Below are 225927 nucleotides of genomic sequence, written 5' to 3'. Positions count from 1 at the left end.
CAGCCGGGCACGGACGGCTGGACGGGCGGGGAGGTCTCCCCGTACGGCCCGGAGCTGGGCGTCGAGTACCCGCACGCCGACGTGGACGTCCTGCTGCCCGCGATGCGCGCCGGCATGGGCGCCTGGCGGGAGGCGGGCCCGGAGACGCGCGCCCTGGTGTGCCTGGAGGTCCTCGCGCGGATCAGCGCCCGGACGCACGAGTTCGCGCACGCCGTGATGCACACCAGCGGGCAGGCGTTCATGATGGCGTTCCAGGCGGGCGGCCCGCACGCCCAGGACCGCGGCCTGGAGGCGGTGGCCTACGCGTACGCGGAGCAGAGCCGCACGCCGCGCGACGCCGAGTGGTCCAAGCCGCAGGGCAAGCGGGACCCGCTGCAGCTGCGCAAGGCGTTCACACCGGTCGCCCGGGGCATCGCCCTCATGATCGGCTGCAACACCTTCCCCACGTGGAACGGCTACCCCGGCCTCTTCGCCTCCCTCGCCACGGGCAACGCCGTCCTGGTCAAGCCGCACCCGCGCGCGGTGCTGCCGCTCGCCCTGACGGTGCGGATCGCCCGCGAGGTGCTGGCCGAGGCGGGCTTCGACCCCAACCTGGTGGCCCTGGCCGCCGAGCGCCCCGGCGAGGGCATCGCCAAGACCCTGGCCGTCCGCCCGGAGATCCGGATCATCGACTACACCGGCTCCACGTCGTTCGGCGACTGGCTGGAGGAGAACGCCCGCCAGGCCCAGGTGTACACGGAGAAGGCCGGCGTCAACACCGTCGTCGTCGACTCCACCGACGACTACCGCGGCATGCTGGCCAACCTCGCCTTCTCGCTCTCCCTGTACAGCGGCCAGATGTGCACCACCCCGCAGAACCTCCTGATCCCCCGCGACGGCATCGCCACCGACGCCGGCCACAAGACGTACGACGAGGTCGTCACGGACCTCGCGGCCGCGATGGACGGCCTGCTCGGCGACGACGCCCGGGCGAACGGCCTGCTGGGCGCACTGGTCAACCCCGACGTGAAGGCCCGCCTGGAGGCGGCCGCCGGACTCGGCGAGGTGGCGCTGGCCTCCCGCGAGGTCTCCCACCCGGACTTCCCCGACGCCGTGGTCCGCACGCCGCTCGTGGTGAAGCTCGACGGGTCCAAGCCCGACGCGGAGGCCGCCTACATGTCGGAGTGCTTCGGCCCGGTCTCGTTCGCCGTGTCGGTGGACTCGACCGGCGACGCGCTGGAGCTGCTGCGCCGCACCGTCCGCGAGAAGGGCGCCATGACGGTCGGGGCGTACACGACCTCGCCGGAGGTGGAGCGGGCGGTCGAGGAGGTGTGCCTGGAGGAGTCGGCGCAGCTGTCGCTGAACCTCACGGGCGGCGTCTACGTCAACCAGACCGCGGCGTTCTCCGACTTCCACGGCTCCGGCGGCAACCCGGCCGCCAACGCCGCCCTGTGCGACAGCGCCTTCGTGGCGAACCGCTTCCGCGTGGTGGAGGTCCGCCGCCCGGCGTGACCCACCCCGCGCGGGCCTCTGCCGGCCTGCGCACCGGCCGGCGTCCCGGAGCCCTGTTCCTTGACGCCGGCCGGCCCGGGAGACCGCCCGTCCCCGGGACGCCGTAGCCACCACGCGCCACCGGAGCCACCCGGGACGCCGGAGCACGCCGCGACGACCCGCCTCGGCGGCCCGCGCCTCCCGGACCGTCTCCCCAGACCGGTGGCGGCCTCACGCGGGGCCGTCGGTGATCTCCGCGTAGCGCTGGATCCAGGCGTGCATGGCGATCGCCGCGGCGGCGCCGGCGTTGATCGAGCGGGTCGAGCCGAACTGGGCGATCGAGCAGACCGTCCGCGCGTGCCGGCGCGCCTCCTCGGTGAGGCCGGGCCCCTCCTGTCCGAACAGCAGCACGCAGCGGCGGGGGAGCTCCGTCCGCTCCAGGGGCACCGCCCCCGGCAGGTTGTCGATGCCGATGATCGGCAGGCCCTCGGCCTCGGCCCACGCCGTCAGCGACGCCGTGTCGGGGTGGTGGCGGACGTGCTGGTAGCGGTCGGTGACCATCGCGCCGCGCCGGTTCCAGCGCCGCCGTCCGACGATGTGGATCTCCTTCGCCAGGAAGGCGTTGGCGGTCCGGACGACCGAGCCGATGTTGAAGTCGTGGCCCCAGTTCTCGACGGCCACGTGGAAGTCGTGCCGGCGGGTGTCCAGGTCGGCGACGATCGCCTCACGCGTCCAGTACCGGTACCGGTCGGCGACGTTGCGCCGGTCGCCCCCGGCGAGCAGCTCGGGGTCGTACCGCTCGCCCTGCGGCCACGGCCGGGGGTGCGGCCCGACCCCGACCTCGGGGCCGTAGCCGTCGTCGTACTGGAGGGGGATGTCCGTCGGGGTCTCGCTGCTCACCCGACGAGGGTACGGGTGTCCGGCGCGTCCGGCGCCGGCCGCTTCCCGGCCCGCGGCCCACCGCCGGGGCGCAGCCGCCGTCCCGCCGTGCGGGCCCGCCGCTCCAGCCACAGCAGGAAGACCGTCGGCAGGAACACGGCGTCCGCCGCGATCATCGCGAGTGAGAAGAAGGGCAGGCCCAGCAGGAGCGCGATCCCGGCGTGCTCCATCATCATCACCGCCAGCAGCACGTTCTTGACGCGGCGGTTGAAGAGCGTGAACGGGAAGGCCACCTGCACGATCACCGTGCCGTAGGTGATCAGCATGACGACCACGCCGCTGCCCGCAAGGATGTCCGAGAGGGTCGGCCAGGGGGTGAAGTAGTCGAGCTGGAGCGGGTAGTACAGCGCGGTGCCGTCCTGCCAGCGCGATCCCTGGATCTTGTACCAGCCGGCCGTCGCGTAGATCAGACACACCTCGGCCATGATCACGGCGAGGGTGGCGTTGTGCAGCAGGTTCGCGAGGACGTCGAGCAGGGTGCGCGGCTCGCCGGGCGCGAAGCGGCACACCAGCCACCACGCCCCCTGCGCCAGCCACAGCAGCCACAACAGCGCCATCAGCCACGGTTCGCCGCTGCGGTCGCGGAAGAGCACGACCGCCACGAGGCCGAACCCGAGGAGCGTCCACAGCGCCATCCCCGTGTGGTCGACCCGGGGAGCGGGCTTCCGGGCCGCCCTGCGGGCGTCCAGCGACCACACGCGCCCGCAGCGGGTGAGGACGAGGTAGAGCGCCATCAGGTGGATGACGTTGTCACCGCCGTCGCCCATGAAGACCGAGCGGTTCTGCAGCGAGAGCACGCCCACCATGAAGAGGACGGACGTCGCACGGGTGCGCCAGCCGACCATGAGCAACAGGCTGGAGAGCACGGCGACCGCGTAGACGGCCTCGAACCACAGCGCGGAGTCCGACCACATCAGGACGGTGAAGGAGTGGTTGTCCTCGATCAGCCGCCGCGCCATGTCCCAGCTCCACGGGCCCCGCGGTCCGTACAGCTCGTGGCGGTGCGGGAACTCACGCAGGAGGAACAGCAGCCAGGCCGCGGCGAACCCGATGCGGACGACCGCCGTCTGGTGCGGGCCCATCACCGTGCCGGTGACCTTGTGGATGGCCCGCGCGAGCCGGCGGTCCGCTCCTTCGCGGTGCGCCCCGGCCGCGGGGGCGCGGCGCGGCGCGGGCGGCGGGCCGTCGGCCGGACCGTGCGGCGCGGGGACCGGGGGGCGCGGGGAGCGCTCGCCGTCCGCACGGGGCGCGGAGGAGGCCACGGGCGCGGAAGGGTCCTGCGGCGCGGGGACCGGCGGGTGAGCCGGGAGCGGTACGGGCCGCTCGTCGGGGCTGCCGGCGGGCTGGGAGGCGCTGGGGTTCACCGGGCCACCTCCGTCGCGCGGCCGCCGGTGACGCCGCCCGGCAGGTCTGCGGCGGTCACGGTCCACCAGGGCAGGACCCGGCGGAAGGGCCGCGTGTCGATCTTCTCGTCGCTCCACGGAGGAGCTCCGACACCGGTGGTGGAGGAGCGTATCTGTATCCGCTCGATCCGTCCGCCCAGCCGGTGGTCCTCCAGACGGTCCATCGCGATGCGCCGGATGTAGCGCTCGGAGAGCTCGGCACGCAGTCCGCTGCCGCGGCCGTCGTCGCCGTGCTGGTTGGCGTAGAAGTCCCAGGCGCGGCGCAGCTCGTTCTGCTGCGTGTGGCTGGGGATCGGGTTCCCCCGAATGGCCGCTCCGTCCTCCCCGGTCAGGTCGATCCACGGGGTGACCCGGCGTCCCCCGTCGCCCACCACCTCGGCGCGCACGTGCACGGCGATGTTCTGCTGGAGCGGATTGGGGGCGAAGAGCTTCCAGTTCTGCTCGAACTCCGGCATGACCCAGGCGTCGACCGCCGCGCCGTGCTCCTTGGTCAGGGTGTTCGACGGGGCGACGTGGAGGAACACCACGGCCACGTGGAGGCAGGCGGCGAGGCCGATCACCGCGAGTGCGACGGCCACCGCCACCTGGTAGGGCAGGGAGAGACCGGCCATCCCGGCCGGACCTGGCCCTTCGCCGTGGACAGCGTGCCCGGCGCTTTCCCGCTGCCCGTCGTACGACTCCATCCCGCCCCGTTCCGCGTCACTCCACCGCAGTTATCCACAGGGTTGACACCATACGGGCCCTCGACTCACCATTGAAGTCATTCAACCGAACGATCGGTCGGTAGGGGGCTCGATGACGGCAGTGACTGCGGACTCGCAGGAGGCGTACGAGGCGGTGTTCGACGCCGCCGTCGCCGCGGACGAGCGGATCGAACCACGCGACTGGATGCCGGACGCCTACCGGGCGACGCTGGTCCGGCAGATCGCCCAGCATGCCCACTCCGAGATCATCGGCATGCAGCCCGAGGCGAACTGGATCACGCGTGCGCCCTCCCTGCGCCGCAAGGCCATCCTGATGGCCAAGGTGCAGGACGAGGCGGGCCACGGCCTGTATCTGTACAGCGCCGCGGAGACCCTCGGAGCCAGTCGCGACGAGCTCCTGGACAAGCTCCACTCCGGCCGCCAGAAGTACTCGTCGATCTTCAACTACCCCACGCTTACCTGGGCCGACGTCGGCGCCATCGGCTGGCTCGTGGACGGCGCCGCGATCACCAACCAGGTGCCGCTGTGCCGCTGCTCCTACGGGCCGTACGCCCGCGCGATGGTCCGCGTCTGCAAGGAGGAGTCCTTCCACCAGCGCCAGGGGTACGAGGCGCTCCTCGCCCTCTCCCGCGGCACCCCCGCCCAGCACGCGATGGCGCAGGACGCCGTGAACCGTTGGTGGTGGCCCTCGCTGATGATGTTCGGCCCGCCCGACGACGAGTCGGCGCACTCCGCCCAGTCCATGGCCTGGAAGATCAAGCGCCACTCCAACGACGAGCTGCGCCAGCGCTTCGTCGACATCTGCGTGCCGCAGGCCGAGTCCCTCGGCCTCACCCTCCCCGACCCGGACCTCCGGTGGAACGAGGAGCGCGGCCACTACGACTTCGGCACCATCGACTGGTCCGAGTTCCGCGAGGTCCTGAAGGGCAACGGCCCGTGCAACGACCAGCGGATCACCCAGCGCCGGCGCGCCCACGAAGAGGGCGCGTGGGTGAGGGAGGCGGCGACCGCGTACGCCGCGAAGCACAGCGATCGGACCACGGGCGGCACGTCCGGGAAGACCGGGGAGGCGACGGCATGACGACGAGCGACTGGCCGCTGTGGGAGGTGTTCGTGCGCTCGCGCCGCGGGCTGTCCCACACCCACGCCGGCAGCCTGCACGCCCCCGACGCCGAGCTGGCCCTGCGCAATGCCCGGGACCTCTACACCCGGCGCAGCGAGGGCGTCTCCGTCTGGGTCGTCCCCTCCGCGGCGATCACGGCCTCGTCCCCCGACGAGAAGGACTCCTTCTTCGAGCCCGCGGCCGACAAGCCCTACCGGCACCCCACCTTCTACGAGATCCCCGAGGGGGTGCAGCACCTGTGACGACCACCCTGCACACGGCGGCCCTCGCCCTCGGCGACGACGCCCTGGTGCTGTCGCACCGCTTGGGGGAGTGGGCGGGGCACGCCCCGGTGCTGGAGGAGGAGGTCGCCCTCGCGAACATCGCCCTCGACCTGCTCGGCCAGGCCCGCGTCCTGCTCTCCCTCGTCGGGGACGAGGACGAGCTCGCCTTCCTCCGCGAGGAGCGGGCCTTCCGCAACGCCCAACTGGTCGAGCAGCCGAACGGCGACTTCGCCCACACCATCGCCCGCCAGCTGTACTTCTCCACCTACCAGCGGCTCCTCTACGGCCGCGTCGCCGCCACCGTGCCCGACACCGGTGACGTGACCCGCGAGACGCTGCGGGGCCTGGCCGCGAAGGCGGTCAAGGAGGTCGCCTACCACCAGGACCACGCCGAGCAGTGGACGCTCCGCCTCGGTGACGGCACCCAGGAGAGCCACGACCGGATGCAGACGGCGTGTGACGCGCTGTGGCGGTACACCGGCGAGCTGTTCCAGCCCCTGGACGGCGTCGACATCGACTGGCGGGAGCTGGAGGCCGACTGGCTCACCTCGGTCGCCGCGGTCCTGGACCGGGCCACCCTGAGCCTGCCCGAGGGACCGCGCGCCACGGGGTGGACCGCGGGCGCCGGCCGCCAGGGCCTGCACACCGAGCCGTTCGGCCGGATGCTCGCCGAGATGCAGCACCTGCACCGCAGCCACCCGGGGGCGTCGTGGTGACCGCGACGCCGCTCGAGCAGGAACTGAGCCGGCTGGCCGGTTCGGTACCCGACCCCGAACTGCCCGTCCTCACCTTGGAGGACCTCGGCGTCCTCAAGGGCGTGCGGATCGACGGCCCGGGCCGTGTGACGGTCGAACTGACCCCCACCTACACCGGATGCCCGGCGGTCGAGGCGATGGCCTCGGACATCGAGCGGATCCTCCACGACCACGGCGTGGCCGAGGTGTCCGTGGTCACGGTCCTCTCCCCCGCCTGGTCCACCGACGACATCAGCGACGAAGGACGACGCAAGCTCGCCGAGTTCGGCATAGCCCCGCCCCGTCCTCAGCGGCAGCCGGACGGGCCGGTGTCCCTCACCCTCGCCATCCGCTGCCCGCACTGCGGCTCGACCGACACCGAGCTGCTCAGCAGGTTCTCCTCGACCGCGTGCAAGTCGCTGCGCCGCTGCGCCACCTGCCGCGAACCCTTCGACCACTTCAAGGAGTTGTAGATGTTCCATCCGCTCCGGGTGAGCGAGGTCGAGCGGCTCACGGACGACTCGGTGGCCGTCACCCTCGCCGTCCCACCGGAGTCGCGGGAGGCGTTCCGCCACACCCCCGGCCAGCACCTGACGATGCGCCGGTTCTCCGCCGACGGCCTGGAGGTCCGCCGCACGTACTCGATCTGCTCACCGGCCGCCCCCGCCGGTGAGGAACCGGTGCTGCGGGTGGGCATCCGGCTCGTCGAGGGCGGCGAGTTCTCCACCTACGCCCTCAAGGAACTCGCGGTGGGCCACACCGTGGAGGTCATGGAGCCGATGGGCCGGTTCGTCCTGGCGCCGCGGCCCGGGTACTTCGCGGCGATCGTCGGCGGCAGCGGCATCACCCCGGTGCTGTCCATCGCGGCGACCCTGCTGGCCCGGGAGCCCGGGGCCCGGTTCTGCCTGGTCCGGAGCGACCGCACGGCCGCCTCGACGATGTTCCTGGACGAGGTCGCCGACCTCAAGGACCGCTACCCGGACCGCTTCCAGCTGGTGACGGTGCTGTCCCGGGAGGAGCAGCAGACGGGTCTGCCGTCGGGCCGGCTGGACGAGGAGCGCCTGTCCGGGCTGCTGCCGGCGCTGCTCCCCGTGGAGGACGTGGACGGCTGGTACCTGTGCGGCCCGTTCGGGCTCGTCCAGGGCGCCGAGCGGGCCCTGCGCGGACTCGGCGTCCAGCGCGGCCGCGTCCACCAGGAGATCTTCCACGTGGACGACGGCTCCTCCACGGCACGGCGGGCCCCGGGGGACGTGACCGGCGCCACGCTGACCGCGACCCTCGACGGCCGGTCCGGGACCTGGCCCGTCCTGGAGGGCGAGACCCTCCTGGAGACGGTGCTGCGCAGCAGGTCGGACGCGCCCTACGCCTGCAAGGGCGGCGTGTGCGGCACCTGCCGGGCGTTCCTCGTCACGGGCGAGGTGCGGATGGACCGCAACTACGCCCTGGAGTCGGAGGAGACGGACGCCGGATACGTCCTGGCCTGCCAGTCCCACCCGACGACACCGCAGGTGGAGCTGGACTTCGACCGCTGACGTCCCGCCGTCCGCTCCGGACGGCGAGACGGCCCCCGGTCGCCGGGCGCCTCCGACCGGGCGGCGCCCACCGGTGGTGACTCCGGCTCGGCTCCGGCGTCAGACGACGGTCGCCGGGCCGTCGTGGTCGGTCACCATCGGGCGGCCCGCGCCCTCCCAGGCCAGCATGCCGCCGTCGACGTTCACCGCGTCGACGCCCTGCTGCACCAGGTACTGGGTCACCTGCGCGGACCTGCCGCCGACCCGGCACATCACATAGGCGCGCCGCCCGCCGGCCACCGCCTCCGTCACCTCGCCGAAGCGGGCGACGAAGTCGCTCATCGGCACGTGCAGGGCGCCGTCGACGTGACCGGCCGCCCACTCGTCGGCCTCCCGTACGTCGAGGATCAACGCGTCACCCGGTACGGACGCGACGTCCACGGTGGGCAGCGGTGCGAAGTTCATCTGTGCGTCCTTCCACTCAGGGCTGTTGCGGGGATCCGGTCAGGCCCGCGAGTTCCGCCTCGCGCTCGGAGACCTGGGTCAGCAACTGTTCGGCGACCTCGTCGAGGAGCCGGTCCGGGTCGTCGGGGGCCATGCGCAGCATCGCACCGATCGCGCTGTCCTCCAGCTCACGCGCGGCCGCCGCCAGCAGCTCCTTGCGGTGCGCCAGCCACTCCAGACGGGCGTACAGCTCCTCGCTCTCGCTCAGCAGCGGCACCGCGGGTGCCGGGCCCGCCGCCCACTCCGCGGCCAGCTCGCGCAGCAGCGCCTCGTCCCCGCGCGCGTACGCGGCGTTGACCCGGGTGATGAACTCGTCCCGCCGCGTGCGCTCCCCGTCCTCGGTGGCCAGGTCGGGGTGGGCCTTGCGGACCAGGTCGCGGTAGATCCGACGCACCTCGTCGCTGGGCCGGACCCGCCGGGGCGCCTGGACGGGCTGCTCGTTCAGCATCGCCGAGGCCTCCGGGGACAGGCCGTCGGAGTCGATCCAGCTGTGGAAGAGCTCGTCCACACCCGGCATCGGCATGACCATGGCCCGAGCCTCCCGCGCCTTGCGCAGGTCGTCGGGGTCGCCGGTCCGCGCCGCCCGCGCCTCGGCGATCAGCGCGTCCAGCTCGTCGAGGCGCGCGTACATCGGGCCGAGCTTCTGGTGGTGCAGGCGGGAGAAGTTCTCCACCTCGACGCGGAAGGTCTCCACCGCGATCTCGAACTCGATCAGCGCCTGCTCGGCCGCACGCACGGCCCGCGCCAGTCGCGCCTCAGGCGCCTCAGCAGGCTCAGCCGCTGCAGGGGCCTCAGGCGCTTCAGAAGCCCCGGTGGCTTCAGGAGCCTCTGGCGCTTCAGGAGCCTCGGTGGCTTCAGGAGTCTCGGGCGTCTCGGGGCCTTGCGGAGCCCCGGCGGCCCGGTGGGCTTCCGCTGCCTCGGGGGCGCCGGTCACGTCGTCGCTCGGGGTCGTCACCCGACCAGACTACGGGCGCACGGCACCCACCCGTCACACGCCCAGCTCGGCGGCGATCCGGCCGGCGCGTACGGCGGCGACCAGATCCGCGTGGTCGGCCTCGGTGCGGTCGGCGTACGCCACGGCGAAGCCGGCCACCGCCGCGTCCAGCTCGTCGCTCTTGCCGCAGTACGCCGCCACGAGCCTCGGGTCGGCGCTGTGCGCGTGCGCCCGCGCCAGCAGCGCACCGGTCATCCGCCCGTAGTCGTCGATCTGGTCGGCGGAGAGCGCCGTCGGGTCCACACTCCCCTTGCGGTTGCGGAACTGCCTCACCTGGTAAGGCCGCCCCTCCACGCTCGTCCACCCCAGCAGGCTGTCGCTGACCACCTGCATCCGCTTCTGCCCCAGCACGACCCGGCGCCCCTCGTGTCCGGGCTCCTCGACGTCGAAGCCGGCCTCCGGCAGGTACGGCAGGAGCGCCGACGGCCGGGCCTCCTTCACCTGGAGCACCAGCGGCTCGCCCCGGTGGTCCAGCAGCAGCACCACGTACGACCGGGTGCCGACGCTGCCCGTGCCCACCACCCGGAAGGCCACGTCGTGGATGGCGTACCGGGCGAGCAGCGGCAGCCGGTCGGGCGGCAGCGTCTCCAGGTACGGTCCGAGGGCCGCCGCGACCGCCGCGGCCTCCTCGTCCCCCACGCGCCGCAGCACCGGCGGGGTGTCCACGAAGCGGCGGACGCCGTCCTCGCAGGGTTCCGTGGACCGGGCGGCGAACCGGGCGCTCGTGTTCCGCCGGGCCTTCTCCGACACGCGCTCCAGCGTGCCCAGCAGGTCACGCGCGTCCGTGTACGAGACGAGCTCCTCGTCGGCGATGGCGTTCCAGGCGTCCAGGACGGGCATCCGCGCCAGCAGCCGCATGGTGCGGCGGTAGGCGCCCACCGTGTCGTACGCGGCGGCACGGCACACGTCCTCGTCTGCGCCCGCCTCCCGCCCCGCCAGCACCAGCGAGGTGGCGAGCCGCTTGACGTCCCACTCCCAGGGGCCGACGACGGTCTCGTCGAAGTCGTTCAGGTCGATGACGAGCCGGCCGCTCGCGTCCCCGTAGAGGCCGAAGTTCGCGGCGTGCGCGTCCCCGCATATCTGGGCGCCGATCCCGGTGACCGGCGTCGCCGCCAAGTCGTGCGCCATGAGCCCCGCCGCCCCGCGCAGGAACGCGAACGGCGTCGACGCCATGCGCCCCACCCGTATCGGTGCGAGCGCCGGCACCCGGCCCTGGCTCGACTGCTCCACCGCGAGCACGGCGTCGGGCCGCCCGGCCCTCAGCTCCAGTGCGTCGTGCGCCGACCGCGGCACCCGCCCGCGCAGGGCCTTGCCGCGCTTCTTGGGCCCCTCCGGCCCGCCCGGCCCGTACGCGCCCGGCGCACGCCGCGCGAACCCCGGTACCACCGGAATCCGCCCCACCGCATCACCCGCGCCCGCAGCACCAGCACCAGCACCAGCACCAGCACCAGCACCAGCACCAGCACCAGCACCAGCACCAGGCCTACCCGACCCGGTGCCGGCGGCACCGCCGCTGCCCGTCCGCTGCGCGGGCACCGCAGCCCGGATCTCGTCCATGCGCCCCACTTCCCCCACGTCCACTCACCGGCAGTGCCGACGACCGTACTCCTCCGCCCACCGCCCGTCTCCCCCTGTGGACAACCGGCGGACAAACCGTCCGACCACCGCCGGACACATCGTCGGACGCTCAGCGACCATCGCCGGGGAAGCACCCGGACACTCCGGCGCGAGGCGACCACCGCACAACGAAACAGGGCCCCCACCCGGACTTTCGTCCTGGTGGAGACCCTGTCTCCTGTGGTGCGCGAGGGGGGAGTTGAACCCCCACGCCCTTTCGGGCACTGGAACCTGAATCCAGCGCGTCTGCCTATTCCGCCACCCGCGCATTGGGTGTTGTCGTTCGGGGCCCCACCTCGTTCGGTGCGACCGCCTGGCGACATCTGAAGATTAGCACGTCGGACGGGGTGGATTCACATCCGTTGTTTCGAGGGCCCGGAGGACGAACAAGGAGGAGGGAGACGGTCACGCGCGGTCGGCCCGACACCCTCGGCGACCGCGGACACCCGACCACACCGACACCGACGACCCCGCCGACACCCGACCACGCCGACGCCCACCCCCGACGACACCCACCCCCGACGACACCAACGCCCACCCGACCCGCCACGCCCACCAGACCCACCACGGGACGCACGGAGAGCTCACATGGAGAAACCCGCCGCCGGCCGATCGGTACGGGTGGGAACGGAACGGCTCGCCCCCCACTCATCCCGGGTGTGCCCCGGGTGCGGGACACTGTCCACAGGCCGCCTCTACGATCCGTGTGGGAGATGTGAGAGGTGACACTCGTCCACAGGGCAGAGAAGGGGAACCAGCCGATTTCCCGACGCGTGGATACGATCAGTGAGCAGTACCAGGACGGCAACGACGGAGGAGGTGCCCCATGGGAGTCCTGAAGCGGTTCGAGCAGCGTCTCGAAGGCCTGGTCAACGGCACCTTCGCCAAGGTCTTCAAGTCCGAGGTCCAGCCTGTCGAGATCGCCGGGGCCCTCCAGCGCGAGTGCGACAACAACGCCACGATCTGGAACCGCGAGCGGACGGTCGTCCCGAACGACTTCATCGTCGAGCTGAGCACGCCGGACTACGAGCGGCTGAGCCCGTACTCGGGCCAGCTCGGTGACGAGCTCGCCGGCCTGGTCCGGGACTACGCCAAGCAGCAGCGCTACACGTTCATGGGCCCCATCAAGGTCCACCTGGAGAAGGCCGACGACCTCGACACCGGCCTGTACCGGGTCCGCAGCCGCACGCTCGCGTCCAGCTCGTCGCAGTCGGCGCAGCCGGTCGACGGCGGACACCCGGGCCCGGCGGGCCCGCCCCCGGGCCAGGCCGGCCGCCCCGGCGGCTACGGCTACCCGCCCGCGGCCGCCCCGCCGATGCCGGCGGCTCCACCGCCCGGCGGCGCGGGGGCGGCGCCCCGTCCCGGCCCCGCGGCGCACCGCCCGCCGGGCGCCTCGGGCCACGCCCCGGGCGCCGGCCAGGCGCGCCGCTGGATCGAGATCAACGGCACGCGCCACCAGATCTCCCGCCCCACCCTGGTGCTGGGTCGCAGCACCGACGCCGACGTGCGGATCGACGACCCCGGCGTATCCCGCCGTCACTGCGAGATCCGGACCGGAACGCCCTCGACGATCCAGGATCTGGGGTCCACCAACGGCATCGTGGTGGACGGGCAGCACACCACCCGCGCTACGCTCCGCGACGGCTCGCGGATCGTCGTGGGCAGCACCACCATCGTTTACCGGCAAGCCGAAGGGTGAAGCGGGGGCAATGTCAGAGCTGACCCTCACGGTCATGCGGTTGGGTTTCCTCGCCGTACTGTGGCTGTTCGTCATCGTGGCCGTCCAGGTCATCCGCAGCGACCTGTTCGGCACGCGGGTCACGCAGCGCGGTTCGCGCCGCGAGGCCGCGCGCCCGCAGCAGAGCGGCCGCCAGGGGGCGGCGGCACCGCCGCAGCAGCGGCAGCGCCGCGGCGCCCCCACCAAACTCGTCGTGTCCGAGGGCACGCTCACCGGCACGACGGTCGCCCTCCAGGGCCAGACCATCACGCTGGGCCGCGCCCACGACTCCACGATCGTGCTGGACGACGACTACGCCTCCAGTCGGCATGCCAGGATCTACCCGGACCGTGACGGCCAGTGGATCGTCGAGGATCTCGGGTCCACGAACGGCACCTATCTCGACCGGACCCGACTCACCACGCCGACCCCGATTCCGCTGGGCGCGCCGATCCGCATCGGCAAGACCGTCATCGAGCTGCGGAAGTAGTACGACAATGAGCGAGCGGAGCGAGCGAGCCGCAGCGGTCCGGGAGGACCGGAGGGGGCTCCCGACCGGAGGGTGGGCAGTGTGGCTCGAGACCGGCTGTACCCCGAGGCAGAGTCGACAGGGCAGGTGCGCATGAGTCTGTCACTGCGCTTCGCCGCCGGGTCGCACAAGGGCATGATCCGCGAGGGCAACGAGGACTCCGGTTATGCCGGCCCCCGCCTGCTCGCCATCGCCGACGGCATGGGCGGCCAGGCGGCGGGCGAGGTGGCGTCCTCCGAGGTGATCTCCACGCTCGTCACGCTCGACGACGACGTCCCGGGCTCCGACATCCTCACCTCGCTCGGCACGGCGGTGCAGCGCGCCAACGACCAGCTGCGCATGATGGTCGAGGAGGACCCCCAGCTCGAAGGCATGGGGACCACCCTCACCGCCCTGCTGTGGACCGGCCGGCGACTCGGCCTGGTCCACGTGGGCGACTCCCGCGCGTACCTCCTGCGCGACGGCGCCCTGACGCAGATCACGCAGGACCACACCTGGGTGCAGCGCCTCGTCGACGAGGGCCGGATCACCGAGGAGGAGGCCACCACCCACCCGCAGCGCTCCCTTCTGATGCGCGCCCTGGGCAGTGGCGACCACGTCGAACCCGACCTGTCGATCCGCGAGGTCCGCGCCGGCGACCGGTACCTCATCTGCTCCGACGGCCTCTCGGGCGTCGTCTCCCACCAGACGATGGAGGAGACGCTCGCCAGCTACCAGGGCCCGCAGGAGACCGTGCAGGAGCTCATCCAGCTCGCGCTGCGCGGCGGCGGCCCGGACAACATCACGGTGATCATCGCGGACGTCCTGGACGTCGACGGCGGCGACACCCTCGCCGGTCGGCTGAGCGACACGCCCGTGGTCGTCGGCGCGGTCGCCGAGAACCAGCAGCAGCTCAACGACGGCGGCGCCATGCAGACCCCGGCGGGCCGCGCGTCCGGTCTGGGGCGCGGGAGCCGGCAGCCGCCGGCCGGCGGCTTCGGCCCGCCCGGCAGCGGCGAGGACATCGGCTACGACGGCATGCCCCCGGAGGGCGGCGGTTACGGCGCGTACGGCGACGCGGAGCTGAGCAAGCCGCGCACCGGCCGCAGATGGTTCAAGCGGATCTTCTTCGCCCTGCTGGTGCTGGCGCTGATCGGCGGCGGCGCGTACGGCGGCTACCGCTGGACGCAGACCCAGTACTACGTCGGCGCCAACGAGGGTCATGTCGCGCTCTTCCGCGGCATCAGCCAGGACCTGGCGTGGGTCTCGCTGTCGGAGGTCGAGAAGGACCGCCCCGACATCGAACTCAAGTACCTCCCCGCCTACCAGCAGAAGCAGGTCGAGGAGACGATCGCCGGCGGCAGCCGGGCGAAGGCCGAGGCCAAGATCAAGGAGCTGGGCACCCAGGCGAGTGCCTGCCGCAAGCAGGAGCAGGCCCGCAAGGCCGCCGCGGCGACCCCCGCCACGCCGCCCAGCGAGGAGCAGGCCGGTGGCACCACGGGTGCCGCAGGCTCCACCAAGCCCAAGCCGTCCACCGCAGCCGTCCCCTCCCCGGGCCCCACCCTCACCGAGGACGAGAAGAGGCTGGCCTCGAACTGCGGCAAGCAGTAAGCACCCGTAGGGGGGCCTTTTCACCACCATGAGCGTTGTCACCAACACGACCACCATCGGCGCGATCGACGCGCCAAGCCGCCGCAACACCGAACTGGTGCTGCTCGGATTCGCCGTCGCGATCCCGGTCTTCGCGTACCTGAACGTGGGCCTCGCCCTCGACGGCGAGATCCCGGCGGGCATGCTCGGCTACGGCGTCGGGCTGGGTCTCCTCGCCGGCATCGCGCACCTGCTGATGCGGCGCTTCGCCAAGTACGCGGACCCGCTGCTGCTGCCCCTCGCCACCCTGCTCAACGGCCTCGGCCTCGTGCTGATCTGGCGCCTCGACCAGTCGCCGCGCCTCATCGCCGACTCCATGCGCCGCTACGGGAGCCACAGCGGGGACGCCCCGCAGCAGCTGCTGTACTCGGCGATCGGCGTGGCGCTGTTCCTGCTGGTGCTGGTCTTCCTGAAGGACCACCGCGTCCTCCAGCGCTACACGTACATCTCGATGGTGGCGGCGATCGTCCTGCTGCTGCTGCCGCTCGTCCCCGGCCTCGGCACCGACGTGTTCGGCGCCAAGATCTGGATCAGGGTCGGCCCGTTCTCCATCCAGCCCGGCGAGTTCGCGAAGATCGTCATCGCGGTCTTCTTCTCCGGCTACCTGATGGTCAAGCGGGACGCCCTCGCGCTCGCCAGCCGCCGCTTCATGGGCCTCTACCTGCCCCGCGGCCGCGACCTCGGCCCGATCATCACGATCTGGGTCGTCAGCCTGCTCATCCTGGTCTTCGAGAACGACCTCGGTACGTCGCTGCTCTTCTTCGGCATGTTCGTGATCATGCTGTACGTGGCGACGGAGCGGACCAGCTGGATCGTCATGGGTCTGCTGATGGCGGTGGGCGGCGCGGTCGTCGTCAGCTCGTTCGCCGGTCACGTCCAGTCCCGCGTCGCCGCGTGGCTCGACCCGTTCGGCTGTCTGAAGACGGCTCCCGAGGGCTCCAACATGCTGGCCGCCTGCGACCAGATGTCCCAGGTGCTGATGTCCTTCGGCTCCGGCGGCACGCTCGGCACGGGCCTCGGCCAGGGCCACTCCGACCTCATCGGCTTCGCCGCCAACTCCGACTTCATCTTCGCCACCGTCGGCGAGGAGCTCGGCCTGGCCGGCGTCATGGCGTTCCTCCTCCTCTACGGCCTGATCGTGGAGCGCGGCATCCGCACGGCGCTCGCGGCGCGGGACCCCTTCGGCAAGCTCCTCGCGACCGGCCTTTCCGGCGCGTTCGCGCTCCAGATCTTCGTGGTCGCCGGCGGCGTGATGGGCCTCATCCCGCTGACCGGCATGACCATGCCGTTCCTCGCGTACGGCGGTTCGTCCGTGATCGCCAACTGGGCGCTGATCGCGATCCTCCTCCGGATCAGCGACACCGCGCGGCGTCCGGCGCCGTCCCCCGCCCCGTCCCCCGACGCCGAGATGACCCAGGTGGTCCGTCCGTGAACAAGCCCCTGCGCCACATCGCGATCTTCTGCGGCCTGTTGGTGCTCGCGCTGCTCCTGCGGGACAACTGGGTCCAGTTCGTCCGCAGCGACGAGCTGAACAAGCACCCGCGCAACAAGCGCGTGACGATCGAGCGGTACGCCTCCGTCCGCGGCGACATCATTGTCGACGGCAAGCCGATCACCGGCTCCGTCGACTCGAAGGACCCGCTGTACAAGTACAAGCGCACCTACGTGAACGGCCCCATGTGGGCGCCGGTCACGGGGTACGCCTCGCAGGCGTACGACGCCAACCAGCTGGAGAAGCTGCACGACACGATCCTCACCGGCAACGACGACCGGCTCTTCTTCGACCGCACGCTCTCCATGTTCACCGGCGACACGAAGAAGGGCGGCAACGTCGTCACGACCCTCAACGGCGCCGCACAGAAGGCCGCCTTCGAGGGGCTCGGCAAGAAGAAGGGCGCCGTCGCGGCCATCGACCCGCAGACGGGCAAGATCCTCGCGCTGGCGTCCACGCCGTCGTACGACCCCTCCACCTTCGCCGGCTACCAGGCCGAGGACGAGAAGGCGTGGATCGCGCTCGACAAGGACAAGAACAAGCCGAAGCAGAACCGCGCGCTGCGCGAGATCTACCCGCCCGGCTCGACGTTCAAGGTGCTCACGGCCGCCGCGGCGCTCGAGAACGGCAAGATCAAGGACATCGACGCGCCGACGGACACGCCGGAGCCGTACCTGCTGCCGCTGTCGACCGTGCCGATGAAGAACCACGCCCAGGGCTGCGAGAACGCCACCCTCAACTACGCGATGCAGTGGTCGTGCAACTCGGTCTTCGCGAAGCTCGGTGACGAGGTCGGCCGCGACAAGATGGTCGAGATGGCCGAGAAGTTCGGCTTCAACAACGCGGAGATCGACACCCCGGTCCGCGCCTCGGCCTCCGTCTACGACAAGACCATGGACCGCGGCGGCAACGCCCTGTCCTCCATCGGCCAGTTCAACACGGCGACGACACCGCTCCAGATGGCCATGGTCACGGCGGCCATCGCCAACGACGGCAAGCTGATGAAGCCGTACATGGTCGACCAGCTCGTCGCTCCGAACCTCGACGTCATCGAGCGGAACGAGCCCGAGGAGATGAGCCGCCCGATGTCGCCGGAGACGGCGCAGCTCGTCCAGAAGATGATGGAGAACGTCGTCGAGAACGGCACCGGCAAGAACGCCGCCATCAACGGCGTGGCCGTCGGCGGCAAGACCGGTACGGCCCAGCACGGCGAGAAGAACAAGGCCCGCCCGTACGCGTGGTTCATCTCCTACGCGAAGACCGACAGCGGCTCCCCCGTCGCCGTCGCTGTGGTCGTCGAGGACTCCGACGCGACCCGCGACGACATCAGCGGCGGCGGCCTGGCCGCCCCGATCGCCCGGTCCGTGATGAAGGCGGTACTCGACGCCCGCGGGTGACCCGGTGGATGTGTACCGGTCCCGTATCAGCTTTCGGTCACGGGGTGATCAGCTTCCCGTGGCCGGTAGCCTGTGCGCGGACAGCACACCGCCGGACCACTCAGACGGTTGCGGCCGGGACTGACGGAGAGGGCTGGAACAGTTATGGAAGAGCCGCGTCGCCTCGGCGGCCGGTACGAGCTGGGCTCGGTGCTCGGCCGTGGTGGCATGGCCGAGGTCTACCTCGCCCACGACACCCGGCTCGGCCGCACCGTCGCCGTGAAGACGCTGCGGGCCGATCTGGCCCGTGACCCGTCCTTCCAGGCCCGGTTCCGCCGTGAGGCCCAGTCGGCCGCCTCGCTCAACCATCCGGCGATCGTCGCGGTGTACGACACGGGCGAGGACTACGTCGACGGCGTCTCCATCCCGTACATCGTGATGGAGTACGTGGACGGCTCCACCTTGCGCGAGCTGCTGCACTCCGGGCGCAAGCTGCTGCCCGAGCGGACGCTGGAGATGACCGTCGGCATCCTCCAGGCGCTGGAGTACTCCCACCGCGCCGGCATCGTCCACCGCGACATCAAGCCGGCCAACGTCATGCTGACCCGGACCGGCCAGGTCAAGGTCATGGACTTCGGCATCGCCCGCGCCATGGGCGACGCCGGCATGACCATGACGCAGACGGCGGCCGTGATCGGCACCGCCCAGTACCTCTCCCCGGAGCAGGCGAAGGGCGAGCAGGTCGACGCCCGCTCCGACCTGTACTCCACGGGCTGCCTCCTGTACGAGCTGCTGACCGTCCGCCCGCCGTTCATCGGTGACTCCCCGGTCGCGGTCGCCTACCAGCACGTGCGTGAGGAACCGCAGCCGCCCAGCAACTTCGACCCCGAGATCACGCCCGAGATGGACGCGATCGTCCTGAAGGCGCTGGTCAAGGACCCGGACTACCGCTACCAGTCGGCCGACGAGATGCGCGCCGACATCGAGGCGTGCCTGGACGGGCAGCCGGTCGCGGCCACGGCGGCGATGGGCGCCATAGGGGTACCGGGCGGTTACGGCTATCCGCACCCCGATCAGCACACCGGCGCCGGACACCCGGTGGACCCGGGCGCGCAGACGTCGATGCTGCCGCCCATGAACCCGGACGACGGCGGTTACGGGTACGACGACCGCGGCGCCGGCCGTCGGCGCCAGCCGCAGAAGAAGTCGAACCTCTCCACGATCCTGCTGGTCCTCGCGGGCATCCTCGTGCTGGTCGGCGCGATCCTGATCGGCAAGGTCGTCTTCAGCAGCGACGACCCCAAGCAGGTCACCGTCCCGGCCCTGGTCGGCAAGACGCTCCAGGACGCGCAGACCACGGCGACCAGCTCGGGCCTGAAGGTGACCCAGGCGGGCAGCGAGACGTGCGAGCAGCCGAAGGGCTCCGTCTGCCGCCAGGACCCGGCGGCCGACGGCAGCGCGACGATGGACGAGAACGGCACCATCAACCTCTGGCTGTCGGAGGGCACGGCCAAGGTCAAGGTGCCCAACGTCATGGAGCAGTCGAAGGAGCTGGCGACCACCAACCTCGAGGGCGAGGGGTTCGAGGTCAAGGTCGAGACGCAGGAGTCGGAGAAGCCCGAGGGCACGGTCATCAAGCAGGACCCCGAGGGTGGCACGGAGCACGAGAAGGGCACCGAGGTCACCCTCACCATCGCCGTCAAGGGCAAGGTGTCGGTCCCCCGGGTCATCGACAGCCAGTTCGACAACGCGAAGGCGCAGCTGGAGACGCTGAAGTTCCAGGTCGTCCGCGAGGACGTGGACGGCGAGCAGCCGGCGGGCCAGGTCATCGACCAGAACCCGAAGCCGGACGAGCGGGTCTCCGAGGGTTCGACGGTCACGCTGAAGGTCTCGAAGGGGCCGCAGCAGCAGAAGGTCGAGGTGCCGCAGGTCACCGGCATGCTGCTGGGCCAGGCCAAGCAGGTGCTGGCGCAGCGGGGTCTGCAGCTGGCCGTCTCCGAGGGACCGGACAACGACGCGGTGTTCGTCGTCGACCAGGACCCGAAGCCCGGCAGCAAGGCGAACCCGAACGACACCGTCACCGTGAAGACCCAGGGCCTGGGCGGGAACAACGGTGGCAACGGCAACGGCGGTGACAACGACGGCGAGGGCGGCGACTCCGGCTGGTTCGGCGGTGTCACCGGCTCGGTCTTCCGCACCGAGCCGTAACGGCCCGCGAGACCGCCGGGCCCGCGGGCCCGCGACGACAGCCGGCGGAGGCCCGGCCCCCTGCGCAGGGGGCCGGGCCTCCGCCGTTGCCGTTTGCCGTGATCGTCCCGGTCGCCCCGGACGCCCCGGACGCCCTGATCGCCCCGTCAGGGCGGGGCGCGGTGGTGCGGTGGTGCGGTGGTGCGGTGGCGGGGCGGGGTGGCGCGAGGGTCCGGTGGTGCGGGGGGGGGGGGGGAACGGTCAGCGCAGCTCGGCCGGCTTCGTCCGGTCCCCGTCGACCTTCTGCGTGCGCACGAGCTCGCCCCAGACGATGTAGCGGAAGTCGGAGGTCAGGATCGGCGTGCAGGTCGTGAGCGTGATGTACCGGCCGGGCTTGGTGCGGCCGGACTCCTTGGGGACGGGCTGGAGGACGTCCACGTTGAACCGCGAGGTCTTCGGCAGCGTCTCGTAGACCTTGTAGACGAACCAGGTGTCCTTCGTCTCGAAGACGATCGGGTCACCGGACTTCAGCTTGTGGATGTTGTGGAACTTCGCCCCGTGGCCGTCGCGGTGCGCGGCGAGGGTGAAGTTGCCCGTGCGGTCCTGCGGGAGCGCCGACTTGATCGGCTCGGTGTAGTAGCCGGCGACACCGTGGTTGAGGACGTCCGCACTGGTGCCCGCCTTGACCAGCACCTCGTCGCCGCCCATGGCCGGTACGTGCAGGAAGCCGACGCCGCCCTTGGTGTCGAGGGCGCCCGGCCCGGTGTCGGACCAGCTGTCGCGCACCGCGTCGCCCTGCGCGTCCGCCTCGCGGTCGGCCAGGACGTTGGTCCACCACAGCGAGTAGACGACGAACAGCCCCATCAGCACGCCTGCGGTGATCAGCAGTTCGCCGAAGACACTGATGACGCCGGCGATCCGGCTGCGCGCACGTGCCACTACTTCTGTCCCGTCTTGAGGTGTCAGCCCGCTAGCGCGTCCGGTACACCCTTGCTGCGCGGCCGTTCTTCCACCATCTTCCCCCACACGATCATGCGGTAGGTGCTGGTGAACTCCGGGGTGCAGGTGGTCAGGGTGAGGTACCGGCCCGGTCCGGTGAAGCCGGATCCGTCGGGGACGGGCTTGAGCACCGAGACGTTCGAGGGCGGAGTCTGCGGCAGGATACTCGCCATCTCGTAGATGTAGTACGCGTCCCTCGTCTCGACGACGATGGGGTCGCCGGGCCGCAGCTGGTTGATGTACCGGAAGGGCTCGCCGTGCGTGTTGCGGTGGCCCGCCACGGCGAAGTTGCCCTGCTTGTCGGAGGGCATGGCGGTCTTCAGGGCGCCTTCGGCGTAATGGCCGGCCATGCCCTTGTCGAGCACCTTCTCCTTGTCGATGCCCTCGGCGACGGGCACGGCGACGTCGAGCTTGGGGATGTGGAGTATGGCGAAGCCCTCACCCGCCTCGAACACGCCCGGTTCTCCGGTGCCCCCGCCCTTCGCCCAGTCCTCCGCGATGCGGTCCTTGGCCCTGTCGACCTCCAGCCCGGCCTGCACGTTGGTCCACCACAGCTGGTAGGCGACGAAGAGGAGCATCAGCACGCCGAAGGTGATGAAGACCTCGCCCATCACCCGGCTGGCGATCACGCCGAAGCCCTCCTTGGCCGCCCGGGCGGCCCGGCGCGCCTCGACGCGGGACATGGGCGTGCCGGAGGCGGGCGCCGCGGCGGGCGCCGGGGACGCGGGCGCGCGGCGGCGACCCCGGGACTTCGCGGCGCGCCGCCGCTCGGCGCGGCCGCCGGCGGGTGGGGTGTCCGCCGACGCCGGGCGGCCCGCGGTCGGCGGGGTGTCGGCGGTCGGCGGGGCCGGCCCGTCCGTCACGGGCGCGAGCACGGCCGTCGCGTCGACGCCGGGGGGCCGGGCGGCCTGGTCGTACTCCGCCGCGGCCCGCTGCCGGTACGCCGGGGGCCGCCGTCCGTGCGCCGCCTGGTCACCGTAGGCCGCCGCCTCCGGGTACGCGGGCTGCGCGTCGTAGGGCGGCTCCCCGTGCCCCGGCGACTGCTCGCCGTGAACGGGCTCCTGCGGCCGTGTGGCGGGCTGCGGGCGGGCGTGCCGGCCGTGACGGCCCTGCGGCGCCTGACGGTCGTCGTGGGGCCCGTACGCCGCGTACGGGGCCTCTTGGGCCGTCCCGTACGGCTCGTACGGGGCTTCGTACGGGCCGGGGGCGGCTGCGGGGTCCGCGAGGGGCCCGGCGGGCGCCGCGTACGGCTGCTGCGGCCACTGCCCGGGCTGCTGGACCGGCGCGGGCTGCTGTGCCGGCTCGAATCCCGGCTCCTGGTCCGGTGCGTTAGTCGCCCGGTACCAGGGCGGCCCCTCCTGCTCGCCCCCCGCGGCGTGCCCGGGACGCCCGGGGGTCACGCGACGGCCTTGCCCACCACCGGCGCGAGACCCGCGGAACGGCCGACCGCCCCGGTGTCACCGCACTGCTCCAGCCAGTTGGCGAGCATCAGGTGACCGTGCTCGGTGAGCACCGACTCGGGGTGGAACTGGACGCCCTCCACGGCGTGCTCCCGGTGGCGCAGCCCCATGATGATCCCGTCCTCCGTGCGCGCCGTGACCTCCAGGACGTCCGGGAGCGTGGCGGGCTCGGCGGCCAGGGAGTGGTAGCGCGTCGCGGTGAACGGCGAGGGCAGACCGGTGAAGACGCCCTTGCCCCCGTGGACCACCGGGGAGGTCTTGCCGTGCAGCAGCTCGGGCGCGCGGTCGACCACGCCGCCGTACGCGACGGCCATGGACTGCATGCCGAGGCAGACACCGAAGACCGGTACGCCCGTGGCGGCGCAGTGCCGGACCATGTCCACGCACACGCCGGCCTCCTCGGGCGTACCCGGGCCGGGCGACAGCAGGACGCCGTCGAAGCCGTCCTGGGCGTGGCGGAGCTCGACCTCGTCGTTGCGCACCACCTCGCACTCGGCGCCGAGCTGGTACAGGTACTGGACGAGGTTGAAGACGAAGCTGTCGTAGTTGTCGACGACGAGGATGCGCGCGCTCACTGACCGTCCACCGTCACATCATTGAACGGAAGCAGCGGCTCCGCCCACGGGAACACGTACTGGAAGAGGAGAAAGACGACCCCGAGGCCGAGCAGGAGCGCGATGACCGATCGCACCCACGCGTTGCCCGGGAGATGCCGCCAGATCCAGCCGTACATGACGTCTGCTGTCCCTTCCGTTCGATACCGCACCAGAGTACGGGGCGAACCCCCTCCGGTGGGGCGGCTGTGGAAAGCCGCCCGCTCGGCCCGCGTCACACGCCCCGGCCCACCCTGCCCCGCCCTCCCCCAGCCCCGCCCCAGCCGCCGGACGGACAGGGGCGGACGGGCAGGGGCGGACGGGCAGGGGGGACGGGCGGAGCAGGACGGCCCCGGGAGCAGGGGCCCGGGGCACCACCCGGTCAGGCGGCCGGCTCGGCGTAGCGCAGGTCGACGGTGCCGGTGTAGCCGGGCAGCGTCATGGCGCCGCGCGAGTCGACCTGCCAGCCGAGCCCGTACGCCTTCACGTACAGCTGGTAGTTCTGGACCGCGGGGGAGAGCGCGAGGGCCCGGCGCAGCTTGCCGGTGTTCCCGACGGCGGTGATCCGGTAGGGCGGGGAGTAGACGCGGCCCTGGAGGATCAGGGTGTTGCCGACGCAGCGGACCGCGCTGGTGGAGATCAGCCGCTGGTCCATGACCTGGATGCCCCGTGCGCCGCCCTGCCAGAGGGCGTTGACGACGGCCTGGAGGTCCTGCTGGTGGATCACCAGGTCGTTGGCCTGCGGCTCGGGGTATCCGGGGGCGGCGCGGGCGTCCGGCGGGGCGTCGTTGAGCGTGACGGTGAGGCCGTCGCCGGAGACCTCGGTGGTACCGGCCGCCTTCTCCAGGGCTCCGAGCCGGGCGTCCTCGGCCTCGCTGGAGCCGGCGTCGCGGCGGGCGAGCCCGTCGACCTCCTCGCGCACGGCCGCCGTGGTCTCCTCCAGCTCCTTGTTCTTCTCACTGCGGTCCAGGACGAGATCGGAGAGGCGCAACAGGGAGTCGTCCGTGCGGATGTTGGTGCCCTTGGCCGTGTTGAAGCTCGTGACGAAGATCAGGCCCGCGAGCGCGAACACGGCAGCCGTCAGCAGCCGTACCGGCCGCCACTTCCCGCGCCGGGCGGCTCCCGTGGGAGAGTCGGCTGAATTGCTCAACGTACCCTTATCTCCTTAGGCGTCGCCGAAGCACTACGCTAACGGACGCCTGGGCGAGGAGGCGGGCCACCTCGCCCCGAGCCCATTACCAGCCAAAGTCACCGTTTCCGCGCGGTCACGCAGCGCATCGACAGGAGAGTCCCTCGTGCCGAAGTCACGTATCCGCAAGAAGGCCGACTTCACGCCGCCCCCCGCCGCGAAGCAGGCGACCGCCATCAAGCTGACCAACCACAGCTGGGTCGCCCCGGTCATGCTGGCGCTCTTCGCGATCGGGCTGGCGTGGATCGTGGTCTTCTTCGTCACCGACGGCACGCTGCCCATGGAGTCGCTGAGGAACTGGAACGTCGCCGTCGGCTTCGGCTTCATCGCCGCCGGCTTCGCCGTCTCGACCCAGTGGAAGTAGCGGAAGCGTCCTCTCACGTCAAGCACTCGTGAGGGTTATCCACAGCGTTGTACACAGCCGTGGAAAAGGTCAGACCATCTGTGGATAACCCGCATGATGTTGACGCCGATGTGACTGCGCGACGCACCCGAGCACAGCCGTAGCGCCCCTCGCCGCACCGAAAAGACCCAGGTCAGCGACGAGGGGCACGGGTGTTCCCGACAGGCGGCAGCGAAGCCGTCACAGGCTGTGGACAACTATGGGGAAAGCCGGTGCTCAGCTGAGCGCGGCCGTTCTCATCACGGTCATGCCGACGGTCGCCACCAGCACCAGCGCGCAGACGCCCCACTGCACCACGGGCCGCCGCTCCCGCGGGCCGCTCACCAGGCCGTACGCGATGACCGCCCCCGCGACCAGGCCGCCCAGGTGCGCCTCCCAGGCGATGGTGTCCCGGAAGACCGCCGTGATGAGGACGTTCAGGGCGATCAGCCCCAGCACCGGCCGCAGGTCGTACCGCAGCCGCCGCACCATGACGAACGTCGCGCCCATCAGCCCGAACACCGCGCCGGACGCGCCGAGGGAGCCCTGGTTCGGCGCCGCGACCACATAGGTCAGGGCGCTGCCCGCCAGGCCCGACAGCAGGAACAGCGCCAGGTACCGGACGCGGCCGAACGCCGCCTCCAGCGGACCGCCGAGCACCCACAGGCCCAGCATGTTGAAGCCGATGTGCCAGACCTCCTGGTGCAGGAAGACCGACGTCACCATCCGGTACCACTCGCCGTCGGCGACGCCGATCACCCGGCCCAGCTGGAGGTCGTAGGCGAGACCGATGAGCAGCGTCCGGTCGACGAAGTCGGCGACGAACAGGCCGGCCAGGAAGACCAGCGCGTTCGCCCCGATCAGCACCTTGGTGACGAGGTGGGGATCGCCGGCCGTGAGGGGGCCGCCCGCGATGTTGCGGGGACGTGCGGCCGCCGCGCCGTGCCCCGTGCCCGACCCGCTCCGCACGCACTCCGGGCACTGGAAGCCCACCGACGCCTCGACCATGCAGTCCGGGCAGATCGGCCGCTCGCAGCGCGTGCACCGGATACCGGTCTCCACCCCCGGGTGGCGGTAGCAGCTCGACAGCCCGTGCTGCGGCGCCTGGTCCTGCTCCATGGGGATCCCCTCGTCGTCGTGCGCGTACCAACGCCCCGCCCATCCTTACGGACGGGCGGGGCGGAAAGGTTCCCGGGCGGACCGTGGACGGCTCCCCGGCGGAGCGGCAACCCCGGGAACCGGGGCCGGCGCAGGCGGGCCGGGTGGCCGGTGGGCCAGGCGACCGGCCGGTGGACCGGGCGTCCGGTGGCCGGCGGGCCGGCGGGCCGGGTGACCGGGATGGTCGCCCGCGGTCGGTCGGTCAGCGGGACTCGACGACCACGGACTCGATGACCACGTCCTCCACCGGACGGTCGGTGCGCGGGTTGGTCCGGAGGGCCGCGATGGCGTCCACGACCTTCTTGCCGGCCTCGCTGGTGACCTCGCCGAAGATGGTGTGCTTGCCGGTCAGCCAGGTCGTCGGCGCGACGGTGATGAAGAACTGCGAGCCGTTGGTGCCCGGTCCCGCGTTGGCCATGGCCAGCAGGTAGGGCTTGTTGAAGCCCAGGTCCGGGTGGAACTCGTCCTTGAACTCGTACCCCGGCCCACCCGTGCCGTTGCCCAGCGGGTCACCGCCCTGGATCATGAAACCGCTGATCACCCGGTGGAAGACCGTGCCGTCGTACAGCGGGTCGGTGGTCTTCTGACCCGTCGCCGGGTTCGTCCACTCGCGCTCACCCTTGGCGAGCTCGACGAAGTTCCGGACCGTGACCGGCGCGTGGTCCGGCAGGAGCCGGACCTCGATGTCGCCGTGGTTCGTCTTCAGGGTGGCGTACAGCTGCTCGGCCACGATGTGCCTTCCTTAGGTCTTCCCTTACGGGTCCGATCCTCGCATGGAAGCCGCGACAGCGGACAAAAGCGAGGAGGGCCACGCGACGATGCCCCGGATGCGCGCACCCGCATGCCGAGCGAGGGGCCCGGAGGCATGATTTCGAAAAGGGCGGAAAGGTGAGATATCAACCCGCCACCCAGGAGGAGGATCCCGTGACCCGCATGGACAGCGTGCGCGCCGCCACCGACACGGCGAAGGAGAGCGTGCTGCACGCCGCGGACGTCGTGGCGCCCTACGCCGGCGCGGCCAAGGAACAGGCCGCGCTCTACGCGCACGCAGCGCGCGTGAAGGTGGCGCCCAAGGTTTCCCGGGCCGCCCAGCAGGCCGCCTGTCAGGCCCGCGCGCAGTACGGCGCCTACGTCGCCCCGCATGTGCCGCCGAAGGTCGACGCCGCCGCGCAGCGCGCCGCGTACCGGACCCGGCTGGCGGCGCGTCAGGCCGCCGACTTCACCGTGCCGCGGGTGGAGAGCGCGGTGGCCGCCGCGGGACCGGTGGGTGCGGAGGCCGTGGCCCGTTCCACCGCCGCCCTCGCCGCCCTGCGCGGCCAGGTGACGGTGAAGGAGGTCCGCAAGCTGGTGCGCAAGCACGAGCGCCGGATCAGGATGCGTCGTGCGGCCAAGGGAATGGCCGTGGCGGGCCTGGTCATCGGCGGTGCCGTGGCCGTGTGGAAGTGGTGGGACAACCAGGCCAACCCGGACTGGCTGGTGGAACCGCCCACCGAGGTCCCCGAGCGTTCCCCCCTCGTGTCCGTCGACGGCAGCGGACCGGACGCGTCGCTCGCCGAGGCGGACGCCGGGGGCGGGTCGACGGAGGCCACCGGGCTGGAGACGAACGAGAACGGCGACGACCGCCGCTGACGTTACGGCGCCGCGGTGACGGCGGCCGCGGCGACGGGCACGACGGCCTTCGCCCCCACGGGGGCGGGGGCCGTTCCGGCGTAGGCGGCGACAACGTCCCCGACAGGAGCGGCGGCGGCCACGTCCCCGGCGCGGGCGGCGCGCATGCGGCGCACGGCGGGCGAGGAGCCGTGCGCCTCGGCGCGGATCCGCTGCTTGATGGTCGGCGGCAGCGCCCGCTCCCCCGCCACCGGCCGCCCGGGCACGGGACTCGACACCGGACCCGCGGTGGGCCCGGCCGACCGCTGCCCCGGCAGGGCCACCGCGGCGGAAGCCGGGCCGGCGGCGAGCGGGTGGCCCGAGACCGGACCGGCGGTGGGCACGGAGCGCCTCAGGGAGGCGAGGACGCCGCAGAAGAAGGAGACGATTGCGGTCCAGAACTGCTGGATCCTGACGGCGGCCATGGCCCCTCGCTTTCCCACACATCCCGATTGGGCGATCTGCATACCTTCCTCATGATGTGTACGCAACTCGGGATCCGGGGGAGCGACGCCGCCGTCGCGCAGATCTTCCGATGAACACCACCCGTGTGGAGCAGCACCAGGTGGCACGGGTGCGCCGAGCACGGTAGAGGACCCTCCCGATGTCCTGCCTGAGCCCGCGCCGAGCCCGACCCGAGGCCCGCCCGGCCCCCGACCTCGGGCCGGCACCGGCCCCCGCCCGGTCCATCGGTCCCCGGCCTCGTCCCCGCCTCCGGGGCGCCGTGGGACGCCCCCCGCCGTGCGCGGGAGACGCGAAGAAGACCCCTCCCATCGCGGTGTCCACAGGTGGGAGGGGTCTTCGGAAGTGGAGCCTAGGGGAGTCGAACCCCTGACATCTGCCATGCAAAGACAGCGCTCTACCAACTGAGCTAAGGCCCCGGGGACCGCCCGGTCTCGGCGGTCGCAGACCAGAGTACCGGGTGACCGGGGGTGTCCCGCAAAAGCATTGGGGCTCCCCGTGGAACACCACTCTCCGTAAGATGCTCCGCGAGGTTCGCAGCAGCGAACCGGAGCGATGGGGAGACGCCATGGATGCCGCACAGCAGGAATCGACCGCCAGAGCCAGAGAGCTCCAGCGCAGTTGGTACGGGGAGCCGTTGGGGGCGCTCTTCCGTCGGCTCATCGACGACCTCGGGCTGAACCAGGCCCGGCTCGCCGCCGTCCTGGGTCTTTCCGCCCCGATGCTGTCGCAGCTGATGAGCGGCCAGCGCGCCAAGATCGGCAACCCGGCCGTCGTCCAGCGCGTCCAGGCGCTCCAGGAGCTCGCGAGCCAGGTCGCCGACGGCAGCGTCAGCGCGGTCGAGGCGACCGACCGGATGGAGGAGATCAAGAAGGCGCAGGGGGGCTCGGTCCTGACCGCCTCCAGCCAGGCGCCGACCAGCTCGGGCGCGCCGACGATCCGCCGGGTCGTCCGTGAGATCCAGTCGCTGCTGCGCTCCGTCGCCGCGGCCGGGGACATCATCGACGCCGCGGACTCGCTCGCCCCCACCCACCCGGAACTGGCAGAGTTCCTCCGGGTGTACGGCGCCGGGCGCACCGCGGACGCGGTCGCGCACTACGAGGCGCACCAGAGCTGACGGCGGCGGCGGGCAGCGGGCGCCATCGGGCGGCATCGCACGGGAACGGGGGCGGCACGGCGCGATGGGTGAGGTCTTCGCGGGGCGGTACGAGCTGGTCGACCCGATCGGGCGCGGGGGCGTGGGCGCCGTGTGGCGGGCCTGGGACCAGCGCCGCCGCCGGTACGTGGCGGCGAAGGTGCTCCAGCAGAGCGACGCGCACACCCTGTTGCGCTTCGTGCGGGAGCAGGCCGTGCGCATCGACCACCCGCACGTCCTCGCCCCGGCGAGCTGGGCCGCCGACGACGACAAGGTCCTGTTCACCATGGACCTGGTCGGCGGCGGTTCGCTGGCGCACGTCATCGGGGACTACGGGCCGCTGCCGCCGCGGTTCGTCTGCCTCCTGCTCGACCAGTTGCTGTCCGGACTGGCCGCGGTGCACGCGGAGGGGGTCGTGCACCGTGACATCAAGCCGGCGAACGTCCTGCTGGAGGCGACCGGGAGGGGGCGGCCGCACCTGCGGCTGTCCGACTTCGGCATCTCGATGCGCAAGGGCGAGCCGCGCCTCACCGAGACCCACTACGTCGTCGGGACGCCCGGCTACTTCGCACCCGAGCAACTGACCGGCGCCGAACCGGACTTCCCGGCCGATCTGTTCGCGGTCGGTCTGGTCGCCCTGTACCTGCTGCAGGGCCGCAAACCCGACTCACAGGCGCTCGTGGAGCACTTCAGGGCGCACGGGACACCGGGCGCGCCCCAGGGCGTCCCCGAGCCGCTGTGGCAGGTCCTCGCGGGGTTGCTCCAGCCCGACCCGGAGGCACGGTTCCGTACGGCGACGGGCGCGCGGAAGGCCCTGGCGTCGGCGGTCGAGCTGCTGCCGGACCCGACGGGCGAGGAGGAGCCCGTCGAGGTCTTCGACCAGGTGGGCCCGCTGCCGCCCGGATACGGCCCGGACGGCCCCGTCGCCGCACCGCCGCCCGGGTACGGCCCGTGGTCTTCGTCCCCGTCGCCCGCGCCGGACCCGGCACCGGCAGCGCCGGCGGGAGCGGCGTCCGGGACGAGCGACTTCCACCTGGCGCCGCCGCCCGCGCGCCTCGCCCCGGCGGCGTCCCCGCCCCCGGCCGCCGCCCCGTCGACCCCGGCGTCCCCGTCGGCCCCGTCAGCCCCGTCGGCGTTCCCGGTGGCCGGGCCCGCCGCCCCGGTACAGCCGTACGGGTCGTACGGGTCGTACGCGCCGTACGCACCGCACCCCACGGCGCCGTACACGGCACCGTCGGCCCCCGCCCCCGGCGTCGGACCGACTGCGGCCCCGGCACCCGCTCCGCGCGTGCGCCCCGGCCCGCCCCGGGCGGTGGCCGTCCCCGTCGTCCTGCTGGCCCTGATCTGTTACGCCGTCGGGTTCTGGGCGCTGACCCGCGTCTGAGTCACCATCCGCGGCCCTGCGGCGGCCCGTACCCGGGCACCCCCACGGCCCCCGGCGCCCCACCGGCCCCGGCGCCCGGCCCCGTCTCCGCCGCCGCGCGTCGCCGCGCCAGGAGCGTCCAGGCGCCGAGCCCGCCGAGCAGCAGCGTGCCGGCTCCGATGCCGCCCGCCGCGACGAGCCGCATGGCGCCGCCGCCTCCCGGCTCCGTACCACTGGCGCCGTCGACCGCCGCGCGCCGGTCGCCGTCCGTCACGGCGAAGATCCCGGCGGGCCCGGCGTACGGGGGCGCCGCCGCGGCGTCGTGCTCCACGTTCACCCGCAGCGTCAGCCCGTACGGCTTCTTCCCGAACACCTGCGCCACCTTGGGGTTGAGGCTGACGCGCAGGTAGTACCACCCGGCGAAGCGCATCCCGTTGGTCTCGGTGTCCGAGGCGAACCGGTTCGCGTATGCCACCGGGGGCAGCGGGTCGAGGGTCGCCGACTTCTGCTTGCCGTCGTACGCCAGGGAGTCGGCGCTGTCGACGAGGCCGAGCGCGGGGTTGTACAGCGAGACGGGGAGCGCCCCGGACACGAAGCCGCCGCCGGCCGCACTGCCGAGGTCGGCGCTGACGAAGAGCTGCTGGCCCCAGTCGACCGGGATCCGGTAGAAACGGCTCTCGCCCGGCTCGATGCGGTCGGTCCACTCGCCCTCGGCGAGCCCCGGCGCGTCGGCGAACCCGGTGCCCCCCGCCCGCTCGCGGGGGCCGCCGGCGGGCGGTGCGGGCGAGGCGCTCGGCCAGCCCTCCGGCGCCTCGGTCGGACCGGACGACGAGAGCGTCGGCTCCAGGACGTGCCGCAGCTCCAGGCCCCAGGGCTCGGCCGACGAGGCGTCCTGCCCGTCGCGCTCCACGACGACGTAGTACGACCCGGCCTCCCGGCACCGCGACCGGTCGGCTTCGAGGGTGCGGTGCGCGTACGCGGCGAGCGGCCGGGCGAAGTCGGCGGACCCGAACTGCGTGGTGGCGCTGGAGCAGTCGGCGCCGTCGCGGTCCTGCAAGGACACGGAGAGCTGGTCCCGATAGGACAGTTCGGCACCCCGGGGCGGTACGGCGACGGCGGAGACGTACCCGTGGTGGGCGTCGTCCAGGTCGACCCGGTAGATCAGTTTCCCGTCGCGCCGGATGATGTCCTTGTACACGGAGCCGGCGGCGAGCCGCGGCGCGTCGCTCGTGGTGGAGGCGCCGTCGACCGGCCGGGCCTCCGCGGCGAAACCGTACGCGGCGGGTTCGCCGGCCGCCCGCGCCGGCCCCGCCCCGGCACCCGCGGCGAGCAGCGACCCCCCGACCAGCACGGCGGCCACCGCCGTCCGCGCCCCGGCGCCCGTCGCGGGCCGACCGCTCCTCCGCGCCCCGCCGGCCGACCCCGGACGACCGCCGGCCGCCCCACTCCCGCTCCGGTCCCGCCTCTTCACGCTCTTCCCCCCGTCGTCACCACGGCCGCACCATCCTGCCCCGTCGCCCCCGCCGCTGTCTGCGACGGCAGCCCATGAGCCGCGACCCACCGGCACCCCACCCGCTCCCTCCGGCGCACTTCGCGCCCGCAACGAAAGACTTCGCTGCCGTGAAGGGACAGGCCGGGGCGGCGGAAGGAAGGGAGCCGGGGGCAACGCGAGGAACGGCTCGGGGAGACGGAGGAAGCGGAGAGGGGGCGGCCACGACGACGAGGGGCCCCGGTCGCTTCCCAGCGACCGGGGCCCCTCACGAACAGTTGACGCCTCTCACGAACCCGCGGGCACGGAGTCGGTCGCCTCCGTCCACAGATCCTGCTCGGCGCGATCCGCCTGGATCTGGCGGTACACGAGGAGCCCGCCGATGGCGGCCAGTGCGACCAGGAGGAGCTTCTTCACCGCGCGACCTCGTCTTTCGTTGACGTAGGGAGTCCTTATGGCGCCCGACTATACACACCGACCGATATCAATCGGTGACCTGTCTCCGGACGACAGTACGACACCGTCCCGACGCCGCGCACGGCAGGGCGCGGCGCCCGCCGGGGAACACGCGAAAGGCGCCCCCGTCCGGGGGACGCCTTGTCGTCACCGCGGGGCCGACAGGGTGTGAGCCCCTGGCCATCAGCAGCAGATCGATCACGCCAGGCCGATCGCGGGGAGTCGGCAGCGCCGCCCCACCGTCCGCCGTGACGGGCGGTCCGCCCCTACCTCGCGTAGAGGAAGACCACGAGGATCAGTGATCCCACAGCGAAGACGGCTCCCATCCACGCGGCCATCAGTCCTACGTACCGGAAGGTCGCGTAGGCCCTGTCGTAGCCGGCGTTCCAGACTCCGCCGTACGCCCTCGCCGCGGCAGCCCGCCATCCCTGGTAGTCGGCGGCCAGGCCCATGCCCAGGAGCGACATCAATAGGGGGACGAGGACGTTCATCACGGCTGCCGGCACCCGCTCATCCTAGGCGCGTGATCACCAGGGAGCCTGGCGGCATCCGTCACCCGGGCGGCTGTCCGAAGTGGCCCGAGACGCCGGAGGCCCCCAACCGTTACCGGTTGGGGGCCTCCGCACTGTGGGGCTAACAGGATTTGAACCTGTGGCCTCATCCTTATCAGGGATGCGCTCTAACCAACTGAGCTATAGCCCCTCCGCGCTGCGCGCTGACCTCTGAAGATTAGCGCACAGGACGGCTCCCGCCAAAATCGCTACTCGTCCTCGGCGAGCGTCAGCTCCACGCCGCCCACGAAACCGGCGGCGAGGTTGTAGATGAACGCGCCGAGCGTGGCCAGCGCCGTGGCGAGCACCACGTCGATGACCGCGATCACGGAGGTGAAGAGCAGCACGCGGGGGAGCGACAGGAACGCCTGGAGGTCGAACCCGTTGCTCGCCGTGGACCCGGTGGCGTCACTGATCGTGGCGCCGACCGTGGAGAAGACGCCCATGGCGTCCATGACCATCCACAGCACCGCCGCCGCGACCACCGTGCAGATGCCCAGGGCGATGGAGAGCAGGAAGCTCACCTTCATCACCGACCACGGGTCCGCCTTGGCGACCCGCAGCCGCGCCTTGCGCGTGCGCGGCGTGGTCTTGGCACCCGTACGGGGGCGGCGAACCGTCGCGGAGCCGTGGGCGTCCTCCTGGCCGTCCGCCCCGTACGCCTGCGGCGGGTGGTACGGCTGGGCCTTCTGCTTGCCGGTGGAGGGCCGTCCACCGGGCAGCGGCCCGTCCTCTTGTGTGTCGTAAGGGGGCTTCGCCCCCCGGGTGTCGGTCACCGCTACCCCCTGGGAGTCCGTGGCTGGGCCACGGGCACCGTTCGCTCTCTTGGCGGCCGAGCCGGCCGAACCGGCGCCCGTGGCTCCGCTCACGCTTTACTCCTCGTGCTCCCCGGCCGGGGACTCCGTGTCCCCGGCTGCCTCGACCACCGCGCCGGTGTCGGCGGCGGCCTCGGTTCCTTCCGCGTCCGGAACCACACCGTCGGCCGCTTCGGTCTCCTCGACCGCCTCGGCCTCGGCACCGGCCTCGGCGTTCCGTGCGATACCTACGACGGCATCGCGCTTGCCCAGGTTGATCAGCTGGACACCCATGGTGTCACGGCCGGTCTCCCTGACTTCGTTGACGCGCGTGCGAATCACACCACCGGACAGCGTGATGGCGAGGATCTCGTCGGTCTCCTCGACCACCAGCGCGCCGACGAGCGAGCCGCGGTCCTCCACGATCTTCGCAGCCTTGATGCCCAGACCGCCACGGCCCTGCACCCGGTACTCGTCGACGGGCGTCCGCTTGGCGTAGCCGCCGTCCGTCGCGGTGAAGACGTACGTACCGGGGCGGACGACGTTCATCGACAGCAGCTCGTCGCCCTCGCGGAAGCTCATGCCCTTCACGCCGGAGGTGGCGCGGCCCATCGGGCGCAGCGCGTCGTCCGTCGCGGTGAAGCGGATGGACTGGGCCTTCCGGCTGATGAGCAGCAGGTCGTCCTCGGCGGAGACCAGCTCGGCACCGATCAGCTCGTCGTCGCCGCCGTCCTCCCGCTCGCGCAGGTTGATGGCGATGACGCCGCCCGAACGGGGCGAGTCGTAGTCCTTCAGCGACGTCTTCTTCACCAGACCCGCCTTGGTCGCGAGGACCAGGTACGGCGCGGCCTCGTAGTCGCGGATCGCGAGGATCTCGGCGATCTGCTCGTCCGGCTGGAAGGCCAGCAGGTTGGCGACGTGCTGGCCGCGGGCGTCCCGGCCGGCGTCCGGCAGCTCGTACGCCTTGGCGCGGTAGACGCGGCCCTTGTTCGTGAAGAACAGCAGCCAGTGGTGCGTGGTGGAGACGAAGAAGTGGTCGACGATGTCGTCTTCCTTCAGCTTCGCGCCCCGCACGCCCTTGCCGCCGCGCCGCTGCGAGCGGTAGTCGTCCGTCTTCGTGCGCTTCACGTAGCCACCACGCGTGATGGTGACGACGATGTCCTCCTCGGCGATCAGGTCCTCGATGGACATGTCGCCGTCGAACGGCACGAGCTGGCTGCGGCGGTCGTCGCCGAACTTCTCCACCAGCTGTGCCAGCTCCTCGCTGACGATCTGCCGCTGGCGGGTCTCGGAGGCGAGGATGCGGTTGTAGTCGTTGATCTTCGCCTGGAGCTCGTCGTGCTCGGCGACGATCTTCTGGCGCTCCAGGGCGGCCAGGCGGCGCAGCTGCATCTCCAGGATGGCGTTCGCCTGGATCTCGTCGATCTCCAGCAGCTCCATCAGGCCGCCGCGCGCGACGTCGACCGTGTCGCTGCGCCGGATGAGGGCGATGACCTCGTCGATCGCGTCGAGCGCCTTGAGCAGACCGCGCAGGATGTGCGCCCGCTCCTCGGCCTTGCGCAGCCGGAAGCGCGTACGGCGGACGATGACCTCGATCTGGTGCGTCACCCAGTGGCGGATGAACGCGTCGAGCGAGAGGGTGCGCGGCACGCCGTCGACCAGCGCGAGCATGTTCGCGCCGAAGTTCGTCTGCAGGTCGGTGTGCTTGTAGAGGTTGTTGAGCACGACCTTGGCGACCGCGTCCCGCTTGAGGACGATGACCAGCCGCTGGCCGGTGCGCGAGGACGTCTCGTCGCGGACGTCCGCGATGCCGCCGATCTTGCCGTCCTTGACCAGGTCGGCGATCTTCTGCGCGAGGTTGTCCGGATTGACCTGGTAGGGCAGCTCCGTGACCACCAGGCACTGGCGGTTCTGGATCTCCTCGACCTCGACGACCGCGCGCATCGTGATGGAGCCACGGCCCGTGCGGTACGCCTCCTCGATGCCCTTGCGGCCGACGACGAGGGCGCCGGTCGGGAAGTCGGGGCCCTTGATGCGCTCGATGAGCGCGTCGAGCAGCTCCTCGTGGGAGGCGTCGGGGTGCTCCAGCGCCCACTGGGCGCCGGCCGCGACCTCGCGGAGGTTGTGCGGCGGGATGTTGGTCGCCATGCCGACCGCGATGCCGGCGGAGCCGTTGACCAGGAGGTTCGGGAAGCGGGACGGCAGGACCGTCGGCTCCTGGTTGCGCCCGTCGTAGTTGTCCTGGAAGTCGACGGTCTCCTCGTCGATGTCGCGGAGCATCTCCATCGACAACGGCGTCATCTTGCACTCGGTGTACCGCATGGCGGCGGCCGGGTCGTTGCCCGGGGAACCGAAGTTGCCGTTGGAGTCCACCAGCGGCAGCCGCATCGACCACGGCTGGGCCAGGCGCACGAGCGCGTCGTAGATGGAGGAGTCGCCGTGCGGGTGGTAGGTGCCCATGACGTCGCCGACGACGCGGGCGCACTTGTAGAAGCCCTTCTCGGGCCGGTACCCGCCGTCGTACATGGCGTACAGGACGCGCCGGTGGACGGGCTTGAGGCCGTCCCGCACGTCGGGCAGCGCACGCGACACGATGACGGACATCGCGTAGTCGAGGTACGAGCGCTGCATCTCGGTCTCGAGCCCGACGGGCTCGACCCGCATGCCCACGCCGGGGACGACGGGCTCCTCTTCGGGCGTCACGGCGGCGGGGGTGTTCTCGTCGGCCATTGCTGGTCTTCAGTCCTTTCGTACGGTCAGCTGAGACCGACTCAGATGTCGAGGAAGCGGACGTCCTTGGCGTTGCGCTGGATGAACGAGCGCCGCGCCTCCACGTCCTCGCCCATCAGCACCGAGAACAGGTCGTCGGCCTGGGCCGCGTCGTCGAGCGTGACCTGGCCGAGCACCCGGTGGTCCTGGTCCATGGTCGTGATGCGCAGCTCCTCGGCGTTCATCTCGCCGAGGCCCTTGAAGCGCTGGATGGAGTCCTCGCGGATGCGCTTGCCGTTCTGCTTGCCGAGCTCGACGAGCGCGTCGCGCTCGCGGTCCGAGTAGGCGTACTCGAAGTCGTCCCGACCCCACTTGATCTTGTAGAGCGGCGGGCGGGAGAGGTAGACGTGCCCGGCCTCGACCAGCGGCCGCATGAAGCGGAAGAGGAAGGTCAGCAGCAGGGTGTTGATGTGCTGGCCGTCGACGTCGGCGTCCGCCATCAGGATGATCTTGTGGTACCGGAGCTTCTCGATGTCGAAGTCCTCGTGCACCCCGGTGCCGAAGGCGGAGATCAGCGCCTGGACCTCGGTGTTCTGGAGGATCTTGTCGATCCGCGCCTTCTCGACGTTCAGGATCTTGCCGCGGATGGGCAGGATGGCCTGGAACTCGGGGTTCCGGCCGGACTTGGCGGAACCGCCGGCGGAGTCACCCTCGACGATGAAGATCTCGCACTTGGCCGGGTCGTTCGACTGGCAGTCGGAGAGCTTGCCCGGCAGCGACGCCGACTCCAGCAGCCCCTTGCGGCGCGTCAGGTCGCGCGCCTTGCGGGCGGCCACGCGCGCGGTGGCGGCCTGGATGGCCTTGCGGATGATGTCCGCGGCCTCGTTGGGGTTGCGGTCGAACCAGTCGGACAGGTGCTCGTGGACGACCTTCTGCACGAAGGTCTTCGCCTCGGTGTTGCCGAGCTTCGTCTTCGTCTGGCCCTCGAACTGCGGCTCGCCGAGCTTGACGGAGATGATCGCGGTCAGACCCTCGCGGATGTCCTCGCCCGTGAGGTTGTCGTCCTTCTCGCGCAGCAGCTTCTTGTCGCGCGCGTAGCGGTTGACGAGACCGGTGAGCGCCGCGCGGAAGCCCTCCTCGTGCGTGCCGCCCTCGTGCGTGTGGATCGTGTTCGCGAAGGAGTACACGCCCTCCGTGTACTGCGAGTTCCACTGCATGGCGATCTCGACCGACAGCAGCCGGTCCTTGTCCTCGGCCTCGACGGAGATGACCGTCGGGTGGATCAGCTCGCCCTTGCGGGAGTTGAGGTACTTGACGAAGTCGACGATGCCGCCCTCGTAGAAGTACGTCACCGTGCGGGCCGGCTGCGCCTCGGGGGCCTCGGCGGAGGCGTCCGGGTCGTCGGCGTTCATCGTGGCCTTGGCCGAGTCGCGCTCGTCGGTGAGCGTGATCGTCAGGCCCTTGTTGAGGAACGCCATCTCCTGGAAGCGCCGGGAGAGCGTCTCGAAGGAGTACTCGGTCGTCTCGAAGACGTCCGGGTCCGCCCAGAAGGTCACCGTGGTACCGGAGTCCTCGACGGCCTCGTGCTGCGCCAGCGGGGCGGTGGGCACGCCGAGCTTGTAGTCCTGCGTCCAGCGGTACCCGTCGCGCTTGATGTCGACGGACACCCGCGAGGAGAGCGCGTTGACGACGGAGACACCGACGCCGTGCAGACCGCCGGAGACGGCGTAACCGCCGCCGCCGAACTTGCCGCCCGCGTGCAGGACGGTGAGGACGACCTCGACGGCGGGCTTCTTCTCGACGGGGTGGATGTCCACGGGGATACCGCGCCCGTTGTCCACCACCCTGACGCCGCCGTCGGCCAGGATCGTCACGTCGATGCTGTCCGCGTGGCCGGCCAGCGCCTCGTCGACGGAGTTGTCCACGACCTCCTGCACCATGTGGTGCAGGCCACGCTCACCGGTCGAGCCGATGTACATGCCCGGGCGCTTGCGTACCGCGTCCAGACCCTCGAGGACGGTGATCGCGCTGGCGTCGTACGCCGCGGGCCCCGGTGCGGGGGTCTCGCCGTTCTCGCCGGCAGGAGTGGACGGAATGTTCTCGTTGGGGTTGCCGGAATCGGCCACGAAGCGCCCTTTCTGGCACAGCGCGAGCCACCTCTCGGGGAGCCCGGGAGGGGCTGCGTCGTTCGACATGTTCCGCAGTGGGCGGGATTACCCACCAGTCTACCGGTAGCGCTGACAGTCATGGGGGTTTGCCGGTACCTGAGTCCGCATGTGCCGCCCTGAACCGGCGGCTGCCGACTCCCCATATTCGGGACGGGTGTCCAAGAGGCTCACACGGGCACTCAGCGCTTCGGCATGTCAACCACCCGCTACCACCGCGACCCGGCTGCGGCCACGCGCTCCCCGGGCCCCCGGCGTCCCCCTCCCACCACCGGTACGCAGCAGGTCACGGCCCTGTTCACCGCTCCGTCCGCTGTGTGTTGCGCGGTCCTCCACCGCCTGTGGACGACCCCGGCGCGCTCCCCGGTTCCCGCGCCCCGTCCGCGACGGAGGTCCGACCCTTCGCGGGCGGGACGTGCGGCACCGCCCTCGGGGTGGTCGGGGCGGGCCGGGAAGGGGTGTGCGCGATGGCCGGAGACGATCGGTCCGGCCCTGCGGACGGGGTGGGGGGCGGGGGTACGGCGGCGACGGCGCGGCGGCCGGGGTCACCCCGCACCGGGCACCCGCCGCCGGGCACCCGCCGCCGGACACCCGCGCCAGAGCACTGGGCAGCCGGCGCCCGTCGGGTGTCGGGGGTCGGGCGGGGGCCGCTGCCGTCAGCCGACCCCGCGCGTGAACAGGCGCCGCCGTAGGTCACCACCCCGGGCGTCGTGTCCCGTACCGGTACCCGTACCCGTCCCACCGGCCGCCGCCGTCGGCCGGGCACCGTGACCGGCGTCGCCGGACGCCGTCAGCCGTACGTGTCGCCCGCGCCGGTGCTCCCCGGCGCGCGCAGCGGGCCGTACCCGCGCCGCGGGCCGCCGGGGCCGAGGACCCGGATGACGCGGACGGTCCCGTGGCCGAGGTCCTCGTTGAGCCGCGCCACGAGCCGCGGTGCGAGCAGCCGCAGCTGCGTCGCCCACGCCGTGGAGTCGCACTGCACGGTCAGGACGCGCTCGTCGGGGTCCTCGTCGTACCGCAGGGGCACGCAGTGCTTGGCCAGGTCCTCGCCGACGATCTGCGGCCAGCGGCCCATCACGCCGCCGACCGCGGCGGGCGTCTCCCACCCGCGCTCGGTGATCAGCCGGTTGATCGCGGCGCCGAGCGGCAGCGGGTCGCGCCCGTCGGCCCGCGCCCCGGAGCGCAGTCCGCCGCCGCGGCGCGCCTGCTTCTTCTGCTGCGCCGCCGCGCCCCGCGCCTTGGCCTGCTCCTTCGCGGCGCGCAGCGCGACGCGCGCCAGGTCGACTCCGGACGACTCGGGGACGGGCGCCTGCGCGGACGCCGCCTGCGACTGCGTGCTCATACGCGCTCCACCGCCCCTTCCGCCACCGCGTACCGGGTGCCCGCCAGGACCCCGGGCACGTCGTCGTCGACCGCGGCCGTCACCAGCACCTGCTCACCGGGGGCGACGAGTTCCGCCAGCCGCTCCCGCCGCCGGCCGTCCAGCTCGGCGAAGACGTCGTCCAGGACGAGAACGGGTTCGTTGCCCTCGGAGCGCAGCAGGTCGTACGAGGCGAGCCGCAGCGCCAGCGCGTACGACCAGGACTCGCCGTGGCTCGCGTACCCCTTGGCGGGCATCTGCCCGAGCATCAGCCCGAGGTCGTCGCGGTGCGGCCCGACGAGGGTGACGCCCCGGTCGATCTCCTGCTTGCGGACCTCGGCCAGCGCCCCGAGCAGCCGTTCGACCAGTTCCTCGCGTCCGGCCGTCACGGCGACGTCGCCGACCGATCCCCGGTACTCCAGCGTGACGGGCCCGCCGCCGGGGGCCAGCTGCTCGTACGCCTTCACGGCGAGCGGCTGGAGCGTGGCGACGAGGTCCAGCCGCTGGGCGAGCAGTTCCGCGCCGGCGTGGGCGAGGTGCTGGTCCCACACGTCGAGCGTGGACAGGTCCATGGAGCGGCCGCCGTGCCGGCGGGCCATGGCGGCGGTCTTCAGGAGGGTGTTGCGCTGCTTGAGGACCCGGTCGTAGTCGGAACGCACCCCGGCCATGCGCGGCGACCGCGCGGTGATCAGCTCGTCGAGGAACCGGCGCCGCTCGCCGGGGTCGCCCTTCACCAGGGCGAGGTCCTCGGGCGCGAAGAGCACCGTCCGTATGATCCCCAGCACGTCGCGCGGCCTGACCTGGGACGACCGGTTCACCCGGGCGCGGTTGGCCCTGCCGGGGTTGAGCTCCAGCTCGACGAGCTGCTGCCGCTCGCCCTGTCGCACGGCCGCGCGGATCACGGCCCGGTCGGCGCCGATCCGGACGAGGGGCGCGTCGGACGACACCCGGTGGCTGCCGAGCGTCGCGAGGTAGCCGACGGCCTCCACGAGGTTCGTCTTGCCCTGCCCGTTGGCGCCGACGAAGACGCTGACGCCCGGGTCGAGCGGGACCTCGACCCGGGCGTACGAGCGGAAGTCGGCCAGCGACAGATGCGTGACGTGCATGGTGGCGCCGACCTCTCCCGGCTGCTGCGTGTTACTTGGACTCGACCGCGTGACCGCCGAACTGGTTGCGCAGGGCGGCGATCATCTTCATCTGCGGCGAGTCGTCCTGGCGCGAGGCGAACCGCGCGAACAGGGAGGCGGTGATAGCGGGCAGCGGCACGGCGTTGTCGATGGCGGCCTCGACCGTCCAGCGGCCCTCGCCGGAGTCCGACGCGTAGCCCCGCAGCTTGTCGAGGTGCTCGTCGTCGTCGAGCGCGCGGACGGCCAGGTCGAGCAGCCAGGAGCGGATGACCGTCCCCTCCTGCCAGGACCGGAAGACCTCGCGGACGTCCGTGACGGAGTCCACGGCCTCCAGCAGCTCCCAGCCCTCGGCGAAGGCCTGCATCATCGCGTACTCGATGCCGTTGTGGACCATCTTCGCGAAGTGGCCGGCGCCGACCTTGCCCGCGTGGACGGCGCCGAAGTCGCCCTCCGGCTTCAGTGCGTCGAAGACCGGCTGGACCTTCGCCACGTCCTCGGCGGTACCGCCGTACATGAGGGCGTAGCCGTTCTCCAGGCCCCACACACCGCCGGAGACGCCGCAGTCGACGAAGCCGATGCCCTTGGCGGCCAGCTCCGCGGCGTGCTTCTCGTCGTCCGTCCAGCGGGAGTTGCCCCCGTCCACGACGACGTCGCCGGGGGAGAGCAGCTCGGCCAGCTGGTCGACGGTCGACTGGGTGGCCTCGCCGGCCGGGACCATGACCCACACGACGCGGGGGCCCTTCAGCTTGCCCACGAGCTCTTCGAGGCTGTGGACGTCGGCGAGGTCGGCGTTGCGGTCGTACCCGACGACGGTGTGGCCCGCGCGGCGGATGCGCTCGCGCATGTTCCCGCCCATCTTGCCGAGGCCGATGAGACCGAGCTCCATCAGATCTTCCTTACGCGTTGTGTGCGGCTTCGTACCCGTGTCCGAGACTACGCCCGGACACGGGTGCACACCTGTGGGGTCAGCCGCTCACTCAGCCACTGAGCCGAACCGGCATGATCAGGTACTTGTAGGCCTCGTCGGCCTCCGCGTCCACGGCCGGCTTGCCGCTCAGCAGCGCGGGCTTGGTGGAGGTCGTGAAGGACAACTGCGCGACCGGGGCGTCGATGGCGCTCAGGCCGTCGAGCAGGAAGGTCGGGTTGAAGGCGATCGAGATGTCGTCGCCCTCCAGGTGCGCGTCGACGCGCTCCACAGCCTGTGCGTCGTCGCTGGAGCCGGCCTCCAGGATGAGCACGCCCTGCTCGAAGCTGAGCCGGACCGGAGTGTTCCGCTCGGCGACCAGCGCCACGCGCTTCACGGCCTCGACGAACGGCGCCGTCTCGATCGTGGCGATCGAGTTGAACTCCGTGGGGAACAGCGTCCGGTACTTCGGCAGGTCGCCCTCGAGGAGCCGGGTGGTCGTGCGCCGCCCCGCGCCCTCGAAGCCGATCAGGCCCTCACCGGCACCGGAGCCCGAGAGCGCCAGGGTGACCGTGTCACCGCTGGTGAGCGCCTTGGCGGTGTCGAGGAGCGTCTTGGCGGGCACCAGCGCGACGGCCGAGGCGTCCGGGGACTCCGGCTTCCACAGGAACTCGCGCACCGCGAAGCGGTAGCGGTCGGTGGAGGCAAGGGTGACCCTGTCGCCCTCGATCTCGATGCGCACGCCGGTGAGCACGGGGAGCGTGTCGTCACGGCCGGCGGCGATGGCGACCTGGGCCGCGGCGGAGGCGAACACCTCACCGGGGACCGTGCCGGTCGCGGTCGGCATCTGCGGCAGCGCCGGGTACTCCTCCACGGGCAGGGTGTGGAGGGTGAAGCGGGACGAGCCGCAGACCACCGTCGCCCGTACACCGTCTGTGGAAATCTCCACGGGGCGGTTGGGGAGGGCGCGGCAGATGTCGGCGAGCAGTCGCCCGGACACCAGGACCGTGCCGTCCTCTTCCACCTCGGCGTCGACGGAGACCCGCGCCGAGACCTCGTAGTCGAAGCTGGAGAAGCTCAGCGCACCGTCCTCGGCCTTCAGCAGAAGGCCCGCGAGCACGGGCGCGGGCGGACGGGCCGGGAGGCTGCGGGCCACCCAGGCCACCGCCTCCGCGAGTACATCGCGCTCCACCCGGATTTTCACCGTACGCCGCCTCCTGCTTTCGCTGGCTCGCCCTGCTGGCCTTCCTCGTCCGGCATCCGGTTCCTCCGCCGCCGTGGCGCCGGGCGTCGGGATGCCGGGGTCCAGTCTGACGTACGCCGCCGACAGTCGGTGCGGCTCGGGGTCAAGTCGGGTCGAGCGGCAGCCGGAGGTCCGGGCCCGAGTTGTGCACAGGCCCTGCTTCCCATCGGATTCCGGGCTAACTCTTAGTGGGAGTAGTAGTAGGGCCTGTGGAAACGGTGGATAACGCCATCCGTGCAGGTCAGAGCCCAAATTTTGTCCACCGGCCCTGTGGGCGACAGCGGTGGACAAGTGGGGTCCGCTGTGGACGCGGCAAAGTTCTGCACACCCGATGCACAGGCGGGGCCTACTTCTCCCCAGTGCCGTCCCCAGCTTTACCCACGTTCCCCACAGCCCAATCCGGCGCCTTGGTGTGACCGCTTTCACTCGCGGCAGTGAGCAGCCGTGTTTCGTTGCCGAACAGTGGACAGCGGTGTGGAGAAGCTGTGGACCATGGGCCCGTGCCTGTGGGCCGTTGGTGGACAACCGCGAGCGCGCCTTGTGGACGGTTTCTCTGTCCACAGGCTGTGGAGGACGCTCGGCCACAATTCCACAACCGCCTGACCAGGCATGATCGTAAGGGCGACGGCCGGCCTGTGGAGGAGATCCGGATAACTCGGGGGTCCCCAGGCTGTGGACGGAAGATCGGCCGCACTTCTGTGGAGAACGAGCCGGGCGCCGCAGGTATTCGAACACCGGGGAGGGCGCGCGGGAGCCCGTGGGGGCTCTCGGAGGGCCGTCCGGCGGGTGGCGGGGGGCGCTTCGGAGGGTTCCGGCCACTGTGCAGCGTTTCCTGTGGGGGCTCCGGGGGACCTCGGGGGCGCTCGGAGCGGAGGGCTCCGGGAGGACGGCTTCGGGCAGGAGGGGCAGAGGGGCAGCCGGGCTCCCCGGAGGGGTGCGCCGGGCCCGGGCCCGGCTGCGGGGCGGCTCCGGGCCCGCCGGCGGGGCAGCTTGCAGAGCAGGGGCAGGGCGGCATCGGGCCCGGCGGCGGGGCCGCTCCGGGTCCGGCGGCGAGGCGGCTCGGAGGTCAGCCATCGGCAGGTCAGGGAACAGGAGCCGGGCAGCCGCGGGGCGGCTCCGGGGAAACACCGGAGGGCGTACCGGAACCCTCCGGGACGCCCCCACGTCTCCCACCCGCATGCCCGCCGGCGGGGTCAGCCGTTCTTGATGCGGTTGGTCAGCTCCGTGACCTGGTTGTAGATGGAGCGCCGCTCCGCCATGAGCGCGCGGATCTTCCGGTCCGCGTGCATCACCGTCGTGTGGTCCCGGCCGCCGAACTGCGCACCGATCTTCGGCAGCGACAGGTCCGTCAGCTCCCTGCACAGGTACATCGCGATCTGGCGGGCCGTCACCAGTACGCGGCTGCGCGACGATCCGCACAGGTCCTCGACCGTCAGGCCGAAGTAGTCCGCCGTCGCCGCCATGATGGCGCCCGCCGTGATCTCCGGCGCGCTGTCCTCACCACCCGGGATCAGGTCCTTGAGCACGCTCTCGGTGAGCACCAGGTCCACCGGCTGCCGGTTGAGGCTCGCGAACGCCGTCACCCGGATCAGCGCCCCCTCCAGCTCACGGATGTTGCGCGAGATCCGTGACGCGATGAACTCCAGCACCTCCGGCGGGGCGTTGAGCTGCTCCTGCACCGCCTTCTTGCGCAGGATCGCGATGCGCGTCTCCAGCTCCGGCGGCTGGACGTCCGTGGTCAGGCCCCACTCGAACCGGTTGCGCAACCGGTCCTCCAGCGTCATCAGCTGCTTCGGCGGCCGGTCCGAGGACAGCACGATCTGCTTGTTGGCGTTGTGGAGGGTGTTGAAGGTGTGGAAGAACTCCTCCTGCGTCGACTCCTTGCTCGCCAGGAACTGGATGTCGTCGACGAGCAGGATGTCCACGTCGCGGTAGCGCTTGCGGAAGGTGTCGCCCTTGCCGTCGCGGATGGAGTTGATGAACTCGTTGGTGAACTCCTCCGAGCTCACGTACCGCACCCGCGTGCCCGGGTAGAGGCTGCGGGCGTAGTGCCCGATCGCGTGCAGGAGGTGCGTCTTGCCGAGGCCCGACTCGCCGTAGATGAAGAGCGGGTTGTACGCCTTGGCCGGCGCCTCGGCGACCGCGACGGCCGCCGCGTGCGCGAACCGGTTCGACGATCCGATGACGAACGTGTCGAAGAGGTACTTCGGGTTCAGCCGCGCGTGCTGCTCCCCCGGCGCGCCGGGTCCCGAACCCCCGCCCGTGCCGCCCATGGACCCCGGCCCGCCCATCGAGCCGTGGCCCGGTGCCTGGCCGCGGTCGCCCGCGCCGCCCCGGCCCCCCGGCCCGCCGGAGCCCGACGGTCCGCCCGGGCGGTGCTGGTGCTGCCCCTGGTGATCGGGGAGGTCGCGCCGCTCGGCGCGCCGGGAGTCGTACCCCCCGTGCTCGGGGCCCGGCGGGGTGCCGTAGTCGTGGTGCGGCTGCTGCGGCCGGGCCGTCGCGTACGGGTCGCGGTCCTGGAAGCCGCCGAGCCGCGGCTGCTGCCAGGACAGGTCTTCCTGGGCGCGCGGCCAGGCCCCGGGCTCCGGGCGCTGCTGCTGGTAGTCGGGGTAGGCGGGGCGCACGCTCGGCAGGCCGTCGTCCGTGGGCCGGCCGTACGCGTCGTACGACTCGCCCTGGCCCCGCTCGTCGTACCGGGACTGGGACGGCTGGTGGGACTGGTGGCGCTCGGGGCCCGGCGGCGGGGTCTGGTCGCCCGCGGAGTCGTCGACGGTGATCGCGATCCGGATGGGGCGGCCGCACTCACGGCTCAGCGTGTCGCTGATCAGCGGAGCGAGCCGGCCCTCCAGGACGCGCTTGCCCCACTCGTTGGGGACGGCGAGGAGCGCGGTGTCGGCGACCAGGGCGAGCGGCTGGCACCGCTCGATCCACTGCTTGTCCTTCGGCTCGATGCCCTGCTGCCCCTCCCCCAGGAGGTGCTCCAGCACTCGTGGCCACACTGCGGCAAGATCAGCAGGTACGTCAGCCACGGGGCACGCTCTCTCACGGGTCCCACGAATGTGTGTTTCTTGGGACGGGATGGAAGGACAGGCAGGAAACGAATCCGAGTCCGGCCACGGTAGTCGCGGCAGCTCGCACGGTTCAAGTTGTTGTCCACAGCCTGTGTATAGCCCGGCCCGCCGTCCTGCTGGTTTGACCGGATGGCGTAGCCGCGCGTACCGTAACCAGGTCGAGTTGTCGATGGCTGCTGCCGCCTGCCTCCGATGGGCAATGATCACGGTCAGTGATCGTGAAGCGGTGCACTCGGGCGTATTGCGAGCTACTCGTGGGCGCACGGTGACAGCCAGGCGATGTCCCGCCACCACCCGAATCATTTCTGGAGCCCCCGAGTGAGCAAGCGCACCTTCCAGCCGAACAACCGTCGTCGCGCGAAGACCCACGGTTTCCGTCTGCGCATGCGTACCCGCGCCGGCCGCGCCATCCTGGCGAACCGCCGCAGCAAGGGTCGCGCCAACCTGTCCGCCTGATCGCTTAAACAGGTCATGACGTGCTGCCTACCGAGAATCGGCTGAGGCGGCGCGAGGACTTCGCGACCGCGGTACGCCGAGGACGCCGGGCCGGCCGCCCGCTCCTCGTCGTCCACCTGAGAAGCGGTGCAACGGACCCGCACGCGTCAGGGGAGAGCGCTCCCCCGACACGTGCGGGTTTCGTCGTCAGCAAGGCCGTCGGCGGGGCGGTCGTCCGCAACCAGGTGAAGCGCAGACTGCGGCACCTGATGCGGGAGCGGCTCGCCGTCCTGCCCCCCGGTAGCCTGGTGGTAGTACGAGCGCTGCCCGGCGCGGGCGACGCCGACCACACACAGCTGGCCCGAGACCTGGACGCCGCCCTGGGGCGGCTGCTGGGAGGGGGCGCGCGATGAAGTACCCGCTGCTGGCCCTGATCAAGATCTACCAGTGGACGATCAGTCCGCTGTTGGGCCCCGTCTGCAGGTACTACCCCTCGTGTTCCCACTACGGCTACACCGCCATCGACCGGCACGGTGCTCTCAAGGGCACGGCCCTCACCGCCTGGCGGATCCTCCGCTGCAACCCGTGGTCGCCCGGTGGGGTGGACCACGTGCCGCCGCGCAAGCGTCCCCGCTGGCACGAAATGCTGCGCGCACGGCTGCGCGGAGACGAGGGCGGGCGCTCCGACGGGGCGAGCCCGGCCGCAGAGACCTCGCCCAATGCTCAAGGAGCCTGATTAGTGGACACGATTGGAAATCTGTTCAGCTTCATCACCGGACCCGTCTCGTGGATCATCGTCCAGTTCCACAAGCTGTACGGGGCGGTCTTCGGGCCTGACACGGGCTGGGCCTGGGGTCTGTCGATCGTGTCCCTGGTGATCGTCATCCGCATCTGCCTGATCCCGCTCTTCGTGAAGCAGATCAAGTCGATGCGGAACATGCAGGCGCTCCAGCCGAAGATGAAGGCCATCCAGGAGCGCTACAAGAACGACCGGCAGCGCCAGTCCGAAGAGATGATGAAGCTGTACAAGGAGACGGGCACCAACCCGCTCTCCTCGTGCCTCCCCATCCTTCTGCAGTCGCCGTTCTTCTTCGCCCTCTACCACGTGCTCAGCAAGATCGCGTCGGGCGACACCATCGGCAGCCTCAACCAGCAGCTGGTCGACAGCGCCCGCGAGGCCCACATCTTCGGCGCCCCGATCGCGGCCAAGTTCATGGACGACCCGGGCAAGGTCGAGGCGCTCAACGCCTCCATCGTCGACGTCCGCATCGTCACCGCGATCATGATCGTGCTGATGTCGGCGTCCCAGTTCTTCACCCAGCGCCAGCTGATGCAGAAGAACGTCGACCTGACGGTGAAGACCCCGTACATGCAGCAGCAGAAGATGCTGATGTACATCTTCCCGATCATCTTCGCCGTGATGGGCATCAACTTCCCCGTCGGCGTCCTCGTCTACTGGCTGACCACCAACGTGTGGACCATGGGCCAGCAGATGTACGTGATCAACCAGAACCCGACGCCGGGCAGCAAGGCCCAGGACCACTACCTCCAGCGGCTGCTGAAGAGCATCACCCAGCACGGCGAGGTGCGCGGCCGCCGCAGGCGCGCCGTCATCCTGGCCATCGTCGCCAAGGGCCCGGACCGCAACGACAACGAGCGCCGCTTCATCAGCTCCCTCGCCAAGGCCGGCTACACCGCGCAGGCCGACGGCACGGTGGAGAAGGTGGACCCGGCCGTCGCCGAGGCCGAGGCCGCGGCGGCCCGTCGCCAGCAGCCCAAGCGCCAGACGAAGGCCAAGCGCCAGACGGCCCCCGTCCAGCAGGGCAGCACCAAGCACTCGCTGGAGAAGAAGGCCGACCCGGGTGAGTCCGACCAGCCCTCCCAGCAGGGCAAGGCCGCTTCCGGCTCCACCCGTCAAGCCAAGTCCGGACAGCGCAAGGGCCAGCAGCGGCCCAAGCACCCGTCGTCGAAGAAGTAGGAAGAAGGAGTCCATCCGTGACGGAAGGCACCACGTCCGCCGCCGAGGGTGTCGACACCCTCACCCGCCTCGAGCAGGAGGGTGAGATCGCGGCCGACTACCTCGAGGGCCTGCTCGACATCGCCGACCTCGACGGTGACATCGACATGGACGTCGAGGGCGACCGCGCGGCGGTCTCCATCATCGGCGAATCGTCCGGCCGCGACCTGCAGAAGCTCGTCGGCCGTGATGGCGAGGTGCTGGAGGCGCTGCAGGAGCTGACGCGTCTCGCCGTGCACCGGGAGACCGGCGACCGCAGCCGGCTCATGCTGGACATCGCGGGCTTCCGTGCCAAGAAGCGCGCCGAGCTGACCGAGCTCGGTGTCAAGGCCGCGGACGAGGCGAAGAACAGCGGCGAGCCCGTCAGGCTCGAGCCCATGAGCCCCTTCGAGCGGAAGGTCGTCCACGACGCGGTCGCCGCGGCCGGCCTGCGCAGCGAGTCCGAGGGCGAGGAGCCGCAGCGCTTCGTCGTCGTGCTCCCCGCCTGACCCCCTCGAACCCTCGGCCCCGTCTGTTCGCAGGCGGGGCCGATCTTTGTCAGCCTGATAGTCAGCCACCCAGTGCGGTAGTGCGGTACGGAAGGACGGTTCCCGTGTCGGAGGCAGAGGAACTTCCCCCTGCGCCCCAGGAGGCGCAGACGGTGTTCGGCGAGTTCTTCCCGGAGGCGGTCCGGTACGCGGAACTGCTCGCGGACGCGGGGGTCAAGCGCGGCCTCATCGGTCCCCGGGAAGTACCGCGGCTGTGGGAGAGGCACCTGCTGAACTGCGCGGTGCTCTCCGAGGTCGTGCCCGAGGGCGTGACGGTCTGCGACGTGGGCTCCGGGGCGGGTCTGCCCGGCATCCCGCTCGCCCTGGTACGGCCGGACCTCAAGATCACGCTCCTGGAGCCGCTGCTCCGGCGGACGAACTTCCTCCAGGAGATCGTCGAGCTGCTGGGGCTCGACCACGTGACCGTCGTCCGCGGTCGTGCCGAGGAGATGCTCGGCAAGCTTCCCCCCGTGCACGTGGTGACCGCCCGTGCCGTCGCACCCCTGGACCGGCTGGCCGGCTGGGGTGTCCCCCTGCTGCGGCCCTACGGCGAGATGCTGGCGCTGAAGGGTGACACGGCGGAGGAGGAGATCCAGGGTGCCCGCGCCGCGCTGAGCAAGCTCGGTGTCGTGCGGACGTCGGTGCTCCAGGTCGGAGAGGGCATCGTCGACCCGATGTCCACGGTGGTCAGGGTCGAAGTCGGGGAGAGCCCCGGAGGTGTCAGGTTCGCCGCGAAGCGGGCCAAGGCGGCGAGGACCTCGCGCCGTCGTCGGTGACGGTCCGTTTGATCCTCATACGTACCTGTTTCGGAGTGTCGTGAGGTGGTGACCCTGCGGCGAGTGCATCGTGTTTCACGTGAAACGTCGCTCACTGCTGCAGGGAATCATCAGCCGCGGTCGTGCGGCTGCCGCGCCACGAGACCGTAGGACGCCCCCCGCAGGGGTGACGGAGTCGTCCACAGACGTGGATTCCTCCACAGAACCACCGACCTCGCTGGTTCACGACCCCGAAAGCATGGCAGGCTCTGTCCATCGCGAGCTTGCAGCCGAGGAGAGTGAATCGTTGCGGTCCGACGCCGACATCGCGGGACCGATGACCGATCCGGTCCCCGCCCCCCGTACCGAACCCTCCGGGGACGATGTTTCACGTGAAACACACCCCCCGCTGGACGACACCTCCCTGGGCCACTCCGCCCAGCTGGCGGCACAGGCCCTGGGGCGGGCCGGTGAAGGGCTCCCTCGCCCGCCGCGGACCCGCGTCATGGTGGTCGCCAACCAGAAGGGCGGCGTGGGGAAGACGACCACCACGGTGAACCTCGCCGCGTCCCTGGCGCTCCACGGCGCCCGCGTCCTGGTGATCGACCTCGACCCGCAGGGCAATGCCTCGACGGCGCTGGGGATCGACCACCACGCCGAGGTTCCCTCGATCTATGACGTCCTCGTGGACAGCAAGCCGCTCTCCGGTGTGGTGCAGCCCGTCCAGGACGTCGAAGGACTCTTCTGCGCCCCGGCCACCATCGATCTCGCCGGTGCGGAGATCGAGCTGGTGTCGCTGGTGGCGCGGGAGAGCAGGCTCCAGCGGGCCATCCAGGCGTACGAGCAGCCGTTGGACTACATCCTCATCGACTGCCCGCCGTCCCTCGGCCTGCTGACGGTCAACGCCATGGTGGCCGGTGCGGAAGTGCTCATCCCCATCCAGTGCGAGTACTACGCACTGGAGGGGCTGGGCCAGCTCCTGCGCAACGTCGAACTGGTGCGGGGCCACCTCAACCCCGACCTGCACGTCTCGACGATCCTGCTCACCATGTACGACGGCCGTACCCGGCTCGCCTCCCAGGTCGCCGATGAGGTGCGCAACCACTTCGGGGAGGAGGTGCTGCGCACCAGCATCCCGCGGTCGGTCCGCATCTCGGAGGCGCCGAGCTACGGGCAGACGGTCCTCACGTACGACCCGGGCTCCAGCGGCGCGCTCTCCTACCTGGAGGCCGCTCGCGAGATCGCCCTCCGGGGCGTGGGTATCCACTACGACGCCCAACACGCCCATGCGGGCGCCCAGCACCACCAGCACAGTCAGCACAGCATGTCGGAGGGGATCCAGTGAGTGAGCGACGTAGGGGGCTGGGGCGCGGACTCGGCGCGCTGATCCCCGCCGCGCCCCAGGAGCGGCAGACCACATCGATCGGAGTGGCGTCGGCCTCCCCGACGGCCATCCCCACCTTGAGCACTGACCGCGGTGTGGCCGCGGCGAAGGTGACGGCCCTCCCGCAGGATGCCGCTCCGGTGGAGAACACCGTCACGCTTCCCGGACAGGCCGACACGGTACCCGCGCAGGGAACACCGGCCGCGGCCCACTATGCCGAGCTGCCGCTGGACGCCATCACGGTCAATCCGCACCAGCCGCGCAAGGTCTTCGACGAGGACGCGCTCGCGGAACTCGTCTCCTCCGTCAAGGGGGTGGGCATTCTCCAGCCGGTCGTCGTCCGCCAGGCGGCCCCGGGGCGCTATGAGCTGATCATGGGTGAGCGCCGGTTCCGCGCCTGCCGCGAACTGGGCTGGGAGCGCATCCCGGCGATCGTGCGTGCCACCGACGACGACCAGCTGCTGCTCGACGCGCTGCTGGAGAACCTCCACCGGGCGCAGCTCAACCCGTTGGAGGAGGCCGCGGCCTACGACCAGCTGCTCAGGGACTTCAACTGCACGCACGACCAGCTGGCCGACCGCGTCGGCCGGTCGCGCCCGCAGGTCTCCAACACGCTGCGGCTGCTGCGGCTGTCGCCCCCGGTACAGAAGCGGGTCGCGGCGGGTGTGCTCTCCGCGGGCCATGCGCGGGCCCTGCTGGCCGTGGAGGACCCGGAGGCGCAGGACAAGCTGGCGTACCGGATCGTCGCCGAGGGCCTGTCGGTCCGCGCGGTCGAGGAGATCGTGACGCTCATGGCGTCCGAGCCGGACAAGCCCGTCAAGCCGAAGGGCCCGCGGGCCGGTGCCCGTGTCTCCCCGGCGCTGAGCGAACTCGCCACGCGGCTGTCGGACCGCTTCGAGACCCGGGTCAAGGTCGACCTCGGGCAGAAGAAGGGCAAGATCGTCGTCGAGTTCGCCTCGATGGAGGACCTGAACCGGATCCTCGGCACCCTCGCCCCGGGCGAGGGCGGGGTCCTGGAGAAGGGCCAGGAGGTCCAGGAGAGGGTCGAAGGGGGCGACTGACCCCGAGAGATACCGCGTCACCGCGGTCCGAGGGCGGACAGCGCGCCGGTGTTCCCACCGCCGCGGTGTCCGCCCTTCGGCCTGTTCCCGTATGCGTGTCATCACCCGATCGATACGATGCGTTGGGGTATGTGCATCCGTGTGTCCATCACGCGGCAGGTGAGGAAGCGAGGGAGCTCCGTCATGGGTCGTCGGCTCGTACCGCTCACTCTGGACAACCTTCCGGACCTCCCCAAGCGCTGCCGGACGTGCGTCTTCTGGGAGCTTGACCCCGTCAGCGGCGAGGCGGCCGTCAAGGCGGGCACTCCGGAGCTGGAGAAAGAGGCATGGATCTCCGCCGTGCTCCTCGACTGGGGATCGTGCGGCCGGGTCGTCTACGTGGACGAGGTCCCGGTGGGATACGTGCTGTACGCCCCACCCGCCTACGTGCCGCGTTCCACGGCCTTCCCCACCAGTCCGGTTTCCCCCGACGCGGTCCAGCTGATGACCGCCTGGATCACACCCGGCCACCAGGGGCAGGGGCTGGGCCGGGTTCTGGTGCAGACCGTGGCGAAGGACCTCCTGCGGAGGAACTTCAAGGCCATTGAGGCGTTCGGTGACGCCCGCTGGAAGGAACCCGCCTGCGTGCTGCCGGCCGATCACCTGCTTTCCGTCGGCTTCAAGACCGTCCGTCCCCACCCTGCCTACCCCAGGCTCCGACTCGAACTGCGGAGCACCCTGTCGTGGAAGGAGGACGTCGAGCTGGCGCTCGACCGCCTGCTCGGCGCCGTACAGAAGGAACCGGCGCTACGACCGCTCTGACCCGCCGGTGACACGAGAGCGGCCCACCCCGACGGGGTGGGCCGCTCTCGTGGTTCAGCCGGCACGTGGTTTCACGTGAAACCACGGCACAGGAGTCACACCTTGGTGGCCTCGTCGCTGATGAAGTCGGCCAGGTCGCGGACGATCGCGGCCTTGGGCTTGGCGCCGACGATCGTCTTGGCGACCTCGCCACCCTGGTAGACGTTCAAGGTCGGGATCGACATGACGCCGTACTTGGCGGCCGTGGTCGGGTTCTCGTCGATGTTCAGCTTGACGACCTCGATCTGGTCGCCGTACTCGTCCGCGATCGCCTTCAGCGACGGGGCGATCTGGCGGCACGGACCGCACCAGGCGGCCCAGAAGTCCACGAGGACGGGCTTCTCGCTCTTGAGGACGGTCTCCTCGAACGAGGCGTCGGTCACTTCCTTCAGGTCGGCCACGTCGGCCTCCTCACTGTGCGGGGTGTGGGTGGGGGATCGAGGATCAGACCACGGGGGTCTTCTCCGGCTCGGCCAGCTGCTCCGTGTCGGCGAGGGCGGCGAGGAAACGCTCGGCGTCCAGCGCGGCGGAGCACCCCGTACCGGCGGCCGTGATGGCCTGGCGGTAGGTGTGGTCCACGACGTCGCCGGCGGCGAAGACGCCCTTCACGTTGGTGCGCGTGGACGGTGCGTCCACCTTCAGGTAGCCCTCGTCGTCCAGTTCCAGCTGCCCCTTGAACAGCTCGGTACGCGGGTCGTGGCCGACCGCGATGAACAGCCCCGTGACCGGCAGCTCCGAGGTCTCGCCCGACTTGGTGTCACGGAGGGTGAGGCCCGTGAGCTTCTGCTCGCCGTGGATCGACGCGACCTCGCTGTCCCAGGCGAACTTGATCTTCGGGTCACCGAAGGCGCGGTCCTGCATCGCCTTGGAGGCACGCAGGCTGTCCCGACGGTGGACGATCGTGACGGACTTGGCGAACCGGGAGAGGAAGGTCGCCTCCTCCATCGCCGTGTCACCGCCGCCGACGACGGCGATGTCCTGGTCCTTGAAGAAAAAGCCGTCGCAGGTGGCGCACCACGACACGCCCCGACCCGAGAGGGCGTCCTCGTTCGGCAGGCCGAGCTTGCGGTGCTGCGAACCGGTGGTGACGATGACCGCCTTCGCGCGGTGCACGGTGCCGGCGGTGTCCGTCACGGTCTTGACGTCGCCCGTCAGGTCGACCGCGACGATGTCGTCCGGGACCAGCTCGGCGCCGAAGCGCTCGGCCTGAGCCCGCATGTTGTCCATGAGCTCCGGGCCCATGACACCCTCAGGGAACCCGGGGAAGTTCTCCACGTCGGTCGTGTTCATGAGGGCGCCACCGGCGGTGACGGCACCCTCGAAGACCAGCGGCTTCAGCGACGCGCGCGCCGTGTAGAGCGCTGCCGTGTAACCGGCGGGCCCGGAGCCGATGATGATCACGTTTCGGACGTCGCTCACGGGTTTCTTCCTCGTCTCTGCAGACTGCCTACTGCCTACGGGGGCCGGATCGGACTCTCACCCCACCCAACGGATCCTACGGGGCGCGCATTCCCGTGCGGCCCACGCGGCGTGCGGCGGATCCGTCAGGGGCGCGGCCGTGACTCCTTGAGCAGTACGTCGGCGGCGCCCGAGGCGCTTCGATCCGTCGCGCAGGACGCATCCACGATGTAGACGTCCACGCGCTCCTCCGCGCCTGCGGTCGGGAGCAGGACCAGGTACGCCGGCTGTCCCCGGTAGTCGCCGAGCTCCGCGGCCAGCGGCTGCTCCGCGCGGTCGATTCCCTGCCGCACGCAGGGCGGCAGCGGCGTGGCACTCCCGGCGATCATGGGGCCGGGGCCGTCGTCCTGCTGGGCTCGCGGTGACGGGCCGGACCGGAAACGCTCGGGAGTCGTGAGCAGCGAGCGGACCCGCTCCGACAGGGCGGTACCGGAGAAGCGGGGGTCACTGCCCTGGGAGACGGCACTGTCCGCCCTGGTGGCGTTGGGGGTCTCGTCCGTGGGGCCGACCGCCTGGAACAGCAGGACGCCGAGCCCGACCGCGGCCAGACCGCACACGGCGCTGAGGACCGCGTGGCGTCGGCGCCTCCGGGGCGGCCTGCGCCCGGGGCCGGTGGAGCCGTGCGGCGGCGTGGCCGGTCGCTCAGCGGGCTTCGGCCGGGGACCACGCGCGGCGTCGTCGTGCCGTTCGACGTCGCCGTCCGGTGCGGTTCCGCTCCTGACGGTCGTCCGGGCAGCAGCCGGGGTCCCCTCGGGGGAGGTGGCGTCGAGGAGGGCCTCTGCGGCGAGGGCGGCATCGATCCGTTCCGCGATGTCGACCGGCATCCGCGCCGGGCCCGGCAGCGTGCCGAGCATCCCCCGGATCTCCTCCAGGGAGTCCCGTACGTCGGCACAGAGGTCGCACCGGTCCAGGTGGCGGCGAACGTGCGCCGTCCGGGCCGGGGGGAGAACGCCTTCGGTGAGGTCCGAGATCTCGGAGACGTCGGGGTGCTGGGTCGTGTCGGCCGTGGATGTCACGCGCGTCCACCTCCGCCCTTCACAGCAGCAGGATCATTCGGTCCCGGATCCCGGGGACCCGACGCCTCTGGGACGGATGTCCCCGGCGTCCGGTTCCTTCCCCCGTCGGTACCGCTGTTATCCACGGGGTCACCGCGCAGATGAGTGAGCAGGGGGACCAGCCGGGCCCGGCCCCGGGCGCAGCGGCTCTTCACGGTCCCCACGGGGACGCCGAGGAGCTCCGCCGCCTCGGCCACGGCGTACCCCTGCATGTCGACGAGGACCAGGGCCGCCCGCTGGTCGACCGGCAGTTGCGTGAGGGCGGCGAGCAGCTGGCGGTGCAGGTCGTGCCGCTCCGCGGGCGCCTCGGCCGACTCGTGGGGCTCCAGGAGCTGCTCCAGCCGTTCCGTGTCGTCCACCGGGGACGTCCGGCGTGAGGCGGCCTTGCGGGCCCGGTCCAGGCAGGCGTTGACCGTGATCCGGTGGAGCCACGTCGTGACGGCGGACTGCCCGCGGAAGGTGTGGGCGGCGCGGAACGCCGAGACGAGGGCGTCCTGGACGGCGTCAGCGGCTTCCTCGCGGTCGCCGAGGGTCCGCAGCGCGACCGCCCACAGCCGGTCCCGGTGGCGTCGCACGAGTTCACCGAAGGCATCGGGATCGCCGGCGACGTGCCGGGCGAGGAGGTCGGCGTCGCCGGGTTCCCGCTGTGTGCCCGCTGCCATGCGGCCTTCCCTCCGTCGTGCTCGGTGCCGGCCGCACGGAGCCCGTGCGGCCGGCGGTCAGCCCAGGACCTCGATCTCGGAGACGCCTCCGCGGAACCTGCCGGGGGAGCCGTCCGTGGGGAGCTCGGTGATGTGGAGCAGCACGTAGCGGGTGCGGACCGGCTTCTCCAGCCGTACGTCCAGGCTGTCACCGGCCTGCTTCAGGGCGGTGAGCTCCTGCGGGAAGTCGGAGAGGGAGCCCGGGTCCGTCGCCCCGGGACCGGCGGCCCGCAGTTGCAGGGTCTGGCCGCTGCGGTAGAGGTGCGCCCGGACGGCGGAGACCTCCTGCTCCGAGCCGAGGTCGACGATGACACCGCTGCCGTCCCGGCGGTCGGTGAGGTTCCCGAAGTTGGGGTAGCCGTGGTACTCGGGGGTGACCCAGGCCGTCCCCCGGTCACCGTCGACCGTGTTGCCGACCTTCTCGGGCCGTATCGGATCGCGACCTGAGGGATCGAACACCTGTGCGTCCTCGATCTTCAACGGATTCAGCGGACGCACCGCCTTGCCGTCGGACGAGGCGCCCGGCGACGGCTGTGTCGTGCCGGGGTCGTCGCCGCCGCTCTGGTCCAGGAGACGGTCGGCGATCTGCCAGCTGCCGAGGCCGAGGGCGGCGATGAGGAGAGCGGACACCGTCCACTTCAGGGCTCTGCCCGTGCGCGTCTCCAGCGGAGCGGGAAGCGGCGGCGCGGGCTGGACGGCCGTGACGCTCTGGTGTTGCTGCCCCCGGCCGTAGCCCTGTTGGTACGTCGTGCGCTGGAAGTCCGGCACGGCCGGGAAGGTCGGCTCCGGCGGGCGGATGCGGGGCATGGCGGCGACGGCCTTGGCGAGCTCGTCGGGCGTCGTGCACGGCGGATCCTGGCGCGAGGCGGTCGCCCCGTCGTTGACGAGCGCCCGCATGGCCAGGTCGGAGAGGCCGCGGTGGACGCCGGCCCGCACCTGGTCGGGCGCGATCAGACCCACGTCCTTGGGCAGGCCGGACAGCCCGTGGGCGTCGTTCTCGTACGGCCAGCGCTGGGTGAGCGCCGCGTAGAGGAGCGCGCCGATCGCCTCGGTGTCGGTGCGCTGGGGCTGGTCGACGGTGATGCCGCGCAGGGCGGCGTTCACGGCGAGCCCGCGGATCCGGTACTGGCCGGTTGAGGTGCGCAGCACGGCGCCCGGCGTGAGCCGGAGGTGGGCCAGGCCCTCGCGGTGGGCCGCGGCCATCGCCTGGGAGACCTGGCTGACGAGCTGGTAGCAGTCGTACGGCTCCAGTGGACCGGAGGCGAGGAGGGCCGTCAGTTCGGTGGCGTCCGGGAGCCATTCGTGCACGACGTACACGAGGTCGTCGTCCTCGACGGCGTCCAGGACCTGGACGAACCGCGGGTCGCCGAGCAGGGCCGACGACCGCGCTGCCGCGAGTACCGAACGCCCTCTGGGGTGGTCGGCCGACAGCACATGGACCCCGACGGCCCGGCGCAGCTTCTCGTCCACGGCCCGCCAGCTGCTGAACCCGTCCAGACGGGTGACGCACTCCTCCAGCCGGTAACGGCGGGCCAGTTTGTGTCCGCTGTGCAGTTCGGGCGTCGTGAGGGAGGTCTCGTCGCCGGGTTCCCCACCGCCGTCCGTGCCACGGGAGGACGTGTCCGTCGCGTCCAGTGTTTCCGCCCCGTCGGCCGTGGTCCCGTCCGCCTTGGCGGTCAGCGGGTCGTCGCCGCTGTTGTCGGCCACGTCGACGGCAGCCGTGCTACGTTCCGCCACCGTCGTTCCTGCCTCCCCATCCGATCCGCCTCTTCGACAGCCATGCCAATTGTGCCCACAGTCCGGCGCCCTGCACGACACGCGGCGGGCGGCGAAGGTTGTGCGACACCCCCCGTCCTAGCGGCCGAGGCGGCCCCGGACCATGCCCACCATGGCGTTGAGCTCCTCGATGCGCATCCTGCGGGCCGCCACGAAGAACACGCCCATCAGCACCACTCCACCGGCCACGAGTGCGGCGAGCGACCCCAGGGCGCTCATGCCGAGCAGGGACAGCAGGCCGAAACCGACCGCGCCGCCGGCCAGGGCGGCCGGTACGGAGGCCATCGACAGGCGGGCGTACGTGCGGACCACGTGGGCCCCGTCGAGGTCGCCGCCCAGCCGGACGCGCAGTCGGCGCCAGGCGACGCCCACGCCCACCATGTAGGCCAGGCCGTACGAGGCGGCCATGCCGACGACGGCCCAGCGGGCCGGCAGGACGAGGTAGCACAGCGCCGACGCGGCGGCGTTGACGGCCGCGACGATGACGGTGTTGTAGAAGGGCGTGCGGGTGTCCTCATAGGCGTAGAAACCGCGCAGGACGACGTACTGGACGGAGAAGGGGATCAGGCCGAGGCCGAACGCCATGAGCATGAAGCCCATGCCGGTCGCCGCCTCCACACCGCTGGAGGCGTAGAGCAGGGTGCACAGCGGCACGCCGAGCGCCAGGAAGCCGAAGGCGACCGGCACGATCGCCACCGCCGAGTTCCGCAGGCCCTGCGAGATGTCGTCGCGGACGGCGCCGGGATCGTCGTCGTGCGCGGCGCGGGAGAGCCGCGGCAGCAGCGCAGCCATGACGGAGACGGTGATGATGGCCTGCGGCATGCCCCAGATGAGCTGGGCGTTGGAGTAGGCGAGGATGCCCGCGCCGCCCTGGCCGGAGGCCTTTCCGGCCGCCGTGGCCAGCTGGGTGACGACGACGACGCCCGCCTGGTTCGCGAGGACGAACAGCACGGTCCACTTGGCGAGCTTGACCGTCTTGCCGAGGCCCTGGCCCTTCCAGTCGAACCGCGGCCGGTACCGGAAGCCCGTCTCGCGCAGGTAGGGGATCATCGCCAGGGCCTGGACGACGAGCCCGAGCAGCATGCCGGTGCCGAGCAGTCGGACGCCCTCGTCCGGGATGGTGCTGACGCCCATCTCGGTCTCCGAGTGGGCGCCGTACACCCAGATGAAGAGACCGAAGGTGAAGATGACGACGATGTTGTTGAGGACCGGGGTCCACATCATCGCGCCGAACCGGCCGCGCGCGTTCAGGATCTGACCCATCACCACGTGCACACCCATGAAGAAGATCGTGGGCAGGCAGAACCGGGCGAAGGTGACGGCGACGCCGTTGGCGTCCGGATCGGCCGCGATCGTGGGAGACATCGCGTGGATCAGCAGCGGCGCGACGAACACCGCGATACCGACGATCACGCCGAGGGCGACGATGACCAGGGTCAGCAGGCGGTTGGCGAACGCCTCGCCGCCGTCCTCGTCGTTCTTCATCGCGCGGACGAGCTGGGGGACGAAGACGGAGTTGAGGCCGCCGCCCACGGTGAGGATGTAGATCATCGTGGGGAGGGTGGACGCGACGGTGAAGGTATCACCGAGCAGTGCCGCACCGAGGGCGCCCGTGACCACGAGGCTGCGCAGGAAGCCCGTGAGCCGGGACACCAGGGTTCCGGCCGCCATCACGGCGCTCGACTTGAGCACGCCGGAGGCGCGTCCGCCGGACTTCTTCGGCGGCGGCGGGGGCACCGCGGGCTCCACCGGCGCGGCCGGCTCGGGGACGGCCGCCGGCGGCTGCCCCTGCTGGACCTGCTGGTCCCGGTAGAGGTGCGCGAAGGCGTCGGGTGCCGGCCCGTCGGCGGCGGCGTGGGTCACCAGGTCGTCGACGCCGGTGAACTGCACCGTCCGCGCGTCGTCACCGTACGGAAGGTGGCGGGACGGGCCGTCCGGCTCCGGCGGCGGGGTCTGCGCCCACACCCGTGGGTCGGGCGCGTACTGCGGCGCTGCGGGCTGCTGGTACAGCGGGCGGGGCTCCTCGTAGGTGCCCGGCGGGGGCGGCGGGTGCGCCGCCCGGTCGTAGAGCGCCTCACCGACCGGGTCCTGCGACGAGAGGTCCCGGGAGCGGTACGGGTCGTGGTCGTAGGCGTGCTGGACATAGGGGTCCGGCACGTGCGCGCCCTGGGCGTAGGGGTCCTGGCCGCCCGGCGCGTAGGGATCCTGTGGGGCCGGCTGGGCGGCGGGCGGTACGTGCCCGGGCGCCGGGCCGGACGGGCCGCCGCCCGAAGGCGCACTGCCGCCGGCGCCCTGGCCGCGGTCACCGTCGTACGGCGCGTTCATGGTTACCCCACCTCATCGTTTCCGGCCGGCCGGCCACGACATCGCTCAACGGTCCACTTTCTCACCCGGGCCGGACGGCTCCGCGCTTTCCGGTCCGGTGTCCGGTGCCGGGTCACCCGCCTGCACGGGATCGCCGCCCTCGGCGACCGGAGGGGCGGTGTCCTGCTCCTCGACCGGGTCGGCGTCCCCGCCGCGCGCCGCGGCGCGCTTGCGCTGGGTGTACATCCTGACACCGGCGAGGACCAGGAGCAGTACGCCGCCGGCGATGACGAGCATCACGGTCGACGTGATCTCCGAGACCTTCACGGTGAACTCCATCGGCGGGCCGTACCGCCGGCCGTCCTCGGTGTACAGCTGCGCCCGCACCGGGACCGGGCCGTTCGCGTTGGCGGAGGCCGTGAACTTCACGGACTGGCTGTGGCCCCCCTCGATGCGCACCGGCAGCTCGGCGACCGCCTCGCCGCCGTTCAGCTTGAGCCGGGTCGGCTTGGTCGACTCGAGTCGCAGGACGAGGTGGTGCACGCCTTGCACCAGCTTGTTCTGCACGGTCACCGGGATCGTGGCGCTGCGCCCCGACAGGGTCAGGTCCGACTTGTCGATCAGTTTGACCTCGTCGGTGAGGCTCTCCAGGTGGGTCTGCACGCTCGCGCCGTAGGCGGCGGCCTCCACCGGGCGGCCCCGCCAGGAGGTGGACATCTCCCGCTTGATCGCGTTGCCGAACGGGGTCACCACGCGGTAGGCGGCGGTGAGGATGACCTTGAAGTTGTCCAGGGTGTCCTGGGTGGTGCGCACCTGCTGGAAGACCGACACCGGCAGTTCCCGGCGGGCGAGCTCCCGGGGGTACTTCCGGGCGGAGGGCACGCTCGTGGTCGCCTTGGGGTCGGGCTTGGCCGTGGTGGCGGCGATCAGGTCCGACGGCTGGGACCAGCGCTGGGCGCCCAGGACCCGCAGGGCGTCGGCCAGGGACTCCGCCTGGGAGCCCGTCGGCATGCGCTGGGGCGCGACGACGACGCTGCGGCCGGTCCCGGGCCGTTCCTGGGTGAGGGCGAGCGTGTGGGCCAGGAACCGCTGCACGGCGAGCGTCGCGTCGCCCGCCCGCACCATGTCGCCCTGGAAGGCAGTGGAGAGCGTCGCGTCCGACACCACCGCGGTGGTCCCGCCGCCGATGGGGCGGGCGGCGTTCGGCGTGTACGACAGGTCCTCGCGCATGCTGTCGCTGCGAGTGATGATCTTGTCAGCGCCGGCCGACGTCGCCACGTCGACGATCGACGGGTCGACCGCGCCGTCCGCGGGCCAGGCGTACTCGACCGACGGCTTCACGTGGAGGATCGTCTCCACGGTGGACTCGGCGAGCTCCGTGGCCGGCCGCAGGTGGCTGAGGGAGCCGGAGATGCGCTCACCTCGGTGGGCGAGCGAGGCCAGGTCGGGGTCGCCGTAGGGCAGCGCGACGACCTTGTCTCCCTGCACGGCCTTGTCGAGCGCGTTCAGCCACTGCTTGGCGACGGCCTGGTTCCTCCCCGCGACGGTGGTGTCGGCGCTCCTGACCTGGTACTCGCGAGTCATCGCCTCGACGGTGGCCAGGAGGTCGGGATCGATGACCCAGGTGACGGGCAGCTCCGCGCCGAGGGTGACCATCCGCTCCAGCCGCCCGCCGGGTGCCAGCTCCGTCGCGAGCGCGTCGCTCTCGAAGACGGGCGTCTGCTGGTCGTCGGAACCCGTCTCGGCGGACAGGTGCGCCGGGGAGACCAGCGGCCACAGGACGGTGAGCTGGGTCTTGCTGACGGTGGCGGCGGGCTGCCACGGCAGGAAGGTCCGCTCGATGCCCAGCACCTCGTCGTACGGGTTGCTCGGCGTGCGCCCGGAGAGCGTGACGCCGAGCTGGTAGACCCCGTCCTCGTCGAGGCCGAGCTTGTCGACGGGGACCGCGAGGGTGAACTCGCGGCTGGTGCCCGAGGGCAGCGCGGGCAGCGCGACCGTGAAGGTGCCACCGAGGGCCTTGCCGTCCTTGTCCTCCGAGAAGCCGGTGCGCCGTGCGGCGTCCTCGATGGCGCCCCGGCTGGAGAGGCGGGGGCCGACGTGGAGGTCGATCCGCGCCTGGCCCACGGTCTCCCGGCCTCGGTTGGTCACCGTGCCGCCGATGGTGAGGGCGTCCCCCTTGACCGGGGCGCTCGGTGTCAGTGTGTCCAGTGACACATCGACGCCACCCGCGCGGGCAGGCGTCCGGACGGTCGTGTCCGGAGTCCGGGCGGGCGGTGCGGCCGACGCGGTGGGCACCTGCACGAGGCCGGCCATGAGCGGGACGGCGGCGACGGCTGCGGCCGCCCGCCGCAGCCATCGGCGGGCAGGGGAGGGATCGGTGCCCTGGATGTCTGCCGCCTCGGCCACGCGCTCGTCCGTCCCTCGTCGTCTTGTGCCGTCGGTCCCTGCCGGTTCCCGCGTCCACGCATGGTAACGAGGCGCCCCGCGGCGAAGTGCTGCGGAGTCGCGCACGAGATCACCGCGGGAGGGCGGGGAGGCGCCGGAAGGAGGGGCGGAGGGCGCCGGGAATGGAGGAGGCTGCCCAGGGCGGGGCCACGTACCCTCTTCTGTTGTGCCGAACGCCAACGAAGACACCCCGACTGCCCTGAGCCAGGTGCAGCGCCGCGCGGTCAGCGAGCTGCTGCGCGTCTCCCCGGTCGCCGACGACCTCGCCCGCCGTTTCCAAGAGGCCGGCTTCCGCCTGGCCCTGGTCGGTGGTTCGGTACGGGACGCTCTGCTCGGCAGGCTCGGCAACGACCTCGACTTCACCACGGACGCCCGCCCCCAGGACGTGCTCAGGATCATCCGGCCGTGGGCGGAGGCCGTGTGGGAGGTCGGTATCGCGTTCGGCACGGTCGGGGCGCAGAAGGACGGCTACCAGATCGAGGTGACGACGTACCGCTCGGAGGCGTACGACCGCACCTCGCGCAAGCCCGAGGTCTCCTACGGCGACTCCATCGAGGAAGACCTCGTCCGCCGTGACTTCACGGTCAACGCGATGGCGGTGGCTCTCCCCGAGAAGGAGTTCATCGACCCGCACGGCGGACTGGAGGATCTCGCGGGACGGGTGCTGCGTACGCCCGGCACGCCCGAGGAGTCCTTCTCCGACGATCCGCTGCGGATGATGCGGGCGGCGCGGTTCGCCGCCCAGCTCGACTTCGAGGTGGCGCCCGAGGTGGTGTCCGCGATGAAGGGGATGGCCGAGCGGCTCGACATCGTCTCCGCGGAGCGGGTGCGGGACGAGCTGAACAAGCTGGTCCTCTCGGCGCACCCCCGCGAGGGCCTGACCCTGCTCGTCGACACGGGCCTCGCCGACCGGGTGCTGCCCGAGCTGCCGGCGCTGCGTCTGGAGAGCGACGAGCACCACCGGCACAAGGACGTCTACGAGCACTCCCTGATCGTGCTGGAGCAGGCGATCGACCTGGAGGAGGACGGCCCCGACCTGGTACTGCGGCTGGCGGCGCTCCTGCACGACATCGGCAAGCCGCGCACCCGGCGCTTCGAGCCGGACGGCCGGGTCTCCTTCCACCACCACGAGGTGGTGGGCGCGAAGATGACCAAGAAGCGGCTGACCGCGCTGAAGTACTCCAACGACATGGTCAAGGACGTGTCGCGACTCGTGGAGCTGCACCTGCGCTTCCACGGGTACGGCACCGGCGAGTGGACGGATTCCGCGGTCCGGCGCTACGTGCGTGACGCCGGTCCGCTGCTGGACCGACTGCACAAGCTGACCCGCTCCGACTGCACGACCCGCAACAAGCGCAAGGCCGCCGCGCTGTCCCGGGCCTACGACGGCCTGGAGGACCGCATCGCCCAGCTCCAGGAGCAGGAGGAGCTGGACGCGATCCGACCCGACCTCGACGGCAACCAGATCCAGGAGACCCTCGGGATCAGGCCCGGCCCCGAGGTCGGGCGGGCCTACAAGTTCCTCCTGGAGCTGCGGCTGGAGAACGGTCCCATGGGCCAGGACGCTGCGGCGGCGGCCCTCCGGGAGTGGTGGGCGGCGCAGGGCTGATTGCGTCGCGGTCGTGTTTCACGTGAAACATGGCCGGTGACCGTGAGTCACGGTGAGGGGCGGTGTTTCACGTGAAACACCGCCCCTGCCTCATGTGCGGGGGGCGCGGGCGAGCGCGGCCGCCGACAGGGTGTACAGCGCGGCGACGGCCACGATGAGCAGCGGCGAGCGGCCGTCCAGGGGGAGCACCAGGGCGGACGCTCCGGCCGCGGCGACGAACGCGACGTTGAAGAGCATGTCGTAGAGGGCGAAGACCCTTCCTCGGTACGCGTCGTCGACCGACCGCTGGACGACCGTGTCCGTCGCGATCTTGGTTCCTTGGGTGACGACGCCCAGGACGTAGGCGGCGGCGAGGGTGGGCGCCGGGGCGAAGAAGAGCCCCAGGGCCGGTTCCAGTACGGCGGCCGTCCCGGCACACACCGCCATCCAACCGCCCGCGCCCCACCGGCCCGCGGCCCAGGGGGTGATCACGGCGGCGGTGAGGAACCCTGCGCCCGAGACGGCGACCGCGAGCCCCAGCAGGGCCAGTCCCCCGGAGCCGTCCGATTCCCAGGCGTACCGGCTCAGCATCAGCACCATGACCGTCAGCGCGCCGTAACAGAACCGCGCCAGCGTCATCGCGGCGAGGGCCCGGGCGGCCGGGCGCCGTTCCGCCACGTGGCGCAGGCCGCTCCACAGGCCGCGGACCGTGGCCGTCAGCGCCGCGCCGATCCGGGCCGGAACGAGGCCGGGGTCCGGACCGAGGAGGTCCCGGCCCATGCGCAGCGAGGCCAGGGCGGCCAGGAGGTAGAGGGCCGCACCCATGAGGACGATCACGGCGTCGGAGTCGGCCGCGGTCAGCCGCACGGCGAAGGCCAGCCCGCCACCGGCCGTCGCCGCGATGGTGCCGGCGGTGGGCGAGAGCGAGTTGGCCGTCAGCAGACGTTCCGTGTCGACGACGCGCGGGAGGGCCGCCGACAGGCCGGCGAGGACGAAGCGGTTGACCGCTGTGACGGAGAGCGCAGAGACGTAGAAGAGCCAGTCGGGCACGGAGGCGAGGACCAGCAGCGCGGTGACGACCGCGAGGAGGGCGCGGAGCAGGTTGCCGTAGAGGAGGACCTGACGGCGGCGCCAGCGGTCGAGGAGCACGCCCGCGAACGGCCCGACGACGGAGTAGGGCAGCAGCAGGACCGCCATGGCCGAGGCGATGTCGGCGGGCGTGGCCTGCCGCTCCGGGGAGAAGACCACGTACGTGGCGAGCGCGACCTGGTAGACGCCGTCGGCGCACTGGGAGAGCAGTCGCACGGCGAGGAGGCGGCGGAAGTTCGTCAGGCGCACGAGTACGCGCAGATCACGTACGACAGGCATGCCGACAAGCGTCACACACGGGTGAGGCCCCCGGGCACACGCCACGGGGGCCTCAACACCGGGAGGCGGGGCCTCCCTTGGAGCGGGGATCCTAGCGCTCGGCCTCGCCCTTGATGAACTTCTCGACGTTCTCGCGGGCCTCGTCGTCGAAGTACTGGACCGGCGGGGACTTCATGAAGTACGAGGACGCGGAGAGGATCGGGCCGCCGATGCCGCGGTCCTTGGCGATCTTCGCGGCGCGCACGGCGTCGATGATGACGCCGGCCGAGTTCGGGGAGTCCCAGACCTCGAGCTTGTACTCCAGGTTCAGCGGGACGTCGCCGAAGGCACGGCCCTCGAGACGGACGTAGGCCCACTTGCGGTCGTCCAGCCAGGCCACGTAGTCCGACGGGCCGATGTGGACGTTGTCCGCGCCGAGGTCCCGGTCGGGGATCTGGGAGGTGACGGCCTGCGTCTTGGAGATCTTCTTGGACTCCAGGCGCTCGCGCTCGAGCATGTTCTTGAAGTCCATGTTGCCGCCGACGTTCAGCTGCATCGTGCGGTCCAGGACGACGCCCCGGTCCTCGAAGAGCTTCGCCATGACGCGGTGCGTGATGGTGGCGCCCACCTGGGACTTGATGTCGTCGCCGACGATCGGCACACCGGCCTCGGTGAACTTGTCCGCCCACTCCTTGGTGCCGGCGATGAACACCGGGAGGGCGTTCACGAAGGCGACCTTGGCGTCGATGGCGCACTGCGCGTAGAACTTGGCCGCGTCCTCGGAGCCCACGGGCAGGTAGCAGACGAGGACGTCGACCTGCTTGTCCTTGAGGACCTGGACGATGTCCACCGGCTCCTCGGCGGACTCTTCGATGGTCTGGCGGTAGTACTTGCCGAGGCCGTCCAGGGTGTGGCCGCGCTGGACCGTCACACCGGAGGTGGGCACGTCGCAGATCTTGATGGTGTTGTTCTCGCTGGCGCCGATGGCGTCGGCCAGGTCGAGGCCCACCTTCTTCGCGTCCACGTCGAAGGCTGCGACGAACTCGACGTCCCGCACGTGGTAGTCGCCGAACTGGACGTGCATCAGCCCCGGCACCTTGCCCGCCGGGTCGGCGTCCTTGTAGTACTCGACGCCCTGCACCAGCGAGGCGGCGCAGTTGCCCACGCCGACGATGGCTACGCGAACCGAACCCATTCCGGTTGCTCCCTGTTTGTTCTCGACGAGGCCCTGCGGTGCGCAGGGCCTCACTTGGTGGTGTCGTCGGACGGATCCGGCCGGGTACTGCCCCCGTGCCGGGGCAGGCCGCCCGTGTCGTCAGATGTCCTGTCCTGCTCCGCGGTGTCCGCCGAGGTCTCCGCGTCGGAGCGTCGCTGGTCCCGCCCGGCCCGCTCGCTCTCGATGAGCTCGTTGAGCCAGCGGACCTCGCGCTCGACGGACTCCATGCCGTGCCGCTGGAGTTCGAGCGTGTAGTCGTCGAGCCGCTCGCGGGTGCGCGCCAGCGAGGCGCGCATCTTCTCCAGCCGCTCCTCGAGGCGGCTGCGGCGGCCTTCCAGCACGCGCATCCGGACGTCGCGCTCCGTCTGACCGAAGAAGGCGAAGCGAGCGGCGAAGTGCTCGTCCTCCCAGGAGTCGGGCCCCGTGTGGGTCAGCAACTCCTCGAAGTGCTCCTTGCCTTCGGCGGTCAAGCGGTAGACGATCTTCGCCCTCCGTCCGGAGAGGGAGGCGGCGAGGGCGTCCTCCGGGGCACTGCCCGGTTCCTCTATCAACCAGCCGTTTGCGACCAGAGTCTTGAGGCAGGGGTAGAGGGTGCCGTAGCTGAAGGCCCGGAAGATCCCCAGCGAGGTGTTGAGCCGCTTGCGCAGCTCGTAGCCGTGCATCGGCGCCTCGCGGAGCAGGCCCAGGACGGCGAACTCGAGGATGCCGGAGCGCCTGCTCATCAGCCGCTTCCTCCTCCACGCCGCTCGTTATGCCGCCCTGATGTATCGGTTCGATACATCCCGACGATAGAACGGCAGTGCTGAGCCGACAAGTGGGTCGATGGTGAACGGCGTCACATCAACAATTCGCAGTAAGCGAGTTGCGTGGTTTGGGGTGAACTCGGGCGCAAGGGGGGTTTTGGCCGTGCGTAGTCTGTGCGGCATGCATACCGGGGGGAACCACGAGGCGACGGGGGACGTCATCGTCGTGGGTGCATGGCGGACGGGCCTGGCGGCCTCGTCCGACCCATTTCGGGGGGACCGGAACTCAGCTGCCGCTTCCAGGCGTACTCGCCTGCCCGAGGAGTAGTCGTTCGATGAGCGAGCACCGTCGTAAACCGCCGCAGCCGCAGGGTGGCGGCCGCGCCGCGGCCCGGCGCGCTGCCCAGCAGCCCGGCCGCCGGCCGGCGCGGGATGTCAGTACAGGATCCCCTTCCGACTCGTACGGCGAGGGCCAGCCCTATGGCGGGCGCGCCGAGGCACGGCGGGCTGCCCAGCGCGGCGGCCGCCGCCGCGGCGCCGACGGCGCCGGCGGGTCGGGTGGCCATGGCGGAGGCCGCCGCGGTACCGGCGGCGGGGGGTACGAGGGCGGCGGCCGCGGAGGGGGACGCCCGGGGCGCAAGCGGCTGATCGACTACCCGCGGCACGACCGGTACGACTGGCGTCGCTGGGTGCCGTCCTGGAAGCTCGTGGCGGGTCTGTGCGTCGGTTTTCTCGCCACGCTCACCGGCGCGGCGACGCTCGCGTACGCGATGGTGGAGCTGCCGGACCCGGACAAGGCCGCGACGGCCCAGAACAACGTCTACTACTGGGCGGACGACACACAGATGGCCGCCACCGGCGGCGAGGTCAACCGGCAGATCATCGGGTACGGCGACATCCCCAAAGCGATGCAGGACGCCGTGGTCTCGGCCGAGAACAAGACGTTCTGGACGGACTCCGGTGTCGACCCGATGGGCATCGGCCGTGCCCTGTTCAACATGGCCACCGGCGGCGAGACCCAGGGCGGCTCGACCATCACCCAGCAGTACGTCAAGAACAACCGCCTGAACAACCAGTCGCAGACGCTGGACCGGAAGTTCAAGGAGCTCTTCATCTCCATCCGGGTCAACACGGAGTTGTCCAAGAAGGAGATCATGGCGGGCTACCTGAACACCTCGTACTTCGGGCGGGGGGCCTACGGCATCCAGGCGGCAGCGCGGACGTACTTCGGCAAGGACGCCAAGACCCTGGACGAGAGCCAGTGCGCGTTCCTCGCCTCACTGCTCAAGGGCTCCACGTACTACGACCCGGCCGGCTCGCCCGAGATCGACCCCAAGGCGACCCCCGAGGCGAACACCGAGCGTGCGACGAAGCGCTGGAACTGGATCCTCGACGAGATGGTGAAGGACGGGAAGCTGGACGCCGCCACGCGCGCGACGCTCAAGTTCCCCACGGCCCAGCCCCCGCAGAAGCAGGCGAAGCTCGGCGGACAGGTCGGCTACCTGGTGGACCTGGCCAAGGCGTACTTCATCAACAACAACGAAGAGGGCATCACCGCCGAGGACCTCTCCAAGGGCGGCTACGAGATCCACACGACCTTCGACAAGAAGAGGGTCGACGCCCTGGAGAAGGCCGTCAAGGAGACGTACGCCGAGCACATCGACCCGGAGAAGCGCCCGAAGACGGACACGCACGTGCAGTTCGGTGGCGCCTCCGTCGATCCGTCGACCGGTGCGATCGTCGCCATCTACGGCGGCACGGACGCGACGAAGCACTTCACCAACAACGCCGACCAGACCGGCGCCCAGGTCGGTTCGACGTTCAAGCCGTTCGTGCTCGCGGCCGGCATGGAACACGGCATTCGCAACCCCAACAAGGGCGAGAACCAGGGCCCCGAGGACCGCACGAAGATCGACCCCGACACGGCGGTCTACAACGGCGCCAACAAGCTGAAGATCCGCAACTACGACGGCAGCACCTGGCGGGACGAGAACGACAACGAGTGGCTGCAGGTCAACGACAACGACGAGAGCTACCCGGACATCAACCTCCGCGAGGCGATGATCCACTCGGCCAACTCACCGTTCGTCCAGCTGGGCATGGACATCGGCATCGAGCAGGTCAGGGAGACGGCCATCGCCGCCGGCCTCCTGAAGAGCAGCCTCGCCCAGGGCAACGTGCCGTCGTTCTCCATCGGCATCTCCGACCCCAGCGCCATCCGGATGGCGGCCGCCTACGCGACGTTCGCCGCCAACGGTGAGCAGCGCGACCCGTTCTCCGTGACGGAGGTCAAGCGGAACGGCGTCGTGGTCTACCGGCACGAGGACAAGGCGAAGCGCGCCTTCTCGACCGCGATCAGCAGCAACATCACCGACGTGCTCGTCGACGTCGTGGAGAAGGGCACCGGCAAGAAGGCCCGCCTCCCCGACCGCACCGCGGCCGGCAAGACCGGTACCACCGACGGCAACAAGTCCGCCTGGTTCGTCGGCTACACCCCGCAGCTCGCGACGGCGATCGACATGTACCGCCTCGACGACAACGCCGCCAACAAGAACCGCAAGTTCGAGGAGATGTTCGGCACGGGTGGTCGCGAGAAGGTCCACGGTTCGTCCTTCCCGTCGGAGATCTGGAAGGCGTACATGACCGAGGCGCACAAGGGCCAGCCGGCGAAGCGGTTCCCCGCGCCGGAGGACCTGGACGCCGGTCCCGTGTACGGCGGTGGCGCGAAGACCCCCGAGCCGACGCCGAGCGCGGAGCCGTCCTCGTCGCCTTCCCCGTCTACGTCGACCTCACCGTCCCCCACCCCGTCGGTCCGCCCCTCGCAGTCGAAGCCGGGGAAGCCCGAGGACACCTGCGGCCCGTTCGACTGGGACTGCGAGTCGGAGAACGGGGGCACCGACGCCGGGACCACCGACGGGACCGACTCCGGCGGAACGGTCGACGGTGGCAACACCACCGACGGAGGGGCCACCGAAGGCGGCGCGAGCAGCGAACCGCCGACGACCGGCGGCAACACCGCCACCGGAGGCAACGGCAACGGCAACGGGAGCGGAGGCTGGTTCGGCGGAACGGGCGGCTAGCGCCCTGCTCCCCGGCCCCTCCCCCGGTCGTCCGGCCACCCGCCGGGCGGCCGGCCGGACTCCCCACGAGGGCCGTCGCACCCCGTGCGCCACACCGCGCGTACACCGGGTGCGACGGCCCTCGCCGCGTTCCCGGGGGAATACGGCAGGATGTCCCGCATGCCGAGCCCAGAGAAGACGAGCGTCCCCCACGACCGGCGGCCCGTCGTGTGCCCCACGCGCCGGGACGAGGTCGCCGCCGCGGGCAGCGAGCTGATCGGCGGCCCCGTCGGCCGCCGCGCCCAGCTCGGCACCGCGAACCTCACGCCCGTACGAGTCGTCGCGCTGGTGGCGATCGGCATGTTCGCACTCGGCATGGTGCAGAAGCTGCCCTGCTACAACTGGGCCTGGTTCCGCGGCGCAGCCTCGCAGTACACGCACGCCTGCTACTCCGACATCCCGCACCTGTTCGTCGGCCGCGGGTTCTCCGACGGGCTGATCCCGTACTTCGACCGGTTCCCCGGCGACATGCAGTACCTGGAGTACCCGGTCCTCACGGGTCTCTTCATGCAGGTCGCCGCGTGGCTCACGCCGGGCGGGGGAGACCTCCAGTACCGGGAGCAGATGTACTGGATGGTCAACGCGGGCATGCTGCTCGTCTGCGCCGCGGTGATCGCGGTGTGCGTCGCCCGTACGCACCGGCGCCGCCCCTGGGACGCCCTGCTGGTCGCCCTGGCGCCGGCCTTCGCGCTGAACGCCACGATCAACTGGGACCTGCTCGCCATCGCCCTCACCGCCGCCGCGGTGCTCATGTGGAGCCGGGGCCGCGCCCTCGCCTTCGGCGTGCTCCTGGGCCTGGCAACGGCCGCCAAGCTGTACCCGTTCCTGCTCCTCGGACCGCTCCTCGTGCTCTGCTGGCGGGCCGGGAAGTGGCGGCCCTTCGCCGTGGCCCTGCTGGGCTCGGCCGGTGCCTGGCTTGTGGTGAACCTGCCCGTGATGCTGCTGGCCCCCGAGGGCTGGAAGAAGTTCTACGTCTTCAGCCAGGAGAGGAACATCGACTTCGGTTCCTTCTGGCTGGTGCTCACCCAGCGCGCGGACCTCGACCTGGAGATCGAGACGGTCAACACGACAGCGAGCCTGCTCATGCTGCTGGCGTGCGCCGGGATCGCCGCGCTGGCACTCACCGCGCCGCGTCGCCCCCGCTTCGCCCAACTGGCGTTCCTGGTGGTGGCCGCCTTCATCCTGACCAACAAGGTCTACTCGCCCCAGTACGTGCTGTGGCTGATCCCGCTCGCCGCCCTGGCCCGGCCTCGGTGGCGGAGCTTCCTGGTGTGGCAGGCGTGCGAGGTGGCGTACTTCCTCGGCATCTGGATGTACCTCGTCTTCGTCACCACCGACAGCAAGCAGGGGCTCCCGCCGGACGGCTACCACTTCGCCATCGTGCTGCACCTCGTCGGGACGCTGTACCTGTGCGCCCTGGTCGTTCGCGACGTTCTGCGCCCCGACCTGGACGCGGTCCGCCAGGATGGCTCCGACGACCCCTCCGGTGGCGTCCTGGACGGCGCTCCGGACGTTTTCGTCGTCGGGAACGCGGCACGGACGTGGCGTGCGGAGGGTGAGGAGCCGACCCGTGGGGACGGGGAACACCCGGGCGTTGTTTCACGTGAAACGGCGTGAAGGGCCGCACCCGTCGGGGTGCGACCCTTCACACGACCAGGGGCCCGGCGACGCGTCCTAGCGGTCGACGATCCGGTCGTACTGCGTGGTGGTGTGCCGCAGGTGCGCGACCAGTTCGTCGCCGACCTGCGGCTCCTGGGCGTCCGACGGGACGAAGAGGATGGACACCTGCATGTGCGGGGGTTCCGCGAACCAGCGCTGCTTGCCCGCCCACACGAAGGGGGAGAGGTTCCGGTTGACCGTCGCGAGACCGGCCCGCGCCACGCCCTTGGCGCGCGGCATCACACCGTGCATGGCCTTCGGCGCCTCCAGGCCGACGCCGTGCGAGGTGCCGCCGGCGACGACGACCAGCCAGCCGTCGGACGCGGCGCGCTGCTGCCGGTAGCCGAAGCGGTCGCCCTTCGACACACGGGTGACGTCGAGGACCGCGCCCCGGTACTCCGTCGCCTCGTGGTCGCCGAGCCACAGCCGCGTACCGATGCGGGCGCGGAACCGGGTCTGCGGGAACTGCTGCTGGAGGCGGGCCAGTTCCTCGGCCCGCAGATGGCTGACGAACATGGAGTGGAGCGGCAGCCGGGCGGCGCGCAGCCGGTCCATCCAGCCGATGACCTCCTCGACGGCGTCGGAGCCGTCGGTGCGGTCCAGCGGGAGGTGGAGGGCGAACCCCTCCAGGCGCACGTCCTCGATCGCCGAGTGCAGCTGGGCCAGCTCGTGCTCGTGGACACCGTGCCGCTTCATCGAGCTCATGCACTCGATGACGACCCGCGCCCCCACGAGGGCGTGCACGCCGTCCACGGACGACACGGAGCGGATGACGCGGTCCGGGAGCGGGACAGGCTCCTCGCCCCGGCGGAACGGCGTCAGGACGAGCAGGTCGCCACCGAACCAGTCCTTCATGCGGGCGGCCTCGTAGGTGGTGCCGACGGCGAGCATGTCGGCGCCGAAGCGGTTGACCTCCTCGGCGAGGCGCTCGTGGCCGAACCCGTATCCGTTGCCCTTGCAGACCGGGATGATCCCCGGGAACTGGTCGATCACGGACTTCTGGTGCGCCCGCCAGCGAGCGGTGTCGACGTACAGGGAGAGCGCCATGGACGGTCCGGACCCTTTCTGTGGGCGTGGGGGTGTCGGGTGTGACGGGTGGTGCGGGACGGGTACGAGCGTACGGCTGCCTCAGCGGCGGGACATGTACATGTCCAGCGCCTTGTGCAGCAGCTTGTTGAGCGGGAAGTCCCACTCGCCGATGTACTCGACGGCCTCGCCGCCCGTACCCACCTTGAACTGGATCAGGCCGAAGAGGTGGTCGGTCTCGTCCAGGGAGTCCGAGATGCCGCGCAGGTCGTACACGGTCGCGCCCATGGCGTAGGCGTCACGCAGCATGCGCCACTGCATGGCGTTCGAGGGGCGGAATTCGCGGCCGACGTTGTCCGAAGCGCCGTAGGAGTACCAGACGTGGCCCCCGACGACGAGCATCGTCGCCGCGGAGAGGTTCACGCCGTTGTGCCGTGCGAAGTACAACCGCATGCGGTTGGGGTCCTCGTTGTTGAGGACGGTCCACATGCGCTGGAAGTAGGACAGCGGGCGCGGCCGGAAACGGTCGCGGACGGCCGTGATCTCGTACAGCCGCTGCCACTCGGCGAGGTCCTCGTAACCGCCCTGGACGACCTCGACACCGGCCTTCTCGGCCTTCTTGATGTTCCGCCGCCACAGCTGGTTGAAGCCCTTGAGGACGTCGTCCAGCGACCGGTTGGCGAGCGGGACCTGGAAGACGTAGCGGGGCTGCACGTCTCCGAAGCCGGCGCCGCCGTCCTCGCCCTGCTGCCAGCCCATCTTGCGCAGCCGGTCCGACACCTCGAAGGCGCGGGGCTCGATGTGCGTGGCCTCGATGTCCCGCAGGCGCTTCACCTCGGGGTCCTGGATGCCCGACTTGATCGCCGGCGCGTCCCAGCGGCGGATGACCACGGGCGGGCCCATCTTGACCGAGAACGCACCCTGGTTCTTGAGGTGCTGGAGCATCGGCTGGAGCCAGTCGTCCAGGTTGGGCGCGTACCAGTTGATGACCGGGCCCTCGGGCAGGTAGGCCAGGTACCGCTTGATCTTGGGGAGCTGGCGGTACAGGACCAGTCCCGCACCGACCAGTTGCCCGTCCTTGTCGAACCAGCCCAGGTTCTCCGAGCGCCACTCGGTCTTCACGTCGGCCCACGCCGGAACCTGGCAGTGACTCGCCGCCGGAAGGCTCTGGATGTACGCCAGATGCTGCTCTCGGCTGATGGTCCTCAGGGTCAGGCTCATGCGGGGCGCTCCTCGGCAGGTATGTCCCCCATCGGTACAGGGGTTCCAGCTCTCGCGCCGAAGCCTACTGGCACGGAGGAGCGCCCCGACTGGCCGTACGGCGCGAGGGGCTAGCCGAGCAGGCCGCCGAACAGACCGCCGCGGGCCATCCCGAGGAAGAAGCCGACCGCCGAGGCGCCCAGGCCGATGATCAGGAAGGTGCGCTCCCGCGTGGTCACCGAGACGAACTGGCCGTACGCGCCCGTGACGATGCCCACGAGACCCGCCCACGAGCTGAGCAGGTGGAGGCCGTGGAACTGCGCGGTGATGAAGGCGAGCGCGCCCAAAACCAGGGTCACGGCCATCAGCGTGTCCTGGAGGGGATGGGGCTTGCCGTCCGTGGCGAAGAGGGACGAGGACGGATGACGGTGGAACGCCTGAGCCATGAGGCACCTCCCGGCTTGCCGGAGGGCGGCGCACTGTAGCGCCGCCCGCACCCGATGTGTCCAGATTGCGGCCTCCGGCCACCGGATTTCAACCGGAAGCCTCGATGCAGGTACTCTGTACGGTCTGCACCGGTGTCTGCCCATGCCCGGAAACGGGTGGGGCGGCGGCCGCACCGTGGTCGGCCCTTGCCGGCCCGTGGCCGTTGTCAGTGGGCCCCGATACCGTTGCGCACGCATCACGACCCTCCTGCCACGGAACGACCGTGGCCGCTGAGTCCAAAGGAGGTGGGTTCCACATGCGTCACTACGAGGTGATGGTCATCCTCGACCCCGATCTCGAGGAGCGCGCTGTCTCCCCGCTGATCGAGAACTTCCTCTCCGTCGTCCGTGAGGGCAACGGAAAGGTCGAGAAGGTCGACACCTGGGGCCGTCGTCGTCTCGCTTACGAGATCAAGAAGAAGCCCGAGGGCATCTACTCGGTCATCGACCTGCAGGCCGAGCCTGCGGTCGTCAAGGAGCTCGACCGCCAGATGAACCTGAACGAGTCGGTCCTCCGGACCAAGGTCCTCCGCCCCGAGATCCACTGAGCCTCCGGCTCACGGTCATCGGGTCCGAGTAGCAGCAAGCAGCCAGAAGCAATCCCGCCGAGAGGTTCCCCATGGCAGGCGAGACCGTCATCACGGTCGTCGGCAATCTTGTCGACGACCCCGAGCTGCGCTTCACCCCGTCCGGTGCGGCGGTCGCGAAGTTCCGCGTCGCGTCCACTCCCCGCACCTTCGATCGCCAGACCAACGAGTGGAAGGACGGCGAGAGCCTGTTCCTGACCTGCTCGGTCTGGCGCCAGGCGGCGGAGAACGTCGCCGAGTCGCTCCAGCGGGGCATGCGCGTCATCGTGCAGGGCCGGCTCAAGCAGCGGTCCTACGACGACCGCGAGGGCGTCAAGCGCACGGTCTTCGAACTGGACGTCGAGGAAGTCGGCCCCAGCCTCAAGAACGCCACGGCCAAGGTCACCAAGACCACCGGTCGCGGCGGTCAGGGCGGGTTCGGCGGCGGCGGCCAGCAGGGCGGCCAGGGCGGCGGCAACTGGAGCGGCGCCCCGGGCGGCCAGCAGGGCGGCGGCGCTTCCGGCGACGACCCCTGGGCCAGCAGCCCGCAGCCCGGCGGCCAGCAGGGCGGCCAGGGCGGCTGGGGCGGCGGTTCCGGCGGCGGCTACTCGGACGAGCCCCCCTTCTAGGGGCGGGCTCGTACCCCACTTCTTGATCACACAGGAGAAACACCATGGCGAAGCCGCCTGTGCGCAAGCCTAAGAAGAAGGTCTGCGCGTTCTGCAAGGACAAGACCGCGTACGTGGACTACAAGGACACGAACATGCTGCGGAAGTTCATTTCCGACCGCGGCAAGATCCGTGCCCGCCGCGTGACCGGCAACTGCACGCAGCACCAGCGTGACGTCGCCACGGCCGTCAAGAACAGCCGTGAGATGGCGCTGCTGCCCTACACGTCCACCGCGCGATAAGGGAAGGGTGACCGACTGATGAAGATCATCCTTACCCACGAGGTCTCTGGCCTCGGTGCCGCCGGCGACGTCGTCGACGTCAAGGACGGATACGCTCGCAACTACCTGGTCCCGCGCGGTTTCGCGATCCGCTGGACCAAGGGTGGCGAGAAGGACGTGGCGCAGATCCGCCGCGCCCGCAAGATCCACGAGATCGCGACCATCGAGCAGGCCAACCAGATCAAGGCCCAGCTCGAGGCCGTCCAGGTGCGCCTGGCCGTTCGCTCCGGCGACGCCGGCCGCCTCTTCGGCTCCGTGACCCCGGCTGACATCGCCTCGGCGATCAAGTCCGCCGGTGGCCCGGAGGTCGACAAGCGTCGTGTCGAGCTCGGTTCGCCGATCAAGACCCTTGGCTCGCACAAGGTGTCCGTGCGCCTGCACCCCGAGGTCGCCGCGAACCTCGGTGTCGAGGTCGTCGCTGCCTGAGCCCTGCCTGCGCAGAGCTGAGCACGTGGAGGGCCGCACCCGTCAGGGTGCGGCCCTCCACCGCGTTCCGGGGGTGGCCCACCACCGTCTACCAAGGGCGCGGCGGTCCACCGTGTCCCACGGGAGACGCGGCCACGACCGGTTTCACGTGAAACATCAGCGGGCGGCTCCCGTGACGAGCCAGCGACCGGAGCGCATCCTTACCCACAGGGTCACCATGCGGGTCGCCATCATCAGGGACATCGCCCACCACAGGGCCGTCAGCCCGCCGCCGAGCATCGGCACCAAGAGCGCCACCGGCGCGAAGACGACCAGGGTGGCGACCATGGCACCCGCCAGGTACGGGCCGTCTCCCGCGCCCATCAGAACACCATCCAGGACGAAGACCACTCCGGCGACCGGTTGGGTGAGCGCCACGACCATGAGCGCGGGCAGAAGCGCGTCCCGAACGGCGTCGTCACCGGTGAAGAGCGGGATGAACAGGGGGCGGGCGGCGACGATGAGGACCCCGAGCGCCACGCCGGAGACCACACCCCACCGCACCATCCGACGGCACACCGCCCGGGCACCCTCGGTGTCACCGGCACCGAGGTAGCGGCCGATGATGGCCTGCCCCGCGATGGCGATGGCGTCCAGCGCGAAGGCCATGAGGCTCCACAGCGACAGGATGATCTGGTGCGCCGCCACCGACACGTCCCCCAGGCGGGCTGCGATGGCGGTGGCGATCATCAACACCGCGCGCAGCGAGAGGGTCCGGATGAGGAGGGGCACGCCCGCCTGGGCACTCGCCCGGATGCCGGCGACATCGGGCCGCAAGGAGGCGCCGTGGCGTCTGGCACCCCGGACGACGACGGTGAGGTACGCGGCGGCCATGCCGCACTGCGCGATCACGGTGCCCCAGGCGGAGCCCGCGATGCCGAGGCCCGCGCCGTACACCAGCGTGACGCTGAGGACCGCGTTGGCGCTGAAGCCGGCGATCGCGACGTACAGGGGGGTGCGGGTGTCCTGGAGCCCGCGCAGGACGCCGGTGGCCGCGAGCACGACCAGCATGGCGGGGATGCCGAGGCTGGACACGCGCAGATAGGTGGCCGCGTGCGGCGCGGCGGTGCCGGAGGCGCCGAAGGTCTCCACGACCCAAGGGGCCGTCGGCAGGGTGACCGCCACGACGGCGGCTCCGAGGAGAAGGGCGAGCCAGATGCCGTCCATGCCCTGGCGGATCGCCGAGGGGAGATCGCCCGCGCCGACACGGCGGGCGACGGCGGCCGTGGTGGCGTAGGCGAGGAAGACGAACACGCTCACCGCGGTGGACAGCAGCGCGGCGGCGACGCCCAGGCCGGCCAGTTGTGCGGTGCCGAGGTGACCCACGACGGCACTGTCGACGAGCACGAACAGGGGCTCGGCGACGAGGGCTCCGAAGGCCGGAAGTGCCAGGGTGAGGATCTCGCGGTCGTGGTGCCGGCCGATCTTCCCGCGAGTCGTGGATGCCTGGGTCATGGGGGTCAATGTAATCGTCCACAGGTAAGAGACGCAATCGCTCTACATCCCTTACATGCACACATCGTCGCGGCGCGTGCACCGGCCATTCGAAGTGATCTTGATCCAGCCGTGAAAGTTTTTCTCCCCCACAGCCAGTGGATGGAAAAGGTGCAGGTCAGTGCGCTTCTCGTGGGTTGGTTATGAGTTTGTCCACACGGCTGTCCCCCGGTCCGTGCACAGGATCAAGCAGGTTCTCCACAGCATCGGAGCCTTCGCCCACAGGGCCTGTGGATAACCAGATTGGCTGACGGTGCCCGCGGGCCTACCGTGGTCCGGCGCCCGACGTGCCGCGAGGTGGAGTCGAAGCCTCTTGTTTGTCAGAGCCGTGGCGTAGAAAGAGTGGCACGGCAAGGTCCGCGGTGCGGACGGGAGGAGGTGGGCCGGTGAGCATCCCCGAGCCTTTGGACGACCCCTGGACCGACAGCGGACCGAGCGACCGCCTGCCCGTCTCCAGGCAGCGCGGAGCCGAGGGTCTCGTCGGCGGACGGGGTGGCGGCCGCGGCCGGGGACGCGACGAGCAGCATGAGCGAGGCTCCGACGGCGGTCCCTGGGACGGCGGTGGCGCGGGCGCCTTCGAGCGCGTCCCCCCGCAGGACCTGGACGCCGAGCAGTCCGTGCTGGGCGGCATGCTCCTCTCCAAGGACGCCATCGCGGACGTCGTGGAGATCATCAAGGGTCACGACTTCTACCGTCCGGCGCACGAGACGATCTTCCAGGCGATTCTCGACCTCTACGCGAAGGGGGAGCCCGCCGACCCCATCACGGTCGGCGCCGAGCTGACGAAGCGCGGCGAGGTCAACCGGGTGGGTGGTGCGTCGTACCTGCACACGTTGGTGCAGTCCGTGCCGACGGCCGCCAACGCCTCGTACTACGCCGAGATCGTCCACGAGCGCGCGGTCCTCCGACGGCTGGTCGAGGCGGGCACCAAGATCACGCAGATGGGATACGCCGCAGACGGTGACGTCGACGAGATCGTCAACCAGGCGCAGGCCGAGATCTACGCCGTCACCGAGCAGCGCACGAGCGAGGACTACCTCCCCCTCGGCGACATCATGGAGGGCGCCCTCGACGAGATCGAGGCGATCGGCTCCCGCAGCGGCGAGATGACCGGCGTGCCCACGGGCTTCACCGACTTCGACTCCCTGACCAACGGCCTGCACCCCGGCCAGATGATCGTCATCGCCGCCCGCCCCGCCATGGGAAAGTCGACCCTGGCGCTGGACTTCGCCCGGGCATGCTCGATCAAGCACAACCTGCCCAGCGTGATCTTCTCCCTGGAGATGGGGCGCAACGAGATCGCGATGCGCCTGCTCTCCGCAGAGGCGCGGGTCGCCCTGCACCACATGCGCTCCGGCACGATGACCGACGAGGACTGGACCCGGCTGGCCCGGCGCATGCCGGACGTCTCCCAGGCGCCGCTCTACATCGACGACTCCCCGAACCTGTCGATGATGGAGATCCGCGCCAAGTGCCGCCGCCTCAAGCAGCGCAACAACCTGAAGCTGGTTGTCATCGACTACCTTCAGCTGATGCAGTCCGGCGGTTCGAAGCGCGCCGAGAGCCGCCAGCAGGAGGTCTCGGACATGTCCCGTAACCTCAAGCTCCTGGCGAAGGAGCTGGAGCTCCCGGTCATCGCCCTCTCGCAGCTGAACCGAGGCCCCGAGCAGCGCACGGACAAGAAGCCGATGGTCTCCGACCTGCGCGAGTCAGGCTCCATCGAGCAGGACGCCGACATGGTGATCCTGCTCCACCGCGAGGACGCCTACGAGAAGGAGTCCCCCCGCGCGGGCGAGGCCGACCTGATCGTCGCCAAGCACCGTAACGGTCCGACGGCGACGATCACCGTCGCGTTCCAGGGCCACTACTCCCGTTTCGTGGACATGGCCCAGACCTGACGATCGGCTGTCGCCAGGCCCGGGGCCGCGAGCCCGTCGGGTCCGGCTCCGTACGAGACTCCCTCGCACGGTGACGAGCTGTCTCCGAGGTCTGCTCCCGGGTCGTACTGACGATCAGGGTGCCTGGAGGGAACCCGCCGACTGTTGTGTCCTGGGGGTCCGACTCACTCCGTTACGGGCAGGCACTCGGCGAGCAGGTCGAGGATGTCGCGCCAAGCCCGCTGCGCGTGCTTGGGGTGGTAGCGGACGCCGGGGAGCACGGTCTGGTCGACCGGTGGGTGGTGGAAGGCGTGCAGGGCTCCGCCGTAGACCACGAGGCGCCAGTCGACGCCCGCGGCCCGCATCTCGGCGGCGAACGCGTCCCGCTGCGCGGGCGGCATGATCGGGTCCTCCGACCCGACCCCGGCCCAGACGGGGCAACGGATGCGCGCCGCTTCGCCCGGTCGGCCCGTGGTCAGCGCGTTGACCGTACCGATCGCCCGCAGGTCGACGCCGTCACGTCCGAGTTCCAGCGCGATCGCGCCTCCGGTGCCGTAGCCGATGGCGGCGATCCGTTGGGGGTCGGTCCGCGGTTCGGCACGCAGTACGTCGAGTGCCGCGTGGCCGATGCCTCGCATTCGCTCCGGGTCGGCGAGCAGCGGGGTCACGCGTGCCAGCATCTCCTGGGGGTCGGTGAACCAGCGCCCGCCGTGGATGTCGAAGGCCAGGGCCACGTAGCCCAGTTCGGCAAGGGCGTCGGCCCGGCGGCGCTGGAAGTCGTTCAGGCCCGGTCCCTCGGGCCCGATCAGGACCGCGGGCCGGCGGCCGGTACCGGCGGGGAGCGCGAGGCGCCCGACCATCGTGAGGCCGTCGGCCGGATATGTGACCGAGCGTGTGGTGACCGTCGTCATGGAACCGGACTGTAGTGAGGGTCGCGCCGGGTCGGGCCGGTCTTCACCGTCGGCAGAACAGTGGCGGTGCGGGCCCGTGGAGTGGCCTTGACGAACCGCAGGCCAGAGCACCGCCACGGGACAGATGACGAAGGACGGAACGCCGGCGGTCCGCACGCTCCGGCGTGGTGGGAAGACCGGCCGGGGGGGCATGGCGTCGGCCATCGCCCGCGCACCGGCGCGCGCGGGCACGGGCACTCCGGCCGAGCCGCCGGCTCCTCCCGCACCGGCTACGCCGAGGACGCAGCGGCGGTCCCAGAGGAGTCGTGGATACGTGGCGCAGTGGTCCCGGCACCCTCCGGGCAGTGTCAACGCCTACCAGCTCGCCGCCGCCATGCGGACCTCGAGATCGCGGCCCGCCACACCGTCCATGAGACGGTCCCGGACCGTTCGGCGCGGTGGGACGCGAGGAGTTCCTCGGATCCTTCCGAGCACGGCGAGCGGCCGGGAAAATCGTTTGCCGGGGATCAGGGGTCTGCGGACCATGCGGGTATGACCTCGATCCGTGTTCCCGTGTTCCTGTCGCTTCCCGTCGTCCTGCGGCGGGGGCTCCAGCAGCAGGCGGGGCCGGGGGCGGGGTCGACGCATCCGGTCGCGTGATCGCCGCTCTGGTCGCGGGGTTGCTCGCCGGGTACGGGATCGCCGTACCGGTGGGGGCCGTCGGGGCCTGCTTGGTGGCGCTGTCCGCGCGGACGTCGTGGCGCGTGGGGGTCGGCGCGGCGCTGGGCGTGGCGACGGCCGACGGGCTGTACGCCCTGATCGCCCTGGCGGGCGGCGCGGCGCTCGTACCGGTACTCCAGCCGGTGACCGTGCCGCTGCGGTGGGCGTCGGCCCTGGTACTGGTCGTCCTGGCGGTCCGGGGTGCCGCCGCCGCGGTCCGCGCGTACCGCGACGGCGCGGGGCTGGCGGGTGACGGCGCCGGTGACGCCCCGGGGCCGCTCCGGGCGTACCTGACGTTCCTGGGCATCACCCTGGCCAACCCCATGACCGTCGTCTACTTCGCCGCGCTCGTGCTCGGCGGGCGGTCGGCGCAGGACCCGGGCGCCCTGGAACAGGGGATGTTCGTGGGGGCGGCCTTCGTGGCGTCGGCCAGCTGGCAGCTCTTCCTCGTCGGGGGCGGTGTCCTGTTGGGCCGGGCACTGACCGGTCCGCGTGGGCGGCTGGCCACCGCGATGGTCGCCAGCGTCCTGATCACTGCCCTCGCCGTGCACCTGCTGCTGTCGCCGGCCTGAGGCGGGTCAGGAGAGGGCGACGATGACGGTCGTGGTGGTGATGGCGGTCATCGTGGCCTGCATGTCACGAATGGCCCTGCGCACACTGTCGGCCACCCACTTGCCCTCGGCGATGGCGGCCATGCGCGGCTCGATCTCCTTGCGGGGCATCCCGGGGAAGGCGATGCCGTGCAGCCGGGCACCGTGGAGGAGGGCGACCAGCGCGGAGGTGCGGTCGTCCGGTCGGCTGCCCTCCAGCACGACCCGGTTCAGGCGGTCGCGCAGCTCGCGCTCCACACTGCCGTCGGCCTCGGGATAGCGCCGTACCGGGAAGATCCCCAGCGTGCGGTGGCGCTCCTCGACGATCAGGCCACGGTCGCAGAGGCTCCCGACCGTAGCCCGGACGGCCGTGGACTGGTCCTTCGTCAGCCAGTCGGTGACCTTGCCGCCGCCGCGGCGTCCCGCCCATTCGGCGAGCCGCTCCAACCGGTCGTCGAGCAACGGAACCCGGGTCGCGGACGTGTCGGTGACGCTCACCAGGCCGCCGGCGACGCGAACCCGGTACCGCACGGCGAGCTCCAGCAGGGTGCCGCCCGCGACGGCCCACGCGGCGGAGGAGCGGTCCTTCGCGACACCGGACGCGTCGTCCAGCGACAGCAGCATGATCTCCTCGCCCAGCGTCACCGACATGCGAGCTCCCTCCATCGTCCCGTACACCGATGTCGACGCACCGGCGACGCGGAGGGTTCCGTGCCGTGCGGTACATGTGGGCCCATGACCTCATCCTTCACAGCGTTGCTCCCCACGACGGAGCGCGCTCTGCTCCACCGGATCGCCGTCGCCCAGACGGAAGGGCGGGCCCCCTCGCTCGTCGCGGCCGTCGCCCGCGGCGGTCGCATGGTGTGGGCGGGGGCGCGTGGCGACGTCGCGTCCGCCGCCGACACCCAGTACCGCATCGGATCGATCACCAAGCCGTTCACCGCCGTACTGGTGATGCGGTTGCGGGACGAGGGGCTGCTGGACCTCGACGACCCGCTGGAACGTCACCTGCCGGGTACGGGGGTGGGCGCGGTGACGGTGGCACAACTCCTCGGCCACAGCGGCGGTCTGGCGGCGGAGTCGCCCGGCCCCTGGTGGGAGCGCACTCCGGGCGGGCTGCGTCCCGGCCTCCCCGAAGTCCTCGGTGACCGACCGCTGGTGCACCCGCCCGGCCGCCGCCACCACTACTCGAACCCCGGGTACACGCTGCTGGGCGCGCTCGTGGCCGCGGTGCGCGGCGTCCCGTGGGAAGAGGCGCTGCGCGGTGAGGTGCTGGAGCCGCTGGGCATGGAGCGGACGACGTCGCGGCCGGTCGCGCCGTACGCCGAGGGCTGGGCGGTGCACCCGTGGGCCGACGTGCTGCTGCCGGAACCGGCTGAGGACCTGGGGGTGATGGCGCCGGCCGGGGTGCTGTGGGCGACGGCCGCCGACCTCTGTCGGTTCGCGTCGTTCCTCGCCGTCGGGGACGACCGCGTCCTGTCGGCCTCGTCCGTGCGGGAGATGCGGACGGCCGCGGCACCGCCCGTCGCGGGTGACTGGGACGGGGGCTACGGGCTCGGCCTGCAGCTCGCACGACGGAACGGACGCAGCCTCGCCGGGCATTCCGGTTCGCTGCCCGGGTACGTCGCCGGGCTGTGGTTCGGCGTCGAGGAGGACGTCGCGGCCGTCGTCCTGGCCAACGCGACCTCCGGGCCGCAGGCCGGCGCGCTCGCCGCGGACCTGGTGAACGTCGTCGCCGAGGCGGAGCCGCCCCTGCCGGGGCCCTGGCGACCGCTTGCGGAGGCCGACCACGTCCTGCTGGCGCTGACGGGCCCCTGGTACTGGGGGACCTACGCGTACGGGTTGGCGCTGCTCGCGGACGGTGGCGTGGAGTTGCGGCCGTTGCGGGGGGCGGGTCGCGGGTCGCGGTTCCGGCGCCGGCCGGACGGCAGCTGGATCGGCCTCGACGGCTACTACGACGGCGAAGTGCTCCGGGTGGTCCGGCGGGAGGACGGCTCGGTCAGCCATCTCGACCTCGGGTCATTCGTCTTCACCCGCGAGCCCTACGAGCCGGGGGACGCCGTACCGGGCGGGGTGGACGAGGGCGGATGGCGCGGTGCCCCCTGATGTTCCTGTGGAACAGCGTGACGACGCTGTGGTTTCACGTGAAACACCACGGCGCCGCTCGCGTCGCGTGGAACGGGGTCAGAGTGCCATCTTGAACCCGACGTGGGAGGCCGTGAACCCGAGTCGCTCGTAGAACCGGTGCGCGTCGGTGCGGGTGACGTCCGAGGTGAGCTGGACGAGTGCGCAACCCTGGCGACGGGACTCGGCCACCGCCCACTCGATGAGGTGGGTGCCGAGTCCGCTTCCCCGCGCGTCGGCGTGGACCCGTACCGCCTCGATCAGGGCCCGGGTCGCGCCGCGGCGGGAGAGACCGGGGATGACGGTCAGGTGCAGAGTGCCGATGACGCGCCGGTTGTGCACGGCCACGACCAGATGCTGGTGGGGGTCGCCCTCCACCCGCGCGAACGCGGCGAGGTAGGGGGCGAGGTCGTCGGGGGACTCCCGCTCGGCGCCCAGCGGGTCGTCGGCGAGCATGGCCACGATGTCGGGGACGTCGACCGCGGTCGCACGACGAATCTCAAGATCGTTCATGCATCGGAGGCTACTCGCCGTCAGTCCGCGCTGTTGAGCTCTTCGAGCGCTTTGACCAGCGGGGCGAGTTCCGGCTTCCGGCCGGCTTCGTCCAGTGCCTCGCGCAGTGCGGCGTCATGGGTGGGCCGGGCCTCGGCGAGAAGCTCCTGCCCGGCCGGGGTGACGTCGGTGTAGATGCCGCGGCGGTCGGTGTCGCAGAGGTAGCGGGTGAGCAACCCGCGGTCCTCCAGCCGGGTGACCAGGCGGGTGGTCGCGCTCTGGCTCAGTACGACGGCGTCGGCGACCTGCTTCATCTGGAGGTGTCCGCCCGGGCCGTCGTGCTGGCGGCTGAGGACGTCGAGGAGCGAGTACTCCCGCACGCTGAGGCCGTGCCCGCCCTCCAGGGCCCGTTCGACGTGGCTCTCGATCCTGCCGTGCAGCAGTGAGAGCGCACACCAGCCCTGGGCGAGGGCCGTCAGTGACGGGTCTGTCGCTGTCATCGCTCTCCCTCTCCGCCGCTCGTGTCCTCGGTACCGGGACGCTTCTCCTCAGGATAGACGACGTCCGCAATAGCCCGCGCTTGCAATCAATACGCGCATGCAACTATTGTTTTCGCTGGTAAAGCGCCAATGCAATCACCTGGAAGGGGCTGTCCATGCCGCTCGCGCTCCTCGCCCTGGCCATCGGGGCCTTCGGGATCGGCACGACGGAGTTCGTGATCATGGGGCTGCTTCCGGAGGTCGCCGCCGACTACGGGGTGTCCATCCCCACCGCAGGATTCCTGGTCACGGGTTACGCGCTCGGGGTGGTCCTCGGGGCCCCGCTCATGACCGTGCTCGGCACGCGCATCTCACGCAAGCGCATGCTCATGCTGCTGATGGTCCTCTTCGTCGTGGGCAACGTACTGTCCGCCCTCGCCCCCACCTTCGGCGCCATGCTGGCCGGCCGGGTCGTCGCCTCCCTCGCCCACGGCGCCTTCTTCGGCATCGGCGCGGTCGTGGCCGCCGACCTGGTCGCGCCGCAGAAGAAAGCGGGCGCCATCGCGATGATGTTCACCGGGCTGACGGTGGCCAATGTCATCGGCGTGCCGCTCGGCACGTTCGTCGGTCAGACCGCCGGCTGGCGTGCCACCTTCCTGATCGTCGCCGCGCTCGGCGTGCTGGGCCTGCTCGGCATCGCCCGCCTCGTGCCCGAGCAGCCGCGTTCCGAGGGCGTGCGCCTGCGCCACGAGCTGGCCGCGTTCCGCAACGTCCAAGTCCTGCTCGCCATGGCGATGACCGTGCTCGGCTTCGGTGGCGTCTTCGCTGCGATCACGTACATCACGCCGATGTTGACCGAGGCCGCCGGCTTCGACGACGGCTCCGTCACCTGGCTGCTCGTCCTCTTCGGCCTCGGCATGGTGGGCGGCAACCTCGTGGGCGGCCGTTTCGCCGACCGTGCGTTGATGCCGATGCTCTACGTGTCACTCGGAGCCCTCGCCCTGCTGCTCGCCCTGTTCACCGTCACCGCCCAGGACAAGATCGCCGCCGCGGTCACCCTCACGCTGATCGGTGCCCTCGGCTTCGCCACCGTACCGCCCCTGCAGAAGCGTGTCCTGGACCAGGCGTCCGGGGCCCCGACCCTCGCGTCCGCCGTGAACATCGGGGCGTTCAACCTCGGCAACGCCCTCGCGGCCTGGCTCGGCGGCCTGGTCATCGCGGCCGGCTGGGGCATCACGGCCCCCAACGGGGTCGGCGCGCTGCTCGCCGGGTCGGCCCTGGCCCTCGCGGTGCTGTCCGGTGCACTGGAGCGCCGCGACCGGCGTGGCGCCTCCCGTGTCGTGGCCGGGGCCGGGACCGTCGCCGGTGCGGCGGCCGAGCCGGTGGCCGTGGCCGCCCCCCGGCAGTGACCGGCACCGGTGGAATCGGCGCGGGCTGAGCGGCGAAAGTCGGCACCGGGTCCGATACGTGACCACCGGGGCGCCAGGACGGCAGGACCGTCCGTCCTGGCGCCCCGGCGCATGTGGTTTCACGTGAAACACCGTGCGCCGGTGGCCGGGCCTTCCGATGTCCGGGGCGCACGGAGCCGGTCGGCGTGGAGATCGCGAACCGGCTCTGTGCAGATCCTGACGGTCAACCCATGGCATGGGGGTTGTGCAGCCTCACGGGGAAGCGGGTACGAAGAACGGGGCTTCCCGCACTCGGACCGGTCGGCCGTGGCGCCTGTCATGATGCGCTCACGGCGAACCGAGCCGACGGCAGTGCGGGAACAGATCGTCAGACGAGTTCGAGGCGAGGCACTCTATGAACGCTGCGACCACCACACCGGCCGGCCGGGACCCCTCCGGCCCCGGAGGCGCAGAAAGCTCAGCCGGGGACCACGGTGCAGCGGGCGGATGGTTCACGCCACGCACACCCGCCGGCCCGCCGAGCGGCGCTCCGGCGTCGCCCGGTGGTGAACGGGTGCACCCGCCCGCGGCGTCCCCCACGCAGCCACCGCCCGCGCCTCCTGCCGCCGCGGGGCCGCCCGAGGCCACCGCCACGGCCGCGTCGGGGTCGCCGGACGCGATACGCATTCGGCGCACCCTCGCCGAGGTAGCCCCCGTGGCCGATCAGATGACCTCGTACTTCTACGCCCTGCTCTTCGTACGCCATCCGCCCCTGCGCGACCTCTTCCCCGTGGCGATGGATGCCCAGCGGGACCGCCTCCTCAGAGCCCTGCTGACGGCCGCGGAGCACATGGACGACCCGGCCGTACTCACCGACTACCTCCGGCACCTCGGTCGCGGCCACCGGAAGTACGGCACGCAGGCCGCTCACTACCCCGCCGTGGGAGAGGCCCTGATCGGCGCGCTGACCCGGTACGCCACCCGTACCTGGGACGGAGAGACGGAGGCCGCCTGGATCCGCACCTACACCACCATCTCGCAGATCATGATCGACGCGGCGGCCGACGACGAGCGGAAGGGGCCGCCCTGGTGGCACGCCGAAGTGGTGGCGCACGAGCTGAGGACGCCCGACATAGCCGTCGTGACCGTGCGCCCCGACCAGCCGTACCCCTTCCTTGCCGGTCAGTACGCCAGCCTGGAGACGCCCTGGTGGCCGCGGGTGTGGCGGCACTACTCGTTCGCCGCCGCCCCGCGTCCCGACGGGCTGTTGACGTTCCACGTGAAGGCGGTACCGGCGGGCTGGGTGTCGAACGCGCTGGTCCACCGCGCCCGCCCGGGTGACATCCTGCGGCTCGGTCCGCCGGCCGGGTCGATGACCGTCGACCACACGTCCGACAGCGGACTGCTCTGCCTGGGCGGCGGCACCGGCATAGCGCCGATCAAGGCACTGGTGGAGGACGTCGTCGAACACGGACGGCGCCGGCCCGTCGAGGTCTTCTACGGCGCCCGCACGGATCACGACCTGTACGACATCGACACCATGCTGCGGCTCCGGCAGGCCCACCCTTGGCTGGAGGTGCGTGCCGTGGTCGACGGCAAAAGCCAGCTGCCGGACGTGGTCCGCACGCACGGCCCCTGGGACGAGTACCACGCCTACCTGTCCGGCCCGCCCGGCATGATCCGCAGTGGGGTCGACGCGCTGCGGGGGGTGGGAGTCCCGTACGAGCGCATCCGCCACGACTCGCTGGACGAGCTCGTCGCGGCGGCCGGCTGAGGTCGCGGGCGGTGGTGTCGGACGGCGCGGTCACCGGGCGTCGCAACTGCGGGCTCGCACCAGGCCGACGGCTCGACACCGGGGGAAACCGGCAGGGGGGCGGGACCCAGGCAGTGGGGCGGAACCTCCGCAGCGGGCGGGACCCCGGCAGTGGGAGGACCGGAACCTCGGCAGGAGCCGGATCCTCAGCCCAGGTCGGGCGCGTGCATGGCGCGGACGCCCTCGATGTTGCCGTCGAGGTAGTGCCGCAGTGACAGCGGCACGAGGTGCACGGCGGCGATGCCGACCCTGGTGAACGGGATCCGGACGATCTCGTACTCGCCGACCGGCTCGTCGACCTCCGGCCCGTGCCGCTGGCCGGGGTCCATCGACTCCAGCCGGCAGACGAAGAAGTGCTGCACCTTCACGCCCGAGACGCCGCCGTCCTCGATGTGCTCGACGGTGTCCACGAAACACGGCACCACGTCGGTGATCTTGGCGCCGAGCTCCTCGTGCACCTCGCGGTGGAGTGCGTCGACGACGGTCGCGTCGCTCGGTTCGACACCGCCGCCCGGCGTGAGCCAGTAGGGATCCATTCCGGGCTTGGTCCGCTTGATCAGGATCAGATCGTCGCCGTCGAGGAGGACGGCGCGGGCGGTGCGCTTGACCACTGGACGTTCGGTCATGGCAGGACAATGGCCCGTGGCGTACTGCTTGAAACCCGCCAGGGAAGACCGACCGCCGGGTAACCGCCGCACGTGACCCAGCGGTGGCGAGCCGTCACCACCCGGCTGCCTCCCGTCACCCCCCGGCTCCGGACGCACGCGGCTCCTCAACCCGCGGCTCGTGTCACGGCCCGACGGCCGTCACCACGCCGCCGCAGCCCGTAGCAGAACCTCGTGCGCCCGGGCGATGTGCGCCAGGGCCAGCGTCCCGGTGCGCACGACCAGGAAGTACGTGCGCAGTGGCGGCACCGGCGGGTCCAGGAGGGCGACGAGGCGGCCGCTGCGCAGGGCGTCCTCGCACAGGTAGCGCGGAAGCACGGCGAGTCCCGCACCGGCGGCGGCGCTCTCCAGGACCGCCCGCAGGTCGGGCACGACGACCGTGCCCGTGGCGGCGGGCTTCGACTCGAAGACAGCGGCCCAGTAGCGGGACACGAAGGGCAGCGACTCGTGGACCTCGACCACGGGGAGTTGCTCCAGCACCACGGACCCGCGGCTCAGCAGGGTCTCCGGGGCCAGGCGCGCGGCCCAGCGCGGGGCGGCCACGAGGACGTGCTCCTCGTCGCAGAGCGGTCTCGCGGTGAGCAGGCCGCCACGCGGCCGCGCCGTGGCCACGGCCAGGTCGTGCCGACCGGCGGCCAGCCCGTCCAGACACTCCTCGGCGGCGCCGAACAGCGACGTCCGCAGGGTGAGGCCCTCGGCGACGAGCGGCGCCAGGGCCGGTAACGCTCGCAACGCGACGAACTCCGGCGGTCCGGCGAGGTGGAGGGTGCGCGTCCCGACCCGCCCGTGCACCCCCGTCTCGGAGATCTCGACGAGGGCGTCGAGGTGGGGTGCGGCGCGGTGGGCCAGTTCGTCGCCGACGGTGGTCGGCGTGACGCCGCGGGCCTGTCGCAGGAACAGCGGGCGTCCCAGCTGCCGTTCCAGCGTGCGGATCTGGCTGGTGACGGCCGGCTGGGAGAGTCCGAGGAGGGCTGCGGCACGGGTGAAGGAGCCGGCTCGGTGCACCGTGACGAAGGTCCGCAACAGGCCGAGATCCATGCCCCTCCCTCTCCTCGGTAAGCGCCTTCCCCGAAGCCGTACAACTATAAATATGTCGATAGGGCGCTGTCGTCAGCGTGATGGGCCACTGACGTAGAGTCAACTAGCCCGGTCCGGGCCGGATTCCGGCGCACCGGGTGGGTGGTCCGAGCCACGAGGGGGGAGGCTCGGACCGCCCGTCCACCGGTCCCCCCGGCGAGGGCCTCAGCTGTCCGTTCGGTGAGCCCTGCTCGCTCGGTCGGCCCTCCGGCCCGGTGGGCCCTGCCGGCCGTGTCGGTCCCGTCAGTGCGGCCCGGCCGCCGCGTCCAGGGCGCGCAGGACGTCCGCTACCAGGTCGTCCGGGTCCTCGGCGCCGACCGAGAACCTGATGAACCCGGCCGGCACCGCGTCGCCGCCCCACCGCCCGCGCCGCTCGGCCGTCGAGCGGACCCCGCCGAAGCTCGTGGCGTCGTCCACCAGGCGCAACGCGTCCAGGAACCGCTCCGCGCGCTCGCGGTCGGCGAGGACGAACGAGACCACCGACCCGAAGCGGCGCATCTGCGCGGCCGCCACCCGGTGTGACGGATCGCCCGGCAGGCCCGGGTACCGCAGCCCGGTCACGTCGTCGCGTTCCGCCAGGGCCTCGGCGAGGGCGAGGGCGTTGGCGCACTGCCGGTCGACACGGAGGTGGAGCGTGGCCAGCGAGCGGTGGGCGAGCCACGCCTCCATCGGCCCGGGGATCGCGCCGACGATCTTCCGCCAACGGCGTACCCCGGCGGCGAGCGCGGCGTCCGCGGTGGTGACGTGGCCGAGCAGGACGTCGCCGTGGCCGGTCAGACCCTTGGTGTCACTGGCCACGGAGAAGTCGGCGCCCAGGGCCAGGGGACGCTGCCCGAGCGGCGTGGCCAGTGTGTTGTCGACGGCGACCAGCGCGCCGGCCTCGTGCGCGGCCGCCACCAGACGCCGGACGTCGCACACGTCGAGCCCCGGGTTGGAGGGGGTCTCGAGCCAGAGCAGCTTCGCGCCGTCCAGGGCTGACAGTTGGGCGTCACCGCCGGTGGGCGCCGTGCGGACCTCGATCCCGTACGTGGTCAACTGGTCGGCGACCAGGGGCAGGGCCTGGTAGCCGTCGGCCGGGAGGACGATCGCGTCACCGGCCGCGAGCTGTGAGAAGAGCACCGAGGAGATCGCGGCCATGCCGGAGGCGAAGACCACCGTCTCCGCCGCGTCGTCCCCCGGGGCCTCCAGTTCGCCGATGGCCCGTTCCAGCAGCGTCCAGGTCGGGTTCTCGTCGCGACCGTAGGTGTACGGGCCGGTCGGCTCGCCCGACAGGTGGTAGTGGGCGGCGAACACCGGGCCCGGAAGGGTCGGTTCGTGCTTGCGGGGCTCCGGCAGGCCGGCCCGTACGGCCCGGGTCCCCTCACCGGTACCGGCGCCCGTTCCCTCGCCTGTGCCTTCGCCCGTTCCGGGTACGGACGCCATCAGTCGCGACCGTCGGGGAGCACGACGTTGAGGGCCCAGGAGACGACGGAGATGATCAGGCCGCCGAGCACGGCGGTCCAGAAGCCCTCCACGTGGAAGCTGAGGTCCAGCTTGTCCGCGAGCCAGGACGTCAGCAGCAGCATCAGGGCGTTGACGATGAGGGTGAACAGGCCGAGGGTGAGGACGAAGAGCGGCAGCGTGAGGAGTTTCACGAGCGGCTTGACGAGGATGTTCACCACGCCGAAGACCAGGGCGACGAGCACCAGCGTCAGGGCCTTGCGGCCCGTGCTGTCGCCGGTGAGCGTGATGTCGTCCAGCAACCAGATCGCGACGGCCAGCGCGCCCGCGTTCGCGAGCGTCTTGACTACGAAATTCATCATGTGTCTGATCGTGGCAGACACGATCACCATGAGGGCGGGGACGAACGGCGATGAAGGCATTCCGACTGGACGAGCTGGAGGCGGAGCGCGCCGCCCATGACGGCGCGTACCTCCAGTTCCTGCGCGAGCGGAACATGTCGGTCGGGCTGTACGCGCTCGACGCGGGGCAACGGGACCCGCAGCAGCCGCACAAGGAGGACGAGGTCTACTTCGTCGTCAGCGGGCGGGCCTCGATCACGGTCGGAGACGAGACGACGCAGGTCGGGCGCGGCAGTGTGGTCTACGTGCCGGCCGGGGTCCCGCACCGCTTCCACCACGTGACCGAGGACCTGCGGGTCATGGTGGTGTTCTCGCCGCCCGAGGGCTGACGGCCTCCTCCCGAGGGGCTACCGGAAGGGCGGGTCGACCCCGACGCTCCCTAGGGGGAGGTTCAGGGGAGTCCAAGGGCTGCGGGGCCCCCGCCGGGCACCGACCGCGCCTAGCATCGGAGGCGTCCACACGGAACGACGTGGCAGACGCGAGAGAGACGAGGCGGACGAGATGGCGGTAAAGGAACTCCTGCGGGGCCTGCCCTGGTGGGTGAAGTGGGTGGCCATACCGGTCATCGCCGTGGTCGTCTTCGGCGGTCTGATCGCGAGCGCCGTCTACTTCGTGGTCAGCCTGCTGTTCAAGGCACTGATGTTCGTGGCGCTGGTCGGCGGACTCGTGTACGTCGTGCGGAAGTTCACGGGCTCGTCGTCGTCCTCGTCGTCCTCCACCCGCGACGGCTGGTGAACCGCCCCGGGCGTTAGGCCGCCCGGGGGAACGCCGCCTCCGGAAGGCACCCCCGAACGGAGGCTGCCATTAGAGTGGCAGGGCTTCCGCGGCCCTTGGAATCAGGGGCTGACTGAACGCCCTACCAGCGGTTTGTACGACTGTTGCGACTGTATGCGGCGCAATGTGCAGGGTCGCGCCGAGACGCATCCAGGGGCTCCAGCGGTGACCGCTCATGGGCGACATGCCCAGGGGGTGTCCTTCGGTCATGGCTTCGACTACCACTGCCCCGACTCTCATCGGCTCGGTGCAGCGCGCCCTGCGACTGCTCGAGGCGGTGGGGTCCCACGAGGGCGGGGCCCCCGCCAAGCAGCTCGCGCGAGAGACCGGGCTGCCGCTGCCCACCGCTTACCACCTGCTGCGCACCCTGACGCACGAGGGTTACCTGCTGCGTGACCGAGGTGTGTTCACCCTCGGTGAGGCCGCCCACCGGCTGGCCGGTGCCGGGACGCTGCAGAATCGTCGCACCAAGATCGAGGACTGTCTCGCCCGCTGGCGGGACGCCATCGGCGTTCCCGTGTACTTCGCGGTCTACCGGGACGGCGAGATCGAGCTCGTCGCCGTCTCCGACACGCCCGCCGCGCCCGCCGTCGCCGAATGGGCGGACTTCCGTGCGACCGGTCACGCCCACGCGATCGGCCAGTGCCTGCTCAGCCAGCTCGGTGACCGGGAGCGCCGGGACCACCTGGAGCGCCATCCCGTGCAGGCCATCACGCCCTACACCGTCCGTGACCACCGGACTCTCCTGGAACGTCTCGACCGCGGTGGGGTGGAGGACCCCCTCGTCGAGCGGCAGGAGTACGCGCTCGGGACCGTCTGCGCCGCCATCCCCATCACTGCCGGAACCACCACCGCGGCGATGGCCATTTCTGTACCCTTGCACGCGGAAGATAGGTTGCTCCCTGCAGTCGAGCAACTACGCAGCGAAATCAGCGCACTGCTGGGTTCGCTCGCCTTCTCTATCAGTATCTGAAAAATCACTCCTTGTGATCCGTTAGCGCGTGCAGCAGCATTACGTCAAGAGGGCCAGGGGGGATCAATCCTGGCCAGTTTTCCGCTCTCCACTGCTTTGAGAACTGCTTCAAGACATTCATCTACAGCGGGGTACATGATGCGCGAGTCGGTCCAGGCCGAGGTCCTGATGAGCTTCATCGTCTCGGACGAGCTCTCCTTCAGGATCCCGGTCGAGCTGGGGTACGAGACGAGAGACCCCTTCGCCGTCCGAATGACGTTCCACCTGCCCGGTGACGCCCCCGTGACCTGGACCTTCGGTCGCGAGCTCCTCCTCGACGGCATCAACAGCGCCACCGGGGAAGGCGACGTGCGGGTCGAGCCGACCGCGGACGAGGACCATCTGTCCGACGTCCACATCCGGCTGCGCGTGGGCCCCGACCAGGCGCTGTTCCGCGCCAGCGCGCCGCCCCTGGTCGCTTTCCTCGACCGCACCGACAAGCTGGTGCCCCTCGGTCAGGAGAGCGCGCTCGGCGACTTCGACGAGGGCCTGGACGAGGCCCTCGGACGCATCCTCGCCGAGAACGCGGGCTGATCGTCCCGGTACACCGGTCGGCACCCGGTCCGGCGGCCCCGGACCGGGGCCGCCGGGGTCACTTCTTGCGGCGGCGGCCCCGTCCCGTACGAGCCGGCCCGCCCGGTGCGGAGGGCCGGTCGGCCGAGACCACCAGGGCCGCCAGGCCCGTCGTGACCGGCACAGACGCCACGAGGCCGATGGAGCCGACCAGCGTCCGGACGATCTCCTGGGCCACCAGCTCGCTGTTGGCCACCGACCCCACGCTGCTCTGCGCGATCGAGAAGAGCAGCAGCAGCGGCAGTGCGGCGCCCGCGTAGGCCAGGACCAGCGTGTTCACCACCGACGCGATGTGGTCGCGGCCGATCCGGATGCCCGCCCGGTACAGCGCGCGCGGGCCCATCTTCGGGTCCGCCTGGTGCAGTTCCCACACGGCGGACGTCTGTGTGACCGTCACGTCGTCGAGCACGCCGAGCGATCCGATGATGACGCCGGCGAGCAGCAGACCCGACATGTCGATGCCCGGGTACAGCCCGTGGATCAGTCCGGTGTAGTCGTCCGTGTTCCCGGTGAGCCTGGCCCAGCCGATGAAGAGGGAACCGAGCAGACCGATCAGCAGCAGCGAGATCAGTGTGCCGAGGACGGCGACCGAGGTCCGCGCGCTCAGGCCATGACTCAGGTAGAGCGCGATGAGCATGATCGCGCTCGATCCGACCACCGCCACCACCAACGGGTTCGACCCTTGGAGGATCGCGGGGAGGATGAAGAAGGTCAGGAAGACGAAGCTCGTACCGAGGGCGATCAGCGCCATCAGGCCCCGCAACCGCCCCACGGCGACCACGGCCAAGGCGAAGGCGGCGGCCAGCAGGATCAGCGGGAAGCGTCGGTCGACGTCCGTCACCGAGTACTGCAGGTCCTCCGGCGCGTCCGGCGCGAACGCCACCACGACGCCCTGCCCCTGCTCCAACTGGCGCGGTGCGTCCGGTTGGACGATCTCCGTGAAGCGGCGGCCCTCGTCCTGTCCGCTCGTCACCTCGATGGTGACGCGCTTGCACTGGCCCTGCTGGGCGTTGACCGCCTCCCGACCCTGGGGTGTGGTGGTGTCACCGGTCGGCGGGACCTGCGCGGCGTTCACGTCCTTGCAGTCGACCTGCTCGACGCGGACGACCTCACCCCGTTCGGTCTGCCGGTCGAAGCCGACGCCGGTGCGTTCGTGGGCCGGGGCGCCGCCCGGCCAGAGGACGGCGAGGCCGACGAGCACCGCCGTGGCGAAGGGAATCAACACCGCCGCGATGACCTTGCGCAGGTGGTGCGATACGGGTGCGGCGGGGCCGTGGGCGTGGGTGTGGACATGCGCGAGCGCGTCGGGTTCCGGGTGGTGCCCAGGACCGTGCTCGGGGCCGTGTCCCGACCCGTTCTCCGGGTGCTGATGCGAGGAAGTCACCCACCGATCATCGCAAGAACGGCAGGGGCCCCCTGTTCAGCGTGGCCGGAAGGGCGCTAGCGTGGTGGCACCTTTGCACACGCGGGAGCTCGGAGCACCGGGCTGAGAGGGCGCTGACCTCCGTCCACGCGATGTTTCACGTGAAACCTCGCCGACGGGAGCCGCTGCGCCGACCGCCGAACCTGTTACCGGGTAATGCCGGCGTAGGGAGTAGGTCAGGATGACCGTTCAGGACGCACGCACGCCTGCCTCCGACAGCACCGAGGAGAGCGGGAAGTCCATCGGCTGGCACAAGGGGTACCTCGAGGGCTCGCGCCCCGATCTCCGCGTGCCGGTCCGGCAGGTGCACCTCACCAACGGCAAGGACGTCACGCTCTACGACACGTCCGGGCCGTACACCGATCCGAACGTCGAGACCGACGTTCGCCGCGGCCTGCCGCCCCTCCGGGAGAACTGGATCGTGGCCCGCGGCGACACCGAGGAGTACGCCGGACGCCCGGTGCGCCCGGAGGACGACGGCATCAAGCACACGTCGCCCCGTGGCGGTCTGCGCAACCTCGACGCCGTCTTCCCGGGCCGCCCGCGCCAGCCCCGGCGCGGCCGGGACGGCCAGGCCGTGACCCAGCTCGCGTACGCCCGCCGTGGCGAGATCACACCGGAGATGGAGTACGTCGCCCTCCGCGAGAACGTCGCGCCGGAGGTCGTGCGTGACGAGATCGCGGCCGGGCGGGCGGTGCTCCCGGCCAACGTCAACCACCCGGAGATCGAGCCGATGATCATCGGCAAGCGGTTCCTGGTGAAGGTCAACGCCAACATCGGCAACTCCGCCGTCACCTCCTCCATCGAGGAGGAGGTCGAGAAGATGACCTGGGCGACCCGCTGGGGCGCCGACACGGTCATGGATCTCTCCACGGGCCGCAACATCCACACCACCCGCGAGTGGGTGCTGCGCAACTCCCCCGTCCCCATCGGCACGGTGCCGCTCTACCAGGCGCTGGAGAAGGTGGACGGCCGGGCGGAGGAGCTCTCCTGGGAGGTCTACAAGGACACGGTCATCGAGCAGGCCGAACAGGGCGTCGACTACATGACCGTGCACGCGGGCGTCCTGCTCCGGTACGTGCCGCTCACGGCCCGCCGCAAGACCGGCATCGTCTCCCGCGGTGGATCGATCATGGCCGCGTGGTGTCTCGCGCACCACAAGGAGTCGTTCCTCTACGAGAACTTCGAGGAGCTCTGCGAGATCCTCGCCGCGTACGACGTGACGTACTCGCTCGGCGACGGTCTGCGCCCCGGTTCGATCGCGGACGCCAACGACGAGGCGCAGTTCGCGGAGTTGCGCACGCTCGGCGAGCTGAACCGGATCGCCAAGCGGCACAACGTCCAGACGATGATCGAGGGCCCGGGTCACGTCCCGATGCACAAGATCAAGGAGAACATCGACCTCCAGCAGGAGATCTGCGAGGAGGCGCCGTTCTACACGCTCGGCCCGTTGACGACGGACGTCGCCCCGGCGTACGACCACATCACCTCGGGCATCGGCGCGGCGATGATCGCCTGGTGGGGCACCGCGATGCTCTGCTACGTCACGCCCAAGGAGCACCTCGGCCTGCCGAACCGCGACGACGTGAAGACCGGTGTCATCACGTACAAGATCGCGGCGCACGCGGCGGACCTCGCCAAGGGGCACCCGGGCGCCCAGGAGTGGGACGACGCGCTGTCGGACGCGCGCTTCGAGTTCCGCTGGGAGGATCAGTTCAACCTGGCGCTCGACCCCGACACGGCGCGAGCGTTCCACGACGAGACGCTGCCGGCGGAGCCCGCCAAGACGGCTCACTTCTGCTCCATGTGCGGGCCGAAGTTCTGCTCGATGAAGATCTCGCAGGACATCCGGCGCGAGCACGGCGGCGACCTCGGGCAGGACGAGATCGAGGCCGGCATGGCCGAGAAGTCCGCGGAGTTCGCCGCCGCGGGCAACCGGGTCTACCTCCCGCTCGCGGAGTAGGCGCCCGGCCCCGACCACGGGGCGGACCCGCGACCCAAGGGGGGAGTCGCGGGTCCGCCCCGTCGCCGTCCGGCCCACCAGCCCGGCACCACCCCTGGTGTGACCCGGCACGATCCGGCACTTCACGGGCGGACACGCGGCGGCCGTTCCCGGCGGCTACGTCCTGGCGGGCGCCCGCCCCCCGGCGCAGAGCAGGGCCGGACGGGGGAGGTGGTGCATCTCCTCGTCGCCGTCGAGGCCGATGTCCTCGCCCACGTCAGCCGTCACCGTCCATCGCGGTGCCCGGCGGACGGTCGGCCGCGACCGGTCGGTGTCCGCGGTGCCGCGCTGTGCCACGCCCGGGAAGCCACCTCCCGGCGGGGGCGGCCCGTCCGGGGTGGGAGGCCCGACCGAGCGGGCCGCCCCGAAGGGACGGGTGAGGGTCAGTCCGCGTGCGGGGCGGTGAGGTCCGGGGATGGCGGGTGCGGAGTCGAGGTTTCCTGCGAGCTCACCGGAGGGGCGTCCGACGCGGCCAGCGCCTCGTACAGGAACGGCAGGACGCCGCGCTCCCGCAGGGCGTGGTGCCACGTCTCGCGTGCGCGGGCGACCTCGTCCGGTTCGGTGGCTCCCGTGGCGTGCGCTTCGGCCGGGTGGTTGCGCAGGGCCGTGACCAGCAGTGCGGCCCCCGCCGCGAGCAGCCCGGCGGCCGTGACGGCGGCGAAGAACCAGCCGGCGGAGAGCAGCTGGCCGGCGACGTCCGGCGGGGGGTCCACCATCCGCAGCACGTAGCCGAGGAGCAGCAGGACGACCGCGGCCGTCCCCGCCAGGACGGGCGTCAGGACGGTGACGACGACGCCGAGTCCCGCTCCGGGCGTCACCTCGCCCCGCGGGCCGGGGTTGGAGCCGGGGCCTGCGGAGGGGCCGGACGGTCTGCGGTGCTCCTCGCGCACCCGGACGAGGTGCGCGTACTCGGCGGCCGCGGCCGTGTTGATCAGCGCGGCCGCGTCCAGGGCCATGGCGCGGAGCTGCCCGGCGCCGAGCCGCGCGGCCGCCGCGGACGGCTCCGGACGGTCGGTCGCGGTGCGCAGCGCTTCGTCGAGGACGCGCTCGTAGTCGGCGCGGTCCTCGGGCAGCAGGTGCGGAGCGCTCGTCATGATGCGTCCCCCGTTACTCCCGTGGGGCCTGGGCCCGCCGCGAGACGGCGGGTGGGCAGCCGATCGTAGAGCCGTCCCGCCGGGGGGTGACAGGGATTTCCGGAATTCGCCCCTCGTCGTCGCGCTCAGTCAGCGAGCGGCAGCTGCTGGACGAGCAGCTTCCCGGCCATCGTCACACCGCCGTCCATGGCGATGGCGAGCCCGTCCGCGTACACGTGCGGGCCCGCGACGACCGGGACGACCGGCTCGCCGTCGGCGTCCTCGGTGCCGACCTCGCCCAGCAGGTACGGGATCGGGCTGTGGCCGTGCACGACGCGCTGCCCGCCGTACGCCGCGAGGAGTTCGCGGACGGCGTCGGCGCCACCGTCGTCGCGGAACGCGAACCGCTTGGTGAGCTTGCGGAACAGGTCCCAGCACTCGTCGGCGTCGTGGCGGGTGAGGATGGAGTGAACCGTGTCGTTGACGTCCTCGATGGTGGCGCCGTAGTCGAGGTACGCGGTGGTGTCGGAGTGCAGCAGGAGGTGGCCGTCCTGCTCGACGATCGCGTCCAGTCGGGACATCCACTGGAGGTGGACCTCCTGGAGGCGGTCCATGTCGTTCTTCTGGCCGCCGTTGAGCAGCCAGGCGGCCTGGAAGGTGGCGGTGCCGGCACCGGAGTTGACCGGGGTGTCGCCGAACCGCTTGGCGCCGAGCAGCAGCAGCTCGTGGTTGCCCATCAGGGCCTTGCAGTAGCCGCCGGCGGCCGCCGCCTCGGCGGACAGGCGCATGACGAGGTCGATGACACCGATGCCGTCGGGACCGCGGTCCGTGAAGTCGCCCAGGAACCACAGCCGGGTGTTGCCGGCCGCCCAGTGGCCGTCCGCGTCGACGAGCCCCTTCTCGCGCAGGGCGACGAGGAGTTCGTCGAGGTAGCCGTGGACGTCGCCCACGACGTAGAGCGGTCCGGGGCCCGGTCCCGGCACTCCGGGGGCGGGCTCCGGCGCGGTGTCCGGGGTCACCGGGACCTGGAGCGTGTCGCCCCGGTTGATGACCGGCAGGTCGCGCGCGGTCGGCGTGTAGCCGTCCGGGAACTCCTCGTCGGGGACGGCGTTGCCCGGATGCGGCGCCGGCACCTGCTGCGCCGACGGCGCCTGCGGTACCGGCGGCGGCGCGACCGGCTGCCGCTGCGGGGACTCCGGCACCGCAGGCCCCTGCGGCTGCGGATGTGCGGAGTGACCTTGAACGGGTACCTGGGCGTACGGCGGTACGCGGAAGTCGCGCAACGTCGCCGTCCGCACCACGGGTCCCTGACCGGCCCCCTGAGTCATCGACCCCTCCACCACCGTCGCGACGCCCTCACATCGCGGACCGGCCTGGTCGGGGCGGCCCGCGCTGTCGTGCGCCCATCATAGGAATGAGGCTTGTGCTGTGTGACGCACCAGGGGTGGTGAATCAGGGTGCACGCCCGGTTCGCCGGCTGTTTCGCCCCAATTGAGAAGGTCTGGACCGGCGGAGACGCGGTTCCCGTGAGGGCGCTGCCGAGTTCCGCGCCGGCTCGTTGTGAGGTTCTGCCCGGTTCTGTCCTGGGCTGGCCTGTCGTGTCCTACTCCTGGCGCGGTTGGCGCGGCGGACTCACGGTCGTCCGCGGCGCCCTGCGCTGCGACGACGTCCGGATGATCAGCTCCGTCGGTATCACCTGCTCGACGGGACGGTCGTGGTCGATGCCCTCGATCGCGTCGATCAGCAGCTGGACGACCGCGGTCCCGATCCGGCGCGGTTTGAGCGAGAGCGTCGTGATCGGCGGTTCCGTCGTGGCGTACACCGTCGACTCGCTGCAGCACACGAGGAGCAGGTCCTCGGGGACCCGCAGCCCGTACCGCCGGGCGGCGGCCAGCAGGTCGGTGCCGTTCGGGTCGAAGAGGCCGTAGACGGCGTCCGGGCGGTCGGGGCGGGCGAGCAGCCGGTCGGCGGCGACCGCGCCGGCGCACGGGTCGTGGGCCGGGTACGACTCGAAGACCGGGTCCTGTCCCACGCGCTCGCACCAGTGGAGGTAGGCGGTGGTGGACAGGCGGGTGTACGTGTCGGTGGTGGTGCCGGTGAGCAGGCCGATCCGGCGGGCGCCGGCGTCGGCGAGGTGGTCGAGGAGGCCCAGGACGGCCGCCTCGTGGTCGTTGTCGACCCAGGCGGTGACGGGGAGGGTCCCGGCGGGGCGGCCGTCGGAGACGACGGGGAGCCCCTGGCGGACCAGCTCGGTGACGACGGGGTCGTGGTCGGAGGGGTCGATGACCACGGTCCCGTCGAGGGCGACGTTCGACCAGACGTCGACCGGGCTGCGGCGGGAGGTGGCGGGGAGGATGACCAGGGCGTAGCCGCGGGCGAGCGCGGCGGAGGTGGCGGCCCTGGCCATCTCGGCGAAGTAGGCGAACTCGGTGAAGGTGAAAGGTTCATCCCCGTAGGTCGTCACGGTCAGGCCGATGAGGCCCGACTTGCCGGTACGGAGCGTGCGGGCCGCCGCGGAGGGCCGGTAGCCCAGCCGGTCGGCGACCTCGCGGACGTGGCGGCGGGTGGCGTCCGGGAGCCGGCCCTTGCCGTTGAGGGCGTCGGAGACAGTCGTGATGGAGACGCCGGCCGCGGCGGCCACGTCCCGGATGCCCGCGCGCCCCTGCCGGCTCCCCCGGGTCTGTGCCCGGCTCACCTGGTGCTTCCCTGCTGCTGTCATGGCGAGCCGATAGTAGGGCGACGGGAGACGCCGAGGACGGACGCATATGCGCACGTTGACAGGCACGTTTCTGCAAGGTCGGGATGGCTTGACGGGGTGCAAAAGGAAGGAAGTCGGGTGGTTTTTCCGGGCGTGGCGTGTCGTGCGCGCGTACGGGCCCGGCTGCTGGACGCGGTTGCGAAGAGCGTGCAACTCACCTCTACGGGGGACGCGCGCCACGGCGTGGGCCACCAGCGTGCGCCAGGCTCTCCCGCGCTCCCCCCGGACGCGGGTGCCAAACCGGCCGCTGTGCCGGCCGTCACCGACGATGGCCCGAATTCGGCCATTCGCAGGAACGCGGAATCCTCATAAGGTGTGCAGTATCGGTGGTACATACGGTCGAGGAGGACCACAGTGAGCGAGACGAGCCCCAAGCTGCGTGCCGTGCTGGACGACATCCCCACCTACAAGCCGGGGAAGCCGGCCACCGCCACCGAAGGCCGCGCTGCCTACAAGCTGTCCTCCAACGAGAACCCGTACCCGCCACTGCCGGGCGTGCTGGAGGCGGCGCTGGCCGCCGCGGCCGACCTCAACCGCTACCCGGACCTGGCCTGCACCGCGCTGGTGCACGAGCTGGCGGAGCGCTTCGGCGTGCCCGTGTCGCACGTCGCGACCGGTACGGGGTCGGTCGGGATCGCCCAGTCGCTGGTGCAGTCCACGGCCGGCCCCGGTGACGAGGTCATGTTCGCCTGGCGCTCCTTCGAGGCGTACCCCATCGTCACGCAGATCAGCGGCGCCACCCCGGTGAAGGTCCCGCTCACCGCGGACGGCACGCACGACCTGGACGCGATGGCGGAGGCGATCACCGAGCGCACACGGCTCATCTTCGTCTGCAACCCCAACAACCCCACCGGCACCGTCGTGCACCGTGCCGAGCTGGAGCGCTTCCTCGACCGGGTGCCGTCCGACATCCTGGTCGTCCTCGACGAGGCGTACATCGAGTTCATCCGCGACGACGAGGTGCCGGACGGCATCGAGCTCTACCGGACCCGGCCCAACGTCGCCGTGCTGCGCACCTTCTCCAAGGCGTACGGGCTCGCCGGCATGCGCGTCGGGTTCGCCATCGCGCACGAGCCGGTCGCGGCCGCCCTGCGCAAGACGGCGGTGCCGTTCGGCGTCACGCAGGTCGCGCAGGACGCGGCGGTGGCCTCCCTGCGCGCGGAGGACGAGCTGCTGGGCCGGGTCGGCTCGCTGGTGTGCGAGCGCAAGCGGGTGTGCGAGGCGCTGGCGGCCCAGGGGTGGGAGCTGCCGCTGACGCAGGCGAACTTCGTGTGGCTGCCGCTCGGCGAGCTGTCCGGCGACTTCGCCGCCGCCTGCGAGGACGCGGGTGTGGTCGTCCGGCCGTTCGCCCCCGACGGCGTCCGGGTCACCATCGGCGAGGTCGAGGCGAACGACATCTTCCTGCGGGCCGCGGAGGCGTTCCGCAAGGAGCGCTTCTGAACGGTCCGAGCGGTCCGCAGCGGTCCGAGGGCACCCAGGGGGCCGAGCGGTTCTCGTCAGTGCTCAGCGGTTCCGGCTGCGCGGGGCGGGTCGTCGTGCCGCGGGCCGGTGTCGGTGAGGTGACCGCCGGGCCGGGCGTGGATCAGGCGGCTTCGACGCGTATCGGGTCGCCGTCCCGGACCGTCGCGAGGATCCGCGGGTCGTCGTCGAGCCGACCGAGGACGTTGCACGGGGAGGCCAGCCGGCACTCCTCGTCCCGGGAGATCGGCGTGGGGCCGTAGGGGAGCGCCAGTGCGTCGCCCTCCGGCCAGAACGCGACCGTGCCCGGCTCGACGACCTGGCGGGCACCCGGTTCCGTCCCGGTCGAGACGGGTGTGTCGAAGTAGACCTCCTCGCCCCAGGTGCGGGCGGTGGAGACGATCGGGAGGACCCCCGCGAGCGCTCGGCTCGTGGGGGTCTCGTCGATGGTGGCGGTGGTGTGGCCGGACGGCCATGTGAGGCGTATCTGCATGGCGCGAATTCAACAAGATGTTGAAGTGTGACGGAAGAGGCACCCCCCACCTCTCCCTACGGATTTCGTCTGCGTCATAATGATTGTGATTGTGAACGCATTCACAAGCGCGCCAGGTTCCTCCCTTGATCCACCGGAATCGGCGGGCGAACGGAAGGCCGTGGGGCTGCGAGGCCACCAGGGCTGCGAGGCCGTAAGGAGAAGATCGTCGTGGACCTGGCTCTGGCGCCAGAGACGCTGGCGCGGTGGCAGTTCGGTATCACCACCGTCTACCACTTCCTCTTCGTTCCCCTGACCATCTCACTCGCCGCGCTCACGGCCGGTCTGCAGACCGCGTGGGTGCGCACGAACAAGGAGAAGTACCTCAGGGCCACCAAGTTCTGGGGCAAGCTCTTCCTGATCAACATCGCGATGGGCGTCGTCACCGGCATCGTCCAGGAGTTCCAGTTCGGGATGAACTGGTCCGACTACTCGCGCTTCGTCGGCGACGTCTTCGGGGCGCCGCTCGCCTTCGAGGCGCTGATCGCGTTCTTCTTCGAGTCGACCTTCATCGGCCTGTGGATCTTCGGCTGGGACAAGCTGCCGAAGCGCATCCACCTGGCCTGCATATGGATGGTGTCGATCGGCACCATCCTCTCCGCCTACTTCATCCTCGCCGCCAACTCCTGGATGCAGCACCCGGTCGGGTACACGATCAACAAGGTGTCCGGACGGGCGGAGCTCACCGACTTCTGGGCCGTCCTGTCCCAGGACACGACCCTCACCCAGGTCTTCCACAGCATGACCGCCGCCTTCCTCACCGGTGGTGCGTTCATGGTCGGCATCGCCGCCTTCCACCTGGCCCGCAGGAAGCACGTCCAGGTGATGAAGACCTCCCTGCGGCTCGGTCTGGTCACCGTCGTGGTCGCGGGCATGCTCACCGCGGTCAGCGGTGACCTGCTCGGCAAGGTCATGTTCAAGCAGCAGCCCATGAAGATGGCCGCCGCCGAGGCCCTGTGGGACGGCGAGGGACCGGCCCCCTTCTCGATCTTCGCCTACGGCGACGTCGACGAGGGTCACAACAAGGTGGCCATCGAGATCCCCGGCCTGCTGTCCTTCCTCGCCGACGGCGACTTCTCCTCCCACGTGCCCGGCATCAACGACACCAACAAGGCCGAGCAGGAGAAGTACGGGCCCGGCGACTACCGGCCCAACATCCCGGTCGCCTACTGGTCCTTCCGCTGGATGATCGGGTTCGGCATGGCCTCCTTCACCCTCGGCCTGCTGGGGCTGTGGCTGACCCGCCGCAGGTTCCTGCTGCCCGCGCCCCTGCGCGTCGGCGACGACGAGGTGCCCCACCTCGTGCTCTTCCGCAAGCCCCTGAGCCACAAGCTGACCCGGCTGTACTGGCTGACCGCCCTGTGGACCCTGGGCTTCCCCCTGATCGCCAACTCCTGGGGCTGGATCTTCACCGAGACCGGCCGGCAGCCGTGGGCCGTCTACGGCGTGCTGCGCACCAGCGACGCGGTCTCCCCCGGCACCACCCAGGTCGAGGTCCTCATCTCGATGATCGCCTTCACGTTCCTCTACGCGGTGCTCGCCGTGGTCGAGGTCAAGCTGCTCGTGAAGTACGTCAAGGCCGGCCCCCCGGAACTCACCGAAGCCGACCTCAACCCGCCCACCAGGATCGGCGGCCACGACCGCGACGCCGACCGCCCCATGGCCTTCTCGTACTGAGGAAGGGGAGCGAGGCATGGAACTGCCCACCGTCTGGTTCGTACTCATAGCCGTCCTGTGGATCGGCTACTTCTTCCTGGAGGGCTTCGACTTCGGCGTCGGCGTCCTGACCAAGCTGCTCGCCCGCGACCGGACCGAGAAGCGCGTCCTCATCAACACCATCGGCCCCGTCTGGGACGGCAACGAGGTGTGGCTGCTCACCGCGGCCGGCGCCACCTTCGCGGCCTTCCCCGACTGGTACGCCACCCTCTTCTCCGGCTTCTACCTGCCGCTGCTCGTCATCCTGCTCTGCCTGATCGTGCGCGGCGTCGCCTTCGAGTACCGGGCCAAGCGGCCCGAGGAGCGCTGGCAGCACAACTGGGAGCAGGCCATCTTCTGGACCTCCCTCGTGCCCGCCTTCCTGTGGGGCGTCGCCTTCGCCAACATCGTGCGGGGCGTCGAGATCGACGCGTCGAAGGAGTACGTCGGCTCGCTCCTCGACCTGCTCAACCCGTTCGCCCTGCTCGGCGGGGCGGTCACGCTGACGCTGTTCACCTTCCACGGGGCCGTGTTCACCGCGCTGAAGACCGTGGGTGACATCCGGGTCCGGGCCGGGAAGCTGGCGCTGGCCCTCGGCCTCGTCACCGCGGCCCTCTCCGCCGGTTTCCTGCTGTGGACCCAGTCCACGCGCGGGGACGGGACCAGCATGGTCGTGGCGGCGGTCGCCCTGGCAGCCCTCGCCGGGGCGGTCGGCGCGATCCGGGCCGGACGGGAGGGCTGGTCGTTCGCCCTGTCGGGGGTCACGATCGCCGCCGCGTTCGCCATGCTGTTCCTGACGCTCTTCCCGAACGTCATGCCGTCCTCGCTCGACCCGGACTGGAGCCTGACGGTGAGCAACTCGGCGTCCAGCCCGTACACGTTGAAGATCATGACCTGGTGCTCGGCCATCGCCACGCCGCTCGTCCTGCTCTACCAGGGCTGGACGTACTGGGTGTTCCGCAAGCGCATCGGCACCCAGCACATCGCCGACGCGACGCACTAGGCGCCACCGGCAGGGGATGTTTCACGTGAAACCGATCGATCCGCGTCTGCTCCGGTACGCCGGAGCCACCCGCCTCTTCCTCGCGGCGGTGGTCCTCCTCGGGCTGGCCGGGGCGGCGCTCGTGGTCGCCCAGGCGATGCTCATCGCCGAGATCGTCGTCGGGGCGTTCCAGCGGGGGCTGGGCGTCCGTGACCTCACCCTGCCGCTGGTGTCGCTCGCGGTGGTCGCCGCCGGCCGCGCCCTCGTGGCGTGGTCGACGGAACTGGCCGCCCACCGGGCCAGCGCCGCCGTCAAGTCCGAGCTGCGGGGCCGGCTGCTGGAACGGGCGGCGGCCCTCGGCCCCGGCTGGCTGAGCGGCCAGCGGACCGGGTCGCTCGTGGCGCTGGCCACGCGCGGGGTGGACGCGCTGGACGACTACTTCGCCCGTTACCTGCCGCAGCTCGGCCTGGCCGTGGTCGTCCCCGTCGCCGTCCTCGCGCGCATCGTGACCGAGGACTGGGTGTCGGCGGCCATCATCGTGGTGACCCTGCCGCTGATCCCGCTCTTCATGGTCCTCATCGGCTGGGCCACCCAGGCCCGCATGGACCGGCAGTGGCGATTGTTGTCACGGCTGTCGGGCCACTTCCTCGACGTGGTGGCAGGCCTTCCGACCCTGAAGGTCTTCGGCCGGGCGAAGGCCCAGGCCGAATCCATCCGGACGATCACCTCCCAGTACCGGCAGGCGACGCTCCGCACCCTGCGGATCGCCTTCCTGTCCTCCTTCGCACTGGAGCTGCTCGCCACGCTCTCCGTGGCCCTGGTCGCCGTCGGGATCGGCATGCGCCTGGTCCACGGCACGCTCGACCTGTACACCGGCCTGGTCATCCTCATCCTGGCGCCGGAGGCGTACCTCCCGCTGCGCCAGGTCGGTACGCAGTACCACGCGGCGGCGGAGGGCCTGTCGGCCGCCGAGGAGGTCTTCGCGGTCCTGGAGGCGCCCGTGCGGGAGGGCGGTACGGCCGTCCTGCCCCCGGGACCGGTCCGCATCGCGCTCGACGGGGTGACCGTACGCCACGAGGGGCGGGCGGAACCCTCGCTCGACCGCGCCTCGCTCGTCGTCGGCCCCGGGGAGACGGTGGCCCTGGTCGGACCGAGCGGCGTCGGCAAGTCGACGCTGCTGGACGTGGTGCTGGGCTTCACCGCGCCGGAGTCGGGGACCGTGCGGATCGGCGGCGTCGACCTCGCCGACCTGGACCCCGAACGGTGGCGCGAACGCGTCACCTGGGTGCCGCAGCGCCCCTACCTCTTCGCCGGAACCCTCGCGGACAACGTCCGCCTGGCCAGGCCGGACGCGGACGACGACGCCGTACGGGCCGCATTGCGCGAGGCGGGCGCGGACTTCGTCGGTGAACTGCCGGACGGCGTCGGCACGGTACTCGGCGAGGACGGCGCCGGTCTGTCGGCCGGCCAGCGGCAGCGGATCGCCCTCGCCCGGGCGTTCCTGGCCGACCGGCCGGTGGTACTGCTCGACGAGCCGACCGCGGCCCTGGACGGTGGTACGGAAGAAGCCGTGGTGCGGGCGGTGCGCCGCCTCACGGCGGGCCGGACGGTCCTCCTGGTCGTGCACCGGCCCGCCCTCCTCGCCGTCGCCGACCGCGTGGTCGCGCTGCGGTCCGGCACGCCGGAGGACCGACCCGCGGCGGCGGACCCGGCCGTGGCGGATGCGGGTCCGGCCGTACCGGTGGCGGTGGCTTCGGCCACGGCGGCTTCGACCGCGGCGGATGCGGATGAGGCCGTGCCGGAGATCCGCGTGCCCCGTTCCGGCGCGCGCCCCGGTGGGGCCGTGCCGGGGTCCGGCGGCCCGTCGGCCGGCGGCGTGCGGGACGTCGGGGCGGACATGGTCGACGACGCGTTCGGCGTGGTGGGCGGCCTGTTCGGGGGGCAGCCGGCTCCCCGTTCCGAACCGGCCACCGCCCCCACTTCCCCCACCGCTCCCACCGGCCCGCACGACGGCAGGGGGGTGCCGGCGCGGGTCCGGGCGATGGCGGGGGAGCTGCGGGGCAGACTCGCCCTGGCGCTGCTCCTCGGCAGCCTCGCCCTCGGGTCGGCCGTCGGCCTCATGGCGGTCTCCGGCTGGCTCATCTCCCGGGCCTCCGAACAGCCGCCCATCCTGCACCTGATGGTCGCCGTCACGGCGACGCGCGCCTTCGGCACCGGTCGGGCCGTCTTCCGCTACGCCGAGCGGCTGGTCTCGCACGACGCCGTGCTGCGCATGCTCGCCGACCTCCGCGTGGCCGCCTACCGGCGCCTGGAGCGGATCGCCCCCGCCGGTCTGCGCCGGACCGGGCGTGGCGACCTGCTGTCGCGGCTCGTCTCCGACGTCGACGCCCTCCAGGACTACTGGCTGCGCTGGCTGCTGCCCGCCGGTACGGCCGTCCTGGTGGGGGCGGGCGCGGTCGGGTTCACCGCGTGGCTGCTGCCCGGGGCGGGGGCGGTGCTCGCCGTGGGCCTCGTCGTCGCGGGCGTCGCCGCCCCGGCGCTGGGCGGCGCCGTCGCCCGCCGCGTCGAGCGGCGGCTCGCGCCGGCGCGCGGCCTCCTGGCCACCCGGGTCGTCGACCTGCTGCGCGGCTGCGCGGAGCTGACCGTGGCGGGCGCGGTGCGCGGGCGCGTCGAACGCACGCGTGAGGCCGACGGGACGCTCACCCGGATCGCCGCCCGGCAGTCCGCCGCGACGGCGCTCGGCGGCGGGCTCATCGCACTGACGGCGGGGCTGACCGTGGCGGCCGCCGCGCTCGTCGGCGTCCAGGCCGTCCGCGACGGGCGGCTCGACGGGGTGGCGCTCGCCGTCGTCGTCCTCCTCCCGCTCGCCGCGTTCGAGGCGGTGACGGGCATGCCGTCGGCCGTGCAGTACCGGCAACGCGTGCGGCGCAGCGCCGAGCGGGTCTTCGAGGTGCTCGACGCGCCGCTGCCCGTCGCGGAGCCGGAGCACCCCGCGCCACCGCCCGCGGGCCCCTTCCCACTGGAGCTGAACGGGGTCGCGGCACGCCATCCGGGCCAGGACCGGGACGCCCTCGCCTCGTTCGACCTGCGCCTGGAGGCGGGGCGGCGCGTCGCCGTCGTCGGCGCCTCCGGGGCCGGCAAGACGACCCTCGCGCAGGTGCTGCTGCGGTTCCTGGAGACCGGCGCGGGCACGTACCGCCTCGGTGGTGTCGACGCGTCGACGCTCGACGGGGACGACGTGCGCCGGTTCGTCGGGCTCTGCGCCCAGGACGCCCACCTCTTCGACAGCACCATCCGGGAGAACCTCCGGCTCGCCCGGACCGGCGCCGACGACGACGAGCTGCGGCGGGCCCTCGCCGGGGCCCGGCTCCTGGAGTGGGTGGAGTCCCTGCCGGACGGCTTGGACACCCTGGTCGGCGAGCACGGCGCGCGGCTCTCCGGTGGCCAGCGGCAGCGTCTCGCCCTCGCCCGGGTGCTCCTCGCCGACTTCCCGGTCCTGGTCCTCGACGAGCCCGCCGAGCACCTCGACCTGGCCACGGCCGACGCGCTCACCGACGACCTGCTGCGGGCGACGCACGGCCGCACCACGCTCCTCATCACGCACCGGCTGCACGGGCTCGACGCGGTCGACGAGGTCCTCGTCCTCGCGGGCGGCCGGGTCGCGCAGCGGGGCCCGTACGCGGAGCTCGTCGCCGTCGACGGACCGCTGCGGCGGATGCGTGACCGCGAGCGCGAGGCGGACGACCTCCGTCACGCCGCCGGTGCCGCGTCGCCGGCTCCCCGCGGCCGGTAGCGGGCGAGCCGGCGGTCGCGTACCGGCCGACGTACCGCCGGTGCCGGCGCCACTCGGGGGCGCGGCGATGGGCCGGACGGCCCTACGGCTGTAGGCCGGTCGGCGGTACGGCGCCGTTCGGTGTGGCGAGATGCCGGGGAAGGCGCGGCGGAAGGGTGACGATCCCGGGATGCGCCCTTCCCACGGTCGGCGGCCACTGCTCGGGTCGGTGCCCGCCGCGCTGGTCACCCTGCTCGTCCTCGCCCTGCCGTTCGCCCACCCCTCCCCCGCCGCGGCGCTCACGGCCGGGACCGTCCGCGCCGGCGGTCCCCTCCGGTTCGACGGGCCGTCGCCGGGTGTCGAGGTGACGCGGCTGCTCGACGAGGCGGCCCGGATCACCGCCGCGTACGAGCGGGGGCGGCGCGGCGCCGCCGCCCAGCAGGTCAAGGCCGACCGCCTCCAGGCGGAGCTGGCCCGCACGCGACGCGAACTCGCCGTCCTGAACCGACGCGTCGGCGAGGTGGCCCGGGCCCAGTACCGGACGGGCGGCTCCGTCGCGGTGGCCGCGTCGCGGCTGCTCCTCGCCGACGACCCGGAGGACGCCCTGCGCGCGCAGGGCGTGGAGCGACAGGCGGACGCGGCTGTCGACCGGCTCCTCACGCGTACTGCCCGGGCCGAACGACGGTTGGCGGACACGGCGGCCCGGGCGCGGGCGGCGTGGCGGGAGCTGGAGGAGCGGCGCGACCGGCTCGCCCAGGTGAGGCGGGACCTGGTGGCGCGTCTGGAGCGGGCGCGTTGGCGGCTCCAGGCAGCGGCGGACCGCAGCGTCGCGGCGGGCACGTGCCGGGGGGTGACCTCCACGGCCGCGCCGGACGGACCCGCCGCTCGGGACCGCTCCGCCGCGCCGGGGGGCCCGGGCGGGGTGGAGCCCCCGGGCCCGGTCGCCGCCGGTACGGAGGGCGACGGCCGTACGGAGGGCGGCGGCGGTACCTGGGTGGCACCGGTGTCGGAGGCGGACAACTACACCCTGTCGGCCCCGTTCGCCGGTAGGGGCCGGTACTGGGCGCACCGGCACACGGGGCAGGACTTCGCCGTGGACATCGGCACCCCGGTGCGGGCGATCGGGGCGGGGCGCGTCCACTCGGTGGCGTGCGGGGGTGCCTTCGGCATCGAGGTGGTCGTCCGGCACGCGGACGGCTGGTACTCGCAGTACGCCCACCTGGCGTCCGCCGCCGTGGTGCCCGGGCGGGCCGTCACCGCCGGGCAGCGCATCGGCCTGGCCGGGACGACGGGCAACTCGACCGGGCCGCACCTGCACTTCGAGGTGAGGCTCACACCGCACCTGGGCTCGGGTGTGGACCCGGTGCGCTGGTTGCGCGAGCACGGGGTCACCCTGCGCGGCGGCCCGCGGTAGCGCCCTCCACCGTCAGGGGGCGGCGAGCAGCGTCTCGATGACGGCGGCGACGCCGTCGTCCTCGTTGGCGACGGTCCGGCCGGAGGCGGCGGCGACGACGTCCGGGTGGGCGTTGCCCATCGCGTACGACGTGCCCGCCCAGGTGAGCATCTCGATGTCGTTCGGCATGTCGCCGAACGCGACGACCTCGTCGGACGAGATGCCCCGCTCGGCGCAGCACAGGGCGAGCGTGCTGGCCTTGGAGACCCCGAGCCCGCTCACCTCCAGCAGCGCGGTCGGGCTGGAGCGGGTGATCGTGGCGCGGTGTCCGGCGGCGGTGCGGGCCAGGGCGAGGAAACCGTCGGGCGTGAGGTCGGGGTGGAGGGCGAGCAGCTTCAGCAGCGGCGCGCCCGCCCCGGGCTCGTCCTCGTGGAGCAGTTCCTCGGCCGGTCCGACGGCGACGGACGCGTCGAGGTGGAGGGGTGGGTACTCCGCCTCGTGGCGGATGCCGTCGGTGAACTCCATGGCGAAGGCCGTACTGGGGGCCTCCCGCCGGAGGGTCGTGACGACGTCGCGCGCGGTCGCCCGGTCCAGGGGCCGCACCTCGACCATCCGCCGTCCGGCGTGCAGGTCGACGACGGCCGCGCCGTTGGAGCAGATGGCGAGACCGTGGCCGTGGACGTGCGCGCTGACGACGTCCATCCAGCGGGCGGGCCGCCCGGTGACGAAGAAGACCTCGATGCCGGCGTCCTCGGCGGCCGCCAGTGCGGCGACCGTCCGGTCGGAGACGGTCTTGTCGTCGCGCAGGAGCGTCCCGTCGAGGTCGGTGGCGATCAGGCGCGGACGCCGCCGCGCCATCGGTCGGCTGCCCGGGAAGGTCGTCGGTGAGGTCACGGGCCCATTGTCCCGTACCGGGCGGCACCCGGGTGCACGAACGTGCGAAAGCGTGCGCATCTGAGCCATCCCGGCCGCAGGGGTGTGCGGACGGGGGAACGCCCGGAAAGCGCGGGTACGGGCAGCCCGCTCCCGCCGGGCCGAGGCGCCGGTCCGGCGGGGGCGGACCCACCGGACCGGCGGCCCGGTCCGTCAGCCGTTCAGCTGGGCCGGTGCCTCGGTGGCGATGCGTTCGAAGACGGCCTCGTCGGCGGCGAAGTCCGAGTCGGGGATCGGCGTGTGCAGGACGATCTCGTCGAACCCGAGCTCCGCGTGGCGTCCGGCGAAGTCCACGAACGCGTCCACGGACTCCAGCGGACGCCCCCGATCCGGGGTGAAGCCGGTCAGGAGCACCTTGTCCAGTTCGGCCACGTCCCGCCCGGCGTCGGCGCACGCCTTGGCCAGCCGGTCGAGCTGCTCGCCCAGGGCGGCACGCGACTGCTCCGGCGTGCCGGTCTCGAACAGCTTCGGGTCCCCGGTGGTCACCCAGCCCTGGCCGTGCCGGGCGGCGAGCCGCATCCCGCGCGGTCCGGTCGCCGCGACGGCGAAGGGCAGCCGGGGCCGCTGCACGCAGCCCGGTACGTTGCGCGCCTCGACAGCCGAGTAGTGGGCGCCCTCGTGGGTGACGGCGCCCTCGGTGAGGAGCCGGTCGAGCAGCGGCACGAACTCGGCGAACCGGTCCGCCCGCTCCCGCGGCGTCCACGCCTCCTGGCCGAGCGCCGTAGCGTCGAAGCCGTTGCCGCCTGCGCCGATGCCGAGGGTGACGCGGCCCCCGGAGATGTCGTCCAGGGAGATCAGCTCCTTGGCGAGGGTGACCGGGTGGCGGAAGTTCGGCGACGTGACCAGGGTCCCCAGCCGCATGCGCTCCGTCACGACAGCCGCCGCCGTCAGCGTCGGCAGCGCACCGAACCACGGGCCGTCCCGGAAACTCCGCCAGGACAGGTGGTCGTACGTGTAGGCAGCGTGGAAGCCCAGCTCTTCGGCCCGCCGCCAGATCTTCTGTCCCTCACTCCACCGGTGGATGGGGAGGATCACCGTGCTCAGACGCATGTCCCCGACGATACGCGTGTCCCGGCGGCCACGACCGTGCCCGCCGAGCGGCCGCCCGCAGGCCACGGACGCGCCGGCCCGGAGGCGACACGCGCGCCGACCGGAGGCGACTCGAGCGGTCACACGCGCGCCGGCCCGGGGCTACCCCCGCCCGGAGGGCTCCCCGAACCGCAGGTAGCGGGGTGGTACGGCGTCGGTGAGCCAGACGCCGTTGGCGCTGACGCGGAACACGTGGCCGTCGCGGTGCATGGCCGCCGCGTCGACCGGCAGGACGACGGGCCTGCCGCGCCGGGCCCCGACCCGGCGGGCGGTCTCGCGGTCGGGGGAGAGGTGGACGTGGTGGCGGCCCATGGGGAGCAGGCCGTCGGCGCGGATGGCGGCCAGGCTCGCGGCCACCGTCCCGTGGTAGAGGTACGCGGGCGGTTCGGCGGGCGGCAGGGCGAGGTCCACGTCGACGGTGTGCCCCTGGTTGGCGCGGATGCGGTCGCCGTCCAGGGCGAAGCGCTGCTTGTCGCTCGACGCGACGACGTGCTCCAGCTCGGCGCGGCTGAGGGGCACGCCGTGCCGGGCCAGCGCGTGCAGGAGGTCGTCGACGGGGACCCAGCCGTGGGCGTCGAGGACGAGGCCGATCCGCTCCGGCTCGTGCCGCAGGTGCCGGGAGAGGTACTTCGACACCTTCACGGTGCGTCGTGGGTCCATGGCGGCAGGGTGGCAGGGATCACTCCCGTTCTGCCACCAAAAAATCGGCGTACAGGTTTGGTCCACAACCAACTGGTGTTATCCACAGGGGTTTTCGACGATTCTGTGGACAACGGGCACCCGGTCCTCCCTTTCTCAGGGCTTCCCTTCCTCTTCGGGGGACTTCTGTGACGTCCGTGACCCCGCGGTGAGCGCGTCCATGGTCCGGGCCTGCACCTCCCGTTCGGCCGCGGCGGCGATGAAGGCCGGTGCGGCCGCCGTGCCCACCAGCCGGACCACCGCCCGCACCGTCGCGGCGGGCAGGACGACGGAGCGCGCCTCGTCCTCCCGCTCCGGCGGCCCGCCCCGGGCCAGGTGGTGCTGGAGGTGGCGGGTCGCGAGGAGCCGCATCGCCCGGGCCAGTTCGGCGTCGACGGTCTGCTGGGCGAGCGGCCGCAGCCGGCGTACCAGGGCCGCCGCCTCCGCCGCGTCGGCGTCCTTCGGGGGCAGGTCCTCCAGGTAGCGGGCGAAGACGTGCTCCGTGGTGAACTCCAGGAACCGGTGGGCGATGTGCTCCACCTGCGTCCGCAGCTCCCGCAGGTGCCCGGCGATGGCGAGGAGCGGCACCCCCGCCCCGTACAGCTCCACCGCCACGGCCAGCTCCTGTGGGCTGGGCACCAGGAACTCGTCGTCCCGCCCCGGCACGCGCTCCAGCACGCCCAGCGCCACGGCCTCCTCGACGGCCCGCTCGTCGGGCGTGCCGCCGAACGCCGCGTCCAGCTCCGCGCGCGTGACGCGGTCGGCCTGCTCGTCCGTCCACGGGCCGTTCACCTCGGCGACGAGGCCGAGCACACCGCCGAGGCCGCGTCCGGTGTCCCAGGCCTCCAGGAGCTCCTTGATCGACGCCAGGGTGTAGCCCCGGTCGAGGAGGTCCGCGATCTGCCGCAGCCGGGCCAGGTGGGCGTCCCCGTACACGTTGGCCCGGCCGCGCCGCTCGGGCCGGGGCAGCAGCCCGCGGTCCTGGTAGGCGCGGATCGTCCGGACCGTGGCGCCGCTCAGGTGCGCCAGGTCCTCGATCCGGTACTCGGCCGCCGGTGTCCCGCCGGCCGGCTGCTCGGACACGCTCACTCCTCACTGGCCGGGGGGCCTTCGCGCCGGCCCGGGCCCACGGGTCCCGGGGCTCCGTACCGGCCCGGGCCTTCCGCCTGGGATGGTACGGCCGCCCCGCCGGACGGCTCACAGCGGCGGCGACAGCCTCGCGAGGGCACGCAGCGCGCCCGGCGCCAGCCGGGACAGGAGGCGGGCGCCCCGGGCCTCCGGTGTCACGGGCACCACCGCGCGGTTCTCTGCGACCGCCCGCAGGACCGCGTCGGCGACCTTCTCCGGCGGGTAGCCGCGCAGCCCGTACAGGCGGGACGCCCGCCCGCGCAGGCGTTCCTGCTCCCCGTCGGACACACCGGTGAAGAGCGCCGTCGCCGTGATGCCCGTCTTGACGAACCCGGGGCAGACCGCCGAGACGCCGATGTCCCGCCCGGCCAGCTCGGCGCGCAGGCACTCGCTGAGCATCAGCACCGCCGCCTTGGAGGTGCAGTACGCGGAGAGGGCCCGGGAGGGCTGGAAGGCGGCGGCGGACGCGGTGTTCACGATGTGGCCGCCCTGCCCGCGCTCGGCCATCTGCCCGCCGAAGATCCGGCAGCCGTGGATCACGCCCCACAGGTTGACGTCGAGGACCTTCCTCCAGTGCTCGCCGGTCGTCTCCAGGAAGGGCCCCGACAGGCCGATCCCGGCGTTGTTCACCAGGACGTCGACCGTGCCGTACTCGGCGGCGACCTTCGCGCCGAGCTCCTCCATCGCGGGCTCGTCGGCCACGTCCACCACCTCGGCCCACGCGGCCGGCGCGCCGACCAGGCGGGACAGCTCCGCGGTACGGGCCGCGCCCTCAGCGTCCCGGTCGACGGCCACCACCCGCGCCCCCGCCTCGGCGAACGCGAACGCCGTGGCCCGGCCGATACCGCTCGCCGCGCCCGTCACCAGCACCAGCTGCCCGGCGAACCGGTCCGCGTACCGCCGCCGGGGCGGTGGCGGACCGGGTGCCACCGGGGCTTCCCGTTCGTCGTGCGCCGTCACGAAGTCCGTGATCCACGCGGCGACCTGGTCGGGACGCGTGCGCGGCACCCAGTGCTTCGCCGGCAGCGTGCGCCGCACCAGCCGGGGGGCCCACCGGTCCAGCTCGTCGTAGAGCCGCTCCGACAGGAAGGCGTCACCGCTCGGGGTGATCAGCTGCACGGGGACGTGCGCGTACGCGTCGGGGCGCGGGTGCCGCAGGCGCGGGCGGACGTTGTCCCGGTACAGCCACGCGCCGTGCGCCGCGTCCGACGGCAGCGACGCGGTCGGGTAGCCGTCGGCCGGTACCTTCTCCACCCGGCGCAGGAGGTCCGGCCACCGCCGCCCCAGTGGCCCGCGCCAGGCGAGCTCGGGCACCACCGGTGTGTGCAGCAGGTACACGTACCAGGACTTGGCGCCCTGGCCGAGGAGCTGGACCACGCGGCGCGGGGTCGGCCGGGCGACGCGCCGCGCGATCCAGTGGCCGAAGTGGTCGAGCGACGGCCCGGAGATCGACGTGAAGGAGGCGATCCTGCCGTCGGTGCGGGCGATCGTCGCGAACTCCCAGCCCTGCACGGAACCCCAGTCGTGGCCGACCAGGTGGACCGGCCGGTCCGGGCTGACCGCGTCCACGACCGCCAGGAAGTCGTCCGTCAGCTTCTCCAACGTGAACCCGCCGCGCAGTGGCACCGGGGCCGTCGACCTGCCGTGGCCCCGCACGTCGTACAGCACGACGTGGAAGCGCTCGGCCAGCCGCAGGGCGACCTCGGACCACACCTCCTTCGAGTCCGGGTAGCCGTGGACGAGGACGACCACGGGCCGGTCCGGCTCGCCCAGCTCGGCGACGCACAGCTCGATGCCGCCCGTACGGATCCAGCGCTCGCGGGCGCCCCTCAGCAGACTCATGCGGTGGCCTCCTCGACCCATCGGCGGACGTGCGGCAGGTCGTCGTCGAGCCGGAACGCGCTCTCCTGCCGGTCCCGGGAGTCGGTCACCACCAGCAGCTCCTCGAACGTCGCTCCCGTACCCCCGGAACCCGAGGCGCGGCTCGACCGGTGGCCGCACCCCGCCGCCGCCGTCCTCGCCGTCACTGCCCCCGCCCGTCCGCGGGCACCAAGGCCGCGCGCGGTACGCCCGCCCGTGACACCGACACCCGTCCGACCACCTGACCAACCTGCCACCAGTGAATGTGACAATGCCCGGCGGCGACGTCAAGGGTGCGTCGACCGCCTGTGGAAAACCCTGCACGGCATACCCCTCCCGTACGGGCACGTACGCCTGGAGTCGGAGACGGATCCAGCCGCCTGGACTGACGTGCGGTGTGGTACCCGCCACTACCGTCGAACCGTGACTGTGATCGCCACCGAAAGCCTCAGCAAGCGGTTCCCCCGGGTGACCGCTCTCGACCGGCTCTCCCTGGACATCGGACCCGGTGTGACCGGACTCGTGGGTGCCAACGGAGCCGGCAAGTCGACAATGATCAAAATCCTGCTCGGCCTGTCCCCCGCCACCGAGGGCCGCGCCCGGGTGCTGGGACTCGACGTGGCGACGAGCGGCCCCGCCATCCGCGAACGGGTCGGCTACATGCCCGAGCACGACTGCCTGCCGCCGGACGTGTCGGCCACCGAGTTCGTCGTGCACATGGCCCGCATGTCCGGGCTGCCGCCGACCGCGGCCCGCGAGCGCACCGCCGACACGCTCCGCCACGTAGGCCTGTACGAGGAGCGCTACCGCCCCATGGGCGGCTACTCGACCGGCATGAAGCAGCGCGTGAAGCTCGCCCAAGCGCTCGTCCACGACCCGCAGCTGGTCCTCCTCGACGAGCCGACCAACGGCCTGGACCCGGTCGGCCGCGACGACATGCTGGGCCTGATCCGCCGCGTCTGGACCGACTTCGGCATCTCGGTGCTGGTCACCTCGCACCTGCTCGGCGAGCTGGAGCGCACCTGCGACCACGTCGTCGTCATCGACGGCGGCCGCCTGCTGCGCTCCAGCTCCACCAGCGACTTCACGCAGACCACGACCACGGTCGCCGTCGAGGTCACCGACTCCGACACCCACCCCGACGGGACGGCCGCACTCCGCGCCGCCCTCGCCGCCGCCGGGGTCACCCTCCACGCGCGCGTGGAGGAGGGCCTGCCGGGCGCGGGCCACGTCCTGCTGCTGGAGGCGGCCGGCGAGGAGACGTACGACATCGTCCGCGACACCGTCGCCGACCTGGGGCTCGGCCTCGTCCGCATGGAACAGCGCCGCCACCACATCGCCGAGGTGTTCCGCCCCGACGCCGCGGCCGGCCGGCCGCAGGAGGTCCAGCCCCGATGAGCACCGAGACGCAGATCCACAACATCGGGTACCGCAAGTACGACGGTCCCCGCCTCGGCCGCGCCTACGCGCGCAGGTCCCTGTTCGCGCAGTCCCTGCGCGGTGCCTACGGGCTGGGCCGCAGCGCCAAGTCCAAGGTGTTGCCGATGATCCTGCTGGGCGTCATGTGCGTACCGGCGCTGATCATCGTCGCGGTCGCCGTGGTCGCCAAGTCCACCTCCCTGGGCGTCGACTACACGCGTTACGCGATCATCATGCAGCTGGTCATCGCGCTGTACGTGGCCTCCCAGGCGCCCCAGTCCGTCTCGCGGGACCTGCGCTTCAGGAGCATCCCGCTGTACTTCTCGCGTCCCATCGAACGGGCCGACTACGTCCTCGCCAAGTACGCGGCCATGGCGTCGGCGCTCTTCATCCTCACCGCGCTCCCGCTGGTCCTGCTCTACGCGGGCGCCCTGCTGGCCAAGATGGACTTCTCCGAGCAGACCGAGGGCTTCGCCCAGGGGGTGGCTTCCGTGGCCCTGCTGTCGCTCCTGTTCGGCGGCATCGGCCTGCTGCTGGCCGCGCTGACGCCGCGCCGCGGCTTCGGCGTCGCGGCGGTCATCGCCGCGCTGTTCATCTCGTACGGCGCCGTCACCACCGTCCAGGCCATCGCCTGGGGCACGGACAACACGGCCGCCGTGACCTGGCTCGGCCTGTTCTCGCCGATCACTCTCATCGACGGCGTGCAGACCGCCTTCCTCGGCGCCACGACGTCCTTCCCGGGCGACGCCGGACCCGGCACCGGTGCGGGCGTGGTCTACCTGCTGGTCGTCCTCGGGCTCATCGCCGGCTCCTACGCCGGTCTGATGCTCCGCTACCGGAAGGCCGGCCTGTGACCGCCCTCCCGTCGCCCTCCACCACCGTCCGAAGGAATGGGCCGCGCCCATGAGCACTCTCACCATCGACCACGCGTCGCGCTGGTTCGGCAACGTCGTCGCCGTCAACGACGTCACCATGACGATCGGCCCCGGCGTGACCGGCCTCCTCGGCCCCAACGGCGCCGGCAAGTCCACGCTCATCAACATGATGGGCGGGTTCCTCGCCCCCTCCACCGGCTCGGTCACCCTCGACGGCCAGGCGATCTGGCGGAACGAGTCCGTCTACCGCCACATCGGCGTCGTGCCGGAGCGGGAGGCCATGTACGACTTCCTCACCGGCCGCGACTTCGTCCTCGCCAACGCCGAACTGCACGGTCTCGGTGCGGCGGAGGCGCAGCGCGCCCTCGCGACCGTCGAGATGGAGTACGCGCAGGACCGGCGGATCTCGACGTACAGCAAGGGCATGCGGCAGCGGGTGAAGATGGCGTCCGCGCTGGTGCACGACCCGTCGGTGCTCCTCCTCGACGAGCCGTTCAACGGCATGGACCCGCGCCAGCGCATGCAGCTGATGGACCTGCTGCGGCGGATGGGCGCCGCGGGCCGCACCGTCCTGTTCTCCTCGCACATCCTGGAGGAGGTCGAGCAGCTCGCCTCGCACATCGAGGTCATCGTCGCCGGACGGCACGCGGCGAGCGGCGACTTCCGCCGCATCCGCCGCCTGATGACCGACCGCCCGCACCGCTACCTGGTCCGCTCCAGCGACGACCGGGCCCTGGCCGCCGCGCTCATCGCCGACCCGTCGACGGCCGGCATCGAGGTCGACGTCCGGGAGGGAGCCCTGCGGATCCAGGCCGTCGACTTCGGCCGGTTCACGGAGCTGCTGCCGAAGGTCGCCCGCGCGCACTCCATCCGGCTGCTGACGGTCTCGCCCTCGGACGAGTCCCTCGAGTCGGTCTTCTCGTACCTCGTCGCGGCCTGAAGGGAGCCCTCGACCATGTATCACCCCACTGTCGCCCGGCTCACCTACCGCGGTCTGCTCGGCCGCCGCCGGGCAGCGATCCTCTTCGTGCTGCCCGTCCTCCTGCTGGCCATCGCGGTCGCCGTCCGCGTCTTCAACGGCGCGGACGACCAGATCGCCGCCGACCTCCTCGGCGGCTTCGCCCTCGCCACGATGGTGCCGCTCATCGCGGTCATCGCCGGCACCGGCGCGATCGGCCCGGAGATCGACGACGGCTCGATCGTGTACCTCCTCTCCAAGCCGGTGAAGCGGCCCACGATCATCCTCACCAAGCTGACCGTCGCCGTCGCGGTCACCATGGTCTTCTCGGCCCTCCCCACCCTCGTGGCCGGGTTCATCCTCAACGGCAACGGCCAGCAGGTCGCCGTCGCCTACACCGTCGCCGCGCTCGTCGCGTCGATCGCGTACAGCGCCCTCTTCCTCCTCCTCGGCACGGTCAGCCGCCACGCCGTGGTCATCGGGCTCGTCTACGCCCTGGTGTGGGAGTCGCTGTTCGGCAGCGTGATCTCCGGGGCGCGGACCCTGAGCGTCCAGCAGTGGGCGCTGGCCGTCGCCGAGAAGGTCACCCGCGGCGAGGGGCTCGTCACCTCCGACGTGGCCCTGCCGGTCGCCACGGCGCTGTTGGCCGTGGTCACCGTCGCGGCCACCTGGTTCGCGGGACACAAGCTGCGCACGCTGACCCTGGCGGGCGAGGAGTAGGCCGGGCGGCGAGCTGGACCCGGGTCCCGTCACGGGGGTGACGGGGGCCGGGTCTCGTTGTAGGGGTGACCCGGGAGCCCGGTCGGCGGTGCGGCGGTGCGGTGGTGACGCGCGGCGGGGCGGGGCGGGGCGGGGCGGGCGCGGCCGGGGTTTTCCACAGGGAGACGGGCGTCGCAGCGGCGGAACCCGCACGGGATTACTGTGGGCCCCGGGCGCGACCCGCCCGGCCGCAGACCTGCACTCACACCTTGGGGAGAAGCCATGTCAGACCGCTTCGACGTCGTCGTGCTCGGAGCCGGCCCCGGCGGCTACGTCGCCGCGATCCGCGCGGCCCAGCTGGGCAAGCGGGTCGCGGTCGTGGAGGAGAAGTACTGGGGCGGCGTCTGTCTGAACGTCGGCTGCATCCCCACCAAGGCGCTGCTGCGCAACGCCGAGCTGGCGCACATCTTCACGCACGAGGCGAAGACCTTCGGCATCAAGGTCGACGGCCAGGTCTCCTTCGACTACGGCGAGGCGTTCCGGCGCAGCCGCCGGGTCGCGGACGGCCGGGTGAAGGGCGTCCACTACCTGATGAAGAAGAACGGGATCACCGAGTTCACCGGCCGCGGGACGTTCGTCGACGCGAACACCCTGGAGGTGGCACAGGCCGACGGCTCGACGGCCACGGTCTCCTTCGACCACTGCATCATCGCGACCGGTGCCACGCCCCGCCTGCTCCCCGGCACGCGCCGCAGCGACCGCGTCGTCACCTACGAGGAGCAGATCCTCGCCGATGACCTGCCGCGGTCCGTGGTGATCGCGGGCGCCGGAGCGATCGGCGTCGAGTTCGCGTACGTGATGCACAACTACGGCGTGAAGGTGACGATCGTCGAGTTCCTCGACCGGATGGCGCCCCTGGAGGACAAGGACGTCTCGGCGGAGCTCGCCAAGCAGTACCGCAAGCTCGGCATCGACGTCATGACGTCGACGCGGGTGGAGTCGATCGACGAGTCGGGCCCGCAGGTCCGCGTCACCGTCACGGGCAAGGACGGCGCCCAGCAGGTGCTGGAGGCCGACAAGGTCCTCCAGGCGATCGGCTTCGCGCCGAACGTCACGGGCTACGGGCTGGAGGCCACCGGTGTCCGGCTCACCGAGCGCGGCGCCATCGACGTGGACGGGCGGTGCCGCACCTCGGTGCCGCACATCTACGCCATCGGCGACGTGACGGCGAAGCTGATGCTCGCGCACACGGCCGAGTCGATGGGTGTCGTGGCCGCCGAGACCATCGCGGGCGCCGAGACGATGGAGCTCGACTACCCGATGATCCCGCGTGCGACGTACTGCCAGCCGCAGATCGCCAGCTTCGGCTGGACCGAGGAGCAGGCCCGCGAGAAGGGCTTCGACGTCAAGGTCGCCAAGTTCCCGTTCACCGCGAACGGGAAGGCGCACGGCCTCGGCGACTCGACGGGCTTCGTGAAGCTGATCAGCGACGCCAAGTACGGCGAGATCATCGGCGCCCACCTCATCGGACCGGACGTCACGGAGCTGCTGCCCGAGCTGACGCTGGCCCAGCAGTGGGACCTGACGGTCCACGAGGTCGCGCGCAACGTCCACGCCCACCCGACGCTGGGCGAGGCGGTGAAGGAGGCCGTGCACGGCCTCGCCGGTCACATGATCAATTTCTGACGCGGAAAACCGCTGGCGGGGGCCGGGGGCCCCCGGCACAGTGGTGGGCGCGGCGTGCTGCTCCACGCCGCGCCGGTCGGCGGTACTCCCGCCGACCGACCACACCGGGACCGGGGTGGAGCACGACGGCGACGGAGGAGAGTCCGGCGGCCCGTCGACTCCCCGCGGGGCAGCGCCCTTCGGGCTTCCCGTAGGGCAGCGCGCGGCAGGCACCGACGCGGCCACACGGCACTCCGTGGGCCGACGCGGCGCGGCTGCCCGGGGCGGCCGCTTCGAGCGCGCGTGAGCGCGGGCCGCCCTTCCCGGGCCGGCAGCCGGGCCGTGGGGCAGTGCCCCCGGCGGGTCCGCCGCCGCGCGCGGCCTTCCGCACACGGTCTTCCGTACGCGGCCTTCCGCACACGGCACACGGCGTCCGCGCGCGGAAGCCGCGTTCCGTTCCCGTCGCCCGCCTTCGCCCGGCGGACCGGCCGGCAACGGGGACGGGGACGGCGCGCCCGGCTCGGGGTCAGTCGGTGAGGAGCCTCTCCAGGACCGTGGCGATGCCGTCGTCGTCGTGGGACTCCGTGACCTCGTGGGCGACGGCCTTCAGCGTCTCGTGGGCGTTGGCCATGGCCACGCCGTGCGCGGCCCAGGCGAACATCGGGATGTCGTTGGGCATGTCACCGAAGGCGATCGTGTCCGCGGACTTCATCCCGAGGCGGCGGGCCGCCAGGGACAGTCCCGTCGCCTTGCTGAGGCCCAGCGGCAGGATCTCCACTATCCCCGGGCCCGCCATGACCACGTCCACCAGTCCGCCGACCACCTGGCGCGCCACCGTGGCGAGGGCGTCGTCATCGAGCTCGGGGTGCTGGACGTACACCTTGTTCAGCGGGGCGGACCACAGGTCGGCGGGGTCCTCGAGCGGCAGGTACGGCAGCGGGCCCTCCTGGACCCGGTAGCCGCGGCCGACGAGCACCTCGCCCTCCAGGCCGTCGCGGCTGGCGGCGAGCGCCAGCGGGCCCACCTCGGCCTCCAGCTTCGACAGGGCGAGCCCCGCGAGCTGCCGGTCCAGCGTCACCGACGTCAGCAGCCGGTGCTCACCCGCGTGGTACACCTGCGCGCCCTGGCCGCACACCGCGAGCCCCTCGTAGCCGAGGTCGTCGAGGATGTGCCGGGTCCAGGGCACGGACCGGCCGGTGACCACGATGTGCGCGGCGCCCGCCGCCGTGGCGGCGGCGAGCGCGTCGCGCGTGCGCGGCGACACGGAGCCGTCGGAGCGCAGCAGCGTCCCGTCGAGGTCGGTCGCGACGAGCCGGTAAGGGAAGGCGCTCACTTGGCCACGGGCTCCAGCAGCTCCCGGCCGCCGAGGTACGGCCGGAGCACCTCGGGCACGCGCACCGAGCCGTCGGCCAGCTGGTGGTTCTCCAGGATGGCCACGATCGTGCGCGGCACGGCGCACAGCGTGCCGTTCAGCGTCGACAGGGGCTGGACCTTCTTCCCGTCGCGCATGCGGACGGAGAGGCGGCGGGCCTGGAAGCTGTCGCAGTTCGACGCGGACGTCAGCTCGCGGTACTTGCCCTGCGTCGGGATCCACGCCTCGCAGTCGTACTTGCGCGACGCGGACGCGCCGAGGTCACCGGTGGCGACATCGATGACCTGGAACGGCAGCTCCAGCGAGGTCAGCCACTGCTTCTCCCACTCCAGGAGCCGCTTGTGCTCGGCCTCGGCCTCCTCCGGCGCGACGTACGAGAACATCTCGACCTTGTCGAACTGGTGGACGCGGAAGATGCCGCGGGTGTCCTTGCCGTACGTGCCGGCCTCGCGCCGGTAGCAGGGGGAGAAGCCGGCGTACCGCAGCGGCAGCTTGTCGGCGTCGATGATCTCGTCCATGTGGTACGCGGCGAGCGGCACCTCGGACGTCCCGACCAGGTAGTAGTCGTCCTTCTCCAGGTGGTACACGTTCTCCGCGGCCTGGCCGAGGAAGCCCGTGCCCTCCATGGCACGCGGGCGCACGAGCGTCGGCGTGAGCATCGGGACGAAGCCGGCCTCGGTCGCCTGCGCGATGGCCGCGTTGACGAGGGCGAGCTCCAGGAGCGCGCCGACACCGGTCAGGTAGTAGAAGCGGGAGCCCGACACCTTCGCGCCGCGCTCGACGTCGATGGCGGCCAGCGCCTCGCCGATCTCCAGGTGGTCCTTGGGCTCGAAGCCCTCGGCGGCGAAGTCGCGGATCGTGCCGTGCGTCTCCAGGACGACGAAGTCCTCCTCGCCGCCGACCGGGACGTCCGTGTGGACGATGTTGCCGAGCCGGAGCAGCAGGCGACGGGTCTCCTCGTCGGCCTCGTGCTGCTCGGCGTCGGCGGCCTTGACGTCGGCCTTCAGCTGCTCGGCGCGCTTGAGCAGCTCGGCCTTCTCCTCCGGGGACGCCTTGGGGATCAGCTTGCCGAGCGACTTCTGTTCGGAGCGGAGCTCGTCGAAGCGGACGCCGGACGACCTGCGCCGCTCATCGGCGGAGAGCAGGGCGTCGACGAGCTCGACGTCCTCTCCACGGGCGCGCTGGGAGGCGCGAACACGGTCGGGGTCCTCACGGAGCAGGCGAAGGTCAATCACCCCTCAAGGCTACCGGTGTGCGCAGACCGCACCCCACCGCATATCACCTGGCCCCACGCGTGTCACTTTGTCTTGATTGCCGGTGTTATTGAAGATGGGTAGGGAGTGTCAGTGAATGATCGCAATGTGGAGTCCACGCGCGTCACTTGTCCACAGAGTCGGCAAGGTGGGAAATGTTATCCACAGGCTGTGGGGAAGAGGTGTGGACTTCCGAATTGATCAAGCGGACAGTCGGCCCCGTGGCGGCCGTTTCCTCGCTCAAACCTGTACTGGACACTCATTCGGGTGGGAATTCCTCGCCCTAATGGGGTGATCAAAGGAATTGGGGTGACGGGGGTCGACAAAGGCACCTGTGGACGTCGGTGAGGTGACTACACCGATTTATCGACCTTGTCCGGATCGTGGAGGGGTGGACCGGTCCTCGGATGTCGACTTGTCCCCAGGTCGAGAGCACCTCCTGTGGATAACTGGGGGCCACTGTGGGGCGTCCCAGCCCGCCGGGCGCCACCCCGGTACCCGGACTCGTCGCGCCCCCGCTCCCGCTGTGGCCCACGGCTCCGCCGCACCCCCGGCCCGCCGCGACGCCCGTCCCCGGCCCGCCGCGACGCCCGTCCCCGGCCCGCCGCGACGCCCGGCCGGTGCCGCGCCGTCCCCCGTACCGGCCTCAGGCGCCGCGGCCGTCCTGGCACCGCGCCAGCCAGTCCGCCGCCGCCGTGAAATCGGAATCGGTCGTACCGGGCCGCAGCGCGCGCACGTCCGCGACGGCCACGCCCGCCCGCGGATACGAACCGAGGAACCGGACCTTCGGGCAGATCCGCTTCAGCCCCATCAGCGCCTCACCCATCCGCCGGTCCGCCACGTGACCCTCGGCGTCGACGGCGAAGCAGTAGTTGCCGATCCCCGCGCCCGTGGGCCGCGACTGGATCAGCATCAGGTTGACGCCGCGCACCGCGAACTCCTGGAGCAGCTCCAGCAGGGCGCCGGGGTGGTCGTCCCGCAGCCACAGCACCATCGACGTCTTGTCCGCGCCCGTCGGCGCCGCGGGTCGCGCCGGCCGGCCCACCAGGACGAACCGGGTCTCGGCGTTCTCCGCGTCGTGGATGTCCTCGACCAGGGCCTCCAGCCCGTACGTCGCCGCCGCGAACGCACCCGCGAACGCCGCGTCGAACCGGCCCTCCTGCACCAGCCGGGCCCCGTCCGCGTTCGACGCGGCCGACTCCCACACCGCTTCCGGCAGGTGGCGGCGCAGCCAGTTCCGCACCTGCGGCTGCGCCACCGGGTGGCCCGTCACCGTCTTGACGTCGGTCAGCGCCGTACCCGGTCGCACCAGCAGCGCGAAGGCGATCGGCAGCAGCACCTCGCGGTAGATCATCAGTGGTTCGCCGGAGGCCAGTTCGTCGAGGGTCGCGGTGACCCCGCCCTCCACCGAGTTCTCGATGGGGACGAGGGCGGCGGCCGCCTCCCCGTTGCGCACGGCGTCCAGGGCGGCGGGCACCGACACCATCGGCACCAGCTCCCGCGTCGCGGCTTCCGGCAGCGTGCGCAGGGCCGCCTCCGTGAAGGTGCCCTCGGGACCGAGATACGTGAATCGCGTGGCCGACATACCGGTCACCCTAATGCGCGCGAACCCCCCGCGGCTCATGCCTCCAGCAGCCGTTGACCCACGTACTCGCCGTCCGCCGGACCGCCCGGCACGGCGAACAGGGCGCTGGCCTCGTGACGGATGAACGCCGACAGGGCGTCGCCGCGGTCCAGCTTCCGCTGTACCGGCACGAACGCCCGCGTCGGGTCCGCCTGCCAGCAGACGAACAGCAGTCCGGCGTCCGGCGTCCCGTCCGGGCCGATCCCGTCGTGGAAGGAGAACGGGCGGCGCAGCATCGTCGCCCCGCCGTTCTGCTCGGGCGCCGAGATCCGCGCGTGCGCGTCGGCCGGGATCACCGGCTTGCCGTCCGGGCCCAACTTGTCCAGGTCCGGTTCCGTGGTCTCGGTACCGCCGGTGAGCGGGGCGCCGTCGGACTTGCGGCGGCCTATGACCGCCTCCTGGTGCTTCAGCGGCAGCGCGTCCCAGTCGTCCAGCAGCATCCGGATCCGGCGCACCACCGCGTACGAGCCGCCCGTCATCCAGGGCTGGGCCCCGCCGGCGGCGACGAAGACGTGCCGGTCGAAGCCCGGTTCGGTCGGCTTCGGGTTGCCGGTGCCGTCGACCTGCCCCATCAGGTTGCGGGCGGTCATGGGTCGGGCCGTCGCGCCGAGCGAACGGTTGAAGCCGTTCATCTGCCAGCGCACCCTCGCCGCGGCGCCCGCCTCGCGCTGGACGGTGCGCAGTGCGTGGAACGCGACGAGCGCGTCGTCGGCGCCGATCTGCACCCACAGGTCACCGTCGGACCGCTTGGGGTCCAACCGGTCGGACGAGAACGCCGGCAGCGGCTCCAGCTCCTGCGGCCGCCGCGCCACCAGCCCCGTACGGTCGAAGAACGACCGGCCGAAGCCGAACGTGACCGTCAGGGAGCAGGGCCCCGCGTCCCGCGCGATCCCGCCGTCGCTCGGGCCCACCGGCTCGCCCGCCATCAGCAGCTCCGCCACCGTCGACCAGCGCCGCATCAGCGCGACGGCCTCCTTGCGCCCGGCGCCCGGCGCCAGGTCGAAGGCGACGAGGTGGCCGCGCGCCTGCAGCGGTTGGAGGATGCCCGCCTGGTGGGCCCCCCGGAACGGCACGCGCGTCGAACCGACGCTCGCCAGTGCCGGACCCGTCGTACCGGACCCGTCGCCGAGCACCGCGTGTCCGACGGCTCCCCCGGCCGCGCCGACCGCGAGCCCCGTCGCGCCCGCGGCGCCCATGGTGCCGAGCAGCCGTCGCCTCGAAATCTCCAGGTTGTCGCTCATGTCAAAGGTCAACCGATCTTCACGTTCTTGTCGATGGTGGTCTGATCGATGTCCGAGGTGCGCACGGTCACCCGCATCCGCCAGTCGCCCGGCATCGGCAGCTGCGCCGAGCGGGCCGTCCAGCGGCCCGGCGCGTCCCGTTCGAGGGGGACGGGCAGCGGCCCGATCTGCTGTGCGTCCAGCGTGAACGACACCTTCAGTTCGGCCACGTCCCGCGGCCGGCCGTCCGGCCCGTCGACGGCCACGCGCAGCGAGTTGCCCCCCGACCGGCCGGGGTCGAGGTTCAGCCGGACGGTGCCCGTGCCGCTCGGGCCGCCGGTGTCGAACGGCAGGCTGACGTCGACGGGGCGGTCCGGTACGGCCGTCGCGGACGCGGCCTGCGCCCGGTCGGCCTGCTCCTGCGTCCGCCCCGGCTCGGTCGCGGTGAGCACGGTGGTCACGCCCAGGAGGACGACGACGACGGACGCCTCGGCGAGCACCGAGCGGCGCAGCCCGGCCCGCGCCGGGTCCGCGTCCCGGACGCGCCGCTCGCGCGCCACCGCCACGGCCGCCCGCTGCCGGGCCAACTGCGCGGCCCGCACCGGATCGTCCCCCGGCCCGGGCCCGCCGTCCGCCCCCGGCCCGGGCCCGCCGTCGTCGCGAGACCCGGGCACGGCGTCGTCGCCCGACCCGGGCACGGCGTCGTCCGCGCCCGGCTCCGCCGCCTGCCCCGGCTCCGCGGGCAGCGTCCCGGCGAGCCGACGGGTCCAGCGCCGCGACACCCAGCCGGCGCCCAGCAGGACGGCGATCAGCGCGACCTTGGCGAGCAGCAGCCGTCCGTACGCCGTACCCGTCAGCGCCGTCCACGAGCCGACCTGGCGCCACGACTGGTACAGCCCCGTCACGACCAGCACCAGCACGGCGCCGAACGCCAGACGCGAGTACCGCAGCACCGCCGCGCGCTCGATCGACGGCGCCCGGTACAGCGCGACGAGCAGCGCGGCGAGACCGCCGAGCCAGCCCGCGACGGCCAACAGGTGCAGCACGTCCAGCGGCATGGCGAGCCACGGCTGGACGCCCGTCGAGGCGTGCTCCGACAGGGCCCACGTACCGGCGAGCCCCGCCGCGACGACCGTGCCGCCGACGCCCAGCCCGAAGACCAGGTCCCGCCGGTCGCCCGGCCCCTCGCGCCGCGCGTACGGACCGAACAGGACCGCGACGAACAGCGCCGCCGCCCCCACGAGCAGCAGACGGGAGGTCAGCGCGGCACCGGTCTTGGTGGCCAGGACGCCCTGGAGCACGCCCGGGTCGAACGCGTCCCCCAGCTCGCCGGAGCCGGTGTACGGCCCGCGCAGCAGGAGCAGGGCGAGGGTGGCCGCGGTGAGCGTCACCCAGCCGTACGCGACGAGCCGCTGCACCGGCCGCACCCCGGCCCCCTGCGGCCAGCACGCCAGCACGAACGCCGCCCCGCCCACGAGGACGACGAACCCCGCATACGACACGTACCGGCCGACGTCGTACAGCACGCCCACGGCACCGCCGCCCGCCCGCTGCTCCGGCAGGACGACCGCGGTGGCGGACGGTGCGCCGATGGAGAAGCTGAACGCCCCCGAGATCGGGTGGCTGTCCGCGGACACGGCCTGCCAGGCCACGGTGTACGTGCCCCTGGGGAGTCCGTCGCGGAGGTCCACGCCGTACCGGACGAGCGATCCGCTGCACAGGTCCTGCAGCTCACCGGTGTCCGCCCGCTTCCCGCTGGGCTCGAGGACGCGGATGCTGTCGTCGCCGAGGGCGACCTGCTCGGAGAAGGTGAGCGTGACCCGCTGCGGTGCGGTGGCGACCACCGCACCGTCCGCCGGGTCGCTGCCGGTCAGGGCGGAGTGCGCGGACGCCGCGCCGCAGAGCGCGGTGCCGAGCAGCGCCGCCGTGAGCAGCAGCAGGGCCGCCAGCCGGTGCGGGCGCCGGCCGGGGGAGTGGGGGCGGGGGGCGTCGGCCGTCATGTGGGGATGGTTTCCTCGTCGCTCAGTGCCGCGTGCCGTCGTGACCCGACGGCTGCGGCGCCTCGTGCCCGGCGTGGCCGTCGTGCTGCCCGGTCGCCCCAGGGTTGTGGGTCCGGGACTCGACCGGGACCCGGACGTCGATCGCGCCGGACTCCTTGAACGTGAGCCGGAGGCGGACCGTGTCGCCCTTCTTGGGGGTGCGCTTGAGCCCCATGAACATCAGGTGGCTGCCGCCGCGCTCCAGCCGCAGCTCGCCGTGGGCGGGCACGTCGAAGGAGGCGACCTGCCGCATCTTCTGGTCCTTCGTCTCGTGCATCTGCACGTCGTCGGAGAGGTCGCTGGTGACGGAGGTGAGGGTGTCCCCGGTGTCCCCGGTGTTGGTGACGGTGAGGAAACCGCCCGCCATGTCGGCGTTGACCGGCTCGGGGACGAACGCCCCGGCGACCTTCACCCGCGGCTCGCCGTCCGCGGCGCCGGCGGAGGAGCAGCCCCCCAGGGCCAGGCCGGTGACGAGGGCGAGGGCTGCGGAGAGGGCGGTGGTGGTGCGGCGGGTCACGGGTTCTCCCCACGGATGAGCTTCGGCAGGTCCTTGGCGTACTCCTCGACGGTGGTGCTCTCGCCGTAGACGACGTAACCGCGGTCGTTCTTCGGCGAGAACGCCATCACCTGCGCGCCGTGCATGGACACGATCTTGCCGTCCTTGTCCTTGGACGGCGGGTCGATGCCGATGCCGAGCTGCCGGGCCCCGGCCTGGATGGTCGGGAAGGGGCCGCTCAGTCCGACGAAGCTCGGGTCGCCCGCGGCGGGCAGCCACTTGGCGAGCTCGGCCGGGGTGTCGCGCTCCGGGTCGGTGGTGACGAAGACGACCTCGAGCTTGTCCCGGTCGGCCTTGGGCAGGTCCTTCATCGCGGTGGCGAGGTTGCTCATGGTCAGCGGGCAGACGTCGGGGCAGTGGGTGTAGCCGAAGTAGACCAGCGTCGGCTTGCCCTTGGTGCGGGCGCGCAGGTCGTACGGCTTGCCGGTGGTGTCGGTGAGGACGAGGTCGGGCTTGTCGAAGGGCCGGTCGAGGATCGTGCCGGGCTTGTCGGCGTCGGCGGCCATCGACACGTCGGTGACGGGGCTGTCGCCGGAGGTGGATCCGGTGCCGCAGGCGGACAGGGCCAGCGCCGACGCGGCGGCGAGGGCGGCGGCGGCCAGCCGGGTGCGCCGGGCCGCGGGACGGGGCCGCGTGGCGCGGAGGACGTTGCGCATCACGTTGTCTCTCAGATCAGTCAGGGGCGGGATGGGGGCGTGGCTCAGGCGGAGGCGGAGCGGCGGCGGCCCGCGAGGGCGCCGAAGGCGACGCCGGCGGCTCCGACCAGGATGCCGATGACGCCGAGGACACGGGCCGTGGTGTCGCCGTCGTCGTCGGAGGCGACGGCCCGGGAGTCGTCCGCGTCGTCCGCGGGCTCGGCCCCGGCGGCGCCGGGGCCGGCCCCGGCGGCGGTGAGCTCCAGCACGGGCGCGGGCGAGTCCGGCTCGGCCTTCCCCTCCTGGGGCTCCTCGATCCAGCGCACGACCTCCTTGTTGTCGTACGTCTGGAGGGCCTTGAAGACGAGCCGGTCGGCCTTCTCCGGGAGCCGGCCGAGCGACACCGGGAACTGCTGGAACTGGCCGGGACCGATCTTCGAGCCGCTCGCCGTCCAGGTGATCTTCGACGGGGCCTCGGTGATCTTCTTGCCGTGCAGGTCGAGCGGCGTAGCCAGCTTCGCCTTCTCGACCGTGACGGTCCAGCCCGGCACGGGCTGCGGCATCACGGAGGCGATCGGGTGGTCCTTGGGGAGGGTGACCTCCAGCTTCACGGTGGAAGCGCCGTCCCGCTCGTTGGGGACCTTGAAGTTGACCGTGGCGTAGCCGCCCTTCGCGGCCGGCCCCTGGGGCTGCACGGTCACGTGGGCGTGGGCGGCGGAGGAGAGCAGGAGGACGGACGAGGCGGCGATGCCCGAGACGAGGGCGAGCCGTGAGGGCAGACGGGTGACGTTCATGTGGGGACACTCCAGAGCAGGGGCGTGGGGCGCCGGCGCGCGGACGTGTGCGCGTGGGGCGCGGCGGCGCCGCCCCGGACGGGCGCGTACCGGCACGGCCGACGCACCGGACGTGCCGGACGGGCCGTGGGGCCGCCGCACGGTGTGCGGGACGCCGCCGGGCGCCGGACGGGTGCCGGAAGGGGGTCGGACGTGTCGGCGTGCGGATGCGCCGGGTGGGGCCGCGTGGGCTGCGGGGAGGCCGGACCGTGAGGGTCAGGCCGCGAGCGTGAAGGCGGACGGCGGGCCGCGCCTGATCACGGAGTGCTGGAGGGCCCCGGCCGCCTGGGGCGGCGGCACGTCCTCCCGGGCGCGGGCGCCGAGCATGGCGTCCGCGAGCAATGACCGCACCCCGGCGAGCAGGACGCGCACGAGGACGAGGGCCGCGCGCAGCGCCCGTACGAGAGCCTCCTCGGCCGCCTCGACCGCGCCCCGCGCCGACAGCTCGGCCAGCCGGACGAGCCGCAGCAGTGCGAGGTCGCCGCGGCGCAGCAGCCAGCCGGCCACGACGGCGGCGAGGAGGTGGCCGAGGATCATCGACAGGTTCGGCAGCATCGGTGTCTCGACCGGAGCGGGCGCGGGCGCCGGACCGACCGCGGCAGCGGCGGTCGCCGGGTCGAGGCCCGCGGTCGTCACGATCCGGTGCGCCTCGCCCTGGGTGAGCCCGCTGGTGCTCCCGCCGCACATCAGCCGCGCGGCGGCGCGGATCAGCGCGTCGCCGGCGGGGCCTCCGGAGGCGGCGGGGGCCGCGTGCTCCTGCCCGATCCCGAAGAGGGTGTGGAGGCCGAGCTGCCCGCCCGCCAGGGCCGCCGTGATCGTCGGCAGCGAGCGCCGGCGCCCGGTCAACGGCAGGGACAGGACGAAGATCGCGGCGAAACCGACGAGGAACGTCCACCACGGCACGGGCTCGCACGCGGCGAGCGAGTGGCCCAGCGCGGACAGCACGAGGCAGACCGCGGTGAACACCGCGGCCCTCAGCAGCCGTGGACCAAGGGGGGCAGACATGGCCGGGCCATCATCCCACCACGCCCCCGCGACCCCTACGGCAGGTCCGGTACGTCGCCTTTGGCGCCGGAATCCCGAAAGGCGCCGGCCGTCTCCCCTACACCGGCGTCCGGGGCACGCACATCCGCTGAACGGGGTAGGCGGCGTCAACTCCATGCTTACTGAGCGAATACAGGGCAATACGTAACGACATGTCGAGCCGCGGCCGGGAGGCTTCAGCATGAGCATCTGGTGGTCCCTCCATTTGCGGCGCGAGGCTGCGAGCGTCCCGCTCGCCCGTCGCCTCCTGCTCGGCGCCATGGAGACCGCGGGCGTCGACCCGGACACCTCCTACGACCTGTCACTCGCCCTCGGAGAGGCCTGTGCCAACGCCGTGGAGCACGCCGGCGACGGCTCGGCGGAGTTCCGGGTGACCGCGTACCTCGACGGGGAGAAGTGCTGCATCGAGGTCTCCGACTCGGGCCCCGGTTTCCCGGCGGGTCCGCTGCGCGCGACGCCCCCGGGCCCGGCACCGGTCGACGCCGAGGGAGGTCGGGGGCTGCGCCTCATCGAAGAGCTCGCCGACCACGTCCACTTCGGCAACAGGGCCGGGCGGGGCGGTGCCGTCGTCTCCTTCGACAAGATCGTGAAGTGGCGCGCGGACGCGCCCCTCGCCCTGACCACCTGACCGCGGGAGCCCCTGCCGCTGTTTCACGTGAAACAGCGGCCGGTGCGGCCCGCGAGCCCGTACACCTCGATGTTTCACGTGAAACGCGAGCGTCCCCCCACCGGTGTTCCGGCGGGGGGACGCTGTCGTCCTACCGGGACGACTCAGCCCTTCAGGTTCGCCATCCACGTCTCGACCTCGGCCGAGGTGCGCGGCAGGGCGTCCGAGAGGTTCCGGTTGCCGTCCTCGGTGACCAGGATGTCGTCCTCGATCCGGACACCGATGCCGCGGTACTCCTCCGGCACGGTGAGGTCGTCCGTCTGGAAGTACAGACCCGGCTCGACCGTCAGGCACATGCCCGGCTCCAGCGTGCCCGCGACGTACGCCTCGGTGCGCGCGGCGGCGCAGTCGTGGACGTCCATGCCGAGCATGTGGCCGGTGCCGTGCAGGGTCCAGCGGCGCTGGAGCCCCAGCTCCAGGACGCGCTCGACCGGCCCCTCCAGCAGGCCCCACTCGACGAGCTTCTCGGCGAGGACGCGCTGGGCGGCGTCGTGGAAGTCGCGGAACGCGGCGCCCGGCTTGACCGCCGCGATGCCCGCCTCCTGCGCCTCGTACACGGCGTCGTAGATCTTCCGCTGGATGTCGGTGAACGTGCCGGAGATGGGCAGCGTCCGCGTCACGTCGGCGGTGTACAGCTCGGTGGTCTCCACGCCCGCGTCCAGCAGGAGCAGGTCGCCGGAGCGGACCGGGCCGTCGTTGCGCACCCAGTGGAGGGTGCAGGCGTGCGGGCCGGCGGCGCAGATCGAGCCGTACCCGACGTCGTTGCCCTCGACGCGGGCGCGCAGGAAGAACGTGCCCTCGATGTAGCGCTCGGAGGTGGCCTCGGCCTTGTCGAGGACCTTGACGACGTCCTCGAAGCCGCGCGCCGTGGACGCGCACGCCTTCTCCAGCTCGGCGATCTCGAAGTCGTCCTTCACGAGCCGCGCCTCGGAGAGGAAGACGCGCAGCTCCTCGTCCCGCTCGGCGGTGACCTTGTCGGTGAGGGCCTTCTCGATGCCGGCGTCGTAGCCGCGCACGACGCGGACGGGGCCGGTGGCCTCGCGCAGCCTGCCGGCCAGCTCGCGCACGTCGTCGGTGGGGATGCCGTACAGGGTGGCGGCCTCGCTCAGCGAGTGGCGGCGGCCCACCCACAGTTCACCCTGGCCGGAGAGCCAGAACTCGCCGTTCTCCCGGTCGGATCGGGGCAGCAGGTACAGCATGGCGTCGTGGCCCTCGCCGCCGGCCTTCGGCTCCAGGACGAGGACGCCGTCCTCGGTCTGGTTGCCGGTGAGGTAGGCGTACTCGGTGGCGGCACGGAAGCTGTACTCGGTGTCGTTCGCGCGCGTCTTCAGATTGCCCGCGGGGACCACCAGGCGCTCGCCCGGGAAGCGGGCCGAGAGCGCGGCACGGCGGGCCGCCGTGTGCGCGGCCTGCGCGACGGGCTGCAGGTCCCGCAGCTCGGTGTCGGCCCAGCCGGTCTTCATGTTCTCGGCGAGTTCGTCGGAGACGCCCCAGTACAGGCCGTTCTTGCGCTGCTGGATCGCCTCTTCGTCGCTCTCCGGGGTTTTCGGAGTGAGCTCATCGGCCACGGGTCCGCCTCCTTCAGGTACGACACTGAACCCCCTGACCCGGGCTGAGGGGCCCGGGGTCACGTCCACCATCGTACGGGCGTGCGTAAGGAGGCCCAGGGGTGAAGAAGCGGTCCGCCGGTACCTGACCGAAAGGCCCCGCCCCCGCTCCCCACACGGGTCCCGGCGCCGTTCAGGGCCCTCCGCTTCCGGTCCGGTCGCGTCCCCGGAGGCGGCACCGCCCCCGGGGCGCGGGCGGCGACGCAGGCCCTAGTCGAAGCGGGCGGCGAGCATCACGACGTCCTCGTCACCGCCCTGGCCCCTTTGACCGCTCCGACCGCCCGCCGAGCCGCCGTCCGCTTCGTCCGGGGAGGACCCGGCGAGCACCACCCGCAGCACGTGGTCGGCGACCGCCCCGGGGTCGGTGCGATCGGCCCTCGGCACACCGGCCGCGGCGGCGTGCAGCCGGGCGAAGGCGCGGTCCACCGGGCCGCCGATCCGCCGCAGCAACCCGTCCGTGTACAGCAGCAGGGTCTCCCCCGGCTCGACCACGAGGTCGACGCTCGGCGCCTCCCAGCAGGAGAGCATCCCGAGCGGCGCCGACAGTGACGTCTCGACGTACTCGGTGCGTCGGTCGCCCACGACCAGCGGCGGGGCGTGGCCGGCGCCGGCCAGCACGACCCTCCGCCGGACAGGCTCGGCGAAGGCGAACAGCGCGGTCGCGGACCGCGCCGGTTCCGTGAGCCGCAGCAGCAGTTCCAGGTCGGACAGGACGGCGACCGGGTCCTCACCCTCCATCACGGCGTACGCGCGCAGGGAGGCCCGCAACCGTCCCATGGCGGCCAGGGCGCTCGGTCCCGACCCCGAGACGGAGCCGACGGCCAGGCCGACGGCCCCCTCCGGGAGTGGCAGGGCGTCGTACCAGTCACCGCCGCCGCGCGCCCCGGGGACGTGCCGCGCGGCGAGGCGCACGCCCGGAACGCGCGGCATCCGGGCGGGCAGCAGTTCCTCCGTGATGGTGGCGATCTCGGCGCGCCCCCGCTCCAGCTCCAGCAGCCGGGCCAGGTGCTCGGAGGCGTACCGCCCGTAGAGGCCGACGAGGTGGCGGCGGCGTGCGTCGGGCTCGGCCGGTTCGTCGTACAGCCAGACGGCGGCGCCGAGGCGGCCGGTGTCCTCGGCGTCGAGCGGCAGCGCGTAACTGGCGGCGAAGCCCAGACGGGCGGCGACCTCGCGGTGGCGGGGGTCCAACCGCTCGTCACCGAGGAGGTCCGGAGCGGCGAAGTCCGGGACTGCGGGGCCGGGGGCCAGGAGGTCCGGAGCGGCGGGTACCGAGGCGCCGGAGCCCGGAGCGGCGGGGCCGGGGGCGGCCAGGTCCGGGGCGGCGAGGGGGCCGGGCACGGCGGTCGGCGCGGCGGGGTCCGGCGCGGGGTCGGGAGCGGGCGGCCGGTCGGGCAGCGGCGCGCCGGGCAGCCCGTCGAGGAGGCGGCCGTACGAGGTGGCGCCGCGCGGCACGGTCTCGATGGTGCCGAGGTCGGCGTGGGCGAGCCCGAGGCCGATGGTCGTGGTGGGGCCGTGCCCGTCGGCGGGTTCGAGGACGGCCATGCCGCGACGTGCCCCGACGAGGGCGGCACCGGCCCGCAGGAGTTCGCGCAGCGCCTCGTCGAGGGTGCGTGTCCGGGCGAGGCGCTCGGTCAGTTCGTGGAGGGTGGTCAGGTCGGAGACCCAGCCCGCCAGCCGGTCCTGGATCTGCGTGCCGGGTGCGGGGGCAGCGGCGGGGATGCCCGGGAGGGGCGTTGCAGTGTGCGCAGGAGCGGGAACCGTCGGATCGATTCCGGCCACTTTCGGCAGGTGAGGGGCGCTCATGGCAGCCGGCTTTCCGGCTGCTCTTCTTTGCTCAATAGCATCGCAAACCCCCATGTCAATCCGCATGTCATGCTGCGCCGCTATCAGTGCATCCACATGTACACGTACACGTGAGGGGATGTCCAGCATTGTCCTGCGGGACGCGTGGTGTCTGTGCGATGCTGAACTTGGCCAAAAAATAGCCCCGATGGGCAGGTTTTGCGGTCGACTGAGCGCGTTCGACAAGGGGCACCACCCGAGGCGACACCCAGCCGGCTCGGGCGACGGCGTCATTCCGAGCGCGCGGGGTACGTAATCGGTGGAGGCCAGGGGAAGTTGGGGCAGGCCCGGAACCCGGCGGGGAGCCCCGGCGTCCTCACCGCCGAGGGCGCGCCCCGGCCTCGCGTGCGCCTGGCGGGGAGAGAACCAGCGGGACGGCGCGGCGGCACGCAAGCGGTGCCGGTTCGGCGGTGCCGTCCCGACGGAACCGCACCGGTGGTACGGAAAAGCGCCCTGCTCGCGCCCACCCCTCGCCACGTGCTCCATGGAATCGACTGACGCCGGCCCCGCCGAGCGGCGCTCGTCCGGCCGCGCGGCGCCCCTGCCGGCGGCCAGGGCGGCAGTGTGCCGCCCCGTACGCACAGTGAAGTAACGCACACATGTTGATGTGATGTGGACCTCGGCGTTCAACGGAAAGGAACGAGCGCCTATGCGCGAGATCCTCGGTAGGCGACGCAGGCTCCGGTTCGGGCGCAGGAAGGGCAACGCCCACCTCGACGCGGCGCTCCTCTGCGCCACCGGGTGGCAGTGGCCCGTCCTCCCCGGAGTGGGGCTCAAGGCGACGGGCGGCCGCGGCGAGCGGCAGCGCGGCTGCGCCTGCCCAGATCCCGAGTGCGTCGTCCCCGGCGCCCACCCCTTCGACCCCGGCCTGCTCGCGGCCACCACCGACCAGCGGATGATCCGCTGGTGGTGGACCAACCGGCCGGACGCCCCCGTCGTCCTGGCCACGGGCGGTCGCGCACCCTGCGCGATCAGCCTCCCCGCCCTCGCCGGCGCGCGCGCCCTCGCGGTGCTGGACCGGGGCGGTCTGCGCCCCGGCCCCGTCGTGGCGACGCCCACGCGCTGGTCACTCCTGGTGGCCCCCTACTCCCTGGAACGGCTGGGCGAACTCCTGTACACGAAGGACTGCGTGCCCAGTTCGCTCCGCTTCCACGGCGACGGCGGCTACGTGGTGCTGCCGCCGTCGGAGACCGGCACGGGCGCCGTGCGCTGGGAGCGGCCGCCGCTCGCGGGCGCCGCGCCATGGCTGCCGGACGTGGAGACGGTCCTGGACGCCCTCGTCGAGGCGAGCACGGGCGCGCCGGACGGCGGCAGCCGGCTCCGCTACTGACCCTTCGCCCGCCGGAGGTGCCACAGAGGACGCCGCAGGTGGCGTCACCGGGAGCACCCGTACAGGCGGGTCACTCGTACGGGTGTGAAGCCCGGCCGACTTGTACGGGAAACGGGTGCGCGGCCCGGAAGGCGCGCGCCCGCCACCGATATCGTCGCCCCACCGTCAGTCACCCGACAGGCCCCACGGGTCAGGTGGGACACCCATGAACCTCCGCGTGATCGGGCTCGGCGCCGTCGTGGTCGCCGCCACGTTGCTGCCGCTCGTGGCGACGGCCGGACCGGCCGGCGGCCCTCGCGAGGCGGGGCTCGTCACCGGCGGTGGGGCCGGTGCGGTGGCGGTCGCCCCGCCCTCCGGCGCCCTCCCGGCACACGTTCCCGCCGACGCGCGCCCCGTGCCCGGTACGGCTGCGGACGCGCGTCCCGCCACCGGCACGGGCACGGGCGCGTCGGTCGGCGCGCCCGACGGAGCCGGGTCCGACGGGGCCGCGCCAGACGCCTCCGGCGGATCCGGCCGGAAAGGCACACCGGCCCGCCGGATGACCGAAACTGACGATCCGTCGGAAGCGGCGGGCGCGGGGCGCGTCACGCGCTGCGGCCCGGCCCTCGTCTCCCCGCAGGGCGTCGATGCGCAGACCTGCGTGGTCGCCGACGGGGCGGCGACGTGGGCGCGGACCTACTACCGCAACACCGGGGGCGAGGAGCTGCGCGCGATCCTCAGCCTCATGGGACCGGCCGGCCGGACGGTGCGCACGCACTGCGTGGTCCCGGCGGTCGACGAACCCGGCACCTGCGAAACCTCACGTGAAGGGGGGCGTGGCGGGGTGGAGGAGTACACGGCGGTCGCGGAGTTCGCGGCGGGCGGGGACCCGGAGAGCCCGCTGCTGCTGCGGTCCGGAAGCGTGCGCGCGCCGTCGCCGGCCGGCTGAGCCGACGGGCGGATGCGAACCGGAAGGTCGGATTCCGGGAAAAGGCAAGAACCCGGTCGCTGGCGACGGGGGATGCACCAGCGACCGGGCTTCTAGAACGGTAACAAGAGATCGGCGGTTCGCAAATTCGATCTCGCTTATTCGGACAGCGATTTACCGGCCGGTAAGGGTCAGGTAAAGATCCGGCCGGACCCGCGGAACCGACCCACGAAACTCGCGGAGCCGACCCGGAACCGACCCGGAACCGACCCGGAACCGACCCGGAACCGACCCGGAACGGACTCACGGAACGGACTCACGGAACCGGACCGACCCAACCGGGCCCACGGAACCGGACCGCTGGTCGATCCACAGGACCGACCAGCGGGACCGACGCCGCCCCGATGGCTCAGCTGAGCGTGACCTGACGGTTGGTGAGCCCGCCGCGCGCCCGCCGTTCCTCCGCCGTCAGCGGCGCGTCCGAGGCCAGCGCGCCCGCGAGCCGCTCCGCGAACGCCGCCGCCGGCTTCTCGCAGTCCGCCGCCGTCATCCCGGTCGGCAGGTCCCACACCGGGACGACCAGGCCGTGCGCCCGGAACGAACCGACGAGCCGGGTGCCCTCACCGAGCGACGACGTTCCCGCGGCGTGCAGCCGGGCGAGCGCGTCGAGCAGCTCCTCCTCCGGGTGCGGCATGACCCACCGCAGGTGGTTCTTGTCCGGCGTCTCGCACCAGTACGCGGCGTCCACGCCCGGCAGCTTCACCGTCGGGATGGCGGCGGCGTTGGCCCGCTCCAGGGAGGCGGCGACCTCGGGCGAGGCGCTGTCCGCGGACTGGGGCACCCAGAACTCGAAGCCCGTGTGGACGGCCGGCTCGAAGCCCGCCTCCGCGTCGAGCAGGTCCTGCAGGCGCGGCCCCTCCGCCGGTACGCGGCGGGCGGCGACGGGCGTGCCCGGCTCGGCCTCCAGGGCGCGCTGGAGGGTGTCCGCCAGGTCACGGCTGAGGTCACCGGAGGACGTGTCGTTCTGCAGGGCCAGCAGGACGGAGCCGTCGTCGCGGCGCAGCGCCGGCCAGGCCATCGGCAGGACGGTCGCGAGCGTCACCGACGGCACGCCGTCCGGCAGCCCGCCCTTCAGGCGCAGCGGCGCGGTGGCCGCCGGGACCAGCTCGCGCAGCGCGACCCAGTCGCACTCACCGGCCAGGCCCTCGAAGGGGCGCTGGACGAGTTCGGTCACCGCGTGCGCGGCGGCCCGCCCGTGGCAGGCCTTGTAGCGGCGGCCCGAACCGCACGGGCAGGGCTCCCGGGCGCCGACGACCGGCACCTCGCCGTTCGTCACCTGCGGTGCGCCGGCGGACTTCTTCTGGGGGCGCTTCTTGGCCATGCGTGGGTCTCCCGATGGAACGCGGTCCGGTGTCGGCCGCGAGCCTAGCCGTACGGGACGACCCCGGGCCTCAGTCGGCGTCCCCGTACACGTCGAGGAAGCCGAGATCGCCCACGAGCGGTACCGCGGCCGCGCCCGCCCGGGCGGCCCGCGCACCGGGGAAGTGCCCGCCCGCGAGCGGCGAGGGCTCGCGGCGCCGGCCGTTGACGCGCGTAGCGGCACCGTCCGGCCGCGGCGCCGACCCCGCGACGAGGGCCCAGACCGTCACCTCGCCGGCCGCGCCGTCCCGTACGCCCCACTCGTGGGAGAGCGCGTCGATGATGTTCAGCCCCCGGCCGCCGCGCGCGGTGACCGACGGCGTGGACGGCGCCGGCCGGGTCGGCCCGCCCCCGTCCGTCACCTCGACCGTCAGGGCGCCGCGGTCGTCGACGCGCCAGGAGGCGCGGACGGCGCCCTCGCCGGCGTCGGCCGCGTCCAGCGGTCTGCCGTGCCGGCAGGAGTTGCTGAGCAGTTCGGAGAGGATCAGTACGGCGTCGTCGACGACCGGATCCGCCACGCCGCTGCGCCGCAGGTGCTCGCGCATCCGGTGCCTCGCCTCGCCCACGCCCGCAGGGCCATGGGGTACGGCCATGCTCGACGACGTCGGCACTTCCCGTGCCACCACCAACGCCACCCCCGAGACCTCCTTCGCCCCACGCCACCGAGTGGATGCCCCAATGGCCTGGACCGGAAACCGGCCAGTCCGCATCCAGTGACGCATTCGACACGGACCGCCACGGTGCGAACGCGCCGGAGCACACGCGGTGACTACAGGGGCGTACGCCCCAGCTGTGACAGGACCTGCCTGGGACGGTTCGTGATGATCGCGTCCACGCCGAGGCGCATGCACAGGTCGACGTCGTCGGGGTCGTCGACCGTCCACACGTGGACCTCGTGACCGGCCCGGTGGGCCCGCTCGACGAACGTGGGGGTGCTGCGCAGGATGCGGATCGAGGGACCGGCGATCCGCGAGCCGGCGGGCAGCCGCCCGTCCCGCAGACGGGGCGACACGAACTGGGTGAGGTACACGGTCGGGACCGTTGGCACGGCGGCCGCCACGCGGTGCAGCGAGCGGGCGGAGAAGCTCATGATCCGCACGGCCGACTCCTCCGGCGTGGCCGGGTCCGCCAGGCCGAACCGGCGCAGCTGCCGGACGAGCCGCTCCTCCACCTGGCCCGCCCAGCGGGTGGGGTGCTTCGTCTCGATCGCCAGCCCGACGGGGCGTCCCGCGTCCGCGACCAGCTCCAGCAGCCGTTCCAGGGTGAGGACCGAGGTGTACTCGGGGTCGCCCCAGTCGGGGCTCTCGTACCGGTCCTTCCAAGAGCCGAAGTCCAGGGCGGCCAGGTCGGCCAGCTCCAGGGCGGAGACCGCGCCGCGCCCGTTGGAGGTGCGGTTGACGCGGCGGTCGTGCACGCAGACCAGGTGTCCGTCGGCGGTGAGCCGCACGTCGCACTCCAGGGCGTCCGCCCCGTCCTCGATGGCCTTCACGTAGGCGGCGAGGGTGTGCTCGGGCGCTTCCTCGGAGGCACCCCGGTGGGCGACGACTCGGATGCTGTGCTGTCGTGCGTGGGTCACCGCGACATGGTGCCACCGTTCGCCCGCCCGGCCGACACCGGCCGGTGTACTTCGGCCGCATCGGGGCACGCCCCATTTGTCTGGGATAAAGGAGCGGTGGCGGACGCACAGGTCCCGCTTACAGTGGCCTGACGAGCAGTAGGTAAAGCTGAGTGCGCACACGGACGCTGCACGGTGGGCTCGTGCCGAGCGACGACGTGGATGACGACGTGGACACCGAGGAGAACGAGCTGTGAGCACCGAGAACGAGGGCACCGCGGTCCCGTCCGCCCCCGACGCCCCGTCCGCGCCCGCTCCCGAGGAGACCCCCCAGCGGCCCACCGCCCCCGCCACTGCCGCCCCGGGTGCCGCGGAGCCCGCGCCGTCGACGACACCGGCACCTCCGGCCGCGGCCCCGGCCCCGGCGACTCCGGGGGCGTCCGCCGCTCCGGCCGCGGAGCAGCCGACGGCCGCGTACCCGACGGCCGCGTCCCCAACGGCGGCCCCCGGCAGGCCCGCGAGCCCGCCGCCTCCGGCGGCGCCGCCCGCGTACCCGCCGCACGGTGCGCCCGCTCCGGCGTACGCCGCCCCCGGCCACGAGCAGCCGGGGGCGCACGACGGCGGCTCCATGCCGGCCGACGCGCACGCGCACGCGGCCGCGGGCCAGGTCGGCGGCGGCCACCAGGGCGGCGGCCACCCCGGTGGCGGCCCCGCGGGCGGCGGTCAGACCCCGGCCGGCGGCGGCCACGGGGGATGGGGCGGATGGAGTACGCCCCCGAGCCTCCCGCCCGTCCCGCCGTCCCCGCGCAAACGTTCCGGCGGCCTGATCGCGGCGGTCCTCGTCGCGGCGCTCGTCGCCGGTGGCGTGGGCGGCGGCTTCGGCTACTGGGCGGCCGAGCGCAACGACACCTCCGCCTCGACGACCATCTCCGCCGGCGACACCCCCGCCGACTTCAAGCGCGACCCCGGCACCGTCGCGGCCATCGCGGCCAAGGCGCTGCCGAGCGTCGTCACGATCGAGGCCAAGTCGGGCGCGGCGGAGGGCGAGGGCGGTACGGGGACCGGCTTCGTCTACGACAAGGAAGGCCACATCGTCACCAACAACCACGTCGTGGCGTCGGCGGCGGACGGCGGCGCGGTCACGGCGACGTTCCCCGACGGCAAGGAGTACGAAGCCGAGGTCGTCGGCCGCGCACAGGGCTACGACGTCGCGGTGCTCAAGCTGCGCAACGCCCCCTCCGGATTGACGCCGCTCCCGCTGGGCGACTCCGAGAAGGTCGCCGTCGGCGACGCGACGATCGCGATCGGCGCCCCGTTCGGCCTCTCCAACACGGTGACGACCGGCATCATCAGCGCGAAGAACCGCCCGGTCGCCTCCAGCGACGGCTCGGGCGGCAAGAACTCGTACATGAGCGCGCTCCAGACCGACGCCTCGATCAACCCCGGCAACTCCGGCGGCCCGCTGCTGGACGCGCGCGGCGCGGTCATCGGCATCAACTCCGCCATCCAGTCACCCGGCTCCGGCGGACTGGGGCAGTCGCAGGCGGGCTCGGTCGGCCTCGGCTTCGCCATCCCGGTGAACCAGGCGAAGAACGTCGCCGAGCAGCTGATCAAGACGGGCGAGCCGGTCTACCCGATGATCGGCGCGACCGTGAACATGACGGAGAAGGGCGAGGGCGCGACCATCGTCGACCAGGCCACCGGCGGTACGGCGGCGATCACGCCGAACGGCCCGGCGGCCAAGGCCGGGCTGCGCCCGGGGGACGTCATCACGCGCTTCGGCAACCGGATCATCGACAGCGGCCCGACGCTGATCAGCGAGATCTGGACGCACGAGCCCGGTGACACCGTGACGGTGACGTACAAGCGCGGCGGCCAGGAGAAGCAGGTAAAGATCACGCTCGGCGAGCGCAAGGGCGACTGACCGCCCGCCCCACGCGCGGGAGGGCCCCGGACGAGGTCCTCCCGCGCCTTCCGCCGCGGGTCTCACGCCTCGGCGAGCGCGTACGCCGCCATCTCGCCGAAGCAGGCGACGGCCGGCACGGTGACGGCCCCGATCAGCGCGCACATCGAGAACCGCGCGTCGCCCATGACGGCGGCGACGACCTGCAGCACCGCCAGCGTGAGGCCCGTGCCCCACATCAGGGCGCGCGGGAAGGCGCTGCCCGTGTTCACGGTGGCCTCGGCGACCAGGTGCGGCACGGACGAGAGCAGCGCGATCAGGGCGAAGGAGACGGATACGAAGAGCGCGGCCGGTACGTCCCAGTGCCGGTGGTGGGCGAGCGTGTACGTCATCGCGCCCGCGTAGACGAGGGCGGACAGGGCCGCGCAACCGCCGGCGGCGAGGAACGACACCATGTGCTCGCCGGGCCCCTCCGTCCGGCCGTCGACGAGGACCCTCCGGGTCACACGGGCCAGGGGAACGGTCGTGGAACCCTCCGGGCGTCTCCTGGGAGCTGGCGGTGCGGAACACGCGTGAGGGTAGGGGCGCGGCGCCGGAGCCGGTGCCGGCGCCGCGCCCGCCGCCCGCCGGGGCGCGCGGCCCGTTCGCAGGCGGCGGGCGCCGCGTACGCCCCTCCGCCGGCCGTGCGTCTCACCCGCGCGGGTGACCTCCGTGGCGGGGGCGTACGGCTGACGGGCCGGCCCGGCCGAACGCACCGGAGACGACCTTGCGGAGGGCGATGACGGCGGCGGCCGTGGCGATGCCCTGCCAGTCGGGCGCCGCGGCGAGGCGCAGCAGTCCCGCGGCGGTGAGGAAGTCCAGGAGCACCGCCAGCGTCGGTCGTGCGCGGCCGGTCGCCCGGTAGGCGAAGGGGCACGCGAGCAGGCCCATGGCCGCACAGAGGACGGACGCCTGGAGCAGGACCGCCGTCACGGGGTGGCGGGCGCGCGGTCGCCGCCGGTCGAGGGCCCCGGGCCGTCCCCGGCCGTCTGCTTGCGCGCGCGTTCGATCTCGTCACGCTCCTGGGCGATCTCGCGGCCCAGGAAGTAGTTGAGGGCGGTCCGGATCGCGGCGATGGCGGCCAGTTGGCCGATCTCGGCGAAGCTCGGCGCGACGGCGGTCCGCAGCACGTCCCCGGCGAGCTGGAACTCCAGCCCCAGCACGAGGAACCGTCCGAGTCGCAGCCGGATCCGGTTGAACGCCCCGGTCCGAGCCCGGTCACGCGCCATGCCGAGGACGAACTGCGCGAAGGCCCACGCGGCCCCGACGAAGATGATCAGCGCACCGGCCGACTCGACCAGCCGCACCAGCAGTCCGATCGCCTCACGCAGGTCCTCCTCGGGCAACAGGTCGAAGGAAAGAGTCATGGACCCCGGCGTACCCCCCGATCCGGCTTCCCCACCCCGACGCGCCCGACACACCCAGCCACACGACCCCGCCCGGCCCCCACCCGCCCCGCCCCGGGCCCGCGCACCTCGGGGCCGGTGATGTGGCCTGTTCCGGCCGACAGGCGTCAACCGGCCCGGCTCGCGAACCGGATGGGGGGCGCAAGCCTGCCGGCAGGCGAGATCATGCGGCATGCGACCGGACGACTGGCACCTCACCGAAGACGTCGACGACTTCCTCGCCCGCGCCGGGGACTTCCTGCATTCACGGCCCGCCCTGCACACCATGCCGCTGACGGTGACCGAGAAGCTGCGGACCGACGGGGCGGGCGCGTACGGCGGCGGCATCCCCCTCTTCGGCCGGTTGGAGCGGGCGGGGGAGGTCCGCGCCGCGTTCTACCGGCTCCCGTCCCGTGGCCTGAGCCTCACCCCGCTCACCGCCGAGCACGCCGACGCCCTCGCCGCCCGCCTGGCGGCGCTCGGGCACTCCCTCCCCTACGTCAGCGCGGACCACGGCACCGCCACCGCTTTCGCCGAGGCGTGGCAGCGGCACACCGGCGCGGCGCCGACGCTCGGCAAGCGGATCCGGCTGTACCGTCTCGGCACGCTCACCCCGCCGGAGCCGCGCCCGGAGGGCCGGGGGCGGGTCGCGGGCGAGGAGGACCACGAGCACGTGGTCCGTTGGTGCGGCGAGTTCTGCGACGCCGTCGGAGAGGCGCCCGCCGTGGACGCCGCCTCCTGGGCCGGCTCCCGCTTCGCCGACAAGCAGTTCACGTTCTGGGAGACCCCGGACGGCACCCCCGTCTCCCTGGCGGGCTCGACGGCGATGGTCGGCGGCATGGTCCGTGTGGACCCCGTCCTCACCCCGGCGCACCTCCGCGGCCGCGGCTACGCGGGCGCCGTGACGGTCGAGGTGAGCAGGGCCGCGCTGGCCGCGGGCGCGACGGACGTCGCCCTGTTCGCGGACCCCGCCAACCCCACCAGCAACGCCCTCTACCAGCGCATCGGATACGTCCCGCTCACCGACTGGGCGGTGTACGACTTCGCATGACCCGCCGCCCCTCCTCGCCCGGCCCGCGGTGGGCGACACACCGTCACCGCCCGCATGGTGCCGGGCTCCGGTCCTCACCCGGCACCCCCCGCGGGCCACGGCCCCGCACCCGACCGGGGGCCGGTACGCTGTACCCGCCCTGCCCCAGGCGGGCAGAGCGAGGTGGGTTGCCCGAGCGGCCTAAGGGAACGGTCTTGAAAACCGTCGTGGCGCGAGTCACCGTGGGTTCAAATCCCACACCCACCGCCAGGTGCGCGGCCCCTGACCAGGATCGACGGTCGGGGGCCGTTCGTCGCGCTGTCCGTCGGTATCCGTTGCCTTCGTCGCCGGTCACCGGCCGAACGGCACGGCCAGGGGGCACCGATCCCACCGGGACAGCAGCGGGAGTCCTTGGGATGGCGGGCAGGGCGGGGCTGTAGCGCAGAGGTCGTCGCGCGCGGTCTCCAAAACCGCGAGGACGCCGGTTCGAATCCGGCCGGTTCCGCCTTCCCGGCCGTATCCGGCGTGGTTCCACAGCGCTTCGTCTGGGGCCAGGATCAGGCTGGGTCGAGCCCTCTTCGAGATCGATGCCGCCCTCAAGATGCTCGTGGTACCCGCCCCTGAGGCCGGGATCTGCGAGCCCCGTGAGTCGCTCGGCCAAGGCGCGCAATCCTGCGGCGTTCGCCGCGTCCGTGATCTCGGTCGCTGAGGCGTACACCAATCCTGGGCGTGTGTACGCGGTCACGCTGGAGCGAACCTTCACCACCGACCCGACCACCGCTCACCCCCGTCCCGTCCGCCACGGGACCCAGGCACCGTGGAGTGGGCGGTGTGGGCCCGGTGCCGTGTCCGCTGGGCTTCGCGGGGGTCGATGGCGGACGGACCGTTGGTGGGCGGCTCGTTTGTCGGGAGGGCGTGGGAGGGTTGGGGGTGTGACGCTTGAGGATCTGGTGCGGCTGCGTCGTGCGCGGGACGTGATGGACCGGGAGTACGCGCGGCCGCTGGACGTGCCGACGCTGGCGCGTGGCGCCCACATGTCGCCGGGCCACTTCTCGCGCAGCTTCCGCGCCGCCTACGGGGAGACGCCGTACGGCTACCTCATGACCCGGCGCGTCGAACGGGCGAAGGCGCTGCTGCGGCGCGGGGACATGAGTGTGACGGAGGTCTGCTTCGCCGTCGGGTGCACCTCGCTCGGGTCGTTCAGTTCGCGCTTCACCGAACTGGTCGGCGAGACACCGAGCGCGTACCGGGCCCGCCGGCACGACGCGGGTGCTGCCGTCCCCGCGTGCGTGGCCAAGGTCCTGACGCGGCCCGTGCGGAACGGCGCACCGGCCAGCAACGGAGAAGCGGTCAGGAACGGCACACCGGCCAGCAACGGAGAAGCGGTCAGGAACGGCACACCGGCCAGCAACGGAGAAGCGGTCAGGAACGGAGAAGCGGAATCCGCCGCCGCCTCGTAGCGTCGACGGCATGGACATCAAGCTTTCCCAGTGCTTCATCGCCGTCGACGACCACGACAAGGCGCTCGCCTTCTACCGTGACGCCCTCGGACTGGAGGTGCGCAACGACGTCGCCTTCGAGGGCATGCGGTGGGTGACCGTCGGTTCGCCCGAGCAGCCCGACGTGGAGATCGTCCTCGAACCGCCGCTCGCCGACCCCAACGCCTCCCCGGCGGACCGGCAGGCGATGGCGGAGATGCTGGCCAAGGGCCAGCTCCGGGGCGTGATCTTCTCCACCGGCGATTGCGACGCCACCTTCGAGCGGGTGCGGGCGGCCGGCGCCGAAGTGCTCCAGGAGCCCATCGACCAGCCCTACGGCGTCCGTGACTGCGCATTCCGCGATCCGGCGGGCAACATGGTGAGGGTCACGCAGTCGCGTACGCGCTGAATTCGCGAATTCCGGTCGGGGGCGGTATTTCCCGTCGGCCCGCACCCGGCGGATTGAGTGGAACGCGTCGCGGCCGGCTCCCGGAACCGTGAGAGTTCCGGGAGCCGGCCGCTGTCGTCCGTCGGACGCGTCGTCCTCGGTGGGTGTCAGCCCTTCAGGGACGCGTGCGCGACCGTGTTGGTGGGCCACCAGAAGTCGGCCGCTCCGGCCTGGGCGAAGGAGCCCGTCCCCGCGTTGGACGCGCGGTACGTCCAGCCCTTGTTCGCCTTGAGCGTCACGGTGGGGGTACGGCAGGTGTTGACCTTGGTGCACGCCTTGCCCTTGGTCACGAACTGCTTCCCGTTGTTGCCGGACAGCGCGATCGTGGGCCGCATGATCTTGATCTTCGCCTGCTTGCAGTCCTGCTGCGCGTAGGCGTGGACCTTGCCGGCGGCCTTCCACACGAAGACCGTGTTGGTGCAGCCGTAGTACGCCTTGCCGGTGCCCTTGACCGGGGCGGCGTGGGCCGTCGTCGCCGACGCCATGACACAGGCGAGGACCGCCCCGCCGACACCCAGGGCTCGCTTGAAGTTCTTCATTTGTCTCCCGTTTCCGTCGTACCCGCGAGTTCCGTCCGGTCGATGTGTGACGGGCCGCGGTTCGACCCCGTGAAGTTATCCGAAGGCCTTGCGGTGGCTCAATGCATTTGAGCCTCCCGTGAGGTTCCGATAGAAAGTCGAAGAATCAACGAATTGCTGCGAGTGGGAATTGCGGGGGTGGGCGCGGGGGCGGGCGGGCCGCCTCCGGTGCGTGGGTCGCGGGAGGGGTTCCCGTTTGTACTAGCGCGATACCTTCTTGCCGCTAGTGCAACGGTCGGTTAGGTTGCCGTCATGTCTGCCACCCGACCCACATCCACCACCCTGGTCGGACGACACGTCCGCCTGGAGCCGCTCACCGCCGACCACCTGGGCGACCTGTTCGCCGCCGGCGGTCGGGACGAGGAGGTGTGGCGGTGGCAGGGTGGGCCCGCGCCGCGCTCCGAGGCGGAGCTCGCGGAGAAACTCGACGAGGTGCTGGAGGCTGCCGAGCGCGGCGAGTACGTGCCGTTCGCCGTGGTGCACCGCGCCGAGGGGCGAGCCGTGGGGTGGACCTGCTACCTGGACATCGACGCGGACGACGAGCGACTGGAGATCGGCTGGACCTGGTACGGCCGTGCGTATTGGCGCACCGCCGTGAACACGGAGGCCAAGCTCCTCCTGCTCACCCACGCCTTCGACGACTTGGGCATGGGCCGCGTGCAGCTGAAGACCGATCACCTCAACCAGCGCTCCCAGGCGGCCATCGCCCGGCTCGGCGCCCGCAGGGAGGGCGTGCTGCGCCGACACCGCCGCCGGCCCGACGGCACCTGGCGCGACAGCGTGTACTTCTCCCTCCTCGCCGACGAGTGGCCGGAGGCGAAGGCGCGACTCGCGGCCCGCCTCTGACCGCCCGGGCCCCGTCTGGGTCTCACGGGTGCGCGCCCGGGCCCGTCCCGGGCCCCAGCGCCCCGCGCCCGGGCCCGTCGCCCCTCGCCCCGCGCCCACGGCGCCGGGCCCCAGCGCCCTGCGCCCGGGCCCGTCGCCCCTCGCCCACGGCCGTCCCGGGAGCCCCAACGCCCGGCACCCCGAAACCCGCCGCGCGTGCCCGTGCGTCCTTCCCGCCATGGACACGATCCGCGACGCCCTGCGACAGCTGCTGCTCTTCGGGCTGCTCCAGTTCCGCTGCTGCGCCTTCGCCCTCGCACTCGTCGGCGGGATCGCCGTCTCCGGGCTGCTGCCGCAACTGCCGGTCGCGCGGTACGACCTGGTCCTGGCGTACGGCGTGCTGCTCGCCGTCGTCGCCCGCCGGGTGGGGTGGGACACCGCCCGGGACACCGGTGTCATCGCGGTCTGCCACGTCATCGGGTTGGCCTTCGAGCTGGTCAAGGTGCAGCTCGGCTCCTGGACCTACCCCGAGGACGCCGTCACGAAGGTCGCCGGGGTACCGCTGTACGGCGGATTCCTGTACGCCGCCGTCGGCAGCTACGTCTGCCGCGCCTGGCACCTGTTCGACCTACGGGTCTCCGGCTACCGCGCCACCGCGACCACCGCCGTCGCGGCCGCCGTGTACGTCAACTTCTTCACCCACCACTGGCTCCCCGACGCCCGCTGGGTCCTCGCCGCCGGCCTCCTCGCCGTCACCGCCGGTGCGTGGGTCCGGTACACCGTCGGCGGGCGGAGCCACCGCATGCCGCTCGGGCTCTCCTTCGTCCTGATCGGCTTCTTCCTGTGGGTCGCCGAGAACGCCGCCACCTACGTCGGGGCCTGGAGCTACCCGCACCAGTTGGACGGCTGGCAGCCGGTCGCCCTGACGAAGTTCGGCGCGTGGGCGCTGTTGATCAGCGTGACGTTCGTCCTGGTCGAACGGACCCGGCGGCGCGGCGCCGCACCCGCTCCGGCCGGGAACGACGCTCCGGCGGCCGGTACCCCGGCACACCGCCGACGCCTTCGGAACCCCGACCAGGTGGCCGCCGCTCCTCCACCTTCAGGAGGTGGGGCCCGCACCACCCCTACAACCTGAGGGGGACCCGCTTTCGGGACCTGGGGGCGATCCCCCGCGGGGCCGCCGCTCCTAGCGTGGTCCATATGACCGCGACTACTGGCCCCGTCTGCGCCGGAGCCTCCACGGCCGCCACCGGGTACCCGTCCTTCTCCTCGTACGTACGGGCCCGGGGACCCCTCCTGCTGCGCACCGCCCGGTCGCTCACCGCGAACCCGAGCGACGCCGAGGACCTGCTCCAGACGGCGCTGACCAAGACGTTCGTCGCCTGGGAGCGCATCGAGGACCACCGCGCCCTCGACGGCTACGTGCGCCGCGCGCTCGTGAACACCCGCACGTCGCAGTGGCGCAAGCGCAAGGTCGACGAGTTCGCGTGCGAGGAACTGCCCGAGCCGCACGGCGTGCCCGAGCCGGACCCGGCCGAGCGCCAGGTCCTGCACGACGCGATGTGGCGCGCGGTCATGCGGCTGCCCGACCGTCAGCGGGCCATGGTCGTCCTCCGGTACTACGAGGACCTGAGCGAGGCGCAGACGGCGGCGCTGCTCGGGGTTTCCGTGGGCACGGTCAAGAGCGCCGTCTCCCGCGCACTCGGCAAACTCCGGGACGACCCGGAGCTCGCGCCGGTACGGTGACCCGGAGGGGTACCCGCACGTCACGGCACGGTCGCCCGTACGGCAGCGCACGACGCGACGCGGCGCCCGGCACGGTGCCCGAGCGGACCCCGCACGGGATGTTTCACGTGAAACGGCGAACCTTCAGGTAGTGACATACCGCTTGGTATGTGCGCAGAATCTCCACACCACACTGCCGCGAAGCGAGCGCCCACCGGGAGGACGCCGTGCTCAGCACCATGCAGGACGTACCGCTGACCGTGACCCGCATCCTGCACCACGGGATGTCGATCCACGGCACGTCTCAGATCACCACCTGGACCGGCGGACCGGAGCCGCAGCGGCGCAGCTTCGCCGAGACGGGCGCCCGGGCCACGCAGCTGGCCAACGCCCTGCGCGACGAACTGGGGGTCACCGGCGACGACCGGGTGGCGACCCTCATGTGGAACAACGCCGAGCACGTCGAGGCGTACCTCGCGATCCCCTCCATGGGCGCCGTCCTGCACACGCTCAACCTGCGCCTCCCCGCCGAGCAGCTGATATGGATCGTCAACCACGCGGCCGACAAGGTCGTCCTGGTCAACGGCAGCCTCCTCCCCCTCCTGGCCCCCCTGCTGCAGCACCTGCCGACGGTCGAGCACGTCGTCGTCTCCGGCGCCGGGGACCGCTCCGTCCTGGCGGGCGCCGCGCCGCGCGTCCACGACTACGACGAGCTCATCGCGGACCGGCCCACCACCTTCGACTGGCCCGAGCTGGACGAACGCCAGGCCGCCGCCATGTGCTACACCTCCGGCACCACCGGAGACCCGAAGGGCGTCGTCTACTCCCACCGCTCGATCTACCTGCACTCGATGCAGGTCAACATGGCCGAGTCCATGGGGCTGACCGACCGCGACACGACGCTCGTCGTCGTCCCGCAGTTCCACGTCAACGCCTGGGGCCTGCCGCACGCCACCTTCATGACCGGCGTGAACATGCTGATGCCGGACCGCTTCCTCCAGCCGGCTCCGCTCGCCGAGATGATCGAGAAGGAGCGGCCCACGCACGCCGCCGCCGTGCCGACCATCTGGCAGGGCCTGCTCGCCGAAGTCACCGCCAACCCGCGCGACCTCTCCTCCATGGCCTCCGTCACCATCGGCGGCGCCGCCTGCCCGCCCTCCCTCATGGAGGCGTACGACAAGCTCGGCGTCCGCCTCTGCCACGCCTGGGGCATGACGGAGACGTCCCCGCTCGGCACGATGGCCCTTCCGCCGGCGGGACTGACCGCCGAGGAGGAGTGGCCGTACCGGATCACACAGGGCCGCTTCCCGGCCGGTGTCGAGGCCCGTCTCGTCGGTCCGGGCGGCGACATCCTGCCGTGGGACGGCGAGTCGGCGGGCGAGCTGGAGGTCCGCGGCCCGTGGATCGCCGGCGCGTACTACGGCGGCTCGACCGGCGAACCGCTGCGGCCCGACGACAAGTTCAGCGCGGACGGCTGGCTCAAGACGGGTGACGTCGGCATCATCAGCCCGGACGGGTTCCTCACCCTCACCGACCGCGCGAAGGACGTCATCAAGTCGGGCGGCGAGTGGATCTCGTCGGTCGAGCTGGAGAACGCCCTGATGGGTCACCCGGCCGTCGCCGAGGCCGCCGTCGTGGCCGTCCCCGACGACCGGTGGGGCGAGCGCCCGCTCGCGACGGTGGTCCTCAAGGAGGGTGCCGAGACGGACTACGTGGCGCTGCGGGCGTTCCTCGCGGAGGCCGGCATCGCGCGGTGGCAGCTGCCGGAGCGCTGGGCGATCATCCCGGCGGTGCCGAAGACCAGTGTCGGCAAGTTCGACAAGAAGGTGATCCGCAGGCAGTACGCGGAGGGCGAGCTGGACGTCACACAGCTCTGACCCGTACCGCGCGGGTCGGTGGGTGAGGAGGGGGCGGGCCGGGCCCGCCCCCTCCTCCTGCGCTGCTCGCCCGGGGCCCGGGGACCCGGATCCGATGGCTCCCCGGTGGCCGCCGCGTCCGGTCTCCCGAGGCCCGTGTCGTCACCGCGAGGCCGCGTCCCCCGGGGCCCGTGTCCGGGCCCGCGCGACCGTGAACCGGCGTCACCGCGGGGCCCCGTCCCACCGCGGGGCCGCCGCGTCCCCCGGGCGGTGGGGGACCGGCGTCAGTTGGTGCCGATCTTCGCGAGCAGGTCGACGATCCGCGACTGCACCTCGGCGCTCGTCGACCGCTCCGCCAGGAACAGCACCGTCTCGCCGGACGCCAGCTTCGGCAGCTCCGCCGCGTCGAGTCCCGCCGAGGTGTAGACGACCAACGGGGTGCGGTTCAGGTGTCCGTTGGCGCGCAGCCAGTCGATGATCCCGGCCCGCCTGCGCCGCACCTGCATCAGGTCCATGACGACGAGGTTCGGCCGCAGCCGGGTGGCGAGCGCCACCGCGTCGGTGTCGGCCGCGGCCCGCTGCACCTGCATGCCGCGCCGCTCCAGCGCCGCCGCCAGCGCGTGGGCGATCTCGTCGTGCTCCTCGATCAGCAGGACCCGCGACGGGTGCTGGTCGCTGTCGCGCGGCGCCAGCGCCTTGAGGAGCACGGCCGGGTCGGCGCCGTACGCCGCCTCCCGCGTCGCCTGGCCGAGTCCGGCCGCCAGCAGTACCGGCACCTCGGCGGCGACGGCCGCCTGGCGCAGCGACTGCAGGGCCGTCCGCGTGATCGGTCCGGTCAGCGGGTCGACGAACAGAGCCGCCGGGAACGCCGCGATCTGCGCGTCCACCTCCTCGCGGGAGTGCACGATCACCGGCCGGTACCCGCGGTCGCTCAGCGCCTGCTGCGTGGCGACGTCCGGCGCCGGCCACACGAGGAGCCGGCGGGGGTTGTCCAGCGGCTCGGGCGGCAGCTCGTCGTCGACGGGACGCGGCGGCGGTTGGTTGGCGACCTCGACGGCGCCACCGGGGCCGTCCAGCGGTTCGGGACCCTCGTCCGCGCCCTCGTCGGGTGCCCCTATCTCGTACGCGCGGCCCTCCGCGGCGGGTGCGGCGAGACGCTGCTGCGCCGGCGGCTGGGGGGCGGCGGGCTGCTGCACCGGGGGCTGCTGTCCGGGGAGTGCCGCCGGAGCGGTCGGGTCCGCCATGTCCTGCGGGTCGATCTCCGGGGGCGTGGCCAGCTTGCGGCGCCGCCCGGACCCGGTGCCCTGCGCGGGCGTCTGGGGCTGCGGAGCGGTCGTGGGCCGGGCGAACGGCACGCCCTGACCGAGGGTGCGGACGCTGAACGCCCGCCCTTGGGTGGAGGTGGTCGCGTCCCCGGGCGGCACGGCGGGCGTGCCGGCGGCCGGGGTGCCGGCGGCGGGCGTGGCCGGGCCGGGGGCCGCCGGTGCGTCAGGGGCGGCCACCGCGCGGCGGCGCCCGGTCGGCGTCGCCCGCGGTACGGCTCCGGCATCACCGGGCGCGGTGGGAGCGTCCGGCGGCGGCACGGGCGCCGCGTCGGGGGTCGCGGAGGCGGGGGGCACGGTGACGGGAGCAACGGGCGGCAGGGGCGCGGAGGCGGCCTCGGCCGGAGCAGCGCCCGCACCGGCCACACCACCCGGCGGGACCACACCACCCGGCGGGACCGCGGTGGTGCCGGGAGCGATCGGGGTGCCGGGCGGCGGGGTGGCGCCCGGGGCGATCGGCAGGGGATGCGGCAGCGGCGGCGTGTGATCGGCCCCCGGCACCGACCGCACAGCGTCGTGACGCCCTTCGTCAACCGGCGCGACCGGCGCGACCGGCGCGACCGGCCGTGCGTGCGCCGGCGCGACCGGCTGCGCCCCCGGAGGCAAGCCCTGCGCCTGCGGCAACGCCCGCGCCTGCGGCGGCAACACCCGCGCCTGCCCCTGCGGCTGGACGCGGTCCGCCTCGGCGGGCGGCAGGGCGAACGCGGAACGGGCCGCCCCCTCGGGCGCCGCCGCGCGTTCCTGACCCGCCGCGAGTGCACGCCGCGCCCGCCGGCCGGCCGGTACGGCCTCGCCGGTCGGGGCGACGCCCTGCGGCGGGACGGTGTCGCCGAGCGCGGCCGGGCGCGCCTGCGCCGACTCGGCGGCCGTGACCACCGACCCCTCGGCGGGCGGGAGGGCCGGGGCGGCGGAAGGCGCGGGGGACTCGGCGGGGCTGGGCCGCCCGCGCCGCCTGCCGGTCGGCTCGGTGGCGCCCGCGTCCTGCGCGGGGATCAGCTGCTGCTCCCCCGTACCGCCCCCGGTGCCCGGGGCGGCGCGGCGGCGGCCGGTCGGTCCGGCGGCCACGGGGTCCTCGGCGCGTACCGGGCTGTCGAGGAAGGCGTCCGTCGAGGCGCGCCGCGCGCGCCGCCGCCCGATCCCGCCGGCCGCGCCGGAACCCTGCGCGGGCACGACGGCTGCCCCGCCCGCCCCGGTCTCCGGCGCCGCGACGGCCCCGGCACCCTCCGTGCCCTCGGCGCCCGCCGTGCCGACCTCCGCACCGGGCGCCGCGCCGTCCCCCCGCTCCGCGGTGGGAACCGCGCCGCCGCCCTCGCCGAGCGGCACCTCCAGTACGTACGCCCCGCCGGTCGTCCCCGGCACCTCATGGGTCTGCAGGACGCCGCCGTGCGCGCGGACGATGCCGCGCACGATCGGTTCGTGGACCGGGTCGCCGCCCGCGTACGGGCCGCGCACCTCGATGCGGACGACGTCGCCGCGCTGCGCGGCGGCCACCACGATGGTCGAGCCGGCGTACCCGCCGTCGGCCACCACCCGGGCCTTGCCCGTGGAGTCGACGCCGGCGACGTCCGCCACGAGGTGGGCCAGGGCGGTCGACAGCCGTACGCCGTCCACCTCCGCCTCGATCGGCGGCGCGTGGACCGCGAACTGCACCCGACCCGGCCCGATCAGCTCGACCGCGCCCTCGATGCCGCTCGCCACGACCGCGTCGAGCAGCACCAGCTCCTTGCGCAGCTCCTCCTCGCCCACGTCCAGCCGCTGGAAGCCGAGGACGTTGTCGACGAGGGTCGTCATCCGGGCGTACCCGGCGGCCAGGTGGTGCAGGATCTGGTTGGCCTCGGGCCACAGCTGCCCGGCCGGGTCCGCGGCGAGCGTGCCGAGCTCGCGGCGCAGCTCCAGCAGCGGTCCGCGCAGCGAGTCGCCGAGCACGGCCGTCAGCTGGGCGTGCCGCGCGGTGAGCGCCTCGTGCCGCCGGTCGGCCTCGGCGAGCCGCTCCTCGAGCGCCGCGACCTCCGCCGCGTGCCGCTCGGCGACCGCGGCGGTCTCCGTCTCGTGCTTCTCCGCGAGCGCGGCCACCTCGGCGGCGTGCTCCTCGGTGAGCTGCTCGTACGGCCGCCGGTCGGCGAAGGTCATCACGGCGCCGACGAGCTGGTCCCCGTCCCGCACGGGTGCGGTCGTCAGGTCCACCGGCACGGAGGACCCGTCCTTCGCCCACACCACCTGGCCCCGCACGCGGTGCTTGCGTCCGGAGCGCAGCGTGTCGGCGAGCGGCGACTCGTCGTAGGGGAAGGGCTCCCCGTCGGCCTTGGAGTGGAGCATCAGCGGGTGCAGCTCGCGGCCGCCCAGGTCGCTGGCGCGCCAGCCGAGGATCTGTGCTGCGGCGGGGTTGACGAGGACGATGCGGCCGTCCGTGTCGGTGCCGACCACGCCCTCCGACGCGGCGCGCAGGATCATCTCGGTCTGCCGCTGCGAGCGCGCGAGTTCGGCCTCGGTGTCGAGGGCCCCGGAGAGGTCCCGCACGACGATCATCAGCAGTTCGTCGCCGCTGTAGCCGCCGCCGTACGCGTCGTACGCCTCGCGGCCGTCCTCCAGGCCGGCGCTGGTGACCTCGACGGGGAACTCGTCGCCGTCCGTCCGGCGGGCCACCATGCGCGTGGGCTTCGTCCGGCCGAGCGGATCGGCCGCTTCCGGCCGCCGCATGGAACCGGGGATGAGCCGGGAGTCGAACGAGGGCAACAGGTCCAGCAGCCCCCGGCCGACGAGCGCCGTGCCGGGCGTCTCGAACATCTCCAGGGCGATGGTGTTGGCGTTGACGACCGTGCCGTTGGTGTTGACGAGGACGAGCCCGTCCGGCAGGGCGTCGAGTATGGCTGCGAGGCGAGCAGCGCCTCGGGATGGCCTGCTGCTCACGACGACGCTTCCTCCCACTGACCTACTGCCGCTTACGGGAGGGAGTCTAAGGGCTGGGGGTGCACGCGCGACGGCGGATGAGGGGGAGCTCTGAGCAAGGTTGTGTGCGCATGGCGTACGCCCCCGGCCCGTTCTTCCTGGTGAGCGCGGCGTGGCGCTACGACCGCGCCTGCGGCAGGACCGGCTGCATGTTCTCCCAGCGGGCGATCTCGCAGCCGTTGGTCCGCGCGAATTCGGCCTCGACCGGCCGGCCGTGCCAGGTCCCCTCGATCCGGGCCGTGGCGGGGCCGCCGTGCTGCTGGGTGCACATCCGGTCCTGCGGCACGGGGCTGAACGGGTCCTGACCGTCCTGCGACAGCTCCGCCAGCCGTTCGCAGGCGCGCTGGGCACGCGGGTGGGTACCGGTGCCCCGGTCACCGTCGCACTCCAGCTTGAACGTGCCGTCGGCCGTCGGGTTGCCGGACCGCTCGACGGTGATCGTCAGGGAGTCGGGGGCGCCGAGCAGCGACGGCAGCGGGGGCAGCGGCGCGGCCACGGCGAGGGGGGTGGCGACGCCGAGGGCGGCGAGGGAGGCGGCGGAGGTGAGGACGAGACGGCGCAGCATGCGTACTCCAGGACGCTCGGGAACCATGAGGGGCACCGGTGGGGCCCGGCCCCACCCCTCTAACGCTGCACTGCCCTCCGCGTTGCGCAACCGTAAGCCTTTGCCCTGCGCCCCTCGCGCCTAGTACCGTTGTCACCGATTGGTGGCGCGGCCCTGGGCTGTGTCATCATCTGCACGCACCTCACGCGCGAGCACGGGTGCAGTGGAGGCGTCGCCTAGTCCGGTCTATGGCGCCGCACTGCTAATGCGGTTTGGGTCTTAAAGCCCATCGAGGGTTCAAATCCCTCCGCCTCCGCCCCACGGAAGCCCCGGCCCCACGGCCGGGGCTTCTGCCGTTCCCGGCCCCGGATCATCGCGCCGATGGGTGATTTGCCCAGGTCGGAGGCGGTTTGGCTAATGGATTTCGCGTCCCGGCGCAGGTCATGTAATGTTGTTCCCGCAACGCCGACCGGGCCGAAAAGCCCGGGAGGAAAGCCAGGGAGTAAGATCGCTGGCAGGCACTCGTAGCTTAACGGATAGAGCATCTGACTACGGATCAGAAGGTTGCAGGTTCGAATCCTGCCGAGTGCACACAGATGAGAGGCCCCGGAGAAATCCGGGGCCTCTTGCGTTGCCCGGGCGTGCCGCGGGGAAGTACGGCGACGGGGCTCGGCCGTTCGAGCCACCCACCGCGTCGGAGAGTCGGATGGACGCCGGGTACGACGGGGAGCGCCGCCGGCCGCGTCGGCGGCACCGGTCGGTCCGCCGGCGTCACCCCGGACGCCCCGACGCGGGCCTCGCCCATCATGGGCCGGTGACGCACCTACCCACAGACGTACGGGCCGCCATCCGGTTCTTCGCCTTCTACCTGGCCAACGACACCCTCGACGTCGATCTGCTCGACGGGATCGACTACCGGGACCGGTTGTTCCGGTTCGGGTCGGACCTGGAGATGGCCTTCGCCATCTTCACCAACGTCCTGGAGGTCGACGAGGAGGGCCGGACGCTCAACGACGGGGAGGCGCAGTACCGGGTCGCCCAGTGGATCCGGATGCGGTGCGACCCCGACTACACGGCGGAACCGCCGTTCGAGGCGTGGGAGACCGAGCTGCACGGGCCCTGAGCAGGCCGCACGCCTGCCCGTGCGCTGCCGGAGCGGCGGTGGGCGTGTGGGACAGTGGCCCGCATGGTGCTGACCGCCGGCAACAGTCCCTTCCTCCCCGGTGCCCCGCCCGTGGTGCCGCTGCCGGGCGCTCCCGGCGTCAGGGTGGAGGCGGGCGCCCACGGCCGCCGTGACGGGGCGCCGGTGGGCGGGTCCGCGCCGGCAGCCGACGCGTCGTGAGCGGCGGCTGGCGCTGCCGGGGCGTCCGGTGGGTCGCGGGCCGGCCCGTCTGGGCCTGGGAAGGCGGGCGGACCAGCCCGCTCACTCGTGGGCGCGAGCTCGGCTTCCGTGTCACGGGAGAGCGCCGCTGCCCGGGAGCGCGCGGCAACCCCTGCCCCACCGGTGCCGTCGTCCCCGCCCGGAGCACCGGCGGCACGTGCCCCGAGTGCGCGCGGCTCGACCGGGCGCACTCCGTCGCCGCCGACACGGCCCTGGACGACCCGCGCGTCTTCCGCGTGTACCTCGCCTGGTTCGGCGGCGCGCTCCTCAAGGTCGGGATCACCGCCGAGGAACGGGGCGACGCGCGCCTCCTCGAACAGGGGGCCGTCGCCTTCGCCTGGCTCGGGCGCGGGCCGCTGATGGCCGCCCGGCGCACCGAGGAGGTGCTGGGCGCCGCGCTCGGCGTGCCCGACCGGATCCCGTACGCGGCGAAGCGCCTGGCCCGGGTCGACCTGCCGGGACCCACCGCGAGGGCCGAGCGGATCGAACGCGCGTACCGCGAGGCCCGCGCCGTCGGGGGATGGGCCGACACCCTGGAGGCGCTGCCCCTCGACGGGGTGCGCGACCACGTCGACGTCTTCGGGTTGCGGTACGTGGAGCGGGTCGACGGGGTCGTCGGACGCCTCGCCGGAGGCGGACAGCTGCGCGGCACGGTGCTCGCCGTCGCGGGGCCCGACCTGCACCTGGAGCTGGACGACGGGCGGCAGGTCGTGCTCGACGGCCGGCTCGCCGCGGGGTGGGAGCTCGCCCGCGCGGAGGGCGGCACGACCCTGCCGGTCGAGGTGGTGCAACGCGGCCTGTTCTGACCGCGGGCGGTGCCGCATCCGGTGGCGGGCAGTTGCCGGGCCGGTGGGGGTGGGGGGATGCGGGGCTGGTGGAGCCGGTGGAGCTGGTGGGCCGGCGCCGGGCCGGTGGCGGGGGACCGGGTGGGTAGTGATGCCGGTGGTGACACGACACGCTGCGGGCGGGACGCGCTGCACGGAGAGGCGGGCGGGGTGGGCGACATGGGCGGACCGGGTGGCCGGGCGGGCGGCGGGACCGGCAGGGCGGTCGGGGCGGACGGGACGCCGCAGGACGCGCGACGCGGCGGGGACGGCGGAGGCGGCCGGGACGGCGGGGACCGAGAGGCAGTGGCCGTACGGGCGGTGGCCCGCCGGCTCGGACTGCCCGGACTCCTCGACGTGCACACGCACTTCATGCCCGACCGCGTCCTGCGCAAGGTGTGGGCCTACTTCGACGGCGTGGAGGACCTGACCGGCGTCGCCTGGCCGATCACCTACCGCGAGGAGGAGGACCGGCGCGTCGACCTGCTGCGCCGGTTCGGGGTGCTGCGGTTCACGTCGATGGTCTACCCGCACAAGGCCGGCATGGCCCGGTGGCTCAACGACTGGGCGGCGGGGTTCGCCGCGCGGGTGCCGGAGTGCCTGTGCACGGGCACGCTCTACCCGGAGGAAGGCGTCGGGCGGTACGTCACCGAGCACCTCGCGCGCGGGGCCCGGGTGTTCAAGGTGCACCTCCAGGTCGGCGACTTCGACCCGAACGACCCGCTCCTCGACCCGGCCTGGGGCGCCCTCGCCGACGCGCGCGTACCGGTCGTCGTCCACTGCGGCTCCGGTCCCACGCCCGGCGCCCACACGGGCCCGGGCCCCGTCGGGAGGCTGCTCTCCCGGTACCCGCGGCTGCGGCTGGTCGTCGCGCACATGGGCATGCCCGAGTACACCGACTTCCTCGACCTCGCCGAGCGGTACGACGAGGTGCGGCTCGACACCACGATGGTCTTCACCGACTTCTCCGAGCGCCTCGCGCCCTTCCCCCGCCGGGAGCGCGGTCGGCTCCTCGCCCTGGGCGACCGCGTCCTGCTCGGCAGCGACTTCCCCAACATCCCTTACGGCTACCTCCACCAACTGGAAGCCCTGGAACGGCTCGGACTCGGGGACGACTGGCTGCGGGGAGTGCTCCACGGGAACGCCGCCGCCCTCTTCGCCGACCCGGGTACGGGGGCCGCCCCGGCGGCGACCGCCGACCCGGGGACGCGCACAGCGGGCACGGAGGCGGCGGGCACGGGGGCTGCGGGGGCGGGCGCGGGCGGGACCGGTCTGGATTCTCAGGGAATTCACAGGAACGCGTAAGCCGCCTCTCAGGGCGCCGCCGCAGCGTGGTGCCATGACCGTCTCCCCCTCCCCCCTCCGGACCCGCGCCGGGACGCGCCGCCCCGACGGCGGCGCCGTCCGCGTCCTCGTCGTCGGCGCCGAGCCGTCGCTGTCGGAACTGCTGTTCCTCGCCCTCCGCTACGAGGGCTGGGAGGTCCGCGGCGCGGAGAACGGCGCCGAGGCCGTGCAGGCCGCGCGGGACTTCCGGCCCGATGTCGTCGTGCTCGACGTGCAGCTGCCCGACACGGACGGGTTGAGCGTCCTGCAGCGGCTGCGGCGCGACCGCGCGGAGCTGCCCGTGTTGTTCCTGACGGCGAGGGACGCCGTCGAGGACCGCGTCGCCGGGCTCACCGCGGGCGGAGACGACCACGTCACCAAGCCCTTCGGCCTGGAGGACGTCGTCGCGCGGCTGCGCGGCCTGGTCCGCCGGTCCGGCGCCGGCCTCGAACGCGGCGGGTCGCTGCTGGTCGTCGGTGACCTGACCCTCGACGAGGACAGTCACGAGGTGACGCGGGGCGGGCGGGGCATCCACCTCACCGCGACCGAGTTCGAGCTGCTGCGCTTCCTCATGCGCAACCCACGGCGCGTGCTCAGCAAGGCGCAGATCCTCGACCGCGTGTGGTCCTACGACTTCCGCGGTCAGGCGAACGTCGTCGAGCTGTACATCTCCTACCTCCGCCGCAAGATCGACGCCGGCCGTACGCCGATGATCCACACCCGGCGGGGAGCCGGTTACCTGATCAGACCCGGCGAGTGACGGGCCGGCGGCCCGGACCGCCGCGCACCCGGCTCACCGCGGAGGGGCCGGTCAGGCCGCCGGGCGGGGGTCCGGCGGCCCCCGGCGGCGACCGCCCCGCATGCCAGGACGTCGGACGCCCCGCCGCCACCTGGCGTGAAAGAGCCGACCGGAAATAATCCCTATACGGCGTAAGGGAAATCCCTTTACGGTGTAAGGCGTCAACCCCTTACACCGTAAAGGAGCACCTTCGTGACGGCGACGACCGCCGAGAACCCGCCCACCGCCGCCGCGCCCGGCGGCGGTCACCCGCAGCGCTGGCTGATCCTCGCCGTCATCTGCCTGGCCCAGCTCACCGTGCTGCTCGACAACACCGTGCTCAACGTGGCGATCCCCTCCCTCACCCGGGAGTTGGACGCGTCCACCGCCGACATCCAGTGGATGATCAACGCCTACGCCCTGGTCCAGTCCGGCCTCCTGCTGACCGCGGGCAACGCCGCCGACCGCTACGGCCGCAAGCGGATGCTCCTCACCGGGCTCGCGCTGTTCGGCGTCGGCTCGCTCGCCGCCGGTCTCGCGCAGAGCTCCACCCAGCTCATCGCCGCCCGCGCGGGCATGGGCGTCGGCGGCGCGCTGCTGATGACCACGACCCTCGCCGTCGTCGTCCAGATCTTCGACGACACGGAACGGGTCAAGGCCATCGCCCTGTGGTCCACGGTCAGCTCGCTCGGCTTCGCCGCCGGCCCCTTGCTCGGCGGGTTCGTGCTCGACCACTTCTGGTGGGGCGCCATCTTCCTGGTCAACCTGCCGGTCGCCGTGCTCGGCCTCGTCGCCGTCGCCCTCCTCGTACCGGAGTCCCGGCACAAGCAGGGCGACCGTCCCGACCTGCTCGGCGCGGTGCTGTCCACGGTCGGCATGACGGCGCTGGTGTACGCCATCATCAACGGCCCCGAACACGGCTGGACCTCCGGGCAGGTCCTCGGCTCGGCCTCGCTCGGCCTGGTCGTCATGGGCGCGTTCGCGTTCTGGGAGCTGCGCGTCCCGCACCCCATGCTGGACATGCACTTCTTCCGTGACCAGCGGTTCGTGGGCGCCGTCGCGGGCGCGATCCTGGTCGCGTTCGGCATGACCGGTTCGCTGTTCCTGCTCACGCAGCACCTGCAGTTCGTCCTCGGGTACGACCCGCTGGCCGCCGGTCTGCGCACGGCCCCGCTCGCCCTGACCGTCGTCGTGCTGAACCTCGCCGGGGTCGGCGCCAGGCTGCTGCCGAAGCTCGGCACGCCCCTCACCATCGCCCTCGGCATGGCCCTGGTCTCGGCCGGGCTCGCCTCGATCGCGCTCCTCGGCGGGGCGCACGGCTACGGCGGGATGCTCCTCGGCCTCGTCGTCATGGGCGCGGGCGTCTCCTTGTCCATGCCGGCCATGGCCAACGCCATCATGAGCGCCATACCGCCGGAGAAGGCCGGGGTCGGTGCCGGGATCAACGGCACCCTCGCCGAGTTCGGCAACGGCCTGGGCGTCGCCGTGCTGGGTGCCGTGCTGAACGCGCGGTTCGCCGCCCTCGCCTCGGTCACCGCCGTCTCCCTGCCGGCGGCGCTCGCCGCGGCGGAGGGCCCGTCGGAGCGGGCCCGCATCGCCGACGCGTTCGCGGCGGGCCTGGAGACCAGCCAACTGGTCGGCGCGGTCGCGGTCCTCGCGGGCGGCCTGCTCGCGGCGCTGCTGCTGCGGCGGGCGGAGCGACGCACGCCGGCCCCGGCATAGCATCGGCGGCACGGAACGACGAGGAGGCCATGGTGGCGGCAGCCGACCGCGACACGAAGCGCCCGGCGCGCATGAGCGTCTGGCTGGACGGCAAGGCGGCGGCGTCCCGGGGCCGCAGGCCGGGCGGTGACCAGCCGTCCGGCCTGGACCGCGACCGCATCACGGCGGCGACGGTGCGGCTGCTGGACGAGGAGGGCCTCGCCAAGTTCTCCATGCGCCGGCTCGCGGCCGAGCTGAACGTGACCGCGATGTCCCTGTACTGGTACGTCGACTCCAAGGACGACCTGCTGGAGCTGGCGAGCGACGCGGCGGTCGGCGAGGTGCCGCTGCCCGAGGAAGGCGACGGCGAGGGGGAGGGCGGTGACTGGCGCGAGCGGCTGCGCCACCTCGCCGAGGGGTACCGGGCCCTGCTCGTCCGCCACCCGTGGATGTCGCCGCTGATGGGCCGCTTCCTCAACATCGGGCCGAACTGGGCGGGGTTCGCCCTGTCCGTGCAGCGGAGCGTCCGCGCCACCGGCCTCCCCCCGGACCGCCAGGCGGGCGCCATCGCGGCGGTCTTCCAGTTCGTGTACGGCTTCGGCACGATCGAGGGCAACTTCCTCCGGCGCTGCGAGGAGGCGGGCGTCAGCCAGGACGAGTACTACCAGTACGCCATGAACACCCTCGACGAACAGCCGAAGCTGGCCCCGCTCGTCGAGGCGGCCGCGGAGATGACGGCGGCCCGGGGCGGCGGGACGGTGGACGAGATGCGCGACCGGGACTTCGCCGTGGCGTTCGAGCTGCTGGTCGCGGGCATCGAGGCGATGGCCTCCGACGCCCGCCCCTGACACCGGCCACGGCCGGGACGGCGTGCGCCGGTCACTGCGCCGAGCAGCCGGGGCAGGTGCCCGGCAGGGCCGCGCGGAAGGCCCGGTCGCACGCGTCGCAGTTCTGGAGGGGCAGCGGCCGGGACTCCCCGGGCGGCGGGGGGAGTACCGGCGGCAACCAGGTCCGCAGCCGGTACTCGACGAAGCGGCCCGGCCACCGGATGGTCCCGGCCGGCAGGTCGCCGACGAGGACGCGTGCGACGATCCCGGGGCTCGTACCCCGGTCGAGCCACGTCCGCGCGAGCGGCGCCAGACGGTGGACGTCCTGTTCGGACAGGACGATCCTGGGCTCCCGCTGCCGCAGCCGGATCAGCAGGTCGGCGGCGGGCCGCAGGTCCTGTGGCAGCGCGCTCGGCGGCACCTCCCGCCCACGCCGGGCGGCGCTCGCGCTGCTGCTTCCGCCCCCGGCCGCCGGCTCCCGGGCCCCGGCCCGCGCGACCGCCGTCGGAGGCGGCTTCGGCGTGCCGGGCTCGCGGTACGCCGGGTGCTCGAACCACCGGGTACGGGTGACGACCCGCGCGCCGTCGACGCGGTGCCGGGTGCGCTCCAGGTACCCGGCGGCCTCCAATTCGTTGAGCGCCTGCCCGATGCGGCGCTCCCCCTCGCGGAACCGGGCCGTCAGGGCCCGGATGCTGACGACGGCCCCGTCGGGGAGTGACTGGATGTACACGCCGATGCCGATGGCGCAGGCGGAGAGGCCGGGGTGCTGGGCGAGGTGGTTGCCGACCACCGTGAACCGCTCGCGGTGGCGGTGACGGACGTGGGTCACTCCTGCGGCTGAAGAGCCGCCGCCCGCGAGGGCACGCGCGTTAGACTGCGCAACAGTCATCGGGAAGGTCTTCTCTTCCTGTTGATCAGGCCCTCGACCGGGATGCCAGTCCCGCCGGGGGCCGAAGTCTTTTGTGGGGGTGGTGATTTGGCGCGACCGTACCGCGCCGTCCTCCCGATCTGCCACTTGCTCACCCGAACGGGTGAGACATGCTGGTTTGGACGGGAGTGGGTCCTTCTCCGAGTGCGTTGAGGGGAACACGCGCCCCTCCGCCGCCCACCCCACCGGGACGTGAGAACGCCGACCCGGCCGACGGGATCGCCCGGGTCCGGGGTCGGCGAGGTCGGCGGGGTCGGCGGGAGAGGCCGGCCGGGGCGGTGTCGTACGCGGGTGGCACCGGTAGCGCGGGTGGCCCGGGATACGCGGGCGACGCCGGCGGACAGAAGTGAGGCCCCGGTGGCCGGGTGTGGGCGTCCCCTCCCACACTCCGGCCGCCGGGGCCCTCTTCTGCCGGACGCGCCGCCCTCCGCTACGGAGCGGCGCGCCCGGGGCTCAGTGGCCCGCCCTCACTGGTCGGCCTTCGCGCTCTTCAACGCGACCTCGCGGATGAACAGCGTCACCAGGAAGGCGACCAGGGCGAAGGGCGCCGAGTACAGGAAGATGTCGCCGACGGCGTGCCCGTACGCGTTCTCCATCACCAGGCGGATCGGCTCCGGCAGCTTCTCCAGGTCGGGGATGCCGCCGCCGCCCGTGCCGCCGTGGCCGAGGGCCGCGCCCTGCGGGCCGAGGGCGGTGAGGCCGTCCTTGACGTACTCCGTGACCTTGTTCGCCATGACCGCGCCCAGTGCGGAGACGCCCACGGCGCCGCCCAGGGAGCGGAAGAACGTCACGACCGACGAGGCGGCGCCCAGGTCGGCGGTGGCGACCTGGTTCTGGGTGCACAGGACCAGGTTCTGCATCATCATGCCGAGTCCGAGGCCGAGGATCGCCATGTACACCGCGACGTGCCAGTACTCGGTGTCGTAGCGCAGCCCGCCGAGGAGCCCGAGGCCCGCCGTCACCAGCGCGCCACCGGTCACCAGCCACGCCTTCCAGCGACCGGTGCGGGTGATCACCAGACCGGAGACGGTGGACGACACGAACAGGCCCGCGATCATCGGTATGGTCATGACGCCGGACATGGTCGGGCTCTTGTCCCGGGCCAGCTGGAAGTACTGGCTGAAGAAGACCGTGCCCGCGAACATCGCGACGCCGACGAAGAGCGAGGCCAGCGAGGCCAGCGTGATGGTGCGGTTGCGGAAGAGGCGCAGCGGGATGATCGGGTCGCTCGCCCGGGACTCCACCAGCACGAACGCCGCGCCGAGCAGCACCGAGCCGCCGACCATCAGGTACGACTGCCACGACAGCCAGTCGTACTTGTCCCCGGCGAAGGTCACCCACACGAGCAGCAGCGACACGGCGGCGCTGATCAGGGCCGCGCCGGACCAGTCGACCTTCACCTCGCGCCGGACCACCGGCAGGCGCAGCGTCTTCTGCAGCACGATCAGCGCGAGGACGGCGAAGGGCACGCCCACGTAGAAGCACCAGCGCCAGCCCAGCCAGTCGGTGTCGGTGATGACGCCGCCGAGCAGCGGGCCGCCGACCGTCGCGACGGCGAAGGTCGCCCCGAGGTAGCCGGAGTACCGGCCGCGCTCGCGGGGGGAGATCATCGCGGCCATGACGATCTGGGCGAGGGCGGACAGCCCGCCGACGCCGATGCCCTGGACGACGCGGCAGGCGATCAGCATGCCCGCGCTCTGCGACAGGCCCGCGACGATCGAACCGACGACGTAGATGACGAGTGCCAGCTGCACCAGCAGCTTCTTGGAGAAGAGGTCCGCGAGCTTGCCCCACAGCGGAGTGGTCGCCGTCATCGCCAGGAGCGACGCCGTCACCACCCAGGTGTAGGCGCTCTGGCCGCCGCCGAGGTCGGAGATGATCTCGGGGAGGGCGTTGGAGACGATCGTCGACGACAGGATGGCGACGAACATGCCGAGCAGCAGCCCGGACAGCGCCTCCATGATCTGTCGGTGCGTCATCGGCCCGCCGGCGGCCCCGTCGGCGTGGCCGTCCCGCACGTCGGTCGGTGTGGTCGTAGCCATGAACTTCCTTACGCGTACGTCGTCTGCGTCGTGTGTGCTGGTTGTGGTTCTTCCTGCGGTGTCCGCGTCCTCGCCGACTGCGCCCGGCAGTCCCCGAAGGATCCGCGCAGGCGGGCCAGCAAGGTGATCAGCTGCCCGACCTCGTCGTCGGACCAGTCCCCGAGCCGGTCCGCGAACAGGTCCGCGGCGCGCCGCCCGAGGTCCTGGAGGACCGCCCGGCCGTCCGGGGTGAGCCGCAGGATGCGGGAGCGCCGGTCGCCCGGGTCGGCTGAACGCTCCACCCAGTCGCGTTCCACGACGTGGGCGACGTGGCGGCTGGTCACCGACATGTCGATGGCCATCAGCTCCGCCAGCCGGCTCATCCGCATGTCCCCGTACCGGTCCAGCAGGGCCAGCACCGCGGCCGCCCCGCCGGGGCACTCGGTCGGGAGCATCCGTGCGATGCCGCGCTTGACGGCTCCGACGGCGCTGAGCTGGCGGGCCAGCTCCTCGTACTGACTGCGTGCTGCCACCGTCGGCACCTCCGCATCTTGTTGCTTAGAGCAACCATATGTGTGGATGGTTGCTACAGGCAAATGAAATGGGGGCGTAAGCGGCCAAAGACCTGGTAAAGAAAGGTCAAGATCCATTCAGCGGGCGCCCGGGGTGGGGCGGGAGGGTTGGATTCGCTAGGGTCCTGCCCCATGGCACACAACCCGCACGCCCCCCAGGGCCCCGAGGGCAGTTATGACCCCGCGGGCTCGACCCAGATGTTCCGCGCCTTCGTCGACGAGGGCGCCCCGCAGCGGCAGCAGCAGGCCGTCGTCCAGTCGTCCGGTCCGCGCGTCGGTCTGATCGTCGGCGTGGTGGCGGCCCTCGCGGTCATCGCCGCGGTCGCCTGGCTCGCCCTGTCCTGACCACCCGCACGTCACCCGCCACACGGTGCGCGCCGAGGCCGCACGTCACCCGCCGCGCGCCGGACGCCGAGGCCGTGCGTCCCCGTACGCCGTACGTCCCGCACGCCGTACGGCTCCGTCGCGTCCCTCGCGTGCCTTCGCACTCCTCGCTCCCCGGCGCACCGGCTGGGCGGTCGGGGGTGCCGGCCGGGCGCGTGGGCGCACCGGCTGGGCGCTCCCTACGGGCGCACCGGCCGTCCCCGGCGCACCGCGGGCCACGCCATCGACCCGCCGCCGGGACGATCGCGTGGCCCGCGTGGCCCGCGTGGACGGCTCAGTCCGAGATGAGCCCCTCCCGCAGCTGCGCCAGCGTGCGGGTCAGGAGGCGGGAGACGTGCATCTGTGAGATGCCGACCTCCTCGCCGATCTGCGACTGGGTCATGTTCGCGAAGAAGCGCAGCATGATGATCTGCCGCTCCCGCGTGGGGAGTTTGGCCAGCAGCGGCTTCAGCGACTCCCGGTACTCGACGCCCTCCAGCGCGGTGTCCTCGTACCCGAGGCGGTCCGCGAGCGAGCCCTCTCCGCCGTCGTCCTCCAGCGACGGCGAGTCGAGCGACGACGCGGTGTAGGCGTTGCCGACGGCGAGGCCGTCCACGACGTCGTCCTCCGACACCCCGAGGACGGCGGCGAGTTCGGGAACGGTCGGGGAGCGGTCCAGCTTCTGCGCGAGCTCGTCGCTGGCCTTTGTGAGCGCCAGGCGCAGCTCCTGGAGGCGGCGCGGCACGCGCACGGACCAGGAGGTGTCGCGGAAGAAGCGCTTGATCTCGCCGACGACCGTGGGCATCGCGAACGTCGGGAACTCGACGCCGCGTTCGCAGTCGAACCGGTCGATCGCCTTGATCAGACCGATGGTGCCGACCTGGACGATGTCCTCCATGGGCTCGTTCCGCGAGCGGAAGCGGGCCGCCGCGTACCGCACGAGCGGCAGGTTGAGCTCGATGAGCGTGTCACGCACGTACGTGCGCTCCGGGCTGTCCGTCGCCGCGCCCGCCGCGTCCAGCGTGCGGAGGCGGAGGAACAGGGAGCGGGAGAGCGTACGCGTGTCGATGGCTTCCGAGGAGTCGAGAAGCGCGGCCGGTTCGCTCTTGGTGAGCGTCAGCACCTTCGAGCTGCCCTGTTCTGCGGACATGCCACCCCCTTGAGGTCGCGGATGGTCGCGGGAGCCGCGACCATCGGAGGAACGCAGCCTCCACGTGAATACCGGCGCCGAGACTGCGGCAAACGCGGTTCCAGCAGAATGTCACATGTCGGCAACACGCTGTAGTGACTTGTCGACATGGGTAGGGGAAATCTGTGCTGGAAACAGGGGGTGTGCGGCTTTTGGAACGGCTGATTGTGGACCAAACAGGTCTACCCGTTCCAGCTATGCATCGATCCTGTTTGCGGACCTCAACCGGGCGAAGCTGCGGGCGAGGAGCCTTGACACGTGCATTTGCGAGACGCCGAGTTCCTGGCTGATCTGCGACTGCGTCAGGTTCCGGTAATAACGGAGCATCAAGATCCGCTGCTCCCGCTCGGGCAGCTGGACGAGGAGGTGCCGGACGAGGTCGCGGTGCTCGACGCCGGCGAGGGCGGGGTCCTCGTAGCCGAGCCGGTCCAGCAGTCCGGGCAGCCCGTCGCCCTCCTGGGCGGCCTCCAGGGAGGTCGCGTGGTACGAGCGGCCCGCCTCGATGCAGGACAGGACCTCGTCCTCGGAGATCTTCAGGTGCTCGGCGATCTCGGCAGTCGTCGGGGAGCGGCCGTGGAGGGTGGTGAGGTCCTCGGTGGCACCGTTCACCTGAACCCACAGCTCGTGCAGCCGCCGCGGCACGTGCACGGTGCGGACGTTGTCGCGGAAGTACCGCTTGATCTCGCCGACGACCGTGGGCATCGCGAAGGTGGGGAACTGGACCCCCCGGTCCGGGTCGAACCGGTCGATGGCGTTGATCAGGCCGATCGTGCCGACCTGGACGACGTCCTCCATCGGCTCGTTGCGGGACCGGAAGCGGGCAGCGGCGTAGCGCACGAGCGGGAGGTTCGCCTCGATGAGAGCCGCGCGCACCCGGCCGTGCTCCGGGGTGCCGCGCTCCAGCTTCTTCAGCTCGCCGAAGAGCACCTGGGTGAGCGCCCGGGTGTCCGCCGCCCGGCGCGGGCGGGAGTCGGCATCCGACTCGGCGTCGGGCCCGGTGTCGGTCGCGGCCTCGGCGTCGGTGCCGGTGCCGGGCTCGGCGTCGGTCGCGGTGCCGGGCTCGGCGTCGGGCCCGGTGTTCGGCTCGGAGGCGCTTCCGGTCGCGGGGTCGGGCTTCGTGTCGGGCCCGGCCCCCGGTCCTGCTGCCGGTTCCACCGCGGGTACCGCCACCGCGGCGGGTGCGGGTGAGGCTGTGCGTGCGGGCGTCGCCGGGTCGGTGTCCGGGGGCCCGTCCGGCTCGCTCCCGGACGCGCTCCTGGGGCTGCCCGGGGCTGCACCCCGGGTCTCGCCCCGGGGTTCACACTTCGGCTCGTTCTGGGGAGGCACCTGGTGAGGCGTGGTACTGGCCGGCACGTTCACGCCACCCCTTCGCGGCTACGATCAACTTCGATCAACTCATCCGTCAAAAGCGGTCATAGCATCACAAGACATGTCCACTGTGCGCAAGCACCCGGTGACGCCGTGTTGAGGCTCGGAGCGGCCGCACGCGAAGGAGCCCCGCACGGTCACGTGCGGGGCTCCCGGATGCGCAGAGGGTGCGGGCGCCGTCAGAACTCGTAGTCGGCGATCACCCACGTGGCGAACTCCCGCCACTGCCCGGCGGCCGCCTGGTGCGCGGGGTGCTCGATGTACCGCTTGAGCGCGTCCAGGTCCTCGACGGCGGAGTTGATGGCGAAGTCGTACGCGATCGGCCGGTCGGTGACGTTCCAGGCGCACTCCCAGGCCGTCAGCTCCGGGATGAGGTCGCCGAGCTCCCGAAAGGCCCGTACGCCCGCCTCCACGCGGGGCTCGTCCCGCTGTACACCCTCGTTGAGCTTGAAGAGGACCAGGTGGCGGATCACGCGGACTCCTAGTTGATGAGCGCGGTCATGAACTGGCCGACCGCTTGAGCGGCGCTCGAAATGCCCTCGAAGCCTATCTGGACCAGGTCGGCGGCTCGCTCGGGGGACTGGATGATCGTGTAGAGCACGAACACGGCGAGCACGAACGATGTGATCTTCTTCGCCTGCGCCATCGTCGCCGTCTCCCCGGTCCCCTGTGATTCCCCTGGCGGTCGGGTGAGTCTAACCGAGCGATCAGGGGCCAAGACGTCGACGATCGAGGCCCTTTACCGCCCCGGGCGCCGCGATCGGAAGGCCGCCGCGGATCTGTGGCGGACGGCTGCGCGACGTCGACCAGGCGAGTCCGCCCCGGCTTCGTCCTCGGTCGTCCCGGGTCCGTCCTCGGTCGTCCCGGGTCCGTCCTCGGGCGGAGCCGGAGGCGGCCGGGGAGCGGGGCGGGGGGAACGCCGAAGGGGCGGCCCCGTGGGGCCGCCCCTTCGATGAGAGCGGTAGCGGAGGGATTTGAACCCTCGGTGACTTGCGCCACACTCGCTTTCGAGGCGAGCTCCTTCGGCCGCTCGGACACGCTACCGAGAGAGAGCTTAGCCCAAAGGAGCCCCGACGCTGAAATCCGTATCGGAAGGCGCGCCGATCGCCCGCCCGCGGGGCCCGGGCCGGCCTCAGCGGTCGCGGAAGAAGCGGGTGAGCTGCTCGGCGCACTCCTCGGCGAGCACCCCGTGCACCACCTCCGGACGGTGGTTCAACCGCCGGTCGCGCACCAGGTCCCACAGCGAGCCGACGGCGCCGGCCTTCTCGTCGAGGGCCCCGAACACCACCCGGTCGACGCGGGACTGGACGAGCGCGCCCGCGCACATCACGCACGGCTCCAGCGTCACGACGAGGGTGCAGCCCGTCAGCCGCCACGCGCCGAGCCGCTCCGCCGCGCGGCGCAGCGCCAACACCTCGGCGTGCGCGGTGGGATCGCCGGTGACCTCGCGTTCGTTGTGCCCGGTCGCGACGAGCGAGCCGTCCGGTCCGAGCACCACCGCGCCGACCGGCACGTCGCCGGCCAGCGCGGCCCGCCCGGCCTCCGCCAGCGCCCGCTCCATGGCCGCCCGCCAGGGGGCGCGCACGGGGTCGGGTGCCGCCGTCTGCTTCGCTATGCGGTCGGGAATCGCCGGATCGTGCACTAGCGGACGGTCTCCAGTACCTCGGAGGCCCCGAGCGCGTCCGCGATCTCGGAGAGCGCGTCGGTCTCGAGAGCCAGCAGCTCCTTCTCCGACAGGCCCAGGTCGTCCAGGATCAGCCGGTCCCCGACCGGCGCGGCGGGGGGTACGGTCCCGGCCACCGCCTCCGTCTCCTCCTCGGTCTCGTCCTCCGTGTCGGCCGGCTCCCCGTCCTCGGTGCCGTCCAGGTCCAGCGCGTCCAGGTCGGCCGCTTCGTCGTCCCGGTCGGCGCCCAGCAGTTCCTTGGTCAGGATCTCCCCGTACGAGGAGCGGGCGGCGGCCGCCCCGTCCGACACGAAGATGCGAGGGTCCTCCTCGCCCTCCACGCGGACGATGCCGAACCACGCGTCCTCCTGCTCGATGAAGACGAGCACCGGGTCGTCGTCCGGCGAGGCTTCGCGGGCCAGGCCGATCAGATCCGCCAGGGTCTCCACATCGTCGAGCTCTGTGTCGCTCGCTACCCACCCGTCTTCGGTGAGCGTGAGCAGTGCGGCGAAGTACACCGTGACTCTCCCACTGATCAGAGGTGTGACGATCGGGCGGCACGCTCCTGAATGGCCCGCCCACTCGGCATCGTGGCAGATGCGGGGCCTTGAGGAGAGGTGTTCCGCTCTTGCGTCGTGCACCAGTCTGAGGCCGCGACCCGGTCGGCGTCACCCCCCGGCCCTTCTCGCCGCCGATGACCACGAACGGTCAGGGGCCGCCCGGGGTGGGCCCTCCCGAGCACGCCCGCGACGGCCGGCCCCTTCCGGTGGCCACCCGGCGGGTCCTTCCCGGCGGCCACTCGGCGGCCCCTTCCATGGCGGCCCGGCGGGTCGGCGGCTGGGCCACTCGGCGGGTCCTCCCGGTGGTCGCCCGGCGAGTCCCCCGGTGGTCGCCCGGCGGGTCCCCCGGCGGGCCGGGGGCGGGCCGGGGGCGGGCCGGGGGCGGGCCGCCGGGGCCTACGGCTTCACGGCCTCACCAGCGGAACGTCCGCATGCGCATCGCCTGCCGCATGCGCGCCGCCCGAGCGCGGCGCGGCTGGACGCGCTCGCGCAGTGCCCGTGCCTCGTTCAGCTCCCGCAGGAACTGCGCTCGGCGGCGCCTGCGCTCCGTGTCGTCCGCGGCCTTCCGGCCGTCGGGTCCTTCCTGGTCAGGCATGGCCACACCACCACCCCAGGGCTGCGTTCGTCCGACTCCACCTTCCCTCGGCTGCGTGGGTTGATGCCAGTGCGGGCTACTGTTGTGCGCATGCGGATCCACGTCGTCGACCACCCGCTGGTGGCGCACAAACTCACCACGCTGCGCGACAGGCGCACCGACTCCCCGACCTTCCGGCGGCTCGCCGACGAGCTGGTCACCCTGCTCGCGTACGAGGCCACCCGGGACGTGCGCACCGAGCAGGTCGACATCGAGACGCCGGTGACGGCGACGACCGGCGTGAAGCTGTCGCACCCGCGCCCCCTCGTGGTGCCGATCCTGCGCGCCGGCCTCGGCATGCTCGACGGCATGGTCCGGCTGCTGCCGACCGCCGAGGTGGGCTTCCTCGGCATGATCCGCAACGAGGAGACGCTGGAGGCGTCGACCTACGCCACGCGCATGCCCGAGGACCTCTCCGGCCGCCAGGTGTACGTGCTCGACCCGATGCTGGCCACGGGCGGCACGCTCGTCGCCGCGATCAGGGAGCTGATCAGGCGCGGCGCCGACGACGTGACGGCGGTCGTGCTGCTGGCGGCGCCCGAGGGCGTCGAGGTCATGGAGCGGGAGCTGGCGGGCGCGCCGGTCACGGTCGTCACGGCCTCGGTCGACGAGCGGCTCAACGAGCACGGCTACATCGTTCCCGGCCTCGGCGACGCGGGCGACCGCATGTACGGCGCCGCGGAATAGGACCACACGGCCGCCCCGGTCTGTCCGGCCGGGGCGGTCGGCATGCCCGTCACGGGCGTGCCGCGCCCCGGGTGCTCTCTCCTCCCGGCGCTCTTCCCGGGTGCTTCCGCTCCCCGGGCGCTCCGCCCCGGGCGCTCCGCCCCGGGCGCTCCGCCCTGCCTCCCCGGTCGGCAGGCAATGGACCGCTGCTCCGGGTGTACTGCGTCGTGCGCGCGCAGCCTCAGCGGCACCACCGGGCCGGCCGTCAGCCCTTCTCGGGGGCGCAGGTGGAGGTCTTGGGCGCCGGGTGCAGCAGCGCCGTCATCGCCGCGGTCGCGTCCTGCGGCGCGGCGAGGGTGCGGAAGCCCGTACCGATGATCAGGTCCACGTCCGCCGTGGCGCGCGCGTCCGTCCTGGTGGTGGCGCCTTTCAGGTGCGTACCGAGGACGGGGAAGGCACCCTTCGCCGCACCCGGCGCGCCCAGCAGTATCCCGGCGCCCGGCACCTTCTTGTCGTACGTCACCGGCGCGTTGCCGACCTTGCCGATCGCGAAGCCGCGCTTCTTGAGCTCGTCCGCGGTGGTCTTGGCGAGGCCGCTGCGCGGCGTGGCGTTGTAGACGTTCACCGTGATGTCGGCGGGCTTCGGGAAGGTGGCGACCACCGCGGCCGGTGACGGGCTCGCGGTCACGCAGGCGGGTCCGGCGGTGGTGGGGCGTGCGGTGTCCCCGCTGCCGCCGCCGAACACGTCGATGAGCTGGAGCGTCCCCCAGCCGGCCAGGCCGAGAGCGGCGGTGGCGGCGATACCGGTGGCCACGATGCGGCCACGGCGGCGCGGCCGGCGCATGCGAGGGTAAGCGGTGCCCGTGATGCGGTACTTTCCGCCCATACCGGGGGGAGTGAGCATGCTCATGGGCGCAGCGTAATGCGGCCCGCCGACTATGCCTACTAAACGATCAGCGGCTGAGGGCCGGACGGGTGGCAAACGTGCCGGAAAGGGTCAGCCGAGTTCCAGCACGCGGGCGTGGAGCACCTGCCGCTGCTGGAGCGCAGCGCGCACGGCGCGGTGGAGGCCGTCCTCGAGGTACAGATCGCCCTGCCACTTCACGACGTGCGCGAAGAGGTCGCCGTAGAACGTCGAGTCCTCGGCGAGGAGCGTTTCGAGGTCCAGCTGACCCTTGGTGGTCACGAGCTGATCGAGGCGGACCGGACGCGGCGCGACATCCGCCCACTGCCGGGTGCTTTCCCGGCCGTGGTCGGGATACGGCCGCCCGTTACCGATGCGCTTGAAGATCACACGGAAAGCCTACCGGGCGAGCGGCTCCCGGCGCAGCCACGCGAGGGTGGCACCCGCCCGGACGGAGGGTGACATAAACGACGACCCGGGCATTCCGCCGTGTCGGGCGGTGCGCTCGAAGCGTACGCCGGGTGCGCGGCGGCGGAAGTGCGCCGCCTGGCGGCTCCGGCCGCACACCCGCCGCCCGTACGGACGGAGGGGTGTGCGCCGGCGTGGTGCCGGAGGGCGGGGGCCCGCCGCTTCCTGCGGCGGGCGGGCGCGGGACGGGTGTGCGCCGCCGCGGGACGTCGGCCCCGCGGCGGCGCGCCCGTCGCCGGGAGCGTTACTCGGTGGGCTCGTGGCCGTGGTCGTCGTGGAGGCCGCCGCCGCTGCCGGCGTCGCCGTCCGTCGGGACCGTCTCGACCGGCTTGCGCAGCGAGCTGATGTCGTGGGCGTAGGTGCCCACGGCGTTGGCTATGACGTCGATGTTGACGTCGAACGCCCGCATGTCGATGTTGTCGAGGTCGTCACAGGCCGCGTGGTAGCAGGGGTCGTAGGCGACGCCCGCGGTACCGCCGAACTTCTTCGCCTGCGCCGCCGTCTTCACGCCCTCGGCGCCGGTGAACGTGCCCCCGGCGGGGATGCCCACCTCGATGAACGGGCCGTAGTCGGAGCGGCCGGTGAAGTCGGTGCCCTCGTGCGGGGTCCCCCGGCCGTCGAGGAAGGTGTTGATGTCCCGCTCCAGCTGGGCGGAGCCCGCCGGACCGGCCGGGGCGCCGACGCCGTCCGAGTTGTCGCCGTCGTAGACGAACAGGCCGTAGTTCGGCGAGGCGATCATGTCGAAGTTGAGGTAGAGCTTGATCTCCTTGCGGCTCAGGTCGTCGAGCGCGCCGACGTAGTGCTCCGAGCCGAGCAGGCCGTTCTCCTCGGCGCCCCACCAGGCGAAGCGGACCTTGTTGGTCGCCTTGTGCTTGTGCGGGGCGAACTTCAGGGCCACGTCCAGGAGGCCCGCGGAGCCGGAGCCGTTGTCGTTGATGCCGGGGCCGGCGGTGACCGAGTCCAGGTGGGAGCCGAGCATCACCGTGTTCGCGGCGTTGCCCCGCTGGGTCTCGGCGATGACGTTCCGCGTGCTCCGCATCTGCTGGATCTGGCGGATGTCCATCTTCACCTGCACCGGGCCGGCGGCCACGGCCGCGGCGAGCGCCTCGCCGTCCGCCTGGCTCACGCCGCCCGTGGGGATCTTCCCGGCGTCGGCGGAGCCGAGGGTCCCGCCGAGGCTGCCCTCGACGTTGTTGTAGACGAGGGCGCCGACCGCGCCGGCCGCGGCGGCGTTGGCCTGCTTGGCGGCGAAGGTGCAGCCGCCGCGCTTGACCAGCGCGACCTTGCCGGTGAAGGTGCCGGTCGCGAAGTCGGCCGGCTCGCAGCCGTGCGAGCCGTCGACGTCCACCGGGGCGGCGGCGAGGGCGGCCGTGATGCCGCCGACCGGCGTCGACTTCGTGTACGTCATCGCGGAGACGGTCACGTCACGCGGGTCGGGCGACACGACGGAGAGCTTCTGCGCCTGCGTCTCCGTGTACATGAAGCTGAACTCCTGGTACGACACGTCGTACCCGGCCTTCTTCAACTGCTGGTACACGTACGCCGCCGAGGCGTCGTAGCCCAGTGTGCCGGCGGCGCGGTTGCCCCCGGCGGTGTCGGCTATCTGCTGGAACTTCCGCAGGTGCCGGTGGGCACTGTCGGCGGAGGCCGACTCGACCAGCTTCCGGGCGAGCTGGGACGCCTCCTTGGCCGGGGTCGCGCGACCGGCGGAGGCGGGAGAGGCAGAGGCCAGCAGAAGCGGGGTGGCGAGTGCGGCTGCGGCCAGGGTGGCCACGGCTCTGCGAGGGGATGCGTTCACAGAGGTCCTTCCCGTACGGACGAGGTTGAAGGGAAGCTAGCGATCTGCCGGGCTTCTGTGAACACATGTGCCACAACTCACCCGATTAATCATAGGAATTGCGGGGGTTGTGGATGATCCGGCGGACGACTTCCTCGCGAGCGGCCATGGTGGGCGCATGTGTCGACGTCTAAGCCTCTTTGTTCTCCTTCGCGGCCTTCGCCGCGCGTTTCGCCTCCTGCTTGTGCGCCCGCACCTTCGCGAGCGACTCGGGACCCGTGATGTCCGCCGCCGACCGGTACGAGCCGGCCTCGCCGTACGGGCCGGCCGCCTCCCGCCAGCCCTTCGGGCGCACGCCGTACTGCTTGCCGAGGAGCGCCAGGAAGATCTGCGCCTTCTGCCGGCCGAAGCCGGGCAGCGCTTGCAGCCGGGCGAGGAGCTCCTTGCCGCCGGCCGCGTCGGCCCAGACGGCGGCGGCGTCCCCGTCGTACTCGTCGACGAGGTACCGGCACAGCTGCTGGACCCGCTGCGCCATCGAGCCGGGGTAGCGGTGCACGGCCGGTTTGGTGGAGAGCAGCTCGGCGAACCGCTCCGGGTCGTAGGCGGCGATCTCCCGGGCGTCCAGGTCGTCACCGCCCATGCGCGTGGCGATCGTGTACGGCCCGGAGAACGCCCACTCCATCGGTACCTGCTGGTCCAGCAGCATGCCGATGAGCGCGGCGAGGGGGCTGCGAGCGAGGAGGGCGTCCGCGTCGGGCTGCTGGGCGAGGTGGATCTCGGGATCGCGGGTGTCCATGGACCGATGATCGTGCGCGGGACGCCCCGGTGCACGGCGGCTTGGGCCTGTGGGGTCACACCGGGGCGCGTGGTGACGGGCTCAGCGGGGTCCGTCGACGTATCGGCGGAGGTGCTGGGCCGTCAGGGTGTCGCCCTTCTCCACCAGCTCGGCGGGGGTACCGGTGAAGACGACCCGGCCGCCGTCGTGGCCCCCGCCCGGACCGAGGTCGACCAGCCAGTCGGCGTGGGCCATGACCGCCTGGTGGTGCTCGATGACGACGACGGTGTTGCCCGCGTCGACCAGCCGGTCGAGGAGGGCGAGGAGCTGGTCCACGTCGGCGAGGTGCAGGCCCGTCGTCGGCTCGTCCAGGACGTACGTCGCACCCTTCTCCGCCATGTGGACGGCGAGCTTCAACCGCTGGCGCTCGCCGCCCGACAGCGTGTTCAACGGCTGGCCCAGCCGCAGGTAGCCCAGGCCCACGTCCTGCAGACGGCCGAGCAGGGTGTGGGGCGCGCCGGAGGGGAAAAAGGAGTACGCCTCGTCCACGGGCATGGCGAGGACCTCGCTGATGTCCTTGCCGCGCAGCTTGTGGGTGAGGACCTCCGGCGTGTACCGGCGGCCCTCGCACCCCTCGCAGACGGAGGCGACGCCCGCCATCATCGCCAGGTCCGTGTAGACCAGCCCGATGCCGTTGCACCGCGGGCAGGCGCCCTCCGAGTTGGCGCTGAACAGGGCGGCCTTCACCCCGTTGGCCTTGGCGAAGGCCGTGCGTATGGGGCCGAGCAACCCCGTGTACGTGGCCGGGTTCGAGCGGCGCGAGCCGCGGATCGGCGACTGGTCGGCGACGACCACGCCCTCGCGGCCGGGCAGGTGGCCGTGGATGAGGCTGCTCTTCCCGGAGCCGGCGACACCGGTCACCACCGTGAGGACACCCGTCGGGATGTCGACACTGACGTCGCGCAGGTTGTGCCGGCTCGCCCCCTCGATGGAGATGCGCCCCGTCGGGGCCCGCACGGTCTCCTTCAGCGCGACCCGGTGCGACAGGTGGCGGCCCGTCAGCGTGTCCGAGGCACGCAGCCCGGCGACGTCCCCGCTGTACTGGACCTCGCCGCCCGCCGTGCCGGCGCCGGGGCCGAGGTCGACGACGTGGTCGGCGATGGCGATGACCTCCGGCTTGTGCTCGACGACGAGCACGGTGTTGCCCTTGTCGCGCAGGCGCAGCAGCAGTTCGTTCATCCGCTGGATGTCGTGCGGGTGCAGGCCGACGGTCGGCTCGTCGAAGACGTACGTGACGTCGGTGAGGGAGGACCCGAGGTGGCGGACCATCTTCACGCGCTGCGCCTCACCGCCCGACAGGGTGCCCGACGGGCGGTCGAGCGACAGGTAGCCCAGCCCGATCTCCACGAGCGAGTCCAGCAGCGCCCGCAGGTTCTGCAGCAGCGGCGCCACGGACGGGTCGCCGATCCGCCGGACGAACGCGGCCAGATCGCTGATCTGCATCGCCGAGCAGTCGGCGATGGAGAGGCCGTCGATCCGCGACGACAGGGCGGCGGCGTTCAGCCGGCTGCCTCCGCAGTCGGGGCAGTCGGTGAACACCACGGCCCGGTCGACGAAGGCCCGGATGTGCGCCTGCATCGACTCCCGGTCCTTCGCCAGGAACAGCCGCCGCACCTTCACCACGAGTCCCTCGTAGGTGAGCGTCTGGCTGCCGGTCTTCACCTTCGTCGCCGGGCGGTGCAGGAAGTCCTCCCACTCCTGCTCGGTGTAGTCGGCGAGCCGCTTGTCCGGGTCGAGGAAGCCGGAGTGCGCCATCACCTGCCAGTACCAGGAGTCCACCGCGAAGTTCGGCACGGTGATCGCGCCCTCGTTGAGGGACCGGTCCCGGTCCACGAGCCGGTCGACGTCGATGTCCGACACCTGGCCCATGCCCTCGCAGCGCGGGCACATCCCGTCGGGCAGGTTGAAGCTGAACGCCCCGGCGCCACCCACGTGCGGCGTGCCGAGCCGGCTGAAGACGATCCGCAGCATCGCGTACGCGTCCGTCGCCGTGCCGACGGTCGAGCGGGCGTTGGCGCCCATGCGCTCCTGGTCCAGGACGATCGCCGCGCTCAGGTTCTCCAACCGGTCGACGTCGGGCCGCCCGCTGCTGGGCATGAAGGACTGGAGGAACGCCGTGTACGTCTCGTTGATGAGCCGCCGCGACTCGGCGGCGATCGTGCCGAACACCAGCGACGACTTGCCGGACCCGGAGACGCCGGTGAAGACGCACAGCCGACGCTTCGGCAGGTCCACCGACACGTTCTTGAGGTTGTTCTCGCGGGCTCCGCGCACCTGGATCACGTCGTGGCTGTCAGCGGGGGCGGTCGACATCGCTCGGCTCCTCGAGTCGGGGTTCTCCGGCATGGTGCGATCACTCGGCTCGATCGTCGCAGAACCCACTGACAGGGCACCGGGAGTCCCCCCGGGCGTACGGACAGCCGCCGCCGCATCCCCTTCCGGACTAGCGGGGCGCGCTGCGGCCCACCACCGTGCCCGCCCGGTCGATGCACACCACGTCCACCACGACCGGGGCGCCCCGCAGCACCGCCAGCGCCTGGTCCCGGGCGACCTCGGCGACCCGGTCACCCAGCGGGACGCCCGCGGCGGAGCACAGGTGGAGCGCGCCCAGCCCCGTGTTGGCCGCGGCCACCTCGGCGGCGAGGGCCTCGTCCGCGCCGGCCGACCGCGCCAGCTCGGCGAGCAGCCCCTTGTCGACCTGCGAGCGCGCCGAGTGCAGGTCCATGTGGCCCGCCGCCAGCTTGGACAGCTTCGCGAACCCGCCGCAGATCGTCAGCCGCTCCACCGGGTGCCGGCGCACGTACTTCAGCACGGCCCCCGCGAAGTCGCCCATGTCGAGGAGCGCGTCCTCGGGCAGGCCGTAGAGGGACACGGCGGTCTTCTCGGACGTCGACCCGGTACAGCCCGCCAGATGGGTGCGACCCGCCGCCCGCGCCACGTCGACCCCGCGCCGGATGGAGTCGATCCAGGCGGAGCAGGAGTACGGCACGACGATCCCGGTCGTCCCGAGGATCGACAGCCCGCCGAGGATGCCCAGGCGCGGGTTCCACGTGGAGCGGGCGATCTCCTCGCCGTGGTCCACGGAGACCGTGACCTCCACGTCCCCGGTCCCGCCGTGGCGGGCGGCGACCCGTGCCACGTGGTCGCGGATCATCTGGCGCGGCACCGGGTTGATCGCCGGCTCGCCCACCTCCAGGGGCAGCCCCGGCCGGGTCACCGTGCCGACCCCGGCACCGGCGCGGAAGACGACCCCGGAGCCGGGCGGCAGCAGCCGGACCGTCGAGCGGACGAGCGCCCCGTGCGTCACGTCCGGGTCGTCGCCCGCGTCCTTGACGATCCCGGCCATGGCGTACGAGCCGCCGTGCTCCTCCGCGGCGAGCGCGAAGGCGGGCGTGTGCCCCTTGGGCAGGGTGATCGTGACGGGGTCCGGGAACTCGCCGGTGAGGAGCGCGGTGTACGCGGCCGTCGTCGCCGCGGTCGCGCACGCCCCGGTCGTCCAGCCGGACCGGAGACCGGTGTGCTTGAGTTGGGCGCTGCGCCCCCCGCTCGCACTCATGGACGGTTCCCGATGCACGTGCTGATCCTCGGCGGTACCACCGAGGGCCGCCGCCTGGCGGAGACGCTGGACGCGGACGGCGTCCGGGTGACCAGTTCGCTCGCCGGGCGGGTGGCCGCCCCCAGGCTGCCGCCGGGGGAGGTGCGGGTGGGCGGGTTCGGCGGTGCCGAGGGCCTGGCCCGCTGGGTGCGCGAGCACCAGGTGGACAGGGTCATCGACGCCACTCACCCTTTCGCCGGGACGATCAGTTTCCACGCGGCGAGGGCCGCCGCCACCACCCATGTTCCCCTGCTCGCCCTGCGCCGCCCGGGGTGGACCCCCGTCGAGGGTGATGACTGGCGCGCGGTCGACTCCCTGGAGGCGGCGGCGCGGGCGGTACCGGAGCTGGGGCGGCGGGTGTTCCTGACGACCGGGCGCATGGGCCTGGCGGCGTTCGCGGAGGTGGCGGACGTCTGGTTCCTGGTGCGGTCGGTGGACCCGCCGGAGCCCCCGCTCCCGCCGCGGGCCGAGGTCCTGCTGGACCGGGGTCCCTTCACCCTGGAGGGGGAGCGGGAGGTCCTGCGCGCGTACGGCATCGACGTGCTCGTCACCAAGGACAGCGGCGGCGCGGCCACCGCCCCCAAGCTCACGGCCGCCCGCGAGGCCGGGATACCCGTCGTGATCGTGTGCCGCCCGCCGGTGCCCGACGGCGTCCCGGTGGCCGCGACGGTCGAGGAGGCAGCCGCCTGGGCGCACCGCCCGGGGCGCTGAGCCCGCGCCGAGCCGACCGCCGGGGCGCCGTCGGGCACCGGCGGGCCGGGGCGTGCCGGTACGGCCGCCGGGGTTGCGCCGGGCGGCGGCCGTCACCCACGGGGGTGGCGGCTGCCGGGCCCGGCCCGGCTCGGTGGGTGCGTCTGCCGGAGCCCGGCCTCGGCTGGGTGGCGTCTGCGGGGCCCGGCCCCGCCGCCCGCCCGGCACACCGGTAGAGCCGGCGTCGCGCGCCGGACGGGCGGGGCACGGGGTCAGGCGCCGGTGGGGGGCGCCTCCAGGTACCGCCGGGGGGTCCACGCCACCGTGCCGCCGTCGCCGCGCCGTACGGCCTGGGTCTGCGACGAGCCGATCAGCAGCAGGGTGCGCATGTCGACCTCGGTCGGGTCCAGGTCCGTGAGCGGGATCACCCGTACGGACTCGTCCGGGCCGCCCACGTCCCGGGCGACGACCACCGGGGTGTCGGGGGCGCGCAGTTCGAGGAGCAGCTCACGGGCCTTGGCGACCTGCCAGTCACGGCTGCGGGAGCCCGGGTTGTACAGGGCGAGCACCAGGTCGGCGGCGGCCGCGGCGCGCAGCCGCTCCGCGATGACCTCCCACGGCTTGAGCCGGTCGGACAGGGACAGGGTGGCGTAGTCGTGGCCGAGCGGAGCGCCCGCCTTCGCCGCCGCCGCGTTGGCCGCGGTCACCCCGGGCAGGACGCGTACCGGCACGTCCGCGTACCCCTCCTGCGACGCGACCTCCAGGACGGCCGTCGCCATCGCGAAGACGCCCGGGTCGCCGCCCGACACCACCGCCACGCGGTGCCCGCGCCGCGCCAGGTCGAGGGCGAACTCGGCGCGCTCGGACTCGACCTTGTTGTCGGAGCCGTGGCGCCGCTGCCCGGCGCGCTCCGGCACCCGGTCCAGGTACGTCGTGTACCCCACCAGGTCGGTGGCCGAGGCCAGCGCGCCGCGGGTCTCGGGGGTCAGCCACAGCGGGCCGGCCGGGCCGGTGCCGACGACCACGACCTCGCCCCGCTCGGGTGCGGCCGGGCCGGTGTCGACGCGGGACGGCAGCACCGCGACGGAGAAGTACGGCACGGTCTCCGGGTCCACCTCGGCGAGCGGCGCCGTGCGCCGGCCCTCCATCGTGGCGCGCTCCACGTAGTGGGCGTCGGCCAGCCGGTCCGCGCGCTCCAGGGCGCGGCGCACCGTGGGGAACGTCCGGCCCAGCTTCATGACCACCGCCGAGTCGGTCGCCGCCAGGCGGGCCGTCAGCTCCTCCTCGGGCAGGGTGCCCGGGATGATGGTGAGCACCTCCTCGGCCTCCACCAGCGGCTTGCCGATCGTCGCCGCCGCGGCGCTGACGGAGGTGACGCCGGGCACGACCTCCGTCTCGTAGCGGTGCGCGAGGCGCTTGTGCATGTGCTGGTACGAGCCGTAGAAGAGCGGGTCGCCCTCCGCGAGCACCGCCACGGTCCGGCCCGCGTCGAGGTGGGCGGCGAGCCGGGCGGACGCCTCCTCGTAGAAGTCGTCGAGCGCGCCGCGGTAGCCGCCGGGGTGGTCCGTCGTCTCGACCGTGAGCGGGTACATCAGCCGCTCCTCGACGTGGTCCTCGCGGATGTGGCGCGCCGCGATGGAGCGGGCGATGGACCGGCCGTGCCGGGCGCAGTGGTACGCCACGACGTCCGCTTCCGCGATGACCTCGACCGCGCGGAGGGTCATCAGCGACGGATCGCCCGGGCCGAGCCCGACGCCGTACAGCTTGCCGCTCATTCGACCTCACTCGCGATCGCGTTGACCGCCGCGGCGGCCATGGCGCTGCCGCCGCGCCGGCCCCGTACGACGATGTGGTCCAGGTCGGACGCCGCCAGCGCGTCCTTCGACTCGGCCGCGCCGATGAAGCCGACGGGGATGCCGAGCACGGCGGCCGGGCGGGGCGCGCCCTCGCGGATCATCTCCAGGAGGCGGAACAGGGCGGTCGGCGCGTTGCCGATGGCGACGACCGAGCCGTCCAGGCGGTCGCGCCACAGCTCCAGCGCGGCCGCGCTGCGGGTCGTGCCCAGCTTCGCGGCCAGGTCCGGCACGGTCGGGTCGGAGAGGGTGCAGACGACGTCGTTGGCGGCGGGCAGCCGCTTGCGGGTGACGCCGCTGGCGACCATCTGCGCGTCGCACAGGATCGGCGCGCCGGCGCGCAGCGCGGCGCGGGCGCGGGAGACGACCTCGGGCGTGTAGGCCAGGTCGCGGACGAGGTCGACCATGCCGCAGGCGTGGATCATCCGCACGGCGACCTGGCTGACGTCGGCGGGCAGCCCCGCGAGATCCGCCTCGGCGCGGATCGTGGCAAAGGACTGGCGGTAGATCTCCGCGCCGTCCTTCTCGTAGTCGAACACTGTGCTCCCGCTCATCTCTGTGCCTGTGCCTGTGCGTGTGCGTGTGCGTGTGGTGCCTGGTGGGTCAGGTGCTGTGGGTGGTGTCTGTGGGGCTTGCGGCCGGGGCTGGTGGCCGGGCACCCGGGGCGGTCCGTACGGTGATCTCGTACGTACCGTCGCCGGTGGCGAGCGCGTCCACCCAGTCGCCCTGCGGATGGCCGCAGCGCCGGGCGCAGCCGGACCAGTGGACCGGCAGCCCGTGCTCCAGGGGTCGCGCGTCGGCCCGCACGTCGGCCAGGGCCTTGCCGCAACCGGGGCGCCCGGTGCAGGCGCTGACCGACAGCCAGGGCGAACCGGCCCGCACGAGGTACCCGCGTTCCTCCAGCGCCGCGAGGCGCTCGGCGGCCGCCGCCCGCCCGGGCAGCCCGGTGACGACGAAGCCGCGCCACGGCGTGACCCGCACCTCGCCGGCCGGACCCGGGTCCAGGGCGCGGAACTGTGCGGTGGTGACCCGCCCCAGCGGAGCCACGACCGCCACGGCTCCGCCCGCCCCGACGACCCCCGGCTCGGGCGCCACGTCCGTACCCGTACCCGTGCCCGTGCCCGTAGTCGCCGTTGCCGTCTCCGGCAGTGGCAGTGGCAGTGGCAGTGGCCACGCCGCCTCCGGCCGCGCCACCACGCCCGCGTCCGACAGGTGCCGGGTCACGGCGGTGTCGAGGCCGCAGTCCGCGGGCAGTTCGGCCACCCGCCAGGCACCCGTACCGGCCTCCCGGGCGACGGCGAGGAACGCCCGCGCCACGGCAAGCGCCGCCCGAGGCGCGTCCGCGCCCGCCACCCGCCACGCCCCGCCGACCGCCCGCTTTGCCGCGTCGCCCGCCGTCGTCCCGCCGACCGCCCGGTCCGCCGCGTCGCCCGCCACCGCCCCGCCGACCGCCCGGTCCGCCGCCGTCCCGCCGGCGCCCCCGACACGCACCACAGCGCGGCCGTCCGGCTCTGCGAGCAACGTCACATCGGCGCCCAGACCCGCCACGTCACCGCGCCCGTCGTCCACGGCGAACAGGAAGCGTCCCGAGAGGGCCGTGGTCCACGCCTGGGCGCACAGCAGCGCGTCCAGTTCGCGGGCCCACGCCTGCGCGTCCGCATACCCCCGCCCGTCGAGCCCGGCGAGCGGCGAGACGACCATGTTGCGGATCCGCTCGTGCGCTGCGGACGGCAGCAGCCCGGCCGCGTCCAGCAGCCCCGCCAGGGCCAGTCCGCAGTCGTCGGGCAGTCCGCGCAGATCGAGGTTGCCGCGCGAGGTGACGCCGAGGTGGCCGTCGCCCAACCGGTCGGCGGCGTCGGCCAGGGCCGTGATCTGACGGCTCGTCAGCACACCGACGGGGAGCCGCAGCCGGGCCAGTCCGCCGTCGTCCGCGCGGTGCAGCCGCAGCGCGCCGGGGCACGCGTCGCCGCGGTCGCGGACGCGTTCCGGTATGTGGGTTTCGCCCCCGTTCCGGGGCTTTGATGAGCTGGGCGGCATGGCGGCGAGCATACGCGCAGCCTCTACTATGCAGACGGCACAGGGTCCCAGGACCCTAGGGAGGAAGCCCGGTGCGAATCCGGCGCGGTCCCGCCACTGTGAGCGGGGCCCCGAGGGGCCCCGCGAGTCAGGAACTCCCGCCACCCACGACCACCCGGGGCGAGGACACCCCGAGGAAGGCCCGGCACGCCGTGATCCTGCTGCTGTCGCACTCCGACACCGACCTCCTGAGCGCCCGCGCGGCCGGTGGCCCGGTCGAGTACCGGTTCGCCAACCCCGCCCGCCTCCCCGCCGACGACCTGCCCGGCCTCCTCGACGGCGCCGACCTCGTCGTCGTGCGCCTCCTCGGCGGCATCCGCGCCTGGGAGGAGGGCCTGCAGACCCTCCGCGAGTCCGGCAAGCCGCTCGTCGTCCTCACCGGCGAACAGGCCCCCGACGCGCAGCTGATGGAGACCTCCACCGTCCCGATCGGCATCGCGGCCGAGGCGCACGCCTACCTCGCCCACGGCGGCCCGGACAACCTCGAACAGCTCGCCCGCTTCCTCTCCGACACCGTCCTGCTCACCGGCCACGGCTTCGAGCCCCCGGCCGCCGCTCCCACCTGGGGCCCGCTGGAGCGGACCGCGCGCGGCACCACCGGCCCCACGGTCGCCGTGCTGTACTACCGCGCCCACCACATGAGCGGGAACACCGCCTTCGTCGGCGCCCTCTGCGACGCCATCGAGGACGCGGGCGGCCAGGCCCTCCCCCTGTACGTGGCGTCCCTGCGCGCCCCCGAGCCGGAGCTCCTGGAGAGCCTGCGGACGGCCGACGCGGTCGTCACCACCGTCCTCGCCGCCGGCGGCACCAAGCCCGCCGAGGCGCAGGCGGGCGGCGACGACGAGTCGTGGGACGCGGGCGCGCTCGCCGCCCTCGACGTGCCGATCCTCCAGGCCCTGTGCCTGACCGGTTCGCGCGCCGCCTGGGAGGAGAACGACGAGGGCCTCTCGCCGCTCGACGCCGCCAGCCAGGTCGCGGTGCCGGAGTTCGACGGCCGGCTCATCACCGTGCCGTTCTCGTTCAAGGAGATCGACGCCGACGGCCTGCCCGCGTACGTCGCCGACGCCGAGCGCGCCGCGCGCGTCGCCGGGATCGCCGTGCGCCACGCGCGCCTCCGCCACATCCCGAACGCCGAGAAGCGCCTCGCGCTGGTCCTCTCCGCGTACCCCACCAAGCACTCCCGCATCGGCAACGCCGTGGGCCTCGACACCCCCGCCTCCGCCGTCGCGCTGCTGCGCCGGCTGCGGGAGGAGGGGTACGACTTCGGCGACGAGGACGTCCCGGGCCTCGCCTCCGGTGACGGCGACGAGCTGATCTACGCCCTCATCGAGGCCGGCGGCCACGACCAGGAGTGGCTGACCGAGGAGCAGCTGGCCAGGAACCCGGTCCGCATCCCGGCCGCCGACTACAAGCGCTGGTACGGCACGCTCCCCGAGGAGCTGCGCGCGCAGGTCGAGCAGCACTGGGGCCCGCCGCCCGGCGAGATGTTCCTCGACCGCTCCCGCAACGCCGACGGCGACATCGTCCTCGCCGCCCTCCGGCGCGGGAACCTGCTGATCCTCATCCAGCCGCCGCGCGGCTTCGGCGAGAACCCGATCGCGATCTACCACGACCCCGACCTGCCGCCGTCGCACCACTACCTGGCCGCCTACCGCTGGATCGGCACCCCTGAGGCCGACGGCGGCTTCGGCGCCGACGCCATGGTCCACCTCGGCAAGCACGGCAACCTGGAGTGGCTGCCGGGCAAGAACGCCGGCCTGTCCGCCGCCTGCGGCCCCGACGCGGCCCTCGGCGACGTCCCGCTGATCTACCCGTTCCTCGTCAACGACCCGGGCGAGGGCACCCAGGCCAAGCGCCGCGTCCACGCCACGCTCGTCGACCACCTCGTCCCGCCGATGGCGCGCGCCGAGTCGTACGGCGACATCACGCGCCTGGAGCAGCTGCTCGACGAGTACGCGCAGATCTCCTCCATGGACCCCTCCAAGCTGCCGGCGATCCGCGCGCAGATCTGGACGCTGATCCAGGCCGCGAAGCTCGACCACGACCTGGGCCTGGAGGACCGCCCGGACGACGACGGGTTCGACGACTTCCTCCTCCACGTCGACGGTTGGCTGTGCGAGGTCAAGGACGCCCAGATCCGCGACGGCCTGCACGTCCTCGGCGGTGCCCCGACCGGCCCCGAGCGCGTCAACCTCGTCCTGTCGATCCTCCGCGCCCGCCAGATCTGGGGCGGTACGCAGTCCCTGCCCGGCCTGCGCGAGGCGCTCGGCCTCGACGAGTCCGCCGCGACCCGCACCACCGCCGACGAGGCGGAGGCCAAGGCCCGCGCCCTGGTCGAGGCGATGGAGGCCGCCGACTGGGACCCGGCCGCCGTCGCCTCCGTGGCCGAGGGCCACGACCGGGCCGTCGCCGACATCCTCGACTTCGCCGCCCGCCAGGTCGTACCGCGCCTCGCCGCCACCACCGACGAGCTGGACCACGCCGTCCACGCCCTGAACGGCGGGTTCGTCCCCGCCGGACCGTCCGGCTCCCCCCTCCGCGGCCTGGTCAACGTCCTGCCGACCGGCCGGAACTTCTACTCCGTCGACCCCAAGGCCGTCCCCTCGCGCCTCGCCTGGGAGACGGGTCAGGCGCTCGCCGACTCCCTCCTGGAGCGGTACCGCGCCGACAACGGCGACTGGCCCACCTCCGTCGGGCTGTCCCTGTGGGGCACCAGCGCGATGCGCACCGCGGGCGACGACGTCGCCGAGGCGCTCGCCCTCCTCGGCGTCCGGCCCGTCTGGGACGACGCCTCCCGCCGCGTCACCGGCCTGGAGGCCATCCCGACCGCCGAGCTGGGCCGCCCCCGCATCGACGTGACGCTGCGCATCTCGGGCTTCTTCCGCGACGCGTTCCCGCACACCATCGGGCTGCTCGACGACGCCGTCCGCCTCGCCGCCTCCCTCGACGAGCCGGCCGCCGACAACTTCGTCCGCGCCCACGCGCAGGCCGACCTCGCCGAGCACGGTGACGAACGCCGCGCCACCACCCGCATCTTCGGCTCCCGCCCCGGCACGTACGGCGCGGGCATCCTCCAGCTGATCGACTCCCGCGACTGGCGCACCGACGCGGACCTCGCCGAGGTGTACACGGTGTGGGGCGGTTACGCGTACGGGCGCGGCCTGGAGGGCAAGCCCGCCCGCACCGAGATGGAGACGGCGTACAAGCGCATCGCGGTGGCGGCCAAGAACACCGACACGCGCGAGCACGACATCGCCGACTCGGACGACTACTTCCAGTACCACGGCGGCATGGTCGCCACCGTCCGGGCGCTCAAGGGCACCGCGCCCGAGGCGTACATCGGCGACTCGACCCGCCCCGAGACCGTCCGCACCCGCACCCTCGTCGAGGAGACGTCCCGCGTCTTCCGCGCCCGCGTGGTCAACCCGCGCTGGATCGAGGCGATGCGCCGCCACGGTTACAAGGGCGCGTTCGAGCTGGCCGCGACGGTCGACTACCTCTTCGGGTACGACGCCACGACCGGTGTCGTCGCCGACTGGATGTACGACAAGCTCACCGAGACCTACGTCCTCGACCCGGAGAACCGCGCCTTCCTCCAGGAGGCCAATCCGTGGGCGCTGCACGGCATCGCCGAGCGGCTGCTGGAGGCCGAGTCACGCGGCATGTGGGCCAAGCCCGACCCGGCGGTCCTGGAGCAGCTGAAGCAGGTGTTCCTGGAGACGGAGGGCGACCTCGAAGGGGGTGACGACGAGTGAGGCTGAGCGTCGGCGGTGAGGACAAGGAGCTGTCGGACCTGCTCGACAGGGCCCTCACGGAGTTCAACGCCCGCGCCACCGGCGTGACGGACGAGGGCGAGCTGTCCGTCCGGGCCACCGACGACACCGGCGCGGTCGTCGGCGGCGTCACCGGCTGGACCTGGGGCACCGGATGCGAGATCCACATGCTGTGGGTCCGCGACGACCAGCGCGGCACCGGCCTCGGCACCCGCCTGGTCCGCGCCGCCGAGGCCGAGGCGCGTCGGCGCGGCTGCCGCCACGTGGCGGTGTCGTCGTACACCTTCCAGGCCCCCGACTTCTACCGGAAGCTCGGCTACACCGAGACGGGCCGCACCCCGGGCGTCCCCGGCGGCCACGAGGACGTCCACCTGCACAAGCACCTCACCGACGACTGACCCCGCCCACCACCCCGCCGCACCCACCACCCCGCCCCACCGACCGCGCGCGGCGCACCGGAAGGCCACCGGTGCGTACCGGCAGGCACCGGAGAGCCTCCGGTGCGTCCGGTCGGATCAGGTGGGGGCGCCGGGTCGGTGGGGGTGGCGGAGACTGCAGGCATGGACGGAGTCAGTGGGACCGGGGTCATCGCCGTCACCGGGGCGAGCGGCCGGGTCGGACGGCGGGTCGCCGACCGGCTCGGGGCCGCCGGGGTGCCGGTGCGGTTGGTCGGGCGGGATCCGGCGCGGCTGCCCGACGGCGTGCCGGGGGCGGTGAAGGCGCCGCCCGCCGCGTACGGGGACGGCGCGGCCATGCGGGCCGCGCTGGACGGTGCCGACACGCTGTTCCTCGTCTCCGGCCACGAGAACCCGGGCCGTGTCGCCGAGCACCGCACGGCGGTCGACGCGGCGGTCGCCGCGGGCGTCGGCCGGATCGTGTACCTGTCGTTCCAGGGTGCCGCGCCCGACGCGACGTTCACCTTCGCCCGCGACCACTGGCACACCGAGCAGTACCTGCGCGCCCACGCGGGACTGGCGTGGACGTCCCTGCGCGACAGCTGGTACCTGGCGGGCATCCCGGCGATGACCGGGCGGGACGGCGTCATCCGCGGGCCCGCGGGGAACGGCCGCGTCGCCGCGGTCGCCCACGAGGACGTGGCGGACGTGGCCGCGGTGGTGCTGCTCGCGCCGGGGCGGCACGACGGCGCCACCTACGACGTGACCGGGGGCGAGGCGTTCACCCTCGCCGAGGCGGCCGAGGAGATGTCGCGGGCCACCGGCCGCACCATCCGCTACCTGCCCGAGACCCGCGACGAGGCGTACGCGTCGCGCGCCGTGTACGGGGCGGAGGAGTGGCAGGTCACCGGCTGGGTCACCTCGTACGAGGCCGTCGCCCGGGGCGAGCTGGGCGCGGTCGCCGACACCGTGCGCCGGCTCGCGGGACACGCGCCCATGACCCTGCGGGCGTACCTGGAGAAGCATCCGCGCTCCTGCGCCCACCTGGTGGAGTAGCCCCGCTCACGGGGCGGTACCCCGGGGGTTTCAGTCCTCGCCCAGGACGATGTTCCACTCCAGGGCGGCCGGGTCGTCCGGCTCGCGGTCCGCGCGGGCCGGTCTGCACGTGCGGATCCGTCCCTGGTCGTCGCCGGAGAGGGGGAGGGGCTGGGACGCGGCGGAGGACCGGGTGGGGCCGCCGCCGGTGCTGGGTGCGGTGTGTGTACTCATGGTCGCCGAGTACCCACGGAGCGTGCCTCAAACGATAATTCGACTGCGCCCGCGGCGGCGGTCCCGTACGGTCCAGGCACGTGGAACCCCTCTCCGACAAACAGATCCGCGCGTCCTTCGTGAACTGCTCGAAGGGCGAGGCCGCCCGTCTCAAGCTGCCGGCCGACTTCGGCGACCTGCCCTGGGACGACCTGGACTTCCTCGGCTGGCGCGACCCCGGCGCACCCCTGCGCGCCTACCTCGTCGTACCGTCGGCGACGCCCGACGGCGACCCGGTCGGCGTGGCGCTGCGGGTGCCTGAGCGGTCGCGCACCAGCGCGGTGAAGTCCAGCCTCTGCCGCGTCTGCCTCACCGCGCACGCCTCGTCCGGGGTCGCCCTGCTCGCCGCCCCGCGCGCGGGCGCCGCGGGCCGCGACGGCAACACGGTGGGCCTGTACGTCTGCGCCGACCTCGCCTGCCCGCTGTACGTGCGCGGCCGGCGGCAGCCCGCGCTGCGGACCCGCACCGTCGAGGAGTCGCTGACCGTGGAGGAGCGGGTCGACCGGATGCGGGCCAACCTCCTCGCGTTCGTCGCGAACGTGCGGCTGCCGTTCGCCGCATGAGTGCCGGGGGGCGGTCCGCGGCGGCGCCACGGCGGTGGTACGCCGCCGTGACGCTGACCTCCCGCCCCCGCCTCCGCCGCCCCGGCCCGGACCCGCGCCCTGAACCGGACGCCCCCGACGCGCCCCACCGGACGCGAACCGCCCCCCGCCCCGCGCCCGCGCCCCGCCGCGCACCCGCCGATCCCCACCCGCCCGCGCAGCCCGCCGATCCCCACCCACCCCACGACCTCCACCCGCCCGTGAAGCCTCCGGGCCCCCACCGCACGCGGGCCGGGCCGCGGCGGATCGTGCGGCGCCGCCCGGACCTCACCGCGCTGTGCGTCGCCACCGTCTTCTTCTGGCTGTCGCTGACGCCCTCCCTGGTCCCCCGCCCGTGGATCCTCCAGGGCCTGGTCGGCGGCATCACGGCCGTCATCGGCTACGTCCTCGGCGCGACCCTCGCCGGCCTCGCGCGGCTGCTGCCCTGGCGGCCCCGCGCGGCGTCACGGCGGGCCGTGCGCGTCCGGGGCGCGCAGGCGTACTGGCTGCTCGCCCCGGTCCTCACCGGCTGGCTCCTCTCGGAGAGCGCCGACATGCAGCGCCGGCTGCGGCGCCTCCAGGGCCTGCCCCCCTCGGTCACCTGGCACGGCGTGATGATCGCCCTCGTCGCGGTCGCCCTCTGCGTGCTGCTCCTCCTCGCCGCCCGTCTCGTCCGGCTGGGGACGCGCCGGCTGATCCGGGCCCTGGGCGGCTGGCTGCCGCGGCCCGTCGCGGTGGCCGTGGGCCTCGCCCTCACCGGCGCGGTCGTGACGGTCGGCGTCCGGGACGTCGTCTTCGACCGGGGCGTCGTGGACGTCGCCGACCGGATCGCGGCGGCGACCGACCGGGGCACCAAGGAGGGCGTGACCCGGCCCCGCTCCCCGTACGTCTCCGGCGGACCCGGCTCCCTGGTGCGCTGGCAGGACCTCGGCTACCAGGGCCGCAACTTCACCGGCACCGTGCCGACCCGCCGCGACCTCGCCGCCTTCACCGGCGGCCCGGCCCGGGACCCGGTGCGCGTGTACGTCAGCTCGCGGCTGCCGCGCGCGTTCGCCGCCCGCGGCGACGAGGACGAGCCGTTCCGCGCGCAGGCCCGGCTGGCCGTCCGCGAACTGGAGCGGACGGGCGCGTTCCGACGCCGGGTGCTGGCCGTCGCCGGCACCACGGGCAGCGGCTGGGTGGACTCGAACGTCGCCCAGGCGCTGGAGTACCTGCACGGCGGCGACACCGCCATCGTCGCCGTCCAGTACTCGTACCTGCCGTCGTGGCTGTCGTTCCTCGTCGACGAGGAGAAGGCCGGGAAGGCGACCCGCGCACTCGTCGACGCCGTGCGCGCCCGGCTGGACACCCTGCCCGCCGGGGCCCGCCCGCGGCTCGTCGTCACCGGCGAGAGCCTCGGCGCGTACGCCGTCGAGGCGTCGTACGGCTCCGTCGACGAGCTGCTGGCCGCCACCGACGGCGGGGTGCTGCTCGGCACGCCCGGCTTCTCGCCCGCCACCCGCCGGCTGCGCGAGGAGCGCGACCCGGGCAGCCCGGTGTGGCGGCCGCAGTACCGGGACGGACGGCACGTGCGGGTCGCGCAGTTCCCCGCGGTCGACCTGCGGCGCCCGGCCGGAACGCCGTGGGCGAGCCCGCGCCTGGTCTACCTCCAGAACGCGTCCGACCCCGTCGTCTGGTGGTCGACGGACCTGCTGTTCGAGCGGCCCGCGTGGATGGACGAGCCGCTGGGCCCCGACATCACGCCGGAGATCAACTGGTTCCCGTTCGTCGCGTTCTGGCAGACCACCGTCGACATGGCCGTCAGTTACGGCGTGCAGGCCCCGCACGGCCACCGCTACGGGTCGGCCGCCGTGGACGCGTGGGCGGCCGTCGTCCCGCCCGACGGCTGGACGGAGCAGGACACGCGACGCCTGCGGACGTACCTCTCCGGCCGGAAGGCCCCGTACTGACGGCCGTTCCCGGCCCCACCGCTACATCCTTCGGTGCAGCGCGGGATCGTCCCCGGTCACGACGAACACGCCCCCTCCCGTCCCGACGATGGGAGGCATGACGACGACGACGGGGAACGGCGCGGCGACGGCGCCGGAGACGACCGCCGGCCGGCGGCTGCCGCTGTTGGACGTGGCGCGCGGCATCGCCATCATCGGCACGCTGATGACCAACGTGTGGATCTTCACCCAGCCGGGTGGGGAGTGGGCCGTGCTGTCCGGGGGCACCTCCGGCGGGGCCTTCTCCGGCTCGGCCGGGGAGGTCGCCGAGGGGGTGTTCCGGCTGGCCGCGGACGGGAAGTTCCTGTCCCTGCTGACCGTCCTGTTCGGCGCGGGCCTGGCGATCCAGTACGACTCGGCGCGGCGGCGCGGGCTGCCCTGGCCGGGCCGGTACCGGTGGCGGGCGCTGTTCCTCTTCGCCGAGGGCACGGTGCACTTCGTGCTGGTCTTCGCCTGGGACGTGCTCATGGGGTACGCGGTGACGGCCCTGTTCACCGCCTGGCTGCTGGCCCGCTCGGACCGGGCCCGCCGCCGCGCCATGGGGTGGGCGGCGGGCGTGCACCTGGCGCTGATGGCCCTGCTGACCGCGGCGCTGGCGGCCGCGGCGCCGGACGGCTCCGGCGCGGACGGCGGGGTGTCGCAGCGCGTCGTGGACCTGTACGCGCACGGCGGCTGGGGCGACCAGGTCGTGTTCCGCCTGCAGAACGCGCTCGCGCTGCGGATGGAGCCGGTGCTGACGTTCGGGCTGTTGCTGTTCCTGTTCCTGCTGGGCGTGCGGCTGCTGCGGGCGGGCGCCTTCGGCGGGGACGACGCGGGGCGCCGGATCCGGGGGCGGATGCTGCGCTGGGGGCTGGGGCTGGGCGTGCCGCTCAACGTGGCCTGCGCGGCGGCCGGCCCGGACTGGTTCCTGCTGGGCCGGTACGGCGCGGCCCCGCTCGTGGCGGTGGGGTACCTCGGGCTGATCGGCGCGGTCGTGGACCGGGTGCGGCGGCCCGGCCCGCTGACGCGCGGCCTGACGTCGCTGGGTCGCACGGCCCTCTCCGGCTACGTGCTGCAGAACGTGCTGTGCGCGCTCGTCGCGTACGGGTTCGGCCTCGGTCTCGCGGAGCGGCTGGACGGCGCGTGGCGGCCGTGGTGGGTGATGGGTCTGTGGGCCTGCGTGTCCCTGCTGCTCCTCGTCGCCTCGACGCTGTGGCTGCGCCGCTTCGCCGCGGGCCCGCTGGAGGGGCTCCAGCGGCGGGCGCTGAGCCTGGCCGAAAAGCGCTCGACGGGCGGCGGGCGATCTTCCTAGGCTCGCCGCAGGGCATCGCGTGCCGGTCACCGTCCGGGTGAGGCATGGAGGTGCCCGTGACATGCCCACTGGAGCATTCACGTGTCAGTCGAGCTCAACCACACCATCGTCGCCGCGCGGGACAAGCGCGAGTCCGCCGAGTTCCTCGCCCACATCCTCGGCCTGGAGGTCGGCCCGGAAATGGGCCCCTTCCTCCCGGTGCAGACCGCGAACGGCGTCACCCTGGACTTCGCGACGGTCCCCGAGGAGCACCTCACCACCCAGCACTACGCGTTCCTGATCTCGGAGGCCGAGTTCGACGCGGCGTTCGCGCGGATCCGGGAGGCCGGCGTCGCCTACTGGGCGGATCCGCGCCAGGAGCGGCCGGGCGAGATCAACCGCAACGACGGCGGGCGGGGCCTGTACTTCATGGACCCGTCCCGCCAGGCCATGGAGATCATCACCCGCCCGTACGGCAGCGGCCCGGCCGAGCCGGCGGCGTAACGGCCGCCCGGCCGGTTCAGCGCAGGGCCCGCCGCCGCACCATCCACAGGGTCGCGGCGGCCGCGCAGGCCGAGCCGACCACGAGGACCGGCAGGAGCGCGTCCGGCACCACGCCGGCCGTACCCGCCGGTCCTCCCGCGGCGGCCCGCCCGGTGGCGTCGCCCGTCCCCGCCGGGGACGCGGCGCCGGCCGGGGCGGACGACGCGACCGGTGAGGCCCCGCCCCCCGGTCCGGCGGCCGGTCCGGTGCCCGACGGTCCGGCGCCCGACGGTCGGGTGCCCGACGGGCCGGCGCCCGACGGCGCCGGGGCGCGGGTGGGAGACCCCGCCGCCGGGCCCGCCGCGGCCGGCGGCGCCGCCGGGGCGGCCTCCCGCGTGGCGCCCGCCGCCATGGTCACGGGCAGGGCCGCCGACAGCAGCGACCCCACGGGCTGGACCTTCCTGCCCGGCCCGAATCCCCAGTCGAGCAGCCGCCGGGCCTCCTCGTAGACCGCCTGGGCACCGCCGTCGCGCGGGTTCATGACCGTCACGACCAGGGTGCGCCCGTCGCGGCGGGCCGCCGCGATGAGGGTGTGCCCGGCGCCGCTGGTGTAGCCGTTCTTCACGCCGATGACGCCCGGGTAGCGGGCGACACCGTCCTCCCCGGTCAGCAGCCGGTTGGTGTTGCGGATGCCGTAGGACCAGCCGCCCGCGGGGAACGACGCGTACGGCAGGGCGCAGTACCGCGCGAAGTCCGGGTGGCGCAGCCCCTCGCGGCCGAAGACGGCCAGGTCGTACGCGGAGGAGACCTGTCCCGGCGCGTCGTAGCCGTCCGGTGAGACGACCTTCGTGTCGAGCGCGCCGAGGGAGCGCGCCGTGGCCTCCATCTGCCGCGCGGTCTCCTCCCAGCCGCCGTTCATCCCGGCCAGGACCCGTACCGCGTCGTTGCCGGAGTGGAGGAACACCCCGTGCCACAGGTCGGCGACCCGGTACGTCAGGTTCTCCTTCACGCCGACGAGACTGCTGCCGTCGCCGATGCCGGCGAGCTCCTTCTCGCTCACCGTGTGCCGGGTCTCGCGCCCGAGCCTCGGCAGCACGGTGAGCGCGAACAGCGCCTTGAGGGTGGAGGCGGGCGGCAGCCGCCGGTGGGCGTCGCGGGCGGCCAGCACGTCGCCCGTGGACGCGTCGGCGACCAGCCAGGACCGCGCGGACAGGGTGGGCGGGGCCGTGCCGCCCGGTGGCAGCCGCACCTGGGTGCCGGGCCGGCGCAGGACGGCGGCGTCGACGCGGGCGCTCGGCCGGGGCGGCATCGGCTCCTCGGGCCGGGGCGCGGCGACGGAGGCGGCCGCGGACATCACGAGCAGCGGCAGCAGCAGGAACACCAGCAGGAGGGCGGTCACCCCTGCCGTGAAGCGGGCCGAAGAACTGACGATCATTCAGTCAAGGTAGGGAGAGGACGGCTCCCGCGCGCGCCGGAGTGCGCCGACCGGCCTACGTCCCCGGGCGCGTACGGACGCGGAGCGGTGCGTACGCGTCACGCCGGGCCGTGCGCGGACCCGGCGCCCGCGTCATCCGAATGGCGGGCACCTGACCCCCGGGGGCGGGCGGCCGGGCCGCCGCGCTGATATCCACGAGGAGTAAGCGTCCGTGGGGGGCTCGTCGAGTGGAGGGCCACTCATGTCCCAGAACGTCTCGACCGCCACCCTCGCGGTGGACTTCCAGCAGGGCATATCCGACGCCTGGTCGAAGGTCGCCCAGTTCGTCCCCAAGTTCATCGCGTTCCTGGTCATCCTGGCCATCGGCTGGATCGTGTCCAAGCTCATCGCCAAGGTGGTGGACAAGGTCCTGCGGAAGGTCGGCTTCGAGCGGCTCAGCGAGCGCGCCGGTTCCCACCGCATGCTGGAGAACTCGCAGTACGACGCGACGGGAATCCTCGCCAAGGTCGTCTACTACGGGCTGCTGCTGGTGACCCTGCAGCTGGCCTTCGGCGTCTTCGGCCCGAACCCGATCAGCGGCATGATCGACAGCATCGTCGCCTGGCTGCCGCGCGCCCTGATCGCGCTCGTCCTGGTCGTCGTCGCGATGGCCATCGCCAACGCCGTGCGCAACGTCGTCCGCGGGGTGCTGTCGAGCGTCTCCTACGGCAACACCGTCGCCACCGTCGTCTGGGGCGTGATCGTCGCGCTCGGCGTGATCGCGGCGCTGGGCCAGGCGGGCATCGCGACGTCCGTGACCCAGCCGGTGCTGTACGCGGTGCTCGCGGCGGCCGCCGGCATCCTGATCGTCGGTGTCGGCGGTGGTGCGATCGTCCCGATGCGGCAGCGGATGGAGCGCTGGATGAGCGCCGCCGAGCAGGAGTCCGCGAAGGCCCGCACGGGCGCCGGCGCCTACATGGCCGGCCGCGAGGACGCCCTGGCGCAGCAGCGCGAGCAGGAACGCCAGCGCCAGGGCGGCAGCAGCGAGATGCGCGGTACCGACCCCATGTGACGGGTCAGTCCGCGTCCAGGTCAGGGGTCGGCTCGTGCGCGGGCCGACCCCGTGCCGCGTCCGCCCCCCTGTCCTCCAGCAGGTCGTACCGCAGGACCAGCCAGCAGACGGCCGTCAGCCGGCACACGGCGAAGTCGTGCCCGACCGGCTCGTCCCAGCCGGTCTCGGCGAGCGCGTCGAGGAAGCCGAGCGCGTAGTCGGAGAGCGCCTCCCGGTCCGGCGCCCCGGGCACCAGCTCGGGACCCACGGCGCCGATGCGCTCGCGCAGGGCGGCGACGTGCTGGTCGACGGCCGCGACGAAGCCGGGTTCGAAGGCGAACTCGGCGAGGCGCGGCGCGTAGGACGTCGTGACGGTGGAGAGGGGCGACAGGTGGGGCACCCGCCCACGGTAGGCGGTGGGTGGGCGGCCGGAAGAGCCCCAAAGCCGACATGCGACGCATCTCACGCGCGTCCGCCGCCGAGCGGACGGCCGGATCGGGCGCGACGGGATAGGGGCCGCTCCTGCGGGGCACTTGGGAGGCGGAGCCCGCCTCGTCGACCTCGGGAGGAACCCATGAACGCGGTCCTGCACGACAAGCTCTTCATGCGCCTTCACGAACTGCCCGTCCTGGCGCACATGACCTACGACGAGGAGGACCCCTACGCGGTCAGGGTGGCGTTCACGGACGGCGAGTACGTGTACGCGGAGTGGCGGCTCGACCGCGAGATGCTGCGCGAGGGCATGCGCCACGAGGTCGGCGACGGTGACGTGCGGATATGGCCGGGCGTGCACATAGAGCTGTGCGGCGAGGCGGACTTCACGGTGGGCGAGGAGTCGCTGGCGCGCTTCCTGGAGCGCACCTACGAGGTGGTGCCGGAGGGCGAGGAGCGGCTGGACGTCGACGCGCTGGTGGACCGCCTCCTCGCCACCGGCTGACCCGCGGGGAGCCTCCCGAAACCCCCGCAGCACCCCCGAGCCGCCCGGACGGCGGCCTGTGACGAACGCCCGGCCCCGGGTGACGCCTCCGCGGCCCGGCTCCCGAACGGCGGCCGAGGACGCCGGGCAACGGCCCCACGGCGAGTGGCGGGGCCGTGGTGGGTCGCTCGCGCAGGGGTTGCCGGCGATTGCAGGTCCACGTCCGCGGTGCCCGAGACCGCCGGCCCCGAGGAGGTGACCCGCCGCGCCCCGCCCCACCCACCGACCGCCGCGACCCGGCACCGGCACCGCCGCCGCACCGGACCACGACGCTCCCGCGACTAGGCTCGTCGGTCATGAACCCGCTCCCGACCCGCCCACGTGCGGTGGCCGCCGCGGACTGGCCGCTGATCGGCACCGTGGCGCTGGGCGGCGCGCTCGGCTCGGGGGCCCGGTACGGCCTGTGGCTGCTGTGGCCCACCGCACCCGGCGTCTTCCCCTGGGCGACCCTGTGGACGAACGTCGTCGGCTGCGCCCTCATGGGCGTGCTGACGGCGGTGCTGGACGCGTCGCCGCAGCCGCGCGCCCACCGGCTGCTGCGCCCGCTGCTCGCGACGGGCGCGCTGGGCGGGTTCACCACGGTCTCGGCGTACGCCCTGGAGACGCGCGCCCTGCTGGAGGGCGGCCGGACGGCGACAGCCCTGGCGTACCTGGCGGGCACGCTGGTGGCCGCGCTGCTCGCCGTGACCGCGGCGGCGCGGGCCACGCGGGCGGTACTCGCGCGGAGGAGCCCGACCGACGAGCGGGGGTCGACCGCATGACGTGGCTCCTCGTCATGGCGGGCGGCGCCCTGGGGGCACCCCTGCGCTACCTGACCGACCGCGCCGTGAGCGCCCGGTACGGCGCGAGCTTCCCCTGGGGCACGCTGGCGGTCAACCTCGCGGGCTCCCTGGGCCTGGGCGTGCTCGCGGGCGCGGCCGTCGCGTCCCCCGCGTACGCCTTCTGGGGCACGGGGCTGTGCGGCGCCCTCACCACGTACTCGACCTTCTCGTACGAGACGCTGCGCCTCGCCCGGAGCGGCGCCGCGGGCCTCGCCGGCGCGAACGTCGTGGTGACCCCCGCCGTCTCCCTCGGCGGCGCCTTCGCCGGTGCCGCGCTCGGTACGGCGCTCTGCGGCTGAGCCGCCCGGGTCAGAGGCCGAACGGCAGGGTGACGTTGTTGATCAGCGGCCCCTCCACGGAGACGCCCTCCGTGACGAGGGACTCGGCGGCGGGCAGGACCGGGGGCAGCGGGCCGGGTCCCGCGGTGGCCGCCGCGGTGGTCGGCAGGAGGCACGCCGAGGCGAGGGCGAGGGCGGCGGCGAGGACGGCGGTGTGACGACGGCGCATGGGCGGGACCTGCTTCCAGGAGGCTTCGGGTCGCGGCCATGGCTGCCCACCGGCACGGGCCGCGATGCGGCGGGTCCCCCGTGCGAGGGGCGCGCGCCCGGCGCACCGATCCGCGGGCCCACCCGCGGACCAAGCCGCAGACCCCCACCCGCAGACCCGCCCCACGCCCCCCGACCCCCACCACCCCGGAGCGACCGGGACCGGCTCACTCCAGGAGGTGGGCCAGCCCCGTGGCAGCCCCGAGCGCCGCACCCGCCGCCGTCTGCGCGACCGTGTGGTACCGCAGCGCCACCCGCGACCAGCACACCGCCGCCGTCATCGCGTACGCCGCGAGCCACCAGGGGGAGTGGACGCAGGCCAGCAGCGTGACCACCGAGGAGGCGACCGCCGAGTCGACGGAGATCTTCCACACGGTGTTGACGGCGAGGAGCCCGACCGTCATCACCCACAGCGCCAGCATCCCCAGGAGGATGCCGGCGGGCGCGCCGCCGAGGAGCATCGCGACCGAGCCGGTACCGATGGAGCCGAGGATGACGAAGAAGATGGGCGCCCGTTTCGTACGGTCCACGACGTGCCGGTCGCCCCACCGGCCCCGGCCGCGCTCCCATTCGATGTACGCCGCCGGGACGATCCCCGCGCACAGGGCTCCGAGCAGGCCCCACAGGACGCCCGTCCAGTGGCCGGCGGCCGCCGCGCCGACGGCGGTCATGCCGGCGAGCAGGACGTTGCGCGGCTGGAGGACGTCGGTGACCCTGCGGGCAACCCCCACGGCACCTTCGCCCGCGGCCTGCACCGCGCCGCCCCCCGGAACCCCCACCCCGCTCCCCTCCCTGGTGCTCATGCCAGCAACCGCCTCGCGCTCTCCTCGGGCACGGACCGGTACGCCTCGGCCACGCGCACGAGCCAGGCCACTTCGCCGTCCTGGTCCGCGGCCTGGCGGGTCTCGAAGTCGGCGGCGCCGCCCGCGGGGGCGCCGGACGCCTTCGCCGCGAGCGCCGCCTTGATCCAGTACGCGTCGGCCACGGGTCCCGCCGAGCCCGCGGCCTCGCGGGCGGCCCGCAGCAGGCCCTCGGGGGCGTAGTGGCGGAGCTTCTCCACCGCGTCGGCGATGTCCGCCGCCCACCGGTCGACCCGCAGGTCGGCGGGGGTGTCGAAGCGGGTGAGTTCACGGGGCAGCGAGGCGGGCGGGGCGAACGGCTGGTCGGGGAAGGCCGCCATGAGCTCCCGCCAGAGCGGGTGCAGCGCCACCTGCGCCCGCCACAGCCGTGCCCGCCGCCATCCCGTGCCGAACGCCGGGATGGACGCGCCGACGGCGAAGAGGGCGAACAGCAGGACCTGCGCGGCCTCCGTCGTCTTGTCGAACGCCGTCGCGAAGCCGTCCGACGGCTCCACGGCGACGCTGACCCACAGGAAGAGGGTGCGGCTGACGGTGTAGCCGACGCCGATGAACATCGCGGCGGTCATCATGCCGAGCCCGACGCGCAGGTGCCGCACCCGGGCGTTGGCGGTGGCCAGCGCCCACTGGTGGGCGCAGACCGCGGACGCGGCGCCGAGGTACAGGTAGAAGACGGTCATGTAGAGCGTCGCGCCCCACTGGCCGGCGTGGTCGGAGACGAAGCGGTCGGAGGGGACGGACCGGTCGACCACGGTGAAGAACAGGACGGTGAGCAGGACGAGGGTCGCGACCGACGCCTTGGCCGCGAGCCGCTGCACCAGCCGGGCGAAGCGGACGTGCCGCGGTACCGGCCCGCCCTCCGGGTAGGTGCCGTAGATGGCGACGATGTACCCGAGGATGGCGAGGATGGCGATGGTCGCGGTGTAGTGCTTGATGAGCACCGCCAGGTCGACGACGGGGCTGTTGTTGAGGGCGGTGCGCACGACGTGGGTCTTGGTCCACAGGGCGGCGGCGAACCCGGCGTAGCAGCCCCACAGGGCGCGGCGCCGCCGGTCCTCCTCGTCGCCCCGGAGGGCCGCCGGCATCCGCCACAGCGCGACGGCGGTCATCAGCCCGGCTATCAGGTAGCCGGCCAGGTCCAGGGGGCTCAATGCGGTCCTCGCGGGGGTGCGGGTCGGTCGGGTACGGGCTCGGGACGGGAGGGGGCGGGTACCGGCGGCGTCAGCGCCGGAAGAGCCCCAGCGGGAAGGGCCGGCGGCGCGGGGAGAGCTCCCTGCGCCGGTGGGCGACGGGTCTCGACAGGGAGTCGGCCAGCCGGTCCACCATGTCGTCGCCGGGGACTTCACGCGCCATCCGCGGGATCAGTGACGCGCCGAACTCCGCGACCCGCTCGTCGTGCGTGTCGTACTGGGCGCGGGCCTGGACCGTGGTGCCGGACCGCATCACGCGGTCGATCAGCGAGGTGTCGAAGACGGGCAGCAGCCGGCGCAGCCGCTCGGCGTCGAGGGAGGTGCCGTGGTCGAACCACTCGTGGCACAGCTCGTGCAGGATGACGTGGTGCGTCTGGTACGTCGTGGGCCGGCGCCGGTAGAGGACGAAGCTCGTGTCGCCGGACTTGAGGCGCAGTCCGCAGGCGGAGTTGACGCGGGCGAGACGTTCCGGGAGCTCTTGGAGGACGATGCGACGGCCGCGGGCGGCCTCCATGTTGGCGACCAGCTCGGGGATGCCGAACGGCGCGGGGATGGGGAGGTCGGCCAGCCCGGCCTCGCACTCTCTCCGCAGCGCGCGCATGGACCGCTTGGACATGGGGACCTCTTGATCGGAGTCACGCGAGTGTGACCTGCGATCGGCGAGTTTAACGAACGTGGTGGGGACGCGCGTTCGTCATCGGGCCCCCCGTTCGGTAGCGGCGGTGGGGCCGTCGGGGGTGGTGGGGCCGTCGTGCCGCGCCTCCTTCAGGAGGGAGAGCGCGAACTCCAGCAGTTCGGCGGGAAGGCCGGCGTCGTCGACGCCGCGGCCCGCGATGCCGCTGATCTCGCCGGTGCGGCGCTTGGCCAGGAACTGCAGCCCGGCCACGACGTCGTCGACGACCTCCGACTCCTCCTTGAAGAACCGCCAGTCGACGCCGAAACCGAGGCCGAGCGCCTTGAGGATCTCCTCCGACGGGTGGGTCACCTTGCCCGCGAGGATGTTGGAGAAGTAGCTGTGCGAGAGGGCGCCGCCGCGCTCCCTGACGATCTCGGAGAAGGCCCGCCCCGAGACCTTCTGGCCGGGGAAGGTCTTCTCCACCATGTACGCGACCTTCTGCTGGAGCGTTCTCAGCTCGGGTGCCGTGCGCTCCCCGCCGTTGCCGTCGTCCATCCCGGTCCCCACGTTCGCGTCCGCCGCGCCTGCGCGGTCAAGTCAACGGGCCCGTACTGTACCGACCCCGCCCCGGGCGGTTCAGGAGCGGATCGGGCTTGCGCAAACACTCTACGTCACTGTTAACTCGAAAAAACACGGACAGGGGGCCACGAGGGGAGTCCCTTGTCCGTGGTGGACCCCGTGCGTCCCGGGTGGCGCGCGACGCGGGTGCGACCCTTCGCGCGACCACGGAGCAGCGAAGGGCCGCACCCCCCACCCCCGCCGCACCGCCCCGCCCCCCGCCGCACCGCCCCTCCCGCTCCACCCCCCTCCGCTCCGACCCGCCTCCCGCCCCCGCCCGCACCACCTCTGCGCGCTTCGCAACCCCGGCGAAAGGGAAGAATCACCACAAGAGGGGAGCCGGCGCGAGGAAAGAGGCGTGCCATGTCAGCGTCGCGGAGCCGCAGCCGCAGCGACGGCCGCAGCCACTCCCGGTACGTCGCCGACCGGGGCCTCACCACCCGCATGGTGACGACGATGTTCCTGATCGGACTGCTGTACGTGGTCGTCGTCGGGGTGCTCGTGGCGTTCCTGCGCGGCTCGTGGCCGGTGGTCGTGGTGATCGCGGGTGCGCTGTTCGTCGCCCAGTTCCGGTTCGGCGACCGGCTCGCCGCGTACAGCATGGGCGCCCGCGAGGTGACCGCGGAGCAGGCGCCGGAGCTGCACGGGGCCGTCGACCGGATCTGCGCGCTCGCCGACATGCCGAAACCGCGGGTGGCGGTCGCCGACACCGACGTGCCGAACGCGTGCGCGACCGGCCGCAGCCGGGACACCGCGCTGGTCTGCGTCACGACCGGCCTGCTGCGGCGGCTGGAGCCGGAGGAGCTGGAGGGCGTCCTCGCGCACGAGCTGTCCCACGTCGCCCACCGCGACGTGGTGGTGATGACCGTGGCGGCGTTCCTGGGCGTCGTCGCCGGGGCCATGGCGCGGGTCGCGCTGTGGGGCGGCTTCGGGCGGGGCGGGCACGGCCGTGACGGGGGCGCCGCCGTGGCCGTGCTGCTGGTGCCGGTGATCAGCGCCGTCGTGTACGCGGTGGGGTTCCTGCTGACCAGGCTGCTGTCCCGGTACCGGGAGCTCTCCGCGGACCGGGCCGCGGCCCTGCTGACCGGGCGGCCGTCCGCGCTGGCCGCCGCGCTGACGAAGGTCACCGGCCAGATGGGGCAGATCCCCACCCGGGACCTGCGCCGTGCGGAGCCGTACAACGCCTTCTGGTTCGCGCCCGCCTTCTCCTCGCGCCAGAGCATCGGGCGGCTGCTCGCCTCGCACCCGCCGCTCGAACAGCGCCTGGACCAGCTGGCGCGGATCTCCGCCCGGCTGGGCCGGTAGGGCGCGGGGCGGCGGCGCCATGGGCTTCCTCGACGCGCTGCTGGGCCGCTCCCGGCCGGTGCGGCCCGACCTGGACCGGCTGTTCGCCCTGCCGGGCGCGGCGCTGACGCTGGAGGCGGCGACGGGCTTCACGCCGACGGGCGCCGGGTCGGTCTGCTTCGCCGGGGTGGAGGGCGGGGCGTTCGCGCGGGTCCGCGACGAGGTGCGGGAGCTGCTCGACGCGGACACCGGGCGCGGCGGCGTGCCGGTGGAGCCGAGCCGTGACGCGTACGGGTACGGCTGGCTGTTGGCCCGGCACCCGCCGGACGGGCTGCCCGCCCTGGTCACCGACCTGCACGCGGTGAACACGCTGCTGCGGGAGGCCGGTTTCGGGCCGCACCTGCTCTGCTCCCTCGTCGGCTTCCGCGCCCCGCGGGACGGGCGGCGCCTGGCGCTCGTGTACCTGTACAAGCGCGGGTCGTTCTACCCCTTCGCACCGCTCGTGGGGGAGCGGCGGGACACGGCACTGGAGCTCCAGGTGCGGGCCGTGCTGGCGGACGAGCTGCGCGTGGAGGCGGACCTGGGCCGCTGGTTCCCCGTCTGGGGCGCCCCGGGCCTCGACTGACCCGCCTGCTCGTCTGCTCGCCTGCCCGTCTGGCCACCTGCCCGTCTGCCTGCCTGCCCGATCCCCTGCCCGCCTGCCCGCCTGCCTGCCTGCCGCCGCCACCCGGCCGCAGGCCCGCCCCACGGCGCCGGCCGCGTCCGGCACCGTCGCCCCCACCGCGCTCGCGCCCGCACCCTTGCCCGGTCGGGCCGGCGCCGCCCCGGCGGCTCCGCGCGCGTCCGGTCCGGCCGGTGGTTAACGTGGCAACCGGGGGCCGCCGCCCGCGCACCACGAGGAGACCGCCATGGCTGTGCAACCCGAGGGCATGCCCTGCTGGGCCGATGCGATGTTCACCGACGTCGAGGGCGCGAAGCGCTTCTACGCCGACGTGCTGGGGTGGACGTTCGGCCACGCCCAGACCGAGTACGGCAACTACGTCCAGGCGTACGCGGACGGCCGGGCCGTCGCCGCCGTCGTCCCGCCGATGCCGGGGCAGGACGGCGGGGCCCCGCCGCCCGCCTGGTGCCTGTACCTCGCCTCGTCGGACGTCGCGGCGACCGCGCGCAAGGTGCGCGAGAACGGCGGTGAGGTGCTCATGGAGCCCATGACCGTGGGCGACTTCGGCTCGATGCTGCTCGCCCGGGACCCCGGCGGTGTCACCTTCGGCGTCTGGGAGGCCGGTACCCACGAGGGGTTCGAGGTGCGGGCCGTGCCCGGCGCCTACTGCTGGGCCGAGGTCTACACGCGGGACGTCACGGCGTCCGACGCCTTCTTCCCGGCCGTCTTCCCCTTCGCGGTGAAGCGGCTGGAGGACGCCCACATGGACTTCAAGGTCTTCGAGCTCGACGACGCCCCGGTCCTGGGCCGCATGCGGATGGACGGCGACTTCCCGGCCGAGGTGCCGCCGTACATCAACGTCTACTTCACCGTCGAGGACGTCGACGCGGCGATCGGCCGGGCCACCACACACGGCGGGAAGGTGGTGTTCGGGCCGATGGACAGCCCGTTCGGCCGGTTCGCGGCGCTGCTCGACCCGCAGGGCGCGGCGTTCTCGGTGATCGACGTGACCAGGACGGAGGGCGAGATGCCCGCCCTCACGGCCGAGAGCTGACCACGACCGCGAGGTCCCACCCCGCCCTCCCCTCTCACCTCCCACCCGCGCCCACCGAGCCCGCCCCGCCGGGCGGCCCATCCGGCTGGGTCACCCGTCCCGTCCGCCCCGGCGCCGAACGGGTGACCGACCGAGGCCGCCACCCCGATTGGTACCCCCTCATGTCGGTACATTCCGCCACACAGGCGAAAGGAGATCGTGATGAGGGGAACGACCGGTACGCCCGCGGCGCGGAAGCGGTGGGCGAGGAGCACCGGCACGGCCGGGTCGGCCGTCCTGTGCGCGCTGGCGGTGACGGGTGCGGCGCTGCCCCAGGGCGGTGGGGTGCGCGTCGAGGCGGCCGTCGCGGCGGCGTCGGAGCGCGCCGCGTACGTGGCCTACACGTACGAGTGCCCGACCGGGGCCGGGCCCGTGCGCCTCGCCGTACGACTGGAGGACCGGACCAGCGGGACGGCATCGGCCCTGACCCGGGTGCCGGAGCCGCAGGTCTGCGACGGGGTGCGGCACGCGCGCACCGACACGGTCACGGCCGACGGTCCGGGCGCCTTCCGCGCCGGTGACAGCGTGATCGTCCGGGTGGAGATGACGAGCGTGCCCCAGCAGGGCGACGGGGCGCCGACGGGCGTCGGCGCGGCGTCCGACGGTATGACGGTGAGTACGGCCCGCGCGTTGACCCTGGGCTGATCTCCGGGGCGGCACCCCCACCCGCGTCGGCGTCGGCGCCACGAAGGACCGACGCCGCCGTGGGCGCCGCGGGAGGTGGACGACGCCGCCGCGGGCGACCGCGGGAGGCGACCGGCGCGGACGGCCGCACGAGGTGACCGGCGCGGACGGCCGCGCGAGGTGACCGGCGCGGACGGGCGGCACTCGACGCGGAGGCCCGTCACCCGGCGCGGTCGTCCCGCACCGACGGGCCGTCAGCCGACGCGGTCGTGGTCGAGGTGGTCGGCGACCGCGCGGAGGGTCGCCGCGAAGTCCTCGGCCTCGCGCAGACGGGCGCCGAGGACCGCGCACCGGGTGTCGACGGCCCGCCGGTACACCTCCAGGCGCGCCCGCAGCGTCTCCAGCTCCTCGTCCCCCGGCGGGTCGTCGACCACCGCGAGCCGGTCGACGATGCCCAGCAGCTCCCGGATCTCGTCCAGGGTGAACTCGAGCCGCCGCATGCGGCGCACGACCCCGAGCCGCTCCACGTCGGCCGGGGTGTACAGGTGCAGGCCGCCCCTGCTGCACGCGGACGGGGCGACGAGGCCCGCGTCCTCGTAGTGACGGATGCTGCGCAGCGGCAGCCCGGTCCGCTCCGCGACCTCGCCGATCCTCATGTGCCACCGCTGATCGTTCACCATCACCGCGCCCGCCTACTCGTCGCCGTCCACGCGTTCACGCTGGACGGCCAGAGTACGTACGGGGAACGCCCGGAACCGTGCACCGGCGATCCGCGCGCCGGACAACCGTGCGACTTCTCCCCCGGGTGGGGGCGACCCGCCCGGCCTAACGGGCCACGAACTGCGTGAGGATGGCCTGCACCTCGTAGATGTCGACACCCTTGGTGAAGGTCTTCTGGACCGGCGTGGGGCTGCCGGAGATCCAGATCTTCAGCTCGGCGTCGAGGTCGAAGGTCCCGGCCGTCTCGACCGCGAAGTGCGTGATGCTGCGGTAGGGGATCGAGTGGTACTCGACCTTCTTGCCGGTGATGCCCTGCTTGTCGACCATGATCAGCCGGCGGTCGGTGAACAGGATCGTGTCGCGGATCAGCAGGAACGCGGCGTACACCCGCTCGTCGGGGCCGAGGAGCCGCGCGTACTCCTGCTGGGCGCTCGCCGGGTCGACGGTGTGCGCGTTGCCGAACAGTGCCATGGAAATCCCCCGTGGATCGATTCGTACGATCGTCGCACTGTACCTTCGCCGGACGGCGCGCGAGCCCGACGGCGCGGGCCCTGGCATGGGTTGAGGAGCATGGTGAACCACCGACCGGACAGCGGCGACCCGCGGGCCTGGGACCCGGAGGCGACGCGGTACCTCCCACCGACCGGCGACCCACGCCCGCAGCCGGGCCACGACGCCCCGCGGTATGACACACCGGGCCATGCCGCCCCGGGATATGACGCATCCGGCGCGTACGACACCCGGGGGTACGACGCCCCGGGTCACGGCGTACCGGGGTACGACGTACCGGCGTATGACGCACCCGCATACGGCGCACCCGCATACGGCGCACCCGGGTACGCCCCCACCACCGACTCCGCCTCGGCCTCCGACGCGACGCAGGTCCTGCCCCCCACCCCCGCGTACGACGCGTCCGCCTCCGACGCGACACAGTTCCTCCCATCCACCCCCGCGTACGAGACCCCGGTCTCCGACGCCACACAGGTCCTCCGTCCCGTCCCCGCCCACGACCCGCCGGCCTCCGACGCGACGCAGGTCCTGCCCCCCACCCCCGCGTACGGCGGGCCGGTGTCCCCGGCCGACGGGGCGGACGGGTACGGGCCGCCGCCTCCGGCGGAGTCGACGCGGCCCCTGCCGCGCGTCGTCGACGAACCTCCGCCCCACACGCCCCGGACGACGTCCCGCGCCACCTCCCGTACCGCGCCCGGCGACGCCCGCCGCCGTGGCCCGTCGCGGGTGGTCCTCGTCGGTGCGGCCATTGCCGCGTGCGCCGTCCTGGGCCTGGGGATCGGGGCGGTGCTCAGCGGCGGCGACGGGGACCCCGCGCCCGCCGCGGCCGGCACGGCGACCGCCGGGTCGGGGGCCACCACCGGGGCCCCCACCGCTCCCGCGCCCGCTCCCACGCCGTCCGCCTCCGCGACGGAGTCGCGGCCGCCGGTCCCGGCGGGACAGTTCGTCCTGTTCGACGCGGCGACCGGCCGGGCCGTCGACGTGTCGGCCGCCGCCACCAACGACGGCGCCCCGGTGATCGTCTGGGAGCGCCACGCCCAGGCCAACCAGCAGTGGCTCGTGGCCGACCTGGGCGACGGCCACGTGCAGATCAAGGCGGTCCACTCGGGGCTCTGCCTCCAGCCGGTCGAGCCGGTCGGGGCGGGCGCCGCCGTCGTCCAGCGCCCGTGCGTCGACAGCGACGCCCAACGCTGGTTGCCCGCCCCGTCCGCCGACGCGACGACGCACACCCTCACCCTCAAGGGATGGGGGCTGGTCCTGGCGCCGGCAGGACCGGAGAACGGCGCCGCGCTGAGCCTCCAGGCCCCCGATCCGGCCGCGCCGCACGGCTGGACGCTCCAGCCCGTCGCGTAGACCCGGGCGCGGGGCCGGGGGCGCCGCCGCACGGCACGGCCTCCGGGCAACCGCACCCCCGCCCGGTACCGGTGACACGGTCACCCCGCCGGGCGGCACCACCACCCCGCCGGGCGGCACCACCACCCCGCCGGGCGGTACCACCACCGCGCCGCGTCCCGGCCGGCCCCACGCCACGCCGTGGCGCCGTCCGCCCCCGGCCACGCCGTATCGCAGTCCCCCGCCACGGGGTGGCGGGGGCCGCCGTCAGCTCATGCCGGCGCCGCCGGCGACGCCGGCGAGCTGCCCCAGGCCCTGCGCGTACGTGGTGGCGCCGCTCATGCCGGTGCCGGTCACGGTGCCGGTGTGACCGAGCAGGGCCGTCCCGGCCGCGCCCAGCGGGATGGCCTCGCTGCCCACGCCCTGCGCCGTCGCGTCGGCGTGGGCGGCACCGGCACCGGCCAGCGCGACGGCGGCGGCGCCGAGGGCGGCGCCGGTGACGAGACGGCCGGTCCTGCGGCTCCTGCGGCTGGGATTGCTGCTCACGGGGGGCTCCTCCGGGTCGGGTACGACGCGCGGGCGGCGCGTCGCCAACGACAACGGCACCGCCCGTCCGGAAGGCACGGGCCCCGGTACCCGGGGAGGAGGGGCCCGGGGCCGGGGCGGGGCGAACCGCGGGGTCGGCCCCCGGCGGTGGCTGCCGGCTCCCGCCGGAACCGGCTGCTCCGGCCGGGGTTCGTCCGACTCACGGGTCCGGCGCCAGGATAACTCCGATCGAGTGACGTGCATCACTTCAGACCATGATTTTTCCGCTCCGACCCGGCATACCCGGACCCGCTGCGGGTACTGCGGGGCCCATGGCTCCCGGCACCGCTGCTCCCAGGAACGCCCCGTCCGACGACCACGCCGCCGCCCCGCCCCGCCGCGCGCCGACCGGCGCGCACGCACCCCCGACCCGGCCCGCACCCCCGCCCCGGTTCGCCCGTCCGGCCCGCACCGCCGGTCCGGCCCGCACCGCCCGTCCGGCTCGCGCGCTGAACGTCCGGCCGGCACCGCGCGTCCGCCCCCCGTCCGCGCGTCCGACACCGCTCCCGTCCGTGTCCGCTCCCGTCGTGGCGGCGTCCGCCGCCCGTGTCCCTGCCGACGGCCGTCATGAACGGTGAGGTCCCCGTACCGCGTTCCGGCGGAGGCGGCCACCGGGCGCTGCCGCACACGGCCGACGTGCGCATCGAGGCGTGGGGCGCCAGCCGCGAGCAGTGCCTCGGGGAGGCGGTGCTCGCCCTGGTGGAGTCGTTCGCCGACGTGTCGGCGGCCCACGCGGACGCGGTGCGGCGGGTGCGGTTGGACGAGGTGGCCGACGACGACCTGCTGGCCGACCTCCTGGACGAGGTGGTCTTCCGGGTGGACGAGTTCGGTGAGGTGCCCGTGGACGTCGAGGTGGAGACGACCGACGAGGGCGGCCTCGATGTCCGGCTCGCCGTGGCGGCGCTGCGGCGGGTGCCGATCACCGGAGCGGTGCCGAGCGCCGTGTCGTGGCACGTGCTCCGCATGGGCCCGGGCCCGCACGGCTGGTCCTGCGCCGTGACGGTGGACGTCTGACGACCCGCCGCGTACGGCTCCCGTCAGGCCCCGCCTGCCTGCGGCCCCCCGCCCGCCCAGCCCGGCTCCGCCCGTATCCACGAGCCGGTCCCGCCTCGTATCCCGCTCGCCCCGCGCCGCCACCGGGGACCGCCTCACGCCGCCGCCCCGCCTCACGCCGCCCCGCCGGGCACCGTCCCGCGCCGCCCCGGGCCTGGGCCCCGGCCCGGTCCCGTAACGGCGACCGGGCGGGGCGGTCTCACACCGCGCGGTGCAGGAGGAAGGCCACCAGGGCGTCGAGGTCGCGGGCCGCGCCCGGGGCGAGGGACGCGTCGTGCAGACAGGCGCGGGCCGCGGCGAGGTGGTGCCGGGCCTCCTCCAGGGTCGCGGCACGCCCACCGGCCCGGTCCACCAGCGCGGCGGCGCGCGCGGCGGTGCCGTCCCCGTGCGTTCCGGCCGCGTCGGGGCCGTCGCCGGCCGTGTCGTCGCCCGGGGTCTCCAGGAGTGCGGCCAGTTCGCGGGCGGCGGGGCCCCCGGCGGTGAGCGCGGAGAGCACCGGGTACGTCTTCTTGCGCCGCCGCAGGTCGCCGTGGACCGGCTTGCCCGTCACGGCCGGGTCGCCCCAGATGCCCAGCAGGTCGTCGACCGCCTGGAACGCCACGCCCAGGTGCCGCCCGGCCCGGTCCAGCGCGGTGACGGTCGCCTCGGGCGCCCCGCCCAGGAGCGCGCCCAGCGCGGCGGCGCAGCCGAGGAGGGCGCCGGTCTTGTGCTCGGCCATGGCGCGGTACTCGTCGGGCCGCACCGCGTCCCGCCCGGTCCAGGGCCGGTCCTCGAAGCACAGGTCCTCCGCCTGGCCGCGCACCAGGTCGGTGAGGGTGTCGCACAGACGGCGCACCGCGGCGCGGGTGTGCTCGCCGGGGGCCTCGGCGAGGGACTGCACGGCGAGCGCGAACAGGGCGTCGCCGGCGAGGACGGCGGGCCCGGTGCCGTACGCCTTCCACACCGTCTCGCGCTGCCGGCGCATCGCGTCGCCGTCCATGATGTCGTCGTGCAGCAGCGAGAACGCGTGCACCAGTTCCACCGCGACCGCGCCGGCCACCGCGACGCGCCCGTCGGCGCCGGCGGCCTCCGCTCCCAGCACGGCGAGGGCCTGCCGTACGCCCTTGCCCTCCGACGCCCCCGGGTCGGGCGTGCCGGCGACGTCGCTCCAGCCGAGCGAGAACGCGGCCATCTCCCCGGTCCAGGGGTGGAGCCCCCCGACGGCGTCGGCCAGGGCGGGCCGCACCAGCGCACGACAGCGCGCCAGGACACCCGCCGCAGCCGCAGCCGCAGCGCCCGCCGCCCCCTCGTGCGCGGCGCCGGAAGCGTCCACCACGTCGAGGGCGCCGACAACCCCGCCCGCACCCGTGGCGCCCGCCCTCCCGGCCGCGTCCGCGCCTGCGGCGCCGGAAGCGTCCACCATGTCCGCGTACACCCTGTCCCCGTCCCTGCCCCTGCCCCTGCCCCGGCTCCTGCTTCCCTTCCCGTCTGCCTCTCCCTCCCCGCCCCCGCCGCGTCGTGCGGAGGGCGTGGGGGGCAGCGGGGGAGCAGGCGGGGCCGTGCGAGCCGACGCGGTCACCGGTACGGAGGTCATCGCGGGGCCTCCTCCTCGCCGGACGGCAGTGGTCCGACGCCCAGTTCGGCGGCCGCCTTCTCGACCATGTCGCGGGCGTGCCGCAGCCCGATGCGGTTCAGTGTGTCGCGCAGTTCGGCGAGCTCGGCGGCGGTCTCCGCGGTGTCGCGGCCGAGCCGGGCGAGGGCCTTGGCGAGTCCCAGCCGGGACAGCGCCGTGCCGCGCGGCTCGTCCATGGCGCGGAACTCCTCCAGCGCCCCCGCGTACGTGTCCCGCGCCTCGGCGTACAGGCCGGCCCGGTACAAGACGTTGCCGCGCATCTTGTGGTTGTACGCGAGCGCGCTCGACAGCTCCATCTCGCGGCAGGCGACCTCGGCCTCGGAGAGCAGCGCCAGCGCCCGCTCCACGTCCCCGTCCCGTACCGAGACGACGTCGGCTATGCCGCGCAGCGCCCACGCCCGGCCCCGCCGGTCGTCGGCCCGGCCGGCCGTCTCGGCGGCCTCCTCGAACAGCTCCAGCGCCCGGTCGTACGAGCCGGTGTTGCGGTGCATCTGCGCGATGCCCTCCAGTGCCCACACGGTGTGCCGGGCCTCACCGCGGCGGCGGGCTTCCGCGAGGAGCTGCTCGTGCAGCTCGCCGACGGCCTGGTAGTCGCCCTGTATCCGCCCGGTCTCGGCGAGCCCCGCGAGGGAGTACCCGCGGACGACGACGTCCCCGCCCCGCTCGCCCAGCTCGGCCGCGAGCCGCAGCAGCCGGTACGCCAGCGCCAGGGCGCCCCGCTGCCGGGCGAGCGTGCCGCCGCTCCACAGCGCCCAGGCCATCGCGCCGACGTCACCGGCCTCCCGGGCGGCCCGGTAGGAGGCCTTCCACGCCCGGTCGGCCTCGTCGATCCGCCCGAGCCGCCGGGACGCCTCCGCCACCGCGAGCCCGCACCGCGCCACCTCGCCCAGTTCGCCGGCCGCCTCGGCGGCGCGGAGCTCGCGCACGCCCGTCTCCAGGACGTCGGTGAGCGAGGAGTTCACCGACAGGGACCCGAGCGCCCCCTGGTACTCGGGTGCGAACGCCTTCCCCCGCGGCCGCCCGGCCGCCCCCGCTCCGCGCCGGTCCGCCCCCACCGTCTGCGTCGTCTGACCCACTGTCACACCCGTTTCCCTATGCGTTCCTTACCGGTCAAGACGGTATGAGCGCGGGGAGGTTCCACGAGTCCCCCTCCGCGCTGGTCAGGGGTCATACCTGAGTGCTACACGGGTGTGCGCCCGTCGTCACCGCGACGTACTCGGAAGGGCCCAGGGGGTACTTCAGACGGACCGCCGGTGCCGCCGGCCCGAGGAGCCCCCGCACCCCCGCACCCCAGGGCCCCGTGGCCGTCAGCCGGTGAGGGCCGGGACGTCCAGGGCGGTGAGGCGGGTGTGGTCGGTGCAGGCGTCGAGACGGGTGACGCGGCCCTCGACGAGCGTGAACGCCCTCAGCGACACCGGGCGACCGTCCACCAGGGCGAGCGCCCGGGGTGCCGTTGACGAGCCTGGGGGGGGGGCACCTCGCCGAACCGGGCGAACGCCACCGCCTGCGCGGCGGCTCTGATCGTCGTGGTCGCCGCCACGAACTTCTGCGACCGCCCGAACGCCATGGTCCGGGAACCCTCCGGCGCGACCTGGTGACGCGGGGAGCGGGGGCCGGAAGCCAGGGGGGCCAGGGAGTCCGCCCCACCGTGCCGGGGACGGCTCCGGGAGGCGGGCGGAGGAGCGCCCCGCGCACGCACGGGAGCCCGCGCGCCCGGGCCCACACGCAGCGCGGGGTCCCTCCCCCTTCCCGCGCCGTCAACCCGGTCGTGTCTGCTTCAGGCGGGTCACGACGGCGCCGTGGCCCTCCTGTACCGCCTCCACCGCCGTCTGGTGCAGGGAGCGGCTCTCCTCCTCGGAGTGGCACGGGACCGGGCTGCCGGACATCGTGTACCACTCCGAACCACCGCTGTACTGGACCGCGACGTCCGCCTCGGTGCCGTACCACGTCGTGTGCACGGTGAGGTCCCCGGTGAGGACACCCAGTTCCTCCGTGCGGACGCCCCCCGTTCCCGCGATCACGTTGACCGTCGTCCACGAAGCCCAGCCGGTCATGGCCGCACCCCTTTCGCCGTGCCGAACACGCCGCGGCACGGGACGCGGCGCCGGTCGGGGCCCTGGACTGGGGCCTGCGGGCGGGTCCCGGTGGAGCCGGGGACGTGCCTGGGTCCTGGAACCACCATGCGCTCGTCGGCGGACCGCGTCGACCCGAACGGGTGACGCCCGCGGGAAGCCGGGGCCCTCGCGCGGACCCGCGGCGCATCGGCGCGTATATCCCGGGCGATGGCGGGGACCCGGAGAAGAAGAGTGGGAAAGCACGGAGGATGGGGTGTACGCGTATGACGACGCGCCATGCGGTGCGAAGGGAAAGTCCCCGGATCGGTGTCCGCCCCGTCGACGAGGTCGAGTCCGCGTACCGGACCCTCGCCGCGGAGGCGACCGGGCCCGGGCGGGACGCCCGCGGCGGCCGGGCGCTCCGGGACAGGGACGGCGACAGGCCCCGCGCCCTGCGGGAAGGCGCCACCGAGGCGTACCGGTGGGCGCTGGCCCGCGCTCCGCAGGGGCCCATCACGGGCGTACGGGGCCGCGACGTGCCCGACGTGTGGCGGCTGACGGCGGAGGTTGACGCGGCGGCGGTCCTGCTCGACGACCCGGCGTGCCCGCACGAGGCACGCGAGTACGTCCGCGGGGTGCACGACGCGCTGGCGTGGGTCTGCGGCCACAGCGACCAGCGCGTCTGACCGCGACGGCCGGCGCGTCCGACCACCGCCGGAGCCTCCGACCACCACCGGCGCGTCCACGACCGGCCGCTCCGACCCCGCCGGACCCGACGACGTCCCTCCTGGGCCGGTCCGCCGGGTGGCCGCCGACCGCAGCCTGCCGGAGCACCGCCGGAGCGGTCCTGCGGTGGTCACCGACCGGAGCCCGCGGAGCCCGCCGGGTGGCGCGCCACTGCAGAGCTCCGAGTCGGGTGCAGATCCCCGAGTCGGCGCCCCGGGGAGCCTCCGCATGCCCGACGTCCCCTGCCTCGGCTGCGCCCGCCGTGCGGGCCGCCCGCCCGAGCCGGCACGACCGGGGTCGTTCCGCCGGGCCCGTCCACCGGCTGTCGCCCGAGCCGGCACCCGACGAGCCGGAGCCGCCGTCTCAGGATCCGGAGCCGTCCGGGGGCCCGGCGTCGTGCCCCGACACCGGCCCGGCGTCGTCCCCCGGCCCGGAGCCGTCTCTCGGCGCGGCACCGTCTCCCGGCCCGGCGTCCTCGGGGTCGTCCCGACGGAGCTCGTCGTTGATGCGCAGGGCCTCGGCCAGGTCGTCCTCCAGGACGATGATCCGGCACGCCGCCTCGACGGGCGTGCCCTGGTCCACCAGCTCGCGGGCGCGAGCCGCCATGCGCAGCTGGCGCCGCGAGTACCTGCGGTGTCCGCCGCCGGACCGCGGCGGTGTGATGAGCCCCGCCTCCCCGAGTGCGCGGAGGAAGGCCGGGGACGTCCCGATCAGCTCCGCGGCGCGCCCCATGCTGTACGCGGGGTAGTCGTCGTCGTCGAGGTTGTCGGCGGGGGTGCTGCGTCGCGCTCCTGGAGCCATGCGCGCCTTTCGTCTCGGGCGTCGTGCCGGGCGGCCACCGGGACGGCACCCCCCTCACGCGGGAACCGTAACCGTCGCGGGTGGCGAATGTCTATTCCGGCCGGTGCAGATTCGCGGGCGGGGCGGCGGCAGCTTTTCTCCCGCAGACAATTCGGCGCCGGGAATTATGGGTCCGTGCGGCAATGCCGTGCTAGCCTCGAAGGAGTTGCAGTTGTGGTTCCCAGAGCTTCATGTGCCCCCCCGCCCCCCACGGGCGGAGGAGCACTTTTGTGTGGCCGGTTCTTCCGGACGGGGTAATCATCGCGGCGACGCGCGGCTCACACGGTGTGGGTCCGAATATCCCCCTGAGGAGATAATCATGGCTACTGGCGTAGTGAAGTGGTTCAACGCTGAAAAGGGCTTCGGCTTCATCCAGCAGGACGGTGGCGGCGCCGACGTGTTCGCCCACTACTCCAACATCGCGACCTCCGGCTTCCGCGAGCTGCAGGAAGGCCAGAAGGTCACCTTCGACGTCACGCAGGGCCAGAAGGGCCCGCAGGCGGAGAACATCCTCCCCGCCTGACGACGTAGGCGTTACGACGCCGCCGGGGCCCGCACCATGGGTGCGGGCCCCGCGCCGTTCCCCGGCGCCGCCGTTCGGCTCGGCGTGCCGCCCGCCCGGCTGAATCGAGGGCCGTGAATTCCTCGATCCCCTGTTTGAGGAATGTCTCCATGGCCCGTACCCCCCGCTCCCGGGGCAATCACTCGGGAACCCGCCAGTCTGCCCCGGCACCCGCCGGGCGCGGCGCGCGGAATGACCGGACGGACAACAGTCCGAAGGGCGCGAAAAGCGCGCGGACACGGGGCGGCAACCGCTCCACCCCGCCCCCGCCCGGCGATTTCGCCATGCCCGTCACCCACACGCCGCCGCTGCCGCCCGTCGCGTCCTTCGCCGACCTCGGCCTGCCCGCGCCGATGCTGCGGGCGCTCGAAGCCGAAGGCGTGACCGCGCCGTTCCCCATCCAGGCGGCGACCCTCCCCAACTCCCTGGCGGGACGCGACGTCCTCGGCCGCGGCCGCACCGGCTCCGGCAAGACGCTCGCCTTCGGGCTGGCCGTGCTCGGCCGGCTCGCCGGGACCCGAGCCGAACCCCGCCGGCCGTCGGCGCTGGTGCTCGTCCCCACGCGGGAACTCGCCCAGCAGGTGACCGACGCGCTCGCCCCGTACGCCCGCGCGCTCGGCCTGCGCCAGGCGACCGTCGTCGGCGGCGTGTCGATCGGCCGCCAGACCGCCGCCCTGCGCGGCGGCACGGACGTCCTCGTCGCCACCCCCGGTCGCCTCAAGGACCTCGTCACGCGCGGCGACTGCCAGCTGGACGACGTCAGCGTCACCGTCCTCGACGAGGCCGACCAGATGACGGACATGGGCTTCCTGCCGCAGATCACCGGCCTGATCGACCAGACCCGGCCCGACGGGCAGCGGCTGCTCTTCTCCGCCACCCTCGACCGCAACGTCGACGCCCTCGTGCGGCGCTACCTCACCGACCCGGTCGTCCACTCCGTGGACCCGTCGGCGGGTGTGGTCACCTCGATGGAGCACCACGTCCTGCACGTCCACGACACCGACAAGAACGCGACGGCGACCGAGATCGCCGCCCGTGACGGTCGCGTGATCATGTTCCTGGACACCAAGCACGGCGTCGACCGGTTCACCAAGCACCTCCTCAAGAGCGGCGTGCGGGCCTCCGCGCTGCACGGCGGCAAGAGCCAGCCGCAGCGCACCAGGACCCTCGCCCAGTTCAAGGAGGGCCACGTCTCGGTGCTGGTCGCGACGAACGTCGCCGCCCGCGGCATCCACGTCGACGACCTCGACCTCGTCGTGAACGTCGACCCGCCCGGCGACCACAAGGACTACCTGCACCGCGGCGGCCGCACCGCCCGCGCCGGCGAGTCGGGCAGCGTCGTCACGCTGGTCCTCCCGCACCAGCGGCGCGACGTCGACCGCCTCATGGTGCACGCCGGCATCAAGCCGCGCACCACCGCCGTCCGCTCCGGCGAGGCCGAGCTGACCCGCATCACCGGCGCCCGTACGCCGTCCGGCATACCGGTCGTCGTCACGGTCCCCACCCCCGCACCGGCCGCGGCGGCGAAGCCCGCCGCCGCCGGCCGCGGCCGACGCGGCGGGGCACGGCGGGGCCGCCGCCCGGCGCGTGGCGCAGCGAGCACCCAGCGGTGACCCCGCGCGGCGGCACCCCACACACGCCGCCGCGCACCCCACCCGGACGTCCCGACCCGTCCACCGACCGACGACACGACCCTGCGAGGCCGCCATGCGCTGTGTGATCGCCAGCTTCCCCTTCGACTTCGTCCAGAGCGAGGTGCAGACGCTGATGGCCGGCGTCACGCCCGAGCCCGCCGTGGGGCCCTGCGCGGTCATCGGCGACCACACCTACCCGGTCAAGCAGGTCGGCGAGGTGATCACCCGGCAGGACCGGCGCGACTTCACCGCCGCCGAGGTGACCCGGGCCCTGCGACGCCTCGGCTTCACCTGCGTCACCGCCCCGGCGCCCTCCGCCGACCCGCTGGGCTGACCGCACGCACGCCACAGCCCCGGCCCGGCCCCGTGCCGGCCGGCACGACGGTACGTACGGCATGTGACGCGTCGCACACGGCGTGCCGCGCGTACGGCGTGCGGAAGCGTGCCGTGGCGGAGAGCGGTCCCGCGCGTGCGGAACCGTGCCGCGTACGAGGATGCTCCGCGTGCGCAACCGTGCCGTGTGCGCGGCCGGGGTGCCGAGGGCGCGGACGTGCCGTGTGCGCGGACGTGCCCGCGCGCGGAGGCGTACGGCGTGACGCCTCCGGCACCGCGCGCCGCACGGCGTCACGTGCCGCGGAGGACGAGACGTGATGGGGGCGGCCGGGGTCCGGCCGCCCCCGGCCGCTCAGTCGTCCGTGTAGCTGAAGTCACCCACCGTCCACGCGTTCACGTCCGCGATGGCCACGCGGTACATCCCGCCCGTCTCCGGGATCCCCAGGGTGCCCTGGAGGATCCGCGCCACGTGGAAGTGCAGGTACGTCGGGGCCGCGTCCTCGTCGGGACGCGCCTCCTCCGGCGGCGACGCGAACCCCGCGGCGAACGCGCCGAGTCGCTCCGAGTCCCGCAGGACCTCCGCCACCCGCTGCCGCCACGCGGCCTCGGGGGCGAGCCGCCCGGTGATGACCGCACCGTTGACCACGACGGTGAGGGACATCTGATTGGACTGCTCCGTTTCCACGGTGGCCGCGACGTTCACGAGCAGTGCATCAGGCTTCGTCATGCCCCGAACCTACAATCCCCGGCGGCGAAGTGGTGCCCCCGCACCCAAGCCGGCTCCGCCCGACCCGCCCGGAGCGCCGCCCGCACCCCGCCCCGTACCCCCGTCGTCACGCTTCGCCATCAGCCGGCGCCCGGCGTCCCCGGTGTGCGCGGCGCTCCGGGCCGGTGCCTGCCCGTGGCCCGCCCCGGCGCCCCACCCGAGGTGCGCGTCGGTCGCACGGACCAGGCCGGACCAGGCCGGACCAGGCCGGGGCACGACCTGGCCGACCGCCTCGAACCGCTCCTCGGGGGAGGGTTCGGCCCCGTCGGGCCCCTGCCCCGGACCTCGATGGGTACTCGGCGGCGTCGACCGGCCGGGTTCCGCCGGCGGTCTCCCGCCCCGCCGCGGCCCGCGGGGGTGAACCGGCCGTGGTGCCCGTGTCCGGGGCCCGCCCGACCGCTGTTGATCACCCCGTGAACGACTCGACGACCTGCCCGATACTGCCCCTTGTGCCTCCGGCGCCTCGCGCGCCCCTCACCGGTACGCCGGGTACGCCCGGACCCGCATCCGCGCTGCCGCCCGCGCCCGCGCTGCCGCCCGCGCCCGTCGCCCCCGCCGGGCCCGTCGTCCCTCATGTGCTGCCCGCCCGGCCCGCCGTGCCCGGTGGCGTCGGCGTCCGCTCCTGTACGACCGCCGCCGACACGCTCACCATCCGGCTCGCCGGCGAAGTCGACCGGTACAGCGCCGCCCCGCTGAGGGTGGTGCTGACGGTGGCGGCCGTCTACGGGTACCGCGGACTCGTCCTGGACGCCACGGCGGTCACCTTCTGCGACTCGGCGCTCCTCGGCGTCGTCGCGTGGTGGCAGCGGGACCGGCGGCGACTGCGGCTCGTCCCCTCCGGGGCGGTCGACCGCCTGCTGCGCGCGGCCCGCGCGGCGGGCGCCGCACCGGTCATCACCCCCCACCGGCCGGAGCGGACCCACCGGCCGGAGGGAGCCCACCGGCCGGAGGGAGCCGACGGGACGCAACAGGCCCCCGGCAGGAGCGGAACCGCCGGGCAAAGGTGACCCGCCGGTGGAGGTGACCCGTCGGCCGTGGCGGTCCGTCATCCGGCGGGGCCACGCCGGGCGGCGTCGGGGGCGGGCACCGCGCCGGCGGCCTCCGGATCGGGCCCCGGATCGGGTGCGCCCACCGCCGCCACTGTCACTGCCACCGTTGCCACCGCGGCCGTCCTGGCCGCAACCGCATCCGCAGCGATGTCCGCGTCCGCGTCGGCATCCGCGTCCGCGTCCGCGGCGGCGGGGGCGTTCTGGCGGCGGTGTGCGCGGACCGTGTGGGCCACGGCCGCCGCCCACACGGCGCACACCAGCGCGTACACCGCTCCCTGCGTGGCGCCCCCGGCCGAGACGCCGTCGGAGCGCAACAGGGTCCGGACGTTGGTCAGGACGATGAGACCGCCCACGGCCGCCCCGAGGACGCGCGCAGGGAGGTGGCGTACCAGCCATGCGGCGAGCGGCGCGGCGACGAGGCCGCCCGCGAGCAGGGCGGCGGCCCAGGTGGGGTCGATGCCCTGCGAACCGAGCCCCACGAGGAACCCGAGGCTCGCGGCGACCGCGACCAGGAACTCGCTGGTGTCGACCGAGCCGATGACCTTGCGCGGCTCCAGGCGGCCGCCGGCCAGGAGGGCCGGGGTGCCGACCGGGCCCCACCCGCCGCCGCCCGTCGCGTCGAGGAACCCGGCGGCCAGGCCGAGCGGCGCGAGGAAGCGTCTGCGCAGGGGCTTGCCGACGTTGCCGGTGGGCAGCCCGAGCAGGGTGAAGCGGCCGAGCACGTAGAGGCCGAGGCCGAGCAGGACCAGCGCCGTCAGCGGCGCGGCGAGGGCGGTGGAGAGGCCGGACAGGAAGGTCGCGCCGGCGAAGGCACCGGCCGCGCCGGGAACGCCGATCCGGGCGACGACCTTCCAGTCGACGTTCCCGAGCCGCCAGTGGGCCGCCCCGGAGGCGAGCGTGGTGCCGATCTCCGCCAGGTGGACGGTCGCGGAGGCGCTGGCCGGGTGCGTGCCGAAGGCGAGCAGCAGGCTCGTCGACGTGACGCCGTAGGCCATCCCCAGGGCGCCGTCGACGAGTTGCGCGCCGAGCCCCGCCAGGGCCAGCAGGACCAGCGTCTTCACGGCCGCCTCCAGACCACCCGGTTCCCTACCGGTTGGGTAGGGATACTGGCGGGCCGTCACCGCGCACGCAACCGGGTGGTCGTGGCGGGCGGTGCCCCCTCGCCGCCCCCTGGGGGAAGGGCGCGGTGGCGGGATGCCGGCTCAGGGATTGGACCAGGCGGCCGGGTCCTCCGCCAACGCGCCGACGGACGGGGGCAGCTCGCCCGACGCCACGTCGGCGAGGGAGACCCCTTCGAGGACGCTCCGCACGTTCGCCCGCAGGGCGATCCACAGGGGCAGCAGCGACTCGGCGGGGCCGCTGTAGGAGAGCTCGGGCGGGCGGACCCCGCGTACGGAGACCAGGGGCCCGTCGACGGCCCGCACCACGTCCGCGATGCTGACGTCCCGCGCCGGCCTCGCCAACCGGTAACCGCCGTTGACACCGCGCTGGCTGACGACGAGCCCGCTGCGGCGCATGTCGTTGAGGATGCCTTCGAGGAACTTGTGCGGGATGTCCTGCGCCTCCGCGATGGCCTCGGCCTTCAGGGGCGCCGTCGGACCGGCGGTGGCGAGCAGCAGCGCGGCGCGCACCGCGTAGTCCGCCTTGGCCGAGATTCGCATGGGCCCATTATCCCGCCGGTCCGCCGGTCCGCCGGTCCGCCGCCCGGCGGGTCCGTCCGTGCGTCCGGCGGGTCTGCCCGTCCGCCTGGGGGGTCCGTCCGTGCGTCCGGCGGGTCTGCCCGTCCGCCTGGGGGGTCCGTCCGTGCGTCCGGCGGGTCTGCCCGTCCGCCTGGGGGGTCCGTCCGTGCGTCCG

The 225927-nt window shown here is 73.0% G+C and carries 210 protein-coding genes, 8 tRNA genes, 3 pseudogenes and 1 riboswitch (1 of these 222 running past the window's edge); of the genes and pseudogenes, 100 read left to right on the top strand and 121 right to left on the bottom strand.

Annotated elements, in window-relative coordinates:
- Nucleotides 1-1491 carry the 3' portion of a phenylacetic acid degradation protein PaaN gene (gene paaN / locus ACF053_RS11110; protein ID WP_391953593.1) on the top strand. It extends 204 nt beyond the left edge of the window, so 1491 of the gene's 1695 nt are visible here — the last part of the coding sequence; the start codon falls outside the window, past its left edge; the stop codon is at nucleotides 1489-1491.
- A gap of 210 nt (nucleotides 1492-1701) precedes the next feature.
- On the opposite strand, the gene ACF053_RS11105 is transcribed toward paaN, so the two are convergent.
- From ACF053_RS11105 to ACF053_RS11095, 3 genes are read right to left on the bottom strand one after another with little or no spacing between them, the layout of a single operon-like run.
- Nucleotides 1702-2370 (bottom strand): TrmH family RNA methyltransferase, encoded by a 669-nt coding sequence (locus ACF053_RS11105; RefSeq protein ID WP_391953592.1) that lies wholly within the window; start codon nucleotides 2368-2370, stop codon nucleotides 1702-1704.
- Complete coding sequence (locus ACF053_RS11100) at nucleotides 2367-3773, bottom strand: HTTM domain-containing protein (RefSeq protein WP_391953591.1); 1407 nt, start codon at nucleotides 3771-3773, stop codon at nucleotides 2367-2369. The genes ACF053_RS11105 and ACF053_RS11100 overlap by 4 nt, the downstream gene beginning before the upstream one ends.
- A complete protein-coding gene (locus tag ACF053_RS11095) occupies nucleotides 3770-4423 on the bottom strand; it encodes a DUF5819 family protein (RefSeq protein ID WP_391953590.1) in 654 nt (217 codons plus the stop codon). The genes ACF053_RS11100 and ACF053_RS11095 overlap by 4 nt, the downstream gene beginning before the upstream one ends.
- A gap of 184 nt (nucleotides 4424-4607) precedes the next feature.
- Here ACF053_RS11095 and paaA point away from each other — a divergent pair, with 184 nt between their 5' ends.
- Genes paaA through ACF053_RS11070 form a run of 5 tightly spaced genes read left to right on the top strand, consistent with a single transcriptional unit; the run spans nucleotide 4608 to nucleotide 8168 of the window.
- Nucleotides 4608-5597, top strand: a complete 990-nt coding sequence (gene paaA / locus ACF053_RS11090) for a 1,2-phenylacetyl-CoA epoxidase subunit PaaA (protein WP_391953589.1) — start codon at nucleotides 4608-4610, stop codon at nucleotides 5595-5597.
- Nucleotides 5594-5881 (top strand): 1,2-phenylacetyl-CoA epoxidase subunit PaaB, encoded by a 288-nt coding sequence (paaB, locus tag ACF053_RS11085; RefSeq protein WP_391953588.1) that lies wholly within the window; start codon nucleotides 5594-5596, stop codon nucleotides 5879-5881. Before paaA ends, paaB begins: the two co-directional genes overlap by 4 nt.
- The gene (paaC, locus tag ACF053_RS11080; RefSeq protein WP_391953587.1) at nucleotides 5878-6618 is read left to right on the top strand and encodes a 1,2-phenylacetyl-CoA epoxidase subunit PaaC; all 741 of its coding nucleotides are present in this window, start codon (nucleotides 5878-5880) and stop codon (nucleotides 6616-6618) included. Before paaB ends, paaC begins: the two co-directional genes overlap by 4 nt.
- A complete protein-coding gene (paaD, locus tag ACF053_RS11075; RefSeq protein ID WP_391953586.1) occupies nucleotides 6612-7109 on the top strand; it encodes a 1,2-phenylacetyl-CoA epoxidase subunit PaaD in 498 nt (165 codons plus the stop codon). Before paaC ends, paaD begins: the two co-directional genes overlap by 7 nt.
- Complete coding sequence (locus ACF053_RS11070; RefSeq protein WP_391953585.1) at nucleotides 7110-8168, top strand: 2Fe-2S iron-sulfur cluster-binding protein; 1059 nt, start codon at nucleotides 7110-7112, stop codon at nucleotides 8166-8168.
- Nucleotides 8169-8267: 99 nt separating this feature from the next.
- Here ACF053_RS11070 and ACF053_RS11065 read toward each other — a convergent pair whose 3' ends face one another.
- From ACF053_RS11065 to ACF053_RS11050, 4 genes are all read right to left on the bottom strand, one after another.
- The gene (locus ACF053_RS11065; protein ID WP_391953584.1) at nucleotides 8268-8612 is read right to left on the bottom strand and encodes a rhodanese-like domain-containing protein; all 345 of its coding nucleotides are present in this window, start codon (nucleotides 8610-8612) and stop codon (nucleotides 8268-8270) included.
- Between the two features lie 16 nt (nucleotides 8613-8628).
- Nucleotides 8629-9606, bottom strand: a complete 978-nt coding sequence (locus tag ACF053_RS11060) for a hypothetical protein (RefSeq protein WP_391953583.1) — start codon at nucleotides 9604-9606, stop codon at nucleotides 8629-8631.
- A 33-nt stretch (nucleotides 9607-9639) separates the two neighbouring features.
- Nucleotides 9640-11202: a DUF2252 domain-containing protein gene (locus ACF053_RS11055; protein WP_391953582.1), complete on the bottom strand. Its 1563-nt coding sequence runs from the start codon at nucleotides 11200-11202 to the stop codon at nucleotides 9640-9642.
- 241 nt (nucleotides 11203-11443) lie between these two features.
- Nucleotides 11444-11530 (bottom strand) — tRNA-Leu (locus tag ACF053_RS11050).
- Between the two features lie 558 nt (nucleotides 11531-12088).
- Between ACF053_RS11050 and fhaA the strand changes: the two are divergent.
- The 7 genes and pseudogenes from fhaA to pknB all read left to right on the top strand — a co-directional run.
- Nucleotides 12089-12430 (top strand): annotated as a pseudogene (fhaA, locus tag ACF053_RS11045) (antibiotic biosynthesis regulator FhaA); the annotation flags it as partial.
- A 147-nt stretch (nucleotides 12431-12577) separates the two neighbouring features.
- Nucleotides 12578-12961 (top strand): FHA domain-containing protein, encoded by a 384-nt coding sequence (locus ACF053_RS11040; RefSeq protein WP_391953704.1) that lies wholly within the window; start codon nucleotides 12578-12580, stop codon nucleotides 12959-12961.
- A gap of 10 nt (nucleotides 12962-12971) precedes the next feature.
- Nucleotides 12972-13469, top strand: coding sequence for an FHA domain-containing protein FhaB/FipA (locus ACF053_RS11035; protein ID WP_391953581.1), 498 nt, complete (start codon nucleotides 12972-12974; stop codon nucleotides 13467-13469).
- A 132-nt stretch (nucleotides 13470-13601) separates the two neighbouring features.
- Complete coding sequence (locus ACF053_RS11030; RefSeq protein ID WP_391953580.1) at nucleotides 13602-15098, top strand: Stp1/IreP family PP2C-type Ser/Thr phosphatase; 1497 nt, start codon at nucleotides 13602-13604, stop codon at nucleotides 15096-15098.
- Between the two features lie 28 nt (nucleotides 15099-15126).
- The gene (locus tag ACF053_RS11025) at nucleotides 15127-16569 is read left to right on the top strand and encodes an FtsW/RodA/SpoVE family cell cycle protein (protein ID WP_391953579.1); all 1443 of its coding nucleotides are present in this window, start codon (nucleotides 15127-15129) and stop codon (nucleotides 16567-16569) included.
- Complete coding sequence (locus ACF053_RS11020; RefSeq protein ID WP_391953578.1) at nucleotides 16566-18026, top strand: peptidoglycan D,D-transpeptidase FtsI family protein; 1461 nt, start codon at nucleotides 16566-16568, stop codon at nucleotides 18024-18026. Before ACF053_RS11025 ends, ACF053_RS11020 begins: the two co-directional genes overlap by 4 nt.
- A 144-nt stretch (nucleotides 18027-18170) precedes the next feature.
- Nucleotides 18171-20213: a Stk1 family PASTA domain-containing Ser/Thr kinase gene (gene pknB, locus ACF053_RS11015; RefSeq protein WP_391953577.1), complete on the top strand. Its 2043-nt coding sequence runs from the start codon at nucleotides 18171-18173 to the stop codon at nucleotides 20211-20213.
- A 240-nt stretch (nucleotides 20214-20453) separates the two neighbouring features.
- Here pknB and ACF053_RS11010 read toward each other — a convergent pair whose 3' ends face one another.
- From ACF053_RS11010 to ACF053_RS10990, 5 genes are all read right to left on the bottom strand, one after another.
- Nucleotides 20454-21131: a class E sortase gene (locus ACF053_RS11010; RefSeq protein WP_391953576.1), complete on the bottom strand. Its 678-nt coding sequence runs from the start codon at nucleotides 21129-21131 to the stop codon at nucleotides 20454-20456.
- A 23-nt stretch (nucleotides 21132-21154) separates the two neighbouring features.
- Nucleotides 21155-22591 (bottom strand): class E sortase, encoded by a 1437-nt coding sequence (locus ACF053_RS11005; protein ID WP_391953575.1) that lies wholly within the window; start codon nucleotides 22589-22591, stop codon nucleotides 21155-21157.
- Nucleotides 22588-23226, bottom strand: a complete 639-nt coding sequence (locus tag ACF053_RS11000; RefSeq protein ID WP_391953574.1) for an aminodeoxychorismate/anthranilate synthase component II — start codon at nucleotides 23224-23226, stop codon at nucleotides 22588-22590. The genes ACF053_RS11005 and ACF053_RS11000 overlap by 4 nt, the downstream gene beginning before the upstream one ends.
- Complete coding sequence (locus ACF053_RS10995) at nucleotides 23223-23384, bottom strand: hypothetical protein (RefSeq protein WP_198549420.1); 162 nt, start codon at nucleotides 23382-23384, stop codon at nucleotides 23223-23225. The genes ACF053_RS11000 and ACF053_RS10995 overlap by 4 nt, the downstream gene beginning before the upstream one ends.
- 242 nt (nucleotides 23385-23626) lie before the next feature.
- On the bottom strand, nucleotides 23627-24394 hold the full coding sequence (locus tag ACF053_RS10990; protein ID WP_391953573.1) for a DUF881 domain-containing protein: 768 nt from the start codon (nucleotides 24392-24394) through the stop codon (nucleotides 23627-23629).
- Between the two features lie 145 nt (nucleotides 24395-24539).
- Between ACF053_RS10990 and crgA the strand changes: the two genes are divergently transcribed.
- The gene (gene crgA, locus ACF053_RS10985; RefSeq protein ID WP_058943850.1) at nucleotides 24540-24797 is read left to right on the top strand and encodes a cell division protein CrgA; all 258 of its coding nucleotides are present in this window, start codon (nucleotides 24540-24542) and stop codon (nucleotides 24795-24797) included.
- Nucleotides 24798-25052: 255 nt separating this feature from the next.
- Here the strand turns inward: crgA and ACF053_RS10980 are convergent, their stop codons facing one another.
- Nucleotides 25053-25934, bottom strand: coding sequence for a rhomboid family intramembrane serine protease (locus ACF053_RS10980; RefSeq protein ID WP_391953572.1), 882 nt, complete (start codon nucleotides 25932-25934; stop codon nucleotides 25053-25055).
- Between the two features lie 241 nt (nucleotides 25935-26175).
- Nucleotides 26176-26703 carry a peptidylprolyl isomerase gene (locus tag ACF053_RS10975; RefSeq protein ID WP_391953571.1) on the bottom strand — a complete coding sequence of 176 codons (528 nt, stop codon included), beginning with the start codon at nucleotides 26701-26703 and terminating at the stop codon, nucleotides 26176-26178.
- Nucleotides 26704-26897: 194 nt separating this feature from the next.
- Between ACF053_RS10975 and ACF053_RS10970 the strand changes: the two genes are divergently transcribed.
- Nucleotides 26898-27602 carry a DUF5324 family protein gene (locus tag ACF053_RS10970; RefSeq protein ID WP_391953570.1) on the top strand — a complete coding sequence of 235 codons (705 nt, stop codon included), beginning with the start codon at nucleotides 26898-26900 and terminating at the stop codon, nucleotides 27600-27602.
- Between the two features lie 2 nt (nucleotides 27603-27604).
- On the opposite strand, the gene ACF053_RS10965 is transcribed toward ACF053_RS10970, so the two are convergent.
- Nucleotides 27605-28045 carry a DUF6344 domain-containing protein gene (locus ACF053_RS10965; RefSeq protein WP_391953569.1) on the bottom strand — a complete coding sequence of 147 codons (441 nt, stop codon included), beginning with the start codon at nucleotides 28043-28045 and terminating at the stop codon, nucleotides 27605-27607.
- Between the two features lie 383 nt (nucleotides 28046-28428).
- A tRNA-Ala gene (locus tag ACF053_RS10960) sits at nucleotides 28429-28501 on the bottom strand.
- A 149-nt stretch (nucleotides 28502-28650) separates the two neighbouring features.
- Here ACF053_RS10960 and ACF053_RS10955 point away from each other — a divergent pair.
- Nucleotides 28651-29199 carry a helix-turn-helix domain-containing protein gene (locus ACF053_RS10955; RefSeq protein WP_391953568.1) on the top strand — a complete coding sequence of 183 codons (549 nt, stop codon included), beginning with the start codon at nucleotides 28651-28653 and terminating at the stop codon, nucleotides 29197-29199.
- A gap of 64 nt (nucleotides 29200-29263) precedes the next feature.
- A complete protein-coding gene (locus ACF053_RS10950; protein ID WP_391953567.1) occupies nucleotides 29264-30601 on the top strand; it encodes a serine/threonine-protein kinase in 1338 nt (445 codons plus the stop codon).
- A gap of 1 nt (nucleotide 30602) precedes the next feature.
- On the opposite strand, the gene ACF053_RS10945 is transcribed toward ACF053_RS10950, so the two are convergent.
- From ACF053_RS10945 to dnaA, 12 genes are all read right to left on the bottom strand, one after another.
- Nucleotides 30603-31940 carry a hypothetical protein gene (locus ACF053_RS10945; RefSeq protein WP_391953566.1) on the bottom strand — a complete coding sequence of 446 codons (1338 nt, stop codon included), beginning with the start codon at nucleotides 31938-31940 and terminating at the stop codon, nucleotides 30603-30605.
- Between the two features lie 417 nt (nucleotides 31941-32357).
- On the bottom strand, nucleotides 32358-32486 hold the full coding sequence (locus ACF053_RS10940) for a DLW-39 family protein (protein WP_010467770.1): 129 nt from the start codon (nucleotides 32484-32486) through the stop codon (nucleotides 32358-32360).
- A 305-nt stretch (nucleotides 32487-32791) separates the two neighbouring features.
- Complete coding sequence (locus ACF053_RS10935; protein WP_391953565.1) at nucleotides 32792-33031, bottom strand: hypothetical protein; 240 nt, start codon at nucleotides 33029-33031, stop codon at nucleotides 32792-32794.
- A 122-nt stretch (nucleotides 33032-33153) separates the two neighbouring features.
- A tRNA-Ile gene (locus ACF053_RS10930) sits at nucleotides 33154-33227 on the bottom strand.
- A gap of 58 nt (nucleotides 33228-33285) precedes the next feature.
- Entirely contained in the window at nucleotides 33286-33945 is a 660-nt protein-coding gene (locus tag ACF053_RS10925; protein ID WP_391953564.1) for a DUF3566 domain-containing protein, read from the bottom strand.
- Between the two features lie 3 nt (nucleotides 33946-33948).
- Nucleotides 33949-36600: a DNA gyrase subunit A gene (gene gyrA / locus ACF053_RS10920; protein ID WP_391953563.1), complete on the bottom strand. Its 2652-nt coding sequence runs from the start codon at nucleotides 36598-36600 to the stop codon at nucleotides 33949-33951.
- A gap of 41 nt (nucleotides 36601-36641) precedes the next feature.
- Nucleotides 36642-38774 carry a DNA topoisomerase (ATP-hydrolyzing) subunit B gene (gyrB, locus tag ACF053_RS10915; protein WP_391953562.1) on the bottom strand — a complete coding sequence of 711 codons (2133 nt, stop codon included), beginning with the start codon at nucleotides 38772-38774 and terminating at the stop codon, nucleotides 36642-36644.
- Between the two features lie 760 nt (nucleotides 38775-39534).
- Nucleotides 39535-40086: a DUF721 domain-containing protein gene (locus tag ACF053_RS10910; RefSeq protein WP_058943609.1), complete on the bottom strand. Its 552-nt coding sequence runs from the start codon at nucleotides 40084-40086 to the stop codon at nucleotides 39535-39537.
- The gene (recF, locus tag ACF053_RS10905) at nucleotides 40083-41210 is read right to left on the bottom strand and encodes a DNA replication/repair protein RecF (protein WP_391953561.1); all 1128 of its coding nucleotides are present in this window, start codon (nucleotides 41208-41210) and stop codon (nucleotides 40083-40085) included. The genes ACF053_RS10910 and recF overlap by 4 nt, the downstream gene beginning before the upstream one ends.
- A 31-nt stretch (nucleotides 41211-41241) precedes the next feature.
- The gene (gnd, locus tag ACF053_RS10900) at nucleotides 41242-42117 is read right to left on the bottom strand and encodes a phosphogluconate dehydrogenase (NAD(+)-dependent, decarboxylating) (protein ID WP_391953560.1); all 876 of its coding nucleotides are present in this window, start codon (nucleotides 42115-42117) and stop codon (nucleotides 41242-41244) included.
- Between the two features lie 91 nt (nucleotides 42118-42208).
- The gene (dnaN, locus tag ACF053_RS10895; RefSeq protein ID WP_058943612.1) at nucleotides 42209-43339 is read right to left on the bottom strand and encodes a DNA polymerase III subunit beta; all 1131 of its coding nucleotides are present in this window, start codon (nucleotides 43337-43339) and stop codon (nucleotides 42209-42211) included.
- 1232 nt (nucleotides 43340-44571) lie between these two features.
- The gene (gene dnaA / locus ACF053_RS10890; RefSeq protein ID WP_391953559.1) at nucleotides 44572-46407 is read right to left on the bottom strand and encodes a chromosomal replication initiator protein DnaA; all 1836 of its coding nucleotides are present in this window, start codon (nucleotides 46405-46407) and stop codon (nucleotides 44572-44574) included.
- A gap of 360 nt (nucleotides 46408-46767) precedes the next feature.
- Here dnaA and rpmH point away from each other — a divergent pair, with 360 nt between their 5' ends.
- The 9 genes from rpmH (at nucleotide 46768) to ACF053_RS10845 (ending at nucleotide 53429) form a co-directional block, all read left to right on the top strand.
- A complete protein-coding gene (gene rpmH, locus ACF053_RS10885; RefSeq protein ID WP_018846094.1) occupies nucleotides 46768-46905 on the top strand; it encodes a 50S ribosomal protein L34 in 138 nt (45 codons plus the stop codon).
- A gap of 20 nt (nucleotides 46906-46925) precedes the next feature.
- Nucleotides 46926-47297 carry a ribonuclease P protein component gene (rnpA, locus tag ACF053_RS10880; protein WP_079047284.1) on the top strand — a complete coding sequence of 124 codons (372 nt, stop codon included), beginning with the start codon at nucleotides 46926-46928 and terminating at the stop codon, nucleotides 47295-47297.
- A complete protein-coding gene (gene yidD / locus ACF053_RS10875; RefSeq protein WP_058943615.1) occupies nucleotides 47294-47620 on the top strand; it encodes a membrane protein insertion efficiency factor YidD in 327 nt (108 codons plus the stop codon). The genes rnpA and yidD overlap by 4 nt, the downstream gene beginning before the upstream one ends.
- A gap of 3 nt (nucleotides 47621-47623) precedes the next feature.
- Nucleotides 47624-48862: a membrane protein insertase YidC gene (gene yidC / locus ACF053_RS10870; RefSeq protein WP_391953558.1), complete on the top strand. Its 1239-nt coding sequence runs from the start codon at nucleotides 47624-47626 to the stop codon at nucleotides 48860-48862.
- 17 nt (nucleotides 48863-48879) lie between these two features.
- A complete protein-coding gene (locus ACF053_RS10865) occupies nucleotides 48880-49389 on the top strand; it encodes a Jag family protein (protein ID WP_391953557.1) in 510 nt (169 codons plus the stop codon).
- A gap of 80 nt (nucleotides 49390-49469) precedes the next feature.
- A complete protein-coding gene (gene rsmG, locus ACF053_RS10860) occupies nucleotides 49470-50204 on the top strand; it encodes a 16S rRNA (guanine(527)-N(7))-methyltransferase RsmG (protein ID WP_391953556.1) in 735 nt (244 codons plus the stop codon).
- 238 nt (nucleotides 50205-50442) lie between these two features.
- Nucleotides 50443-51528, top strand: a complete 1086-nt coding sequence (locus ACF053_RS10855) for a ParA family protein (protein WP_391953555.1) — start codon at nucleotides 50443-50445, stop codon at nucleotides 51526-51528.
- Complete coding sequence (locus tag ACF053_RS10850; RefSeq protein WP_391953554.1) at nucleotides 51525-52628, top strand: ParB/RepB/Spo0J family partition protein; 1104 nt, start codon at nucleotides 51525-51527, stop codon at nucleotides 52626-52628. The genes ACF053_RS10855 and ACF053_RS10850 overlap by 4 nt, the downstream gene beginning before the upstream one ends.
- 183 nt (nucleotides 52629-52811) lie before the next feature.
- Nucleotides 52812-53429, top strand: coding sequence for a GNAT family N-acetyltransferase (locus ACF053_RS10845; RefSeq protein ID WP_391953553.1), 618 nt, complete (start codon nucleotides 52812-52814; stop codon nucleotides 53427-53429).
- 95 nt (nucleotides 53430-53524) lie between these two features.
- Here the strand turns inward: ACF053_RS10845 and trxA are convergent, their stop codons facing one another.
- From trxA to ACF053_RS10810, 7 genes are all read right to left on the bottom strand, one after another.
- Nucleotides 53525-53869, bottom strand: coding sequence for a thioredoxin (gene trxA / locus ACF053_RS10840; protein ID WP_391953552.1), 345 nt, complete (start codon nucleotides 53867-53869; stop codon nucleotides 53525-53527).
- Between the two features lie 43 nt (nucleotides 53870-53912).
- Nucleotides 53913-54887: a thioredoxin-disulfide reductase gene (gene trxB, locus ACF053_RS10835; RefSeq protein ID WP_391953551.1), complete on the bottom strand. Its 975-nt coding sequence runs from the start codon at nucleotides 54885-54887 to the stop codon at nucleotides 53913-53915.
- 125 nt (nucleotides 54888-55012) lie between these two features.
- The gene (locus ACF053_RS10830; protein ID WP_391953550.1) at nucleotides 55013-55942 is read right to left on the bottom strand and encodes a hypothetical protein; all 930 of its coding nucleotides are present in this window, start codon (nucleotides 55940-55942) and stop codon (nucleotides 55013-55015) included.
- Nucleotides 55939-56643, bottom strand: coding sequence for an RNA polymerase sigma factor SigM (gene sigM / locus ACF053_RS10825; protein WP_058943625.1), 705 nt, complete (start codon nucleotides 56641-56643; stop codon nucleotides 55939-55941). Before sigM ends, ACF053_RS10830 begins: the two co-directional genes overlap by 4 nt.
- A gap of 57 nt (nucleotides 56644-56700) precedes the next feature.
- Complete coding sequence (locus tag ACF053_RS10820) at nucleotides 56701-58419, bottom strand: protein kinase family protein (protein ID WP_391953549.1); 1719 nt, start codon at nucleotides 58417-58419, stop codon at nucleotides 56701-56703.
- A 117-nt stretch (nucleotides 58420-58536) separates the two neighbouring features.
- On the bottom strand, nucleotides 58537-60783 hold the full coding sequence (murJ, locus tag ACF053_RS10815; protein WP_391953548.1) for a murein biosynthesis integral membrane protein MurJ: 2247 nt from the start codon (nucleotides 60781-60783) through the stop codon (nucleotides 58537-58539).
- Nucleotides 60784-60828: 45 nt separating this feature from the next.
- Nucleotides 60829-63168 (bottom strand): DUF6049 family protein, encoded by a 2340-nt coding sequence (locus ACF053_RS10810; protein ID WP_391953547.1) that lies wholly within the window; start codon nucleotides 63166-63168, stop codon nucleotides 60829-60831.
- Between the two features lie 205 nt (nucleotides 63169-63373).
- Between ACF053_RS10810 and ACF053_RS10805 the strand changes: the two genes are divergently transcribed.
- Complete coding sequence (locus ACF053_RS10805; protein WP_391953546.1) at nucleotides 63374-64816, top strand: CCA tRNA nucleotidyltransferase; 1443 nt, start codon at nucleotides 63374-63376, stop codon at nucleotides 64814-64816.
- A 90-nt stretch (nucleotides 64817-64906) separates the two neighbouring features.
- On the opposite strand, the gene ACF053_RS10800 is transcribed toward ACF053_RS10805, so the two are convergent.
- From ACF053_RS10800 to ACF053_RS10790, 3 genes are all read right to left on the bottom strand, one after another.
- Nucleotides 64907-66163 (bottom strand): MFS transporter, encoded by a 1257-nt coding sequence (locus ACF053_RS10800; protein WP_391953545.1) that lies wholly within the window; start codon nucleotides 66161-66163, stop codon nucleotides 64907-64909.
- Nucleotides 66164-66254: 91 nt separating this feature from the next.
- On the bottom strand, nucleotides 66255-67337 hold the full coding sequence (locus ACF053_RS10795) for an inositol-3-phosphate synthase (protein WP_391953544.1): 1083 nt from the start codon (nucleotides 67335-67337) through the stop codon (nucleotides 66255-66257).
- Between the two features lie 50 nt (nucleotides 67338-67387).
- On the bottom strand, nucleotides 67388-68080 hold the full coding sequence (locus tag ACF053_RS10790) for a PadR family transcriptional regulator (RefSeq protein WP_058943632.1): 693 nt from the start codon (nucleotides 68078-68080) through the stop codon (nucleotides 67388-67390).
- Between the two features lie 356 nt (nucleotides 68081-68436).
- Between ACF053_RS10790 and ACF053_RS10785 the strand changes: the two genes are divergently transcribed.
- Both ACF053_RS10785 and ACF053_RS10780 read left to right on the top strand, forming a co-directional pair.
- Nucleotides 68437-71181: a transglycosylase domain-containing protein gene (locus ACF053_RS10785; RefSeq protein WP_391953543.1), complete on the top strand. Its 2745-nt coding sequence runs from the start codon at nucleotides 68437-68439 to the stop codon at nucleotides 71179-71181.
- A gap of 159 nt (nucleotides 71182-71340) precedes the next feature.
- Nucleotides 71341-72837: a glycosyltransferase family 87 protein gene (locus ACF053_RS10780; protein WP_391953542.1), complete on the top strand. Its 1497-nt coding sequence runs from the start codon at nucleotides 71341-71343 to the stop codon at nucleotides 72835-72837.
- Nucleotides 72838-72894: 57 nt separating this feature from the next.
- Here the strand turns inward: ACF053_RS10780 and ACF053_RS10775 are convergent, their stop codons facing one another.
- From ACF053_RS10775 to ACF053_RS10765, 3 genes are all read right to left on the bottom strand, one after another.
- On the bottom strand, nucleotides 72895-73926 hold the full coding sequence (locus tag ACF053_RS10775) for an alanine racemase (RefSeq protein ID WP_058943635.1): 1032 nt from the start codon (nucleotides 73924-73926) through the stop codon (nucleotides 72895-72897).
- Nucleotides 73927-74007: 81 nt separating this feature from the next.
- On the bottom strand, nucleotides 74008-75126 hold the full coding sequence (locus ACF053_RS10770) for a lipid II:glycine glycyltransferase FemX (RefSeq protein WP_058943636.1): 1119 nt from the start codon (nucleotides 75124-75126) through the stop codon (nucleotides 74008-74010).
- A gap of 110 nt (nucleotides 75127-75236) precedes the next feature.
- A complete protein-coding gene (locus tag ACF053_RS10765; protein WP_391953541.1) occupies nucleotides 75237-75551 on the bottom strand; it encodes a hypothetical protein in 315 nt (104 codons plus the stop codon).
- A gap of 296 nt (nucleotides 75552-75847) precedes the next feature.
- Here ACF053_RS10765 and rpsF point away from each other — a divergent pair, with 296 nt between their 5' ends.
- From rpsF to rplI, 4 genes are all read left to right on the top strand, one after another.
- The gene (gene rpsF / locus ACF053_RS10760; RefSeq protein WP_015609864.1) at nucleotides 75848-76138 is read left to right on the top strand and encodes a 30S ribosomal protein S6; all 291 of its coding nucleotides are present in this window, start codon (nucleotides 75848-75850) and stop codon (nucleotides 76136-76138) included.
- 71 nt (nucleotides 76139-76209) lie between these two features.
- Nucleotides 76210-76785 (top strand): single-stranded DNA-binding protein, encoded by a 576-nt coding sequence (locus ACF053_RS10755; RefSeq protein ID WP_391953540.1) that lies wholly within the window; start codon nucleotides 76210-76212, stop codon nucleotides 76783-76785.
- 44 nt (nucleotides 76786-76829) lie between these two features.
- Complete coding sequence (gene rpsR, locus ACF053_RS10750; RefSeq protein ID WP_005315025.1) at nucleotides 76830-77066, top strand: 30S ribosomal protein S18; 237 nt, start codon at nucleotides 76830-76832, stop codon at nucleotides 77064-77066.
- An 18-nt stretch (nucleotides 77067-77084) separates the two neighbouring features.
- On the top strand, nucleotides 77085-77531 hold the full coding sequence (gene rplI / locus ACF053_RS10745) for a 50S ribosomal protein L9 (RefSeq protein WP_058943639.1): 447 nt from the start codon (nucleotides 77085-77087) through the stop codon (nucleotides 77529-77531).
- A 156-nt stretch (nucleotides 77532-77687) separates the two neighbouring features.
- Here rplI and ACF053_RS10740 read toward each other — a convergent pair whose 3' ends face one another.
- The gene (locus tag ACF053_RS10740; RefSeq protein WP_391953539.1) at nucleotides 77688-79025 is read right to left on the bottom strand and encodes an MATE family efflux transporter; all 1338 of its coding nucleotides are present in this window, start codon (nucleotides 79023-79025) and stop codon (nucleotides 77688-77690) included.
- Between the two features lie 443 nt (nucleotides 79026-79468).
- Here ACF053_RS10740 and dnaB point away from each other — a divergent pair, with 443 nt between their 5' ends.
- On the top strand, nucleotides 79469-80962 hold the full coding sequence (dnaB, locus tag ACF053_RS10735) for a replicative DNA helicase (protein WP_391953703.1): 1494 nt from the start codon (nucleotides 79469-79471) through the stop codon (nucleotides 80960-80962).
- Nucleotides 80963-81126: 164 nt separating this feature from the next.
- On the opposite strand, the gene ACF053_RS10730 is transcribed toward dnaB, so the two are convergent.
- Nucleotides 81127-81852, bottom strand: coding sequence for a dienelactone hydrolase family protein (locus tag ACF053_RS10730; RefSeq protein WP_391953538.1), 726 nt, complete (start codon nucleotides 81850-81852; stop codon nucleotides 81127-81129).
- 635 nt (nucleotides 81853-82487) lie between these two features.
- Here ACF053_RS10730 and ACF053_RS10725 point away from each other — a divergent pair.
- The gene (locus ACF053_RS10725) at nucleotides 82488-83123 is read left to right on the top strand and encodes a LysE family transporter (RefSeq protein ID WP_391953537.1); all 636 of its coding nucleotides are present in this window, start codon (nucleotides 82488-82490) and stop codon (nucleotides 83121-83123) included.
- A gap of 6 nt (nucleotides 83124-83129) precedes the next feature.
- Here ACF053_RS10725 and ACF053_RS10720 read toward each other — a convergent pair whose 3' ends face one another.
- Complete coding sequence (locus ACF053_RS10720; RefSeq protein ID WP_391953536.1) at nucleotides 83130-83792, bottom strand: GOLPH3/VPS74 family protein; 663 nt, start codon at nucleotides 83790-83792, stop codon at nucleotides 83130-83132.
- An 84-nt stretch (nucleotides 83793-83876) separates the two neighbouring features.
- On the opposite strand from ACF053_RS10720, the gene ACF053_RS10715 reads away from it, so the two are divergent.
- Nucleotides 83877-85247: a serine hydrolase domain-containing protein gene (locus tag ACF053_RS10715; protein WP_391953535.1), complete on the top strand. Its 1371-nt coding sequence runs from the start codon at nucleotides 83877-83879 to the stop codon at nucleotides 85245-85247.
- 78 nt (nucleotides 85248-85325) lie between these two features.
- On the opposite strand, the gene ACF053_RS10710 is transcribed toward ACF053_RS10715, so the two are convergent.
- Nucleotides 85326-85778 carry a GNAT family N-acetyltransferase gene (locus tag ACF053_RS10710; protein ID WP_391953534.1) on the bottom strand — a complete coding sequence of 151 codons (453 nt, stop codon included), beginning with the start codon at nucleotides 85776-85778 and terminating at the stop codon, nucleotides 85326-85328.
- Between the two features lie 20 nt (nucleotides 85779-85798).
- Nucleotides 85799-86257: a MarR family winged helix-turn-helix transcriptional regulator gene (locus ACF053_RS10705; RefSeq protein ID WP_391953533.1), complete on the bottom strand. Its 459-nt coding sequence runs from the start codon at nucleotides 86255-86257 to the stop codon at nucleotides 85799-85801.
- Between the two features lie 155 nt (nucleotides 86258-86412).
- On the opposite strand from ACF053_RS10705, the gene ACF053_RS10700 reads away from it, so the two are divergent.
- Both ACF053_RS10700 and ACF053_RS10695 read left to right on the top strand, forming a co-directional pair.
- Nucleotides 86413-87645 carry an MFS transporter gene (locus ACF053_RS10700; protein ID WP_391953532.1) on the top strand — a complete coding sequence of 411 codons (1233 nt, stop codon included), beginning with the start codon at nucleotides 86413-86415 and terminating at the stop codon, nucleotides 87643-87645.
- A 394-nt stretch (nucleotides 87646-88039) separates the two neighbouring features.
- Entirely contained in the window at nucleotides 88040-89398 is a 1359-nt protein-coding gene (locus tag ACF053_RS10695) for a globin domain-containing protein (RefSeq protein ID WP_391953531.1), read from the top strand.
- A gap of 185 nt (nucleotides 89399-89583) precedes the next feature.
- Here ACF053_RS10695 and ACF053_RS10690 read toward each other — a convergent pair whose 3' ends face one another.
- The 4 genes from ACF053_RS10690 to ACF053_RS10675 all read right to left on the bottom strand — a co-directional run bounded on the left by ACF053_RS10690 (nucleotide 89584) and on the right by ACF053_RS10675 (nucleotide 92981).
- Nucleotides 89584-90063 carry an NUDIX domain-containing protein gene (locus tag ACF053_RS10690; RefSeq protein ID WP_058942062.1) on the bottom strand — a complete coding sequence of 160 codons (480 nt, stop codon included), beginning with the start codon at nucleotides 90061-90063 and terminating at the stop codon, nucleotides 89584-89586.
- Between the two features lie 180 nt (nucleotides 90064-90243).
- Nucleotides 90244-91140, bottom strand: coding sequence for a LysR family transcriptional regulator (locus ACF053_RS10685; RefSeq protein WP_391953530.1), 897 nt, complete (start codon nucleotides 91138-91140; stop codon nucleotides 90244-90246).
- A gap of 282 nt (nucleotides 91141-91422) precedes the next feature.
- Entirely contained in the window at nucleotides 91423-92601 is a 1179-nt protein-coding gene (locus ACF053_RS10680; protein WP_391953529.1) for a cystathionine gamma-lyase, read from the bottom strand.
- A complete protein-coding gene (locus ACF053_RS10675; protein ID WP_391953528.1) occupies nucleotides 92601-92981 on the bottom strand; it encodes a phage holin family protein in 381 nt (126 codons plus the stop codon). The genes ACF053_RS10680 and ACF053_RS10675 overlap by 1 nt, the downstream gene beginning before the upstream one ends.
- 50 nt (nucleotides 92982-93031) lie before the next feature.
- On the opposite strand from ACF053_RS10675, the gene ACF053_RS10670 reads away from it, so the two are divergent.
- From ACF053_RS10670 to ACF053_RS10655, 4 genes are all read left to right on the top strand, one after another.
- Nucleotides 93032-93349, top strand: a complete 318-nt coding sequence (locus tag ACF053_RS10670) for a cupin domain-containing protein (RefSeq protein WP_058942058.1) — start codon at nucleotides 93032-93034, stop codon at nucleotides 93347-93349.
- 172 nt (nucleotides 93350-93521) lie between these two features.
- A complete protein-coding gene (locus tag ACF053_RS10665; protein WP_391953527.1) occupies nucleotides 93522-93755 on the top strand; it encodes a DUF5326 family protein in 234 nt (77 codons plus the stop codon).
- A gap of 247 nt (nucleotides 93756-94002) precedes the next feature.
- Nucleotides 94003-94767 carry an IclR family transcriptional regulator gene (locus ACF053_RS10660; protein ID WP_391953526.1) on the top strand — a complete coding sequence of 255 codons (765 nt, stop codon included), beginning with the start codon at nucleotides 94003-94005 and terminating at the stop codon, nucleotides 94765-94767.
- A gap of 138 nt (nucleotides 94768-94905) precedes the next feature.
- Nucleotides 94906-95340 carry an SsgA family sporulation/cell division regulator gene (locus ACF053_RS10655; protein ID WP_058942076.1) on the top strand — a complete coding sequence of 145 codons (435 nt, stop codon included), beginning with the start codon at nucleotides 94906-94908 and terminating at the stop codon, nucleotides 95338-95340.
- Nucleotides 95341-95398: 58 nt separating this feature from the next.
- Here the strand turns inward: ACF053_RS10655 and ACF053_RS10650 are convergent, their stop codons facing one another.
- Nucleotides 95399-96763, bottom strand: coding sequence for a YibE/F family protein (locus ACF053_RS10650; RefSeq protein ID WP_391953525.1), 1365 nt, complete (start codon nucleotides 96761-96763; stop codon nucleotides 95399-95401).
- A 220-nt stretch (nucleotides 96764-96983) separates the two neighbouring features.
- Here ACF053_RS10650 and thiC point away from each other — a divergent pair, with 220 nt between their 5' ends.
- Entirely contained in the window at nucleotides 96984-98765 is a 1782-nt protein-coding gene (thiC, locus tag ACF053_RS10645) for a phosphomethylpyrimidine synthase ThiC (RefSeq protein ID WP_391953524.1), read from the top strand.
- A gap of 156 nt (nucleotides 98766-98921) precedes the next feature.
- On the opposite strand, the gene ACF053_RS10640 is transcribed toward thiC, so the two are convergent.
- The 4 genes from ACF053_RS10640 to ACF053_RS10625 all read right to left on the bottom strand — a co-directional run bounded on the left by ACF053_RS10640 (nucleotide 98922) and on the right by ACF053_RS10625 (nucleotide 102596).
- Nucleotides 98922-99101 carry a hypothetical protein gene (locus tag ACF053_RS10640; protein WP_391953523.1) on the bottom strand — a complete coding sequence of 60 codons (180 nt, stop codon included), beginning with the start codon at nucleotides 99099-99101 and terminating at the stop codon, nucleotides 98922-98924.
- Between the two features lie 86 nt (nucleotides 99102-99187).
- Nucleotides 99188-99898: a hypothetical protein gene (locus tag ACF053_RS10635; protein ID WP_391953522.1), complete on the bottom strand. Its 711-nt coding sequence runs from the start codon at nucleotides 99896-99898 to the stop codon at nucleotides 99188-99190.
- Between the two features lie 125 nt (nucleotides 99899-100023).
- Nucleotides 100024-101220 carry a metallophosphoesterase gene (locus ACF053_RS10630; protein WP_391953521.1) on the bottom strand — a complete coding sequence of 399 codons (1197 nt, stop codon included), beginning with the start codon at nucleotides 101218-101220 and terminating at the stop codon, nucleotides 100024-100026.
- A 260-nt stretch (nucleotides 101221-101480) separates the two neighbouring features.
- The gene (locus tag ACF053_RS10625) at nucleotides 101481-102596 is read right to left on the bottom strand and encodes a LacI family DNA-binding transcriptional regulator (protein WP_058942052.1); all 1116 of its coding nucleotides are present in this window, start codon (nucleotides 102594-102596) and stop codon (nucleotides 101481-101483) included.
- Between the two features lie 393 nt (nucleotides 102597-102989).
- On the opposite strand from ACF053_RS10625, the gene hisC reads away from it, so the two are divergent.
- Nucleotides 102990-104075 carry a histidinol-phosphate transaminase gene (hisC, locus tag ACF053_RS10620; protein ID WP_391953520.1) on the top strand — a complete coding sequence of 362 codons (1086 nt, stop codon included), beginning with the start codon at nucleotides 102990-102992 and terminating at the stop codon, nucleotides 104073-104075.
- A 142-nt stretch (nucleotides 104076-104217) separates the two neighbouring features.
- Here hisC and ACF053_RS10615 read toward each other — a convergent pair whose 3' ends face one another.
- A complete protein-coding gene (locus tag ACF053_RS10615; RefSeq protein ID WP_391953519.1) occupies nucleotides 104218-104586 on the bottom strand; it encodes a cyclophilin-like fold protein in 369 nt (122 codons plus the stop codon).
- A 210-nt stretch (nucleotides 104587-104796) separates the two neighbouring features.
- Here ACF053_RS10615 and ACF053_RS10610 point away from each other — a divergent pair, with 210 nt between their 5' ends.
- The 4 genes from ACF053_RS10610 to ACF053_RS10595 all read left to right on the top strand — a co-directional run bounded on the left by ACF053_RS10610 (nucleotide 104797) and on the right by ACF053_RS10595 (nucleotide 112488).
- Nucleotides 104797-106302, top strand: coding sequence for a cytochrome ubiquinol oxidase subunit I (locus ACF053_RS10610; RefSeq protein WP_391953518.1), 1506 nt, complete (start codon nucleotides 104797-104799; stop codon nucleotides 106300-106302).
- Between the two features lie 16 nt (nucleotides 106303-106318).
- Nucleotides 106319-107323, top strand: a complete 1005-nt coding sequence (gene cydB / locus ACF053_RS10605) for a cytochrome d ubiquinol oxidase subunit II (protein ID WP_391953517.1) — start codon at nucleotides 106319-106321, stop codon at nucleotides 107321-107323.
- Nucleotides 107324-107348: 25 nt separating this feature from the next.
- Nucleotides 107349-111095: a thiol reductant ABC exporter subunit CydD gene (gene cydD / locus ACF053_RS10600; RefSeq protein ID WP_391953516.1), complete on the top strand. Its 3747-nt coding sequence runs from the start codon at nucleotides 107349-107351 to the stop codon at nucleotides 111093-111095.
- Between the two features lie 169 nt (nucleotides 111096-111264).
- Nucleotides 111265-112488, top strand: coding sequence for a M23 family metallopeptidase (locus ACF053_RS10595; protein ID WP_391953515.1), 1224 nt, complete (start codon nucleotides 111265-111267; stop codon nucleotides 112486-112488).
- Between the two features lie 12 nt (nucleotides 112489-112500).
- Here ACF053_RS10595 and ACF053_RS10590 read toward each other — a convergent pair whose 3' ends face one another.
- The 6 genes and pseudogenes from ACF053_RS10590 to ACF053_RS10565 all read right to left on the bottom strand — a co-directional run.
- The gene (locus ACF053_RS10590; RefSeq protein ID WP_391953702.1) at nucleotides 112501-113325 is read right to left on the bottom strand and encodes a Cof-type HAD-IIB family hydrolase; all 825 of its coding nucleotides are present in this window, start codon (nucleotides 113323-113325) and stop codon (nucleotides 112501-112503) included.
- Nucleotides 113326-113553: 228 nt separating this feature from the next.
- On the bottom strand, nucleotides 113554-114450 hold the full coding sequence (locus ACF053_RS10585; protein ID WP_391953514.1) for an LLM class flavin-dependent oxidoreductase: 897 nt from the start codon (nucleotides 114448-114450) through the stop codon (nucleotides 113554-113556).
- Nucleotides 114451-114591: 141 nt separating this feature from the next.
- Complete coding sequence (locus tag ACF053_RS10580; RefSeq protein ID WP_391953513.1) at nucleotides 114592-115149, bottom strand: RNA 2'-phosphotransferase; 558 nt, start codon at nucleotides 115147-115149, stop codon at nucleotides 114592-114594.
- Between the two features lie 135 nt (nucleotides 115150-115284).
- Nucleotides 115285-116250, bottom strand: coding sequence for a MerR family transcriptional regulator (locus ACF053_RS10575; protein ID WP_391953512.1), 966 nt, complete (start codon nucleotides 116248-116250; stop codon nucleotides 115285-115287).
- Between the two features lie 114 nt (nucleotides 116251-116364).
- Nucleotides 116365-118137: an SDR family oxidoreductase gene (locus ACF053_RS10570; protein WP_391953511.1), complete on the bottom strand. Its 1773-nt coding sequence runs from the start codon at nucleotides 118135-118137 to the stop codon at nucleotides 116365-116367.
- Nucleotides 118134-118284 (bottom strand): annotated as a pseudogene (locus tag ACF053_RS10565) (M24 family metallopeptidase); the annotation flags it as partial. The gene ACF053_RS10570 and the pseudogene ACF053_RS10565, both read right to left, overlap by 4 nt.
- A gap of 300 nt (nucleotides 118285-118584) precedes the next feature.
- Between ACF053_RS10565 and ACF053_RS10560 the strand changes: the two are divergent.
- The 5 genes from ACF053_RS10560 to lpdA all read left to right on the top strand — a co-directional run bounded on the left by ACF053_RS10560 (nucleotide 118585) and on the right by lpdA (nucleotide 123792).
- Nucleotides 118585-119553, top strand: coding sequence for an ABC transporter ATP-binding protein (locus ACF053_RS10560; RefSeq protein ID WP_058942040.1), 969 nt, complete (start codon nucleotides 118585-118587; stop codon nucleotides 119551-119553).
- On the top strand, nucleotides 119550-120428 hold the full coding sequence (locus ACF053_RS10555) for an ABC transporter permease (protein ID WP_391953510.1): 879 nt from the start codon (nucleotides 119550-119552) through the stop codon (nucleotides 120426-120428). Before ACF053_RS10560 ends, ACF053_RS10555 begins: the two co-directional genes overlap by 4 nt.
- Before the next feature lie 49 nt (nucleotides 120429-120477).
- On the top strand, nucleotides 120478-121389 hold the full coding sequence (locus tag ACF053_RS10550; RefSeq protein ID WP_058942038.1) for an ABC transporter ATP-binding protein: 912 nt from the start codon (nucleotides 120478-120480) through the stop codon (nucleotides 121387-121389).
- Between the two features lie 15 nt (nucleotides 121390-121404).
- A complete protein-coding gene (locus ACF053_RS10545) occupies nucleotides 121405-122127 on the top strand; it encodes an ABC transporter permease (RefSeq protein ID WP_391953509.1) in 723 nt (240 codons plus the stop codon).
- A gap of 261 nt (nucleotides 122128-122388) precedes the next feature.
- Nucleotides 122389-123792 (top strand): dihydrolipoyl dehydrogenase, encoded by a 1404-nt coding sequence (gene lpdA / locus ACF053_RS10540; RefSeq protein WP_391953508.1) that lies wholly within the window; start codon nucleotides 122389-122391, stop codon nucleotides 123790-123792.
- 505 nt (nucleotides 123793-124297) lie between these two features.
- Here the strand turns inward: lpdA and ACF053_RS10535 are convergent.
- The 9 genes from ACF053_RS10535 to ACF053_RS10495 all read right to left on the bottom strand — a co-directional run bounded on the left by ACF053_RS10535 (nucleotide 124298) and on the right by ACF053_RS10495 (nucleotide 134308).
- On the bottom strand, nucleotides 124298-125104 hold the full coding sequence (locus ACF053_RS10535; RefSeq protein WP_391953507.1) for an HAD family hydrolase: 807 nt from the start codon (nucleotides 125102-125104) through the stop codon (nucleotides 124298-124300).
- Nucleotides 125101-126378, bottom strand: coding sequence for a serine--tRNA ligase (gene serS / locus ACF053_RS10530; RefSeq protein WP_058942034.1), 1278 nt, complete (start codon nucleotides 126376-126378; stop codon nucleotides 125101-125103). Before serS ends, ACF053_RS10535 begins: the two co-directional genes overlap by 4 nt.
- Before the next feature lie 664 nt (nucleotides 126379-127042).
- Nucleotides 127043-127981 carry a prephenate dehydratase gene (pheA, locus tag ACF053_RS10525; protein ID WP_058942033.1) on the bottom strand — a complete coding sequence of 313 codons (939 nt, stop codon included), beginning with the start codon at nucleotides 127979-127981 and terminating at the stop codon, nucleotides 127043-127045.
- A gap of 35 nt (nucleotides 127982-128016) precedes the next feature.
- Nucleotides 128017-129261 (bottom strand): iron uptake transporter deferrochelatase/peroxidase subunit, encoded by a 1245-nt coding sequence (gene efeB / locus ACF053_RS10520; RefSeq protein ID WP_391953506.1) that lies wholly within the window; start codon nucleotides 129259-129261, stop codon nucleotides 128017-128019.
- A gap of 8 nt (nucleotides 129262-129269) precedes the next feature.
- Nucleotides 129270-131240, bottom strand: a complete 1971-nt coding sequence (locus tag ACF053_RS10515) for a FixH family protein (RefSeq protein ID WP_391953505.1) — start codon at nucleotides 131238-131240, stop codon at nucleotides 129270-129272.
- A gap of 22 nt (nucleotides 131241-131262) precedes the next feature.
- Nucleotides 131263-131796, bottom strand: a complete 534-nt coding sequence (locus ACF053_RS10510; RefSeq protein ID WP_391953504.1) for a copper chaperone PCu(A)C — start codon at nucleotides 131794-131796, stop codon at nucleotides 131263-131265.
- Nucleotides 131793-132491 (bottom strand): SCO family protein, encoded by a 699-nt coding sequence (locus ACF053_RS10505; RefSeq protein WP_391953503.1) that lies wholly within the window; start codon nucleotides 132489-132491, stop codon nucleotides 131793-131795. The genes ACF053_RS10510 and ACF053_RS10505 overlap by 4 nt, the downstream gene beginning before the upstream one ends.
- Before the next feature lie 44 nt (nucleotides 132492-132535).
- Nucleotides 132536-133264, bottom strand: coding sequence for a YcnI family copper-binding membrane protein (locus ACF053_RS10500; protein WP_391953502.1), 729 nt, complete (start codon nucleotides 133262-133264; stop codon nucleotides 132536-132538).
- Between the two features lie 255 nt (nucleotides 133265-133519).
- On the bottom strand, nucleotides 133520-134308 hold the full coding sequence (locus ACF053_RS10495; protein ID WP_391953501.1) for a hypothetical protein: 789 nt from the start codon (nucleotides 134306-134308) through the stop codon (nucleotides 133520-133522).
- Between the two features lie 220 nt (nucleotides 134309-134528).
- Between ACF053_RS10495 and ACF053_RS10490 the strand changes: the two genes are divergently transcribed.
- Nucleotides 134529-134975 carry an ATP-binding protein gene (locus tag ACF053_RS10490; RefSeq protein ID WP_391953500.1) on the top strand — a complete coding sequence of 149 codons (447 nt, stop codon included), beginning with the start codon at nucleotides 134529-134531 and terminating at the stop codon, nucleotides 134973-134975.
- A gap of 143 nt (nucleotides 134976-135118) precedes the next feature.
- On the opposite strand, the gene ACF053_RS10485 is transcribed toward ACF053_RS10490, so the two are convergent.
- Together ACF053_RS10485 and ACF053_RS10480 are read right to left on the bottom strand one after the other, a co-directional pair.
- The gene (locus ACF053_RS10485; protein WP_391953499.1) at nucleotides 135119-136582 is read right to left on the bottom strand and encodes an aminopeptidase P family protein; all 1464 of its coding nucleotides are present in this window, start codon (nucleotides 136580-136582) and stop codon (nucleotides 135119-135121) included.
- A gap of 249 nt (nucleotides 136583-136831) precedes the next feature.
- Entirely contained in the window at nucleotides 136832-138553 is a 1722-nt protein-coding gene (locus ACF053_RS10480) for a PP2C family protein-serine/threonine phosphatase (protein WP_391953498.1), read from the bottom strand.
- A gap of 559 nt (nucleotides 138554-139112) precedes the next feature.
- On the opposite strand from ACF053_RS10480, the gene ACF053_RS10475 reads away from it, so the two are divergent.
- Nucleotides 139113-139793: a bifunctional DNA primase/polymerase gene (locus tag ACF053_RS10475; RefSeq protein ID WP_391953497.1), complete on the top strand. Its 681-nt coding sequence runs from the start codon at nucleotides 139113-139115 to the stop codon at nucleotides 139791-139793.
- A gap of 205 nt (nucleotides 139794-139998) precedes the next feature.
- On the top strand, nucleotides 139999-140721 hold the full coding sequence (locus tag ACF053_RS10470) for a hypothetical protein (RefSeq protein WP_391953496.1): 723 nt from the start codon (nucleotides 139999-140001) through the stop codon (nucleotides 140719-140721).
- A 388-nt stretch (nucleotides 140722-141109) separates the two neighbouring features.
- Here the strand turns inward: ACF053_RS10470 and ACF053_RS10465 are convergent, their stop codons facing one another.
- From ACF053_RS10465 to ACF053_RS10455, 3 genes are all read right to left on the bottom strand, one after another.
- Nucleotides 141110-142081: a DUF5926 family protein gene (locus ACF053_RS10465; RefSeq protein ID WP_391953495.1), complete on the bottom strand. Its 972-nt coding sequence runs from the start codon at nucleotides 142079-142081 to the stop codon at nucleotides 141110-141112.
- A 70-nt stretch (nucleotides 142082-142151) separates the two neighbouring features.
- Nucleotides 142152-142841: an ATP-binding protein gene (locus ACF053_RS10460; protein WP_391953494.1), complete on the bottom strand. Its 690-nt coding sequence runs from the start codon at nucleotides 142839-142841 to the stop codon at nucleotides 142152-142154.
- 47 nt (nucleotides 142842-142888) lie between these two features.
- Entirely contained in the window at nucleotides 142889-143695 is an 807-nt protein-coding gene (locus ACF053_RS10455) for a glycerophosphodiester phosphodiesterase (RefSeq protein ID WP_391953493.1), read from the bottom strand.
- A gap of 232 nt (nucleotides 143696-143927) precedes the next feature.
- Here ACF053_RS10455 and ACF053_RS10450 point away from each other — a divergent pair, with 232 nt between their 5' ends.
- Nucleotides 143928-145598, top strand: a complete 1671-nt coding sequence (locus ACF053_RS10450) for a S1C family serine protease (protein WP_391953492.1) — start codon at nucleotides 143928-143930, stop codon at nucleotides 145596-145598.
- Between the two features lie 62 nt (nucleotides 145599-145660).
- On the opposite strand, the gene ACF053_RS10445 is transcribed toward ACF053_RS10450, so the two are convergent.
- The 3 genes from ACF053_RS10445 to ACF053_RS10435 form a co-directional block, all read right to left on the bottom strand.
- Nucleotides 145661-146083, bottom strand: a complete 423-nt coding sequence (locus tag ACF053_RS10445) for a hypothetical protein (protein ID WP_391953491.1) — start codon at nucleotides 146081-146083, stop codon at nucleotides 145661-145663.
- Between the two features lie 184 nt (nucleotides 146084-146267).
- The gene (locus ACF053_RS10440) at nucleotides 146268-146549 is read right to left on the bottom strand and encodes a hypothetical protein (RefSeq protein ID WP_391953490.1); all 282 of its coding nucleotides are present in this window, start codon (nucleotides 146547-146549) and stop codon (nucleotides 146268-146270) included.
- Nucleotides 146546-146983, bottom strand: coding sequence for a DUF1622 domain-containing protein (locus ACF053_RS10435; RefSeq protein ID WP_391953489.1), 438 nt, complete (start codon nucleotides 146981-146983; stop codon nucleotides 146546-146548). Before ACF053_RS10435 ends, ACF053_RS10440 begins: the two co-directional genes overlap by 4 nt.
- A 211-nt stretch (nucleotides 146984-147194) precedes the next feature.
- Between ACF053_RS10435 and ACF053_RS10430 the strand changes: the two genes are divergently transcribed.
- The 3 genes from ACF053_RS10430 (at nucleotide 147195) to ACF053_RS10420 (ending at nucleotide 148536) form a co-directional block, all read left to right on the top strand.
- Nucleotides 147195-148052, top strand: a complete 858-nt coding sequence (locus ACF053_RS10430) for a GNAT family N-acetyltransferase (RefSeq protein WP_391953488.1) — start codon at nucleotides 147195-147197, stop codon at nucleotides 148050-148052.
- 161 nt (nucleotides 148053-148213) lie between these two features.
- Nucleotides 148214-148301, top strand: a tRNA-Ser gene (locus ACF053_RS10425).
- Nucleotides 148302-148461: 160 nt separating this feature from the next.
- Nucleotides 148462-148536: transfer RNA gene (locus tag ACF053_RS10420), tRNA-Trp, on the top strand.
- Between the two features lie 75 nt (nucleotides 148537-148611).
- Here the strand turns inward: ACF053_RS10420 and ACF053_RS30235 are convergent.
- A pseudogene (locus tag ACF053_RS30235) lies at nucleotides 148612-148749 on the bottom strand (Imm32 family immunity protein); the annotation flags it as partial.
- A gap of 214 nt (nucleotides 148750-148963) precedes the next feature.
- Between ACF053_RS30235 and ACF053_RS10415 the strand changes: the two are divergent.
- Complete coding sequence (locus ACF053_RS10415) at nucleotides 148964-149491, top strand: helix-turn-helix transcriptional regulator (protein WP_391953487.1); 528 nt, start codon at nucleotides 148964-148966, stop codon at nucleotides 149489-149491.
- A gap of 10 nt (nucleotides 149492-149501) precedes the next feature.
- The gene (locus tag ACF053_RS10410; RefSeq protein ID WP_391953486.1) at nucleotides 149502-149918 is read left to right on the top strand and encodes a VOC family protein; all 417 of its coding nucleotides are present in this window, start codon (nucleotides 149502-149504) and stop codon (nucleotides 149916-149918) included.
- A 146-nt stretch (nucleotides 149919-150064) separates the two neighbouring features.
- On the opposite strand, the gene ACF053_RS10405 is transcribed toward ACF053_RS10410, so the two are convergent.
- On the bottom strand, nucleotides 150065-150496 hold the full coding sequence (locus ACF053_RS10405) for a hypothetical protein (RefSeq protein WP_391953485.1): 432 nt from the start codon (nucleotides 150494-150496) through the stop codon (nucleotides 150065-150067).
- Nucleotides 150497-150787: 291 nt separating this feature from the next.
- Between ACF053_RS10405 and ACF053_RS10400 the strand changes: the two genes are divergently transcribed.
- The 4 genes from ACF053_RS10400 (at nucleotide 150788) to ACF053_RS10385 (ending at nucleotide 154962) form a co-directional block, all read left to right on the top strand.
- On the top strand, nucleotides 150788-151381 hold the full coding sequence (locus ACF053_RS10400) for a GNAT family N-acetyltransferase (protein WP_391953484.1): 594 nt from the start codon (nucleotides 150788-150790) through the stop codon (nucleotides 151379-151381).
- 217 nt (nucleotides 151382-151598) lie between these two features.
- On the top strand, nucleotides 151599-152495 hold the full coding sequence (locus tag ACF053_RS10395; RefSeq protein WP_391953483.1) for a DUF817 domain-containing protein: 897 nt from the start codon (nucleotides 151599-151601) through the stop codon (nucleotides 152493-152495).
- Nucleotides 152496-152560: 65 nt separating this feature from the next.
- Nucleotides 152561-153106: a SigE family RNA polymerase sigma factor gene (locus ACF053_RS10390; protein WP_391953482.1), complete on the top strand. Its 546-nt coding sequence runs from the start codon at nucleotides 152561-152563 to the stop codon at nucleotides 153104-153106.
- 206 nt (nucleotides 153107-153312) lie between these two features.
- Nucleotides 153313-154962 (top strand): long-chain fatty acid--CoA ligase, encoded by a 1650-nt coding sequence (locus tag ACF053_RS10385; RefSeq protein ID WP_391953481.1) that lies wholly within the window; start codon nucleotides 153313-153315, stop codon nucleotides 154960-154962.
- 263 nt (nucleotides 154963-155225) lie between these two features.
- Here the strand turns inward: ACF053_RS10385 and ACF053_RS10380 are convergent, their stop codons facing one another.
- On the bottom strand, nucleotides 155226-159170 hold the full coding sequence (locus tag ACF053_RS10380) for a response regulator (protein ID WP_391953480.1): 3945 nt from the start codon (nucleotides 159168-159170) through the stop codon (nucleotides 155226-155228).
- 157 nt (nucleotides 159171-159327) lie between these two features.
- Nucleotides 159328-159774 carry an SSI family serine proteinase inhibitor gene (locus ACF053_RS10375; protein ID WP_391953479.1) on the bottom strand — a complete coding sequence of 149 codons (447 nt, stop codon included), beginning with the start codon at nucleotides 159772-159774 and terminating at the stop codon, nucleotides 159328-159330.
- Nucleotides 159775-159978: 204 nt separating this feature from the next.
- On the opposite strand from ACF053_RS10375, the gene ACF053_RS10370 reads away from it, so the two are divergent.
- The 9 genes from ACF053_RS10370 to ACF053_RS10330 all read left to right on the top strand — a co-directional run bounded on the left by ACF053_RS10370 (nucleotide 159979) and on the right by ACF053_RS10330 (nucleotide 166608).
- A tRNA-Ser gene (locus tag ACF053_RS10370) sits at nucleotides 159979-160069 on the top strand.
- Nucleotides 160070-160271: 202 nt separating this feature from the next.
- Nucleotides 160272-160344: transfer RNA gene (locus tag ACF053_RS10365), tRNA-Arg, on the top strand.
- Between the two features lie 223 nt (nucleotides 160345-160567).
- Nucleotides 160568-160876 (top strand): DUF7677 family protein, encoded by a 309-nt coding sequence (locus ACF053_RS10360; RefSeq protein WP_391953478.1) that lies wholly within the window; start codon nucleotides 160568-160570, stop codon nucleotides 160874-160876.
- 63 nt (nucleotides 160877-160939) lie between these two features.
- Nucleotides 160940-161095, top strand: coding sequence for a hypothetical protein (locus tag ACF053_RS10355; RefSeq protein WP_391953477.1), 156 nt, complete (start codon nucleotides 160940-160942; stop codon nucleotides 161093-161095).
- Nucleotides 161092-161940, top strand: coding sequence for a DUF2797 domain-containing protein (locus ACF053_RS10350; RefSeq protein ID WP_391953476.1), 849 nt, complete (start codon nucleotides 161092-161094; stop codon nucleotides 161938-161940). The genes ACF053_RS10355 and ACF053_RS10350 overlap by 4 nt, the downstream gene beginning before the upstream one ends.
- A gap of 198 nt (nucleotides 161941-162138) precedes the next feature.
- Nucleotides 162139-163263, top strand: coding sequence for an amidohydrolase family protein (locus ACF053_RS10345; RefSeq protein ID WP_391953475.1), 1125 nt, complete (start codon nucleotides 162139-162141; stop codon nucleotides 163261-163263).
- A 34-nt stretch (nucleotides 163264-163297) separates the two neighbouring features.
- Nucleotides 163298-164041: a response regulator transcription factor gene (locus ACF053_RS10340; protein WP_391953474.1), complete on the top strand. Its 744-nt coding sequence runs from the start codon at nucleotides 163298-163300 to the stop codon at nucleotides 164039-164041.
- A gap of 231 nt (nucleotides 164042-164272) precedes the next feature.
- A complete protein-coding gene (locus ACF053_RS10335) occupies nucleotides 164273-165781 on the top strand; it encodes an MFS transporter (RefSeq protein ID WP_391953473.1) in 1509 nt (502 codons plus the stop codon).
- 29 nt (nucleotides 165782-165810) lie between these two features.
- Nucleotides 165811-166608: a TetR/AcrR family transcriptional regulator gene (locus ACF053_RS10330; protein ID WP_391953472.1), complete on the top strand. Its 798-nt coding sequence runs from the start codon at nucleotides 165811-165813 to the stop codon at nucleotides 166606-166608.
- A 31-nt stretch (nucleotides 166609-166639) separates the two neighbouring features.
- On the opposite strand, the gene ACF053_RS10325 is transcribed toward ACF053_RS10330, so the two are convergent.
- The 3 genes from ACF053_RS10325 to ACF053_RS10315 form a co-directional block, all read right to left on the bottom strand.
- A complete protein-coding gene (locus ACF053_RS10325; protein WP_391953471.1) occupies nucleotides 166640-167416 on the bottom strand; it encodes a helix-turn-helix domain-containing protein in 777 nt (258 codons plus the stop codon).
- Between the two features lie 566 nt (nucleotides 167417-167982).
- The gene (locus ACF053_RS10320) at nucleotides 167983-169557 is read right to left on the bottom strand and encodes an MDR family MFS transporter (protein ID WP_391953470.1); all 1575 of its coding nucleotides are present in this window, start codon (nucleotides 169555-169557) and stop codon (nucleotides 167983-167985) included.
- 8 nt (nucleotides 169558-169565) lie between these two features.
- Nucleotides 169566-170069 (bottom strand): MarR family winged helix-turn-helix transcriptional regulator, encoded by a 504-nt coding sequence (locus ACF053_RS10315; protein WP_391953469.1) that lies wholly within the window; start codon nucleotides 170067-170069, stop codon nucleotides 169566-169568.
- A gap of 171 nt (nucleotides 170070-170240) precedes the next feature.
- On the opposite strand from ACF053_RS10315, the gene ACF053_RS10310 reads away from it, so the two are divergent.
- Entirely contained in the window at nucleotides 170241-170453 is a 213-nt protein-coding gene (locus ACF053_RS10310) for a hypothetical protein (RefSeq protein ID WP_079047468.1), read from the top strand.
- A 313-nt stretch (nucleotides 170454-170766) separates the two neighbouring features.
- Here the strand turns inward: ACF053_RS10310 and ACF053_RS10305 are convergent, their stop codons facing one another.
- The 8 genes from ACF053_RS10305 to ACF053_RS10270 form a co-directional block, all read right to left on the bottom strand.
- Nucleotides 170767-171621: an RNA polymerase sigma factor SigF gene (locus ACF053_RS10305; protein ID WP_058944864.1), complete on the bottom strand. Its 855-nt coding sequence runs from the start codon at nucleotides 171619-171621 to the stop codon at nucleotides 170767-170769.
- Nucleotides 171622-171855: 234 nt separating this feature from the next.
- Nucleotides 171856-172830, bottom strand: a complete 975-nt coding sequence (locus ACF053_RS10300; protein WP_449336533.1) for a SigB/SigF/SigG family RNA polymerase sigma factor — start codon at nucleotides 172828-172830, stop codon at nucleotides 171856-171858.
- Between the two features lie 377 nt (nucleotides 172831-173207).
- Entirely contained in the window at nucleotides 173208-173501 is a 294-nt protein-coding gene (locus ACF053_RS10295) for a Dabb family protein (RefSeq protein WP_391953467.1), read from the bottom strand.
- Between the two features lie 8 nt (nucleotides 173502-173509).
- Nucleotides 173510-173674, bottom strand: a complete 165-nt coding sequence (locus ACF053_RS10290) for a hypothetical protein (protein WP_198549436.1) — start codon at nucleotides 173672-173674, stop codon at nucleotides 173510-173512.
- Between the two features lie 313 nt (nucleotides 173675-173987).
- A tRNA-Ser gene (locus ACF053_RS10285) sits at nucleotides 173988-174072 on the bottom strand.
- 88 nt (nucleotides 174073-174160) lie between these two features.
- Nucleotides 174161-174589 carry a tRNA adenosine(34) deaminase TadA gene (gene tadA / locus ACF053_RS10280; protein WP_391953701.1) on the bottom strand — a complete coding sequence of 143 codons (429 nt, stop codon included), beginning with the start codon at nucleotides 174587-174589 and terminating at the stop codon, nucleotides 174161-174163.
- 80 nt (nucleotides 174590-174669) lie between these two features.
- Entirely contained in the window at nucleotides 174670-175209 is a 540-nt protein-coding gene (locus tag ACF053_RS10275; RefSeq protein WP_391953466.1) for a tRNA adenosine deaminase-associated protein, read from the bottom strand.
- A gap of 454 nt (nucleotides 175210-175663) precedes the next feature.
- Complete coding sequence (locus ACF053_RS10270; RefSeq protein ID WP_391953465.1) at nucleotides 175664-175846, bottom strand: hypothetical protein; 183 nt, start codon at nucleotides 175844-175846, stop codon at nucleotides 175664-175666.
- 90 nt (nucleotides 175847-175936) lie between these two features.
- On the opposite strand from ACF053_RS10270, the gene upp reads away from it, so the two are divergent.
- On the top strand, nucleotides 175937-176572 hold the full coding sequence (gene upp, locus ACF053_RS10265; RefSeq protein WP_391953464.1) for a uracil phosphoribosyltransferase: 636 nt from the start codon (nucleotides 175937-175939) through the stop codon (nucleotides 176570-176572).
- Nucleotides 176573-176816: 244 nt separating this feature from the next.
- Here upp and ACF053_RS10260 read toward each other — a convergent pair whose 3' ends face one another.
- The 6 genes from ACF053_RS10260 to ACF053_RS10235 all read right to left on the bottom strand — a co-directional run bounded on the left by ACF053_RS10260 (nucleotide 176817) and on the right by ACF053_RS10235 (nucleotide 184091).
- A complete protein-coding gene (locus tag ACF053_RS10260; protein ID WP_391953463.1) occupies nucleotides 176817-177461 on the bottom strand; it encodes a LytR C-terminal domain-containing protein in 645 nt (214 codons plus the stop codon).
- A gap of 87 nt (nucleotides 177462-177548) precedes the next feature.
- Nucleotides 177549-177845, bottom strand: coding sequence for a type II toxin-antitoxin system VapB family antitoxin (locus tag ACF053_RS10255; protein WP_003955420.1), 297 nt, complete (start codon nucleotides 177843-177845; stop codon nucleotides 177549-177551).
- A gap of 322 nt (nucleotides 177846-178167) precedes the next feature.
- Nucleotides 178168-179697 (bottom strand): M28 family metallopeptidase, encoded by a 1530-nt coding sequence (locus ACF053_RS10250; RefSeq protein WP_391953700.1) that lies wholly within the window; start codon nucleotides 179695-179697, stop codon nucleotides 178168-178170.
- A gap of 193 nt (nucleotides 179698-179890) precedes the next feature.
- The gene (locus ACF053_RS10245; protein ID WP_391953462.1) at nucleotides 179891-180496 is read right to left on the bottom strand and encodes an HhH-GPD-type base excision DNA repair protein; all 606 of its coding nucleotides are present in this window, start codon (nucleotides 180494-180496) and stop codon (nucleotides 179891-179893) included.
- Between the two features lie 81 nt (nucleotides 180497-180577).
- Nucleotides 180578-182848: an ATP-binding cassette domain-containing protein gene (locus tag ACF053_RS10240; protein ID WP_391953461.1), complete on the bottom strand. Its 2271-nt coding sequence runs from the start codon at nucleotides 182846-182848 to the stop codon at nucleotides 180578-180580.
- Between the two features lie 130 nt (nucleotides 182849-182978).
- Nucleotides 182979-184091 carry a cobalt-precorrin-5B (C(1))-methyltransferase gene (locus tag ACF053_RS10235; protein ID WP_391953460.1) on the bottom strand — a complete coding sequence of 371 codons (1113 nt, stop codon included), beginning with the start codon at nucleotides 184089-184091 and terminating at the stop codon, nucleotides 182979-182981.
- Between the two features lie 12 nt (nucleotides 184092-184103).
- Between ACF053_RS10235 and ACF053_RS10230 the strand changes: the two genes are divergently transcribed.
- Nucleotides 184104-184841 carry a cobalt-precorrin-6A reductase gene (locus tag ACF053_RS10230; RefSeq protein WP_391953459.1) on the top strand — a complete coding sequence of 246 codons (738 nt, stop codon included), beginning with the start codon at nucleotides 184104-184106 and terminating at the stop codon, nucleotides 184839-184841.
- 251 nt (nucleotides 184842-185092) lie between these two features.
- On the opposite strand, the gene ACF053_RS10225 is transcribed toward ACF053_RS10230, so the two are convergent.
- Genes ACF053_RS10225 through ACF053_RS10215 form a run of 3 tightly spaced genes read right to left on the bottom strand, consistent with a single transcriptional unit; the run spans nucleotide 185093 to nucleotide 188710 of the window.
- Nucleotides 185093-186595 (bottom strand): precorrin-2 C(20)-methyltransferase, encoded by a 1503-nt coding sequence (locus ACF053_RS10225; protein WP_391953458.1) that lies wholly within the window; start codon nucleotides 186593-186595, stop codon nucleotides 185093-185095.
- A complete protein-coding gene (locus ACF053_RS10220; protein ID WP_391953457.1) occupies nucleotides 186592-187227 on the bottom strand; it encodes a precorrin-8X methylmutase in 636 nt (211 codons plus the stop codon). Before ACF053_RS10220 ends, ACF053_RS10225 begins: the two co-directional genes overlap by 4 nt.
- 49 nt (nucleotides 187228-187276) lie before the next feature.
- Nucleotides 187277-188710 carry a cobalamin biosynthesis protein CobG gene (locus ACF053_RS10215; protein ID WP_391953456.1) on the bottom strand — a complete coding sequence of 478 codons (1434 nt, stop codon included), beginning with the start codon at nucleotides 188708-188710 and terminating at the stop codon, nucleotides 187277-187279.
- A 22-nt stretch (nucleotides 188711-188732) separates the two neighbouring features.
- Nucleotides 188733-188865: riboswitch (cobalamin riboswitch) on the top strand.
- A gap of 36 nt (nucleotides 188866-188901) precedes the next feature.
- Between ACF053_RS10215 and cobN the strand changes: the two genes are divergently transcribed.
- From cobN to ACF053_RS10200, 3 genes are all read left to right on the top strand, one after another.
- A complete protein-coding gene (gene cobN, locus ACF053_RS10210) occupies nucleotides 188902-192504 on the top strand; it encodes a cobaltochelatase subunit CobN (protein WP_391953455.1) in 3603 nt (1200 codons plus the stop codon).
- Entirely contained in the window at nucleotides 192501-192920 is a 420-nt protein-coding gene (locus tag ACF053_RS10205; protein ID WP_391953454.1) for a GNAT family N-acetyltransferase, read from the top strand. Before cobN ends, ACF053_RS10205 begins: the two co-directional genes overlap by 4 nt.
- Before the next feature lie 162 nt (nucleotides 192921-193082).
- Nucleotides 193083-193973, top strand: coding sequence for an NAD(P)H-binding protein (locus tag ACF053_RS10200; protein WP_391953453.1), 891 nt, complete (start codon nucleotides 193083-193085; stop codon nucleotides 193971-193973).
- A 30-nt stretch (nucleotides 193974-194003) separates the two neighbouring features.
- Here ACF053_RS10200 and ACF053_RS10195 read toward each other — a convergent pair whose 3' ends face one another.
- The gene (locus tag ACF053_RS10195) at nucleotides 194004-194186 is read right to left on the bottom strand and encodes a hypothetical protein (RefSeq protein ID WP_391953452.1); all 183 of its coding nucleotides are present in this window, start codon (nucleotides 194184-194186) and stop codon (nucleotides 194004-194006) included.
- An 80-nt stretch (nucleotides 194187-194266) separates the two neighbouring features.
- Here ACF053_RS10195 and ACF053_RS10190 point away from each other — a divergent pair, with 80 nt between their 5' ends.
- The 4 genes from ACF053_RS10190 (at nucleotide 194267) to ACF053_RS10175 (ending at nucleotide 198568) form a co-directional block, all read left to right on the top strand.
- Nucleotides 194267-194788 carry an FBP domain-containing protein gene (locus ACF053_RS10190; protein ID WP_391953451.1) on the top strand — a complete coding sequence of 174 codons (522 nt, stop codon included), beginning with the start codon at nucleotides 194267-194269 and terminating at the stop codon, nucleotides 194786-194788.
- Complete coding sequence (locus tag ACF053_RS10185; RefSeq protein ID WP_391953450.1) at nucleotides 194785-196755, top strand: alpha/beta hydrolase; 1971 nt, start codon at nucleotides 194785-194787, stop codon at nucleotides 196753-196755. The genes ACF053_RS10190 and ACF053_RS10185 overlap by 4 nt, the downstream gene beginning before the upstream one ends.
- Before the next feature lie 97 nt (nucleotides 196756-196852).
- Nucleotides 196853-198085 carry a DUF418 domain-containing protein gene (locus ACF053_RS10180; RefSeq protein ID WP_391953449.1) on the top strand — a complete coding sequence of 411 codons (1233 nt, stop codon included), beginning with the start codon at nucleotides 196853-196855 and terminating at the stop codon, nucleotides 198083-198085.
- An 81-nt stretch (nucleotides 198086-198166) separates the two neighbouring features.
- Nucleotides 198167-198568, top strand: a complete 402-nt coding sequence (locus tag ACF053_RS10175; RefSeq protein WP_391953448.1) for a VOC family protein — start codon at nucleotides 198167-198169, stop codon at nucleotides 198566-198568.
- Between the two features lie 16 nt (nucleotides 198569-198584).
- Here the strand turns inward: ACF053_RS10175 and ACF053_RS10170 are convergent, their stop codons facing one another.
- Nucleotides 198585-199982, bottom strand: coding sequence for a D-alanyl-D-alanine carboxypeptidase family protein (locus tag ACF053_RS10170; RefSeq protein ID WP_391953447.1), 1398 nt, complete (start codon nucleotides 199980-199982; stop codon nucleotides 198585-198587).
- A 241-nt stretch (nucleotides 199983-200223) separates the two neighbouring features.
- Here ACF053_RS10170 and ACF053_RS10165 point away from each other — a divergent pair, with 241 nt between their 5' ends.
- A complete protein-coding gene (locus ACF053_RS10165; RefSeq protein ID WP_391953446.1) occupies nucleotides 200224-201033 on the top strand; it encodes a mechanosensitive ion channel family protein in 810 nt (269 codons plus the stop codon).
- Between the two features lie 4 nt (nucleotides 201034-201037).
- Here ACF053_RS10165 and ACF053_RS10160 read toward each other — a convergent pair whose 3' ends face one another.
- A complete protein-coding gene (locus ACF053_RS10160; protein ID WP_391953699.1) occupies nucleotides 201038-201403 on the bottom strand; it encodes a DUF6401 family natural product biosynthesis protein in 366 nt (121 codons plus the stop codon).
- Between the two features lie 183 nt (nucleotides 201404-201586).
- Here ACF053_RS10160 and ACF053_RS10155 point away from each other — a divergent pair, with 183 nt between their 5' ends.
- The 3 genes from ACF053_RS10155 (at nucleotide 201587) to ACF053_RS10145 (ending at nucleotide 203108) form a co-directional block, all read left to right on the top strand.
- Complete coding sequence (locus ACF053_RS10155; RefSeq protein WP_058944993.1) at nucleotides 201587-201949, top strand: SsgA family sporulation/cell division regulator; 363 nt, start codon at nucleotides 201587-201589, stop codon at nucleotides 201947-201949.
- Nucleotides 201950-202284: 335 nt separating this feature from the next.
- Complete coding sequence (locus ACF053_RS10150; RefSeq protein ID WP_391953445.1) at nucleotides 202285-202749, top strand: FluC/FEX family fluoride channel; 465 nt, start codon at nucleotides 202285-202287, stop codon at nucleotides 202747-202749.
- Complete coding sequence (locus ACF053_RS10145) at nucleotides 202746-203108, top strand: fluoride efflux transporter FluC (RefSeq protein WP_391953444.1); 363 nt, start codon at nucleotides 202746-202748, stop codon at nucleotides 203106-203108. Before ACF053_RS10150 ends, ACF053_RS10145 begins: the two co-directional genes overlap by 4 nt.
- A 10-nt stretch (nucleotides 203109-203118) precedes the next feature.
- On the opposite strand, the gene ACF053_RS10140 is transcribed toward ACF053_RS10145, so the two are convergent.
- The 5 genes from ACF053_RS10140 to ACF053_RS10120 all read right to left on the bottom strand — a co-directional run bounded on the left by ACF053_RS10140 (nucleotide 203119) and on the right by ACF053_RS10120 (nucleotide 206572).
- The gene (locus ACF053_RS10140) at nucleotides 203119-203316 is read right to left on the bottom strand and encodes a hypothetical protein (protein ID WP_391953443.1); all 198 of its coding nucleotides are present in this window, start codon (nucleotides 203314-203316) and stop codon (nucleotides 203119-203121) included.
- 205 nt (nucleotides 203317-203521) lie between these two features.
- Complete coding sequence (locus ACF053_RS10135; RefSeq protein WP_391953698.1) at nucleotides 203522-204025, bottom strand: hypothetical protein; 504 nt, start codon at nucleotides 204023-204025, stop codon at nucleotides 203522-203524.
- Nucleotides 204026-204153: 128 nt separating this feature from the next.
- The gene (locus ACF053_RS10130; RefSeq protein ID WP_391953442.1) at nucleotides 204154-205362 is read right to left on the bottom strand and encodes an MAB_1171c family putative transporter; all 1209 of its coding nucleotides are present in this window, start codon (nucleotides 205360-205362) and stop codon (nucleotides 204154-204156) included.
- Between the two features lie 70 nt (nucleotides 205363-205432).
- Entirely contained in the window at nucleotides 205433-206017 is a 585-nt protein-coding gene (locus ACF053_RS10125) for a toxin (protein WP_391953441.1), read from the bottom strand.
- Between the two features lie 78 nt (nucleotides 206018-206095).
- On the bottom strand, nucleotides 206096-206572 hold the full coding sequence (locus tag ACF053_RS10120; protein WP_391953440.1) for a hypothetical protein: 477 nt from the start codon (nucleotides 206570-206572) through the stop codon (nucleotides 206096-206098).
- 426 nt (nucleotides 206573-206998) lie between these two features.
- Between ACF053_RS10120 and htpX the strand changes: the two genes are divergently transcribed.
- The 4 genes from htpX (at nucleotide 206999) to ACF053_RS10100 (ending at nucleotide 210318) form a co-directional block, all read left to right on the top strand.
- On the top strand, nucleotides 206999-207940 hold the full coding sequence (gene htpX, locus ACF053_RS10115; RefSeq protein WP_391953439.1) for a zinc metalloprotease HtpX: 942 nt from the start codon (nucleotides 206999-207001) through the stop codon (nucleotides 207938-207940).
- 19 nt (nucleotides 207941-207959) lie between these two features.
- Nucleotides 207960-208544, top strand: a complete 585-nt coding sequence (pspAB, locus tag ACF053_RS10110) for a PspA-associated protein PspAB (protein WP_391953438.1) — start codon at nucleotides 207960-207962, stop codon at nucleotides 208542-208544.
- A gap of 283 nt (nucleotides 208545-208827) precedes the next feature.
- Nucleotides 208828-209634, top strand: a complete 807-nt coding sequence (locus ACF053_RS10105; protein ID WP_391953437.1) for a VOC family protein — start codon at nucleotides 208828-208830, stop codon at nucleotides 209632-209634.
- A gap of 201 nt (nucleotides 209635-209835) precedes the next feature.
- On the top strand, nucleotides 209836-210318 hold the full coding sequence (locus ACF053_RS10100; protein ID WP_391953436.1) for a hypothetical protein: 483 nt from the start codon (nucleotides 209836-209838) through the stop codon (nucleotides 210316-210318).
- Nucleotides 210319-210551: 233 nt separating this feature from the next.
- On the opposite strand, the gene ACF053_RS10095 is transcribed toward ACF053_RS10100, so the two are convergent.
- Together ACF053_RS10095 and ACF053_RS10090 are read right to left on the bottom strand one after the other, a co-directional pair.
- On the bottom strand, nucleotides 210552-210977 hold the full coding sequence (locus tag ACF053_RS10095) for a MerR family transcriptional regulator (protein WP_391953697.1): 426 nt from the start codon (nucleotides 210975-210977) through the stop codon (nucleotides 210552-210554).
- A gap of 145 nt (nucleotides 210978-211122) precedes the next feature.
- Nucleotides 211123-211488: a PH domain-containing protein gene (locus ACF053_RS10090; RefSeq protein ID WP_391953435.1), complete on the bottom strand. Its 366-nt coding sequence runs from the start codon at nucleotides 211486-211488 to the stop codon at nucleotides 211123-211125.
- A gap of 99 nt (nucleotides 211489-211587) precedes the next feature.
- On the opposite strand from ACF053_RS10090, the gene ACF053_RS10085 reads away from it, so the two are divergent.
- Entirely contained in the window at nucleotides 211588-212880 is a 1293-nt protein-coding gene (locus tag ACF053_RS10085) for an RICIN domain-containing protein (protein ID WP_391953434.1), read from the top strand.
- 246 nt (nucleotides 212881-213126) lie between these two features.
- Here the strand turns inward: ACF053_RS10085 and ACF053_RS10080 are convergent, their stop codons facing one another.
- On the bottom strand, nucleotides 213127-213405 hold the full coding sequence (locus ACF053_RS10080) for a hypothetical protein (RefSeq protein WP_391953433.1): 279 nt from the start codon (nucleotides 213403-213405) through the stop codon (nucleotides 213127-213129).
- Between the two features lie 606 nt (nucleotides 213406-214011).
- On the opposite strand from ACF053_RS10080, the gene ACF053_RS10075 reads away from it, so the two are divergent.
- Nucleotides 214012-214458, top strand: coding sequence for an archease (locus ACF053_RS10075; RefSeq protein WP_058945008.1), 447 nt, complete (start codon nucleotides 214012-214014; stop codon nucleotides 214456-214458).
- Nucleotides 214459-214696: 238 nt separating this feature from the next.
- Here ACF053_RS10075 and ACF053_RS10070 read toward each other — a convergent pair whose 3' ends face one another.
- From ACF053_RS10070 to ACF053_RS10060, 3 genes are all read right to left on the bottom strand, one after another.
- Entirely contained in the window at nucleotides 214697-215899 is a 1203-nt protein-coding gene (locus ACF053_RS10070; protein WP_391953432.1) for a polyprenyl synthetase family protein, read from the bottom strand.
- Nucleotides 215900-216066: 167 nt separating this feature from the next.
- Nucleotides 216067-217164: a tetratricopeptide repeat protein gene (locus tag ACF053_RS10065; protein WP_391953696.1), complete on the bottom strand. Its 1098-nt coding sequence runs from the start codon at nucleotides 217162-217164 to the stop codon at nucleotides 216067-216069.
- 702 nt (nucleotides 217165-217866) lie between these two features.
- Nucleotides 217867-218163, bottom strand: coding sequence for a hypothetical protein (locus tag ACF053_RS10060; protein ID WP_058945420.1), 297 nt, complete (start codon nucleotides 218161-218163; stop codon nucleotides 217867-217869).
- Nucleotides 218164-218465: 302 nt separating this feature from the next.
- Between ACF053_RS10060 and ACF053_RS10055 the strand changes: the two genes are divergently transcribed.
- Complete coding sequence (locus tag ACF053_RS10055) at nucleotides 218466-218849, top strand: hypothetical protein (protein ID WP_391953431.1); 384 nt, start codon at nucleotides 218466-218468, stop codon at nucleotides 218847-218849.
- A gap of 403 nt (nucleotides 218850-219252) precedes the next feature.
- On the opposite strand, the gene ACF053_RS10050 is transcribed toward ACF053_RS10055, so the two are convergent.
- Nucleotides 219253-219690, bottom strand: coding sequence for a MerR family transcriptional regulator (locus ACF053_RS10050; protein ID WP_391953430.1), 438 nt, complete (start codon nucleotides 219688-219690; stop codon nucleotides 219253-219255).
- A 358-nt stretch (nucleotides 219691-220048) separates the two neighbouring features.
- Between ACF053_RS10050 and ACF053_RS10045 the strand changes: the two genes are divergently transcribed.
- The 3 genes from ACF053_RS10045 (at nucleotide 220049) to ACF053_RS10035 (ending at nucleotide 222259) form a co-directional block, all read left to right on the top strand.
- Entirely contained in the window at nucleotides 220049-220252 is a 204-nt protein-coding gene (locus tag ACF053_RS10045) for a cold-shock protein (RefSeq protein WP_010468045.1), read from the top strand.
- A gap of 149 nt (nucleotides 220253-220401) precedes the next feature.
- Nucleotides 220402-221904: a DEAD/DEAH box helicase gene (locus ACF053_RS10040; protein ID WP_391953429.1), complete on the top strand. Its 1503-nt coding sequence runs from the start codon at nucleotides 220402-220404 to the stop codon at nucleotides 221902-221904.
- 94 nt (nucleotides 221905-221998) lie between these two features.
- Nucleotides 221999-222259 carry an SCO5918 family protein gene (locus ACF053_RS10035; RefSeq protein ID WP_391953428.1) on the top strand — a complete coding sequence of 87 codons (261 nt, stop codon included), beginning with the start codon at nucleotides 221999-222001 and terminating at the stop codon, nucleotides 222257-222259.
- Nucleotides 222260-222610: 351 nt separating this feature from the next.
- Here the strand turns inward: ACF053_RS10035 and ACF053_RS10030 are convergent, their stop codons facing one another.
- Nucleotides 222611-222985 carry a hypothetical protein gene (locus ACF053_RS10030; protein ID WP_391953427.1) on the bottom strand — a complete coding sequence of 125 codons (375 nt, stop codon included), beginning with the start codon at nucleotides 222983-222985 and terminating at the stop codon, nucleotides 222611-222613.
- A gap of 488 nt (nucleotides 222986-223473) precedes the next feature.
- Here ACF053_RS10030 and ACF053_RS10025 point away from each other — a divergent pair, with 488 nt between their 5' ends.
- The gene (locus tag ACF053_RS10025; RefSeq protein ID WP_391953426.1) at nucleotides 223474-224031 is read left to right on the top strand and encodes an STAS domain-containing protein; all 558 of its coding nucleotides are present in this window, start codon (nucleotides 223474-223476) and stop codon (nucleotides 224029-224031) included.
- 38 nt (nucleotides 224032-224069) lie between these two features.
- Here the strand turns inward: ACF053_RS10025 and ACF053_RS10020 are convergent, their stop codons facing one another.
- Nucleotides 224070-225134, bottom strand: coding sequence for a sulfite exporter TauE/SafE family protein (locus tag ACF053_RS10020; RefSeq protein ID WP_391953425.1), 1065 nt, complete (start codon nucleotides 225132-225134; stop codon nucleotides 224070-224072).
- Between the two features lie 141 nt (nucleotides 225135-225275).
- On the bottom strand, nucleotides 225276-225734 hold the full coding sequence (locus ACF053_RS10015) for an RrF2 family transcriptional regulator (RefSeq protein WP_391953424.1): 459 nt from the start codon (nucleotides 225732-225734) through the stop codon (nucleotides 225276-225278).
- Nucleotides 225735-225927 lie beyond the last annotated feature (193 nt).

This window comes from Streptomyces kanasensis, from assembly GCF_043077165.1.
GTDB lineage: Bacteria > Actinomycetota > Actinomycetes > Streptomycetales > Streptomycetaceae > Streptomyces > Streptomyces changanensis.
The sequence above is the reverse complement of the archived record's forward strand: the minus strand, read 5'-3'. Positions and strand labels throughout refer to the sequence as shown.

Bases quoted from the DNA above. Each gene is read 5' to 3' on its own strand.
- ACF053_RS10710 (WP_391953534.1), bottom strand. From the start codon at position 85,778: ATGAACGATCTTGAGATTCGTCGTGCGACCGCGGTCGACGTCCCCGAC.
- ACF053_RS10955 (WP_391953568.1), top strand. From the start codon at position 28,651: ATGGATGCCGCACAGCAGGAATCGACCGCCAGAGCCAGAGAGCTCCAG.
- ACF053_RS10095 (WP_391953697.1), bottom strand. From the start codon at position 210,977: ATGGTGAACGATCAGCGGTGGCACATGAGGATCGGCGAGGTCGCGGAG.
- ACF053_RS10225 (WP_391953458.1), bottom strand. From the start codon at position 186,595: ATGAGCGGCAAGCTGTACGGCGTCGGGCTCGGCCCGGGCGATCCGTCG.
- ACF053_RS10100 (WP_391953436.1), top strand. From the start codon at position 209,836: ATGAGGGGAACGACCGGTACGCCCGCGGCGCGGAAGCGGTGGGCGAGG.
- ACF053_RS10770 (WP_058943636.1), bottom strand. From the start codon at position 75,126: ATGAGCCTGACCCTGAGGACCATCAGCCGAGAGCAGCATCTGGCGTAC.
- ACF053_RS10580 (WP_391953513.1), bottom strand. From the start codon at position 115,149: ATGGACCCACGACGCACCGTGAAGGTGTCGAAGTACCTCTCCCGGCAC.
- ACF053_RS10845 (WP_391953553.1), top strand. From the start codon at position 52,812: ATGGGTCGTCGGCTCGTACCGCTCACTCTGGACAACCTTCCGGACCTC.
- ACF053_RS10790 (WP_058943632.1), bottom strand. From the start codon at position 68,080: ATGAGCAGGCGCTCCGGCATCCTCGAGTTCGCCGTCCTGGGCCTGCTC.
- ACF053_RS10705 (WP_391953533.1), bottom strand. From the start codon at position 86,257: ATGACAGCGACAGACCCGTCACTGACGGCCCTCGCCCAGGGCTGGTGT.
- ACF053_RS10105 (WP_391953437.1), top strand. From the start codon at position 208,828: ATGGCTGTGCAACCCGAGGGCATGCCCTGCTGGGCCGATGCGATGTTC.
- ACF053_RS10625 (WP_058942052.1), bottom strand. From the start codon at position 102,596: ATGACAGCAGCAGGGAAGCACCAGGTGAGCCGGGCACAGACCCGGGGG.
- ACF053_RS10390 (WP_391953482.1), top strand. From the start codon at position 152,561: ATGACCGCGACTACTGGCCCCGTCTGCGCCGGAGCCTCCACGGCCGCC.
- ACF053_RS10215 (WP_391953456.1), bottom strand. From the start codon at position 188,710: ATGCCGCCCAGCTCATCAAAGCCCCGGAACGGGGGCGAAACCCACATA.
- ACF053_RS10140 (WP_391953443.1), bottom strand. From the start codon at position 203,316: ATGCGCCGTCGTCACACCGCCGTCCTCGCCGCCGCCCTCGCCCTCGCC.
- ACF053_RS10585 (WP_391953514.1), bottom strand. From the start codon at position 114,450: ATGCGTCTGAGCACGGTGATCCTCCCCATCCACCGGTGGAGTGAGGGA.
- ACF053_RS10170 (WP_391953447.1), bottom strand. From the start codon at position 199,982: ATGATCGTCAGTTCTTCGGCCCGCTTCACGGCAGGGGTGACCGCCCTC.
- ACF053_RS10230 (WP_391953459.1), top strand. From the start codon at position 184,104: ATGCACGTGCTGATCCTCGGCGGTACCACCGAGGGCCGCCGCCTGGCG.
- recF (WP_391953561.1), bottom strand. From the start codon at position 41,210: ATGCACGTCACGCATCTGTCGCTGGCCGACTTCCGCTCGTACGCCCGG.
- paaB (WP_391953588.1), top strand. From the start codon at position 5,594: ATGACGACGAGCGACTGGCCGCTGTGGGAGGTGTTCGTGCGCTCGCGC.
- ACF053_RS10340 (WP_391953474.1), top strand. From the start codon at position 163,298: ATGACCGTCTCCCCCTCCCCCCTCCGGACCCGCGCCGGGACGCGCCGC.
- ACF053_RS10185 (WP_391953450.1), top strand. From the start codon at position 194,785: ATGAGTGCCGGGGGGCGGTCCGCGGCGGCGCCACGGCGGTGGTACGCC.
- rpsF (WP_015609864.1), top strand. From the start codon at position 75,848: ATGCGTCACTACGAGGTGATGGTCATCCTCGACCCCGATCTCGAGGAG.
- tadA (WP_391953701.1), bottom strand. From the start codon at position 174,589: ATGGAGCGGGCGCTGGCGGAGGCCGGGCGGGCCGCGCTGGCCGGCGAC.
- ACF053_RS10950 (WP_391953567.1), top strand. From the start codon at position 29,264: ATGGGTGAGGTCTTCGCGGGGCGGTACGAGCTGGTCGACCCGATCGGG.
- ACF053_RS10660 (WP_391953526.1), top strand. From the start codon at position 94,003: ATGGCTTCGACTACCACTGCCCCGACTCTCATCGGCTCGGTGCAGCGC.
- ACF053_RS10245 (WP_391953462.1), bottom strand. From the start codon at position 180,496: ATGGACACCCGCGATCCCGAGATCCACCTCGCCCAGCAGCCCGACGCG.
- ACF053_RS10070 (WP_391953432.1), bottom strand. From the start codon at position 215,899: ATGGTGGACGCTTCCGGCGCCGCAGGCGCGGACGCGGCCGGGAGGGCG.
- ACF053_RS10375 (WP_391953479.1), bottom strand. From the start codon at position 159,774: ATGCTGCGCCGTCTCGTCCTCACCTCCGCCGCCTCCCTCGCCGCCCTC.
- ACF053_RS10075 (WP_058945008.1), top strand. From the start codon at position 214,012: ATGAACGGTGAGGTCCCCGTACCGCGTTCCGGCGGAGGCGGCCACCGG.
- ACF053_RS10700 (WP_391953532.1), top strand. From the start codon at position 86,413: ATGCCGCTCGCGCTCCTCGCCCTGGCCATCGGGGCCTTCGGGATCGGC.
- ACF053_RS10800 (WP_391953545.1), bottom strand. From the start codon at position 66,163: ATGCCTGTCGTACGTGATCTGCGCGTACTCGTGCGCCTGACGAACTTC.
- ACF053_RS11030 (WP_391953580.1), top strand. From the start codon at position 13,602: ATGAGTCTGTCACTGCGCTTCGCCGCCGGGTCGCACAAGGGCATGATC.
- ACF053_RS11095 (WP_391953590.1), bottom strand. From the start codon at position 4,423: ATGGCCGGTCTCTCCCTGCCCTACCAGGTGGCGGTGGCCGTCGCACTC.
- sigM (WP_058943625.1), bottom strand. From the start codon at position 56,643: ATGGCAGCGGGCACACAGCGGGAACCCGGCGACGCCGACCTCCTCGCC.
- ACF053_RS10910 (WP_058943609.1), bottom strand. From the start codon at position 40,086: ATGAGCACGCAGTCGCAGGCGGCGTCCGCGCAGGCGCCCGTCCCCGAG.
- ACF053_RS10505 (WP_391953503.1), bottom strand. From the start codon at position 132,491: ATGCGCAACGTCCTCCGCGCCACGCGGCCCCGTCCCGCGGCCCGGCGC.
- ACF053_RS11055 (WP_391953582.1), bottom strand. From the start codon at position 11,202: ATGGACGAGATCCGGGCTGCGGTGCCCGCGCAGCGGACGGGCAGCGGC.
- ACF053_RS10545 (WP_391953509.1), top strand. From the start codon at position 121,405: ATGTATCACCCCACTGTCGCCCGGCTCACCTACCGCGGTCTGCTCGGC.
- ACF053_RS10405 (WP_391953485.1), bottom strand. From the start codon at position 150,496: ATGAAGAACTTCAAGCGAGCCCTGGGTGTCGGCGGGGCGGTCCTCGCC.
- ACF053_RS10200 (WP_391953453.1), top strand. From the start codon at position 193,083: ATGGACGGAGTCAGTGGGACCGGGGTCATCGCCGTCACCGGGGCGAGC.
- ACF053_RS10270 (WP_391953465.1), bottom strand. From the start codon at position 175,846: ATGCCTGACCAGGAAGGACCCGACGGCCGGAAGGCCGCGGACGACACG.
- ACF053_RS10290 (WP_198549436.1), bottom strand. From the start codon at position 173,674: ATGGCGCAGGCGAAGAAGATCACATCGTTCGTGCTCGCCGTGTTCGTG.
- ACF053_RS10755 (WP_391953540.1), top strand. From the start codon at position 76,210: ATGGCAGGCGAGACCGTCATCACGGTCGTCGGCAATCTTGTCGACGAC.
- ACF053_RS10670 (WP_058942058.1), top strand. From the start codon at position 93,032: ATGAAGGCATTCCGACTGGACGAGCTGGAGGCGGAGCGCGCCGCCCAT.
- ACF053_RS10715 (WP_391953535.1), top strand. From the start codon at position 83,877: ATGACCTCATCCTTCACAGCGTTGCTCCCCACGACGGAGCGCGCTCTG.
- ACF053_RS10555 (WP_391953510.1), top strand. From the start codon at position 119,550: ATGAGCACCGAGACGCAGATCCACAACATCGGGTACCGCAAGTACGAC.
- ACF053_RS10045 (WP_010468045.1), top strand. From the start codon at position 220,049: ATGGCTACTGGCGTAGTGAAGTGGTTCAACGCTGAAAAGGGCTTCGGC.
- ACF053_RS10615 (WP_391953519.1), bottom strand. From the start codon at position 104,586: ATGCAGATACGCCTCACATGGCCGTCCGGCCACACCACCGCCACCATC.
- ACF053_RS10785 (WP_391953543.1), top strand. From the start codon at position 68,437: ATGAGCGAGCACCGTCGTAAACCGCCGCAGCCGCAGGGTGGCGGCCGC.
- ACF053_RS10050 (WP_391953430.1), bottom strand. From the start codon at position 219,690: ATGGCTCCAGGAGCGCGACGCAGCACCCCCGCCGACAACCTCGACGAC.
- ACF053_RS10035 (WP_391953428.1), top strand. From the start codon at position 221,999: ATGCGCTGTGTGATCGCCAGCTTCCCCTTCGACTTCGTCCAGAGCGAG.
- ACF053_RS10465 (WP_391953495.1), bottom strand. From the start codon at position 142,081: ATGGCCAAGAAGCGCCCCCAGAAGAAGTCCGCCGGCGCACCGCAGGTG.
- ACF053_RS10695 (WP_391953531.1), top strand. From the start codon at position 88,040: ATGAACGCTGCGACCACCACACCGGCCGGCCGGGACCCCTCCGGCCCC.
- ACF053_RS10435 (WP_391953489.1), bottom strand. From the start codon at position 146,983: ATGACTCTTTCCTTCGACCTGTTGCCCGAGGAGGACCTGCGTGAGGCG.
- lpdA (WP_391953508.1), top strand. From the start codon at position 122,389: ATGTCAGACCGCTTCGACGTCGTCGTGCTCGGAGCCGGCCCCGGCGGC.
- ACF053_RS11065 (WP_391953584.1), bottom strand. From the start codon at position 8,612: ATGAACTTCGCACCGCTGCCCACCGTGGACGTCGCGTCCGTACCGGGT.
- ACF053_RS10040 (WP_391953429.1), top strand. From the start codon at position 220,402: ATGGCCCGTACCCCCCGCTCCCGGGGCAATCACTCGGGAACCCGCCAG.
- ACF053_RS10125 (WP_391953441.1), bottom strand. From the start codon at position 206,017: ATGTCCAAGCGGTCCATGCGCGCGCTGCGGAGAGAGTGCGAGGCCGGG.
- gyrB (WP_391953562.1), bottom strand. From the start codon at position 38,774: ATGTCGAACGACGCAGCCCCTCCCGGGCTCCCCGAGAGGTGGCTCGCG.
- rpsR (WP_005315025.1), top strand. From the start codon at position 76,830: ATGGCGAAGCCGCCTGTGCGCAAGCCTAAGAAGAAGGTCTGCGCGTTC.
- ACF053_RS10015 (WP_391953424.1), bottom strand. From the start codon at position 225,734: ATGCGAATCTCGGCCAAGGCGGACTACGCGGTGCGCGCCGCGCTGCTG.
- ACF053_RS10305 (WP_058944864.1), bottom strand. From the start codon at position 171,621: ATGTCCGCAGAACAGGGCAGCTCGAAGGTGCTGACGCTCACCAAGAGC.
- ACF053_RS10345 (WP_391953475.1), top strand. From the start codon at position 162,139: ATGGGCGGACCGGGTGGCCGGGCGGGCGGCGGGACCGGCAGGGCGGTC.
- ACF053_RS10685 (WP_391953530.1), bottom strand. From the start codon at position 91,140: ATGGATCTCGGCCTGTTGCGGACCTTCGTCACGGTGCACCGAGCCGGC.
- rplI (WP_058943639.1), top strand. From the start codon at position 77,085: ATGAAGATCATCCTTACCCACGAGGTCTCTGGCCTCGGTGCCGCCGGC.
- ACF053_RS10330 (WP_391953472.1), top strand. From the start codon at position 165,811: ATGGTGGCGGCAGCCGACCGCGACACGAAGCGCCCGGCGCGCATGAGC.
- paaA (WP_391953589.1), top strand. From the start codon at position 4,608: ATGACGGCAGTGACTGCGGACTCGCAGGAGGCGTACGAGGCGGTGTTC.
- ACF053_RS10740 (WP_391953539.1), bottom strand. From the start codon at position 79,025: ATGACCCAGGCATCCACGACTCGCGGGAAGATCGGCCGGCACCACGAC.
- pknB (WP_391953577.1), top strand. From the start codon at position 18,171: ATGGAAGAGCCGCGTCGCCTCGGCGGCCGGTACGAGCTGGGCTCGGTG.
- cydB (WP_391953517.1), top strand. From the start codon at position 106,319: ATGGAACTGCCCACCGTCTGGTTCGTACTCATAGCCGTCCTGTGGATC.
- thiC (WP_391953524.1), top strand. From the start codon at position 96,984: ATGACCGTTCAGGACGCACGCACGCCTGCCTCCGACAGCACCGAGGAG.
- ACF053_RS10410 (WP_391953486.1), top strand. From the start codon at position 149,502: ATGGACATCAAGCTTTCCCAGTGCTTCATCGCCGTCGACGACCACGAC.
- ACF053_RS10590 (WP_391953702.1), bottom strand. From the start codon at position 113,325: ATGGCGCGGCGGCGTCCGCGCCTGATCGCCACCGACCTCGACGGGACG.
- ACF053_RS10515 (WP_391953505.1), bottom strand. From the start codon at position 131,240: ATGACGGCCGACGCCCCCCGCCCCCACTCCCCCGGCCGGCGCCCGCAC.
- ACF053_RS10195 (WP_391953452.1), bottom strand. From the start codon at position 194,186: ATGAGTACACACACCGCACCCAGCACCGGCGGCGGCCCCACCCGGTCC.
- ACF053_RS10135 (WP_391953698.1), bottom strand. From the start codon at position 204,025: ATGACCGCCGTCGGCGCGGCGGCCGCCGGCCACTGGACGGGCGTCCTG.
- yidD (WP_058943615.1), top strand. From the start codon at position 47,294: ATGAAGTACCCGCTGCTGGCCCTGATCAAGATCTACCAGTGGACGATC.
- ACF053_RS11040 (WP_391953704.1), top strand. From the start codon at position 12,578: ATGCCGGCGGCTCCACCGCCCGGCGGCGCGGGGGCGGCGCCCCGTCCC.
- pspAB (WP_391953438.1), top strand. From the start codon at position 207,960: ATGGGCTTCCTCGACGCGCTGCTGGGCCGCTCCCGGCCGGTGCGGCCC.
- ACF053_RS11070 (WP_391953585.1), top strand. From the start codon at position 7,110: ATGTTCCATCCGCTCCGGGTGAGCGAGGTCGAGCGGCTCACGGACGAC.
- ACF053_RS10180 (WP_391953449.1), top strand. From the start codon at position 196,853: ATGACGACGACGACGGGGAACGGCGCGGCGACGGCGCCGGAGACGACC.
- ACF053_RS10570 (WP_391953511.1), bottom strand. From the start codon at position 118,137: ATGAGTCTGCTGAGGGGCGCCCGCGAGCGCTGGATCCGTACGGGCGGC.
- ACF053_RS10655 (WP_058942076.1), top strand. From the start codon at position 94,906: ATGCGCGAGTCGGTCCAGGCCGAGGTCCTGATGAGCTTCATCGTCTCG.
- ACF053_RS10855 (WP_391953555.1), top strand. From the start codon at position 50,443: ATGGCAGGCTCTGTCCATCGCGAGCTTGCAGCCGAGGAGAGTGAATCG.
- ACF053_RS10690 (WP_058942062.1), bottom strand. From the start codon at position 90,063: ATGACCGAACGTCCAGTGGTCAAGCGCACCGCCCGCGCCGTCCTCCTC.
- ACF053_RS10730 (WP_391953538.1), bottom strand. From the start codon at position 81,852: ATGACGACGGTCACCACACGCTCGGTCACATATCCGGCCGACGGCCTC.
- ACF053_RS10595 (WP_391953515.1), top strand. From the start codon at position 111,265: ATGCGCCCTTCCCACGGTCGGCGGCCACTGCTCGGGTCGGTGCCCGCC.
- ACF053_RS10430 (WP_391953488.1), top strand. From the start codon at position 147,195: ATGCGACCGGACGACTGGCACCTCACCGAAGACGTCGACGACTTCCTC.
- ACF053_RS10780 (WP_391953542.1), top strand. From the start codon at position 71,341: ATGCCGAGCCCAGAGAAGACGAGCGTCCCCCACGACCGGCGGCCCGTC.
- ACF053_RS10150 (WP_391953445.1), top strand. From the start codon at position 202,285: ATGAACCCGCTCCCGACCCGCCCACGTGCGGTGGCCGCCGCGGACTGG.
- ACF053_RS10550 (WP_058942038.1), top strand. From the start codon at position 120,478: ATGAGCACTCTCACCATCGACCACGCGTCGCGCTGGTTCGGCAACGTC.
- gyrA (WP_391953563.1), bottom strand. From the start codon at position 36,600: ATGGCCGACGAGAACACCCCCGCCGCCGTGACGCCCGAAGAGGAGCCC.
- ACF053_RS10495 (WP_391953501.1), bottom strand. From the start codon at position 134,308: ATGTCTGCCCCCCTTGGTCCACGGCTGCTGAGGGCCGCGGTGTTCACC.
- ACF053_RS10665 (WP_391953527.1), top strand. From the start codon at position 93,522: ATGGCGGTAAAGGAACTCCTGCGGGGCCTGCCCTGGTGGGTGAAGTGG.
- ACF053_RS10310 (WP_079047468.1), top strand. From the start codon at position 170,241: ATGGCACACAACCCGCACGCCCCCCAGGGCCCCGAGGGCAGTTATGAC.
- htpX (WP_391953439.1), top strand. From the start codon at position 206,999: ATGTCAGCGTCGCGGAGCCGCAGCCGCAGCGACGGCCGCAGCCACTCC.
- ACF053_RS10680 (WP_391953529.1), bottom strand. From the start codon at position 92,601: ATGGCGTCCGTACCCGGAACGGGCGAAGGCACAGGCGAGGGAACGGGC.
- ACF053_RS10765 (WP_391953541.1), bottom strand. From the start codon at position 75,551: ATGGCTCAGGCGTTCCACCGTCATCCGTCCTCGTCCCTCTTCGCCACG.
- ACF053_RS10355 (WP_391953477.1), top strand. From the start codon at position 160,940: ATGGTGCTGACCGCCGGCAACAGTCCCTTCCTCCCCGGTGCCCCGCCC.
- ACF053_RS10775 (WP_058943635.1), bottom strand. From the start codon at position 73,926: ATGGCGCTCTCCCTGTACGTCGACACCGCTCGCTGGCGGGCGCACCAG.
- ACF053_RS10220 (WP_391953457.1), bottom strand. From the start codon at position 187,227: ATGAGCGGGAGCACAGTGTTCGACTACGAGAAGGACGGCGCGGAGATC.
- ACF053_RS10675 (WP_391953528.1), bottom strand. From the start codon at position 92,981: ATGATGAATTTCGTAGTCAAGACGCTCGCGAACGCGGGCGCGCTGGCC.
- ACF053_RS11035 (WP_391953581.1), top strand. From the start codon at position 12,972: ATGTCAGAGCTGACCCTCACGGTCATGCGGTTGGGTTTCCTCGCCGTA.
- ACF053_RS10145 (WP_391953444.1), top strand. From the start codon at position 202,746: ATGACGTGGCTCCTCGTCATGGCGGGCGGCGCCCTGGGGGCACCCCTG.
- pheA (WP_058942033.1), bottom strand. From the start codon at position 127,981: ATGTCGGCCACGCGATTCACGTATCTCGGTCCCGAGGGCACCTTCACG.
- ACF053_RS10470 (WP_391953496.1), top strand. From the start codon at position 139,999: ATGAACCTCCGCGTGATCGGGCTCGGCGCCGTCGTGGTCGCCGCCACG.
- ACF053_RS10320 (WP_391953470.1), bottom strand. From the start codon at position 169,557: ATGGCTACGACCACACCGACCGACGTGCGGGACGGCCACGCCGACGGG.
- ACF053_RS10090 (WP_391953435.1), bottom strand. From the start codon at position 211,488: ATGGCACTGTTCGGCAACGCGCACACCGTCGACCCGGCGAGCGCCCAG.
- ACF053_RS10795 (WP_391953544.1), bottom strand. From the start codon at position 67,337: ATGGGTTCGGTTCGCGTAGCCATCGTCGGCGTGGGCAACTGCGCCGCC.
- ACF053_RS10235 (WP_391953460.1), bottom strand. From the start codon at position 184,091: ATGAGTGCGAGCGGGGGGCGCAGCGCCCAACTCAAGCACACCGGTCTC.
- ACF053_RS10635 (WP_391953522.1), bottom strand. From the start codon at position 99,898: ATGACGAGCGCTCCGCACCTGCTGCCCGAGGACCGCGCCGACTACGAG.
- efeB (WP_391953506.1), bottom strand. From the start codon at position 129,261: ATGAGCGACAACCTGGAGATTTCGAGGCGACGGCTGCTCGGCACCATG.
- ACF053_RS10490 (WP_391953500.1), top strand. From the start codon at position 134,529: ATGAGCATCTGGTGGTCCCTCCATTTGCGGCGCGAGGCTGCGAGCGTC.
- ACF053_RS10030 (WP_391953427.1), bottom strand. From the start codon at position 222,985: ATGACGAAGCCTGATGCACTGCTCGTGAACGTCGCGGCCACCGTGGAA.
- ACF053_RS10965 (WP_391953569.1), bottom strand. From the start codon at position 28,045: ATGGCCGCCGTCAGGATCCAGCAGTTCTGGACCGCAATCGTCTCCTTC.
- ACF053_RS10120 (WP_391953440.1), bottom strand. From the start codon at position 206,572: ATGGACGACGGCAACGGCGGGGAGCGCACGGCACCCGAGCTGAGAACG.
- ACF053_RS10995 (WP_198549420.1), bottom strand. From the start codon at position 23,384: ATGTACGGCTGGATCTGGCGGCATCTCCCGGGCAACGCGTGGGTGCGA.
- gnd (WP_391953560.1), bottom strand. From the start codon at position 42,117: ATGGAGCTCGGTCTCATCGGCCTCGGCAAGATGGGCGGGAACATGCGC.
- ACF053_RS10475 (WP_391953497.1), top strand. From the start codon at position 139,113: ATGCGCGAGATCCTCGGTAGGCGACGCAGGCTCCGGTTCGGGCGCAGG.
- ACF053_RS10480 (WP_391953498.1), bottom strand. From the start codon at position 138,553: ATGCTGGACATCCCCTCACGTGTACGTGTACATGTGGATGCACTGATA.
- ACF053_RS10240 (WP_391953461.1), bottom strand. From the start codon at position 182,848: ATGTCGACCGCCCCCGCTGACAGCCACGACGTGATCCAGGTGCGCGGA.
- ACF053_RS10395 (WP_391953483.1), top strand. From the start codon at position 151,599: ATGGACACGATCCGCGACGCCCTGCGACAGCTGCTGCTCTTCGGGCTG.
- ACF053_RS10165 (WP_391953446.1), top strand. From the start codon at position 200,224: ATGTCCCAGAACGTCTCGACCGCCACCCTCGCGGTGGACTTCCAGCAG.
- ACF053_RS10500 (WP_391953502.1), bottom strand. From the start codon at position 133,264: ATGAACGTCACCCGTCTGCCCTCACGGCTCGCCCTCGTCTCGGGCATC.
- ACF053_RS10400 (WP_391953484.1), top strand. From the start codon at position 150,788: ATGTCTGCCACCCGACCCACATCCACCACCCTGGTCGGACGACACGTC.
- ACF053_RS10085 (WP_391953434.1), top strand. From the start codon at position 211,588: ATGGTGAACCACCGACCGGACAGCGGCGACCCGCGGGCCTGGGACCCG.
- murJ (WP_391953548.1), bottom strand. From the start codon at position 60,783: ATGAACGCGCCGTACGACGGTGACCGCGGCCAGGGCGCCGGCGGCAGT.
- ACF053_RS10980 (WP_391953572.1), bottom strand. From the start codon at position 25,934: ATGGAGCAGGACCAGGCGCCGCAGCACGGGCTGTCGAGCTGCTACCGC.
- ACF053_RS10155 (WP_058944993.1), top strand. From the start codon at position 201,587: ATGAACGCGGTCCTGCACGACAAGCTCTTCATGCGCCTTCACGAACTG.
- ACF053_RS11025 (WP_391953579.1), top strand. From the start codon at position 15,127: ATGAGCGTTGTCACCAACACGACCACCATCGGCGCGATCGACGCGCCA.
- upp (WP_391953464.1), top strand. From the start codon at position 175,937: ATGCGGATCCACGTCGTCGACCACCCGCTGGTGGCGCACAAACTCACC.
- ACF053_RS10060 (WP_058945420.1), bottom strand. From the start codon at position 218,163: ATGACCGGCTGGGCTTCGTGGACGACGGTCAACGTGATCGCGGGAACG.
- ACF053_RS10460 (WP_391953494.1), bottom strand. From the start codon at position 142,841: ATGCGTCACTGGATGCGGACTGGCCGGTTTCCGGTCCAGGCCATTGGG.
- ACF053_RS10260 (WP_391953463.1), bottom strand. From the start codon at position 177,461: ATGAGCATGCTCACTCCCCCCGGTATGGGCGGAAAGTACCGCATCACG.
- ACF053_RS10720 (WP_391953536.1), bottom strand. From the start codon at position 83,792: ATGTCGGTGACGCTGGGCGAGGAGATCATGCTGCTGTCGCTGGACGAC.